Source organism: Amycolatopsis sp. CA-211722 (genome assembly GCF_056828465.1).
The window spans coordinates 787,185-1,012,083 of record NZ_CP184752.1 but is presented as its reverse complement, the minus strand read 5'-3'; the positions used below and the strand labels follow the sequence as shown (position 1 = coordinate 1,012,083).

The 224,899-nt window shown below is 69.2% G+C and carries 212 protein-coding genes, 1 tRNA gene and 1 pseudogene (2 of these 214 only partly in view); 120 read left to right on the top strand and 94 right to left on the bottom strand.

Going from position 1 to position 224,899, the window contains the following annotated elements; all coding sequences use genetic code 11:
• Nucleotides 1-962: the 5' portion of a LolA family protein gene (locus tag ACOCEP_RS04915; RefSeq protein ID WP_482335977.1), read on the bottom strand. It extends 124 nt beyond the left edge of the window; 962 of the gene's 1,086 nt are visible here — the first part of the coding sequence; its start codon is at nt 960-962; the stop codon falls past the left edge of the window.
• Nucleotides 963-1,106: 144 nt separating this feature from the next.
• Here ACOCEP_RS04915 and ACOCEP_RS04910 point away from each other — a divergent pair, with 144 nt between their 5' ends.
• From ACOCEP_RS04910 to ACOCEP_RS04900, 3 genes are read left to right on the top strand one after another with little or no spacing between them, the layout of a single operon-like run.
• Nucleotides 1,107-1,835: a response regulator transcription factor gene (locus ACOCEP_RS04910; protein WP_410653601.1), complete on the top strand. Its 729-nt coding sequence runs from the start codon at nt 1,107-1,109 to the stop codon at nt 1,833-1,835.
• A complete protein-coding gene (locus ACOCEP_RS04905; protein ID WP_482335976.1) occupies nt 1,832-3,160 on the top strand; it encodes an ATP-binding protein in 1,329 nt (442 codons plus the stop codon). Before ACOCEP_RS04910 ends, ACOCEP_RS04905 begins: the two co-directional genes overlap by 4 nt.
• Nucleotides 3,161-3,170: 10 nt before the next feature.
• Nucleotides 3,171-3,560: a (deoxy)nucleoside triphosphate pyrophosphohydrolase gene (locus tag ACOCEP_RS04900; RefSeq protein WP_482335974.1), complete on the top strand. Its 390-nt coding sequence runs from the start codon at nt 3,171-3,173 to the stop codon at nt 3,558-3,560.
• A 49-nt stretch (nt 3,561-3,609) separates the two neighbouring features.
• Here ACOCEP_RS04900 and trpS read toward each other — a convergent pair whose 3' ends face one another.
• The gene (gene trpS, locus ACOCEP_RS04895) at nt 3,610-4,575 is read right to left on the bottom strand and encodes a tryptophan--tRNA ligase (RefSeq protein ID WP_482335973.1); all 966 of its coding nucleotides are present in this window, start codon (nt 4,573-4,575) and stop codon (nt 3,610-3,612) included.
• A gap of 334 nt (nt 4,576-4,909) precedes the next feature.
• On the opposite strand from trpS, the gene ACOCEP_RS04890 reads away from it, so the two are divergent.
• A complete protein-coding gene (locus ACOCEP_RS04890) occupies nt 4,910-5,209 on the top strand; it encodes a YciI family protein (protein WP_240599812.1) in 300 nt (99 codons plus the stop codon).
• A gap of 7 nt (nt 5,210-5,216) precedes the next feature.
• Here the strand turns inward: ACOCEP_RS04890 and ACOCEP_RS04885 are convergent, their stop codons facing one another.
• Nucleotides 5,217-5,375: a hypothetical protein gene (locus tag ACOCEP_RS04885; protein WP_007028942.1), complete on the bottom strand. Its 159-nt coding sequence runs from the start codon at nt 5,373-5,375 to the stop codon at nt 5,217-5,219.
• A gap of 195 nt (nt 5,376-5,570) precedes the next feature.
• Between ACOCEP_RS04885 and typA the strand changes: the two genes are divergently transcribed.
• The 5 genes from typA (at nt 5,571) to ACOCEP_RS04860 (ending at nt 14,034) form a co-directional block, all read left to right on the top strand.
• Nucleotides 5,571-7,493 (top strand): translational GTPase TypA, encoded by a 1,923-nt coding sequence (gene typA, locus ACOCEP_RS04880; protein WP_482335972.1) that lies wholly within the window; start codon nt 5,571-5,573, stop codon nt 7,491-7,493.
• A gap of 616 nt (nt 7,494-8,109) precedes the next feature.
• Nucleotides 8,110-9,819, top strand: coding sequence for an ABC transporter family substrate-binding protein (locus ACOCEP_RS04875; protein WP_482339583.1), 1,710 nt, complete (start codon nt 8,110-8,112; stop codon nt 9,817-9,819).
• 287 nt (nt 9,820-10,106) lie between these two features.
• Entirely contained in the window at nt 10,107-11,912 is a 1,806-nt protein-coding gene (locus ACOCEP_RS04870) for an ABC transporter family substrate-binding protein (protein ID WP_482335970.1), read from the top strand.
• Between the two features lie 180 nt (nt 11,913-12,092).
• On the top strand, nt 12,093-13,109 hold the full coding sequence (locus tag ACOCEP_RS04865; RefSeq protein WP_034305904.1) for an ABC transporter permease: 1,017 nt from the start codon (nt 12,093-12,095) through the stop codon (nt 13,107-13,109).
• Entirely contained in the window at nt 13,102-14,034 is a 933-nt protein-coding gene (locus tag ACOCEP_RS04860) for an ABC transporter permease (protein ID WP_482335969.1), read from the top strand. Before ACOCEP_RS04865 ends, ACOCEP_RS04860 begins: the two co-directional genes overlap by 8 nt.
• A gap of 392 nt (nt 14,035-14,426) precedes the next feature.
• Here the strand turns inward: ACOCEP_RS04860 and ACOCEP_RS04855 are convergent, their stop codons facing one another.
• Nucleotides 14,427-16,208 (bottom strand): ABC transporter ATP-binding protein, encoded by a 1,782-nt coding sequence (locus ACOCEP_RS04855; protein ID WP_482335968.1) that lies wholly within the window; start codon nt 16,206-16,208, stop codon nt 14,427-14,429.
• A 157-nt stretch (nt 16,209-16,365) separates the two neighbouring features.
• On the opposite strand from ACOCEP_RS04855, the gene mshB reads away from it, so the two are divergent.
• From mshB to ACOCEP_RS04840, 3 genes are read left to right on the top strand one after another with little or no spacing between them, the layout of a single operon-like run.
• Nucleotides 16,366-17,208: an N-acetyl-1-D-myo-inositol-2-amino-2-deoxy-alpha-D-glucopyranoside deacetylase gene (gene mshB / locus ACOCEP_RS04850; RefSeq protein ID WP_482335967.1), complete on the top strand. Its 843-nt coding sequence runs from the start codon at nt 16,366-16,368 to the stop codon at nt 17,206-17,208.
• Entirely contained in the window at nt 17,205-17,609 is a 405-nt protein-coding gene (locus ACOCEP_RS04845) for a hypothetical protein (protein ID WP_482335965.1), read from the top strand. The genes mshB and ACOCEP_RS04845 overlap by 4 nt, the downstream gene beginning before the upstream one ends.
• A complete protein-coding gene (locus tag ACOCEP_RS04840; RefSeq protein ID WP_482335964.1) occupies nt 17,602-18,408 on the top strand; it encodes a hypothetical protein in 807 nt (268 codons plus the stop codon). The genes ACOCEP_RS04845 and ACOCEP_RS04840 overlap by 8 nt, the downstream gene beginning before the upstream one ends.
• Here the strand turns inward: ACOCEP_RS04840 and ACOCEP_RS04835 are convergent.
• Nucleotides 18,392-19,153 (bottom strand): site-2 protease family protein, encoded by a 762-nt coding sequence (locus ACOCEP_RS04835; RefSeq protein WP_482339581.1) that lies wholly within the window; start codon nt 19,151-19,153, stop codon nt 18,392-18,394. The two genes, ACOCEP_RS04840 and ACOCEP_RS04835, sit on opposite strands and share 17 nt — an antisense overlap.
• 171 nt (nt 19,154-19,324) lie before the next feature.
• On the opposite strand from ACOCEP_RS04835, the gene ACOCEP_RS04830 reads away from it, so the two are divergent.
• A complete protein-coding gene (locus tag ACOCEP_RS04830) occupies nt 19,325-19,708 on the top strand; it encodes a WhiB family transcriptional regulator (protein ID WP_007028952.1) in 384 nt (127 codons plus the stop codon).
• A 132-nt stretch (nt 19,709-19,840) separates the two neighbouring features.
• Complete coding sequence (locus ACOCEP_RS04825; RefSeq protein WP_482335963.1) at nt 19,841-23,113, top strand: glycosyltransferase; 3,273 nt, start codon at nt 19,841-19,843, stop codon at nt 23,111-23,113.
• Nucleotides 23,114-23,537: 424 nt separating this feature from the next.
• On the opposite strand, the gene ACOCEP_RS04820 is transcribed toward ACOCEP_RS04825, so the two are convergent.
• Nucleotides 23,538-23,969, bottom strand: a complete 432-nt coding sequence (locus tag ACOCEP_RS04820; RefSeq protein WP_016337110.1) for a metallopeptidase family protein — start codon at nt 23,967-23,969, stop codon at nt 23,538-23,540.
• A 116-nt stretch (nt 23,970-24,085) separates the two neighbouring features.
• Here ACOCEP_RS04820 and ACOCEP_RS04815 point away from each other — a divergent pair, with 116 nt between their 5' ends.
• The 6 genes from ACOCEP_RS04815 to ACOCEP_RS04790 all read left to right on the top strand — a co-directional run bounded on the left by ACOCEP_RS04815 (nt 24,086) and on the right by ACOCEP_RS04790 (nt 29,210).
• Nucleotides 24,086-24,439: a DUF3499 domain-containing protein gene (locus ACOCEP_RS04815; protein ID WP_073848429.1), complete on the top strand. Its 354-nt coding sequence runs from the start codon at nt 24,086-24,088 to the stop codon at nt 24,437-24,439.
• Between the two features lie 72 nt (nt 24,440-24,511).
• The gene (locus tag ACOCEP_RS04810; RefSeq protein ID WP_482335961.1) at nt 24,512-25,867 is read left to right on the top strand and encodes a phosphomannomutase/phosphoglucomutase; all 1,356 of its coding nucleotides are present in this window, start codon (nt 24,512-24,514) and stop codon (nt 25,865-25,867) included.
• 52 nt (nt 25,868-25,919) lie between these two features.
• Complete coding sequence (locus tag ACOCEP_RS04805) at nt 25,920-26,141, top strand: Trm112 family protein (RefSeq protein WP_016337108.1); 222 nt, start codon at nt 25,920-25,922, stop codon at nt 26,139-26,141.
• The gene (locus ACOCEP_RS04800) at nt 26,125-27,216 is read left to right on the top strand and encodes a hypothetical protein (RefSeq protein WP_482335959.1); all 1,092 of its coding nucleotides are present in this window, start codon (nt 26,125-26,127) and stop codon (nt 27,214-27,216) included. Before ACOCEP_RS04805 ends, ACOCEP_RS04800 begins: the two co-directional genes overlap by 17 nt.
• A gap of 66 nt (nt 27,217-27,282) precedes the next feature.
• Complete coding sequence (manA, locus tag ACOCEP_RS04795; RefSeq protein WP_482339579.1) at nt 27,283-28,506, top strand: mannose-6-phosphate isomerase, class I; 1,224 nt, start codon at nt 27,283-27,285, stop codon at nt 28,504-28,506.
• A gap of 197 nt (nt 28,507-28,703) precedes the next feature.
• Nucleotides 28,704-29,210 (top strand): hypothetical protein, encoded by a 507-nt coding sequence (locus ACOCEP_RS04790; RefSeq protein WP_482335958.1) that lies wholly within the window; start codon nt 28,704-28,706, stop codon nt 29,208-29,210.
• A 41-nt stretch (nt 29,211-29,251) separates the two neighbouring features.
• On the opposite strand, the gene ACOCEP_RS04785 is transcribed toward ACOCEP_RS04790, so the two are convergent.
• Nucleotides 29,252-32,251, bottom strand: a complete 3,000-nt coding sequence (locus ACOCEP_RS04785) for an AfsR/SARP family transcriptional regulator (protein ID WP_482335957.1) — start codon at nt 32,249-32,251, stop codon at nt 29,252-29,254.
• Nucleotides 32,252-32,394: 143 nt separating this feature from the next.
• Between ACOCEP_RS04785 and ACOCEP_RS04780 the strand changes: the two genes are divergently transcribed.
• The 3 genes from ACOCEP_RS04780 to ACOCEP_RS04770 all read left to right on the top strand — a co-directional run bounded on the left by ACOCEP_RS04780 (nt 32,395) and on the right by ACOCEP_RS04770 (nt 36,029).
• Nucleotides 32,395-33,309, top strand: a complete 915-nt coding sequence (locus tag ACOCEP_RS04780) for a cation diffusion facilitator family transporter (protein ID WP_482335956.1) — start codon at nt 32,395-32,397, stop codon at nt 33,307-33,309.
• Between the two features lie 236 nt (nt 33,310-33,545).
• Entirely contained in the window at nt 33,546-35,066 is a 1,521-nt protein-coding gene (locus tag ACOCEP_RS04775) for an amino acid permease (RefSeq protein ID WP_482335955.1), read from the top strand.
• Nucleotides 35,067-35,321: 255 nt separating this feature from the next.
• A complete protein-coding gene (locus tag ACOCEP_RS04770) occupies nt 35,322-36,029 on the top strand; it encodes an LPXTG cell wall anchor domain-containing protein (protein WP_482335954.1) in 708 nt (235 codons plus the stop codon).
• Nucleotides 36,030-36,096: 67 nt separating this feature from the next.
• Here ACOCEP_RS04770 and ACOCEP_RS04765 read toward each other — a convergent pair whose 3' ends face one another.
• A complete protein-coding gene (locus ACOCEP_RS04765) occupies nt 36,097-38,391 on the bottom strand; it encodes a hypothetical protein (RefSeq protein ID WP_482339577.1) in 2,295 nt (764 codons plus the stop codon).
• Nucleotides 38,392-38,483: 92 nt separating this feature from the next.
• Between ACOCEP_RS04765 and ahcY the strand changes: the two genes are divergently transcribed.
• A complete protein-coding gene (ahcY, locus tag ACOCEP_RS04760) occupies nt 38,484-39,956 on the top strand; it encodes an adenosylhomocysteinase (protein ID WP_482335953.1) in 1,473 nt (490 codons plus the stop codon).
• 67 nt (nt 39,957-40,023) lie between these two features.
• On the opposite strand, the gene ACOCEP_RS04755 is transcribed toward ahcY, so the two are convergent.
• Nucleotides 40,024-41,058, bottom strand: a complete 1,035-nt coding sequence (locus tag ACOCEP_RS04755) for a hypothetical protein (protein ID WP_126735767.1) — start codon at nt 41,056-41,058, stop codon at nt 40,024-40,026.
• 250 nt (nt 41,059-41,308) lie between these two features.
• On the opposite strand from ACOCEP_RS04755, the gene ACOCEP_RS04750 reads away from it, so the two are divergent.
• The 3 genes from ACOCEP_RS04750 to ACOCEP_RS04740 all read left to right on the top strand — a co-directional run bounded on the left by ACOCEP_RS04750 (nt 41,309) and on the right by ACOCEP_RS04740 (nt 43,390).
• Nucleotides 41,309-41,878 carry a papain-like cysteine protease family protein gene (locus ACOCEP_RS04750; RefSeq protein WP_482339575.1) on the top strand — a complete coding sequence of 190 codons (570 nt, stop codon included), beginning with the start codon at nt 41,309-41,311 and terminating at the stop codon, nt 41,876-41,878.
• The gene (locus ACOCEP_RS04745; RefSeq protein ID WP_482335951.1) at nt 41,875-42,642 is read left to right on the top strand and encodes a hypothetical protein; all 768 of its coding nucleotides are present in this window, start codon (nt 41,875-41,877) and stop codon (nt 42,640-42,642) included. Before ACOCEP_RS04750 ends, ACOCEP_RS04745 begins: the two co-directional genes overlap by 4 nt.
• A gap of 115 nt (nt 42,643-42,757) precedes the next feature.
• On the top strand, nt 42,758-43,390 hold the full coding sequence (locus tag ACOCEP_RS04740; protein WP_482339573.1) for a dTMP kinase: 633 nt from the start codon (nt 42,758-42,760) through the stop codon (nt 43,388-43,390).
• Nucleotides 43,391-43,428: 38 nt separating this feature from the next.
• On the opposite strand, the gene ACOCEP_RS04735 is transcribed toward ACOCEP_RS04740, so the two are convergent.
• The 4 genes from ACOCEP_RS04735 to ACOCEP_RS04720 all read right to left on the bottom strand — a co-directional run bounded on the left by ACOCEP_RS04735 (nt 43,429) and on the right by ACOCEP_RS04720 (nt 49,052).
• Nucleotides 43,429-44,532, bottom strand: coding sequence for an aromatic ring-hydroxylating oxygenase subunit alpha (locus ACOCEP_RS04735; protein WP_482335949.1), 1,104 nt, complete (start codon nt 44,530-44,532; stop codon nt 43,429-43,431).
• On the bottom strand, nt 44,529-45,674 hold the full coding sequence (solA, locus tag ACOCEP_RS04730; protein ID WP_482335947.1) for an N-methyl-L-tryptophan oxidase: 1,146 nt from the start codon (nt 45,672-45,674) through the stop codon (nt 44,529-44,531). Before solA ends, ACOCEP_RS04735 begins: the two co-directional genes overlap by 4 nt.
• A complete protein-coding gene (locus ACOCEP_RS04725; protein ID WP_482335946.1) occupies nt 45,671-48,109 on the bottom strand; it encodes a GcvT family protein in 2,439 nt (812 codons plus the stop codon). Before ACOCEP_RS04725 ends, solA begins: the two co-directional genes overlap by 4 nt.
• A gap of 157 nt (nt 48,110-48,266) precedes the next feature.
• A complete protein-coding gene (locus ACOCEP_RS04720; RefSeq protein ID WP_482335945.1) occupies nt 48,267-49,052 on the bottom strand; it encodes an IclR family transcriptional regulator in 786 nt (261 codons plus the stop codon).
• Nucleotides 49,053-49,205: 153 nt separating this feature from the next.
• Between ACOCEP_RS04720 and ACOCEP_RS04715 the strand changes: the two genes are divergently transcribed.
• The 8 genes from ACOCEP_RS04715 to secA all read left to right on the top strand — a co-directional run bounded on the left by ACOCEP_RS04715 (nt 49,206) and on the right by secA (nt 60,540).
• The gene (locus ACOCEP_RS04715) at nt 49,206-49,523 is read left to right on the top strand and encodes a bifunctional 3-phenylpropionate/cinnamic acid dioxygenase ferredoxin subunit (RefSeq protein WP_482339571.1); all 318 of its coding nucleotides are present in this window, start codon (nt 49,206-49,208) and stop codon (nt 49,521-49,523) included.
• On the top strand, nt 49,520-50,680 hold the full coding sequence (locus ACOCEP_RS04710) for an NAD(P)/FAD-dependent oxidoreductase (RefSeq protein WP_482335944.1): 1,161 nt from the start codon (nt 49,520-49,522) through the stop codon (nt 50,678-50,680). Before ACOCEP_RS04715 ends, ACOCEP_RS04710 begins: the two co-directional genes overlap by 4 nt.
• Nucleotides 50,681-50,859: 179 nt before the next feature.
• Nucleotides 50,860-51,537, top strand: a complete 678-nt coding sequence (gene mtrA / locus ACOCEP_RS04705; RefSeq protein WP_005150760.1) for an MtrAB system response regulator MtrA — start codon at nt 50,860-50,862, stop codon at nt 51,535-51,537.
• Nucleotides 51,538-51,544: 7 nt separating this feature from the next.
• Nucleotides 51,545-53,260, top strand: a complete 1,716-nt coding sequence (mtrB, locus tag ACOCEP_RS04700; protein ID WP_482335943.1) for an MtrAB system histidine kinase MtrB — start codon at nt 51,545-51,547, stop codon at nt 53,258-53,260.
• Complete coding sequence (locus tag ACOCEP_RS04695) at nt 53,257-54,984, top strand: LpqB family beta-propeller domain-containing protein (RefSeq protein ID WP_482335942.1); 1,728 nt, start codon at nt 53,257-53,259, stop codon at nt 54,982-54,984. Before mtrB ends, ACOCEP_RS04695 begins: the two co-directional genes overlap by 4 nt.
• Before the next feature lie 612 nt (nt 54,985-55,596).
• Entirely contained in the window at nt 55,597-56,235 is a 639-nt protein-coding gene (locus tag ACOCEP_RS04690; protein WP_482335941.1) for a ComF family protein, read from the top strand.
• A gap of 552 nt (nt 56,236-56,787) precedes the next feature.
• Nucleotides 56,788-57,477 (top strand): ribosome hibernation-promoting factor, HPF/YfiA family, encoded by a 690-nt coding sequence (gene hpf, locus ACOCEP_RS04685; RefSeq protein WP_007028981.1) that lies wholly within the window; start codon nt 56,788-56,790, stop codon nt 57,475-57,477.
• A 231-nt stretch (nt 57,478-57,708) separates the two neighbouring features.
• Nucleotides 57,709-60,540 carry a preprotein translocase subunit SecA gene (gene secA, locus ACOCEP_RS04680; protein WP_482335940.1) on the top strand — a complete coding sequence of 944 codons (2,832 nt, stop codon included), beginning with the start codon at nt 57,709-57,711 and terminating at the stop codon, nt 60,538-60,540.
• A gap of 67 nt (nt 60,541-60,607) precedes the next feature.
• Here secA and ACOCEP_RS04675 read toward each other — a convergent pair whose 3' ends face one another.
• Nucleotides 60,608-61,111, bottom strand: a complete 504-nt coding sequence (locus tag ACOCEP_RS04675; RefSeq protein WP_482335939.1) for an Rv3235 family protein — start codon at nt 61,109-61,111, stop codon at nt 60,608-60,610.
• Nucleotides 61,112-61,222: 111 nt separating this feature from the next.
• Between ACOCEP_RS04675 and ACOCEP_RS04670 the strand changes: the two genes are divergently transcribed.
• Nucleotides 61,223-61,627, top strand: coding sequence for an HAD-IA family hydrolase (locus ACOCEP_RS04670; protein WP_482335938.1), 405 nt, complete (start codon nt 61,223-61,225; stop codon nt 61,625-61,627).
• Here ACOCEP_RS04670 and ACOCEP_RS04665 read toward each other — a convergent pair.
• Nucleotides 61,602-62,381 carry a TrmH family RNA methyltransferase gene (locus ACOCEP_RS04665; RefSeq protein ID WP_482335937.1) on the bottom strand — a complete coding sequence of 260 codons (780 nt, stop codon included), beginning with the start codon at nt 62,379-62,381 and terminating at the stop codon, nt 61,602-61,604. The genes ACOCEP_RS04670 and ACOCEP_RS04665 overlap by 26 nt on opposite strands.
• Before the next feature lie 34 nt (nt 62,382-62,415).
• Here ACOCEP_RS04665 and ACOCEP_RS04660 point away from each other — a divergent pair, with 34 nt between their 5' ends.
• On the top strand, nt 62,416-63,822 hold the full coding sequence (locus ACOCEP_RS04660) for a WS/DGAT/MGAT family O-acyltransferase (RefSeq protein ID WP_482335936.1): 1,407 nt from the start codon (nt 62,416-62,418) through the stop codon (nt 63,820-63,822).
• Complete coding sequence (locus ACOCEP_RS04655) at nt 63,819-64,310, top strand: DUF6912 family protein (protein WP_482335935.1); 492 nt, start codon at nt 63,819-63,821, stop codon at nt 64,308-64,310. Before ACOCEP_RS04660 ends, ACOCEP_RS04655 begins: the two co-directional genes overlap by 4 nt.
• A 71-nt stretch (nt 64,311-64,381) precedes the next feature.
• Here the strand turns inward: ACOCEP_RS04655 and ACOCEP_RS04650 are convergent, their stop codons facing one another.
• The 4 genes from ACOCEP_RS04650 to rsgA form a co-directional block, all read right to left on the bottom strand.
• Nucleotides 64,382-65,266, bottom strand: a complete 885-nt coding sequence (locus ACOCEP_RS04650; protein WP_482335934.1) for an NAD-dependent epimerase/dehydratase family protein — start codon at nt 65,264-65,266, stop codon at nt 64,382-64,384.
• A gap of 59 nt (nt 65,267-65,325) precedes the next feature.
• Complete coding sequence (locus tag ACOCEP_RS04645) at nt 65,326-66,120, bottom strand: SCO4651 family lipoprotein (RefSeq protein WP_482335932.1); 795 nt, start codon at nt 66,118-66,120, stop codon at nt 65,326-65,328.
• A gap of 69 nt (nt 66,121-66,189) precedes the next feature.
• Nucleotides 66,190-66,861, bottom strand: coding sequence for an SCO4651 family lipoprotein (locus ACOCEP_RS04640; protein WP_482335931.1), 672 nt, complete (start codon nt 66,859-66,861; stop codon nt 66,190-66,192).
• Nucleotides 66,862-66,984: 123 nt separating this feature from the next.
• Nucleotides 66,985-67,995: a ribosome small subunit-dependent GTPase A gene (rsgA, locus tag ACOCEP_RS04635; RefSeq protein WP_192743372.1), complete on the bottom strand. Its 1,011-nt coding sequence runs from the start codon at nt 67,993-67,995 to the stop codon at nt 66,985-66,987.
• Nucleotides 67,996-68,096: 101 nt separating this feature from the next.
• On the opposite strand from rsgA, the gene ACOCEP_RS04630 reads away from it, so the two are divergent.
• Together ACOCEP_RS04630 and ACOCEP_RS04625 are read left to right on the top strand one after the other, a co-directional pair.
• Nucleotides 68,097-68,855 (top strand): SOS response-associated peptidase, encoded by a 759-nt coding sequence (locus tag ACOCEP_RS04630; protein WP_482335930.1) that lies wholly within the window; start codon nt 68,097-68,099, stop codon nt 68,853-68,855.
• Nucleotides 68,852-69,460 (top strand): alpha/beta hydrolase family protein, encoded by a 609-nt coding sequence (locus ACOCEP_RS04625; RefSeq protein WP_478235211.1) that lies wholly within the window; start codon nt 68,852-68,854, stop codon nt 69,458-69,460. The genes ACOCEP_RS04630 and ACOCEP_RS04625 overlap by 4 nt, the downstream gene beginning before the upstream one ends.
• Here ACOCEP_RS04625 and ACOCEP_RS04620 read toward each other — a convergent pair.
• Together ACOCEP_RS04620 and ybaK are read right to left on the bottom strand one after the other, a co-directional pair.
• Entirely contained in the window at nt 69,410-69,973 is a 564-nt protein-coding gene (locus ACOCEP_RS04620) for a hypothetical protein (RefSeq protein WP_482335929.1), read from the bottom strand. The two genes, ACOCEP_RS04625 and ACOCEP_RS04620, sit on opposite strands and share 51 nt — an antisense overlap.
• A 184-nt stretch (nt 69,974-70,157) precedes the next feature.
• Nucleotides 70,158-70,634 carry a Cys-tRNA(Pro) deacylase gene (gene ybaK / locus ACOCEP_RS04615; RefSeq protein WP_016337070.1) on the bottom strand — a complete coding sequence of 159 codons (477 nt, stop codon included), beginning with the start codon at nt 70,632-70,634 and terminating at the stop codon, nt 70,158-70,160.
• 189 nt (nt 70,635-70,823) lie between these two features.
• Between ybaK and ACOCEP_RS04610 the strand changes: the two genes are divergently transcribed.
• On the top strand, nt 70,824-71,462 hold the full coding sequence (locus tag ACOCEP_RS04610; RefSeq protein WP_126735738.1) for a sigma-70 family RNA polymerase sigma factor: 639 nt from the start codon (nt 70,824-70,826) through the stop codon (nt 71,460-71,462).
• Nucleotides 71,459-71,782 (top strand): mycothiol system anti-sigma-R factor, encoded by a 324-nt coding sequence (rsrA, locus tag ACOCEP_RS04605; protein WP_126735737.1) that lies wholly within the window; start codon nt 71,459-71,461, stop codon nt 71,780-71,782. The genes ACOCEP_RS04610 and rsrA overlap by 4 nt, the downstream gene beginning before the upstream one ends.
• A 68-nt stretch (nt 71,783-71,850) precedes the next feature.
• Here the strand turns inward: rsrA and ACOCEP_RS04600 are convergent, their stop codons facing one another.
• Nucleotides 71,851-71,925: a 50S ribosomal protein bL37 gene (locus ACOCEP_RS04600; RefSeq protein ID WP_369299112.1), complete on the bottom strand. Its 75-nt coding sequence runs from the start codon at nt 71,923-71,925 to the stop codon at nt 71,851-71,853.
• A 106-nt stretch (nt 71,926-72,031) separates the two neighbouring features.
• Between ACOCEP_RS04600 and ACOCEP_RS04595 the strand changes: the two genes are divergently transcribed.
• A complete protein-coding gene (locus ACOCEP_RS04595) occupies nt 72,032-73,555 on the top strand; it encodes a sensor histidine kinase (RefSeq protein WP_457959987.1) in 1,524 nt (507 codons plus the stop codon).
• A 294-nt stretch (nt 73,556-73,849) separates the two neighbouring features.
• Here ACOCEP_RS04595 and ACOCEP_RS04590 read toward each other — a convergent pair whose 3' ends face one another.
• Nucleotides 73,850-74,104 carry a WhiB family transcriptional regulator gene (locus ACOCEP_RS04590; RefSeq protein ID WP_007028999.1) on the bottom strand — a complete coding sequence of 85 codons (255 nt, stop codon included), beginning with the start codon at nt 74,102-74,104 and terminating at the stop codon, nt 73,850-73,852.
• A 273-nt stretch (nt 74,105-74,377) separates the two neighbouring features.
• Entirely contained in the window at nt 74,378-75,304 is a 927-nt protein-coding gene (locus tag ACOCEP_RS04585; RefSeq protein ID WP_482335927.1) for a diacylglycerol/lipid kinase family protein, read from the bottom strand.
• 246 nt (nt 75,305-75,550) lie between these two features.
• Here ACOCEP_RS04585 and ACOCEP_RS04580 point away from each other — a divergent pair, with 246 nt between their 5' ends.
• Nucleotides 75,551-76,090 carry a hypothetical protein gene (locus tag ACOCEP_RS04580; RefSeq protein ID WP_465420473.1) on the top strand — a complete coding sequence of 180 codons (540 nt, stop codon included), beginning with the start codon at nt 75,551-75,553 and terminating at the stop codon, nt 76,088-76,090.
• Nucleotides 76,091-76,206: 116 nt separating this feature from the next.
• Here the strand turns inward: ACOCEP_RS04580 and ACOCEP_RS04575 are convergent, their stop codons facing one another.
• Together ACOCEP_RS04575 and ACOCEP_RS04570 are read right to left on the bottom strand one after the other, a co-directional pair.
• Nucleotides 76,207-76,686 (bottom strand): GNAT family N-acetyltransferase, encoded by a 480-nt coding sequence (locus ACOCEP_RS04575; RefSeq protein WP_482335926.1) that lies wholly within the window; start codon nt 76,684-76,686, stop codon nt 76,207-76,209.
• On the bottom strand, nt 76,686-77,279 hold the full coding sequence (locus ACOCEP_RS04570) for an acid phosphatase (protein ID WP_126735732.1): 594 nt from the start codon (nt 77,277-77,279) through the stop codon (nt 76,686-76,688). The genes ACOCEP_RS04575 and ACOCEP_RS04570 overlap by 1 nt, the downstream gene beginning before the upstream one ends.
• 62 nt (nt 77,280-77,341) lie before the next feature.
• Here ACOCEP_RS04570 and ACOCEP_RS04565 point away from each other — a divergent pair, with 62 nt between their 5' ends.
• The gene (locus ACOCEP_RS04565) at nt 77,342-77,812 is read left to right on the top strand and encodes a hotdog fold domain-containing protein (protein ID WP_126735731.1); all 471 of its coding nucleotides are present in this window, start codon (nt 77,342-77,344) and stop codon (nt 77,810-77,812) included.
• A gap of 220 nt (nt 77,813-78,032) precedes the next feature.
• Here the strand turns inward: ACOCEP_RS04565 and ACOCEP_RS04560 are convergent, their stop codons facing one another.
• A complete protein-coding gene (locus ACOCEP_RS04560) occupies nt 78,033-78,704 on the bottom strand; it encodes a hypothetical protein (RefSeq protein WP_482335925.1) in 672 nt (223 codons plus the stop codon).
• Between the two features lie 167 nt (nt 78,705-78,871).
• On the opposite strand from ACOCEP_RS04560, the gene ACOCEP_RS04555 reads away from it, so the two are divergent.
• Nucleotides 78,872-80,473, top strand: a complete 1,602-nt coding sequence (locus tag ACOCEP_RS04555) for a GMC oxidoreductase (protein WP_482335924.1) — start codon at nt 78,872-78,874, stop codon at nt 80,471-80,473.
• A 1-nt stretch (nt 80,474) separates the two neighbouring features.
• Here the strand turns inward: ACOCEP_RS04555 and ACOCEP_RS04550 are convergent, their stop codons facing one another.
• Complete coding sequence (locus tag ACOCEP_RS04550; protein ID WP_482335923.1) at nt 80,475-81,080, bottom strand: dTDP-4-dehydrorhamnose 3,5-epimerase family protein; 606 nt, start codon at nt 81,078-81,080, stop codon at nt 80,475-80,477.
• Nucleotides 81,081-81,459: 379 nt separating this feature from the next.
• Here ACOCEP_RS04550 and ACOCEP_RS04545 point away from each other — a divergent pair, with 379 nt between their 5' ends.
• Nucleotides 81,460-82,635 carry an NAD(P)-dependent malic enzyme gene (locus ACOCEP_RS04545; RefSeq protein WP_482335922.1) on the top strand — a complete coding sequence of 392 codons (1,176 nt, stop codon included), beginning with the start codon at nt 81,460-81,462 and terminating at the stop codon, nt 82,633-82,635.
• A gap of 96 nt (nt 82,636-82,731) precedes the next feature.
• On the opposite strand, the gene ACOCEP_RS04540 is transcribed toward ACOCEP_RS04545, so the two are convergent.
• On the bottom strand, nt 82,732-84,135 hold the full coding sequence (locus ACOCEP_RS04540) for a bis-aminopropyl spermidine synthase family protein (protein ID WP_482335920.1): 1,404 nt from the start codon (nt 84,133-84,135) through the stop codon (nt 82,732-82,734).
• Between the two features lie 91 nt (nt 84,136-84,226).
• Here ACOCEP_RS04540 and ACOCEP_RS04535 point away from each other — a divergent pair, with 91 nt between their 5' ends.
• From ACOCEP_RS04535 to ACOCEP_RS04520, 4 genes are read left to right on the top strand one after another with little or no spacing between them, the layout of a single operon-like run.
• Nucleotides 84,227-85,315, top strand: coding sequence for an ABC transporter ATP-binding protein (locus ACOCEP_RS04535; protein ID WP_482335919.1), 1,089 nt, complete (start codon nt 84,227-84,229; stop codon nt 85,313-85,315).
• Nucleotides 85,315-85,998 (top strand): ABC transporter permease, encoded by a 684-nt coding sequence (locus ACOCEP_RS04530; protein ID WP_482335918.1) that lies wholly within the window; start codon nt 85,315-85,317, stop codon nt 85,996-85,998. The genes ACOCEP_RS04535 and ACOCEP_RS04530 overlap by 1 nt, the downstream gene beginning before the upstream one ends.
• Nucleotides 85,995-86,684 (top strand): ABC transporter permease, encoded by a 690-nt coding sequence (locus ACOCEP_RS04525; protein ID WP_482335917.1) that lies wholly within the window; start codon nt 85,995-85,997, stop codon nt 86,682-86,684. Before ACOCEP_RS04530 ends, ACOCEP_RS04525 begins: the two co-directional genes overlap by 4 nt.
• Entirely contained in the window at nt 86,681-87,580 is a 900-nt protein-coding gene (locus tag ACOCEP_RS04520; RefSeq protein WP_482335916.1) for an ABC transporter substrate-binding protein, read from the top strand. Before ACOCEP_RS04525 ends, ACOCEP_RS04520 begins: the two co-directional genes overlap by 4 nt.
• A 76-nt stretch (nt 87,581-87,656) precedes the next feature.
• On the opposite strand, the gene ACOCEP_RS04515 is transcribed toward ACOCEP_RS04520, so the two are convergent.
• The gene (locus tag ACOCEP_RS04515; RefSeq protein ID WP_482335915.1) at nt 87,657-88,172 is read right to left on the bottom strand and encodes a GNAT family N-acetyltransferase; all 516 of its coding nucleotides are present in this window, start codon (nt 88,170-88,172) and stop codon (nt 87,657-87,659) included.
• Nucleotides 88,173-88,565: 393 nt separating this feature from the next.
• On the opposite strand from ACOCEP_RS04515, the gene ACOCEP_RS04510 reads away from it, so the two are divergent.
• Together ACOCEP_RS04510 and ACOCEP_RS04505 are read left to right on the top strand one after the other, a co-directional pair.
• Complete coding sequence (locus tag ACOCEP_RS04510) at nt 88,566-90,131, top strand: S8 family peptidase (protein ID WP_482335914.1); 1,566 nt, start codon at nt 88,566-88,568, stop codon at nt 90,129-90,131.
• A gap of 132 nt (nt 90,132-90,263) precedes the next feature.
• The gene (locus ACOCEP_RS04505) at nt 90,264-90,980 is read left to right on the top strand and encodes a hypothetical protein (protein ID WP_482335913.1); all 717 of its coding nucleotides are present in this window, start codon (nt 90,264-90,266) and stop codon (nt 90,978-90,980) included.
• Here the strand turns inward: ACOCEP_RS04505 and ACOCEP_RS04500 are convergent.
• Entirely contained in the window at nt 90,977-91,765 is a 789-nt protein-coding gene (locus ACOCEP_RS04500; protein ID WP_482335912.1) for an SMP-30/gluconolactonase/LRE family protein, read from the bottom strand. The genes ACOCEP_RS04505 and ACOCEP_RS04500 overlap by 4 nt on opposite strands.
• Before the next feature lie 154 nt (nt 91,766-91,919).
• Nucleotides 91,920-95,636: a multifunctional oxoglutarate decarboxylase/oxoglutarate dehydrogenase thiamine pyrophosphate-binding subunit/dihydrolipoyllysine-residue succinyltransferase subunit gene (locus tag ACOCEP_RS04495; protein WP_482335911.1), complete on the bottom strand. Its 3,717-nt coding sequence runs from the start codon at nt 95,634-95,636 to the stop codon at nt 91,920-91,922.
• A 361-nt stretch (nt 95,637-95,997) separates the two neighbouring features.
• Here ACOCEP_RS04495 and ACOCEP_RS04490 point away from each other — a divergent pair, with 361 nt between their 5' ends.
• Nucleotides 95,998-96,264 carry a hypothetical protein gene (locus ACOCEP_RS04490; protein WP_482335910.1) on the top strand — a complete coding sequence of 89 codons (267 nt, stop codon included), beginning with the start codon at nt 95,998-96,000 and terminating at the stop codon, nt 96,262-96,264.
• Here ACOCEP_RS04490 and ACOCEP_RS04485 read toward each other — a convergent pair.
• Nucleotides 96,261-96,830, bottom strand: coding sequence for a DUF4291 domain-containing protein (locus tag ACOCEP_RS04485; RefSeq protein ID WP_482335909.1), 570 nt, complete (start codon nt 96,828-96,830; stop codon nt 96,261-96,263). The genes ACOCEP_RS04490 and ACOCEP_RS04485 overlap by 4 nt on opposite strands.
• A 74-nt stretch (nt 96,831-96,904) precedes the next feature.
• Between ACOCEP_RS04485 and ACOCEP_RS04480 the strand changes: the two genes are divergently transcribed.
• Nucleotides 96,905-97,216, top strand: coding sequence for a hypothetical protein (locus ACOCEP_RS04480; protein WP_482335908.1), 312 nt, complete (start codon nt 96,905-96,907; stop codon nt 97,214-97,216).
• 321 nt (nt 97,217-97,537) lie between these two features.
• Here the strand turns inward: ACOCEP_RS04480 and ACOCEP_RS04475 are convergent, their stop codons facing one another.
• The 3 genes from ACOCEP_RS04475 to ACOCEP_RS04465 form a co-directional block, all read right to left on the bottom strand.
• Nucleotides 97,538-101,260: an ABC transporter ATP-binding protein gene (locus ACOCEP_RS04475; RefSeq protein ID WP_482335907.1), complete on the bottom strand. Its 3,723-nt coding sequence runs from the start codon at nt 101,258-101,260 to the stop codon at nt 97,538-97,540.
• Between the two features lie 133 nt (nt 101,261-101,393).
• Nucleotides 101,394-102,278 (bottom strand): ABC-2 transporter permease, encoded by an 885-nt coding sequence (locus tag ACOCEP_RS04470; protein WP_005150670.1) that lies wholly within the window; start codon nt 102,276-102,278, stop codon nt 101,394-101,396.
• Nucleotides 102,278-103,429 (bottom strand): ABC transporter ATP-binding protein, encoded by a 1,152-nt coding sequence (locus ACOCEP_RS04465; protein WP_482335906.1) that lies wholly within the window; start codon nt 103,427-103,429, stop codon nt 102,278-102,280. The genes ACOCEP_RS04470 and ACOCEP_RS04465 overlap by 1 nt, the downstream gene beginning before the upstream one ends.
• Nucleotides 103,430-104,013: 584 nt before the next feature.
• Here ACOCEP_RS04465 and ACOCEP_RS04460 point away from each other — a divergent pair.
• Genes ACOCEP_RS04460 through ACOCEP_RS04445 form a run of 4 tightly spaced genes read left to right on the top strand, consistent with a single transcriptional unit; the run spans nt 104,014 to nt 105,686 of the window.
• Entirely contained in the window at nt 104,014-104,316 is a 303-nt protein-coding gene (locus ACOCEP_RS04460) for a YbaB/EbfC family nucleoid-associated protein (RefSeq protein ID WP_482335905.1), read from the top strand.
• Nucleotides 104,313-104,582 (top strand): hypothetical protein, encoded by a 270-nt coding sequence (locus tag ACOCEP_RS04455; protein WP_482335904.1) that lies wholly within the window; start codon nt 104,313-104,315, stop codon nt 104,580-104,582. The genes ACOCEP_RS04460 and ACOCEP_RS04455 overlap by 4 nt, the downstream gene beginning before the upstream one ends.
• Entirely contained in the window at nt 104,582-104,911 is a 330-nt protein-coding gene (locus ACOCEP_RS04450) for a hypothetical protein (protein WP_482335903.1), read from the top strand. The genes ACOCEP_RS04455 and ACOCEP_RS04450 overlap by 1 nt, the downstream gene beginning before the upstream one ends.
• Nucleotides 104,912-104,945: 34 nt before the next feature.
• Nucleotides 104,946-105,686, top strand: a complete 741-nt coding sequence (locus tag ACOCEP_RS04445; protein ID WP_482335901.1) for a hypothetical protein — start codon at nt 104,946-104,948, stop codon at nt 105,684-105,686.
• 25 nt (nt 105,687-105,711) lie between these two features.
• On the opposite strand, the gene ACOCEP_RS04440 is transcribed toward ACOCEP_RS04445, so the two are convergent.
• A complete protein-coding gene (locus ACOCEP_RS04440) occupies nt 105,712-108,438 on the bottom strand; it encodes an AfsR/SARP family transcriptional regulator (RefSeq protein WP_482335900.1) in 2,727 nt (908 codons plus the stop codon).
• A 127-nt stretch (nt 108,439-108,565) separates the two neighbouring features.
• Nucleotides 108,566-109,681 carry an alanine dehydrogenase gene (gene ald / locus ACOCEP_RS04435; protein ID WP_257484472.1) on the bottom strand — a complete coding sequence of 372 codons (1,116 nt, stop codon included), beginning with the start codon at nt 109,679-109,681 and terminating at the stop codon, nt 108,566-108,568.
• 166 nt (nt 109,682-109,847) lie between these two features.
• Between ald and ACOCEP_RS04430 the strand changes: the two genes are divergently transcribed.
• The 3 genes from ACOCEP_RS04430 (at nt 109,848) to ACOCEP_RS04420 (ending at nt 111,528) form a co-directional block, all read left to right on the top strand.
• Entirely contained in the window at nt 109,848-110,789 is a 942-nt protein-coding gene (locus ACOCEP_RS04430; protein ID WP_482335898.1) for a zinc-binding dehydrogenase, read from the top strand.
• Nucleotides 110,789-111,238 carry a pyridoxamine 5'-phosphate oxidase family protein gene (locus ACOCEP_RS04425; protein ID WP_482335897.1) on the top strand — a complete coding sequence of 150 codons (450 nt, stop codon included), beginning with the start codon at nt 110,789-110,791 and terminating at the stop codon, nt 111,236-111,238. Before ACOCEP_RS04430 ends, ACOCEP_RS04425 begins: the two co-directional genes overlap by 1 nt.
• Nucleotides 111,239-111,300: 62 nt before the next feature.
• Entirely contained in the window at nt 111,301-111,528 is a 228-nt protein-coding gene (locus ACOCEP_RS04420) for a hypothetical protein (protein WP_034309241.1), read from the top strand.
• A gap of 122 nt (nt 111,529-111,650) precedes the next feature.
• Here ACOCEP_RS04420 and ACOCEP_RS04415 read toward each other — a convergent pair whose 3' ends face one another.
• The 3 genes from ACOCEP_RS04415 to ACOCEP_RS04405 are packed head-to-tail and all read right to left on the bottom strand — an operon-like array spanning nt 111,651 to nt 114,025.
• The gene (locus tag ACOCEP_RS04415; RefSeq protein ID WP_482335895.1) at nt 111,651-113,204 is read right to left on the bottom strand and encodes a helix-turn-helix domain-containing protein; all 1,554 of its coding nucleotides are present in this window, start codon (nt 113,202-113,204) and stop codon (nt 111,651-111,653) included.
• Between the two features lie 36 nt (nt 113,205-113,240).
• Nucleotides 113,241-113,678, bottom strand: a complete 438-nt coding sequence (locus ACOCEP_RS04410) for a VOC family protein (RefSeq protein WP_482335894.1) — start codon at nt 113,676-113,678, stop codon at nt 113,241-113,243.
• Nucleotides 113,675-114,025, bottom strand: a complete 351-nt coding sequence (locus ACOCEP_RS04405; protein WP_482335893.1) for a PadR family transcriptional regulator — start codon at nt 114,023-114,025, stop codon at nt 113,675-113,677. Before ACOCEP_RS04405 ends, ACOCEP_RS04410 begins: the two co-directional genes overlap by 4 nt.
• A 56-nt stretch (nt 114,026-114,081) precedes the next feature.
• Here ACOCEP_RS04405 and ACOCEP_RS04400 point away from each other — a divergent pair, with 56 nt between their 5' ends.
• From ACOCEP_RS04400 to metX, 3 genes are all read left to right on the top strand, one after another.
• Complete coding sequence (locus tag ACOCEP_RS04400) at nt 114,082-114,480, top strand: VOC family protein (RefSeq protein ID WP_482335892.1); 399 nt, start codon at nt 114,082-114,084, stop codon at nt 114,478-114,480.
• A gap of 79 nt (nt 114,481-114,559) precedes the next feature.
• Nucleotides 114,560-115,861 (top strand): bifunctional o-acetylhomoserine/o-acetylserine sulfhydrylase, encoded by a 1,302-nt coding sequence (locus ACOCEP_RS04395; protein ID WP_482335891.1) that lies wholly within the window; start codon nt 114,560-114,562, stop codon nt 115,859-115,861.
• Nucleotides 115,858-116,952, top strand: a complete 1,095-nt coding sequence (gene metX / locus ACOCEP_RS04390) for a homoserine O-acetyltransferase MetX (protein ID WP_482335890.1) — start codon at nt 115,858-115,860, stop codon at nt 116,950-116,952. Before ACOCEP_RS04395 ends, metX begins: the two co-directional genes overlap by 4 nt.
• Nucleotides 116,953-117,077: 125 nt before the next feature.
• Here metX and ACOCEP_RS04385 read toward each other — a convergent pair whose 3' ends face one another.
• Both ACOCEP_RS04385 and ACOCEP_RS04380 read right to left on the bottom strand, forming a co-directional pair.
• The gene (locus ACOCEP_RS04385; RefSeq protein WP_482335889.1) at nt 117,078-117,575 is read right to left on the bottom strand and encodes a hypothetical protein; all 498 of its coding nucleotides are present in this window, start codon (nt 117,573-117,575) and stop codon (nt 117,078-117,080) included.
• A 57-nt stretch (nt 117,576-117,632) separates the two neighbouring features.
• Entirely contained in the window at nt 117,633-118,223 is a 591-nt protein-coding gene (locus ACOCEP_RS04380) for an SACE_7040 family transcriptional regulator (protein WP_016337026.1), read from the bottom strand.
• Nucleotides 118,224-118,374: 151 nt separating this feature from the next.
• Between ACOCEP_RS04380 and ACOCEP_RS04375 the strand changes: the two genes are divergently transcribed.
• The 8 genes from ACOCEP_RS04375 (at nt 118,375) to ACOCEP_RS04340 (ending at nt 127,706) form a co-directional block, all read left to right on the top strand.
• On the top strand, nt 118,375-119,184 hold the full coding sequence (locus ACOCEP_RS04375) for an SGNH/GDSL hydrolase family protein (RefSeq protein ID WP_482335888.1): 810 nt from the start codon (nt 118,375-118,377) through the stop codon (nt 119,182-119,184).
• 146 nt (nt 119,185-119,330) lie between these two features.
• Entirely contained in the window at nt 119,331-120,944 is a 1,614-nt protein-coding gene (locus tag ACOCEP_RS04370; protein ID WP_482335887.1) for a carboxyl transferase domain-containing protein, read from the top strand.
• Between the two features lie 175 nt (nt 120,945-121,119).
• On the top strand, nt 121,120-123,105 hold the full coding sequence (locus tag ACOCEP_RS04365; protein ID WP_482335886.1) for an acetyl/propionyl/methylcrotonyl-CoA carboxylase subunit alpha: 1,986 nt from the start codon (nt 121,120-121,122) through the stop codon (nt 123,103-123,105).
• On the top strand, nt 123,102-124,256 hold the full coding sequence (locus tag ACOCEP_RS04360) for an acyl-CoA dehydrogenase family protein (RefSeq protein ID WP_482335885.1): 1,155 nt from the start codon (nt 123,102-123,104) through the stop codon (nt 124,254-124,256). The genes ACOCEP_RS04365 and ACOCEP_RS04360 overlap by 4 nt, the downstream gene beginning before the upstream one ends.
• Before the next feature lie 43 nt (nt 124,257-124,299).
• Nucleotides 124,300-125,067 (top strand): type I methionyl aminopeptidase, encoded by a 768-nt coding sequence (gene map, locus ACOCEP_RS04355; RefSeq protein ID WP_482335884.1) that lies wholly within the window; start codon nt 124,300-124,302, stop codon nt 125,065-125,067.
• Between the two features lie 9 nt (nt 125,068-125,076).
• Nucleotides 125,077-125,583, top strand: coding sequence for a GNAT family N-acetyltransferase (locus ACOCEP_RS04350; protein ID WP_038508728.1), 507 nt, complete (start codon nt 125,077-125,079; stop codon nt 125,581-125,583).
• A gap of 86 nt (nt 125,584-125,669) precedes the next feature.
• Complete coding sequence (locus ACOCEP_RS04345) at nt 125,670-126,533, top strand: SDR family oxidoreductase (protein WP_482335883.1); 864 nt, start codon at nt 125,670-125,672, stop codon at nt 126,531-126,533.
• Nucleotides 126,534-126,650: 117 nt separating this feature from the next.
• Entirely contained in the window at nt 126,651-127,706 is a 1,056-nt protein-coding gene (locus ACOCEP_RS04340) for an alpha/beta fold hydrolase (protein ID WP_482335881.1), read from the top strand.
• Here ACOCEP_RS04340 and ACOCEP_RS04335 read toward each other — a convergent pair.
• The 5 genes from ACOCEP_RS04335 to ACOCEP_RS04315 all read right to left on the bottom strand — a co-directional run bounded on the left by ACOCEP_RS04335 (nt 127,670) and on the right by ACOCEP_RS04315 (nt 134,235).
• Nucleotides 127,670-128,677, bottom strand: coding sequence for an MASE1 domain-containing protein (locus ACOCEP_RS04335; RefSeq protein ID WP_482335880.1), 1,008 nt, complete (start codon nt 128,675-128,677; stop codon nt 127,670-127,672). The two genes, ACOCEP_RS04340 and ACOCEP_RS04335, sit on opposite strands and share 37 nt — an antisense overlap.
• Before the next feature lie 342 nt (nt 128,678-129,019).
• Nucleotides 129,020-130,228, bottom strand: coding sequence for an acyl-CoA dehydrogenase family protein (locus tag ACOCEP_RS04330; protein WP_007033833.1), 1,209 nt, complete (start codon nt 130,226-130,228; stop codon nt 129,020-129,022).
• An 18-nt stretch (nt 130,229-130,246) separates the two neighbouring features.
• Nucleotides 130,247-131,542 (bottom strand): acyl-CoA dehydrogenase family protein, encoded by a 1,296-nt coding sequence (locus ACOCEP_RS04325; RefSeq protein ID WP_395860681.1) that lies wholly within the window; start codon nt 131,540-131,542, stop codon nt 130,247-130,249.
• Nucleotides 131,543-131,803: 261 nt separating this feature from the next.
• Complete coding sequence (locus ACOCEP_RS04320) at nt 131,804-133,009, bottom strand: low temperature requirement protein A (protein ID WP_482335879.1); 1,206 nt, start codon at nt 133,007-133,009, stop codon at nt 131,804-131,806.
• A gap of 38 nt (nt 133,010-133,047) precedes the next feature.
• Nucleotides 133,048-134,235: a TetR/AcrR family transcriptional regulator gene (locus tag ACOCEP_RS04315; RefSeq protein WP_482335878.1), complete on the bottom strand. Its 1,188-nt coding sequence runs from the start codon at nt 134,233-134,235 to the stop codon at nt 133,048-133,050.
• Nucleotides 134,236-134,380: 145 nt separating this feature from the next.
• Here ACOCEP_RS04315 and ACOCEP_RS04310 point away from each other — a divergent pair, with 145 nt between their 5' ends.
• Nucleotides 134,381-135,592 carry an acetyl-CoA C-acetyltransferase gene (locus ACOCEP_RS04310; protein ID WP_360121778.1) on the top strand — a complete coding sequence of 404 codons (1,212 nt, stop codon included), beginning with the start codon at nt 134,381-134,383 and terminating at the stop codon, nt 135,590-135,592.
• Between the two features lie 10 nt (nt 135,593-135,602).
• Nucleotides 135,603-137,774 (top strand): 3-hydroxyacyl-CoA dehydrogenase NAD-binding domain-containing protein, encoded by a 2,172-nt coding sequence (locus ACOCEP_RS04305; protein WP_482335877.1) that lies wholly within the window; start codon nt 135,603-135,605, stop codon nt 137,772-137,774.
• A gap of 67 nt (nt 137,775-137,841) precedes the next feature.
• Here the strand turns inward: ACOCEP_RS04305 and ACOCEP_RS04300 are convergent, their stop codons facing one another.
• From ACOCEP_RS04300 to ACOCEP_RS04290, 3 genes are all read right to left on the bottom strand, one after another.
• Nucleotides 137,842-139,941, bottom strand: coding sequence for an MMPL family transporter (locus tag ACOCEP_RS04300; protein ID WP_482335876.1), 2,100 nt, complete (start codon nt 139,939-139,941; stop codon nt 137,842-137,844).
• Nucleotides 139,942-140,050: 109 nt separating this feature from the next.
• Nucleotides 140,051-140,719, bottom strand: coding sequence for a response regulator (locus tag ACOCEP_RS04295; RefSeq protein ID WP_482335875.1), 669 nt, complete (start codon nt 140,717-140,719; stop codon nt 140,051-140,053).
• Nucleotides 140,716-141,792, bottom strand: a complete 1,077-nt coding sequence (locus ACOCEP_RS04290) for a sensor histidine kinase (RefSeq protein ID WP_482335874.1) — start codon at nt 141,790-141,792, stop codon at nt 140,716-140,718. Before ACOCEP_RS04290 ends, ACOCEP_RS04295 begins: the two co-directional genes overlap by 4 nt.
• An 84-nt stretch (nt 141,793-141,876) precedes the next feature.
• Here ACOCEP_RS04290 and ACOCEP_RS04285 point away from each other — a divergent pair, with 84 nt between their 5' ends.
• From ACOCEP_RS04285 to ACOCEP_RS04270, 4 genes are all read left to right on the top strand, one after another.
• Nucleotides 141,877-142,434 carry an ArsR/SmtB family transcription factor gene (locus tag ACOCEP_RS04285; protein ID WP_037341182.1) on the top strand — a complete coding sequence of 186 codons (558 nt, stop codon included), beginning with the start codon at nt 141,877-141,879 and terminating at the stop codon, nt 142,432-142,434.
• Nucleotides 142,427-143,314 carry an SRPBCC family protein gene (locus ACOCEP_RS04280; RefSeq protein WP_482335873.1) on the top strand — a complete coding sequence of 296 codons (888 nt, stop codon included), beginning with the start codon at nt 142,427-142,429 and terminating at the stop codon, nt 143,312-143,314. Before ACOCEP_RS04285 ends, ACOCEP_RS04280 begins: the two co-directional genes overlap by 8 nt.
• Before the next feature lie 9 nt (nt 143,315-143,323).
• On the top strand, nt 143,324-144,076 hold the full coding sequence (locus ACOCEP_RS04275) for an SDR family NAD(P)-dependent oxidoreductase (RefSeq protein ID WP_482335872.1): 753 nt from the start codon (nt 143,324-143,326) through the stop codon (nt 144,074-144,076).
• A gap of 237 nt (nt 144,077-144,313) precedes the next feature.
• Nucleotides 144,314-145,741, top strand: a complete 1,428-nt coding sequence (locus ACOCEP_RS04270) for an MFS transporter (protein WP_482335871.1) — start codon at nt 144,314-144,316, stop codon at nt 145,739-145,741.
• A gap of 46 nt (nt 145,742-145,787) precedes the next feature.
• Here the strand turns inward: ACOCEP_RS04270 and ACOCEP_RS04265 are convergent, their stop codons facing one another.
• Entirely contained in the window at nt 145,788-147,341 is a 1,554-nt protein-coding gene (locus tag ACOCEP_RS04265; RefSeq protein ID WP_482335870.1) for an acetolactate synthase large subunit, read from the bottom strand.
• Nucleotides 147,342-147,353: 12 nt separating this feature from the next.
• Nucleotides 147,354-148,736 (bottom strand): FAD-binding oxidoreductase, encoded by a 1,383-nt coding sequence (locus ACOCEP_RS04260; RefSeq protein WP_482335869.1) that lies wholly within the window; start codon nt 148,734-148,736, stop codon nt 147,354-147,356.
• 181 nt (nt 148,737-148,917) lie between these two features.
• On the opposite strand from ACOCEP_RS04260, the gene ACOCEP_RS04255 reads away from it, so the two are divergent.
• Complete coding sequence (locus tag ACOCEP_RS04255; RefSeq protein WP_482335868.1) at nt 148,918-149,712, top strand: Calx-beta domain-containing protein; 795 nt, start codon at nt 148,918-148,920, stop codon at nt 149,710-149,712.
• Here the strand turns inward: ACOCEP_RS04255 and ACOCEP_RS04250 are convergent.
• Nucleotides 149,696-152,683 carry an AfsR/SARP family transcriptional regulator gene (locus ACOCEP_RS04250; protein ID WP_482335867.1) on the bottom strand — a complete coding sequence of 996 codons (2,988 nt, stop codon included), beginning with the start codon at nt 152,681-152,683 and terminating at the stop codon, nt 149,696-149,698. The genes ACOCEP_RS04255 and ACOCEP_RS04250 overlap by 17 nt on opposite strands.
• A gap of 149 nt (nt 152,684-152,832) precedes the next feature.
• On the opposite strand from ACOCEP_RS04250, the gene ACOCEP_RS04245 reads away from it, so the two are divergent.
• Nucleotides 152,833-153,819, top strand: a complete 987-nt coding sequence (locus ACOCEP_RS04245) for a hypothetical protein (protein WP_482335866.1) — start codon at nt 152,833-152,835, stop codon at nt 153,817-153,819.
• Between the two features lie 63 nt (nt 153,820-153,882).
• Here ACOCEP_RS04245 and ACOCEP_RS04240 read toward each other — a convergent pair whose 3' ends face one another.
• Both ACOCEP_RS04240 and ACOCEP_RS04235 read right to left on the bottom strand, forming a co-directional pair.
• Nucleotides 153,883-154,380, bottom strand: coding sequence for a DUF3830 family protein (locus ACOCEP_RS04240; RefSeq protein ID WP_038508763.1), 498 nt, complete (start codon nt 154,378-154,380; stop codon nt 153,883-153,885).
• Entirely contained in the window at nt 154,380-155,630 is a 1,251-nt protein-coding gene (locus ACOCEP_RS04235) for an aspartate aminotransferase family protein (RefSeq protein ID WP_482335865.1), read from the bottom strand. Before ACOCEP_RS04235 ends, ACOCEP_RS04240 begins: the two co-directional genes overlap by 1 nt.
• Nucleotides 155,631-155,718: 88 nt before the next feature.
• On the opposite strand from ACOCEP_RS04235, the gene ACOCEP_RS04230 reads away from it, so the two are divergent.
• The 3 genes from ACOCEP_RS04230 to ACOCEP_RS04220 all read left to right on the top strand — a co-directional run bounded on the left by ACOCEP_RS04230 (nt 155,719) and on the right by ACOCEP_RS04220 (nt 159,237).
• Nucleotides 155,719-157,182 carry an NAD-dependent succinate-semialdehyde dehydrogenase gene (locus tag ACOCEP_RS04230; protein WP_482335864.1) on the top strand — a complete coding sequence of 488 codons (1,464 nt, stop codon included), beginning with the start codon at nt 155,719-155,721 and terminating at the stop codon, nt 157,180-157,182.
• Nucleotides 157,179-158,252 (top strand): tartrate dehydrogenase, encoded by a 1,074-nt coding sequence (locus ACOCEP_RS04225; RefSeq protein ID WP_482335863.1) that lies wholly within the window; start codon nt 157,179-157,181, stop codon nt 158,250-158,252. Before ACOCEP_RS04230 ends, ACOCEP_RS04225 begins: the two co-directional genes overlap by 4 nt.
• A 508-nt stretch (nt 158,253-158,760) precedes the next feature.
• On the top strand, nt 158,761-159,237 hold the full coding sequence (locus ACOCEP_RS04220; RefSeq protein WP_482335862.1) for a DUF4262 domain-containing protein: 477 nt from the start codon (nt 158,761-158,763) through the stop codon (nt 159,235-159,237).
• Nucleotides 159,238-159,241: 4 nt separating this feature from the next.
• Here ACOCEP_RS04220 and ACOCEP_RS04215 read toward each other — a convergent pair whose 3' ends face one another.
• From ACOCEP_RS04215 to ACOCEP_RS04205, 3 genes are read right to left on the bottom strand one after another with little or no spacing between them, the layout of a single operon-like run.
• The gene (locus ACOCEP_RS04215) at nt 159,242-159,934 is read right to left on the bottom strand and encodes a GntR family transcriptional regulator (RefSeq protein ID WP_482335861.1); all 693 of its coding nucleotides are present in this window, start codon (nt 159,932-159,934) and stop codon (nt 159,242-159,244) included.
• Between the two features lie 3 nt (nt 159,935-159,937).
• Nucleotides 159,938-160,708, bottom strand: coding sequence for a maleate cis-trans isomerase family protein (locus tag ACOCEP_RS04210; protein ID WP_482335860.1), 771 nt, complete (start codon nt 160,706-160,708; stop codon nt 159,938-159,940).
• Between the two features lie 43 nt (nt 160,709-160,751).
• Entirely contained in the window at nt 160,752-161,492 is a 741-nt protein-coding gene (locus ACOCEP_RS04205) for a maleate cis-trans isomerase family protein (RefSeq protein ID WP_126735675.1), read from the bottom strand.
• A gap of 100 nt (nt 161,493-161,592) precedes the next feature.
• Between ACOCEP_RS04205 and ACOCEP_RS04200 the strand changes: the two genes are divergently transcribed.
• Nucleotides 161,593-162,582: a D-2-hydroxyacid dehydrogenase gene (locus ACOCEP_RS04200; protein WP_482335859.1), complete on the top strand. Its 990-nt coding sequence runs from the start codon at nt 161,593-161,595 to the stop codon at nt 162,580-162,582.
• A gap of 8 nt (nt 162,583-162,590) precedes the next feature.
• Nucleotides 162,591-163,967 (top strand): amidase, encoded by a 1,377-nt coding sequence (locus ACOCEP_RS04195; RefSeq protein ID WP_482335858.1) that lies wholly within the window; start codon nt 162,591-162,593, stop codon nt 163,965-163,967.
• A 51-nt stretch (nt 163,968-164,018) separates the two neighbouring features.
• Here the strand turns inward: ACOCEP_RS04195 and ACOCEP_RS04190 are convergent, their stop codons facing one another.
• Complete coding sequence (locus ACOCEP_RS04190) at nt 164,019-165,239, bottom strand: MFS transporter (protein WP_482335857.1); 1,221 nt, start codon at nt 165,237-165,239, stop codon at nt 164,019-164,021.
• The gene (locus ACOCEP_RS04185; RefSeq protein WP_482335856.1) at nt 165,236-165,754 is read right to left on the bottom strand and encodes a helix-turn-helix domain-containing protein; all 519 of its coding nucleotides are present in this window, start codon (nt 165,752-165,754) and stop codon (nt 165,236-165,238) included. Before ACOCEP_RS04185 ends, ACOCEP_RS04190 begins: the two co-directional genes overlap by 4 nt.
• A 107-nt stretch (nt 165,755-165,861) precedes the next feature.
• On the opposite strand from ACOCEP_RS04185, the gene ACOCEP_RS04180 reads away from it, so the two are divergent.
• A complete protein-coding gene (locus tag ACOCEP_RS04180; protein ID WP_482335855.1) occupies nt 165,862-166,836 on the top strand; it encodes an aldo/keto reductase in 975 nt (324 codons plus the stop codon).
• Here the strand turns inward: ACOCEP_RS04180 and pqqB are convergent.
• From pqqB to pqqA, 5 genes are all read right to left on the bottom strand, one after another.
• The gene (gene pqqB, locus ACOCEP_RS04175) at nt 166,833-167,690 is read right to left on the bottom strand and encodes a pyrroloquinoline quinone biosynthesis protein PqqB (RefSeq protein WP_482335854.1); all 858 of its coding nucleotides are present in this window, start codon (nt 167,688-167,690) and stop codon (nt 166,833-166,835) included. The genes ACOCEP_RS04180 and pqqB overlap by 4 nt on opposite strands.
• The gene (gene pqqE, locus ACOCEP_RS04170) at nt 167,687-168,769 is read right to left on the bottom strand and encodes a pyrroloquinoline quinone biosynthesis protein PqqE (RefSeq protein ID WP_482335853.1); all 1,083 of its coding nucleotides are present in this window, start codon (nt 168,767-168,769) and stop codon (nt 167,687-167,689) included. Before pqqE ends, pqqB begins: the two co-directional genes overlap by 4 nt.
• Nucleotides 168,760-169,032, bottom strand: coding sequence for a pyrroloquinoline quinone biosynthesis peptide chaperone PqqD (pqqD, locus tag ACOCEP_RS04165; RefSeq protein ID WP_482335852.1), 273 nt, complete (start codon nt 169,030-169,032; stop codon nt 168,760-168,762). The genes pqqE and pqqD overlap by 10 nt, the downstream gene beginning before the upstream one ends.
• Nucleotides 169,029-169,712 (bottom strand): pyrroloquinoline-quinone synthase PqqC, encoded by a 684-nt coding sequence (gene pqqC, locus ACOCEP_RS04160; protein WP_482335851.1) that lies wholly within the window; start codon nt 169,710-169,712, stop codon nt 169,029-169,031. Before pqqC ends, pqqD begins: the two co-directional genes overlap by 4 nt.
• 83 nt (nt 169,713-169,795) lie before the next feature.
• Nucleotides 169,796-169,882, bottom strand: coding sequence for a pyrroloquinoline quinone precursor peptide PqqA (gene pqqA / locus ACOCEP_RS04155; RefSeq protein WP_482339569.1), 87 nt, complete (start codon nt 169,880-169,882; stop codon nt 169,796-169,798).
• A gap of 277 nt (nt 169,883-170,159) precedes the next feature.
• Here pqqA and ACOCEP_RS04150 point away from each other — a divergent pair, with 277 nt between their 5' ends.
• Entirely contained in the window at nt 170,160-171,146 is a 987-nt protein-coding gene (locus ACOCEP_RS04150) for a PQQ-dependent sugar dehydrogenase (protein WP_482335850.1), read from the top strand.
• A 51-nt stretch (nt 171,147-171,197) separates the two neighbouring features.
• Here ACOCEP_RS04150 and ACOCEP_RS04145 read toward each other — a convergent pair whose 3' ends face one another.
• Nucleotides 171,198-172,574 carry a WS/DGAT/MGAT family O-acyltransferase gene (locus ACOCEP_RS04145; RefSeq protein ID WP_482335849.1) on the bottom strand — a complete coding sequence of 459 codons (1,377 nt, stop codon included), beginning with the start codon at nt 172,572-172,574 and terminating at the stop codon, nt 171,198-171,200.
• A 95-nt stretch (nt 172,575-172,669) separates the two neighbouring features.
• On the opposite strand from ACOCEP_RS04145, the gene ACOCEP_RS04140 reads away from it, so the two are divergent.
• The 9 genes and pseudogenes from ACOCEP_RS04140 (at nt 172,670) to ACOCEP_RS04100 (ending at nt 183,914) form a co-directional block, all read left to right on the top strand.
• Nucleotides 172,670-173,683 (top strand): glutathione S-transferase family protein, encoded by a 1,014-nt coding sequence (locus ACOCEP_RS04140; RefSeq protein WP_482335848.1) that lies wholly within the window; start codon nt 172,670-172,672, stop codon nt 173,681-173,683.
• On the top strand, nt 173,667-174,824 hold the full coding sequence (locus ACOCEP_RS04135) for an NAD(P)/FAD-dependent oxidoreductase (protein ID WP_482335847.1): 1,158 nt from the start codon (nt 173,667-173,669) through the stop codon (nt 174,822-174,824). Before ACOCEP_RS04140 ends, ACOCEP_RS04135 begins: the two co-directional genes overlap by 17 nt.
• A complete protein-coding gene (locus ACOCEP_RS04130; protein WP_482335846.1) occupies nt 174,817-175,440 on the top strand; it encodes an MSMEG_1061 family FMN-dependent PPOX-type flavoprotein in 624 nt (207 codons plus the stop codon). The genes ACOCEP_RS04135 and ACOCEP_RS04130 overlap by 8 nt, the downstream gene beginning before the upstream one ends.
• A gap of 109 nt (nt 175,441-175,549) precedes the next feature.
• Nucleotides 175,550-177,181 carry a thiamine pyrophosphate-binding protein gene (locus ACOCEP_RS04125; protein WP_482335845.1) on the top strand — a complete coding sequence of 544 codons (1,632 nt, stop codon included), beginning with the start codon at nt 175,550-175,552 and terminating at the stop codon, nt 177,179-177,181.
• The gene (locus ACOCEP_RS04120; RefSeq protein WP_482335844.1) at nt 177,178-179,238 is read left to right on the top strand and encodes a hydantoinase/oxoprolinase family protein; all 2,061 of its coding nucleotides are present in this window, start codon (nt 177,178-177,180) and stop codon (nt 179,236-179,238) included. The genes ACOCEP_RS04125 and ACOCEP_RS04120 overlap by 4 nt, the downstream gene beginning before the upstream one ends.
• On the top strand, nt 179,235-180,932 hold the full coding sequence (locus ACOCEP_RS04115; RefSeq protein WP_482335843.1) for a hydantoinase B/oxoprolinase family protein: 1,698 nt from the start codon (nt 179,235-179,237) through the stop codon (nt 180,930-180,932). The genes ACOCEP_RS04120 and ACOCEP_RS04115 overlap by 4 nt, the downstream gene beginning before the upstream one ends.
• Before the next feature lie 2 nt (nt 180,933-180,934).
• Nucleotides 180,935-181,720: an SDR family NAD(P)-dependent oxidoreductase gene (locus ACOCEP_RS04110; RefSeq protein WP_482335842.1), complete on the top strand. Its 786-nt coding sequence runs from the start codon at nt 180,935-180,937 to the stop codon at nt 181,718-181,720.
• 4 nt (nt 181,721-181,724) lie between these two features.
• Nucleotides 181,725-182,420 (top strand): GntR family transcriptional regulator, encoded by a 696-nt coding sequence (locus tag ACOCEP_RS04105; RefSeq protein ID WP_482335841.1) that lies wholly within the window; start codon nt 181,725-181,727, stop codon nt 182,418-182,420.
• Nucleotides 182,421-182,643: 223 nt separating this feature from the next.
• Nucleotides 182,644-183,914: pseudogene (locus tag ACOCEP_RS04100) on the top strand (aminotransferase family protein).
• Between the two features lie 168 nt (nt 183,915-184,082).
• Here ACOCEP_RS04100 and ACOCEP_RS04095 read toward each other — a convergent pair.
• Nucleotides 184,083-185,087 carry a GlxA family transcriptional regulator gene (locus tag ACOCEP_RS04095; RefSeq protein ID WP_482335840.1) on the bottom strand — a complete coding sequence of 335 codons (1,005 nt, stop codon included), beginning with the start codon at nt 185,085-185,087 and terminating at the stop codon, nt 184,083-184,085.
• An 83-nt stretch (nt 185,088-185,170) separates the two neighbouring features.
• Between ACOCEP_RS04095 and ACOCEP_RS04090 the strand changes: the two genes are divergently transcribed.
• Entirely contained in the window at nt 185,171-186,046 is an 876-nt protein-coding gene (locus tag ACOCEP_RS04090) for an NAD(P)-dependent oxidoreductase (RefSeq protein WP_482335839.1), read from the top strand.
• The gene (locus ACOCEP_RS04085) at nt 186,043-186,531 is read left to right on the top strand and encodes a pyridoxamine 5'-phosphate oxidase family protein (RefSeq protein ID WP_482335838.1); all 489 of its coding nucleotides are present in this window, start codon (nt 186,043-186,045) and stop codon (nt 186,529-186,531) included. Before ACOCEP_RS04090 ends, ACOCEP_RS04085 begins: the two co-directional genes overlap by 4 nt.
• A gap of 153 nt (nt 186,532-186,684) precedes the next feature.
• Here the strand turns inward: ACOCEP_RS04085 and ACOCEP_RS04080 are convergent, their stop codons facing one another.
• From ACOCEP_RS04080 to ACOCEP_RS04065, 4 genes are all read right to left on the bottom strand, one after another.
• A complete protein-coding gene (locus ACOCEP_RS04080) occupies nt 186,685-187,107 on the bottom strand; it encodes a VOC family protein (protein WP_482335837.1) in 423 nt (140 codons plus the stop codon).
• Nucleotides 187,086-187,280, bottom strand: coding sequence for a hypothetical protein (locus tag ACOCEP_RS04075; RefSeq protein WP_020631236.1), 195 nt, complete (start codon nt 187,278-187,280; stop codon nt 187,086-187,088). Before ACOCEP_RS04075 ends, ACOCEP_RS04080 begins: the two co-directional genes overlap by 22 nt.
• A gap of 111 nt (nt 187,281-187,391) precedes the next feature.
• The gene (locus ACOCEP_RS04070) at nt 187,392-187,886 is read right to left on the bottom strand and encodes a GNAT family N-acetyltransferase (RefSeq protein ID WP_482335836.1); all 495 of its coding nucleotides are present in this window, start codon (nt 187,884-187,886) and stop codon (nt 187,392-187,394) included.
• A 61-nt stretch (nt 187,887-187,947) separates the two neighbouring features.
• The gene (locus ACOCEP_RS04065) at nt 187,948-188,727 is read right to left on the bottom strand and encodes an IclR family transcriptional regulator (protein WP_482339567.1); all 780 of its coding nucleotides are present in this window, start codon (nt 188,725-188,727) and stop codon (nt 187,948-187,950) included.
• A 111-nt stretch (nt 188,728-188,838) separates the two neighbouring features.
• On the opposite strand from ACOCEP_RS04065, the gene ACOCEP_RS04060 reads away from it, so the two are divergent.
• Nucleotides 188,839-189,747: an SDR family oxidoreductase gene (locus ACOCEP_RS04060; RefSeq protein ID WP_482335835.1), complete on the top strand. Its 909-nt coding sequence runs from the start codon at nt 188,839-188,841 to the stop codon at nt 189,745-189,747.
• Here the strand turns inward: ACOCEP_RS04060 and ACOCEP_RS04055 are convergent.
• Together ACOCEP_RS04055 and ACOCEP_RS04050 are read right to left on the bottom strand one after the other, a co-directional pair.
• Complete coding sequence (locus ACOCEP_RS04055) at nt 189,738-191,252, bottom strand: PH domain-containing protein (protein ID WP_482335834.1); 1,515 nt, start codon at nt 191,250-191,252, stop codon at nt 189,738-189,740. The two genes, ACOCEP_RS04060 and ACOCEP_RS04055, sit on opposite strands and share 10 nt — an antisense overlap.
• Entirely contained in the window at nt 191,249-191,746 is a 498-nt protein-coding gene (locus tag ACOCEP_RS04050) for a PH domain-containing protein (protein WP_482335833.1), read from the bottom strand. Before ACOCEP_RS04050 ends, ACOCEP_RS04055 begins: the two co-directional genes overlap by 4 nt.
• A 147-nt stretch (nt 191,747-191,893) precedes the next feature.
• Between ACOCEP_RS04050 and ACOCEP_RS04045 the strand changes: the two genes are divergently transcribed.
• On the top strand, nt 191,894-192,814 hold the full coding sequence (locus ACOCEP_RS04045) for a proteasome assembly chaperone family protein (RefSeq protein WP_482335832.1): 921 nt from the start codon (nt 191,894-191,896) through the stop codon (nt 192,812-192,814).
• Between the two features lie 273 nt (nt 192,815-193,087).
• Here the strand turns inward: ACOCEP_RS04045 and ACOCEP_RS04040 are convergent, their stop codons facing one another.
• Nucleotides 193,088-193,741 carry an NAD(P)-dependent oxidoreductase gene (locus ACOCEP_RS04040; RefSeq protein WP_482335831.1) on the bottom strand — a complete coding sequence of 218 codons (654 nt, stop codon included), beginning with the start codon at nt 193,739-193,741 and terminating at the stop codon, nt 193,088-193,090.
• 128 nt (nt 193,742-193,869) lie between these two features.
• Between ACOCEP_RS04040 and ACOCEP_RS04035 the strand changes: the two genes are divergently transcribed.
• Nucleotides 193,870-194,694 (top strand): class I SAM-dependent methyltransferase, encoded by an 825-nt coding sequence (locus tag ACOCEP_RS04035; RefSeq protein WP_482335830.1) that lies wholly within the window; start codon nt 193,870-193,872, stop codon nt 194,692-194,694.
• Here ACOCEP_RS04035 and ACOCEP_RS04030 read toward each other — a convergent pair.
• A complete protein-coding gene (locus ACOCEP_RS04030) occupies nt 194,691-195,017 on the bottom strand; it encodes a YciI family protein (protein ID WP_482335829.1) in 327 nt (108 codons plus the stop codon). The two genes, ACOCEP_RS04035 and ACOCEP_RS04030, sit on opposite strands and share 4 nt — an antisense overlap.
• Nucleotides 195,018-195,025: 8 nt before the next feature.
• Nucleotides 195,026-195,460 carry a MarR family transcriptional regulator gene (locus tag ACOCEP_RS04025; protein ID WP_482339565.1) on the bottom strand — a complete coding sequence of 145 codons (435 nt, stop codon included), beginning with the start codon at nt 195,458-195,460 and terminating at the stop codon, nt 195,026-195,028.
• Between the two features lie 110 nt (nt 195,461-195,570).
• On the opposite strand from ACOCEP_RS04025, the gene ACOCEP_RS04020 reads away from it, so the two are divergent.
• Together ACOCEP_RS04020 and ACOCEP_RS04015 are read left to right on the top strand one after the other, a co-directional pair.
• Nucleotides 195,571-196,248 (top strand): nitroreductase/quinone reductase family protein, encoded by a 678-nt coding sequence (locus tag ACOCEP_RS04020; protein WP_482335828.1) that lies wholly within the window; start codon nt 195,571-195,573, stop codon nt 196,246-196,248.
• Between the two features lie 100 nt (nt 196,249-196,348).
• Nucleotides 196,349-197,206 (top strand): hypothetical protein, encoded by an 858-nt coding sequence (locus tag ACOCEP_RS04015; RefSeq protein WP_482335827.1) that lies wholly within the window; start codon nt 196,349-196,351, stop codon nt 197,204-197,206.
• 33 nt (nt 197,207-197,239) lie between these two features.
• On the opposite strand, the gene ACOCEP_RS04010 is transcribed toward ACOCEP_RS04015, so the two are convergent.
• The 3 genes from ACOCEP_RS04010 to ACOCEP_RS04000 form a co-directional block, all read right to left on the bottom strand.
• Nucleotides 197,240-198,475, bottom strand: coding sequence for an RNA polymerase sigma factor (locus ACOCEP_RS04010; protein WP_482335826.1), 1,236 nt, complete (start codon nt 198,473-198,475; stop codon nt 197,240-197,242).
• Nucleotide 198,476: 1 nt separating this feature from the next.
• Nucleotides 198,477-198,872 carry a YciI family protein gene (locus ACOCEP_RS04005; protein WP_482339563.1) on the bottom strand — a complete coding sequence of 132 codons (396 nt, stop codon included), beginning with the start codon at nt 198,870-198,872 and terminating at the stop codon, nt 198,477-198,479.
• A gap of 105 nt (nt 198,873-198,977) precedes the next feature.
• Nucleotides 198,978-199,967 (bottom strand): isopenicillin N synthase family dioxygenase, encoded by a 990-nt coding sequence (locus tag ACOCEP_RS04000; protein ID WP_482335825.1) that lies wholly within the window; start codon nt 199,965-199,967, stop codon nt 198,978-198,980.
• 349 nt (nt 199,968-200,316) lie between these two features.
• On the opposite strand from ACOCEP_RS04000, the gene ACOCEP_RS03995 reads away from it, so the two are divergent.
• From ACOCEP_RS03995 to ACOCEP_RS03965, 7 genes are all read left to right on the top strand, one after another.
• The gene (locus ACOCEP_RS03995; protein WP_482335824.1) at nt 200,317-201,057 is read left to right on the top strand and encodes a class I SAM-dependent methyltransferase; all 741 of its coding nucleotides are present in this window, start codon (nt 200,317-200,319) and stop codon (nt 201,055-201,057) included.
• Nucleotides 201,047-202,132, top strand: a complete 1,086-nt coding sequence (locus tag ACOCEP_RS03990) for a FecCD family ABC transporter permease (protein ID WP_482335823.1) — start codon at nt 201,047-201,049, stop codon at nt 202,130-202,132. The genes ACOCEP_RS03995 and ACOCEP_RS03990 overlap by 11 nt, the downstream gene beginning before the upstream one ends.
• Nucleotides 202,132-202,920 carry an ABC transporter ATP-binding protein gene (locus ACOCEP_RS03985; protein WP_482335822.1) on the top strand — a complete coding sequence of 263 codons (789 nt, stop codon included), beginning with the start codon at nt 202,132-202,134 and terminating at the stop codon, nt 202,918-202,920. Before ACOCEP_RS03990 ends, ACOCEP_RS03985 begins: the two co-directional genes overlap by 1 nt.
• Nucleotides 202,917-203,900, top strand: a complete 984-nt coding sequence (locus ACOCEP_RS03980) for an ABC transporter substrate-binding protein (protein ID WP_482335820.1) — start codon at nt 202,917-202,919, stop codon at nt 203,898-203,900. Before ACOCEP_RS03985 ends, ACOCEP_RS03980 begins: the two co-directional genes overlap by 4 nt.
• Complete coding sequence (locus ACOCEP_RS03975) at nt 203,897-204,952, top strand: cysteine synthase family protein (protein WP_482335818.1); 1,056 nt, start codon at nt 203,897-203,899, stop codon at nt 204,950-204,952. The genes ACOCEP_RS03980 and ACOCEP_RS03975 overlap by 4 nt, the downstream gene beginning before the upstream one ends.
• Entirely contained in the window at nt 204,949-206,139 is a 1,191-nt protein-coding gene (locus ACOCEP_RS03970; RefSeq protein WP_482335817.1) for an ATP-grasp domain-containing protein, read from the top strand. Before ACOCEP_RS03975 ends, ACOCEP_RS03970 begins: the two co-directional genes overlap by 4 nt.
• 67 nt (nt 206,140-206,206) lie before the next feature.
• The gene (locus tag ACOCEP_RS03965) at nt 206,207-207,112 is read left to right on the top strand and encodes an SDR family NAD(P)-dependent oxidoreductase (RefSeq protein WP_482335815.1); all 906 of its coding nucleotides are present in this window, start codon (nt 206,207-206,209) and stop codon (nt 207,110-207,112) included.
• 102 nt (nt 207,113-207,214) lie between these two features.
• Here ACOCEP_RS03965 and ACOCEP_RS03960 read toward each other — a convergent pair whose 3' ends face one another.
• Complete coding sequence (locus tag ACOCEP_RS03960; RefSeq protein ID WP_482335814.1) at nt 207,215-207,781, bottom strand: hypothetical protein; 567 nt, start codon at nt 207,779-207,781, stop codon at nt 207,215-207,217.
• 48 nt (nt 207,782-207,829) lie between these two features.
• The gene (locus ACOCEP_RS03955) at nt 207,830-208,447 is read right to left on the bottom strand and encodes a TetR/AcrR family transcriptional regulator (protein ID WP_482335812.1); all 618 of its coding nucleotides are present in this window, start codon (nt 208,445-208,447) and stop codon (nt 207,830-207,832) included.
• Nucleotides 208,448-208,531: 84 nt separating this feature from the next.
• Between ACOCEP_RS03955 and ACOCEP_RS03950 the strand changes: the two genes are divergently transcribed.
• Both ACOCEP_RS03950 and ACOCEP_RS03945 read left to right on the top strand, forming a co-directional pair.
• Nucleotides 208,532-209,236: an SDR family NAD(P)-dependent oxidoreductase gene (locus ACOCEP_RS03950; RefSeq protein WP_482335811.1), complete on the top strand. Its 705-nt coding sequence runs from the start codon at nt 208,532-208,534 to the stop codon at nt 209,234-209,236.
• Between the two features lie 99 nt (nt 209,237-209,335).
• Complete coding sequence (locus ACOCEP_RS03945) at nt 209,336-209,911, top strand: dihydrofolate reductase family protein (RefSeq protein ID WP_482335810.1); 576 nt, start codon at nt 209,336-209,338, stop codon at nt 209,909-209,911.
• 1 nt (nt 209,912) lies between these two features.
• Here the strand turns inward: ACOCEP_RS03945 and ACOCEP_RS03940 are convergent, their stop codons facing one another.
• The 3 genes from ACOCEP_RS03940 to ACOCEP_RS03930 are packed head-to-tail and all read right to left on the bottom strand — an operon-like array spanning nt 209,913 to nt 212,540.
• A complete protein-coding gene (locus tag ACOCEP_RS03940; protein ID WP_482335809.1) occupies nt 209,913-210,584 on the bottom strand; it encodes a response regulator in 672 nt (223 codons plus the stop codon).
• Complete coding sequence (locus ACOCEP_RS03935; protein ID WP_482335808.1) at nt 210,584-211,702, bottom strand: sensor histidine kinase; 1,119 nt, start codon at nt 211,700-211,702, stop codon at nt 210,584-210,586. Before ACOCEP_RS03935 ends, ACOCEP_RS03940 begins: the two co-directional genes overlap by 1 nt.
• Before the next feature lie 16 nt (nt 211,703-211,718).
• Complete coding sequence (locus tag ACOCEP_RS03930) at nt 211,719-212,540, bottom strand: hypothetical protein (protein WP_482335806.1); 822 nt, start codon at nt 212,538-212,540, stop codon at nt 211,719-211,721.
• Nucleotides 212,541-212,694: 154 nt separating this feature from the next.
• Between ACOCEP_RS03930 and ACOCEP_RS03925 the strand changes: the two genes are divergently transcribed.
• Complete coding sequence (locus tag ACOCEP_RS03925) at nt 212,695-214,167, top strand: multicopper oxidase domain-containing protein (protein WP_482335805.1); 1,473 nt, start codon at nt 212,695-212,697, stop codon at nt 214,165-214,167.
• 1 nt (nt 214,168) lies between these two features.
• Here ACOCEP_RS03925 and ACOCEP_RS03920 read toward each other — a convergent pair whose 3' ends face one another.
• The 4 genes from ACOCEP_RS03920 to ACOCEP_RS03905 are packed head-to-tail and all read right to left on the bottom strand — an operon-like array spanning nt 214,169 to nt 216,730.
• Complete coding sequence (locus tag ACOCEP_RS03920) at nt 214,169-214,546, bottom strand: RidA family protein (RefSeq protein WP_225949325.1); 378 nt, start codon at nt 214,544-214,546, stop codon at nt 214,169-214,171.
• Between the two features lie 59 nt (nt 214,547-214,605).
• On the bottom strand, nt 214,606-215,847 hold the full coding sequence (locus ACOCEP_RS03915) for a hypothetical protein (protein WP_482335804.1): 1,242 nt from the start codon (nt 215,845-215,847) through the stop codon (nt 214,606-214,608).
• The gene (locus ACOCEP_RS03910; RefSeq protein ID WP_240601345.1) at nt 215,844-216,179 is read right to left on the bottom strand and encodes a type VII secretion target; all 336 of its coding nucleotides are present in this window, start codon (nt 216,177-216,179) and stop codon (nt 215,844-215,846) included. Before ACOCEP_RS03910 ends, ACOCEP_RS03915 begins: the two co-directional genes overlap by 4 nt.
• On the bottom strand, nt 216,173-216,730 hold the full coding sequence (locus ACOCEP_RS03905) for a YbaB/EbfC family nucleoid-associated protein (RefSeq protein ID WP_482335802.1): 558 nt from the start codon (nt 216,728-216,730) through the stop codon (nt 216,173-216,175). Before ACOCEP_RS03905 ends, ACOCEP_RS03910 begins: the two co-directional genes overlap by 7 nt.
• Nucleotides 216,731-216,958: 228 nt before the next feature.
• On the opposite strand from ACOCEP_RS03905, the gene ACOCEP_RS03900 reads away from it, so the two are divergent.
• On the top strand, nt 216,959-217,402 hold the full coding sequence (locus ACOCEP_RS03900) for a GNAT family N-acetyltransferase (RefSeq protein WP_482335800.1): 444 nt from the start codon (nt 216,959-216,961) through the stop codon (nt 217,400-217,402).
• On the opposite strand, the gene ACOCEP_RS03895 is transcribed toward ACOCEP_RS03900, so the two are convergent.
• Together ACOCEP_RS03895 and ACOCEP_RS03890 are read right to left on the bottom strand one after the other, a co-directional pair.
• Nucleotides 217,399-217,980, bottom strand: coding sequence for a P-loop NTPase family protein (locus ACOCEP_RS03895; RefSeq protein ID WP_482335799.1), 582 nt, complete (start codon nt 217,978-217,980; stop codon nt 217,399-217,401). The genes ACOCEP_RS03900 and ACOCEP_RS03895 overlap by 4 nt on opposite strands.
• A gap of 16 nt (nt 217,981-217,996) precedes the next feature.
• The gene (locus ACOCEP_RS03890; protein WP_482335798.1) at nt 217,997-218,635 is read right to left on the bottom strand and encodes an SRPBCC family protein; all 639 of its coding nucleotides are present in this window, start codon (nt 218,633-218,635) and stop codon (nt 217,997-217,999) included.
• A 369-nt stretch (nt 218,636-219,004) separates the two neighbouring features.
• On the opposite strand from ACOCEP_RS03890, the gene ACOCEP_RS03885 reads away from it, so the two are divergent.
• Together ACOCEP_RS03885 and ACOCEP_RS03880 are read left to right on the top strand one after the other, a co-directional pair.
• Nucleotides 219,005-219,511, top strand: coding sequence for a hypothetical protein (locus ACOCEP_RS03885; RefSeq protein WP_482335797.1), 507 nt, complete (start codon nt 219,005-219,007; stop codon nt 219,509-219,511).
• Nucleotides 219,512-219,627: 116 nt separating this feature from the next.
• Nucleotides 219,628-219,951, top strand: a complete 324-nt coding sequence (locus tag ACOCEP_RS03880) for an ankyrin repeat domain-containing protein (protein ID WP_482335795.1) — start codon at nt 219,628-219,630, stop codon at nt 219,949-219,951.
• 20 nt (nt 219,952-219,971) lie between these two features.
• Here ACOCEP_RS03880 and ACOCEP_RS03875 read toward each other — a convergent pair.
• A tRNA-Arg gene (locus ACOCEP_RS03875) sits at nt 219,972-220,044 on the bottom strand.
• Nucleotides 220,045-220,217: 173 nt separating this feature from the next.
• Here ACOCEP_RS03875 and ACOCEP_RS03870 point away from each other — a divergent pair.
• Together ACOCEP_RS03870 and ACOCEP_RS03865 are read left to right on the top strand one after the other, a co-directional pair.
• Nucleotides 220,218-221,342, top strand: coding sequence for an epoxide hydrolase family protein (locus ACOCEP_RS03870; RefSeq protein ID WP_482335794.1), 1,125 nt, complete (start codon nt 220,218-220,220; stop codon nt 221,340-221,342).
• Between the two features lie 151 nt (nt 221,343-221,493).
• Nucleotides 221,494-222,411 (top strand): cation diffusion facilitator family transporter, encoded by a 918-nt coding sequence (locus tag ACOCEP_RS03865; RefSeq protein ID WP_125689689.1) that lies wholly within the window; start codon nt 221,494-221,496, stop codon nt 222,409-222,411.
• 68 nt (nt 222,412-222,479) lie between these two features.
• On the opposite strand, the gene ACOCEP_RS03860 is transcribed toward ACOCEP_RS03865, so the two are convergent.
• Nucleotides 222,480-223,178, bottom strand: coding sequence for a DUF305 domain-containing protein (locus tag ACOCEP_RS03860; RefSeq protein ID WP_038508891.1), 699 nt, complete (start codon nt 223,176-223,178; stop codon nt 222,480-222,482).
• 8 nt (nt 223,179-223,186) lie between these two features.
• A complete protein-coding gene (locus ACOCEP_RS03855) occupies nt 223,187-223,978 on the bottom strand; it encodes a DUF3105 domain-containing protein (RefSeq protein ID WP_125689956.1) in 792 nt (263 codons plus the stop codon).
• Nucleotides 223,979-224,181: 203 nt separating this feature from the next.
• Between ACOCEP_RS03855 and argS the strand changes: the two genes are divergently transcribed.
• Nucleotides 224,182-224,899, top strand: partial view of an arginine--tRNA ligase gene (gene argS, locus ACOCEP_RS03850; protein ID WP_482335793.1) — the start only. Its footprint extends 938 nt past the window's final position; only the first 718 of its 1,656 coding nucleotides appear in the window; it begins with the start codon at nt 224,182-224,184; its stop codon lies beyond the right edge, outside the window.

Sequence of the window (224,899 nt, the reverse complement as noted above, 5' to 3'; positions counted from 1 at the left end):
CCGCTGACCGGCTTGGCGAATCGCGAAAGCAGCGCCTTCGGGTCGACCTGGCGGCCCTGCTCGTCCTTGGCCTCGCCGGCCTTCGCCAGCGCGTCGGCCGGGATCTTGCCGGTGATCGCGGTGTCCCAGCCGTCGCCGACGACCTTGATCTCGGACTTCGCCCGCTCGGCCAGCTCACGGTCCTTCGGCTCGACCTCGGGGGCCTTCTCGGTCACCTTCGCGCCCTTGGGCGGGGTGAACTCGAAGTTCGACGCGGGCTGGGCCGCGAAGGTGATCTCACTGAACGAAGCCTCGAACGCCGGGGCCGACGTGCCGTTGGCCAGCACCGTGACGCGCAGCGGCATCCGGGTCTGGTCGTCGATCGCGACGCGGATCTCGCGCAGGAGGGTCCGCTCGGTCGGCTTCGGGGTCAGCACCAGTTCGTACGCCGCCCGGTTCGCCACCGAGGCCGTCCCGTCGACGGCGATCGTGCTGCTCTCGCGCACCTTGCCGAGCAGTTCCGACGCCACCGTGGCCGGATCGACGTCCTTGCTCTTCTCTTGGTGCTCCTTGGCCAGCCCGTCCGGGATGGTCACCTTGGTGGCCGAGTTGTCCTTGGAGTCGTACTCCCAGACGGTCTGGCCGTTGCGGACGATGGTCTGCTGGCTGGAGCCCTCGGTGAGCGAGATCTTGCTCTTGCCCGCGCCGTCGGTCGAAACCTGTGCCGAGTCGACGTCGAGCGCCGAGACACCGGGCAGGGCGCCGCCGACCTGCGGCAGGCCGAGGTCGTTGCTGACCTTGACCTTGCCGTCGAACGCCGACGGCTTCGCGTTGAGCGTCGACTGCACCAGCTCTTCGGCGCTGATCTGCGGCAAGACGGGCGCGTCGCCCGCGGTGGCCGGCATCGCGACGACGACGAGCCCGCCGACGCCGAGAGCCGTCCCCACCACCGCCGCGGTGAGGGCCTTCCTCTTCGGATCCATGCTGTCTCTCCCTGTTTCCCCGAGCCCCAGTGTGCTCGGGTCTTGGCGACAACGCTTCCCCGGAAACGCTGAGACACCACTCAGCCTCCGCCGCCGGAGCTGAGATGGCGCTGAGAGGTCGCGCGTGAGCTGGTGAAAGCGTGAATGATGAGGGACGTGAAACCTCGAGTACTGGTGGTCGACGACGAGCCCGGCGTGCGCAAGGCGCTGCAGCGGGGGCTGCGCGCCGAGGACATGGACGTGGTCACGGCGGCCGACGGGCCCAGCGGCCTGCGGCTCGCGCAGACGGGCTCCTTCGACGTGGTCCTGCTCGACATCATGCTCCCGGGTCTGTCCGGCTACCGCGTGCTCGAACGACTGCGCGCGCTCGGCGTCACCACACCTGTGCTGATGATCTCGGCGAAGGACGGGGAGGTCGACCAGGCGGACGGCCTCGACCTCGGCGCCGACGGCTACCTCGTGAAACCGTTCTCGTTCGTGGTCCTGGTCGCGCAGGTGCGCGCGGTGCTGCGGCGGGCCTCGCCGGACGCCATCCGCGGGCCGCTGCGCATCGGCGCGCTCGAAGTCGACCGGAGCCTGCGGCAGGTCCGCTACGACGGTGTCGAAGTGGCGTTCAGTCCCCGGGAGTTCGCGCTGCTGGAGGTGCTGGCCGGCCGGGCGGGAACGGTCGTCACCAAGGACGAGCTGCTGCGCGCCGTCTGGGGTGACGAGCAGGCCGCGACCCGGAACGTCGTCGAGGTCTACGTCGGCTACGTGCGCCGCAAACTCGACGCGGCCGGGGCGGGCGCGCTGGTCCGGACCGTGCGAGGGCACGGTTACCTGGCCTCGGATCCGCAGCTCGACGAAGTGATCGCCCCGGCGGGCCAGGGGTGATCGGCTCGCCGTCGTGGTGGCGCCGCCGATCGCTTGAGGTCCGGATCACCCTGCTCACGGCCACGGTCACGCTCGGCTTCCTGCTCGGGCTGGCGGCGGTCGCGGGGGACAACCTGCAACCGCTGCTGATCGGCTCGGTCGACGACGAGCTGAGCGCCCAGCTGGAGACCGCGAAGGCCGACGTCGCCGCAGGGCGGGCGCCATCGGGATCGGCGGTCACCGTCCGCGTCCTCGACACCGGCGGTGGCCCGGTGGACGGCCTCCCGCCCGCGAACCTCGACGCGGTGGAGGTCCGCGCGCTGAAGGCGGGCGAACCGGTCACGACCGGCGGCGAGCACAGCTGGCGCTGGGCGGGCACCGTGGTCACCGCCCCCGACGGACAGCAGCGGCTCGTCGTGGCGGGTGCGGGCCTGGTCGGCTTCGCGACGGCTGTGCACTCCGGCGGGTTGTGGCTGTTCGTGGTCGCGTCCGTCGGCGCGGTGGGCGCCGGGATCGCGACGTGGCTGCTGGTGCGGTTCGCCCTGCGGCCGGTGGCGCGGATGCGCGGTTCGGTGCGGGTGCTCCCGCCGGGCGCGCGGCTGCCGCTCCCGGATTCGCACGACGAGCTCCGCGCGCTGGCGGAGGAGTTCAACGCGTTGCTGGCGCGGCAGGAGGAGGGCGCCGAACGCCTTCGCCGGTTCACCGGGGACGCCGCGCACGAGCTCCGGTCGCCGGTCGCGTCGATCCGCGTGCAGGCCGAGGTCGCCGTCGCCAATCCCGATCCCGATCTCTCGCAGGAGACGCTTTCCGACATCCTGGAGGAGGCGGAACGGCTCTCCGCGCTGCTCGACGGGCTGCTGGCGCTGGCGAGGTCGGACGCGGGGGAGGTCCCGCCCGCGGAACCCGTCGAGCTGGTGAGCGAGGTGCGGGCCGCGGTCGCGCGGATGCCCGCCGGCGCGCCGGAGATCCGGGTGAGCGGCACGGTCGGGGCGGCGTGGGCGCTGGCCACGCACGCCGAGGTCGAGCTGGTGCTGAGCAACCTGCTGCGCAACGCCTGCCGCTACGCGCGCGGCCAGATCGTGGTGTCGGTGCTCGCGGCGCGGTCGACGGTGCGGGTGGTGGTCGACGACGACGGGCCGGGGATCGCGCCCGAGCACCGGGAGCGGGTGTTCGACCGGTTCTACCGGGTGTCCGATTCGCGGGCCCGGTCGTCCGGAGGTACCGGTCTGGGGCTGGCGATGGTCGCGGAGGCCGTCCGGCGCCGCGGGGGCCGGGTCCGCGTCGGTGAGTCACCCGATGGCGGGGCGCGTTTCCAGGTCGTCTGGCAGGCGGCGCGCGGTCAGTAGGGTGTGCCGCGTGGTGATCGTGGGCGCCGCCATCGTGCGGAACGGACAGCTCCTGGCGCAGCAGCGGGCCTGGCCCGCCGACCACGCCGGGCAATGGGAACTGCCGGGCGGGCGGGCCGAGGACGGCGAAAGCGACGAAGCCGCCTTGGCGCGGGAATGCCTGGAGGAGCTGGACGTCGCCGTGACGGTCGCGGGCCGGGTCGGGGACGACGTGCCGCTGCCGAAGGGGAAGGTGCTGCGGATTTACGCCGCTTCGCTGGTGAGCGCGGGGGACGAACCGCGGGCCGTGGAGCACAAGGACGTCCGGTGGATCGCCCCGCACGAACTCGACGACCTCGATTGGCTGCCCGCCGACCGGATCCTCCTACCCGCCCTGCACACCCTGATCGCAAGTCCGTGAAGGACTCCTTGAGGGACCCAGAGTCCCTCAAGGAGTCCTTCACGGAACTTCAGCCGGCGCCGATGAGCCGCAGCGCCGACTGGAGCCGGTGCTCGCCCCGCTCCGCCGCCCGGACGGCACCCGCCTTGCGCACCCGCTCCAGCTCACCGGGGTCGCGCAGCAGCGCCAGAGCGGCTTCCCGGACCGGCCGCAACTCCTCGATCAGCGCCTCGGCGACGGCCTCCTTGACCTGGCCGTAGGAGTCGAACCGGTCCGCGAGTACCTCGGGCTTCTCCCGGGCGCACGCCGCGAGGATGTCCAGCAGGTTCGCCATCCCAGGCCTGCTCTCGGGCGCGTAGGCCGGTTTCGACCCGCCGTCGGTCTTCGCGCGTTTGACCTTCCGGCGGACCTGGTCGGGCTCGTCGAGGACGAAGACCACCCCGGCCTCCTCCTTCGTCGACTTCGACATCTTCCGCGTCGGTTCGGCGAGGTCCATGACCCGTGCGCCGGCGGGCGGCAGCACCGCCTTCGGCATGGTGAACACGTCGCCGTAGGTGGAGTTGAACCGTTTCGCCAGCGTCCGCGCCAGCTCGACGTGCTGCCGCTGGTCCTCGCCGACCGGGACCTCGTCCGCGCCCTGCAGCAGGATGTCCGCCGCCATCAGCACCGGATAGGTCAGCAGGGACAGCCGCACCCCGGCGCGGCCCTTCGACTTCTCCTTGAACTGGATCATCCTGGCGGCCTCGCCGTAGTTGCAGGTGCACTCCAGGACCCAGTTGAGGGCGCCCAGCTCGCGGGCGATGTCCGATTGCACGAACACGCGATCCGGCTCGATCCCGGCCGCGATCAGCACGGCCAGCTGCTCCGACGCCATCGATCGCAGCTTCGCCGGATTGTGCGAGTTCGTCATCGCGTGCAGGTCGGAGACGAAGTACAGGTCGTCCGGCCCGCCCTCGTCGGCCCAGCGGGAAATGGCCCCCAGGTGATTCCCGACGTGAACGTGGCCGGACGGGGTGATCCCGGACAACCTGATCATCTGCCTTCTTCCTTCCGGATTCGGGCCGCCCCAGGGTCCGGGCACGAAAAGGCCGCCCGGTGGGGCGGCCTGGTGGTTGCGCTCGTCTGGTTCAGCGCAGGACTTCGGGGCCGCCGGAGGGCGGCCACCACTGGGCGTTCTGCGCGCGCATGCGGCTCATCCTACAGAGCGGCCCGCGTTTCGTCCTCTGGTTGCGGTGGTTCGACGTCGAACCACCGCAACCAGAGGACGAAACGCGGGTGGTTTCACTCATTCCGGGCACGGCGCGTCAACACTTCATATCGGCCGGGGCAGTACGTCCGTCATATTGGCGATCCGGGTCTACCTTCGACTCATGTTCGTCGTCCTGCTGACCTACACCGCGCCCATCGAAGAAATCGACTATGTGCTCCCTGATCACGCCGACTGGCTGACCAAGCAGTACGAACACGGCAATTTCCTCGCCTCCGGCAGGCGCAACCCGCGCATCGGCGGCGTGATCATCACCAAGCCCATGGCCAGGGGAAAGCTGGACGCGATCCTCGCGACCGACCCCTTCTCGATCAAGCACATGGCCGCCTACGAGGTGATCGAGTTCTCGCCGACCCGGACCGCGCCGGAACTGCGGGCGATCAACGAGGCGGTGGTGCATTGACGATCTTCTAAGCGGCTTTCGCGATCTTCGTCTTCGCCTTTTTGAGGGCGAGGACGGGGCATTTGCCGCACCTCGACTTCGACCGGCAGCATTTCTTCTTGACCTTGCCGGACTTCATCCATTTGCGCACGAGCTTGTGCGGGTCGTCGGGTAGTTTCTTGCCCACTCGCGCTCCTTCTCCGACCGGCGTCGGCGACCTCTACACGTTAGGTGAGCCTAACCGATCAGGGGGCGTGGGGCTGCTCACAGTCGGGCTACAGGTATCCTGGTTTGGTCCGCGTAAGGCCAAAGTCGGCCAGGCGTGTCTCGAACGCGCGAGCGCGGGCACCACACCCGAACTTGAAACCTTTGGAGCCTTCGCGTGCCCGCAGCCAGCGCCACCGCAGTCGATGCCGGCCGCTCGTCCGGCAAGACCCGGCCCGACCTGCGCAACGTCGCCATCGTCGCACACGTCGACCACGGCAAGACGACCCTCGTCGACGCGATGCTCCGGCAGTCCGGCGCCTTCGAGGAGCGCGCCGAACTCGTCGATCGCGTGATGGACTCCGGGGAGCTCGAGCGGGAAAAGGGCATCACCATCCTCGCGAAGAACACCTCCATCCGGCGCAAGACCGACGAGGGCATGGTGACGATCAACGTCATCGACACCCCGGGTCACGCCGACTTCGGCGGCGAGGTCGAACGCGGCCTCTCCATGGTGGACGGTGTCGTGCTGCTGGTCGACGCCAGCGAGGGCCCGCTCCCGCAGACCCGGTTCGTGCTCCGCAAGACCCTCGAAGCCGGCCTGCCGGTGATCCTGGTCGTCAACAAGACCGACCGGCCCGACGCCCGGATCTCCGAGGTCGTCGAAGAGACCCACGACCTCCTGCTCGACCTGGCCGGTGACATCGAGGACGCCGACCTCGACGCGATCCTCGACCTGCCGGTCGTCTTCGCCTCCGCCCGGTCCGGCAAGGCGAGCCTCGAGCAGCCCGCCGACGGCGCGGTGCCCGAGAGCGAGAACCTCGACCCGCTGTTCGAGACCCTCCTGCGTCACGTGCCGCCGCCCTTCGCCGACCGCGAGGGCCCGCTGCGCGCGCTGGTCACCAACCTCGACGCCTCCAACTTCCTCGGCCGGATCGCGCTGATCCGCATCCACTCCGGCAGCCTGCGCAAGGGCCAGACGGTGGCCTGGATGCGCGAGGACGGCAGCATCCAGAACGTCCGCATCTCCGAACTGCTGGTCACCGAGGCGCTCACCCGCGTCCCGGCGACCGAGGCGAGCGCGGGCGAACTGGTCGCCATCGCCGGCATCCCCGAGATCACCATCGGCGACACCCTCGCCGACGTCGAGAACCCGGAGGCGCTGCCCCGGATCGCCGTCGACGAGCCCGCCATCTCGATGACCATCGGTGTCAACACCTCGCCGCTGGCCGGCCGCAGCGGGGGCGACAAGGTCACCGCCCGCCTGGTGAAGGCGCGCCTCGACCAGGAGCTGATCGGTAACGTCTCGATCCGCGTCCTGCCGACCGAGCGCCCCGACACCTGGGAGGTCCAGGGCCGTGGCGAGCTGGCGCTGGCCATCCTGGTGGAGCAGATGCGCCGCGAGGGCTTCGAGCTGACCGTCGGCAAGCCGCAGGTGGTCACCAAGATGATCGACGGCAAGCTGCACGAGCCGTTCGAGCGGCTGTCGATCGACTCCCCGGAGGAGCACCTCGGCGGCATCACGCAGCTGCTGGCCGCCCGCAAGGGCCGCATGGAGCACATGGGCGGGCACGGCACCGGCCGCATCAAGCTCGACTACGTCCTCCCGGCGCGCGGCCTGATCGGCTTCCGCACCGACTTCCTCACCGAGACCCGCGGCACCGGTATCGCGAACCACGTGTTCGAGGGGTACTTCCCGTGGGCGGGCGAGATCCGCACCCGGCACTCCGGATCCTTGGTCGCCGACCGGTCCGGCCCGATCACCGCGTACGCGATGATCCAGCTGGCCGACCGCGGCACCTTCTTCGTGGAGCCGGGCGCCGAGGTGTACGAGGGCATGGTCGTGGGCGAGAACCCGCGTGCCGAAGACCTCGACATCAACATCACCAAGGAGAAGAAGCTGACCAACATGCGTCAGTCCTCCGCCGACGTGATGGAGACGCTGGCCCGCCCGCGCAAGATGGGCCTGGAGGAGGCGCTGGAGTTCTGCTCCGTCGACGAGTGCGTCGAGGTCGCCCCCGACGTCGTCCGGATCCGCAAGGTCACGCTGGACGTCAACCAGCGCGCCAAGGAGCGCAACAAGATGAAGAACCGCGGCTGACTTCAGACCAGTAGGTACAGAGGACGCGTGTCGTCCCAACGCCGGAGGGCGCCCGCTCACTCACCGTGAGTAGGCGCCCTCTGGCGTTACCGCGGCCAGACGTGGTCACGCACCGTATTCGAGCGGGCGTTCTTCGTTAAAGAAAGGTCCTTTCCCGACAATTCCGAAGGGAAAGCCGAACTCCTTTTCGGACGGTGTTCACAACACCGGAACAGCCCGGACGGAACGGTACCGGAGCGGCCGCGCGCGCCGGGCCGAGAACGCGGATCCGGGCGGGCGCGAAACAAAAACCCCTAAATGCGTCCGGATAGGACTCGCGGTCGCGATCGTTTCGGTCATCAATCGTGCGGTGGCGAACATTCCGGCGGCCGTTCCGGAATGTTCCGGGTTTGCGGAACCGATTGCCGGGAGTGTCGCCGAAAAGCCCCGGCCCGGCAGGAACCCCGGGGGCCTCCCGGACGTCCACCGGAGGAGGACGGCAGCCGGTCGGGCGACGGCCGGGCCGATATGGGAATCTCGCTGCCGAGGCCATGGCGGGCGTGATAGCTCTATGGCGACGAGGCGAGGGACAAACCAGGAGGATCCAGGCGTGCGGTCACGGACCACAGCGGCACCCATGCTGGCGTGCGCGGCGGTGCTCCTCGCCGCCTGCAGCAACACCCCGCCCCCGCCCGTGGTCAGTTCCTCGGCCTCCCCGGTGAGCACGTCGACCACGAAGACGCCTTCGCAGGTGGTCGTGGGTGTCGACGACGTCCTCGGTGGCTACAACCCGCACAATCTCGCCGACGCCTCCCAGGTCACTTCGGCGCTCTCGCAGCTGCTGCTCCCGTCGGTGTTCCGCCCCAAGGACGACGGCAGCGTCGAGCTGGACAAAAGCCTGATGAAGTCCGCCGAGGTCGTGTCGCAGCAGCCGTTCACGGTCGCGTACACGATCCGCCCGGACGCCTCCTGGTCCGACAGCGCGCCGATCGCCGCCGAGGACTTCGCGTACCTCCGCGAGGCGATGCGCGACCAGCCGGGTGTCATCGGCGCCGCCGGCTACCGGCTGATCTCGGACATCCAGTCGCGCGAAGGCGGCAAGCGGGTCGAGGTCACCTTCGCCAAGCCGTATCCGGGCTGGCAGACGCTCTTCGGCAACCTCCTGCCCGCCCATCTGCTCAAGGACGCCCCGAACGGGTGGCAGGGCGCGCTGGCGACGGCGTTCCCGGCCGTCGGCGGCCCGTACTCGATCAAGGGCCTCGACACCGCGCGCGGAGAGATCACCCTGGAGCGCAACGAGCGGTATTGGGAGAAACCCTCCGCGCTCGACCGGATCGTGCTCCGTGCGGCCGATCAGGAGGGCACACTGGCCGCGCTGCGCAGCGGCAACGACCAGTTCGCGATGACCAGGACCGACGGCACCGGCCTCAAACGGCTCGGGGAGCTCGGCTCCGCCGTCCAGCTCCACACGGTCGCGCGTCCCACCGTGGCGCAGATCCTCCTGCGGCCGGTGAGCTCGACGCTGTCGGATCCCAAGGTGCGCGAAGGTGTCACCGCGCTGATCGACCGCGGGAAGCTGATCACCGAGGCGACCGACGGCGGCCCGTCCGACAAGCTCCGCGCCGACGCGCAGCTCCGCGTCCCCTCGGCTCCCGGTTTCCAGCCGACGATCCCGGCCCCCGGCCCGCCGTCCGCGGCCGATCCCGTCAAGGGCGAGGAACTGCTCGAATCCGCCGGCTACACCAAGGAAGCGGGCACCTGGCGCAAGAACGGGAAGAACCTTTCGCTGGTCGTCGCCTCGCCCGCCAAACAGGAGCCGTACGCGACGATCGCCAAGGAGCTGACGGCGCAGCTGGTGGCCGCGGGGATCGAGGTCAACGCGATCGCCCCGCAGCCGAGGGAGCTGTTCTCGACGATGCTGGCCATGCCGGTGCTCGACGGGATCCAGCAGACGACACCGGAGGGCGCGGGCAACGTCGGCATCGACATCGCGGTGATCGGCCAGGTCACCGGCGGCGCGGACGTCGCTTCGGTACTGGCGTCCACCTTCGGCTGCCGTCCCGAGCAGCTCACCGAGAAGACCAAGGCCGTCGCCCCGGGGAACCCGCTGGGCTTCTGCGACCCGGCCCTGCAGCCCTCGATCGACGCCGCGCTGACCGGCGCCACCCCGGCGGCCGACGCGCTTTCGGCCCTGGAACCGGAATTGTGGCGTCGGAATGTTGCCATTCCGTTGTTCCAGCTGGCCGATACCCTCGCCATCGGCTCTGGTATTTCCGGAGTAACCGCAGGTCCTCCTATGGTGGGCCCTTTCGGGTCCGCGGTGAACTGGACGCGGGGGCCGAAGTAGCCGTTTCGAGTCCGAGTCGGACCCTGGCGGGTGACCTTTCCCGGCACGTTCGAGTGGTGGACTGATTCCTCAAGGTAACCACTGTATTTCCTGATGTCAGCCGCAAGTTACCCTTTGGTCACGATCGCCCCGGAACTGGTGACTGTTCGTGCATTTCCTTTCTAGCGTGCACCGGCAGTGCGCCAAATGAGTGTTGCTTGGCGTGTCATAGGCTCCGGGCCATCTCACCGGAGCGGTGTGGGGTCCTGTTCCGATCTCAGGAACCCAGTGCTAGGAGGGCACACTTCATGAGGAAGTCCAAGGCAGTCTCCGCCTGGTCGCTGGTCGCGGCCTCCGCGCTTGTGCTGAGCGCATGCAGCGGTGGCGACAGCGGCAGTACCGACCCCAACGGGTCGTCGACCGACATCAAGAGCATGGCGACCGGCAAGGCGCAGAACGGCGAAAACTTCAAGCTCGCGGACACCCCGGGGTACGAAGGCACCGTCACGGTGGGTATCGACGACGGGTACTCGGGCTACAACAACGACACGCCCGACACCAACACGTCGTACAACACCTACATCCTGACCGCCGTGCTCGCCGGTGCCGATGTGCTCGACGGCAACAACAAGGTGCTGCTGAACAACGACGTGTTCGACTCCTGGGAGGTCACCTCCAAGGCGCCGCAGACCGTCGTCTACAAGATCAAGCCGAACGTCAAGTGGTCGGACAACGAGGCGTTCGACTGCGACGACATGTACCTGTCGTGGCTGGCGCACTCCGGCAAGGCGAAGACCGCCGACGGCAAGCAGGCCTTCCTCGCCGCTTCGACGACCGGCTACCAGCTGATCGACCAGGCGACCTGCAAGGACGACCTGACCTTCGAGACCAAGTACACCGAGCCGTACCTGGACTACAAGGGTCTGTTCAACTCGACCGCGATCATGCCCGCGCACATCGTCGAGAAGAACTCGGGCGTCGCCGACATCACCAAGCTGACCCCGACCGGCGACGCCGCGCAGCTGACGAAGGCCGGTGACTTCTGGACCAACGGGTTCAAGGGCTTCAAGGCCGACGTCATGCCGGCTTCGGGTCCGTACAAGATCACCGCGTTCGACGCCAACCAGAAGGCCGTCACGCTCGAGAAGAACCCGAACTGGATCGGTGGCAAGGGTGGCCCCTCCAAGATCGTCGTGAAGGCGATGGAGGACACCAAGGCCATGGCGACCGCGCTGCAGAACGGTGAGATCGACATCGCCGCTTCGACCCAGCCCGACGCCACCGCGGCGAACACCATGAAGGGCCTCGCCGCCCAGGGCATCACCTACGGTTCGGCCTCGCAGCTGACCTTCGAGCACATCGACCTCAACTACAAGCGCATGTTCAAGGACAAGGACCTGCGCAAGGCGTTCTTCGAGGTCGTCAACCGCCAGGAGATCACCGACAAGCTGCTGAAGGAGGTCCAGGCCGACGCGACCCCGCTGAACAGCATCGTGTTCATGCCGGGCGAGCAGGGCTTCAAGGACCTGTACAGCAGCAAGGCCGGTCTGGGCGCCGAGGCCGCGGCCAAGACGCTGACCGACGCCGGCTGGGTCAAGGGTGGCGACGGCATCTTCGCCAAGAACGGCCAGCGCGCGTCGTTCAAGATCTCGCACAACCAGAACACCCGCCGTCAGCAGACCGTCGAGATCATCATCTCGCAGGCCAAGGCCGCCGGTATCGAGATCACGGACGACCAGGACGCCAACTTCCTGAAGGGTGGCCGTCTCGCGGCCAGCGACTACGACGCCGCGCTCTTCGGCTGGTCCGCCGCTCCGTTCAAGGCCGAGCAGAAGTCGATCTACATCACCCGTGTCGACGACAGCAGCCAGAACTACCAGGGCCTGTCGAACCCGACGATCGACTCGTCCTTCGAGGCGGCCGTGAAGGCCACCGACGAGGCCGTGCAGCTGGAGAACTACCAGAAGGCCGACCAGGCGATCGCGGACGAGTACGCGACGCTGCCGCTGTTCCAGACCCCGTCCATGTGGGCGTTCAAGGGCATCGACCGCACGTACATGCAGTCGTACAACGGTGTCCTGTGGAACGTCGGTGAGTGGGAGCAGAAGAAGTAGGGCCTCCGCCCCGCTTTTTCACCACTCGCTTACGCGATCCTGGTGGTACGGGGCCCGGCCACAAGCCGGGCCCCGTACCCGCCGGAAGTAGCTGTTGACCGTAGGGTTACCGCCACTACGGTGGACAACCGGGCAGCGGTCCAGCACTTCGGCGGCCAGGCCCGGATGAGGAGCAGTTCGTTGAACCTGGTGATCTACATTCTTCGCCGTCTGGCGATATCGATTCCCGTCCTGCTGGTCGGGACTTTCCTGTGTTTCGTCATGGTCGCCGGCACCGGTGACCCGCTCGCCGAGATGAAGAGCAACCCGGCCATGAGCAAGGAAGCCATCGCGCAGATGGCCTCGCAGCTCGGCCTGGACCAGAGCATCGTGCCCCGGTACTTCACTTGGCTCGGCAACTTCGTCACCGGCGACTGGGGCGTTTCCATCGCACAGGGCAACGCGCAGGCCCCGGTGTTCCCGAAGGTCATGGACGCGTTCGAGGTCACCTTGAAGCTCGTCGTCGGCGCCGAGATCCTCGCGCTCGTCCTCGGCGTCCTCGTCGGTGTGGTCGCGGCGGTCAAGCAGTACTCGATCATCGACTACATCGCCACCACGCTGGCCTTCCTGCTGTTCTCGATGCCGATCTTCTGTGTCGCCATCGTGCTCAAGCGCTACGCGATCGAGTTCAACGGCTGGGTCCGGGACCTGGGACTGTCCGATGTGCTCGGTAACCCGTGGATCCGCACCACGAGCCCGGAATCACTGAATTTCGACGGCCCGGGCGGTTTCCTCGCCAGTTATGTCGGCGCGTACCTGCTGCCGACGCTGTCCATCATGGCGATCAGCTTCGCCGCCTACAGCCGGTTCCAGCGCGCTTCGATGCTGGAGACGCTGAACGCGGACTACGTGCGGACCGCGCGTGCCAAGGGACTCGCCAACGGCCGGGTCATCTTCCGCCACGCCTTCCGGAACGCGCTCATCCCGGTGACCACGCTGTTCTCCGTCAACTTCGGTGCCGTGCTCTCGGGCGCGATCATCACCGAGACGGTGTTCAACTGGAATGGCATGGGCAAGCTGCTCGTCGAAGCCGTGACCAAGAGCGACACACAGGTGATGATGGGGTGGCTGGTGCTCATCGCCAGCAGCATCATCGTCGCCAACCTGATCGCCGACCTGATGTACGGCATCCTGGACCCGAGGATTCGCGTTGGCTGACTTGAACTCCCTTATCGCGGCGGAAGGCTCCAAGTCCGCCGACGGCAAGCTCCCGGACGAGGCGCTGCCCGAGCCGCAGAGCCAGGGCAAGCTGGTCCTGCGCAAGTTCCTGCGGCACAAGCTGGCGATGATCTGCACGGCGGTCCTGCTGCTGCTCGTGCTGACCGTGCTGATCATGCCGATCTTCTGGCCGTACAGCTACGAGGACAGCTCGTTCCCGTCCTTCGCCAAGCCCAGCGCGGACTACCCGCTCGGCACGACGCAGGTCGGCAAGGAGATGGTGTCGCAGATCCTGCGCGGCACCCAGTACTCGCTGCTGATCGCGCTCATCGTGTCGCTCGTCGCCACCACCATCGGCACCGTTTTCGGTGCCATGGCGGGGTATCTCCGCGGCTTCACCGACTCGGCGATCTCCCGCGTGACGGACCTGTTCCTGATCGTCCCGCAGATCGCGGCCGCGGCCATCCTGGCCAAGGTGTTCGGCGGCGGAACCTGGTACATCGTCGCGATGGTGCTGGCGGCCTTCGGCTGGATGCCGATCGCCCGTATCGCCAGGGCCGAGTCGATGTCGCTGTCCCAGCGCGAGTTCGTGGACGCCGCCCGCGCGTCCGGCGCCGGGACGTTCCACATCGTGTTCAAGCACCTGGTGCCGAACATGGTCGGCCTCATCACGGTCAACGCGACCCTCGCGATCGCGCAGGCCGTGCTGATCGAGGCGGCGCTGTCGTTCATCGGGCTCGGGGTGCAGCTGCCGGACACTTCGCTCGGCCGCGTCATCCTCGAGAACTACGCACAGCTGCAGGCGCGGCCGGCGCTGTTCTTCGGCCCGTTCATCGTGCTGGTGCTGATCTCGCTGACGATCAACTTCATCGGTGACGGCCTGCGGGACGCTTTCGACCCGCGTCAGCGCCGTCAGAAGGCGTAAGGCCCTCTTCAGCGCGTGAAGGCCCCCTTCCCTCGGCTCAGCCGAGGGAAGGGGGCCTTCACGCGCTTCAGGGCACCGCGGGGTGTCGCGAAAGCCACTTTCGGGACATCAGACGTCGCGAAAGTGGCTTTCGGGACACGCTGCCAGGTCTCTCTAGTGAGGCCTTCACGGGCCGGAAGCCGTAACTCGCGTGCTTGAAGCCGTAACTCGCGTGATTAGAGGCGTAACTCGCACATACGGCCCCAGACACGCGTGATACGCCTCCAGACACGCGAGTTACGCCTTCAATCACGCGTGATGCGGCTCCAGACACGCGAGTGTCGTCCAGATACGCGAAGGCCTCCTTCACCGCGTCCAGCGCGGCGAAGGAGGCCTTCGCGTACGTTCGAGGGTCAGTCGGCCACCGGGGCCAGCTTGCCCGCCTCCCAGGCCGCACGGCGCTCGGCCTGCAGCACCGGGTCCGCGACCGGCGCGGCCGACAGCAGACGACGGGTGTAGTCCTCGCGCGGCGAGTGCAGCACCTGGTCACGCGTGCCGACCTCGACCAGCTTGCCGTGCTGCATCACCGCGACGCGGTCGGCCAGCAGGTCGACGACGGCGAGGTCGTGGCTGATGAACAGGCAGGCGAACTGCAGCGAGCGCTGCAGGTCCAGGAACAGGTCCAGCACCCGCGCCTGCACCGACACGTCCAGCGCCGACGTCGGCTCGTCCGCGATCAGCAGCGCCGGGTCGAGCGAGAGCGCCCGCGCGATGGCGACGCGCTGGCGCTGGCCGCCGGACAGCTCGTGCGGGTACCGGTTGCGGTAGTGGCCGCCGAGCTCGACCTTGTCCAAAAGGGACGCCACGCGCTCGTTCAGGGCCTTGCCCTGCAGGAACTTGTGCAGCACCATCGGCTCGGCGATCGATTCGCCGATGGTCATCTTCGGGTCCAGTGTGGACGCCGGGTCCTGGAACACGATCGAGAAGTAGCGGCGCAGCGGGCGCAGCTCCTTGTTCGACATGTTCGTGATGTCCTTGCCCGCGATCGACACGGTGCCCGCGGTCGGGGTCAGCAGCCGGATCGCGCAGCGGCCGACGGTCGACTTGCCGGAACCGGACTCGCCGACCAGGCCGACGATCTCGCCCTTGGCGATGCTCAGCGAGACGTCGTCCACCGCGCGGTTCTTCGCCTGGCCGCGACGGCCGGGGTACTCCAGCACGAGGTTCTTGATCTCGAGCGCGGGCGCGTTCTCCTCGATCACCGCGGCGAGCTCGGAGTCTTCGAGGCGGATCTCCTCGGCGATCTTCGTGGCCTCGTCGCTGTCGGCGGAGATGCCCTCGTCGTCGAGCAGACGGCGGCCTTCCGGACGCTGGCCCAGCACGGGGACCGCGGCGAGCAGCTTGCGGGTGTACTCCTGCGACGGCGAGGCGAACAGGTCGCGCACCGGCGCCTCTTCGACGATGTTGCCCTGGTACATCACGACCACGCGGTCGGCGAGGTCGGCGACGACGCCCATGTCGTGCGTGATCAGCACGATCGCCGTGTTGAGGGTGTCGCGCAGCTTGCGCAGCAGGCCGAGGATCTCCGCCTGCACGGTGACGTCGAGCGCCGTGGTCGGCTCGTCGGCGATGATGACCTTCGGGTCGCACGAGATCGCCATCGCGATGACGACGCGCTGCCGCAGACCGCCGGAGAGCTGGTGCGGGTACTGCTTGAAGCGCAGCGGCGGGTTCGGGATGCCGACCATCTCCAGCAGCTCGATGGCGCGCTTGTCGGCGGCTTCCTTCGAGATGTCCTGGTGCGAGCGGAGGGCTTCACGCAGCTGCCAGCCGACGGTGTAGACCGGGTTCAGGGCGGTCATCGGCTCCTGGAAGATCATCGCGACCTGGTTGCCGCGGATCTTCTGGAGGTCCTTCTCCTTGAGGTCGGCCAGGTTGCGGTCGCCGAGGCGGAGCTCGCCCGCGATCCGGCTCGTCTTCGGGAGCAGCCCGAGCACCGACATCGAGGTCACCGACTTGCCGGAACCGGACTCGCCGACGACGGCGACGATCTCACCCGGCTTGACGTCGAACCCGATGCCCTTGACGGCGTCGACCACGCCCTCGTCGGTCGGGAACGAGACACTCAGGTCGGAGATGGACAGAACCGAACCCGACACGCCGCCCAGGTCCGACGATGCTGCTTCAGTGCTCACCAAGATGCCCTTCGTGGGGGTACATATGGTCACGGCGCACGGGCCATGACTCGCGCGAGGATAACCGAGAGTCGCCCGACTAAGGTCGGTGCTCAGGGTTTCCGTTCCCGACACCCTATAAAGGAAAGCGCGCCGTGTTCGAATTAGTCTTCAAGCCGTGATCTCCGATCTGCCCAAATTGCTCCTCGTGCACGCCCATCCGGACGACGAGAGCATCACCACCGGTGGAACCATCGCGCGTTACGCGGCCGAAGGCGTCGAGGTGACCGTCGTCACGTGCACTCTCGGTGAGGAAGGCGAGATCATCCCGCCGTCCCTCGACGGTCTCGGCTCGTGGGCTTCCGATCAGCTCGGCGGCTACCGCGCGGGTGAGCTCTCCTCGGCGTGCGCGGCGCTGGGCGTCTCCCGGCACCGCTACCTCGGCGGCATCGGCCGCTGGCGTGACTCGGGCATGGCCGGGACGCCGTCCGCGGCCCATCCGCGCGCGTTCTCCGGCGGCGACCTCGACGAGCAGGCGGCTCAGCTCGCCGAGATCCTGGACGAGGTCCGGCCCCAGGTCGTCGTCACGTATGACGCCTTCGGGGGTTACGGGCACCCCGACCACATCCGCGCGCACGAGGTCACGATGGCCGCCGCGCCCAGGGCCGCGTCGGTCGAGCGGGTCTTCCACACTGTTTCTTCCCGTGACGCCGTCGCGGCGGGGCTCGCCGCGCTGCGCGGACGCTCCTCGTTCCGGGTCCCCGAGGACGGCGAACTGCCGGTGACGCCGGACGAGACCATCACGACCGTCCTCGACGTCGGCGCGCACATCCCGGCGAAGGCGGCCGCGTTGCGGGCGCACGAGACGCAGGTCAGCGTGCCCGCCGCACCGCATCTCGCGGATCACTTCGCGCTGAGCAACGACATCGCGCAGCCGATCACCCCGCACGAGTACTTCGTGCTCGCCCACGGACCGGCCGAGGGCGCCGCGGCCGATCTGTTCGGGGGCCTTTCGAGGTGAACCCGCCGCTCACGTCGCGGCAGCGTCTGCTGCTCGCCCTGCTGACCTTCGACGCGTTCCTGCTCGGCCTCCTCGAACTGTTCTTCCTGCCGCTCCGCCTCGACGGGATCGTGCTGCCGAAGGTCGGCGACGCGCCTCTGCCGGTGACCGTGGTGCTCGCGGTGATCACCACCCCGCTGCTGGTGCGGACGACCGCGAAAGTGGTGCGGCCCTCCTTTTCGGTGATTCCGCTGCTCGTCTGGGTACTAGTCGTACTGGGAATGGGCGCGACCGGCCCCGGTGGTGATCTGGTGCTGATACAGGACTGGCGGGCCTTGCTGCTGATCGGCGGCGGGGCGCTGCCGGGGGCACTGGCCCTGGGGGGCGGTCTCGGCAGGGCGAAGGGAGCCGGCAGTGGGTGAAGCGATTTCGGACCGCCAGGTCGTGGCGGTGTTGCGGCCGTTCGTGCGCGCCTGCGGGCCGATGGTCGACGCGCTGCGTGACGCGGATCCGTTCGGCCTGCAGGCCAGGGGGCGCCGCCACGAGGACCTCGACGGCGTCGAGCCCGGGCTGAAGGACAAGCTGCTCAACGGGATCACCTCGGTCAAGGTGCCCGGCACCGCGGCGTGGGCCGAGATGTCGAACTACCAGCGGACCGACTGGTGGGTGAACCGGGTCGGCCGGTTCACCGCGCTGATCACCGCGATCCCGGGTCTCGGCGGCGCGCTGGCCGACCGGCTGCCCGTGCAGGACGCGCTCGGCTCGGCGGCACAAGGGGTGTTGCTGTGCGCGATCGCGGGGGAGTACGGCGTGACCGACGTCGGCGCCCGGGTCCGGCTGATCGCGTGGGTCCTTTTCGAACGCGACATCGACCCGGTGATCGCGGCGGGCAAACACGCCGAACACGACAAGGCCGCCGAAGACGACGAAGCGGCGAAGCTCACCGAAGAGCTCGACGACGCGAAGAAGAAGCACGGCAAGATCACCCTGAAGGCCGCCGCCGGCACTTTGTGGCAACTCGGCCGGGGGCTGCTGGGCATCGTCGACGAACTGGAGAAGCGCCCCCGGGGCCGCCTTTTCCACCGTGCGCTCGGCAAGCTGCCGGTCGTCGGCATGGCGGGCGACTACCTCGGCGAGCGGTCCGGTCTGAAACGCGTCTGGAAGCGGGCCCACCAGTGGTTCACCGAGCACCCTGAGGGCGAGCTCACTTCCAGAACATGAACGCGTCCTGGCCGTACATGGCCGCGAGCTTGAACCCGCCGATGGTGTCGAAGACCGCGAAGGACCCCTGCCACAACAACGAGCTGGCCCCGGGTACGAGGAACAGCACGGCGAACAGCACGATCGGCGCCCACGGCCGGGCTTTCGCGCCGAACTCCCGCGCGCCGGGCGAGAGGTAGGGCTCGATCGCGCCCCAGCCGTCGAGGCCGGGGATCGGCAGGATGTTCAGGATGAACGTGACGATCTGAAGCAGGGCCAGGAACGAAAGCCCGATCACGAGACCGGCCGACATCGGCACGAGTGCCACGACGAGGGTCAGCGCGACACCGACGCCGAGGTTGCTCAGCGGGCCGGCGAGCGACACCCACGACTGGACTCCGCGCGACCGCAGGCGCCCGTGTTCGATCCAGACCGCGCCACCCGGCAGCGGGATGCCGCCGATGAAGAGGAATACCAACGGCAGGATGATGGAAAGTGCCGGATCCGTGTATTTCCGGACGTCCATGGACAGGTAACCCTTGTGGGCGACGCTGTGGTCGCCGCCGCGGAACGCCACCATCGCGTGCCCGAACTCGTGCAGCGTCAGTGACGCGACCCAGCCGCCGGCGACGAGCAGGACGACGCCGGTGATGATGAGCGGGTCGTACTTCTGGCTGGAAATCGTCGTCGTGTCACCGAAAGCCGCCAGTACACCGCCCAGGGCGGTGACCGCGAGGATGCCGAGGAAGATCGGGCTTGGCCGCACTGCTGATCTCTGCACCCCTCCAGTCTTCCGTATGCCCGATGTGAAGTTGTCGGCGTGTCCCCTTGCGCGATGAGGCGCGAGTATCCCCCGAACTCGCTACTCCGCTTGACCTGACCGCACTACACGGGTGTAATCACAGTGATGTCATTCGTCGCTGGAAGGGGGCGGCGGATGGTGTTTCAACACCGCCAGCCTGGGGAGTGCGTGGACAGCGAGGAGGCGGACGTGCGGTTGGAAGCAGATGGAAGGGAATGGGGGCAAGTCGTGGGTTGGGGTGAGGTCCCGGAGCAGCAACTGGGCGATCTCACCGAGCTTTTCGACGACGCCTCCGCGGAAGAGCAGGACTGGCAGGAACGGGCCCTCTGCGCGCAGACGGACCCGGAGGCGTTCTTCCCCGAGAAGGGCGGCTCCACCCGTGAAGCCAAGCGGATCTGCCTCGGTTGCGAGGTCAAGGACGAGTGCCTCGAGTACGCCCTCGCGCATGACGAGCGGTTCGGTATTTGGGGCGGGCTCTCCGAACGTGAGCGTAGGAAACTGAAAAAGCGAGCTGTGTGACGGCGATCTCCGGCGGCCTGTGCGCCCCGGAGATCGCTTACGCCGCTTCCACATAGTGGGGCCACCAACGGGTGACAGGGTCGCGTCGTAGGGTGGCGGCACTCGACTTCGCCGCCACATCTGGAGTGCCCGTTGTCCCGCACTGCCGCGTCACCTGTGTTGCGCACGGTCCCCGTTCTGGCCATTGTGGTCTGTCACGACGGCGAGAACTGGTTGCCACTGGCGCTTTCCGCGCTGCGGCGCAGCGGAGTCCGGCCGCGGCACATCCTCGCGGTCGACACCGGATCCACCGACGGGACGGCGAAGATCCTCGCCGACGCGGCGTCCGTCGGTGAAGCGCCGGTCTTGGACGGAATTCTCACCCTTACCCGTGAGGTCGGCTTCGGTGCCGCCGTCGGCGAGGCCGTCGAGCACGCCGTCGAACGCTGGGGTGACCCCGGTGGCTGGCTCTGGGTGCTGCACGACGACTGCGCACCCGAACCCGACTGTCTCGAAAACCTGTTGGCAGCGGCCGAAAACGAGCCCGAGGCGGCCGTGCTCGGCCCGCTCGCGGTCGACTGGAGCGACCCGCGGCTCATCGTCGAAGCCGGGTTGTCGACCGACGCCATCGGCCACCGGCAGCAGATCTCGCCGGACGAGAGCGACACCGCCGTGCTCGCCGTGCCGAGCGCGGGATCGCTGGTGCGGCGGGAAGTCTGGCACGAACTCGGCGGCTACGACCCCCGGTTTCCCTTGCTGCGTGAGGATCTCGACTTCGGCTGGCGGGCCAACGCCGCGGGCGGCCGCGTGCTCTCGGTACCCGCTGCCCGGCTCCGGCACGCTCGCGCGCTCAGTACCGGACAGCGCGAACCGGACGCCCTCGGGCTTTCCCTCGCGACGGCGAACCGCGCGCACGGGTTGCGGGTGTTCCTCGTCAACTGCTCCCCACTGTCCTTTTGGTTCGGACTTTTTCGAATTCCGGTGTTCGCGGTGCTGCGCGCGCTCGCGTTCCTGGTGTTGCGGCGCACCGGCGAGGCGGGCGCGGAACTCTCGGCCGCCTGGTACCTGCTGCGCGGCCGCGGCGGACTACGCGCCGCTCGCGCCGAACGCCGGAAGACCGGCAAGCCTGGCCGGGTACGCGGGCTGTTCACCGGCCGGACGACGCGGGTGCGCAACGCGGTGCGCGCCGGTGTCGTCGGCCTCGTCCGGCGTGGTGTGGAACGGGATTTCGCCCTCGGGACGGTGCCGGAGAGCGTCGATCAGGAAGGGGCCTGGATCCCGCCGGAGGCGGTGAAGGCGGGACAGGACCGCCCGGTCGGTCCCGGGGCGCTGCCGGCGGGGGCGATGCGCGGTGTCGGCTCGCGGGGGACGGGGCTGCGGCGGCCGAGCGGGGTCGTCGCGGTGGCGGTGCCCGAGAAGTCCGTGGCGGACGGGCCGAAACCGTCGCCGGTGCCGCGGGACGGCGGACGGCGGCCGGAACCGGAACTGGTGTTCGTCGAAGTCGACCGGAAACGCGTGCTCGGCGCGACCGTGTTCGCCCCGCCGGTGATCGTGCTCCTCGTGTTGACCGCCCTCGCGTTCGTGATCAACGGTTCCCGGCTGGGGCTGGATCTCTTCGGCGGGAAACTGCTGCCGGTCGGCGGGCTCGGCGAGATCTGGTCGTCGTATCTCGCGCCGTGGCACGCGATCGCGGGCGGGACGGCGAGCCCCGCGCCCGCGACGCTGCCGGTGCTGGGGACGCTCGGCGCGGTCTTCGCCCCGATCGGTGGGCCCGCGGCGCTGGTCGCGATCCTGCTGATCGGTGACATCCCGCTCGCCGCGCTCAGCGCCTACGCCGCCACTCGGCACCTTCGCGTGCGTCGCTGGGTCCGGGCCGTCGTCGCGGCGGCGTACGGCGTGCTCCCCGCGGCCACCGCTTCGGTCGCGCAGGGCCGGCTCGACGTCGTCGTCGTACATCTGCTGCTGCCCCTGGTGATCGCGGGCCTCGTCGGGCTGCTGGTGCGCGCGGACTCGCGCTGGCTGCACGTTTCCGCGCTGAGCGCGATCGGGCTGGCGCTGATCGGCGCCTTCTCACCGCTGGCGCACGCGCTGGCGCTGGTCGGGTTGCTGATCGGGTTCGTGGTGCTGCCGTCGCCGACCGGGCTCGCGCGGCGGATCGCTTCGGTCGGCATCGTGGTGTTCCTGCCGCTGGCGTTGCTGCTGCCGTGGCCGAGTGTGCTGCTGCGCCATCCGGAACTGCTGCTGCACGGGCTCGGCGGTGGTGCCACGGCCGCGTCCGGTGCCGATCTCGCCGGGCTGGACCCGGGCGGTCCCGGCGCGTGGCCGATCGGGGTGGCGCTGGTCGCGGCCGCGATCGTCGCGCTGGTGGTCCGGCCGTCGAAGGGCGCCGCCGGTGGTGTCGCGGTCGTCGTGCTGGGTGTGCTCGGGCTCGGGGCGGTGCGGTTCGTGGCCGTGACGCCGATGTCCGGCGGCGCGCACGCGACCGGATACGCCGGGGTGCCGCTGCTGGTGATCAGCGCCGGACTGCTGTGGACGGTGCTGGCGACCTGGCAGCGGGGCGGATCCGGGGTCGACCCGGCGCCCTGGCTGGCGAAGGTCACGGCCGTGGCCGGGGTGCTCGTGCTGCTGGCGCTGGCGACCGGCGCGGTCGTCGCCGGGCGGGAAGGGCCTCTGCGGGCGGGCGAGCGACCCTCGCTGGCTCCGGAGATCTCGGCGGAACTGGCCGCGAGCGGCCGTTCGGTGCTGGTGATCGGGGACGTCGCCCGGCAGACCGGTGGGCGGTTGCCGACTTTCGGCGACGACGAGTTCGCGCCGACGCCGGGAAGCGCGGATCGGCTCGCCTCGTGGCGCCGGGACCTCCTGCAAGGCTCGCCGGACGCCGTCAAACAGGCCTTCGCGGCGGCTCTGGCGTCGGGCGCTTCGTATGTGGTGCTGCCCGGCGGCGCCGACGGTGGTGCTTTCGTCGAACTCGCGCGTGACCTGGTCGCTCCGGCGGCGCCGACCTCCGACGGGCGGCCGGTGCTGCGGTTGCTGCCCGCCGGTGGGCAGGTGGCGTTGATCTCGCCGGAACTGGCGCAGGCGGCCGTGACCGGGAAGGGCGCGCCGGGGGCGTCGCCCGGGGTGGCGCCGGTGCAGGCCGGGCTGCCGGACGTACGGGTGCGCGTCTCGGAGGGACCGACCGGGCGGCTGCTCGTGCTGGCCGCGGAGTTCGAGGCGGGCTGGCAGGCGAGCGTGGACGGCAAGGCCGTGCCGATCGTGCGGGCGTGGGGGCATCAGGTGGCGGTCTCGGTTCCGCCGACGCCGTCGGAGGTCGTGGTGGAGCACCAGGGGACGACGCGGAATCTGCTGCTGCTGGCGCAGGTGGCGGCGGTGTTGTTCACGTTGCTGACGGCTGTGCCTACGCGGCGGCGTACTTCGGTTTCTTGAGCTTTGGGTGGTTGGCTTCGCTTGGGCTGGGTGTCCTGGCTCCGCTTGGGCTGGGTGTCCTGAAGGCCCCCTTTGAGACGTTGGGCGTCTCGAAGGGGGCCTTCAGGACGCTTCTGCGGTCGGCTCCGCTTGGGCTCCGATGTCCCCAATGTGGCATTGGGGTCACTGAGCGTCCCCAATGCCACATTGGGGACACTCCGGGCGCGCTGCTGGGCTCCCATCCTCAGCGACCCAAATGCGACCGCGGCAACCCCTACGGAGGCCTCGCCCCAGGAGTTGTCCACAGCCCATTCCCCTTGTGGACAACTTCGCCCTCCGGCATCGTTTCCGCAGGTCCCGTCGCCGCCTCGCGATACACTGGGCTGGGGACGCCCCCCGGGGAAGGGCGGGGGCTGGGCCGGGGGAGCGAGCGCGGAGGTGAGGGTTATTCGCCTTCGATGACGTCGGGTTCGACGCCCAGGTAACCCGCCACCTGTTCCACGAGGACGTCGTGCACGAGTTCCGCGAGTTCGCCGGGGTCCTTCGCGCGCGCTTCGAGCGGGCGGCGGTAGAGGACGATCCGGGCCCGCGTCGGGAGCCCCGCGCGGTCGACGCCGGCGGGCACGAGCCGCGAGAGCGGGACGGCGCCGTCGTGCAGCACGCCGTCGACTCCGGCCGGTGCGCCATCCGAGCGAACTTCGGGAACGTCGTCGACGGCGACGTCGAGCTTCGTCAGCTCGTGCCGCCACCGCGCTTCGATCGGTTCGAGCGCGTCCAAAACCAGCGCGTCGAACCTTTCCGCCCTGCTAGCGGCGGCGGGAAGGGTCGACGGATACAGCGCTCCACGCAGGCCCCGGCCGTGCCGGTCCCGTCGCATCCGCCGTCGCTGTCGGGAATCACGAGCCGTCGCCACGAACCGAAGGGTACGCGCTCGGCGATTCAAAGCGCGTGTCGCCGGTACGCCCGGCTCGCGACGCGCTATCGTTCTCGATCGTGCGGAGCGTACGAAAGTGTTCGCGAACGGGTTGTCTCGAACCCGCTGTCGCCACGCTCACGTATGCCTACAGTGACTCGACAGCCGTAGTGGGCCCGCTGGCCACCGCGAGCGAGCCGCACTCCTACGACCTCTGCGAGGCACACGCCCTCCGGCTGACCGTGCCCAAGGGCTGGGAAGTCGTCCGCCACGAAGGTGCCTTCGCCGCCCCGGACCCGTCCGCCGACGAGCTGACCGCGCTGGCCGAGGCCGTGCGCGAGGCGGGCCGGTCCGACAAGCCCGCCCCCGAGCCCGAACCCGAGGGACCCTCGGGCAGGCGCGGCCACCTGCGCGTCCTGCCCGGCCGCGCCTGACGCGAGGGCTCGCCGGTAGGCTTTCGAGCGCGCCAGAGGGCGTTGTAACGAGACTATTGGCGGGGAGCAGGCGTGCCAGACCTTTCGGGCATCGTGAAGGCCTACGACATTCGCGGCGTGGTCGGTGAGCAGCTGGACGCGGCACTCGTCCGCGACCTCGGATCGGCGTTCGCCCTGTTGATCAAGCCGGAGTCCGACTCCGTGGTGATCGGCCACGACATGCGCGACTCCTCGCCCGAGCTGTCCGCCGCCTTCGCCGACGGCGTGACCTCGCAGGGCCTCGACGTCGTGTCGATCGGCCTCGCCAGCACCGACCAGCTGTACTTCGCGTCCGGCTCGCTCAACTTGCCCGGCGCCATGTTCACCGCCAGCCACAACCCGGCGAAGTACAACGGCATCAAGCTGTGCCGCTCGGGCGCCGCGCCCGTCGGCCAGGACTCCGGTCTCGCGGAGATCCGCGACACCGTCGAGCAGGGCGTGCCCGCCTTCGAGGGGCAGCGCGGTTCGGTGACCGAGAAGGAGGTCCTCGCGGACTACGCGGCGTACCTGCGCAAGCTCGTCGACCTGTCGGGCAGCCGCCCGCTGAAGGTCGTCGTCGACGCCGGCAACGGCATGGGCGGCTACACCGTGCCGACGGTGTTCGCGGGCCTGCCCCTCGAGGTCGTCCCGATGTACTTCGAGCTCGACGGCAACTTCCCGAACCACGAGGCCAACCCGCTCGACCCGAAGAACATCGTCGACCTCCAGGCGAAGGTGCGCGAGGAAGGCGCCGACGCGGGTCTCGCCTTCGACGGCGACGCGGACCGCTGCTTCGTCGTCGACGAGCGCGGCGAGCCGGTCTCGCCGAGCGCCATCACCGCGCTGGTCGCGATCCGGGAGCTGGAGAAGGAGCCGGGCGGCACCATCATCCACAACCTGATCACGTCGAAGGGGGTCCCCGAGATCGTCGCCGAACACGGCGGCAAGCCGGTGCGGACCCGGGTCGGGCACTCGTTCATCAAGGCCGAGATGGCCAAGACCGGCGCGATCTTCGGCGGAGAGCACTCCGCCCACTACTACTTCCGCGACTTCTGGCGCGCCGACACCGGCATGCTGGCCGCGCTGCACGTCCTCGCCGCCCTCGGCGAGCAGGCCGGTCCGCTGTCCGAGCTGACGGCGGAGTACTCGCGCTATTCGGCCTCCGGTGAGATCAACTCCACCGTCGACGACCAGGTCGCCCGCATGATCGCGGTCAAGGACGCGTTCGCCGCCCGCGACGGCGTCGAAATCGACGAACTGGACGGGCTCACCGTGCAGCTCCCCGGCGGTGGCTGGTTCAACCTGCGCCCGTCCAACACGGAGCCCCTGCTTCGCCTGAACGTCGAGGCCGCCGACGCCGAGGCCGTCCGGGCGCTGACCGAAGACGTATTGGCGATCGTCCGTGGGTAACGAATGTGTCGTGAAAACACACATAGAGTCGTCCCACAGGTAGGGAGTAAGCATGGCCGTCACGTTCGACGCACAGTTGCTGGAGATCCTGGCCTGCCCGTCCCCCGATCACGCGCCGCTGCGGCCGGGGACGGCGGCCGATCCTGAGGCCGACGCACTGACCTGCACGGAATGCGGTCGCGTGTATCCGGTCCGTGATGGAATCCCGGTACTGTTGCTGGACGAAGCCACCGAGCCGACGACCCCGGATGGCGCTCATGCCGACGGTCCCTGACGATTCCCTGCTCGACGATCCCGCGAGGCTGGCCGAGGCCGACACCGCGGGGCTTCTCCGTGCCGCCGCGATGGCGGGCGCCCAGGTCCGGGCGACCGCCGAAGCCGCGGCCGAACTCGAGCTGAGCGATCGCCTGGACGTCGGGCGCCCGCGTTCGCTCGTGCTGATCGACCGGCCGGGCGTGAGCCGGACGCTGACCCGGCTGGTCGCCGCGCTCCTGACCCCGTCGTGCCCGGTGCCGGTGGTCGTCGCCGAGGTCGTGCCGAGCTGGATCGGCGCGCTCGACGTGGTCTTCGCGCACACCGACGACGCCGGCGACCGCGAGCTGGCCGCCTCCCTGGAGCGCGCCGCCCGCTTCGGCGCGACCGTCGTGCTGTCCGCGCCCGCCGAAGGCCCGGTCGCGGCCTCCGTCGCGGGCAAGGGGTTGCTGCTCGCGCCGAGGCTCCCGGTCCCGCCGGAGATGGCGTTCCCGCGCGGGCTCGCCGCCGCGCTGCTCACCGCGAACGCGCTCGGCCTGCTGGTGGCCGACCTGGAACAGCTCGCCGACCACCTCGACGCCGAGGCCGAGAAGGACTACCTGGCCAGGGATTCGTTCGCGAACCCGGCCAAGGCGATGGCCTTGAAGCTGGCCGAGCGCCAGCCGCTGTTGTGGGGGCTGGACCCGGTCGCGGTCGCCGTCGGCGAGCACGCGGCACACGCGTTCGCCGCGCACGCCGCCGTCGTCTGTGACGTGGAGGACTACCGCCAGGCACTGGCCAGGCCCGCTTTGCGGCGGGCGGCGTTGTCCGGCGGCGCGGAGCGCGATATCTTCGCGGACCCGGACGAGGACGCCGGCCCCACACCGAGGGTGTTGCTCCTCTCCGTTCGCACCGGGCCCGCCGCCGAGGCGGCCCGCTACCAGGCGGAAGACCTGCTGCCCGGCGGCGACGTGATCGCCCCGGCCGAAGAGATCGAAACGGACGAGATCGTGCGTGCGGCCGTTCTCGCGCTCCGGTTCGAGCTGGCCGCGGTCTATCTGGGGCTGGCCGTGGGCAGCATCGGCGGCGCCGGGAGGTACACGCCCGCAACGGCGTGAGTCCCGAGCGCGACGTAAGCAATGAGGGCCGGCACCACCCGTGCCCGGCGAGGAGTTGAGGTGACAGTGGAGCTGCTGCGCAATGCCGTGCGGCCCTACGCGTGGGGGTCCAGGACGACGATCCCCGAGCTGCTGGGGCGTCCGGTGCCGGCGCCGCACCCGGAGGCGGAACTGTGGATGGGCGCCCACCCCGGCGACCCGTCCCACGTCATCGGCCCGGACGGCACCGAGCGGAGCCTGCTGGAGCTCGTCGAAGCCGACCCGGTCGGCCAGCTCGGCACGACCTGCGCCGGCCGCTGGGGCGGCAGGCTGCCGTTCCTGCTGAAGATCCTCGCCGCCGAAGAGCCGCTTTCGATGCAGGCGCACCCGTCGGCCGCGCAGGCGGCGGAGGGCTACGCGCGCGAGGAGTCGGCGGGGATCCCGCGCGACGCCTCGAACCGCAACTACCCGGATCCGACGGCGAAGCCGGAACTCGTCTGCGCGCTGACGGAGTTCCACGCGCTGGCGGGCTTCCGCGACCCGGAGCGCACGATCTCGCTGCTGAAGGCGATCGAGACGCCCGGGCTGGCGAAGTACGCGGTGTTGCTGGAGGCCCAGCCGGATCCCGCCGGGTTGCGCGCGCTGTTCACCACCTGGATCACCTTGCCGCAGGCCGCGCTCGACGAACTGCTGCCCGAAGTCCTCGATTCGTGCGTGAAGCACGTGCGGGAACGCGGCGAGTTCGACGTCGAATGCCGCACCATCCTGGAGCTCGGGGAGTCGCATCCCCGGGACGCGGGGGTGCTCGCGGCGCTGCTGCTCAACCGGCTCACCCTCAGCGCGGGCGAGGCGATCTACCTGCCCGCCGGGAACCTGCACCTGTACCTGCACGGCACCGCCGTCGAGATCCTGGCGAACTCGGACAACATCCTGCGCTGCGGGCTGACCCCGAAGCACGTCGACGTGCCGGAGCTGTTGCGCGTCGTCGACTTCGCGTGCGGCGAGATGCCGGTCCAGAGCGGTGTACGCGAGGAGCGCATGTCGGTGTACCGCACCGACGCGCCGGAGTTCGAGCTGTCGCGGATCGAATGGGAGGCCGGGGACGGCGGCGAGGTCGCCGTGCACGACGTCGGCCCGCAGATCCTGCTGTGCACGGCGGGGAGCCTGCTGGTGACCGCCGACGACGGCGAGCAGGTCGAACTCCGCCGCGGCCAGTCGGTGTGGCTCCCGGCCGCCGACCCCGCCGTCCGGGTGCGGCCGCTTTCCGGCGAGCGCACCCAGGTGTTCCGCGCCACCGCCGGCACCTGCTGATCCCTCTCCCGCGTTTCGTCCTCTAGTTGCGGTACTTGCGTGTGCAAGTACCGCAACTAGAGGACGAAACGCGTGGGGGAGGGCTTGGCCGAAGTGTGTGCGTTCCGTGTGGCGGGTTCCGCAACTATCGCCCGAAGGGGTGACCCGGCGCTTGGCGTCGGCTCGTCCCGGATGTCGATAGCCAAGGAGCAGCAGTAGTGACTTCCCATCCCGACACGGCGAGCGGACGCGCTTTCCGGGTGCCGGTCTCCGTGCGCCCCACCGTCTTGCTCGCCGCGCTCGGAGCCGCCGTGGTGACCGTGCTCGTCCCGGTCGTCGACCTGGTGCTCCCGCTGCCGAGCGGCCAGGACCTGGTCGGTTCCGCGCAGGCGATGGCGGGGCTCGCCGGTGACGCGATCGAGTCGGTCAAGGCCGCGGGGAGCGGCCTGCGGGAGCTCGCGGTGGGCGCGGAGAGCAGGCTGAACCTTCCGCTGGTCGTGCTCGTCTCGCTCGGCGCGCAGGTGCTGCTCACGGCCGCGCTGGTGGTGACGGGCACCCAGCCTGTCCGCGTCATGCTGACCGTCGCCGGGCTGATCAACGTGTTCGCGGTCTCGCGACTCGGGGCCGCCACGCCGCCGGTGTGGGACGCCGTGGCCAACGGCATGCTGGCGATCGCGCTGGCCTGGTTCTCCGCCGGACGGCGGGAACCAAGGCGCGTCCTGTGACTTCCGGGTGGTGCCCGTCTGAGGGGTCGGGCACCACCCGGTCAGGCCGGGGCGGGTTCGGTGAGCGACAACAGCAACCGGACGAGGGTCGAAGCGTTGGCGTCGTGGGGGACTTCCAATCGCTTCGCCTCTTCGCCCGCCGCCTCGGCCGCTTTTGTTTCCCCGACGGCCTCGTACGCCCTGCGCAACACGTGCAGGGTGAGGGCCGTCGCGGGTTTCCCGCCCATGGCGCGGAATTCGCCAAGGCAGTGGCGCAGCACGGGAATCGCGCGATCGGCTTGCCCGTCGCCGATCCAGCTCGCGGCGATCGCGCGCGTGCAGGAAAGCTCTCGCGGACGTTCTTCGAGCGCTCCGGCCAGCCGTCGCGCGTGCTCGTAGGCCGCCACCGCGGCGTCCCGCCGTCCGGCGCCCGCGAGGATCGCGCCCTGGGTGCGCAACGACTTCGCCAGCGCCGATTTCGCCGTCGTCCGCCGCAGCACCCGGACCGATTCCTCGATCGTCTCCAGGGCGTCGGCCGGGCGCCCGTCGAGCATCAACGACCACGAAAGCCCTTGCAGGGCAACACCGAGCTGACGTTCGTCGCCGCGCTCCCGCGCGTGGCCGAGGCTGCGCCTGTCGATCTCCAACGCCTCGGAGATCTTGCCGAGCCGGTGCAGCGCCGCGGATTCCGCCTGCCGCGCGTACGCCCCGCTTTCCTCCACAGTGGACAGTTCGCGGGCCTGGGTGGCGGCGTGGAGGGATTCGCCCGCCCTGCCGAGCCCGACGAGGCAGCGCGCCAGGTTCGTCTCGACCCACGCCTGCGCGGAGATATCGCCCAGCTCCGCCAATTCCTTCGAACATCCGCGGTAGCCCTCGGCGGCGAGCTCGTACTCGCCGCGAACGTGCAGCAGCACCGCCAGGTTCGCTTCGGCGATCACCACGATGTGCCGGTCGCCCGCCTCGCGGGCGGCGTCACGCAACGTCTCGTACGCCGTCCGCATGTCGGTGTAGTGACTGTGGAGGTACAGGTACGCGCTCAGTCTTTCCAGTATCCGCAACGCTTTCCGCCGCCAGCCGATGGCGCACAGCGAGGAGACCGCGGCGACCAGGTTGGCCCGCTCCACCGAGAACCAGGTGCCGGGGTCGCGCAGCAGCCGCTCGACGAGCTCACCGGCCAGCGGTTGCCTGGGTACGTCGTGATCCGACAACGGCATCGGCACCGTCCTCGGCAGGCGGCGGGCCGCCGTGTCGGCCAGGCACAGCGCCGCGTCCGACACCTTCGCGACCGTCGCCACCCGCTGGTCGTGGGTCTCCAGCTCCCGGCCGAGCTCCGTGGCGAACACGCGGATGAGGTCGTGCACGCGGAACCGCTGCTCGCCCGTCGGATCGAGACCGGTGGCTTCGAGCAGGCTGGCCTCGACGAGTTCGTCGATGGCATCGTCGGCGCCTTCGTCATCGATCAGTGTCGTCACCGCCCACGCGGGCAGGTCGAGGGTGCGGCAGCGGCCGATCAGCCGGAACGCGCGCCGCGCCGCCGGGCTCAGCGCCTGATAGCTCAACGCGATACTGCCGCGGACCTGGAGGTCGCTGACCTGGAGCTCGTCGAGCCGGGAGACCTCGTCCTCCAGCTTCCCGGCGAGCTTCCCGAGCGGCAGACCGGGCCGCATCGCGAGCCTGCTGCCGGCGATCCGCAAGGCCAGCGGGAGATTTCCGCAGGCCTTGGCGATCCGTTCCGCGTCGGCGCTTTCGGCGCCGACCCGCTCCGGCCCGGCCAGCCGCGCCAGCAGGGCCATCGCCTCGGTGCCGGACAGCGGCGCGAGAGGGAGCCGATCCGCCCCCGCGAGCCCGGAAAGCCGCCGCCTGCTGGTGATCAGCACCGCGCTGCCCGGCGTTCCCGGCAGGAGCGCGCGAACCTGCTCGGGGCTCGCGGCGTCGTCGAGCACCACGAGGACCCGCCGATCGGCGAGGCGGCCTCGATAGACCGCCGCCCTGGCCTCGACGTCGTCCGGGATGGCGGGCCCGGTGACGCCCAGCGCGCGCAACAGGTCCCCGAGGACGTCGGCGAGTTCGCGCGGGTCGGAGGCGCCTGCCAGCGGGACGAACAGCTGACCGTCCGGAAAGGACCGGCGGAGCCTGTGCGCGGTGCTGACCGCGAGTGTCGACTTGCCCGCCCCCGGTTCGCCGGTGATCACCGCGACCGGGACACCGGTGGCCTCGCCGAGCAGCGCGGAGAGCCGCGCGATCTCGCTCTCGCGGCCGGCGAGATCCGCGATGTCCGGCGGCAGCTGGCAGATCGGGAAGACCGGCGCAGCCTTGGCCGCGGGCACCGGATCCTCGCCGCGCAACACGGCGGCGTGCACCCGGCGGACCTCGGCGCCGGGCTCCACGCCGAGCTCCTCGACGAGCGTGGCGCGCAGGTCACGGTGGACGGCCAGCGAATCGGCCTGCCGCCCGGCGCGGTGCAGCGCGATCATCAGCTGCGCGGCCAGCCGCTCGCGCAGTGGATGCTCGGTGATCATCGCCTGGAGCTCGCCGGTGAGCTCGCCGTGCCTGCCGTCGGACAGTTCGGCGTCGACACAGTCTTCGAAGGCGGCGAGGCGTTCCGACTCCAGCCGGGCGACGTCCGCGTCGAGGCGGGGGATGTGCAGCCCGGAAAGGACCGGGCCGCGCCATTCCGCCAGCGCGCGGCGGTAGTGCCCCGCCGCGGCCGCCGGATCGCCCGCCCGCGCCGCCGCCTTCCCCGCCGCCGCGGCTTCGCGGAAGGACAGCAGGTCGAGGTCGGCCGGCTCGACCACCAGCCGGTAGCCGTGCGGATCGCGCTCGATCTCCAGGCCGTCGAACCGGGCCCGCAGACGAGAGACGTACGTGTGCAGATTCGAGGAGTACGACTTCGGTGGCGTGTCCGGCCAGAGCGTCTCGACCAGCGCGTCGACCGGGACGGACGAGTTCGCGTTCAGGAGCAGGACGGCCAGCAGGGCGCGCTGGTGCTCGCCGCGCGGCGTCGTGTGCCGCCCGGGCGGGCTCTCGATCGTCAACGGTCCGAGCACGCCGAATCGCGGCACGGGCACCTCCCCAGGTCATGAGAGGGGCGAGACTAGCGAGAGGGCCCGACAATTCTGTGACCTGTCCCGCCCGCCGTGTCCGGGCTCATCTGCACTGCTAGCCTTCGAACCCGGCATATCGGGACACCATTGGGGAGTTGCACGTGTCTGCAGGTGGCGGAACCAAGGCGATCATCGCCGCGCTCGTGGCGAACGCCGGAATCGCGGCCGCGAAGTTCACCGGCTTCCTCATCACGGGGTCGTCCTCGATGCTGGCCGAGTCCGTGCACTCGCTCGCGGACACCTCGAACCAGGGGCTCCTGCTGCTCGGCCAGAAGACCTCGCAGCGCAAGGCGACCCGCACCCACCCGTTCGGCTTCGGGCGGGACCGGTACTTCTACTCGTTCATCGTCGCGCTGATGCTGTTCAGCCTCGGCTCGGTGTTCGCGCTGTACGAGGGCATCCACAAGATCTCGCATCCCGAAGAGCTGACGTCGCCGCTGGTGGCGGTCGGCATCCTCGTGGTCGCGATCGGGCTGGAGTGCTACAGCTTCTACACCGCGATCCAGGAGTCGAAGAAGATCAAGGGCGACGCGGGCTGGTGGGCCTTCATCCGCCAGGCCAAGACGCCGGAACTGCCGGTGGTGCTGCTGGAGGACGCGGGCGCGCTGCTCGGCCTGGTCTTCGCGCTCGCCGGGGTCGGGCTCTCGGTGATCACCGGCGACCCGGTGTGGGACGGCATCGGCACCGTGACGATCGGTCTGCTGCTCGGCATCATCGCGATCATCCTGATCATCGAGATGAAGAGCCTGCTGATCGGTGAGGGCGCCTCCGAGACCGACCTCGACGTGATCGTCGACGAACTCGCCGCGGGCAAGGTCGAGCGGGTCATCCACATCCGGACGCTGTACATCGGCCCGGACGAGATGCTGGTGGCCGCGAAGCTCGCGCTGGTGCCGGGGCTGGACACCGCGGACGTCGCGCAGGCCATCGACGACGCCGAAGCGCGTGTGCGGGCGAAGGTACCGACGGCGAAGCTGATCTACCTGGAGCCGGATCTGGACCGCTCGCTGGCCTGAGCCGCGTCTCGCCCGCTTGCCGGATGTCATGAAAGGGTCGTTCAGGACGTTTTTCGTCCTGAACGACCCTTTCATGACATCCGGGGCAGAGTGCCGCGACCACCATCCGGAGCAACTCTCCGTACCGCGCCGATCACCGCCACGACCTCCGGGTACTTCGTTGCTCTCCCACCGCGCTGCCGTCACGACCGGGCGATAGGGTCCGTTGAACCGCAGTCAGGTGTAGGAGGTCAAGGGTGCCCGGAAACGGTCTGTGGCGTACGAAATCCATCGAGCAGTCCATCGCGGACACCGACGAACCGGGGACCAAGCTCAGGCGGAACCTGAGCGCCTGGGACCTGACCGTCTTCGGTGTCGCCGTCGTCATCGGTGCCGGGATCTTCACCCTCACCGCGCGCACGGCCGGCGACTACGCGGGCCCGTCGGTGTCGCTGTCGTTCGTCTTCGCCGCCATCGCCTGCGCGCTGGCGGCCCTCTGTTACGCGGAATTCGCGTCGACCGTCCCGGTGGCCGGGAGCGCGTACACGTTCTCCTACGCCACCTTCGGCGAGTTCATGGCGTGGATCATCGGCTGGGACCTCATCCTCGAACTCGCGGTCGGCGCGGCCGCGGTGTCGAAGGGCTGGTCCGCCTACCTCGAAACCGTGCTCTCCTACATCTTCGGCAAGGGCACGAAGACGACGTTCGAGATCGGCGGTGTCCCCGTCGACTGGGGCGCCCTGATCGTGGTGCTGGTGCTGGCGACCCTGCTCGCCCTGGGCACGAAGCTGTCCTCGCGGTTCTCGATGGTGATCACCGGGATCAAGGTCGCGGTGGTGCTGTTCGTGATCGTGCTCGGCATCTTCTACATCAAGGGCTCCAACTACAGCCCGTTCATCCCGGAGGCCCAGTCCGGCGCCGAAACGGGGGCCACGGGGGTCGACCAGTCGCTGTTCTCGGTGTTCGCGGGCAGCAGCAGCAGCTCGTTCGGCGTCTTCGGTCTGCTGGCCGCGGCGTCGCTGGTGTTCTTCGCGTTCATCGGGTTCGACATCGTCGCGACCACCGCGGAGGAGACCCGCAACCCGCAGAAGGCCGTGCCCCGCGGCATCTTCGGCTCGCTCGCCATCGTCACGGTGCTCTACGTCGCCGTGTCGCTCGTGGTCGTCGGCATGGTGAACTACAAGGAGCTCGCCACCTCGGCGGGTGACGGCGGCAAGAAGACGCTCGCGTCCGCGTTCGCGGCCAACGGCGTCGACTGGGCGGCCAACATCATCTCCGTCGGCGCCCTCGCCGGTCTGACGACCGTCGTCATGGTGCTGATGCTGGGCCAGATCCGGATCATCTTCGCGATGTCGCGCGACGGCCTCATGCCGCGTTCGCTGGCGAAGACCGGTTCGAACGGCACGCCGAAGCGGGCGACCATCGTCGTCGGCGGGCTGGTCGCCGTCGCCGCGACCTTCTTCCCGGCCGACAAGCTGGAAGAGATGGTCAACGTCGGCACGCTGTTCGCCTTCATCCTCGTTTCCGCGGGCGTCATGGTGCTGCGCAAGACGCGGCCGGAGCTGCCCCGCGCCTTCCGGGTGCCGTGGGTGCCGGTGGTCCCGATCCTGGCGATCCTCGCCTGCCTGTGGCTGATGCTGAACCTGACCGTTTTGACCTGGTTGCGGTTCATCGCGTGGATGGTGCTGGGCGTCCTCGTCTACTTCGTCTACAGCCGCCGCCATTCGCTGCTCGGCAAGGAGAAGAAGGACGAGGCCCCGACGTCCGTTTCGGACTGATCATTCTCGTTTCGACGGCCCACCATTCCTTTGTGGATGGTGGGCCGTTTCGCGTACCGGGTCCGTCCGGTCTCGGAGCGATAACACCTGGGGTGCCGGTACCGCCGTAAAATCCGTGTGCGATACCGTCCGGGCCTCGCTTCCCTCTGATGGGTTATCGCGACTCCTGAAGGAGTACCGCGAGTTGACCGCGTTCCCTCGGAGGTGGCACAACGCTTCGCTCGTTGTCCCCCGATCGGTACAGGAGAGCTCCGAATGCAGATCATTTCCGGACGGCGTGTCCGCTCCGCCGTCACCGTCGTCGCGCTGGCGACCGCCGCCCTGCTCGGCGTCACGGGCACCGCGCTCGCGTGCCACACCGACGACCCCCGGGCGATCCCGACGCCGAAGAACGTCAGCACCTGTGAGAAGGCGAAGCTGCCGGGCACCGAGATCTCGACGAAGGACCTGACCTTCACCGGCGGCACGGAGAAGGACAAGTACCTCAACATCACCGCGGTCGGTGAAGGTGTCACCGTCACCGCGATCGTGGTCAAGGGCGGCGACGGCTACAACATCTACGAGCCCGGCAAGCGCGGCCTCGCCGAGACCCCGCCGTGGGAGAAGCTGCGCTCGCCGATGAACGGCGGCGGCAAGCAGGCCGACATCAGCCACTGGTTCGCCTGTGGCGAGAAGAAGACCAAGCCGACCGAGCCGACGAAGCCGAGCGAGCCGACGAAGACCACCACGGCCAAGCCGCCGACGACCGCGCCGACCACCACGACGGACAAGCCGTCCGAGACCTCCGCTCCGTCGAGCACCGCGGTCCCCGCCCCGAACGTCGGCGGTAACGGCGGCAACGGTGGCGGCCTCGCGGACACCGGTTTCGACAACGCCTGGCTGCTGTGGGCCGGTGGCCTGCTGGTGCTGGCCGGTGCCGGTGTCCTGGTCCTGCTGCGCGTGCGCCGCGGCAAGACCGACTGAACCAGCTAGTCGCGCGTGAAGGCCCCCTTCCCTCGGCTCAGCCGAGGGAAGGGGGCCTTCACGCGCTTCAGCGCATCTGCGGGAAGTCCCCGAACAGCGATCCCTGCTCGCCCCAAGGGTTCTTGGGGCGGGGACGGCCGAGGCCGGCGGCCATCGCGACGGCGTTGTCCCATTCGGCGTCGACGACGTAGTCCGTGTGCTTGAGGACGCCGGGCGCCCAGCGATGCCGCCCGGTCGGCCCGCGCATCGGGTCGGGCAGCCAGTGGTCGCCGCCGAGCACCAGGACACCCTGATCGTCGGCCTCGGCGGCCAGCGGCCCGGTCCCGCCGCCGGGCAGGTAGCCGTCGCCCAGCAGCTTCCCGGCCACCACGCGATGCCGCCACGTCGTGACGCCGCCGCCGAAGATGTCCGTGCCGCGGCACAGCGCGCGCCAGCGGCCGTCGAGACCTTCGTACAGTCCGGCCAGCTGCGCCTGCGGGAGCATCGCGGGGAAGGCGCGCTGGTAGCCCCATTGCAGCGGTGATCCCGCGGTCAGCAGCCCGACCCGGTCGCGGTCCTCCGGCGGGAGATCGGCGATCACGCGCGCCGCGGCGAGCACGGTCAGCAGGCTGCCGAGGTTGTAGCCGGACAGCACGACTCGCGTACCCGGATCGGCCAGGTGTTCCTTGACCCGGTCCGCGAGCTCCGGGACGACCCTGAGCGCGTAACTCGGCGGAACGGTCGGATGGGCCGCACGCGGCCAGAAGCACACGAGATCCGCCAGCGCGCCGAGGTGACGGCTGCGTTTGGGGGTCGTCGCGGCGGCGAACACGACGCGCAGCAGGCCGGCCGCCATCGCCCCCAGTGCGAACACGCCGATCGCGGAGATGGGCTTGAACCAGTCCGGCAGCGGGCCGAAACCGAAGCGCAGCACCAGGAGCGCCCCGCCGCCGGCCGCCATCGCCAGCGCGACCGTGAGCGCGAGATGGTGCAGATGCTTGCGTTCCCACGAAGCACGCGCCCAGGCGCTCGCGGCTTCCTCTTCCTGCGCCTTGTCGATCTCCATCAGCGCGACGATATTCGGGACGCCGCGGCGCAGCCGTCGCAGCGGGACGGCGACCGCGAAGCCCAGCACACCGAGCACGACGGCGAGCGCGAGACCGGCACCCCACAGCACGGTCACGAGTGAGTAGGTGTCGGGCAGCCGGAGTTCGCTCGCGCCGACCAGTTGCCGCAGCGCGACCGCGAGCCCCGCGCCGAAGCCGCCGCCGAGCAGTCCGGCCAGCGCGACGACCGGCGCCGCCGCCCAGCCGCCGAGCCAGGGCCGCAGCCGGTGCGGCAGGTGTTTCCACGCCGGCCGTCCGAGCAGGGCGGCCGGAACGAGGATCAGCGCGAACAGCACGGTCACCGCGACCATCGCCGCGCCGAGGGCCTCGACCGTCCCGTCCGCTCCGCCGAGCCCGCCGCCAGGGAGCCCCGCGGGCAGCGGCGTCCGGCGCACCACGGCGATCCCGACCAGGACGACGGCGGCCCCGATCAGCCCGCCCCGGATCACCGGCCCGGCCGAGAAACCGACCGTCGAGGCCACCAGCGTCGCGAGGACGAGCGCCAGCGCGCAGATCCAGACGACCAGGTCGAAGGTCGCCGGCGGCAGCCGGAACGGCCCGCCGAGCAACGGAAGCGCGACGCAGGTCAGGGCGGCCACCGTGTGCAGCGTGCGCAGGCCGGGTGTCCGAGGCAGGTCCTGCGGTTGCAACGGGCTCGAACTGTGCGCGCGATGCAGCCGGTTCCGTGAGCGCCAGTCCGACGACGGGATCCGGTCGAGCACGAAGATCAGCGCCAGCAGCGGCAGCACGCCGATCGCCGTCCGCAGCGGCGCGAAGTCCCGCAGGAACGACGGCGCTCCTTCGAGACAGGTCGAACCGGGCGCGAGACACTGCGCGGCGAAGAGGTCGAGCGAGACCACGGCGAGCTGGCTGATCAGCAGCATCGTCAGCAGCAGCGACGCCACCCGCAGCAGTCCGCGGCAGACGCCGCCGAGCAGCGCCGCGAACCGCCTGCCCTCCGGGACCGGCGGCAGCATCCAGTGCGCGACGTTCGCCAGCGAGAACGGGAACAGCAACGCCCAGGTCGCCTTCGCGGCGCCCCCGGAGGTCATGCCGCTCCAGAGGTAACCTTCGAGGATGCGCGGGATCGAACGGCCGAGCGCGGGCAGCACCGGACCGGGAGCGGGACGGCGCAGCCGGTCCGACGGCCGGATCAGCCTGCCGATCCCATCGCCCGCGACGTCGACCACCGACGTCGAATCCAGCAGGCTTTCACCGCTCGTGCCCACTAGCCCGGGTACGCGTATTTCGACGACGCGGGTGTCGGGACCCGGCATGACCACGGTGAAGGCCTCCAAACCGTTCCAGTGGGCTTTGAGCCGACAACGGTACTGTTCCGATGTCATCCAACCTTGGAGGAAGCGCGCATATGACCCCCGAAAGCGTTGCCAAGCGGCACGACACCCGCAACGGCATCGAGTTCGCCGTCGCCGATCTCGAGGCCGCCGAGTTCGGCCGCAAGGAGATCCGCCTCGCCGAGCACGAGATGCCGGGCCTGATGGCGCTGCGCCGCGAGTACGCCGAGGTCTTTCCCCTGCGGGGAGCCCGGGTTTCGGGCTCGCTGCACATGACCGTACAGACCGCTGTCCTGATCGAGACCCTCGTCGCGCTCGGCGCGGAGGTGCGCTGGGCCTCCTGCAACATCTTCTCCACCCAGGACCACGCCGCCGCGGCGATCGTCGTCGGCCCGCACGGCACCCCCGAGGAGCCCAAGGGCGTCCCCGTGTTCGCCTGGAAGGGCGAGTCGCTGGAGGAGTACTGGTGGTGCACCGAGCGGATGCTGACCTGGGACGGTGAGGGTCCGAACATGATCCTCGACGACGGCGGCGACGCCACCATGCTGGTGCACAAGGGAACCGAGTTCGAGAAGGCCGGCGTCGTCCCGGCCCCGGACGAGGACACCTCGGACGAGTTCCGCGTCTTCCTTCAGCTGCTGAGCGCCTCCGTCGCGGCCGACACCGGCAAGTGGACCAAGATCGGCGAAGGGGTTCGCGGCGTCACCGAGGAGACCACCACCGGCGTGCTGCGGCTCTACCAGCTCGCCGCGGCCGGTGAGCTGCTGTTCCCGGCGATCAACGTGAACGACGCGGTGACCAAGTCGAAGTTCGACAACCGCTACGGCATCCGGCATTCGCTGATCGACGGCATCAACCGCGGCACCGACGTGCTCATCGGCGGCAAGGTCGCGGTCGTCTGCGGTTACGGCGACGTCGGCAAGGGCGCCGCGGAATCGCTGCGCGGCCAGGGCGCGCGGGTGATCGTCACCGAGATCGACCCGATCTGCGCGCTGCAGGCGGCGATGGACGGCTACCAGGTCAAGAAGCTGGAGAACGTCCTCGGCGAGGCCGACATCATCATCACGACGACCGGCAACAAGGACGTCGTGCTCGTCGAGCACATGGCGAAGATGAAGCACCAGGCGATCCTGGGCAACATCGGCCACTTCGACAACGAGCTCGACATGGCGGGCCTCCAGCGGTACCCGGGTATCCGGCGCATCACCATCAAGCCGCAGGTCGACGAGTGGGTGTTCCCCGACGGCAAGAGCATCATCGTGCTGTCCGAGGGTCGCCTGCTGAACCTGGGCAACGCGACCGGGCACCCGTCGTTCGTGATGTCGAACAGCTTCTCCAACCAGGTGATCGCGCAGATCGAGCTGTTCACCAAGCACGAGGAGTACGACAAGGAGGTCTTCCGCCTCCCGAAGAAGCTCGACGAGAAGGTCGCGAAGATCCACCTCGACGCGCTCGGCGGTGAGCTCACGAAGCTGACCAAGGAGCAGGCCGAGTACATCGACGTGGACGTCGAAGGTCCGTTCAAGACCGACCACTACCGGTACTGACGGCTGCTATGAACGGTCCGTTCCTTGCAAATTTCGCAAGGAACGGACCGTTCATAGCGCGCGGGCGCTACCGCCACTCGACCTCGATGCCGGCCAGTCCCGGCCCGGCGTCGCTGAAGAAACCGCTGGTCACGCCGCCCATGTCGAGCGGCAGCTCCTCGGACTCGACCGGCACGGCGTCGTCGCGTGTCCGGAACTGCCGCGTGCAGCGGGCGGGCAGCGCGCCGAGCGCGAACTTCAGCTGCACCAGGTAGCTCGAACACTGGTCCCGCAACATCCGGAAGTACCCCGGCGACGCGGTGCCGGAGTCGTCGCGGACCTCGAAGCAGAACACGTGGATCTCGCCCTCGGCGAGCTTCCGGTCGAAGAGCAGTTCGGTGGCCATCGTCTCGGCCCCGGCGTTGCGCCGGATCCGGCCGACCCGGCAGCCCTCGGCGGTGATCAGCTCGACGTCGCCGATGTTGCAGCCGGGGTCACCGTTGTAGACCGTGACGTACCGGTCCGGGCCGTGCCGCCGGGCCCGGCACACCAGCCGGGTCTGGAGGCCGACCTGCCGGTGCGCGGCGTCGAAGGTGATCGTGTCGTGGACCGAGAGCATCTCGAGGTCGGCGTTGTAGCGGTTGGACGAGGGGTACGCGCCCAGCTCGGCCAGCAGCTGGTCGACGATCGACCCCATGTCGCCGGACCGGATGTCGTGGAACGACGCGGCCATCTGGTGCCCGCGCGCCCGCGCCGTCCGCGGCCCGATCAGCACGACGAGCGCGTCCGCGGGCAGCTGCAGCACCGATTCCAGCGCACGCACCGCGGGGAGGGCCTTGGGTACCTCCGGCTGCCGCAGTCCGCGCTGCCAGTAGCTCAACGTCGACTGTCCGATTTGGACGCCGCGGAGCCCGAGGTGGGCGCGGAGCCGGGCGAGCGACAGGCCGCGGTAGGCGATCGCCTGCCGGAGGGCGTGGTGGAATTCGCCGCTGCGAAGGGCCTCGACGAGTTCTTTGGGCAAGGCTTCGAGCGGTTGACGGCGTGTGCCGTCGATGATCGTCGGGGTGTCATCGTTCGAGGCGAGCTTCCCCGCCGAGAACGTATCGGCACCGTCTCGTGTCACCGCTCGTCCCTTCACCAGACCAGTGTGTGCGCTGAGCGTGAACACCGCGGAACGTTCACGTTAGCAGCGCACTGTGAACACTACGTCCCCCGTTCGGGGTGGTTGACCCCGGAAGAGTGACCGTTCCGGGGTGTGGAAACGCCCCGGAACGGTCCGTTCCGCCGAGTGCCCATCTTGCTCTGTGTGAGCCTGCTGTTCACCGTTGTGACCACATTGGTTCGCCATGGTGACCAGGAGGCCCGTCGTGCCTGTGTTCTCGAGGAGGTTCTGCGCCGCCGGCGCCGCGAGTCTCGTGGCGTGGCTGGCGATCCAGACCCCGGCGAGCGCGCTGCCCTCGGCGCCCGCCGGCCGGCACCCCATCGCCATGCAGGCGCAGGAGAAGTCCCAGTGGTGCTGGGTGGCTTCCGGCAACACCATCGCGGCACACCACGGCGTGACCGTCACGCAGAACGAATTCTGCCGGATCGCCCACGACGAGCGACGCCGGGAGTGCGCCGACAAGCCGGGAACGCTGGGCGACGTCCGGCGCGCCTTCGGCAAGCTCGGCTTCGCCGCCCCGGGGAACTACCTCAAGGGCCGCATCCCCTACGCCGCCGTCCAGGCCCAGACCGGCGACGGCCAGCCCGTCCAGACGCGGGTCGGCTGGGCCTCGGGCGGCGGCCACATGCACGTCCTCTACGGCCACGACGCGGGCCGGAAGTGGATCTCGTGGGGGGATCCACTTCCCACCGGCAACCGCTACAACTGGTCGACCTACGACTTCTACTCGGCCAACAAGTCCTTCACCTGGACCCATACGCTCACCGGGATCCGGCGATGAGCGCGAGGCGGTTGCTCGGGCTCGCCGGGCTGGTCGCGGTCGCGCTGCTGGTCTCGGCGCCCGGAGCGCGCGCGGATCACCTGTCCGGTGAGGATCTCGCGGCCGCGAAGGCGGCTGCCGACGATCCCACGCTGCGTGCCGAAATCGGTCGCTTCTTCACGCAGACGGGTGGCTCAGGCGTCACGCCGTCGGTGAGCGTCGTCGACGAATCCTTCCCGGTTTACGAGCTTTCGAGGGATTTCGTCGCCGGTGACGGCTCGGTCGCCGGGCGGCTCGCCTACGTCGCGGTGCCGGTGACGGCGTCCGACGGCCGGACCGCGACCGTCTGGTCGGTCCGCGGCGACGACGGTGTCTGGCGCGTCGGCAACATCGCGTCGGGTGACCGGGAGAGCGAACTGGCCAGGAGGCTGCCCGCCGGTGCGACGCTGCTCCACGAACCCCAGGTCGACGCCTGGTACGCGCTGCGCGACGGGCGGGTGACCCTGCTCGACTCGGGTGCCAGCGGCTCCGCGAGCGGTGCCTCGGCCACGCTCGCGGAGTACCAGAAGACCGTCTCCGGCCGGTACGGCGCCATGCTCGCGAACTCGCCGTACGCCCAGGAGGGCAAGGCCGGTGGCTACAACGCCCAGGTGATGCCCCGCGGCGACGGCGGCCCCGCGCCCGACGCGCAGGACACCGGTTTCGTGCCGCTGCTGATCTTCGGCGGCTTGCTGCTCATCGGTGTCGCCGGCTTCTTCCTGCACTCGAAGAGGCGCGTCCCCTAGCGGACCGGTGGGCCGGACGTGAGCTGACCCGTCTGGCCCGCCGGTCGACCACGGTGCCGCCCTCAAGCGAACCGCTTCGCGGTGCTGGCCATATTCTGGTGCCATGGGACGACTCGTGGTGATCGAAGGTCTGGACGGCGCGGGCAAGCGCACCCTCGTCGGCGCGCTGACCGGCGCGCTGAACGCGGCCGGGGCGAGCGTCACCTCCATCGCGTTCCCGCGATACGGCGAGAGCGTGCACGCCGACCTGGTGAAGGAAGCGCTGCACCGCGGCCACGGCGACCTCGGCGACTCCGTTTACGGCATGGCGATGCTCTACGCGCTCGACCGGCGGGGCGCGGCGGACGAGATCCGCGCCCGGCTCGGCGACCACGACGTCGTGCTGCTCGATCGGTACGTCGCGTCGAACGCGGCGTACGGCGCCGCCCGCCTCCATCAGGGCGCGGACGGCGAGTTCGTGAGCTGGCTCAAGGAGCTGGAGATCGACCGGTTCGGCCTGCCAGTGCCCGTCGCGCATCTGCTGCTCCGGGTCACCGCCGACGTCGCCGCCGACCGCGCGCAGCGCCGCGCGGAGAGCGACGCCGACCGTGCGCGGGATTCCTTCGAGACCGACGACGCGCTCCAGAAGCGATGCTCGGTGGTCTACGACGAGCTCGCCGCGACGGGGTGGCTCGCTCCTTGGCACGTTCTCGACGGCGTCGCCGGTGTCGACACCACGGCCCTCGCGACCTCCCTCCTCCGCGTTTAGTCCTCTAAATGCGGTACTTGCGTGTGCAACTACCGCGTTTAGTCCTCTAGATGCGTGAGCAGCCAGGTGTGGAACTCGCCGATGTGGTGTTCGGACGGCATCAGCACCCCGCCGCCGCGGTAGGCGCGGGACGCCATCGCGGGCTGGCAGCGTTCGCAGGCGTCGAAGTCCTGCTCGTTGACGCGGTGGAACAGCTCGACCGACCGGGATACGTCCCGCCCCGACGCCACGACGTCTTCGGAATAGAGCCAGTCGCATTCGACGACCGTCCGGTCCGGCGCGAGCGGGTACATCCGGTGGAAGATCACGTGGTCCGGCACCAGGTTCACGAACACCTGCGGCCGGATGGTGATCGCGTAGTACCGCCTGTCCTGTTCGTTCGCGACACCGTCGAGCCGATCGAAGCCCGTCGTGCCGTCGATGGTGAAGCCGTCCACGGCCTCGCCGAATTCGGCGCCGTGCCCGACGTAGTACTGCGCCGCGTAGCCGTCGGCGAATTCCGGCAGCACCTCGGTCAGCTCCGGGTGGATGGTCGCGCAGTGGTAGCACTCCATGAAGTTCTCGACGATCAGCTTCCAGTTCGCCTTGACGTCGTAGGTGATCCTGCGCCCGACCGACAGCTTGTCGAGGCGGTACCGCTCGATCGATTCCAGATCGCCCAGCCGTTCCCGCACCGCGCCTTCGACGTCCGCCTCGAACGACGGCGGGTCCGCGGCGAGGCAGACCCAGGCGTAGCCCAGCCATTCCCGCAGGCGCACGGTGTGCAGCCCGTACTCGGAACGGTCGATGTCGGGCAGGTTCGCCAGGTTCGGCGCCGCGATCAGCTTGCCGTCGAGCCCGTACGTCCACGCGTGGTACGGGCACTGGAAAGCGCGTTTGACCGTGCCCGCCTCTTCGGTGCACAGCCGCGCCCCGCGATGGCGGCAGACGTTGAGGAACGCTCGCAGCCCGCCGTCCCGGCCGCGGCTGACGAGCACGCTCTCCCGTCCGACCTGGACGGTCCGGAAGTCGCCCGCCGACGGCAGATCCGCCGACCGGACCGCGCAGAACCACCGGCGCTCGAAGATCTTCTCCTGTTCGGCCGCGAAGATCCCGGGATCTGTGTAGTAGCCGCCGCCCAGCGTCGGGATGAGGCTCGTCATCCCGGCACCCCGGCGAACCGGGCGGGATCGAACAGGGCGATCGGATGCCTTGTCGTGCCGTCCACCACCAGATCGGCGAGGATCTCGCCGACCACCGGGACGAATTTGAAACCGTGCCCGGAGAACCCGCAGGCGACCACCACCCGTTCGTGCGCCGGATGCCGGGCGATGACGAAGTGTTCGTCGGGCGTGTTCGTGTACATGCAGGTCGCCCCGCGCCGGAAGGTGCCGGGCAGGGCCGGCATCTTCCGCCCGACGAACTCCGCGATCTCGCCGACCTCTTCGGGACGCACGGTCCGGTCGATGGTGTCCGGCGTGCAGGCCCGGCCGCCGCGGAAGAACGCGACCTTCACGCTTCCGGCGTCGTCGTGCGAGGGGAAACCGTAGAACTGGCGCCCGTTCCCGTCTTCCCAGACGTAGATCGGATGCCGCTCGGCGCGGAAGGGCTCCGCCCCGCCCGACGGTGCGAACCAGTACTGGACCTGGCGTTCGACGGTGAAGCCGATGCCGAGCTCGGCGAGCAGGCCCGGCGCCCACGCGCCGGGACACACCACGAGCCGGTCCGCCGTGTAGAAGTTCTGCGACGTCCCCACCCGCACACCGGTGGACGTTTCTCGCCACGAAAGGACCTTCTCCTCGTGGTGCAGCTCCGCCCCGGCCCGCGCGGCGAGCTGGAGATGCGCGGCCACACTGCTTTCCGGCACCACGAAGCCCGCGTTCTCCTCGTACAGCGCGATTTCGTGGTCCTCCGGCCGCATCGTCGGAAACCGGCGCCGGATCTCCGCCGCGTCCAGCAGTTCGTGCGGCAGATCCCATTCCCGGGCGCTGGCCAGGCTTCCCGACACCGTCCGGGACTCGGGGCCGCCGAGCATGATCCCGCCGCACCGGGTGAAGATCTTCCGGCCGGAGTCGCGTTCGATCCCGGCCCACAGTTCGTGCGCCCGCAGCAGGAGCGGGACGTACGCGGGATCCTCGAAGTACGCCTGCCGGGTGATCCGCGAGCCGCCGTGGCTGGACCCGAGGTTGTGCACGGGCGCGAAACGGTCGATGCCCAGCACGCGCCGACCTCGCTGGGCGAGCCGGTACGCCGCGGCGCTGCCCATCCCGCCGAGGCCGATGACGATGACGTCGTAGTGGCTCATGCGGCGCTCCTGATCCGGTCCATCCCGGGGTCGAACAACGGTTCACGCGCGACGACGGCGGGGATCCGCTCGCCGAAGTACTCGATCTCCAGCGGTCTGCCCGGCCGGGTGAACTCCACCGGAAGCCAGGCGTACGCGATGTTCTTGCCGACGGTGTAGCCGTACGCGGCGCTCGTGACGTACCCGGCGGGGCGGCCGTCGGCGAACACCGGCTCCTTGCCGAGCACGACCGAGTGCGGATCGTCGACGGTGAGACAGGTCAGCTTCCTGGTCACCGATTCCTCCGAGCGCCCGGCCAGCGCGTCCCTCCCGACGAAGTAGCCCTTGTCCATCCGCACGGCGAAACCGAGCCCCGCCTCGTACGGGTCGTGCTCGGCGGTGACGTCGGTGCCCCACAGCCGGTAGCCCTTCTCCAACCGCATGCTGGAGAAGGCGTCGCGCCCGGCGGCGATGATCCCGTGCGCCTGCCCGGCTTCCCAGATCGTGTCCCACAGCCGCCGTCCGAGGTCCGCGCTCGTGTACAGCTCCCAGCCGAGTTCGCCCACATAGGACAGTCGCATCGCGGTCACCGGCACCAGGCCGACGTACGCCTGTTTCGTCTTGAAGTACCCCATCGCCCGGTGCGAGAAGTCCGTTGTGGACAGTGGCTGCAGTACCGCCCTGGCGAGCGGGCCCCAGAGCCCGATACAGCAGGTTCCCGGGGTGGTCTCGTGGATCTGCGCGGCGCCGTCGCCGGGGAGGTGCCGCCTCAGCCAGTCGATGTCGATGGCGCTGTTGACGCCGACCTGGAACCTTTCGGCGCCGAGCCGCGCGACGGTCAGGTCGCTGCGCACGCCGCCGTCCTCGTCGAGCAACAGCGTGTAGGTGACCGAACCGGGCTTCTTGTCGAGCTGGTTCGTGGTCATCGTCTGCAGGAACGGCAGCGCGCCCGGACCGGTGACCTCCACCCGTTTCAGTGACGTCATGTCGAACATCGCGACCCGTCGCCGCGCGACCAGCGCTTCGGCGCCGCCGATCGGCGACCAGTACCGCGCGGCCCAGCCGTCGCGCTCCGGGACGAGATCGACCTCCGGCAGGTTCGCGTTCGCCTCGTACCAGTGCGGACGCTCCCAGCCGCTCGCTTCGAGGAAGTACGCGCCGAGCTCCGCCTGCCGGTCGTGGAAGGGACTCGTCCGCAGCGGACGCGGTTCTTCCATGGGCTGCAGGGGATGGACGACGTCGTACACCTCGGCGAAGCTCTGGCAGCTGCGTGCCATGACGTACTCCGGGGCGAGCTGCGCCCGCTCGAACCGGGCGAGGTCGCACCCGTGCAGATCCACGCCGGGCTGCCCGTCGACGAGCCACCGCGCCATGGCACGCGCGACCCCGGCCGAATGCGTGATCCAGACGGCTTCGGCGACCCAGAAGCCGTCGAGCTCCGGGTGTTCGCCCAGCAGCGGCATGCCGTCCGGGGTGAAGGAGAACAGGCCGTTGATGCCTTCCTCGACCTTGGTCTCGCCCAGTGACGGCAACAGGCCGACGGCGGCGGCCCAGGACGGCTCGAAATCCGCGGGCGTGAACGCGAGTTCCGACGGCATCCCCTCGCCGGTGCCGATCTCGTGGGGAGGCAAGGGCATCGGCCGGTGCCCGTACGCGCCGATGCCGATCCGGTCGCCGTGTTCGCGGAAGTAGAGGTCGGCGTCCTGGTGCCGCAGGATCGGCCGCGTGGCCTCCTCGGTCACGCCGGCGAGTGACGGCAGCGGGCTGGTGCGCGCGTACTGATGCGCCATCGGGACCAGCGGGATCGCGAGGTCCACCAGTTCGCCGAGCAGCGGCCCCCACATCCCGGCGCACGAGAGCACGACGTCCGCGCGGAAACTCCCCGTCCCGGTGGTGACGCCGGTGACGCGGCCACCCGACCGTTCGACGCCGACGACCTTCTGGCGCGCGAGGAACTTCGCGCCGCGACCGATCGCGCGGCGGGCCTGCGCCTCGGCGGCGCGCAGCGGTCCGGCGAGGCCGTCTGAGGGGATGTGGAACCCGCCGAGCACCTTGGCCGGATCGAGCAGCGGATGCAGGGCGGCGCATTCGCCCGGCTCGACGAGCCTGCTTTCGACGCCGGACGCGGTGGCCCAGCCGTGCCGCCGTTTCAGGTCGGCGAGCCGCTCCGGCGTCGTGGCCACCTCCAGCCCGCCGACGGGCCGGAAACACGGGTTCCCGTCGAGCTCCAGAGAGCCGTACTTCGCGACGGTGTACCGGGCGAACCCGGTCATCGTGCGGCAGGAGTTGGTCTGGAAGACCAGACCGGGCGCGTGCGAACTCGACCCGCCGGTGGTGAACAGGTCGCCCTGGTCCAGCACGGTGACGTCGGTCCAGCCTCGTTCGGTGAGCTCGTCGGCGAGCGCGCAGCCGACGATGCCGGCGCCGATCACGACGACGCGGGGTCCTGGGGGCATGGTTCGGGGTACCTCCTGCCTGCCCGAAGCGTCCACAAAGGACATCCGGGCATCGGGGTGACAGGCGCTGTTGCGGATGAGGCACGTTGTTCCGTCTTCAGCAACAAAGTGCGGCACGTGCGGGCGCGCTGTCAAGAGCCCGAAGAGGTCGGCCTCTTCACTCGGTGAAGTACCCCAGCTGCGCCGAAAGATCCGCCGACGCCTCGGTCAGCGGCCGCACGATCTGCCGCACCCGCTGTTTCGAAAGCCGGTACGACGGGCCGGACGCGCTCATCGCCGCGACGACGTCGCCGCCGGGGCCGCGCACCGGTACCGCGACCGCGTGCATTCCCAGCTCCAGCTCCTCGAAACAGGCCGCGTACCCGTCCTCGGAGACTCGCCGCAGCTCGGTGGCCAGCTCCTCCGGATCGACCGTGGTCCGCGGGGTGAACCGTTCGAGCTTCCGCCGGAGCAAACGTTTGCGCTCGACGTCGCCCATGTACGCGAGCAGCACCTTCCCGCTGGACGTCGCGTGCAATGGAGTGCGCTGCCCGGTCCAGTTCTGGGTGGTGATCGCGGCCGAGCCGCGGGCCTGGCTGACGTTGATCGCGACGCCGTCGTCGGCGATCGCGATGTTGACCGTCTCGCCGAGTGCCTCCGCCAGGCCCTGGCAGGTCTGCCTGCCCAGTTTCGCCAGGTCCATCCGGCCGGTGGCGGCGCCGGCGAGCCGGACGACGCCGAAGCCGATCGCGTACTTCCCGCGTTCGCCGAGCTGCTCGACGAGGCCGCGGTTCTCCAGGACGCTCAGCAGCCGCGACGCCGTCGACTTGTGCACGCCGAGTTCGCCCGCGATCTCGGTGATCCCGGTTTCCCCGTTGCGTGCCAGCAGTTCCAGCACGCTGATCGCGCGGTCGACGGACTGCACCTGGCTGGGCGTTGCGTTCCCCGCGTCCTGGTTCCGCATGACGCAACAGTAGCCGTTTCGCCGGGATCCGCTCGGCTGAGTGGGCGAATCCCTTGACGTACCGGCCTCTCGGGGGTGATTGTTGCGCAGAGCACGTCCCGTCTCGTAATGCGCAACATCAACAATCCGTCGGTCCTTTCCCCGGAGGCCCCGATGATCCGTGCCTGCGCCGTCTCCGAACTGCCCGAAGGCGAAGCCCTCCGCCTGCCGGGCCCCGTTCCGGTCTCGGTCTTCCATGCCGAGGGCGCCTATTACGCCCTCGACGACACGTGCAGCCATCAGGACGCGTCACTCGCGGACGGCTGGATCGAAGGCTGCTACGTCGAATGCCCGTTGCACGCCGCGCGATTCGACCTGCGGACCGGTGCCCCGGACTGCCTGCCCGCCAAGAACCCCGTCCGCACGTACCCGGTCGTGATCGCGGACGGCGTGATCTACGTGGACACCGAGGCGCGCCGGGAAGTGGCTTGAGATCGGTCGCCGTCGTCGGCACCTCTCTGGCGGGACTTCGCGCGGCGCAGGAGTTGCGCGGGCGGGGTTTCGACGGGCGGCTGGTGATGATCGGTGCCGAACCGCCGTACGACCGGCCGCCGCTTTCGAAGGATTTCTTGCTGGGCAAGGTTTCCGCCGAGGACGTCGCGCTCGCCGGGCAGGACGAACTCGACGCGCTGGCCGCGGAATGGCATCTCGGTGTCCGCGCCGAGAAGCTCGGCCGCCAAGGCGTGACGCTCGGCGACGGCACCACGATCACCGCCGACGGCTACGTCGTCGCGACCGGTGCGGTGGCCAGAACCCTCGGCGCGGCAAGGAATCTGTCCGGCGTTCACACCCTGCGGACCCTCGGCGACGCCGTCGCGCTGAAACGCGCACTCGCCGCGGGGCCGTCCTCTGTCGTCGTCATCGGCGCGGGATTCATCGGTGCGGAGGTCGCGTCCGCGTGCCGCCTGCTCGGGCACGAGGTCACCGTGGTCGAGGCGATGCCCGTGCCGCTCGCCGGTGTCCTCGGCGCGCGGATGGGCGCGGTGTGCGGGGAACTGCACGCCGAGAACGACGTCCGGCTGAGCACGGGCGTCCCCGTCGCCGGGTTCGCCGGTGACGGCCGGGTCACCGGCGTGCGGCTCGCCGACGGCCGCGAGCTTCCCGCCGATCTCGTCGTCGCCGGCGTGGGGGCGCGACCGGCCACCGCATGGCTGACCGGGTCCGGGCTCGCCGTCGACGACGGGGTGCTGGTCGATTCCGGCTGTGTCACAGCGAATCCCCGAGTGGTCGCGGTGGGTGACGTCGCGCGCTACCGCTGCCGTCCGCGCGGCAGGCGGGTCCGCGCCGAGCACTGGACGGCGGCCGCGGAACAGCCGGGCGTCGCGGTCGCGAACCTGCTCGCCGGCTCGACCGTCACGCATTTCGCCCGGCACGGTTACTTTTGGTCCGATCAGTACGGTCGGCGGCTCCAATTCGCCGGAGTGGCCGCGGAAGACGTGCGGATCGCCGAGGGTGACGTCGCCGCCAAGCGGTTCGTCGCCACCTACCACCGCGGCGACGTGCTGACCGGGGTGTTCGCGATCGACTCCCCGAGGCCGTTCACCAGGCTCCGGCGTGCGCTGGATTCCGTTGGTGAACCCCGCCGATGAGTCGGCGCGGCGGGCTCACGAGTGTGGTCGCTTCCCGAGGTACCGCGGCTCCGCCCGCCGGGCTCCAGGGCCCGAAGACCCTACTCGGATGGAGCAATTTGCCCGATTCGATGATCTTTCTGGTGGTCACATCGCCGGGTCGCGCGCCCGCGCCGGGAAACTAGTGCGAACATAGGTTTATGAAGGCACGTGTTCTGGTCGTCGACGACGACCCTGCTCTCGCGGAGATGCTCACCATCGTGCTGCGTGGGGAGGGGTTCGACACAGCCGTCGTGGCCGACGGCTCACGGGCGCTGCCCGCACTTCGTGAGCTGAAACCGGACCTGGTCCTCCTCGACCTCATGCTGCCCGGGATGAACGGCATCGACGTCTGCAAGGCCATCCGGGCCGAGTCCGGCGTGCCGATCGTGATGCTCACCGCCAAGAGCGACACCGTGGACATCGTCCTCGGGCTCGAGTCGGGGGCCGACGACTACGTGGTCAAGCCCTTCAAACCGAAGGAGCTCGTGGCCCGCGTCCGCGCGAGGATGCGCCGCACCGAGGCCGAGCCCGCCGAGTCGCTGACGATCGGCGACCTCGCGATCGACGTCCCCGGCCACGAGGTGACGCGCGAGGGCAAGGCCATCCCGCTGACCCCGCTCGAGTTCGACCTGCTGGTCGCGCTCGCCCGCAAGCCGCGTCAGGTGTTCACCCGCGAGGTGCTCCTCGAACAGGTGTGGGGATATCGCCACGCCGCCGACACCCGGCTGGTGAACGTGCACGTCCAGCGGCTGCGTTCGAAGGTGGAGAAGGACCCGGAGCACCCCGAGGTGGTGTTGACCGTTCGCGGTGTCGGGTACAAGGCCGGCCCGCCGTGATCACCCCATGAGCGGACGCTTGCGAAGGCTTGCCCAGACCACGATGCGCCACTTCCGGCGCATCGTGGTTTTCGTGCGCCGCAAGGTCGTCTCGTTCAACGACCTGTGGCGGCATTCGCTGCAGTTCCGGGTCACGGTGTCCACGCTGGCGTTGTCGTCGGCCGTGGTGTTCGTGCTGGGCATGGTGCTGCAGAACCAGATCACCGAACGGCTGCTGGAGACCAAGCAGAACGCGGCGATCGCGCAGACGAGGGCGGTCGTCGAGACCGCGGCCGGTGAACTGATCGGTGTCGGCACCGAAAGCCCCGAAGCGCTGACAGCGCGGATGAAGAACGCGCTGAAGAAGATCACCAGCACCACGACCTCGCAGGACAGCGCCGGATCGGCGGCGGGCACCTTCGAGCCGGTGCTGGCCGCGGGCGGCCGTGACCAGTCGAACAAGCCGGTGTTCTCCGGCCCCTACGACCGGGTGCCCGAGCGGTTGCGCCAGTTCGTGGAGACCGAGCAGGTCAGCCACCTGATCCACACGGTCACCGAGGCCGACGGCGGCAAGACGACGTACCTGATCGTCGGCGCGCCGGTGAGCACGATGATCAACCCGCTCCAGCTCTACCTGCTGTACCCGCTCACCAGTGAGCAGAACACCGTCTCCACCGTGCAGAACACGCTGCTCGTCGGCGGTCTCGTCCTGCTGCTCCTGCTGGCCGGGATCACGAACCTGGTCACCAGGCAGGTCGTCCGGCCGGTCCGGCAGGCCGCCGCGGCGGCCGAGCAGTTCGCGGGCGGGGAGCTCGACCAGCGTCTCGCCGTGCTCGGTGAGGACGATCTGGCCAAACTCGCCGTGTCCTACAACGAGATGGCCGCGAGCATCCAGCGGCAGATCCGCCAGCTGGAGGAGTTCGGCGGCCTGCAACGCCGGTTCACCTCCGACGTCTCGCACGAGCTGCGCACCCCGCTGACCACCGTCCGGATGGCCGCCGACGTGCTGCACGCGTCGCGTGAACAGTTCCCGGCCGGGCTCGCGCGTTCCACCGAACTGCTGGTCGACGAGCTCGACCGGTTCGAGGCCCTGCTCGGCGACCTGCTGGAGATCAGCAGGCTCGACGCGGGCGTCGAGGAGCTCTCCGCCGAGCTGATCGACGTCCGGCCGATCGCGACCAGGGCCGTCGAGCAGGTCCGGGTGATCGCGGGGAACGCGGGCAGCTCGGTCGAACTGGTCCTGCCGGAGGAGGAGGCGCACGCCGAGGTCGACGCGCGCCGCGTCGAGCGGATCCTGCGCAACCTGCTGGCCAACGCGGTGGACCACAGTGAAGGGAATCCGGTGGTGCTGACCCTCGCGGTCAACGAGACCGCGGTCGCCATCACCGTCCGGGACCACGGTGTCGGGCTGCGGCCGGGCGAAGCGGAACTGGTGTTCAACCGGTTCTGGCGCGCCGACCCGTCCCGTAACCGCCGGACCGGCGGCACCGGGCTCGGCCTCGCGATCAGCCAGGAGGACGCCCGGTTGCACGGCGGCGTGCTCGACGCGTGGGGCGAGACCGGCGACGGCGCCTGTTTCCGGCTCGTGCTGCCGCGGCGGCAGGACACGCCGATGGGGGAGAGCCCGCTGGTCCTGCCACCGCCCGATCACACACCCGCCGAGCCGCACGGATCGTCCGGGCTGCTCGAAGTCCGCCCCGCCCCCGAGGCGATCCTCGCCGAGCCAGAGGAGGTCGGCCGGTGAAGCGGCTACTGCCCCTGCTCGCGGTGTTGCTGCTGCTCGCGGGCTGCGCGAACATCCCGCTCGAATCCCAGCCCGTCGTCGTCTCCGGGGACAAACCGGGTCAGGCGCCGGCGGACGTCGCCGAGCCGGCGGCCGGGATCGACCCGCTGACCGTCACCCGCCAGTTCATCCGCAACTCCGCGAAACCGGGCACGGCGAACGCCGACGCGCGGGTGTATCTCGACGAGGAGGCCCGGCGCAACTGGAAGCCGTCGCAGGGGCTGACGATCATCGACGACACCTTCGGCACCGTCTACGACACTTCGTCGCCTTCCAGGAACCCGGAAGAGCAGGTGGTGAACGTCCGCGGGTTCAAACTCGGCAACCTGAGCCCCGACAGCGCGTTCATCCCGGTGAAGGCCGAGTACTCGCAGCAGTTCAAACTGCGGAAACAGCCGAACGGCCAGTGGCGGATCGTGGACCCGCCGCAGGAACTCGCCGTCACCGACGAGGATTTCGCGACCAACTACTTCCGGGTGCCGATCAGCTTCTACTCGCCCGATTCCGGTGCCTTCGTCCCCGACCTCCGTTACGTCGCGGCGAAACCGCAGGCCGGCTTGCCCAGCCGGGTGATGGACCTGGTGCTGCAGGGACCGTCGGAAGGGTTGAAGGGCGCGGTCATGGACCTGCTCGGCGACCAGGTCACCACCGAAAGCAACGTCCGCAGCACGGACGACGGCACACTGGACATCAACCTGACCGGGGTCGGCGGCGCCAGCACCGCGGACCGGAACCTGATCGCCGCGCAGATCGTCCTCTCGCTGCAGACGGTGACGCTGAGCCGGATCCGGCTGCTGGCCGACGGCGCCGCGCTCGTGCCGAACCACGAATACTGGCGTTCCAGCGAACTGCCCAACTACAACGTGGACATCGCGCCCAACTCGGAACTCCGGGGCCTGATGACCGTGAGCGGCCGGGTCCGGTCGCTCGAAGACGGGCAGCCGGTCGGCGGGCCCGCGGGCAACGGCGGCTACAAGGTCGTCAGCGCCGCGCAGTCCGTCGACGGGAAACGGCTCGCGGTGGTCGAAGAACGCGACGGCAGGCAGTGGCTCCGGGTCGGCGATCTCGGGCACGACCTGGCTTCGGTCGACCTGTTCGGCGGGAGCCTGAGCCGCCCGACCTGGCGGCCGGTCGCCCGGGGCGGCGGGGTCTCCGGCGAGGTCTGGACGGTCGTCGACCACAACACCGTCGCCAGGGTCACCCTGGCCGCGGACGGCCGCTGGGTGAAGGCCGGCGTCGACGCGACCATGCTCACCAGCCTCGGCCAGATCACCGAAATGCGCCTCTCGCGGGACGGGTCGCGGCTGGCCGCGGTCGTCAACGGGCAGCTGGTGGTCGCCTCGATCGTGCGGACGGCGGACTCGGTGGCCCTGCGGGCGCCGCGGAAACTGCAGGAACGCGACCTCAAGGACGTGGTCGACGTCGACTGGGCGACCCAGGACCACCTGATCGCCGCGACGTCGTCGACCTCGCTCCCGGTGGTCAAGGTGCCGCTGGACGGGCAGCGGATGGACGCGTTCAACAGCTCGAACCTGACCCCGCCGGTGCACGGTGTCACCGCGGCGCCGAGCAGGCAGAACCTGGTCGCGGACGCGGGCGGGCTGTGGGTCGCCTCCGAGCTGGGCGAGGTCTGGCGGCCGCAGGCGCACACCGTCACCGACGCGGACCCGTTCTACCCGGGCTGAGCCCTCGCTGAAGTACGTGAAGGCCCCCTTCATTGCGTCTGGGTACATGAAGGGGGCCTTCATGTACTTGGGACTCGGCCGGGGATGCGCCCAATGTGGCATGGGGGACGTTGGGTGTCCCCGATGCCACATTGGGCGCATCGGTCCATGTCCTGAAGGCCCCCTTTGAGACGTGCAACGTCCTGAAGGAGGCCTTCAGGGCATTGCCAGGGGGGAGCAAGGGACCTTTAGTACCGCTAGCTTTCCTAGCGTCGCTAGCAAGGCAGGGGTGCGTCGGAAGGTCGGCGGCGAAACGCGGTGCGGCGGAAGGTCGGCGGCGAAGCGCGGTGCGGCGAAAGTCCGTGGCGAAGCGCGGTGCGGCGAAAGTCCGTGGCGAAGCGCACGGCGAAGGTCCGTGGCGGAGCGCACGGCGAAAGGTCCGTGAAGGCCGTGGCGAAGCGCGGCGCGGCAAGGTCCGTGGCGGACCGCGACCCGCGCGAAGGAAGCCAAAGCGCCCTTCTCCTCGATTGACTTTTTCACCACCGGCACCCTCACGGCCCAAAGTGTCCAAACCGGACCTCTCACGCCGCACCGTGACCCGGAACTGTCGGAGCCCCAGCCGACACTCATCCCATGTCCAAGCTCCTGGATCTCCTCATCCCCGCCCGCTGTGCCTCCTGCGGAGCGCCGGGCGCGCCTTGCTGCGCCACCTGTCAGACCGCTTGGGGTTCGCTCAGCGAGATCATCCGCGGCCCGACGGCCGGTCTCGTGTCCGTCTACGCCCTCGCCCCCTATGCCGACGAGGCCCGCCGCTTGATCCTCGCCTACAAGGAACGCGGCCGCCGCGACCTGGCTCCTTCGTTCGGTCGGGCGATCGCCGAAGCTCTCGCGCATCTGCCCGATCCGGAGCCGGAACCCTGCCTCGTCCCCGTCCCTTCGCGACGGTCCGCTTCGCGTGTCCGAGGTGGACCGCACGTCCGGCGCGTCGCCGAAGAATGCGTGAAAGCGCTGAGAGACAAGGGGAAGGTCGCGACAGTGGCACCTGTCCTCAGGCTGGGGTCCGGAGCCCGCGACGCCGTGGGACTCACCAGGGCCGAGCGGTCGGCGAACCTCGACGGCCGTCTTCGCCTGGTCCCGGGAGCCTGCCGGGAGAAGGTCGTTCTCCTTGACGACGTGATCACAACCGGAGCGACCGCCGCCGCTTGTACGCGTTTTTTGGACATAAGCGGAATTCACGTTTCGGCGGTGGTGGCGCTGGCCGCCGCCGGGTGAGCGGGCTGTCACCTACAAGAGTGATGAATGATCGGGAACGGGAATGGGTACACGGGCGTTGACGGGATATGAGGGACCTTCTGGGGAACACTCCGACGGCCCGCCACTCCACCGGGGTGGCGGCGGATTCCCTCGGGGCCGGCACCCTAGGCACCCTCCGCATTTTCCTGTCCGAAGGCTTGCGCCGTCCGCGTGAAAACAAATCACGGGGGCGACGCCCGACAGGCCGGATTGTCCCGCTGGCCGCACGGTCTTCGTCGCGTGCGGTGACGAGGTCTCACGTCCTGATATCCCCCGGCTCGGGGGCTGTTGCTCGCGGCGTGATGCAGCTAACGTGCAGCGCTATCAGCAATCCCGGCAGGCAGGGAGGTGACCAGCCCATGTCCCTGGCGCCGGAGCCGCGCTGAGTCCGCGCTCGGACATCCGACACGAGACGTCGTGGCCGTATGCCGAGTTCCCTCATCGCCCGCGATCCGGGCTTCGTCCCCGCATTACCGGCGCCCTAGTGAACACATCTACAGCTCGCAGTCATTTCAGCGAGGGAGGTCGTGTATGGACATCGTCGTTAAGGGCCGCAACGTGGAGGTGCCCGACCACTATCGGGCACTCGTCAGCGAAAAGCTGGCCCGGCTAGAGCGCTACGACAAGAAGGTCATCCGTTACGACGTGGAGCTCTTCCACGAGCCCAATCGCCGGCAGTCGAAGAACTGCCAGCGCGTCGAAATCACCGGTAAGGGCCGTGGCCCCGCCGTACGCGCCGAAGCGTGTGCCGGCGACTTCTACGCAGCGCTGGATTCCGCACTGAACAAGCTCGAGAACAGGTTGCGGAAGACACACGACCGCCGGCGCGTGCACTACGGCCGCAGCCGCCCGGAATCCGTCGCCGAGGCGACTTCGATGGCGGCCGCCGGTGGAATGACCACCGACACCCGACATCTGGCGGGTACCGCTGTGCTCGAAGCGCCTGAGGCCGAACCCATGGCCAACGGTTTCGCTGTCGAGAGCGGTGACTTCGAGATGCCCCAGCAGCAGCGCTGGGATGACGGGGTGACCGAACACCAGCCCGGTCGCGTCGTCCGCGAGAAGAAACACGACGCGGAGCCCATGACGGTCGACCAGGCTCTCTACGAGATGGAACTGGTCGGTCACGACTTCTATCTGTTCAACGACTCCGACGCCGGGTGCCCGAGCGTCGTCTACCGGAGGCGAGGCTTCGACTACGGCGTCATCCGGCTGAGCTAGCCGGCCCTGCGTCCAGACGGCGGCCCGCACGCGTCCCGTGCGGGCCGCCGTCATGTCCGGATCAGGCAGGACGGGCCCCCATCCGGTCAGGTACCGACCGACGGTGCGTGCGCGAACACCGAGGTGTTCCCTACGATGGGGGCGGACGGTGGCGCACCCGTGCACCACCGCGTACGAGATTGCCCGGGACCGGCTCGGGTGCGATCACAATCAGCTAGTGAGGTCGACCGGATGGTGCTGAACCGCCTGCTCCGCGCGGGCGAGGGCAAAATGGTGAAGCGGCTGCGCAACATCGCCGATCACATCAACACCCTCGAAGACGACGTCAAGGAACTTTCGGACTCCGCGCTGCGGGCCAAGACCGAAGAGTTCCGTAAACGGCACGCGGACGGCGAGTCCCTCGACGACCTCCTGCCCGAGGCCTTCGCGGTGGCGAGGGAGGCGGCCTGGCGCGTGCTCGGCCAGCGGCCCTACGACGTCCAGCTGATGGGCGGCGCCGCGCTGCACCTCGGCCAGGTGTCCGAGATGAAGACCGGTGAGGGCAAGACCCTGACCCAGGTCCTCCCCGCGTACCTGAACGCCGTCTCCGGCAAGGGCGTGCACGTCATCACGGTGAACGACTACCTCGCCAAACGTGACGCCGAGTGGATGGGCCGCATCCACCGCTTCCTCGGCCTGGAGGTCGGGGTCATCCTGGCCGACCAGACGCCCGAGGTCCGCCGCCAGCAGTACGCCGCCGACATCACGCACGGCACGAACAACGAGTTCGGCTTCGACTACCTCCGCGACAACATGGCGTGGAGCCTCGAAGACTGCGTGCAGCGCGGCCACAACTTCGCGATCGTCGACGAGGTGGACTCCATCCTCATCGACGAGGCCCGCACGCCGCTGATCATCTCCGGTCCGGCCGACCAGTCCTCGCGCTGGTACATCGAGTTCGCGCGGATGACGCCGCTGATGAAGGCGGACATCCATTACGAGGTGGACATCCGCAAGCGCACCGTCGGTGTCACCGAGAAGGGTGTCGCGTTCGTCGAGGACCAGCTCGGTATCGACAACCTCTACGAGGCCGCGAACACGCCGCTCGTCGGCTACTTGAACAACGCGCTGAAGGTCAAGGAGCTCTACAAGCGGGACAAGGACTACATCGTCCGTGACGGCGAAGTCCTCATCGTCGACGAGTTCACCGGCCGCATCCTGCACGGCCGCCGCTACAACGAGGGCATGCACCAGGCGATCGAGGCCAAGGAAGGCGTCGAGATCAAGGCCGAGAACCAGACGCTCGCCACGATCACGCTGCAGAACTACTTCCGCCTCTACGACAAGCTGTCGGGCATGACCGGTACCGCCGAGACCGAGGCGGCCGAGTTCCACCAGACCTACAAGCTGGGTGTGGTGCCGATCCCGACGAACAAGCCGATGGTCCGCGCCGACCAGGCCGACCTGATCTACAAGACCGAGCAGGCCAAGTTCGAGGCCGTCGCCGAGGACATCGCCGAGCGGCACGAGAAGGGCCAGCCGGTGCTGGTCGGCACCACGAGTGTCGAGAAGTCCGAGCACCTATCGAAGCTGCTGCTCAAGCTGGGTGTCCCGCACGAGGTCCTCAACGCCAAGCACCACGACCGGGAGGCGCTGATCGTCGCCCGCGCCGGGCGCAAGGGCGCGGTCACGGTCGCCACGAACATGGCGGGCCGCGGTACCGACATCGTGCTCGGCGGCAACCCGGACATCATCGCCGACGAGGTCCTGCGCGACCGCGGCCTCGACCCGGTGGAGCACTCCGAGGAGTACGAGGCCGCCTGGCCGAAGGTGCTCGAAGAGGTGCAGGCCGACACGAAGGTCGAGGCCGAGGAGGTCCGCGAGGCGGGCGGGCTGTACGTGCTCGGCACGGAGCGGCACGAGTCGCGCCGCATCGACAACCAGCTCCGCGGTCGTTCCGGTCGTCAGGGCGACCCGGGCGAGTCCCGGTTCTACCTTTCGCTCGGTGACGAGCTCATGCGCCGCTTCAACGCCACGATGGTCGAGCGGGTCATGACCACGATGCGGCTGCCGGACGACGTGCCGATCGAGCACAAGATGGTCTCCAAAGCGATCAAGAGCGCTCAGACGCAGGTCGAGCAGCAGAACATGGAGATCCGCAAGAACGTCCTCAAGTACGACGAGGTCATGAACGAGCAGCGCAAGGTGATCTACGCCGAGCGCCTGCGCGTCCTCGAGGGCGAGGATCTGCGCGAGCAGATCGAGCACATGCTGGTCGACGTCATCAACGCGTACGTCAACGAAGAGACCGCCACGGGCTACTCCGAGGACTGGGACCACGAGAAGCTGTGGACGGCGCTGAAGCAGCTGTACCCGGTCAAGGTCACCTGGGAAGAGCTCACCGAGGACGACGACCTCGACGCCGACAAGCTGCGTGAGGCCCTGCTCGAAGACGCTCACCGCGCGTACGACGAGCGCGAGGCCGAGATCGACGCGAAGGTCGGCGAAGGCGCGATGCGCAGCCTGGAGCGGCAGGTGATGCTCACCGTGCTCGACCGCAAGTGGCGTGAGCACCTCTACGAGATGGACTATCTCAAAGAGGGCATCGGCATGCGGGCCCTGGCCCAGCGCGACCCGGTCATCGAGTACCAGCGCGAGGGCTACGACATGTTCCGCGCGATGCTGGAGTCGCTGAAGGAGGAGGCCGTCGGCTTCCTGTTCAACCTCCAGGTCGAGCAGGCCGAGCCCACCACCCCGGCGCCGGAGTCGGCGTCCGCGTTGCCCGCCGGTGTCGGCTCCGGGAACGGCCAGGCCGCCAACGGCGACGGACGGCACGCTCGCCCGACGCCTCCGCAGGGGCCGGCGACCGACACCCAGTCCGTGCCGTCCGCCTTGCGGGGCAAGGGACTCGGTGGTGGTTCGCAGACCGGGCTGACCATGTCGGGCCCGTCCGAGGACGGCGGCGTCGAGTCGCATTCGGACAGTGCCGGCGGCGCCGGTGGCGACCAGGGCGGAACCCGCCGGGAGCGTCGCGCCACGCAGCGCGCCTCCCAGAAGAAGGGCAAGAAGGGCCCGCGTCGCTAAGAGGCTCCAAAGCGCGTGAAGGCCCCCTTCCCTCGGCTGAGCAGAGGGGAGGGGGCCTTCACGCGTATCAGGCCGCGAGCGCGGAGACCCGGCGCTGCGGCTTCAGCAGGTGGAATCGGGTGCACACCCAGCCCGACGGCGTCCGCTCGAAGCGGGCGGCCAGCGCGAGAGAGCGTCCGTTCTGCTCGACGGTCGCGCAGGCCTCGACGACGCCGTCCGCCGGATGGCCCAGGTGGACCGATTTCGGCCGGTATCCGCCCGATGGACGGCGGCGGCCGCTGTCGAGCAGCGCGCTGTGCAGCGCCGGGTCGAGGATCGGCCGCACCTGGACCGCGGGACGGCGCCCGTCGCAGGCTTCGAGGATGGTGGTCAGCAGCCTGCCGACCTGCTGCCCGTCGGGAGTGTCCGGCCGCGGCTGTGGTTCCTCCACGATCTTTTCGCCGGACAACGGCAGGTCCAGCGTGAGCTGGTTGTCCGGCGCCGCCGCCCGGTGCACCAGGCTGTCCGGCCTGCCGGCGACCCGGTACGGCGGCTCGAACGGTTCGAGCCGTCTCAGTACGTACGACTTCATCAGGTTGTCCCCCTCCGCGGCCCCTCGGCCGCGCCCAGCAACTAAGGGGCAGGCGGCTGGCCCGGCCGCGACAAGGACCGCCCGAGAGGATGAACCGGGCGGTGATCGCTTGTGTACGGTGAGCCGGTGCTGAAAGGGCTGGTCATCGACTACGTCGGGGTGCTCACGGACACCGGCGCGGACGAGCTGTACGCCTACCTGCGGGCGGCCAGGGCGCGCGGCATCAAAACGGCCTTGCTCTCGAACGCCCCCGGCGCGTCGGACGAGGCCAAACGGTCGCTCGGCCCGTTCTTCGACGCGCTCGTCTTCTCCGGTGAGGTCGGCGTGGCCAAACCCGAACGCGAGGTCTACCTGCTCACGGCGGGGCTGCTCGACCTGCCCGCCGACCGGTGCGTGTTCGTCGACGACGCCGCGCACAACGTCCGCGCCGCGGTGGCGGCCGGGATGGCGGGGGTGCACCACACGTCGGTCGAGGAGACGTTGACCGAGCTCAGCGCCCTGTTCCCGAAGCCGTAGCGCGGCGCACCAGCTCGAAGGACAGCACCGCTGCGGCGGCCGACACGTTCAGCGACTCGACCTCGCCCGGCATCGGGATCGACACCCATTCCGTCACCAGTTCGCCGACCTCGGCGCCGACGCCGTTCGTCTCCCCGCCCAGCACGAAGGCCGCGCGCTGCGGCAGCTCGACGTCGAACACCGAGCTCCGGGCGGAAGCGCCCAGCGCGAAGATCCCGTAGCCGGCTTCGGTGAGCATTTCGGCCGCCTCGCGCGCGCTGCCGCAGCGCAGCACCGGCGCGCGGAACGCGACCCCGGCCGAAGCCTTGACCACCATCGGGTCGAGCGCGGCGACCCCGCGCCGCGGTACCACGATCCCGTCCAGCCCGGCCGCGGTCGCCGAGCGCAGGATCATCCCGACGTTGGCCGGGGTGGTGATGCCGTCGAGCAGCAGCACCCGCGACGGCGGCCTGCCGTCGGACAGGGCCGCGTGCAGGGAGCGCATCCGCGGGGCGACGACGTCGGCCAGCACGCCCTGGTCCTGTTTGCCGTTGCCCGCCAGCACTTTGACCCGATGCGCGCTCGCCCGCCGCACCGGCACCCCGGCGGCCTTGGCGGCACGCTGGATTTCGGCGGCGTTCGGCCCGCGCACGGTGTCGGCGAGGATCACCTTGTCCACTTCGAGCGCCGCGTCGTCCAAGGCCTCGAGCACCGGTTTGCGCCCGTACACCGTCAGGAACCGGTCCTTCGGCGAGATCACCGACTCATCACCCACACCGGCGAGTGTCCCACTATGTAAGGATCGGCCCATGCCCGACCGCCTCTCCGCGCTGGACGCCTCGTTCCTGTACGTGGAAGACCACGCGACCCCGATGCACGTCGGCGGCGTGGCGATCTTCGAGCGGCCTCGCGACGGTTTCACCTACGAGCAGCTGCTGGATCTGATCGGGCAGCGCCTCGCCTTCCTGCCCCGGTACCGGCAGCGCGTGCTGGAGGTGCCCGGTCACCTCGCCCGGCCGGTGTGGGTCGACGACGTCGACTTCGACCTGAACTACCACGTCCGCCGGTCGGCGCTGCCGCAGCCGGGCTCCGACGGCCAGCTGTTCGATCTCGTCGCGCGGCTGATGTCGAGGCGGCTCGATCCGGGAAGGCCGCTCTGGGAGGCGTATTTCGTCGAGGGGCTCGCGGGTGACCGCGTCGCGCTGGTGACCAAGACGCATCAGTCCGTCGTGGACGGGATAGGCACCATCGAGATCGGGCAGCTGATCCTCGACGCCTCCCCGCAGGAGCCGGAACCGTACGACGACACCTGGCATCCCCGCCGGGAACCGAGCCGCACGCAGCTGATGCTCGACGCGGTCGCCGAAACCGTGCAGCGGCCGACGGAGCTGGTGGAGAACGTCCGCTCCATCGCCCACGACGCCACCGCGATGGCGGGCAAGGTCACCGAGACGGTCGGTGACGTCGCCTCGGCGCTGAAGACCATGGTGAGCCCGGCGCCGTCCGGGCCGCTCAACGTCCGCACCTCCGGCGGCCGCATGTTCGCCGTGGTCCGTACGCGGCTGGAGGATTTCCGCAAGGTCCGCGCCGCGCACGGCGGCACGGTCAACGACGTCGTGCTCGCCGCGATCACCGGCGCGCTGCGGGAATGGCTGCTCTCCCGCGGCTCGAACCTGACCGCGACGACCACCGTGCGCGCGCTGGTGCCGATGGCCGTCCGCGACGCCGAGACGGCCGAATACTCGACGCCCGCCCTGGTCGGCAACCAGGTCGACGCCTATCTGGTCGACCTCCCGGTCGGGGAGCCGAACGCGGTCCTGCGGTTGCAGCACATCGGCCACGCGATGGCGGACCACCTCGACTCGGGCCGGTCGGTCGCCGCGCGCGGGCTGCTGACGGTCGGCGGATTCGCCCCGGCGACGCTGCATTCGCTGGGCGCGCGGGCGGCCGGGTCGATGTCGGGACGTATTTTCAACGTGCTGATCACGAACTCACCGGGCCCGCAGGTGCCGCTCTACGCGGGACAGGCGAAGATGGTGGAGATGTTCCCGGTCATGCCGCTGGTGCGCAATCAGGCGCTGGCGATCGGGGTCACCTCGTATCACGGGGGTGTCTACTTCGGACTGAACGGCGATCGCAAGGCCGTGTCCGATGTGGACCTGCTCGCCGGGATGATCGAGGAATCGTTGGAAGAGCTGAAGGGTGCGCACTGGTGAGGGTCTATCTACCGGCGACGATCGCGATGCTCCGTGACCTCGAAACCTCCGGCGAGTTCCGGGCGCGGAGCGGCACGGGATTCGCGCTGACCCCGGCGCTGCGGGAGTCCTACGCCAGCGGATCCGACGAAGAGCTCGAGTACGCCGCGCTGCTCGACGCCGCGAGGGCGTCGCTCCGGCTGATCGCGGCCGAGGAGAAGCCCGAGCCGCGGCGTGTGGTGATCTCGGCCGACGTCGAGGAGGTCACGCTGCGAGCGGATCTCGACGCCGCCGTCGTCCGGCTGTCCGGGCCGGTGAAGATCGCCGACGTCGCCGCGATCCACGTCGACGCGGCCGAAGCGGCCGAGTCCGTCCAGGCCGCCGCCGCGGTGATCGACCAGGCCGATCTCGGCGATCCGGACGCCGAGTTCACCCTCGGCGACGCCGAAGACCACGAACTCGCCTGGTACGCGCCCCAAGAGCTCCCTTTCCTGCTGGAACTCCTCTAACCCCTCCCGCGTTTCGTCCTCTGGATGCGGTCCTTGCACGCGCAACTACCGCATCCAGAGGACGAAACGCGTCAGAACCAGGACGGGCCGGGCACCGGGCGTTCGGGGCGCCAGCCGGTCGCCTCGGTGAGCCGGACCGAGACGACGCGCTGTGAACGCGCCAGCACCGACATCAGGCCCAGCCGGTTCGCCAGCCACTTCGGCAGCGCGCGCGGACGGCGGACACCGGCCGCGGCCGCCATCGCCTCGCCGAGTTCCTGCTTCCGCACCGGATCCGCGGCCAGGTTGTAGACACCGCTCGGTGCCCGCAGCGCCGCGATGGCGCCCGCCGCCGCGTCGTCCGGATGGATCGCCGCGGTCCAGTCGGTCCGGCGGCCGAAGATCAGCGGCGAACCGCGCCGCGCGGCCGCCAGCATCGTCGTGGTCATCGGATCGTCGGCGACCAGGAGCCCGATCCGCAGCCGGATCGCGGTGCGCCCCTCGTCCGCCAGTTCCGCGATGTTCGCGTGCGCCGCCGTCGAAGACGCGATGTTGCCGCGCGGCTCGAGGGGCGCGTCCTCGTCCAGTTCCCGGTCGCCGCCGTCGGCGTAGACGAACGAAATCCCTTCCTGCACCACGATTCCCACCTCGTCGACCCGCCGGACGGCCTCCGCCAGGGTCCGGCTGCCGGTGATCCGCACGCGGTCGTTCTCGGCCCAGCCGGAGAGCGTCATCGCCCGCCGCGCGTCCGGGATGCGGGTCGCGACGTTGACCACGGCGTCGTGCCCGTGCAGCGCGCCCGCCAGGGAATCGACGTCGAACAGCGAACCCCGCACCGGTTTCGCGCCGGTCGCGCGGACCGCCGCGACCCGGTCCACCCCGCGGGCGAGCCCGCTCACGTCGTGGCCTTCGGCCAGCAGCCGCCGCACCAGCGGACGCCCCAGCATCCCGGTCGCCCCGATCACCATCACGCGCATGTTCGTTCCTCCCTGTCTCGCTACCCGTGGGACGAGACGTGCGCGGGGAACGTGACAGGTCAGCCCGCCGGGATCTCCCCGATCTCCTCCGGCGGTGGCGCCTGGATGTCGGCCTGCGTGCCCCATTCGCTGTAGCGGGTGACGATGCGGGCCATCGCGCTGTCCGGGGCACCCGAAGCGGCGAGGACGGGCGCGAGGTCGAGCTCGATCCGCGACGGCAGGTGCGCGTCGTCGAGCCAGATCTCCATGGGGATCTTCCCGACCTTCCCGCGCAGCTCGCCGACGGCCTCGGCCGACAGCCCGCCGGGCAGGTCTCCGCCCAGCGCGGTCAGGTCGACGTCCAGCCGGTAGTGCTCGGTGGACACCCCGTCGAGTTCGGCGTGCCCGGATTCGACGAGCGTGCCCGCCTTCCGCGCCTGATCGAGTGCGCGGACGGGGTCGTTCTGCTTCGCCAGCTGATCGAGACTGCCGCCGGCGACCTGCGAAAACGGGTCCGTGCCTTCGGGGGAGACCTTCACCCAGGGTTTTCCGCCGGGCACGTCCTCACGGGCGGCCTCCGGGACCTTGGCGAAGACGATCTTGTCGACGAGCCGGAGTTCGAGCGGCTCGCCGAGGAAGTCCGTGGTCATGGCCAGCGCGGCGGCCGTCCCCGCGACCCTCGCCTGTCCCTGGCTCTTCGACCGCATCGTGCCCGCGGTGACCTCGGTGACGAACTTCGCGGCCTTGCCGTCCATGGCGGACGTGGCCCCGTCGGCGAGCGCGCGGGCATCGGCGAACGCCACGGCCCCGCCGTCGCACGCGCCGAGCAGCGCGCCGAGTACGAGCACGACGGTGGACAGGGCCGTTCTCCGCATGAGCACCTGCTTTCAAAGGCGGCGCCCAAGCGAAACACAGCCGCGGTCCGCACCCCGATCGGGGGACGCTCAGCGGCTGTCTCCGACGGCCTCGGGCGGCGGCGCGATGATCACCACGTCGGAAGCCCAGCTTTCGTACTTCACCGTCGCCTTGCCCATGCTGACCTGCACCGGGCGTTGCTCGGCGTCCAGCCACACCTCGGCGGGGGCGCCGCCGAGATCGAGGACGTAGTGCGTCGCGGCCGTGCCGTTCACATCGGCCTGCCCGGACTTGGTGACCTTGCCGGATTTGGCGATCCGGTCGATCGTGCGGGTCGGATCCATCGTCTCGACGACGTTCGTCATCAGCGCGCCGTTGGCCGCGGAGAGCGCGTCCTTGCCGTCGGCGGTGATCTTGACCCATTCCTTGCCGGTCTTGAGCTCCTGGACCTGGGTGTCCGACAAGTGGTAGTAGAGGACGCCGTCGGCGAAGATCAGGTCCCGTTTCTCGCCGGCGATCTCCGCGACCATGGAGAACTTGCTGTTCGGCCCCTCGTAGAGCCCGGAACTGGTGACCACGACCTTGCGGCCGTCGTCGGCGGTGGTCTCGAGCGCGATCTTGGAAGAACGGGCCTTCTGCGTGCCCGCGGCGGCGGCCGAGGCCAGCTGCGCCGCGTCGTTCACCGGCGGTTTCTCCTCGCCGGAACAGCCGCCCAGCAGCAGGAGAGCGGTACAGACGGCGGCGAATCCGGTGGCACGCATGGGACTCCCTCGGGTGAATGGTCTGTACCACTACCGTAGCGCCTGTCGCGTGAATTTCCACCGTCCGATTGTCTGGGTACGTGAAGGCCCCCTTCATTGCGCTAGACGCAATGAAGGGGGCCTTCACCGATCGTCGTCGTGCCCGGCGCGGGACCCCAAAAGCCGGCGCAGCGACGTCAGCCGCTCCGCGCTCGCGTGACCTTCGGTGACCACGTCGTCGAGTGCGCAGTCCGGGTCCGAAGGCGGCCCGAGGTGCCCGCAGCCGGAGGGGCACTCCTCGGCCGCCTCGGCGAATTCCTCGAACGCCAGGACGATGTCGTCGGCGGTCACGTGGGCCAGCCCGAACGAGCGGACGCCGGGGGTGTCGACCACCCAGCCGCCGCCGGGCAGGGGGAGCGCGACCGCCGCGACGGACGTGTGTCTGCCCTTGCCGACCGCGCTGACCACGCCGGTCGCCAGCCCGGCGTCCGGCACCAGCCGGTTGACCAAAGTGGACTTGCCGACCCCGGAATGCCCGACCAGCGCGGTGAGCCTGCCCTTGAGCCGTCCGGTCAGCTCTTCCGGATGCTCGTCGTGCCGGGTGACCACGGCCGGGATGTCGAGGCCCGCGTAGCCGGCGAGGAGCTCGTCCGGGCTGGCGAGGTCGGCCTTCGTCAGACACAGGACCGGCTCGAGCCCGCCCGCGTAGCAGGCGACGAGACAGCGGTCGATGAATCCGGTGCGCGGCGGGGGATCGGCCAGCGCGGTGACGATCAGCAACTGCTCGGCGTTGGCGACGACCACCCGTTCGAAGGGGTCGGTGTCGTCCGCGGTGCGGCGCAGCACGCTGGAGCGTTCGTCCACCCGGATGATGCGGGCGAGGGTGTCCGGTTTCCCGCTCACGTCGCCGACGATGCCGACGGTGTCGCCGACGACGACCGGGACCCGGCCCAGCTCGCGGGCCCGCATCGCGGTGACGACCCGGTCCGGATCGGAGTCGATCGCGCAGGTCCAGCGGCCGCGGTCCTTGCCGATGACCATCGCGGTGGAGGCGTCCGCGTGTTCGGGGCGGCGTTTGCTGCGCGGCCTGGTGCCCTTGCCGGGACGGATCCGCACGTCGGATTCGTCCAGCCTGCGCCAGTCCTTGCCAGCCAAACCGCCTCCTGCTCTTCGCATACCGCGGGACAATGATCCCATGCTGCTCGCCAACGCCTCGTCAGCGTGTAACGATGGCTGTCGATCAGGGAGGTTTACGCATGTGCGGGCGTTATGCCGCGACCAAGGACCCGGCGGCGCTGATCGACGAGTTCGCCGCGGTGGACCTGACCGAGGGCCGGGTCCGGACCGACCACAACGTGGCGCCGACCAAGGTCGTGCCCACCGTCGTGCAGCGGCATCCGCGTGACGCGGACGGCGCGGTGCTCGAAGACGAGCCCGCCGTGCGGTCGCTGCGGATGATGCGCTGGGGGCTCGTCCCGTTCTGGGCGAAGGACCCCGGGGTCGGCTCGAAGATGATCAACACGCGTGCCGAGACCGCCAAGGAGAAGCCGTCGTTCAAGAAGGCGGTTTCCGCGCGGCGCTGCCTCGTCCCCGCCGACGGCTGGTACGAGTGGCGGCGTGACGGCAAGGAGAAGCAGCCCTTCTTCATGACCGGGCCGGGCGACGGATCGCTCGCGTTCGCCGGGATCTGGGAGACCTGGCGGCCGAAGGACGACAAAGAGGCCGAACCGCTGATCACCTTCTCCGTGATCACGACCGACTCGGTCGGCAGGCTCACCGACGTCCACCACCGCATGCCGCTGCTGATGCCGCGCGAAAAGTGGGACACCTGGCTCGACCCGGATCTGGCCGACGTCACCGAACTGCTCGTCCCGCCTCCGGTGGACCTGGTCGACACGATCGAGCTGCGGCCGGTGTCCAGCCTGGTCAACAACGTCCGCAACAACGGCCCGGAGCTGGTGGACCGCGTCGAACCCGCCGCCGAGAGCTCGCTCTTCGAGCTGCCGAACTCATGACGAAGCTGGAGATCGACACCGCCTACGGCCCCGCGCGGGCCGAGCTGCACTGTGCCGAGGAAGGCGTCGCGGTGCTGATGCTCGGCCACGGCGCGGGCGGGGGGATCGGCGCGAAGGACCTGGTCGCGGTCACCCGGGCGGCGCAGGCCGCCGGTGTCCACGTCGCGCTCGTCGAGCAGCCGTACCGGGTGGCGGGCCGCCGGGCGCCCGCCCCCGCCACCCAGCTCGACACCGCCTGGCTCACCGTCGCCGACGAGATCTCCGCGCGCTTCGACGATCTTCCGCTCGTGTTCGGCGGCCGGTCGTCCGGTGCCCGCGTCGCCTGCCGGACCGCCGCGACGGGGCAGGCGGTGGCGGTGCTCTGCCTGGCCTTCCCCGAGCACCCGCCGGGCAAGCCGGAGAAGACCCGGCAGGGTGAGCTGGACGCCGTCGAGGTCCCGACCCTGGTGGTGCAGGGCGACCGGGACCCGTTCGGCCTGCCGAAGGCGGGGCCGCATCACGAGATCGTGGTGCTCAAGGGCGACCACAACCTCAGCGCGGACCTCGAAGGCGTGTCACGCGCGGCCGCCGAGTGGCTGGAGCGTGTGCTGCGGCCGCTCACCTGAGAACCGCCGCCGGGCGTAGTGCACGGTGACCGCGGCCAGCAGGGGGCCCCAGAGCAGGAGCGGCGCGTAACAAGCGGCCATGACGATGTCGTAGACCGGCGAATCCTCCCTGGTCCCCGGCGCCACCGAAGAACCGGCCTCCGCCCAGCGGACCAGCCACTGGACGCTCAGCGCGATCAGGGCGATAGCCCCCGCGGCGGCCGGGAGGATCGCCGCGAGCGGCGGGATCCGGCGGCCACGCAGCCCCGGGATCCAGCGCGGCCACACCTCACCCCACGGCCGGACCAGCCCGAGGGTGAGGAACGCGAGCGCCTCGGTCAGGAGGCTCAGGCCGAAGACGTAGGCCGTGCCCCAGCCGGGGATACCGAACTCCACCAGGCCTTGCGCGGTGAACCCGACCGGGATGCCGAGGCCCATCGCGACCCGCCAGAGCCCTGAGGGCAGGGTCACCAGCAGCGTCGCGTGGGCGGCGAGGTTCGCCCACCTCGGCACGTCGGGCACGGTCTTGGTCATTTCGTCGCTCCCAGGAGTCGTCGTTCGCCTGCCGACGACGATTCCCGAGTGCGGCCGGGTGATCTTCCCGCTCCGGACCGACTCCGCTCCCTCGCGAGGGTGAGCCCCCGCCCGCGTTTCGTCCTCTAGTTGCGGTCCTTGCGCGTGCAACTACCGCAACTAGAGGACGAAACGCGGGGAGTGGTCAGCCGGCGATAGGGGCGACCACGGCGCCGGTGAGCCGCGCCAGGTCGCCGGGCGCGAGTTCGACCTCCAGCCCGCGCCGCCCCGCCGAGCAGTGCACGGTCTCGAACTTCTCCGCCGACGAATCGATCACCACCGGCAGCCTGCTCCGGTGCCCGAGCGGCGAGATCCCGCCGAGCACGTATCCCGTCGCGCGCTGCGCGGCGGCGGGGTCGGCCATCTTCGCCTTCTTCCCGCCCGCGGCGGCCGCCAGCGCCTTCAGATCCAGCTGGCCGGTGACCGGGACCACACCGACGGTCAGTTTCCCGTCGACCTCGGCGACCAGTGTCTTGAACACGCGCGCGGGGTCGAGCCCCAGCGCTTCGACGGCTTCGAGGCCGTACGACTCGGCCCGCGGGTCGTGGTCGTAGGCGTGCAGAACATGCGCCACTTTCTGCTTCGCCAGCAGCGCCGTCGCCGGGGTTCCCTTGCCTGCCATGGGCGAAGTCTACGAGCGGGCGGGAATGCCCGAATGGGCGTCGCTGTTGAAAGCCACGTGTCCACCACACTCGAAGCTCCCCGAATCCTGATCCCGCGCACGCCGGGCGGCCAGGTGATCCGTCCGCGCGTAAACTCGACGACGTCTCATGCGCACAAGCGCATCGACGCCGATCGGGAAGGGAACGGTTTGCCGAGCACGCAGAATCCCGCGCCGGACACGGGCACGGACGCCGAAGAGGCGGCCGCGCGGGCCGAGCGCTTCGAGCGGGACGCGATGCCCCTGCTCGACCAGCTGTACTCGGCCGCCATGCGGATGACCCGGAATCCCGCCGACGCGGAGGACCTCGTCCAGGAGACGTACCTGAAGGCGTACGCGGCCTTCGCGTCTTTCAAGGCGGGCACGAACCTCAAGGCGTGGATGTACCGCATCCTCACGAACACCTACATCAACGGCTATCGCAAGCGTCAGCGCCAGCCGGTGCAGCAGCCCACCGAGGAGATCACCGACTGGCAGATCGCCAAGGCGGAGAGTCACACCTCCAGCGGGCTGCGCTCGGCCGAGGTCGAGGCGATGGACAACCTGCCCGACGCCGATGTCAAGGAAGCGCTGCAGAAGCTGCCCGAGGAGTTCCGCCTCGCGGTCTACCTCGCCGATGTCGAAGGTTTCGCGTACAAGGAGATCGCCGAGATCATGGACACGCCCATCGGCACCGTGATGTCCCGGCTGCACCGCGGCCGCGCCCAGCTCCGTGACCTGCTCGCCGACGTCGCCCGCGAGCGGGGCTTCATCCGCTCGGGCAAACAGCAGGAGGTGGCGGGGCGATGACCGAGGACTACTGCGCCGGCGCGGACGACAAGGTCAGGTGCGAGGAGGCCCTCGCCGACATCTACCTGCTGCTGGACAAGGAGTGCAGCGCCGAGCGTGACGCCGCCCTGCGCAAGCACATCGAGGACTGCCCGCCGTGCCTCGAGGAATACGGCATCGACGAGCACATCAAGCAGCTCCTCGCCCGCAAGTGCGGCGGTGACCACGCGCCGGACGACCTCAAGTCCCGGCTGCGGGCCTCGATCCGCCAGACCGTGCAGACCAAGGGCTCGCTGACCATCGAGCGCACCGAGGTCAAGATCGAGCAGACCTTCGAGTAAGCGGCTCAGGACACACGAAGGCCCCCGTACCGGATCGGTGCGGGGGCCTTCGCCGTCTGATCGAATGATCAGGAGTTGGGCTTCTTGCCGTGGTTCGCGCCGTTCTTCTTACGGTCGCGACGCTTGCGGGCGCGCTTCGACATGTTTCACTCCTCGTCCGAGTGGCCCTCGCGGGGTGATACGACACCGCTGGGCCAGGGTCAACCTCTCCAGTGTGTCATGCGGCCCTCACCCTGCTTGGATGGGGACGTGTCCACCCTTTCCGATCTGCTCGCGGAGAACACCGGTCTGTCCGGTGAGGCCGCGGACCATCTCCAGACCGTGGTCGCCGAATGGCAGCTCCTTGCCGACCTGTCCTTCGCCGACTTCCTGCTGTGGGTCGCCGTCTCGGAGGAGTTGCAACCCGACGGCGGCGACTACGTCTGCGTCGCCCACGCACGCCCGACGACGGCGCCGACGGCCCATCCGGAGGACGTCGTCGGCTCCCGGTTCACCGTGGACGAGCATCCTCAGCTGGCCAAGGCGAGCCGCGAGGTGCGGATCTGCCGCGAAGAGGATCCGCACTGGTACCGCGACCTGCCGATGCGCCGCGAGGCCATCCCGGTGGTGTTCGGCGGCACGGTGATCGCCGTCCTCAGCCGCGAGACCAACCTGGCGGCCTCGCGGGTGCCCAGCCCGCTCGAGATCGCGTATCTCGGCAGCGCGGGCGACCTGTGCCAGATGATCGTCGACGGCACCTTCCCCAGCCCGGGGAACCAGACGGACACCCACACCAGCCCCCGGGTCGGCGACGGCCTGATCCGCCTCGACCCGACCGGCACGGTGGTCTTCGCCAGCCCGAACGGGCTCTCGGCGTATCACCGGATGGGGCACGAGTCCGATCTCGTCGGGCAGCGCCTGGCGCCGCTGACCAGGTCGCTCATCCGTGACCCGTTCGACGCGACCGAGGTGTCGCACCGGATCATCGAGGCGCTCGACGGCAAGCCCAGCAGCCGGACGGAGGCGGATTCCCGTCGCGGTGCCGTCGTGCTGTTCCGTGCGCTTCCGTTGCGCCCCGCCGGGCAGGCCGCGGGCGCGCTGGTGCTGGTGCGCGACGTCACCGAGGTGAAACGCCGTGACCGCGCTCTCCTGTCCAAGGACGCGACCATCCGCGAGATCCACCATCGCGTGAAGAACAACCTGCAGACCGTCGCCGCGTTGCTGCGGCTCCAGTCACGACGGACCTCCAGCGAGGAGGCGCGGCTCGCGCTCGGCGAGTCCGTGCGCCGGGTCTCGTCGATCGCGATGGTGCACGAGGCGCTGTCCATCTCGGTGGACGAGCGGGTCGATCTCGACAAGCTGCTCGACAACGTCCTCCCGATGGTCGGCGAGGTCGCGACGGCGGAATCGCAGGTCGGGCTCTCCCGCACCGGCTCGTTCGGCGTCGTCGTCGCCGAGATCGCGACGCCGTTGGTGATGGTGCTGGCGGAACTCGTCCAGAACGCCATCGAGCACGCGTTCCCCGACGGACGGCCGGGCAAGGTCGAGCTCGTGGTGGAACGCTCCGCCCGCTGGCTCGACGTCGTCATCCGCGACAACGGGCGCGGGCTTCCCTCGGGTTTTTCCCTGGAACGCAGCGACGGTCTCGGGCTCCAGATCGTGCGGACCCTGGTGGAGTCGGAGCTGCGCGGATCGCTGTCGATCCGCGGGCTGCGCGGGGATTCCGAGGAGACCGGCGGGCGGCGGCTGGGAACCGAAGCGGCGCTGCGGATCCCGCTGTCGCGGCGTCTCTAATGGACTGTCGCGTTTGATCGTCCACAAGGGACAGTCTCACCCGGATACGTTTTAGGGCCGGCGCCCGAAGAGAAGTGGCGCCGGCCCTGTAACGGTTCCGCGGGAGGACTTGGGAAAAGTCCGCTGAAGCCATACCCCCGTGAGGGCGTGTCGGCCTCGCTTGTTAAGCTCAAGTCGGGTACGTGTCACCTCACGACGCACGGCCATACAGCCACTGCGCCGCAGGGTTTTCCCGAAGCTTGGGGTCTTGCTCAGTTGTGAGTAATGCGATGAAGCGTGCTGAGTCCGAAAGACTCAGGCGGAGGTACGCGTGCCGATGTGCGTACGACGGCGCTTCAGGGCCCGTCGCTCGTCCTCGCTCATCCCGCCCCAGACGCCCGCGTCCTGCCCGCTGGCCAATGCCCAGGCCAAGCAGTCGGAAGCGACGGTGCAGCGGTGGCACACGGCCTTCGCCTGCGCTACCTGCGACAGAGCAGGACCGCTGGTTCCCACGGGGAAGAACAGCTCGGGGTCCTCGTCTCGGCAGGCCGCGTCGTGGCGCCAGTCCATGTTTCTGAGCTCCTTCATAACGGCGCGGTACTCCGCGCCATAGTCGTCATGGCGGTCGTTTTTTTGGGTGCTTGTGAATGCTTTCACGAAGCACCCGTTTCGACAAGGGTTTTCTGAAGATCGGTGAGTCAGCTCACCCGGCCGAGCGACGCTTCTGACCTGCGGTTTCGTTCCGAAACGGCCTTCCGAAGGGAAGGCCGATGCGGTGAGCGGAGGTTCTGCGTCGATGAGCGGCAGTTCGTACTTTGCCGCAGGCGATCAGCGGTCCGGTCGTCAGACGATTACCGTCAGTGCTTCCGGGACGCTGAAGAACTCCACCCTCTTCCGCTGGCCGACGAGGTCGCCGTCCACCTGGAAGTTTACCGGTTCAGCAGCGTCTATGCGGATCATCGGCAGGTCATCGTGACGAAGGAGACGTCGTCCGCGTTGGTCGCTCTTCGTGAGCAATGCCTGCCGTACATGCTTGAACACGGTGGGCAATCCCAGACCGCTCAACGCGAAAAGACCCAGTCCGGTGTCGAACGAGCTCTCCGGGTTCAGGTGGACGGGACGGTTGCCCAGGTAACTCCACGGATCGGTGTTCGACACGAAAGCGGTCAGCACTTCGGTGGGCTCTTCACCCGGGATCCGGACCGTGAGGGTCGGACGGCCGAGCGGCGGCCGCAGATGCGACGCCACCGCCGCCCTCAGGTAGAGCCCCGCGGTGGTCTGCTTACCCCGCCGCTTGGCCACGCGGCCGACGACGTCGGCGTCCCAGCCGAGGCCGGCGTTGAAGGTGAACCAGTGGCCGTCGGCGATCCCGAGGCCGACCTTGCGGCTCCGGTCGTTCTCGATGGCGTTGAGGAGCTGATGGGTCGCTTCCACGGGATCGTGCGCGATCCCCAGCGCCCTGGCGAAGACGTTCGCCGAGCCGCCCGGTACGACACCGAGCATGGGGGCGCCGCCGACCTTCGCCGGATCGCCGTCGGCGTCCGCGAGCAGCCCGTTGACCACTTCGTTGACCGTGCCGTCGCCGCCGTGGGCGACCACCAGGTCGATCCCGTCGCGGGCGGCGGACCGGGCGACGGCCATCGCGTGGCCGCGGTAGTCGGTCTCCACCACGTCGAGTTTCACCTGGCTGGCCAGTGCGTGCGCCAGCACGTCACGGCCACCGGCGGTGGTCGAGGTGGCCTGGGGGTTCACGACGAGGATGGCACGCACATACCGCAGGGTAAGTGACTCCGGCCCGAAGGTGTGAGCTTCACGTGACGCGAAGCTCAGCCGCGCGGAGCGTCCTCGAGGCAGCACCGTATGGCCCTGTGGCGGGCGTCCCTCCTCACTGTCGGCTGGTGACAGCGCGTCGTGACAAGTGCACCCGGGCCGACCGCCCGCTCATCGACGACACTGCCAATTCTTCCCATGCGGCGGCGAGGGGAAACCGGCCGACCGGGTGGCATACGATCGAAAGTGCTCACGTACGGTGACCCGCCCTGGTGGAGCATCGTGTCCGGAAGCCTGGAAGGCTGTTTCGCCGTGTCCATCGCCGACAAGCTCTCGCCCGCGCCCCGTGAAGTCCGCCTCGCCGGGGCCGTCACCGCGCTGCCGGGGCTCGCCCTGATCGTGTTCGCGATCCTGCTCCTGGTCAACGGCCAGGCCGGACCGGAGAACCTCCTGGCCGAGGTCGCCTATTACCTCGTCCTCGCCGCCGGAACGCTGGCCTGCGCGGCCGGCCTGGTGATGGGGAAAACCTGGGCGAGGTCGCCCGGCGTCGTCGTCGCGCTGATCCTGGTCGGCGTCGGCTGGTACGGCGCGGGCCCGTCCGGGCAGCCGGTGTGGGGAGTGCCGCTCGCGCTGATCGGTGTCGCCGTCATCGTGCTGCTGTTCCGCCGCCCGTCGCGTGCGTGGGCGCTCGGGATGCAGGAGGGCGAAAGCGAGGAAGAAGCCGCCGAACGGGACGGCGCCGCGGGCCGCGCGGCACGTCGCGAGCGCGAGGAACGCGACTCCTGAACTCCGCACTCGCGTGCTTGAAGGCGTAACTCGCGTGATTGAGGCCGTATCTTCGAGTGTCGCCTCCAGACACGCGAGTTACGCCCCTGATCACGCGAGTTACGCCTTCGCGCTCGCTAGACCTGGGCGGCGAGTGCCTTCAGCGGTTCGTCGGTGAGGCGGTCGACCGTCCACTCGTCCATCGGCACCGCGCCGAGCGACTTGTAGAACCCCTGCGCCGGGTTCCAGTTGAGCACCGACCATTCGAGACGGGCGTAACCGCGCTCGACGCAGACCGCCGCGAGGGTGGCCAGGAGCGCCTTGCCGAGGCCGGAGCCGCGCTGCTCGGGGCGGACGTAGAGGTCCTCCAGGTAGATGCCGTGCACACCGCGCCAGGTGGAGAAGTTGAGGAACCAGAGCGCGTACCCGACGATCTCGCCGCCGACCTCGGCGACGTGCCCGAACAAGGCCGGAGCCTCGCCGAACAGTGCTGTGCGCAACTGTCCGGGGGTGAGGTGGCACTCGTCCGGGGCGCGCTCGAATTCGGCGAGGTCGTAGACGAGCTGGACGACGGCGTCCACGTCTTCTTCGCGGATACGCCGGATGCGGTCGTCCACTAGTCCTCCGTCGTGGGAAGCAGGTTGAGGTGTTCGATCTGCGGCTCGCCGCGTTCGTCGCCGAGTACCGCGACGCCGGCCGGGTCGAGTCCGAAGTGGACGCCCGCGGTCGACGGCAGGCCGATCCAGCGTGCGACCAGGACCCGGCTGAAATGCCCGTGGCCGACCAGGATCACGTCACCCTCGCCGAGCGGTTCGCGGACGCGTTCGATCAGTTTGTCCGCGCGGGCGTTGACGTCCTCCGCGCTTTCGCCGCCGGGGATCGGATGCGACCAGACCGTCCACCCGGGAACGGTCTCGCGGATCGTCGGCGTGGTGACGCCCTCGTAGTCGCCGTAGTCCCATTCGGCCAGCTCTTCGGTGACCTCGTCGACGCGCAGGCCGGCCAGCTCGGCCGTCCGCAGGGCGCGGGTGCGAGGGCTGGAGAGGACGAGCGCCGGATTGCCGCCGAGCACCGCGCGCAAGGTGCCGCCCGCCGCGCGGGCCTGCCCCTCGCCCGCCGTGGTGAGCGGGATGTCCGTGCGTCCGGTGTGCCGTCCGTTGACGGACCACTCGGTCTGACCGTGCCGGAGGAGGAAGAGCCGATGTGCCACGTTGCGAATATAGCCTGCGGTCCGGCTATGCTACTGGTGAGTAACATGGTGAGGAGACCGTGATGGCGCAGAATCCGACCTACGCGATGTGGAACCGGCTGGCGGGCAAGCCGGTCGGCAAACAGCTGTTCTCGGCGGCGATGTGCCTGCGTGTGCCGTACTTCCGGACGGTGCTCCCGTCGGTGCGCGAACTGCGTCCCGGCCGGTGCGAGGTGACGTCCCCGAAATGGTGGGGTGTTTACAACCACATCAAGACTTTTCACGCGATCGCGGCATGCAACCTCGCCGAGATCGCCATGGGCATGCTCGCCGAGGCGACCGTCCCGGCGACGCATCGCTGGCTGCCCAAGGGGATGACGGTCGAGTACGTGGCCAAGGCCGAGACGAGCCTGCGCGCCGTCGCGGAACTGCCGGAGCTGCCGGAATTCGGCGACGAGGGCTTCGAGCTCCCCGTGCCGGTGACGATCACGGACACGAACGGGAAACCCGTCGTGACCGCGACCATCACGATCTGGGTGACCAAGAAGAAGTAAGGCGCCTTCGCGCCCGGCCCCCTCGAATGCCCGTCGCGTGACCAGACGGCCGGTACCCGTGTCGTCCATCCAGACACGCGTGTCGTCCGTCTGATCACGCGTGACGTCCGTTCGCGCACCGGCGGTGGGCACCCAGGGCGCGTTCCTTTCGCGCGTTTAGTCCTCTAGTTGCGGTCCTTGCGTGTGCAACTACCGCAACTAGAGGACGAAACGCGGGTGGTCAGAGGGGTTTGAACCGCACGTAGGTCACCTGGGTGAAGGTGTTCCGGCCGCTTGTGGACGGCAGGCCGAGCATTTCGTCGGCTACTCGCGCCAGCCGGCCGCAGCCGGTCGTGCGCGGCAGGGCGAGCCCGGTGTCCACGACGCCGAACTTCACCGTCGTGGGGTTCTGCGAGATCACCTCGAACGGCACCGCGGGATCGTCCTTGACCACCGAACGCAGCGGCGCGTCGAGGGTGCCGATCGCGCATTCCCCGGGGAGCAGGGGATGCCGCAGGACGGCGTAGAGATCCAGTTCGCCGCGCCGCTCGTCGTTCGACTGGAAGTCCGAATAGCCGCCGTACTTCAGCTGCAGGCTCGCGCCGAAAGTGCCGCGGATCCGGGCGGGAGCGTGCCGTAGTTCGCCGAACACCTGCGCGTACTTGCCGTCCACCTTGCCTTCGGAGAACGTCAAGCGCATCTCCCCGAGCGGGATCGCGCGGTCGCCGATGGTCAGGACTCCTTGGGAGACAAAGGCTTCGCAGCGCCAAGTGCCCGGGTCGGCGTCGACGGGCGGAGCGGGGCAGGCGGAGAAGTCGAAGTCGGGCAACCCCGCTGCGGAAGCGTGGCCGGGGAAGGCGAAGAGGGCTGCCGCGGACAGTGCGGCCGCGGTCGCGGCGAGAAGACGTCTCATGACTCGAAAGAGTGGTCTGTGCCGGTTTGAGCCACATCGGGGAAGTCACCCAAGGGGCCCCTGAATCACCACGTTCGAGTGAAAATAAACGGTGTTTACCCAGTTGACGCGAATCTGCTTCGGATTCGCTCTTGAAGGCTTCTCGAACAGCGGGCGATCATCGGCCCATGTCCCCACTGTCGCGTCGCGGGTTCCTCGGGTTCACCGCGCTAAACTCGGCCGCAGCCCTCGGTCTCACCACGATTTCCACCGCACAGGCGGAGAAATCGGCCTTCTCGACGGCAGTGGTCGTCGGCACCGGGTACGGCGCGGCGGTGACCGCGCTCCGGCTCGGGGAAGCCGGGATTCCGACGGTCATGCTCGAAATGGGCAGACTGTGGGCCGATCCCGGGCCGGACGGCAAGGTCTTCTGCGACATGCTCCGGCCGGACCGGCGAGCGGCGTGGTTCAAGAACCGCACGCAGGCCCCGCTCGCGTCGTTTCTCTGGATGGACCTGGCGAACCGGGACATCGCGCGGTATCCCGGCGTGCTCGACAGGGTCGACCACGGCGACATGTCCGTCTACGTGGGACGCGGGGTCGGCGGCGGTTCGCTGGTCAACGGCGCGATGGCCGTCACGCCGAAGCGGTCGTACTTCGAGGAGATCCTGCCCGGCGTCGACGCGGACGAGATGTACGGCAAGTACTTTCCCCTGGCCAACCGGTCCCTCGGCGTCAACCACATCGACCCGCGCTGGTTCGAAACGTGCCGTTCCTACCGCTACGCGAGGGTTTCCCGGAAGGCCGCGACGCGGGCCGGGCTCACGACGGTGTTCGTGCCCAGCGTCTACGACTTCGACTACATGAAGCGGGAAGAAGCCGGCACGGTGCCGAGGTCGGCCCTGGCGTCCGAGGTCATCTACGGCAACAACCACGGCAAACGATCGCTCGACAAGACCTACCTCGCGGCCGCGCTGGGCACCGGGAACGTGACCATCAAGACGCTGCACCAGGTCCGCGGGATCAGCCGGCAGACCGACGGCACGTATGTCCTCACCGTGCACGAGACCGCCGAAGACGGCGCGGTCGTCGCGAGGAAACAACTCGGTGCGAAGTACCTGTTCCTCGGCGCCGGCAGCCTCGGTTCGACGGAACTGCTCGTGCGGGCAAGGGAAACCGGGACGCTGCCCGGATTGACCGACGAGGTCGGCCGCGGCTGGGGCACCAACGGCAACGTGATGCTGGGCCGCGCGAACCACGCCTGGGATCTCGGCGGATCACTGCAGTCGGGGATGCCCGCGCTCGGCATCGACGCGTGGGACGACCCGGCGAACCCGGTCTTCGCCGAGGTCGCGCCGGTGCCCGCCGGGGTCGAGACGTGGCTGAGCCTCTACCTGGCGATCACGAAGAACCCCGAACGCGGCCACTTCACCTACGACGCCGCCACCGACTCCGTGCGGCTGCGCTGGACCGCCGCACAGGGCAAGCCGTCGATCGACGCGGCGAAGGCGTTGTTCGACAAGGTCAACCGGGCGAACCGCACGATCTACCGCAGTGACCTGTTCGGGGATACGCGGTCGTTCGAGAACCGGTTCACCTATCACCCGCTGGGCGGATTGGTGCTGGGTGAGGCCACCGACCTGTACGGCCGGGTGAAGGGCTACCGGAACCTCTACGTCACCGACGGGTCGCTGATCCCGGGCAGCACCGGCGTGAATCCCTTCGTGACGATCACCGCGCTGGCGGAACGGAACGTGGAACGGGTGCTGCGCGAGGACGTGACGCGCTGACTCAGCCCGCGGCCCGCACCTTTTCGTAGTGGGCCACGCAGGCGTCGTACCGGGGCAGCAGCCCCTGCTCCAGAGCTTCTTTCAGATGGGGCGCCGTGGTGTCCTTTTCGGACACCACGGGTTCGATGTCCTGCGGCCAGGGCAGCGCGAGGTCGGCGTCCATCGGGTGGACGCCATGTTCGCCCGACGGGTTGTACGGCTCGGAGCAGAGGTACGTCATGACGGTGTCGTCTTCGAGCGCCATGAAGGCGTGGCCGAGGCCTTCGGCGATGTAGAGCGCCTTGTACTCGGAGCTGTCGAGCACCACGGAAGTCCATTCACCGAAGGTGGGCGAACCGACCCGAAGGTCCACGATGACGTCCAGCATCGAACCGCTCGGGCAGTAGACGTACTTCGCCTGGCCGGGCGGGGTGTCCGCGAAGTGCACGCCACGGATGGCCCCGCGCCGCGAGACGCTGGTGTTGGTCTGCCCGAGGCGAAGCCGGTGCCCGACCGCTTCGATGAACGCTTCTTCCTGGTAGGGCGCCACGAACAGGCCGCGGTGATCGGGGAAAACCCGCGGGGTGAATTCGAAACAGTGGGAGATGCTGAGGCGCCTGGCTTGCATGGCCTCAATGCTAACGAGCCCTTCCCAAACCGGATGGACGTCTTGCGAAACATCTCCTGACCTGGGAAAAGCCGGGCCCGCCTGTGACATGAACCGCACCAGAGGGGCGCACTGGTCCGCACGCCTGTCACAATGATCCGACCGCTGCGTCCGCGGCCGTCGCCACACCCACGGCATCGATGGCCGATTGGACGCTTCGCCGACAGGCCGGCGCTACCGCGCTGGGCTGCCGTGTCGGAGGACGAGTTACCCCAGGTGGCCGGGCCACGCCCAGTTTGGCCTGCTCACCGGCCAGTTCCCCCGCTCGCAGTCCCAGGAGAAGAATCCCATGACCATCGCTCGAATCGAGACTTCGCCGTCCTTAGACACGGCGGAAGCAATGACGGGAACCACGATGACCACGCCAGTGACGGACACCGAGATCTTCGAGGGCCACGAGGGCGGCAAGCTCTCCGTGGCCGCGACGCGCCCGATCTCCTCGCCCCGTGACCTTTCGGTCGCGTACACGCCTGGCGTGGCGAAGGTGAGCCGTGCGATCGCCGAGGACGCGGCCAAGGCGAAGCGGTACACGTGGGCGGACAGGCTGGTCGTGGTGGTCAGTGACGGTACGGCGGTGCTCGGCCTCGGTGACATCGGCGCGAGCGCATCGCTGCCGGTCATGGAGGGCAAGTCGGTCCTGTTCAAGACCTTCGGCGGGCTCGACTCGATCCCGCTGGTGCTCGACACCACCGACGTCGACGAGATCATCGAAACCCTGGTCCGGCTGCGCCCGTCGTTCGGCGCGGTGAACCTGGAGGACATCTCGGCGCCGCGCTGCTTCGAGCTGGAGGACCGCCTCAAGGAGGCCCTCGACTGCCCGGTCATGCACGACGACCAGCACGGTACGGCGATCGTCACGCTGGCGGCGCTGCGCGGGGCGAACCAGGTCCTCGGCAAGGACATCTCCGGCCAGCGCGTGGTCGTCTCGGGAGCGGGCGCGGCGGGGGTGGCCTGCGCCAGGATCCTGCAGAACGCCGGCGTCGCGGACGTCACCGTGCTCGACTCGCGCGGCATCATCCACGAAGGCCGCGAAGGCCTGAACCCGATCAAGCGGAAGCTCGCCGAGACCACGAACACGGCCGGTCTGCGCGGCGGCCTCGGCGAGGCGCTGCGGGGTGCCGACGTCTTCCTCGGCCTGTCCGGGGCGACCATCGACGAGACGCTGCTGGCCGGGATGGCCGACGACGCGATCGTGTTCGCGCTGTCCAACCCCGACCCGGAGGTCCACCCGGTCGCGGCGTCGCGGTACGCCAAGATCGTGGCGACCGGGCGCAGCGACTTCCCGAACCAGATCAACAACGTGCTGGCGTTCCCCGGCGTCTTCCGCGGCGCGCTGGACTCCGGCGCGCGGGCGATCACGGAGAACATGAAGCTGGCGGCGGCCGACGCGATCTTCGCCGTCGCGCAGGACGACCTCGGCCCGGACCGGATCGTCCCGAGCCCGCTGGACCCGCGTGTCGCGCCCGAGGTGGCCGCCGCGGTCGCGAAGGCCGCCGAGGCCGACGGCGTGGTGTGACGGTCCCTTTCACGCTCTCTCGAGTGCTAGGAACGGTCCTTTCCTTGCGAAATTTGCAAGGAAAGGACCGTTCCTAGCATCTGGGGGTTGACACGGTCAGCCGAGCAGTTCCGCCAGCCGGTGCCGGGGCAGATCGATCAGCCGCGCGTCCGTCAGGTCCGGCGGTACGTCCAGCGAGACGTTCGCGAGCCGCGCGTGCGCCCGGGTCAGCAGTTCTTCCTGGTGCTCGACGGCGTCCGCGACGACGATGGCGTGCCGGTTGTCCGGGGTGCTCCGCAACAGCCGCAGCTTGTACTTCGCGCCGATCAGCCGGTTCAGCGCGGCCTGTGCCTCGGCGTTCGTCAGGTCGGGATGCGAGTTCGGGACCAGCAGCGCCAGCCGTCGCGCGTTGGTGCCCAGCAGGGTCCGCAGCAGCCACGGACCGGGGTCGGCCGAAAGGTCCATCGCGACCGCGTCGCCTTCGGGGCCGGAGACGGACCAGTCGACCGGACGCGACTCGAGCGCCAGCCCGCCTTCGGTGGCGATCTCGTGCAGCTTGTCCAGCAGTGAGGGCTTGGCCGAACCGGCGGATTCCACCGACTGCGGGCCGTGCGTGTAGATCGCGGCCTTCCCCTTGCCGCCGCGGTTCTTCTTCGATTTCGCGGTCGGCTGGCAGACATAGAGGTCGGCCGCGCTCCCGATCGCCTGCGCGCCGAAGTACCGGTTGAAGTCCGGCAGGATCGCCTCGAAGGTCAGCCCGAGCGTCGCGAGCGCCCGCTGCACCTGCGCGCCGAGAGCGGGATGGCGCGGGCTGTAGCCGTACGCGAGCAGCAGCCGTCCGTCCGAGGGTTCGGTGAGCGCCTGCACCCCGCGCGCCGCGAACAGGCCCATTCCTTCGGGGGTGTAAGGCGGATCACTGAACACCAGGTCCATCCGCCCGGTCACCGAGGGCGGAAGGCCGACGCGCAGATCCGTGTGCAGGGTGCGGATGGACCGCTCGCTGAGTTCGTCGATGTAGGCGAGCACACGATCGTCGAGGTCGACGACGGTGAGATCCGCGTCGGGCCGCACCGCGCGCACGGCCAGTGAAGTGAGGTCGTGGTCGCCGAGGAACAGCAGCTTCGCCGTACCGAGGTCGTACCGCTCGTCCAGCCACAGCGCCCGGTTCAGCACCGTTTCCGGGGTCGCCTGCACGTGGTCGAGCGCGGCCAGCGGCGCGGGCACGTTCTCCACGTAGCTGGTGATGATCTTCAGCAGGTCAGGGTCGGATTTCCGGTCCCGCGCCCCGAAGCGCGCGTACTTCTCGCGCGCGGCGGGGCTCAGCCGGAAGCGGGACTCGTTCCGCTCGAGGTCGTCGCCGAGCGCGTTCAGGACGTCTTCGACGCTCCGGCGTGGCGCGGTGCTGCTCCGGACCAGTTCGCCGAGATCACGCCAATCCGTCCGGAGCAGGGAAATCACCTGATGGAGCGGTCGCACGTGGACACCGTGCGCCGCGAGGACGTCATCGACGGAAGGACTCACGGGCAGCAGCCTAGTAACCCGGTCCCTGGGACACCGTGCCAACAGGCAGGATCTGGGCTACGGTTTTTCGACCAGACATGGGGAGAGACACGTGACTATCGAGTTCCGTGGCGTGACCAAGCGGTATCCGGACGGGACGGTCGCGGTCGACGACCTGAACCTCACCGTGGAGGACGGCACGATCACCGTCTTCGTCGGGCCGTCCGGCTGCGGCAAGACCACGTCGCTGCGGATGATCAACCGGATGGTCGAGCCGACTTCGGGCTCGGTGCTGCTCGACGGCAAGGACGTCAGCGACGGCGACCCGGCGCTGCTGCGCCGCGGCATCGGCTACGTCATCCAGCACGCCGGGCTCTTTCCACACAGGACGGTCCTGGACAACGTCGCCACCGTGCCGCTGCTGTCCGGCTGGGACAAGAGCAAGGCGCGCAAGCGCGCGGCCGAGCTGCTCGAAACCGTCGGCCTCCCCGCGGAACTCGGCAAGCGGTACCCCGCCCAGCTTTCCGGTGGCCAGCAGCAGCGCGTCGGCGTCGCCAGGGCGCTCGCGGCGGATTCTCCGGTGCTGCTGATGGACGAGCCGTTCTCCGCCGTCGACCCGATCGTCCGCGAGGAACTGCAGGACGAGCTGCTGCGCCTTCAGTCGCAGCTGGGGAAGACGATCGTGTTCGTCACCCATGACATCGACGAGGCCGTGCGGCTCGGCGACAAGATCGCGGTGCTCCGCGTCGGCGGCGTGCTCGCGCAGTACGGCACCCCTTCGGACGTGCTGCGTCATCCCGTCGACGACTTCGTCGCGTCCTTCGTCGGCAAGGATCGCGGCTACCGCGGGCTCTCCTTCCTTTCGGCGGACGGGATCGTCGTCGAAGAGGTCGAGCGGGTCGAGGTCGGCAAGCCCGCCCCCGGGCCGTCCGACGGCTGGCAGGTCGCCGTCAACGCCGACGGCCAGCCGCGCGGCTGGCTGCGCCCGGGGTCCACTGTGGACGGTGAGCTGGCGGAGACCGATCTCGTCGCGGGCGGCTCCCTGTACGTCCAGGGTTCGCCGATCCGAGGCGCGCTCGACGCGGCGCTTTCGTCGCCCGCGAGCCTCGGTGTCGTGGTCGACGCCGACCTGAAGGTCCTCGGCGTGGTCAGAGCCAAGCAAGTCCTCGAAGTGATCGAAGCGCCGTCGCCGAGTTCCTGATGGGGGACTTCTTCGCGGAGCTCGGCCGCTACCTGGGCAGCGCCAACAACCGGTCGCAGTTCTTCGGCGACCTGCTCGACCACGTCTATCTCTCGCTGGTCCCGCTGGTGCTGGGCCTGCTGATCGCGGTGCTGGCCGGCTGGCTGGGGCACCGGTTCACGGCGGTGCGGTCCGCGCTGCTGGTGGTGTCGAACCTGCTGTACACGATCCCGTCACTCGCGTTGTTCGTGGTGATCCCGGGCATCATCGGTTCGAAGATCCTCGACAGCGTCAACGTCATCGTCGCGCTCACCGTCTACACCGCCGCCCTGCTCGTCCGGCCGGTGCTGGACGCGCTCGACGCCGTCCCGCCGCACGTCGTCGCCGCGGCCACGGCGATCGGTTACAAACCCGCGCGCCGTTTCCTCGCCGTCGAGCTGCCGCTTTCGGTGCCGGTGCTCGCGGCCGGCGTCCGGGTGGCCTCGGTCAGCAACATCAGCCTGGTCAGCGTCGGCGCCCTGATCGGCACGGGCGGGCTCGGCGTGCTGTTCACCGACGGCTTCCAGCGCGAGTACTTCTCGCCGATCGTCGTCGGGATCGTCGCGACCCTGCTGCTCGCGCTGATCGTCGACCTGGTGCTGGTCCAGCTGCGCAATGTCCTCACACCCTGGGACCGGGTGGCGACCACGGCGGGGGCGAAATGATCGGCGACGTGCTGAACTGGTTCGGCGACCCCGCGCACTGGCAGGGCCCCGACGGCGTTCCCGCCCGGCTGTTCGAGCATCTCGGCTACACGGCGCTGGCACTGGTCTTCGCGCTGCTCATCGCGATCCCGCTCGGGCTCTACGTCGGGCACACCGGTCGCGGCGCGGTCCTGCTGGTGAGCGGTGGCAACGCGATCCGCGCGCTGCCGACGCTGGGCCTGGTGACCTTCCTGTTCCTGCTCTTCACCGAAAGCGAGCTCTCGACGATCATCGGGCTCGTGGTGCTCGCCGTCCCGCCGATCCTCGCCGGGACGTACGCGGGCCTGCAGGCGACCGATCACGGCGTGGTCGACGCGGCACAGGGCATCGGAATGACCGGCTGGCAACGGTTGTGGAAGGTCGAGGTGCCCATCTCGCTGCCGCTGGTGCTCGGCGGCGTGCGGAACTCGGTGCTGCAGCTGGTGGCGACGGCCGCCGTTGCCGCCTACGTCGGGCTCGGCGGGCTCGGCCGGTTCCTGCTCGACGGACTGGCCATTTTGGACTATCCGCAGGTGGTCGCGGGCGCGGTGCTGACGACGTTGCTCGCCGTCGTGCTGGATCTCGCGCTGGCGGGCGTCCAGCGAATGCTGGTGCCCAAGGGAGTTCGGCTGGCGCAGGCGGCGAGCGGGAAGAAGGCGAAGGTATGAGGCGGACGGTGGCGGCGCTGATCGCCGGGATCGCCCTGCTGGTGGCGGGCTGCGGCAACCCGCTCGCGGGCGGAGCCGAGGGCGGGGCGACCGGCGACATCATCATCGGCGCGTCCGACGTCGGGGAAAGCCTTCTGCTGGCCCAGATCTACGCGGGCGCGCTGCGCAACGCGGGGGCCGAGAACGTGACGGTGCGTCCGCCGGTCGGCAGCCGCGAGGTCGTCGTCAAGGCACTGCAGGACAAATCGCTTTCGGTGGTGCCGGACTACAGCGGGAACCTGTTGCGCTACTTCGACAAGGACACGCAGGCGACCACACCGCAGGACGTCTACGCGCAGCTGAAACAGAAGGTGCCGTCCGGGTTCGAGGTCCTCGACCAGGCACCCGCGGAGGACAAGGATCTTCTGGTGGTGCGGAAGGAACTCGCCGATTCCGGGATCCGGACCTTCTCCGATCTCGGAAAGCGGTGCGGGGAATTCGTCTTCGGTGGTCCCGGTCAGTGGAGCAGCCGCTGGAAGGACAAGATCAAGGCGCTCTACGGCTGCGAGTTCGCCGAGATCCGCACGACCGACACCGGCGGCCCGGTCACGGTCGCCGCGCTGAAATCCGGCGACGTCCAGGTCGCCGATCTGTTCAGCACGTCGTCGACGATCGCCGCGAACGGGTTCGTCCCGCTGGTGGACGACAAGAACATGTTCCCCGCGCAGAACATCGTCCCTCTCGTCGCGAAGGGGACGTTGTCGCCGAAGGAGGCCGACGCGTTGAACCGGGTTTCCGCGGTGCTCACGACCGAGGAGCTGACCGAGTTGAACGTCCAGTTCAGCGAGGAGAAGCGCAACCCGCTCGACGTCGCCGAGGAGTTCCTGCGCCGGCACAACCTCCTCGCCCCCGCCTGACCCCGTGCGTTTCGTCCTCTAAATGCGGTCCTTGCGCGTGCAACTACCGCATTTAGAGGACGAAACGCGGGAGGGGTCAGAGGCGGTCGAAGGCGGGCGAGTAGCGGAACTCGCCCTGGAGGCCGGGCGTGTACGCGCGAAGGGTGCGGACCTGGAAGTGCGGCGCCCATTCCGCGACCGGCGGCGTGATCCCGTGCTGTGCGGCGAGCACGAAACCGAAGCGGGAGTAGTAGTTCGGGTCGCCCAGCAGGACCACGGCGCCGTAATCGAGCGCGTCCGCCGCGCCGAGCACGGCGTGCACGAGCGCGGAGCCGACGCCGGAAGCGTGGTACTCGGGCAGGACGCCGAGCGGGCCGAGCCCGACCGTCGACTTCTCGTCACCGCCGAGCTTCGCCGGGCTGCAACAGACGTGCCCGACGACCTTCCCGTCGCGTTCGGCCACGATGGACAGTGCGCCGATCAGATCGCCGTCGGCACGTAGTTCGTCCACGAGCTTCGCCTCGACCACCGGGACACTGAGTTTCTCGAACGCGGCCAGATGGACGGCGTGGATCGCCTCGCGGTCGGCCGGGGTTTCCTGTCGGAGCAGCATGCGCAGGAGTGTGCTCCATCCGAAGGTAGGATGGAAATCGATTTCCGCGACCGGAGGTCGCGACTTTAGTAGGCGGCCATCCGTGTGTACTTCCACGGCGGTGAAACGGCCGGGGGGACGGAAAACGACCACCGGATGTGCGGATCCCCAATTCTTCGTGGGCCGTACGGCGGTAAAACGCGACTAAAGGCGGGGGCTGAACGGTGCCCGAGCTGCGTCGACGCGACGTCCATTACTACCGGGATGTCCGTAATGCAAGGTCTTCCTTGGGGTGAATCCGCCACTTAGTCTCAGCCTGCACTCCTAAGTGGAACGCGCTTCACCTCTGAGTCACCCCAACGATCCGGCGGGCTTCTTCATGCCCGTGGGTCGACCCTGCCTGGGAGGAATATCTTGAACAATTCCCTGGGAACCTTGAAGAGACGACTGCCCGCCTTCGGTGTGGCCGCGGCCGTCGCCGTGCTGACGGCGCTGGGCGGCACGACCGTCGCGTCGGCGGCCGAGGGTTCGATCGTCAACGCGGGTAGCGACAAGGCGATCAAGGACAGCTACATCGTCGTGCTGAAGGACGGCTCGTCGGTCGAAGCCACCGCGAAGAGCGTGACCCAGCGCCACGGCGGCACGGTCGAGAAGACCTTCGCGTCCTCGGTCCGTGGTTTCTCCGGTGCGCTGACCGAAAAGCAGGCGAAGCGCGTCGCCGCCGACCCCGCCGTCGCGTACGTGGAGCAGAACCAGACCGTCTCGGTCTCGGCGGACCAGCTGAACCCGCCGTCGTGGGGCCTGGACCGGGTCGACCAGCAGAGCCTTCCGCTCAACCAGAAGTACAGCTACAGCACCACGGCGTCGAACGTCACCGCGTACGTCGTCGACACCGGCATCCTCACCACGCACCCCGACTTCGGCGGGCGCGCGACCCACGGCCGTGACACCGTCGACAACGACAACGACGCCACGGACTGCCAGGGTCACGGCACCCACGTCGCCGGCACCATCGGCGGTACCGCGCACGGTCTGGCCAAGGGCGTCAAGCTCGTCGCCGTCCGCGTGCTGAACTGCTCCGGTTCCGGGACGACCGCCGGTGTCATCGCCGGTGTCGACTGGGTGACCGCGAACGCCGTCAAGCCCGCCGTCGCGAACATGAGCCTCGGTGGCGGCGCGTCGACGACCCTCGACCAGGCCGTCCAGCGGTCGATCGCGGCAGGTATCACCTACGGTGTCGCGGCCGGTAACGACAACGGCGCCAACGCGTGCAACACCTCGCCCGCCCGCACGCCGGAAGCCATCACCGTCGGCTCGACGACGAACACGGACGCGCGGTCGAGCTTCTCCAACATCGGCACCTGCCTCGACATCTTCGCGCCGGGCAGCGGGATCACGTCGACGTGGCTGAACAACGGCACCAACACCATCAGCGGTACCTCGATGGCGACCCCGCACGTCGTGGGCGCGGCGGCCCTGTACGCCTCCGCCAACCCGTCGGCCACGCCGAAGCAGGTCCGTGACGCGCTGGTCGCCAACGGCACCAAGGACAAGGTGACCAACCCGGGCACCGGTTCGCCGAACGTGCTGCTCTACACCGGCGCCGGCGGTGGCCCCGACCCCGAGCCCACCCCCTGTGGCACGCAGACCAACAGCGGCGTCGTCGCCATCCCCGACGCCGGTGCCGCGGTGACCAGCACGATCACCGTCGCGAACTGCGCCCGCAACGCCTCGGCCACCACCAAGGTCGCGGTGAACATCACGCACACCTACGTCGGTGACCTCGTCATCGACCTGGTCGCGCCGGACGGCAGCTCGTACCGCCTGAAGAACTCGAGCAACGACTCGTCCGACAACATCAACACCACCTACACCGCCAACGTCTCGTCCGAGGCCGCGAACGGTGCCTGGAAGCTGAAGGTCCAGGACGTCTACCGGATCGACACCGGCTCGCTCAACAGCTGGTCGCTGACCGTCTGATCCACACCTGGAGTACGTGAAGGCCCCCTTCCTCCTGCTGGGAAGGGGGCCTTCCCGTCTCCGGGCGGTGATTCGGCGCCCAGTTGCGGGGTTCGTCCACTAAGGACCTTCGCGAGGCTTTACCCTCTCCGCATGCAGCCCGGACCGCCCTATCAGCAGGGACCTCAGCAGCCGTATCCGCCGCAGGGATATCCGGGCTATCCGCCGCCCGGCTACGGGCCGCCGCCCAAGAAGTCGAACACCGGGCTCATCGTCGGCCTCGTCATCGGCGCGGTGGTGCTGCTCGGCGGGGGCGGGGTCGCCGCCTTCCTGTTGCTGTCCGACTCCGGTTCGTCGCCGACCGCGGCGCCGACGTCGTCCAAGAAGACCGGTCCGCCGGACAAGTACACCTCCATGCCCGCCTGCGAGCGGATCGGGACCAAGATCCGGAACCTGCCGCCGCTCGAAACGCCGAAGGGCGAAGAGCCGGCGAGCACGTCGAACGACGACATCACCTACACCCGTTCGTCCTGCAGCTGGCGTGAACCGAACGCGCCGTCCGCGACCGTCTCGATGTACCTGTCGAAGTCGAAGGAGCCGGGTTCGGGGGCCGGGGAAGACTGGGCCAAGGCCGGGGTCGAGAACGCCGTGACCGACGGCGGCGTCCTCATCCCCAGCATGGCGAAGTCCACGAAAGCCGTGCACACCAAGCTCGATTCGTCGAGCCAGTGCCAGATCAAGTTCTACCAGGGCAACGTCGAGGGCGAGATCATCGTGACCGGCCCCGACCCGTCCGGCACGGTCAACCAGACGGTGTGCAAGGAGAACGCCTTGAAGCTGGCCAAGGCGACCTCCGAGGCGATCGGCTAGCCGATTCCGGTGACCTGGACCTGCCCGGTCGGCCCGTCGCCGAACGGGTTCTCCCAGCCGTGCCACTCGGCGGCGAGGACGTAGAGCGAACGCCCGTCCTCGCCGCCGAGCGTGCAGGAGAAGCAGCCCCGGTCGGATTCGACCTTCTGAAGCACTTCGCCTCCTTCGCGGACGCGGACGCAGTGCTTGGCCGCCACGTCCGCGTACCAGACCGCCCCCTCGGCGTCGAGGCAGAGACCGTCCGGGTGGTCGCCGCCGAGGTCCGCCCACACGCGCCTGCCGGACAGCGAGCCGTCCTCGGCGATGTCGAACGCGGTGAGCCTGCTGCCGTACGACTCGGCGACGATCAGGGTCCTGTCGTCGGGCGTGACGGCCATGCCGTTGCCGAACAGGATGCCGTCGGCCACCTGGCGGACCTCGCCGTCCGGGGTGACGACGGCGATGACGCCGGGCGCCTGGAAGTCGTTCATTCCGTTGACGTAGGCGTTGCCGCGGCCGTCGACCACGACTTCGTTCCACAGGGAGGCGACCGGGCTCAGGTCCGCGTAGGTGCTCAGGTCGGCGTTGAGCAGGCGGGCGTTCGGGCCGTCGACGATGAGCAGGCGGCCGTCGGGGAGCCAGTCGAAGGTGATCGGCATCGCGGTCGGCACGTTCGCGATGACCTCGGTCTCGCCGCCCGGAGTGACGGCGAGGATCTCGCCGCCGCCCCAGTTCGCCAGCCAGACGCGGCCGTCGTGCCAGCGGGCGGATTCGGGGAGCTTGAGGCCGTCGAGCAGGGTGTTCATGGTGTCTCCTTCGGTCGTTTGCCCACTACACGAACGGGACTCACCGTTTTCGACACCGCGGGGCTGAAAGACGCTTTCCCCGCATCAGATGCGACGAAAGGGCCCTTCACCGCGTTGGATGCGGTGAAGGGCCCTTTCGGCTCACGTTAGGCGATCAGTCGAAGGCCCGCGCGATCAGCGCCTTCTGCTCGACCTCGTGCACCTTGGACGAACCGGCCGACGGCGCCGCCATCGGACGACGCGACACGACGTCCAGGCTGGAGAACACCTCCGGGAGCTTCCGCGGCAGGTTCAGGCCGAAGAACGGCCACGCGCCCTGGTTCTCCGGCTCCTCCTGGACCCAGACCGCGGGAGCGCCGTTGTAGCGCTCGAGCGCCGCCAGCAGCTTCTTCTTCGGCAGCGGGTAGTACTGCTCGACGCGCACGATCGCGACGTCGTTCGCCTCGCGCTTCGTGCGCTCGGCCACCAGCTCCCAGTACAGCTTGCCCGAGGTCAGCAGGACCTTGCGCACCTTCGACGGGTCGACCACGGCGTCGTCGATGACCGACATGAACTTCGTCTGGCCGGTGAAGTCCTCGACCTGCGAAGTCGCGGCCTTGTTGCGCAGCATCGACTTGGGAGTGAAGACCACCAGCGGCCGGTTGACCCCGTCGAGGGCGTGGCGGCGGAGCAGGTGGAAGTAGTTCGCCGGGGTCGACGGCACCGCGACGGTCATCGAGCCTTCGGCGCACAGCGAGAGGAAACGCTCGATGCGGCCGGAGGTGTGGTCCGGGCCCTGGCCCTCGTGGCCGTGCGGGAGCAGCAGCACGACGTCGGAGAGCTGGCCCCACTTGGCCTCGCCGGAGGAGATGTACTCGTCGATGACGGTCTGCGCGCCGTTGACGAAGTCACCGAACTGCGCTTCCCACATGACCAGCGCTTCGGAGTTGGCCACGGAGTAGCCGTATTCGAAGCCGACGGCCGCGTACTCGGACAGCGCCGAGTCGTAGATCATCACGCGGCCCTGGTTCTCGGCGAGGCTGGCCAGCGGCGAGTATTCCTGGCCGGTCTTGCGGTCGATCATCACCGAGTGGCGCTGGGTGAAGGTGCCGCGGCGGGAGTCCTGGCCGGACAGCCGCACGAGGCGGCCTTCCATGGCCAGCGAACCGAAGGCGAGCAGTTCACCGAACGCCCAGTCGATGCCGCCCTCGCGGGACATCTTGTGGCGGCGTTCCATGACCGGCTTGACCCGCGGGTGCGGGGTGAAGCCCTCGGGCACGTTGAGGAACGCGTCGCCGATGTGCTCGATGACCTCGGTGGTGGTCGCGGTGGGCACCTTGGCCGGGACCTGCTGCTCCTCCTCGACCGAGGGGCTGGCCTTGGCCGGGTGCTTCTCCAGCTCGCGGACCTCGTTGAACACGTGCTCCAGCTGGCTGGAGAAGTCGCGCAACGCGGCCTCGGCCTCTTCGACGGAGATGTCGCCGCGGCCGATCAGCGATTCGGTGTAGGTCTTCCGGACCGAACGCTTCGTGTCGATGATGTCGTACATCGCCGGCTGCGTCATCGAGGGGTCGTCGCCCTCGTTGTGGCCGCGGCGGCGGTAGCAGATCAGGTCGATCACGACGTCCTTGTGGAACGCCTGGCGGTAGTCGACGGCCAGCTTGGCCACCCAGTGCGCGGCCTCGGGGTCGTCACCGTTCACGTGGAAGATCGGGGAGCCGATCATCTTCGCGACGTCGGTGGCGTACTGGCTCGACCGCGAGTGCTCGGGCGCGGTGGTGAAGCCGACCTGGTTGTTGACGATGACGTGCACGGTGCCGCCGGTGCGGTAGCCGCGCAGCAGCGCCAGGTTCAGGGTCTCGGCCACGACACCCTGGCCCGCGAAGGCCGCGTCGCCGTGCATCAGGACGGGGAGGACGGTGAAGCCTTCTCCACCCTTGTCGAGAATGTCCTGCTTCGCGCGGACGATGCCTTCGAGGACCGGGTCGACGGTCTCCAGGTGCGACGGGTTCGCGGTCAGCGACACCTTGGTCTCGCCGTCGCCGAACATGCGGAAGTACTTGCCCTCGGCGCCGAGGTGGTACTTCACGTCACCGGAACCGTGCGCCTGGCCCGGGTCGAGGTTGCCCTCGAACTCCTGGAAGATCTGCGCGATCGGCTTGCCGACGATGTTGGCCAGCACGTTCAGGCGGCCGCGGTGCGGCATGCCGATGACGACCTCGTCGAGCTCGTGCTCGGCGGCCTTGTCGAGGATGGTGTCGAGCAGCGGGATCGCCGTCTCGCCGCCTTCGAGGGAGAACCGCTTCTGGCCGACGTACTTGGTCTGCAGGAAGGTCTCGAACGCCTCGGCGGCGTTGAGCTTCGAGAGCACGTACTTCTGGACCGCGGGGTCCGGCTTCTCGTGCGGGATCTCGACGCGGTCCTGGATCCAGCGGCGCTCTTCGGGGTCGAGGATGTGCGTGTACTCGATGCCGACGGTGCGGCAGTAGGAGTTGCGCAGCACGCCGAGGATGTCGCGCAGCTTCATCCGCTCCTGGCCGGCGAAGCCGCCGACCGGGAACTCGCGGTCCAGGTCCCACAGGGTCAGGCCGTGGGAGAGGACGTCGAGGTCGGCGTGGCTGCGCTGCCGGTAGTTCAGCGGGTCGGTGTCGGCCATCAGGTGACCGCGCATACGGAAGGCGTCGATCAGCTCGATGACGCGCGCGGTCTTGTCGACCGGGCCGTCCGGGATGTCGGCGACCCAGCGGATCGGTTCGTACGGCAGGCGCAGGCTGGTGAAGACGTCGTCGTAGAAGCCGTCCTCGCCGAGCAGCAGCTCGTGGATGCGCTTGAGGAACTCGCCCGACTCCGCGCCCTGGATGATGCGGTGGTCATACGTCGAGGTCAGCGTCATGATCTTCGAGACGCCGAGGTCGACCAGGGCCTTCTCGCTGGTGCCCTCGAAGTGCGCCGGGTACTGCATGGCGCCGACGCCGATGATCGCGCCCTGGCCCGCCTGCAGGCGCGGCACCGAGTGGTTGGTGCCGATGCCGCCGGGGTTGGTCAGCGAGATCGTGGTGCCGGCGAAGTCGTCGGCGGTCAGCTTGCCGTTGCGGGCCTTCTTGACGATCTCCTCGTAGGCCTGCCAGAACTGCATGAAGGTCATGTTCTCGGTGGCCTTGATGGAGGCCACGACGAGCGTGCGGGCGCCTTCCTTGCCCTTCATGTCGATCGCGAGACCGAAGTTCACGTGCTCCGGCGTGACCGCGAACGGCTTCCCGTCGATCAGCTGGTAGTGCCGGTTCATGTTCGGGAAGTTCTTCAGCGCCCGGACCATCGCGTACCCGATGAGGTGCGTGAAGGAGATCTTCCCGCCGCGCGTGCGCTTGAGGTGGTTGTTGATGACGATGCGGTTGTCGGCCATCAGCTTCGCCGGGACGGCGCGCACACTCGTGGCCGTCGGCACGGACAGCGAGGCGTCCATGTTCTTCGCGATCGCCGCCGCGGCGCCGCGGAGCTGCTTCGACTCCGGCTCGGCGTCCTTCTCGGCGGGCTTGGCGGGGGCCTTCTCGGCCGGCTTGGGCGCGGCCTTGGGCGCCGCCTTCGCCTCGGTCTTCGGGGCCGTCTTCGGCGCAGCCTTGGCCGGGGCGGTCTGCTTCGCGGCGGACTCGGCGTTGCGGACCGTCTGCGGCGTCGGCTTGGCGGCCTGGCCGTTGGCGTCCGCGCTGCCCTCCGAAGAGGTCTGACGTGCGTCGTCAGCCTTCGCCTGCGCGTCCTGCGTTGGCTTGAAGTCCGCGAAGAAGTCGTGCCAGGCGGCATCGACTGAGCTGGGGTCGGCGAGGAACTGGTCGTACATTTCCTCGACGACCCACTCGTTGGGGCCGAATTGTGACGCAGGGCTGCTGCTGGACACGGCTTGGACTCGCCTCTATCCGTCTCGAGATCTTGAACACCGCTGATGCGCCTACCAGGCTAACCCCCTCGGTCGCAGCCGTGTGATGGAACTGGCCTGTGTGAGGCGTGGCGCACTAGGTGATGGGTCACTGTCTCGATCAAGAGACCGAAATCCGGCCCGGTCCGCGTCCGGCGGGGGAGCAAGGGACCTTTGCTGTCACTTTCACCGTCCGTGCAGGTCAGGTCACTGTCCCGTCGGTAAAGGTTGGCTGGGTCGTCGTGCCCGGACAGCCTGGAGTTCACGTCGGCGGGTTTTGCTGGATGGAGGATGCGGCCGGTGTCGTGCCGGCCGCCGATCGCCCGCGAGGTGGTGGCAGCCGATGTGGCTCGACGAGTGCCCGTCGTTCTGGGACGAGGGGCGCGTGCGCCCGCTGGTCACCGAATCCGGCAAGGTCGTGCTGATGTGCGACTCGTGCTCGGCGGTCTGGCCGACCCTCGACGACTTCAAGGAGATGGAGCACGTCGAGCCCGACGAGCCGGACTGGACGGTGACGGCCGGGGTGCACGTCCGGCCGGGGACCGTCCGCTGGGCTTCGCCTCAGGACCTCGAGGTCGCCGGGATGAGCGGCCTCAAGTGGCGGGCTTAGCCGGGGTACGGACGCTCCGCGGGTAGCAGCGCTTCGGCGTCCTCGATGCGGTTCGCCGCGACCAGGGTGCCGATCTCGCGCATGACCGGGGTGACGTCGGTGACCGCCGTGATCCATTTGTCGACATAGCGATCGACAGCCTCGCCGCTCAGGCCCATCTGGAGCGAACGGTGCTTCAGCGCGCCGAGCCGGATACTGCGTTCCGGATCCCACTGGATGCGGACCGGGCTGGCCTTGACCTCGGCCTGCCACGCCTTCTGGTCGGAGTGGACGTCGGGGTCGTAGTGGCTGAGCGCCGCGTGTCCGAGCGCCCACGCGAAACCCTCGCGAGTGATGTCGAGGGCGAGCACGCGCTCTTGGCCGGGCTTCGCCGCCCAGCCGCAGCGGTACGCCATCCAGAGGAAGGACGGCTTGATCCAGGTCATGCGTTCGCGTTTGAACGGCGGCACGAACGTGCCCGCCTTCAGCGCGGCGTCGGCGATGGACGGCGAGTACGCCTGATAGACGCGGATCGTGGTTTCGGTGTACAGGGCGCGGATCTGGCGCGCCGGGATCTCTTCTTTCATTTCCTGTTCAGCGTGACAGGTGCCGTGGGCGTGCGCGACCGAAATTCCCTTGCCCGCCGGTTCATGCTGGCGTCATGGCATTGCTGCGCAAGGGATCGCGACGGATCATCGTCGATGACACCGCTTACCGGTGGATCGTCCGGCGGAAGCCCACCTACGCACAGAACGGCGGGTATTTCCTTTCGTACGGGGTGGAATTGGAGGACGCGCGGGGTGCGGTGCTGGTGGTTCAGACGGCTCACGCGCACCCGTTGAACTACATGGGGGTGCCGTCGAAGGCCGTGCTGCCTTCGGATGTCGAACGGGCGATCCGGCTCGCGCTGGCGCGTGGGTGGGAGCCGGAGGCTCCGGGGGCGCAGTTCCAGCTCGATCTCGCGGCTGGGTGAGCGGCGTTTCTGGCTGGGACCCTTACGGTCCTATCCGGTGCGGTCGTGTGGGAAAGCGGGTGTTGCGAAAGCCACTTTCGCAACGTTGAGGGTTGCGAAAGTGGCTTTCGCAACACCTCCGCCGGAGCCGCGTTCCCAAGGGTGAGTGGCGGCGGATGTCGTGAGTGCCGGCACCGCCGATTTCACGTGACCGGATGGACGGCGCGTGTGATCGGGTGGACGGCGCGTGTGACTGGAGGGACGACACGGCCGCGGCCGGCGACACGGTCGCGTGGCGTCCGGCCAGTCACGCGCGAAACCGCCACCACTCGCGAAGCCTGGTCAGCCGAGGGACCAGAGGCGCGCGTAATGGCCGCCCGCGGCGACCAGTTCCGAGTGTGTGCCCTGTTCGATGATCCGGCCGTGGTCCAGGACCACGATCCGGTCCGCCTTGGCGGCGGTGGCGAGACGGTGCGCGACCACGAAGGTCGTGCGGCGGCGGGCGAGCTGTTCCGTCGCGCGCAGGACGGCGGCTTCGGTGGACGGGTCGAGTGCCGCGGTCGCCTCGTCGAGCAAAAGGACGTCCGGGTCCACGAGTTCGGCGCGGGCGAGGGCGACGAGTTGCCGTTGCCCGGCCGAAAGGGACCGCCCGCGTTCACCGACGGGCTGGTGGAAACCGGCCGGGAGCGCGGCGACACCGTCGAGCGCGCCGACGGACCGCACCGCTTCCTCGACCTCCGCGTCCGTCGCGGAAGGCCTGCCATAGCGCACATTGTCCGCGACGGTCCCCGAGAACAGATGCGCTTCCTGCGGCACCACGCCCATTCGCGTGCGCAGGGCGGCGAGGTCGTACTCGCGGATGTCGGTCCCGTCGATCCGGACCACGCCGCCGGTCGCGTCGTAGAACCGCGCGACGAGCTTCACCGCCGTCGACTTCCCGGCGCCCGTCGCGCCGACCAGTGCGACAGTCTCGCCGGGCGCGACGTCCAGTGAGAGCTGCTTCAGAGCGGGTTCATCCGTTGCGGTGTAAGCGAAGTCGACGTCCTTGAAGGAGACCTCGCCGCGCAGGCGGCCCGGCATCGCGACCGGGTTTTCCGCCGCCGGAACGGAAGTCGGCGTCCGCAGCAGATCGCCGATACGGGTCAGGCCGACCCGCGCCTGCTGATAGCCGTCGAACACCGAGGACAGCTGCTGGATCGGCGAGAAGAACTGGCCGAGGTACAGCAGGAACGCCACCAGCACACCGGCCGACAGCGTGCCCGCCGCGACCCGGTTCGCGCCGACGATCAGCACGACCACCTCGGCCAATCCGGAAAGCATCGCCGCGAAAGGGAAGTACGTGGCGACATAGCGCTGGGCACGCAGCCGCGAACGGCGGTACTCGTCGCTGCGGGAAGCGAACTTCTCCGCCGTCCGCTCCTCGCGGGTGTACGCCTGCGCGACCCGCAGCCCGTTCACGTTCTCCTGCATGTCCGCGTTGACGACGCTGACCCGTTCCCGGGCTTCGGTGTACGCCTTGGACGACGCCCGCCGGAAGATCACCGTCGCCACGACGAGGATCGGCAGCACCGCGAGCGCGTACGCGGCCAGCCCGATGTCGGTGATCATCAACGCGGCCGCGATCCCGACCAGTGTCAGCGCGCTCACCACGGCCTGCGCGACACCGGTCTGCAGGAAGGTCGAAAGCGCGTCGACGTCGGTCGTCATCCGGGTCATGATCTTCCCGGACAGTTCGCGTTCGTAGAAGTCGAGACCGAGCCGTTGCAGGTGGGCGTAACTGCGGACGCGCAGCGAATACAGCACCGTCTCGCCGACCCGCGCGGTCATCTTGGTCTGGAGGTAGACCACCAGCCAGTCGGTGAGGATCACCAGCGCGCCGATGCCGGCGGCCAGCCAGATCACCGCCTCCGCCCCGGCGCGCACCCCGTTGTCGATGCCGTGCTGGTACAGCGCGGGCATCGCGATGGTGGCCAGCGCGTCCGCCGCGACCAGCCCGATCACCACGGCGAGCGGGCCGCGCACCGGTTTCAGCAGGCGGCCGAGACGGAACTTCGGTTCGGGCGCGGTGACGTCGGTGCCCGGCAGGCGCGGAACGTCCGTGGCGGGTGGCAGTTTCCGGACGCCTTCGATGAGTTCCCGGCTCGGCGGCAGGTCGACGTCCCACTCACCGCCCGAGCCCTTCCGCTCGCCCGCCAGCTCGTCGGCCTTGTCCTGCTCCGGCCACAGAGCCGGGGTGATTCCCGCCGGGCCGCAGTCCAGCCCCTCGCAGCGATGCGGCTCCTCGACGTCGTCACCCGGACCCGCCACGAGTTCGCGGAACAGCGGGCAGCGCTCGAGAAGCTCCTCCTCGGTGCCGACGTCGACGACGCGGCCCTTGTCGAGCACGGCGATCCGGTCGGCGAGGGCGAGGGTGGACCGGCGGTGCGCGATCAGCAGCGTCGTCCGGCTCGCGGTGACCGAACGCAGCGTGTCGTGGATCGCGGCCTCGGTGACCGTGTCGATGGCGGACGTCGCGTCGTCGAGGACCAGCACGCGCGGATCGGTCATCAGCGCCCTGGCGAGGCCGAGCCGCTGCCGCTGGCCGCCCGACAGCGTGAGACCGCGCTCGCCGACGAGCGTGTCGTAGCCGTCGGGGAGGCGCTGGATGAACTCGTCCGCCTCCGCCGCCCGCGCGGCCGCGCGGATCTCCTCGTCGCTCGCGTCCGGCCTGCCGTAGGCGATGTTGTCGCGTACCGAGGAGGAGAAGAGGAACGCCTCCTCGAAGACCACGCCGATGGCGCTGCGCAGGTCTCGTTGCCGGACGTCTCGGACGTCGAGATCACCGACCTGGATCGAGCCGCTGTGCACGTCGTAGAACCGGGGGAGCAGCAACGAGATCGTCGATTTGCCGGACCCGGCCGTGCCGACCAGCGCGAGCGTCTCGCCCGGCCGGGCTTCCAGGGTGAGCCCGTCGAGCACGGGATCCGACCGCGTGTAGCCGAAGGAGACGTCCTCCAGCCGGACGCCGAGCGGTCCATCGGGCAGCGGCCGCGCGTCCGGGCTGTCCACGACGTCCGGCTGCGCGTCGATGAGTTCGTTGACCCGCTCCGCGCCCGCCCTGGTCAGCTGGGCCTGCACGACGAGACTCGAGATCATCCGTGCCGGACCGATCAGGATGGACAGATAGGTCGCGAAGGCCAGGAAGGTGCCGAGGCTGACTTCGCCCTTCAGCGCGAGGATGCCGCCGACCGCCAGCACCGCGACCTGACCCGCCGCGGGGAGCGCCGCCGTCGTGGCCGTCGGCAAGGACGAGAGCCGGGCCGCGCGCATGCGTTCCGCGAAGAGCTTCTTCGCCGTCTTCTCCAGCTTCGCGACTTCGCGCGCTTCCTGGCCGAAGCCCTTCACGACGCGTACGCCGGTAACGGTCTCCTCCACCTGCTGCGCGACGTCGGCCGCACGCTGCTGTGCCGCCCACGTCGCCGGGAAGAGCCGCTTCCGGCTCACCGCCATGATGATCGCGATCGCCGGGGCGACCACCATCGCGATCAGGGTCAGCGCCGGCGACATCCACAGCATCGCGCCGAGCGACAGCAACGCGAAGATCACCGAACCCGCCGAAAGCGGCACCTGCATCAGGACCGACGTGACCAGCTGCAGATCCGAGATCGCGCGCGAGGCGACCTGGCCGGTGCGCAACGCGTCCTGCTTGCCGCCGTCGAGCCGCGAGACCGCGCCGAACACCTGGCGGCGCAGGTCGTGCTGGACGTCGAGGGCCAGCCGCCCGCCGACGTACCGGCGGGCGAAGGCATTGCCGAACGTCAGCACCTGCAGCACCGCCATCACCGCGGCGAGCAGGCCGAGGCGGGAGGTGTCGCCCGCGACGGCGTCGTCCAGCGCCTCGCGGATCAGCAGCGGACCCGCGGCCTGGAGCCCGACGCCGATGATCGCCGCGCCCAGCGAGAGCACGACGAGCCAAGGATGTTTCCAGCACGAAGCGGCCAGGCGGCGGATCCAGCCTCCGGTGGGCGCGGGGGCGGTCTCACGAGCCGGACTGGCTTGACGCGGACGAGGTGGAGCAGTAGTCACCCCGCAAGCCTAGGCGTGCGCACCGACAGTCCCGGGCGGTTCGCGCAGGGCCGAACGCCATGAACGGTCCGTTCCTTGCGAATTTCGCAAGGAACGGACCGTTCATGGCGCGTGTGCGGCGGGAGGCTGTGACCTACGTGATGTCCTTCTTCTGGTTCACGGCCCAGCCGGCCAGGAAGAAGATCATCGTCCAGCCGAAGAAGATCAGCGCCGAGGCCCACCACGAGAACGCGCCGGGAGCGCCGGCCGCGTACTGCAGCGCCCACGCCGTCTCGTCCTGCAGGCCGGGCACCTTCACCCCGGCGGCGCCGAACGCTTCGGCGCCGATGGCGCCCACGATGCCGTTGACCGTGCCGTTCGGCAGGACGCCGCCCAGCCAGGTGATGTCGGCGGCGCCGAACATGACGAAGACCAGCACGTTCTCGACCACCAGCATCCAGATGGTCAGCGTGATGATGCTGCCGACCACGCTGCGCCAGACCGCGCCGACCCCGATCCCGAACAGGGTCGCCAGGATCGTCGCGAGGACACCCGCGCCGAGCACGCCCAGCCACTGGCCCGCCGTCGGCAAGCGCTGGCTGTCGACCGTGATCACGGTGCCGAGGCTCGCCGCGCCCACGATGATCACGCCGTAGATCGCACCCCAGGCGATGTAGGTGATCATCTTCGCGCTCAACGCCGAAACCCGGTTCGGCGCGGTGAGGAACGTCGTGGTGATCGTCTTCTTCGTGTATTCGCCGGCGAGGGCGAAGACGCCGAAGATGATCGGGATCATCGTGCCGATGTTGATGCCGTGCCCGAGCGCGAGCAGACCGACCGGCAGCTCGCCGGTCGAGATGCCGAGCGCCTCGGTCAGCTCACGGGTGTCCGAGCGGCCGAGGAAGTCGCTGAAGTCGTTGGTGACCATGCCCCAGAACAGGGCGAACGCGAAGGCGAAGACCACCGCGGGGATCATCAGCGCCCACCACGCCTTGAGCGTGAGCGTCTTGCGGAACTCCGCCTTGATCAGGTTGCCCATCAGCCCTGGCCTCCCCAGCCCTCGTTCTGCCCCTGCTGCTGCGCCTGTTGCTGAGGCGGGGCCTGCTGATACTGCGGTTGCTGCTGCTGGAACTGCTGCTGCGGCGGAGCGAAACCGGGCGGCGGCGTGTTCTGCGGCGCGTAGCCGGGAGGCGGCCCCTGGTAACCGGGCGGCGGGCCCTGATACCCCGGAGGCGGACCCTGGTAGCCCGGCGGCGGGCCCTGCTGGAAGCCGGGCGGCGGCGCGGCGTACTGACCCTGCGTCAGCTGGAAGAACATCCGCTCCAGATCCGCGGTCTCCTCCTGCATGCCGTAGACCGCGATGCTCGCCTTGGCGGAGACGTCACCGATCTGCTGCACCGTCGCGCCCGAGACCGCGACCCGGCCGTCCGGCATCGGCGACACCTGCGTGATCCCCGCCTCCTGCAACGCCGAGACGAGACCGTTCGCGTCGGCCGACTGCACCAGCACGCGGGACTGGTTGCTCTTGCGCAACTGGTCCAGCGAGCCGTTGTAGCGCGTCATGCCCTGACTGATGATCACGACCTGGTCGATCGTCTGCTCCACCTCGTTCAGCAGGTGGCTCGAGACCAGCACCGTGCGCCCCTCACGCGCGTACGCGCGCAGGAAGTTCCGCAGCCACAGGATGCCCTCGGGGTCGAGACCGTTCGTCGGCTCGTCCAGCACCAGCACCTGCGGGTTCCCCAGCAACGCCGTCGCCAGCGCCAGCCGCTGCCGCATACCGAGCGAGAACCCGCCCGCCTTGCGGTCCGCCGCCGACGAAAGGCCGACCAGCCCCAGTACCTCGTCCACCCGCTGATCCGGCATCCCGATCGCCGCCGAGTACACGCGCAGGTGATTCCGCGCCGTGCGACCCGGGTGGAAACCCTCGTTCTCCAGCACCGAACCGACGACCCGGGCCGGATTCCCCAGCTGGTCGTGCGGGCGCCCGTTGATGGTCGCCGTGCCGTTCGTGGGCGTCACCAGCCCGAGCAGCATCCGGAGCGTCGTGGTCTTCCCGGCGCCGTTCGGCCCCAGGAAGCCGGTCACCGAACCGGGCTCCACCGTGAAGCTCAGATTCTGGACCGCGTTGACCGCACCGAACTGCTTGCTCAGGTTCTGCACCGCGATGCGGCCACTGCCGTCGTGCATACCGTCCCCTTTTGTTGACGAAGGCCGATCACGCGACATCCTGCCTCACCGGGTGAGTCCGCACCCGAGGAAGGGGTCAATCCGCCGAAAGCGACCTTCGTCACGTCGAGCACGGTGACGGCTCGGCCCTCCGGCGTCCCCGCCGCTGCGCCGAATGGCCGCTGACTACCGGATATGCGTCGCAAAGCATGGAAAATCACCGACCATCAAGGACTTGGGTGAACAAATAATTCGGAAGACATGGCAACCCCATGCAGCGCGACGGCGACTTATTACCTACGATGGAGGAGGCGGCCCGCTCCCAGTGACCCCCAGGCTGGTTGAGCGGGCCGCCCTCAGCCCCTTTGCCCCACCTTGGTCGGTGCTTGCGCACATTCCCGGAGGTGGGGCTTCGTCGTATCACCCGGGGGCCGAGTCCCCGGACCCCCGCGGTGCGGTCGGCGCCGGTTGGCGGGGTGGTGGCCTAGGGCGCGGGGCGCCGTGGCCCGGTGAGGGCATCGTGATCGGGGCCCTTGTCAGGAAAGGTTCGGGAAAGGTCGGGGCGTGATCCTGTCGTCGTTCGGGTGACGAGGGGAGAACGACCGGTGGACACCGATCCGGTACGGAAGATCAGAGAGTTCGCGGCGCTGCTCGCGAGGAACAAGGCCGCGCTCGTGCAGGCCGAGGGGGAACTGGCGGGACGGCACTACACCGCTTCGGCACGTGGGGGACTCGTGCGGGCGGAGGTGGACCATCGGGGCGGGCTCGTCGGGATCCACATCGATCGTGCCGCCGTCGCCCGCAGCCGCGGCGGCGAACTCGGCGCGTACATCGTCGAGGTGGTCGGCCAGGCCCGGCGTGAGGCCCGCGCCGAATACCGGCGGCTGATCCAGGCAGCCGTCCGATGAGCGGCCTGCTGCGGCTTCACGACCTCGACGAGGAAGACGACCGCCGAGCCGCCACCGCACGAGAAGAGCATTTCGCCGGCGCGGACATCGACGCCGGTCTCGGCAGGGTCCACGTCGACGAGGCCGGTGACCTGGTCGCCGTCGACCTCGACGAACGTGCGCTGCGCGCGATGAACCCGGCCGCGCTCGGCGGCCACCTCCTCGCGGCGATCGAGCGGGCCGAACAGGCCGCCAGGGCCGGGCGAATCGAACGGAGAAAGCTCTGATGGCAGAGGGAACCGGCTACGAGGTCTATCCGGAGTCGCTCGCGGCGATGGCGACCGAATTCGGCGCCGCGGAGGACTCGTGGACCTCACTCAAGAACCTGGTCGGCGGGCTGACCATGCAATCGGGTGACCTCGGCCTGCTCGCCACCAACGTGGGATACGTCGAGGTGTACAACGCGGCGTGCACGCTCGTTGTCGAGAAACTCGGGTTGGCTGTCGAAAGTTTCAGGAGCACGGAGGCAGCTCTCATGAGCGTCGCCAACACCTACGCCTTGCAGGACGATGAGTACTACGAGGGCCTCAGCCAGCTCGGGGGCGACGATGACTGAACCGGCCCCCTTCCCGGAAAACGACGCGGCGAACGTGCTGACCGCCGCGGAGCTGTTGGATCCCTTCGTCTCGCCCCCCGGCTCGGTCTCTCTCGCGGTACAGGCGGTCGTCGACAGCGTCCGCCAGCTCATCGGCGAACCCCGGATCCCGGCGGCGCTCGCCACACAATGGGGCGAAGCGCAGAAGACACCGAGTGCGGTGGGGACGCGACTGCGCGATGGGCTGGGTTCGCTGGACGCGTACTGGCAAGGAGGCGCGTTCGATGCGTTCAAGACGCACGCCGAGGGAGTGATCGACGGCTGCCAGATCACGGCCGAGAAGGTGGGCGAGGTGGGCGGCCGGCTCGCCGAAGCGACCGCCTTCGTGTATCAGACCTGGGGGCTGGCGATCGGGTTCATCACGAGGGCGGCTGCCGCCTGTGCCTCCTTCCTCGACCCGCTGAACATCCTTGACGCGATCAACTCCTTGATCGACAGTTACGCCGATCTTCTCGAGAGCGCACTCGTGACGATGGGCGAGTTCGCGGCCAATGTGAAGGCCATCGAGATCTCCGCGATCGGCTTTCCAGAGCCGGGCACGCTGCCATCGGTGGTCAGCGAACCCGACAAGTGGTTCGTCGAACCGGCACCCGAAAACCAACTGGAGGACAAGGAGCCGACGACCGGATCCGGGATGGGCGAGTCGCAAGGCGGGGTCATCGCCCCTGACGAACCGGCGACGGCCGAGGACGAACCGGCGAACGAGCCCGCCGGACTCGAGGAAACCCCCGCCTGAACCGGCCGCCTCGGCGTGTGAACCTTCACGTGCCGAGGCGGGCCCGGATCTTCTCGGCGATCGGGTCTCCGGTGGCCGTGCACAGACCGAGCGCCTCGTGGAGGTGGTCCCGCGCCTCGGTTTCGCGTCCGGCCGCCGCCGACAGGTCGGCGAGCTGCACGAGCAGCCGGGCCGAGCCCCACCGGTCGTCCAGTTCGCGCGTGATCGCGAGCGCGTCCCGATACCGTTCGCTCGCCTGCTCACGCAGCCCCATGTCCCGGTAAAGGTCGCCGAGGGTGCGCAGGGTGAACCGCAGCGACGTGCGATCGCCGGTGCTCCGCTGCAGTTCGACGGCGTCCCGCAGATGGCGAAGGGAGTCGTCGAACAAGCGCTGCTGACGGCGCAGATCTCCGAGGTTGTTCAGCGCGATGCCCTCGCCGTGGCCGTCGCCGTCCGCCTGGAACATCCCCAGCGCGGCCGTGTAACTCTTCGCCGCTTCGGCGAAGCGGCCCATGCTGTCCTGTGTCACGCCGAGGTTGTTCAACGTCCACGCCTGCCCGTGCCGGTTGCCGAGCTCGTGGAACACCTCCGCCGTGGTGCGGAAGTACTCGATGGCTTTCTCGAAACCGCCGACGTCATCGTGCGCGATCCCGAGGCCGAGCAGCAGGTACGCCTCGTCGACGCGCCTTCCCGACCGCCGGGCCGCGGTCACCGCGATCTCGTGGGTGACCAGCCAGTCGTCCCAGTGTTTGGTCAGGTAGAACAACCGCATCAGCGCGGCGGCCAGCAGACAGCAGAGATCGTCGGCGCCCTGTTCCGCCGCGGTCCGCACCAGGGTCACCAGGTTCGCGCGCTCGGCGGCGAACCAGGCGAGCGCCTCTTCGCGGGTGTGGAACGGTGCTTCGGTCCGCGTCTCCTCCACACCGCTCAAGTCGATCACCCGTGCCTTCGGATCGACGAACGTGCGGGCCGCGATCACCGTGCGCAGGAACCACACGAACAGCCGCCGCATGGCCGCCTCACGGCAGGCGGGCTCGATATCGTCCGCGAGTTCCCGTGCGTAGGCGCGGAGCAGGTCGTGCGTCCGGTACCGGCCGGCGAAGCCCTCCTCGACGAGGTGCGATCGGGTGAGCGCGTCGAGAGCCCTCCGGGTGGCACGCAGGTCTTCACCGGAAAGCGTGGCGAACGCGGACGCGGTGAGGTCATGCCCCGGATGGAGACCCCACAGGACGAAGAGACGCGCGGACGACGGCGGAAGGTGATGGAAGGACCGGGAGAACACCGAGCGGATCGCGGTGTGCGCGTCGCCGTCGGCGTCCATCAGGTCGAGGCGCCGATGCTCGTCCGCCAGTTCGGCGGCCAGATCGGCGACGCTGATGTTGTCGCGGGCCCGGAAGATCTCCGCGGCGACCCGCAGGGCGAGCGGCAGCCGGACGCACTGCCGGACCACCTTGTCGATCGCGTCGGCGGCACCGTCCGTCCGTTCGCCCGCGAGCCCACGGAACAACTCCCGTGCGTCGGAAGACGGCAGCCGTCGCAGGACGATCCGGCTCGCGCCGTCGCGGGCCACCAGACCGGCGAGTGAATCCCGGCTCGTCACGACGACGTGGCAGGACGAACTCATCGGCAGCAGGGGCCGGACCTGCTCACAGGTCCGCGCGTTGTCGAGCACGACGAGCAGACGGCGGCGGGCGGCCAGTGCCCGGAACCGGGCCGCCCGTGCGGTGAGGTCGCGAGGGATCGCCGGGCCTTCGACCCCCAAAGCCTGGAGGAACCCTTCGAGCACGTTCGCGGCCGAAGGCGGCTGCTCCGGCCCGTAACCTCGGAGGTCGACGTACAGCTGGCCGTCGGGGAAGCGGGGACGAACCCGGTTTCCCCAGCGGACCACCGTCGCGGTCTTGCCGACACCCGCGGTGCCCACCACGACGCACACCGGTGCCGAATCCCGGCCGGACAGGGCGAGTTGATCGTCCAATTCGGACAGTTCCGCCGTTCTGCCGACGAAGTTCCGTACGGTGCGGGGCAGTTCCGACGGCACGACCGCCGGTGACGGCGAGCCCGCCGGTTCGATCGGCAGCCCGGCGAGGATTCGCCTTTCGGCTTCGCGAAGCTCCGGGCTCGGTTCGATCCCGAGCTCCTCGACGAAGAGCCTTCGTGCCGCGCGGTAGACGGCCAGGGCAGCCGTGCGCCGCCCCGCCCGGTACAGCGCGATCATCAGCAGTTCGTGCAGTCGTTCCCGGAACGGGTGACGGCGGATCAGTTCGGTCAGCTCGTCGACCAGGGACGAATGCCCGCCGTCGGCGAGTTGAGCCTGGCACAGCGTCTCGATCGCGGCCAGCCGGCGCTCGGTGAGCAGCCGTGCCCGCTCGGCCAGCTCCGGCGAGTCGAGGCCGTCGTACGGCTCACCGCGCCAGAGGCCGAGCGCCTCACGCGACAACTCGGCGCACCGCCGCGGATCGCTCGCGGCGGCCTCGTCCACGAGCGACTCGAACCGCTGGGCGTCGAGTTCCCCCGGTGACACCCGCAGGTGGTAGCCGCCTTCTCCGCTCACCAGCCGATCCGGTTCGCCGAGCAGTCGCCTCAGCTTGTGGACGTGCAGGTACAGCTTCGACGCGGAGTCGTCGGCTTCCCCCGGCCACAACACGTCGACGAGCGCGCTCGCCGGAACGTCGCGGTTGGCGTTCGCCAGCAGCGTCCCCAGCAGGATCTTCTGCAGACGTCCGGTGACGGTGACGGATCGGACGCGGATCGGCCCCAGTACCTCGAATTCCATTCGAGTACCTCCCCGCGGACAGTGTGCCGCGACCGCGGGGCCCAGGGGCCGGAAAGGCGTAAAAAGGAGCGAGGGACCTTTGCGCACTGGGGTGCAAAGGTCCCTCGCGTGGGAGTGTGGCGTGGGGTCAGGCCAGGACGTCGGCCAGGTCGGTGGCCGGCAGGCCGTGCGCGGCGGCGACGGGGGCGTTGGTCAGCGCGCCCGCGTGCGTGTTGAGGCCCTTCGCCAGCGAAGCGTCGGCCTGCAGCGCCTTCAGCCAGCCGTGCTCCGCCAGCTGGACCGCGTACGGCAGCGTCACGTTGGTCAGCCCGTAGGTCGACGTCCGGGGCACCGCGCCCGGCATGTTCGCGACGCAGTAGAACACCGACTCGTGGACCTTGTAGGTCGGCTCGTCGTGCGTGGTCGGCCGCGAGTCGGCGAAGCAACCACCCTGGTCGATCGCGATGTCCACCAGCACGCTGCCCGGGCGCATCCGCGAAACGAGCTCGTTCGAGACCAGCTTCGGCGCCTTCGCGCCGGGCACGAGCACCGCGCCGATGACCATGTCGGCCTCCAGCACGGACTGCTCCACCGACAGCGCGTTCGAGGTCACCGTGCGGATGCGGCCGCCGAAGTCGTTGTCGATCTGGCGGAGCCGGTCGACGTTGGTGTCCAGGATCTCGACGTCCGAGCCGAGGCCGAGCGCGACCCGCGCCGCGTTGAGGCCCGCGACACCGCCGCCGATGACGACCACGCGCGCCGGGTGCACACCGGGGATGCCGCCGGGCAGCACGCCGCGGCCGCCGCTCGGCTTCATCAGCGAGAACGCGCCCACCTGCGGGGCCAGCCGTCCGGCGACCTCGGACATCGGCGCGAGCAGCGGCAGCGCGCGGTTCGGCGTCTGCACCGTCTCGTAGGCGATCGCGGTGGTGCCCGCGGCCAGCAGCGCGTCGGTCAGCGGACGGTCCGCGGCGATGTGCAGATAGGTGAACAGCACCTGGTCGGCGCGCAGCCGCGGGTACTCCTCGGCGATCGGCTCCTTGACCTTGAGCACGAGCTCGCCTTCGGCCCAGGTCTCCTCCGCCGTCGCGAGGATCTTCGCGCCCGCGGTGACGTATTCCTCGTCGGTGATGGACGAGCCGAGACCGGCGCCGGTCTCGACGAAGACGTCGTGGCCGCGCCCGGTCAGTTCGTGCACGCCCGCCGGGGTGAGCGCCACCCGGTATTCGTGCTTCTTGATCTCACGGGGGACGGCGATACGCACGGAAGGCCTCCTGGCGGCGGGTCTGCGAACAAAGGTGCTGCCACTCACGGTGAGCCACCCGGACGGCGGTGTCATCGTCCGCCCGCGACAGTGTTGGGAACCGATCATGGTTTCCCGGGCACAATCGCTTGACCTCCAGTCGACTGGAGCTTGCACCTTGGGTCACATGAGAGCCGTGTGGTTGAAAGAGTTCGGCGGGCCCGAAGTGCTCGTCGCGGGCGATGCCCCGGATCCGGTGCCCGCAGCGGGCCAGGTCCTGATCGAGGTGGCCTTCGCCAACATCACGTTCGTCGAGACGCAGTTCCGGGCCGGCGGGGGCGGGCCGTTCCGCGCCGAACTGCCGATGATCCCCGGCAACGGCGTCGGCGGCGTGATCAGCGCCGTCGGGGAGGGGGCCGACCTCGGCCTGGTCGGCAAGCGCGTCGTGACCTCGACCGGCGGTGCCGGGGGCTACGCGGAGCGGGTCGCGGTCGACGCCGGCGCCGTCTTCGAGGTGCCGGACGGCCTGGCCCTCGACGACGCGGTCGCGCTCCTCGCCGACGGCCGCACGGCCACCGCGCTGGTGACCGCCGCGGGTATCCGCCCCGGTGAGCGCGTGCTGGTGGAAGCAGCGGCCGGCGGGGTCGGCGGGCTGGTCGTCCAGCTCGCCAAGGCGGCCGGCGCCGAAGTCGTCGGCGCGGCGGGTGGTGCGGCGAAGACCGAGCACGTCCGGGAGCACGGCGCGGATAGGGCGGTCGACTACCGCGAGCCGGGCTGGGCGGTGAAGGCGGGCGAGGTCGACGTCGTGTTCGACGGGGTCGGCGGCGAGATCGGGCAGACGTCGTTCGGGTTGCTGAGGCCGGGCGGCCGGATGCTGATCTACGGGCTGTCGAGCGGCTCGTGGACGGAGGTGTCCGAAGAGGACGCCGCCGCGCGCGGGGTCACGGTGATCCGGGGGCTCGGCGGGCCCGCCGAGCTGCGGGCGTTCACCGAGTCCGCGCTCGCCGAAGCCGCCGCCGGAAGGCTGGAACCCGTGATCGGCCAACGGTTCCCGCTCGACCGGGCGGCCGACGCGCACGCGGTCATGCAGTCGCGTGGCGCGCTCGGCAAGACCTTGCTCGAGGTCTGATGTTCGACGTCGACGAATTCCTCGCCGGTCCGCTCACGGCCAGGGTCGCCGCGGCGGGCCCGACCGTGCGTCCCACCTGGTATCTGTGGGAGAAACAGGCTTTCTGGATCCTCACCGGGCCGTGGGCGCGGCTGGCCGGGCTCGTCCGCGAATCGCCGTCGATCGCGGTGACCGTCGACGTGTGCGACGTCGGAACCGGCCTCGTGCGGCAGGTGCTCGCGCGCGGTGAAGCCGAGGTGCTGCCGTTCGACGTCCCCCGTGGACGGCGGCTGCTGAGCCGGTACCTCGGCCGGGACGAAGGCGCATGGGACGCGCGTTTTCGTTCTTACCTGCACGACGATCCCGGTGTGAAAGGGACCGTCTGGGTCCGGATGGTGCCGAAGGGATTCGTCGCCGAAGACCTCGGCTATCGGGTATCGGGAACGGCGGTGCAACCTGCGAAACGGTAAATGCAGCACGATCGAGTCAAGATGTTGATCTTACTGGCCGGTAAGCTGCCATTCTGTTCCGCATGACGAATCAGGACTGGCGGCGGGAGCGGCGTGTCCGCACCGTCGACACCGAAGGCAATCCGGCAGATGTCATCGTGGGCCTGGTCGAAACCCCGGGAAACGGCTACGAAGCCGCCTTGCGGGTCGACGGCGGACCCGGTGTTCTTTTGCCGCTTTACCCCGGTGCCGATCTGCTCGCCGCGGTGCGGCAGACCATTGAGGACGGTTATCGCGCCAGCGCGCATTGAACCGTCGGATGTCAGGAAAGGGTCTTTCAAGACGTTTTAGGTCCTGAAAGACCCTTTCCTGACGTCTGAGGACGGTTTTGTCGAACTATAAAGTGTTCGCTACCGAGCATTTTGTAGTGGAATCAGCTCCATCGCAGGGAAACGAGTTGTGTGAGCAGGGCCAGCCGGACGTCGGGATCGTCGAGGTCCAGCGGGACGAGGTCGAGCAACCGCCGCATCCGGTAACGCAGGGTGTTGGGATGAATCCGGAGTTCCTTCGCGGCCGAGCGCGGGTCTCCGGGATGGCGCAGCCATTGGTAGAGAGTGTCGACGTAGCCGCTCTCGTGGGCTTCGTCGTGCGCGCGCAGTAAGCCGAGCGGGCCGAGCTCGGCGACCCTCGCGGTCGTGGCCGCCGTCGCCCCACGGTGCAGCGAAAGGGCGGTCCACGCCTCGTCGAAGACCACGACACGACCGGGCACCAGCTTCGCGCGAAGCAGCCCCAACGCCTCGTCGGCCTGAAGCCGTGACGTCGCGAGTTCGCCGATCTCGCAGGCCGACCCCGCCGCCGCTCGCGGTGTCCCGCCCTTTCTCGACGACGGCAGGGCTTCGAGCGCCGCCCGGAGTTCGTCCCAGCCGTCGCCGTCCGGCACGACCGCGTACAGCAGGCCCCCGAGTTCGGTGGCCACCGGCCGCCTGCCGACCCCCTGCGAGATCCGTTCGAGGAGGGCGAGCCGCAGGCCCTCGTCGTCGTGGCCGTCGCCGCCGGCCACCTCGATGACGACCACGCGGTGCGGCTCCTCGGAGAGGTCGAGTTCCGCGATCGCCTTGCGCGGGCTGGCCTTTCCTTCCAGGACGGCGCGCAGGAGTTCGGCCGAGACCCGGCGTTGCGAATCGGTGTGCGCGCGGCGGCGCAGCAGGTGCAGCGCGACGACGGGCGCCGCGTCGGCGAACGCGGCCGCGCGTTCGTCGGAGACCGGGCCCGCGACGACCGCCCACATCGATCCCAGCAACTCGCCACCCATCCGGATCGGCACGATGAGCCGGGGCAGGGTGCCGTCACGCTGCGCGGGCACGAAGATCGTCTGCCGCCCGCGGGAAAGCTCGCGGAACACCCCACGTGAACGGAACCGCGCGAGCACGTCGTCGGGGATGCGGCGGCCCATGATCGTGGACACACGCGCCGAGTCGGTCAGGTCCTGCCGGGCCGAGTACGCCAGCACCCGCGAGTTGGTGTCCTCGATGGTCACGGGAGCGTCGACCACCGAAGCGACGGCGTCCGCGAGGCGGAACAGGTCACCGGAGCCGGGGCCGCCGCCGTCCTCCAGCGCGTCCGACTCGTCGGCCAGCGCGTCGAGGACCGTCCTGAGCAGCCAGACGAGCTGGGCCCACGACGTCGCCGAGCGCACCTCGATCAAGGCGATGTCCGCCGATTTCGCCGCCCGTTTCACCGAGGGTTTCGCCGCGAGCGGCGGTTTCAGCAGGACGGCGGCGGCGCCTTTGGCCGCGCTGAGCCGGACGAGTTCCGCGGCGTCCGGCGTTTCGGTGATCGCGACGCCGAGGACGAGATCGCCCGCGGCGAGGGTGTTGCCGGGTTCGGCGATGACGACGTCGCCGACGGCCGGGGACTCCTCGGGGACCTGGAGGGCGTGCAACAGCGTCGGCCCCACCCGGTCGACGACACTGCGCACGGAAACCATGGGGCGATTGTCCAGCAGGTGGGACCGCCGCACACGTCAGACCTCGCGAGGCGTCCGCGCGTCGATGTCCTCCGGTGTGAACCGCTCCCGTTTGGTCGTCAGCGCCCATCGGTGGCCGTCCGGGTCGGCGATCCGGCCGTAGCGCTCGCCGAAGAACATCTCCTCGACCGGCGCCTCCACCGTGGCGCCCGCGAACACGGCGCGCCGCGCGAGGTCGTCGGGGTCCTCGGTCTCCAGAACGAGCAGCATCGGAGTGCCGCCGAGGGTGGCGGGCGCGAGCGCGTCGAGCTGCGGGATCTCCTGGCTCACCAGCAGCCGCGCGTCGCCGACCGCGAGTTCCACGAACAGCACGACCCCGTTCGGCAGCACGTTGCGGAACAGCTCCACGGCGCCGAACGCCTTGGCGTAGAAGGAAAGCGACGCGTCGACGTCCTTGACGAACAGATGCGGTGTCAAGCCGAGCGGCCGGCTCACGCCGACTCCGCCCGCTTCAGCAGCCCGGCCTGCCCGGCCACGGCGACGAGCCTGCTCAGGAACTCGGCTTCGCGCGCGGCGACGTCCCGGCCGGCGCGAGTCAGCCGGTAGTAGCGGCGGCGCGAGTCGTGCGGCTGGTCCTCGCTCGCGTCCGCGGCCTCCTCGACCAGGCCGTCGGCGGCGAGCCGGGCGAGCGTCCGGTACAGCGTGCCCGGGCCGAGCTGGGTGGTACCTCCGCTCACCTCGTCGACGAAACCCATGATCGCGTAGCCGTGCGCGCGGCCTTTCGCGAGTGCCAGCAGGGTCTGGAACGCGGCGGGGGTGAGCTGCGGGTTGCCGTCGGCCATCCGCGAAGCATACACTCCGATTTAGTTATATCCATTATGGATACAAAGGAGTCGAAGTGGCGATTCAGGGTGTGCACAAGATCGTCGTCGGAGTACGGGACCAGGATCGGGCGAAGCGGTTTTGGTCCGAAGTCGTCGGATTCGAGATCACCACCGACGTGCCGTATGACGACAACGGGAACCGGTGGGTCGAGGTCACTTCAGCCGATGGGGTGACGTCGCTCGTCCTGAGCACCGCGCCGGAGGACCTCAAGCGCTTCGAAGTGCGGGACGAACTCCCGACGGGCAACTTCTTCTTCTACGCCGACGACATCGAAAAGACGTACGAGGAGCTTTCGGCGAAGGGGGTCGAGTTCCCCGCGCGGCCGGAGAAGCAGCCATGGGGCTGGTGGGCGATGTTCACCGACTCGGAGGGCAACAGGTTCGCTCTTCAGGAAAAGAATCCCACGTCCTGAGAGCAGTTGGGTGCTCCGTCCGGCGGAGCTAGCTTCGGTGCCAACAGCCGAAAACCCTTGAACCGCTAGGAGAATCGCGATGAGCGCGGACGGATGGTCGTTCGAGACCAAGCAGATCCACGCGGGTGCGGCGCCGGACACCGCCACCGGCGCGCGGGCGACCCCGATCTACCAGACCACCTCGTACGTGTTCCGCGACAGCCAGCACGGTGCCGACCTCTTCAGCCTCGCCGAGCCCGGCAACATCTACACGCGGATCAACAATCCGACGCAGGACGTGCTGGAGCAGCGGATCGCCGCGCTCGAAGGCGGGGTCGCGGCGCTGGCGTTCGCCTCCGGGAGCGCGGCGACGACGGCGGCCATCCTCAACCTCGCGAACGCGGGCGACCACTTCGTCTCCAGCCCGTCCCTCTACGGCGGCACCTACAACCTCTTCCACTACACGCTGCCGAAGCTCGGCATCGAGGTCTCGTTCGTCGAGGACCAGGACGACATCGAGCAGTGGAAGGCCGCCGTCCGGCCCAACACCAAGCTGTTCTTCGCCGAAACGCTGGCCAACCCGGGCAGCAACGTGCTCGACATCCGCGCGGTCGCCGACGCCGCGCACGAGTCCGGGGTCCCGCTGGTCGTGGACAACACCGTGCCGACGCCGTACCTCGTGCGCCCGATCGAGCACGGCGCCGACATCGTGGTCCACTCGGCGACCAAGTACCTCGGCGGACACGGCACCACGGTCGCCGGGGTGCTGGTCGACGGCGGCACCTTCGATTTCGGCAAGGATCCGGCGCGGTTCCCCGGCTTCAACGAGGCCGACCCGAGCTACCACGGCCTCAAGTACTGGGAGGCCCTCGGCCCGGGCGCGTTCGCCGCCAAGGCCCGGGTCCAGATCCTGCGCGACACCGGCGCCGCGATCGCACCGTTGAACAGTTTCCTGATCCTGCAAGGGATCGAGACGCTTTCCCTGCGGCTGGAGCGGCACGTCTCCAATGCGCAGGCCCTGGCCGAATGGCTGGAGCAGCGCGACGAGGTCGAGAAGGTGTACTACGCCGGGCTGCCGTCGAGCCCGTACCACGAGGCCGCCAAGAAGTACCTGCCGAAGGGTGCCGGCGCGGTGCTGTCGTTCGACCTGCGCGGCGGCACCGAAGCCGGACGGGCCTTTGTGGACGGTACGGAACTGCACAGCCAGCTGGTCAACATCGGTGACGTGCGCAGCCTGATCGTGCACCCGGCCTCGACGACGCACAGCCAGCTCACGGCGGAGGAGCAGCTGTCGAGCGGTGTCACGCCGGGCCTCGTGCGGCTCGCCGTCGGGCTGGAAGGGATCGAGGACCTCAAAGCCGATCTCGAGGCCGGATTCCGGGCGGCCAAGGCCGCTCTGTGACCGGTGCTTGGCGAGAGGGAGAGCCGCCTGGACGTCGCCGCTTCGTCACCGGCGTCCAGGCGCTCGAAACCGGCGGCACGCTGCCCTTCACACTCGCCTACGAGACCTGGGGGACGCTGGATCCCGGTGCCTCCAACGCGATTCTCGTCGAGCACGCCCTGACGGGGGACAGCCACGCCGTCGGCCCCGCGGAGGAAGGCCACGTCAGCCCCGGCTGGTGGGACGGCCTGATCGGGCCGGGAAAGGCGATCGACACCGACACGTTCTTCGTGGTGGTCCCGAACGTGCTCGGCGGCTGCCAGGGATCGACCGGCCCGTCTTCGCGACATCCGGACGGGAACGCTTGGGGCAGCAGGTTTCCCGCTGTGACCGTCCGAGACCAGGTGGGCGCGGAGACCGTCCTCGCCGACGCGCTGGGCATCGGCCGGTGGGCCGCGGTGATCGGCGGTTCGATGGGCGGGATGCGTGCGCTGGAATGGGCGGTGAGCGAACCGGAGCGGGTCGCGGCGCTGCTCGTGCTCGCGTCGACCGCGCAGGCGTCGGCCGACCAGATCGCCTGGGCCGCGCCGCAGCTGCACGCCATCCGTGCCGATCCGGGCTGGCGCGGCGGCGACTATCACGACGTCCCCGGCGGCGGCCCGGAAGCCGGCCTCGGCATCGCGCGCCGGATCGCGCACGCGACCTATCGCAGCGAGGCCGAACTGGCGCAACGCTTCGGGCGTCGCCATCAGGACGGCGAAGACCCCTTGCACGGCGGGCGATTCGCCGTCGAGTCCTATTTGGACCATCATGCCGGGAAGCTTTCCCGCCGGTTCGACGCCGGCAGTTACGTGGTGCTCACCGAATCGATGAACACGCACGACGTCGGGCGCGGGCGGGGCGGTGTCGCGAACGCGCTCGGCCGGATCACCGCGCGCACGGTCGCCGCCGGGGTGGACAGCGACCGGCTCTACCCGCTGTACCAGTCGCGGGCCATCGCGGACGGGATCGGCGAGGCGGAGTTCGCCGTCATCGGCTCGCCGTACGGGCACGACTCGTTCCTGATCGAGACCGAGCAGATCGGGCGGCTGGTGAAGCTGCTGCTGGGGTAGCCCGGCCGACGGGCGACCTGCCGTTGCGAAAGCCACTTTCGCAACCTTCAACGTTGCGAAAGTGGCTTTCGCAACGCGTTCCCGCTGTCCGGCTGATCACGCGAGCCGTCCACGAGCGCGAGCGGCTAGTCCGCGACGGCGTCCGAGATCCAGGGCGCCACCGGCAGATCCCTGTCCAGGCATTCCGCCGACAGCCGGATCGTCCACCGCAGCGCCTGCAACACGAGACTGTCGACCTCGTCCGGCGCGGCGTTGGCGAGCGCGATCTCGACCTGTTCCTGCGCGGCCTCGCTGTTGCCGTGCACCTCGGCCAGCAGCGTGCGGACGGCCGTGCGCACGGGCGGGTCCGCTTGGTCGATCGAGACCTCTTCACCGTCCTCGTCGAACACCTGGACCTTGACCGGCGCGCTGCCGCCGTCACCGAGGGTCGACACCATCGCGCTGCACTCGCCGAAGAGCATCATCACGAGCTCTTTGGTCTCTTCGGAGCGGGCTTGAGGCTCGAGGGCGGTCGGCGTGAGCTCGTCGAGCGCCTCGGCGTCCTCACCGAGGCTGATCGCCACGAGCGCACGCTGCGCCTTTTCGACGAGCCTCCGCTCGTACTCGCTCCTGTCGGGCTCCACGTGCCTATCAAACACCAGCGGACGGAAAAGTGGGGATAGGACGAAACCCGGTAGTGGTCACTTGGCGGAGTGCAGTGCACCCAGCGCGAGGCGGCAGAGCATTTCGGCCAGTTCGCTGTCACCGAGATGGCGGTTGTACGGCGTCGAGTTGATCAACCCGAAGACCGCGTGCGCCGCCGACCGCGCCTGCCGCTCGCCGATCCCGGGGACTGCGTCGCTGATCGCGCGTACCCACACTTCGACGTACTGGCGTTGCAGGGCACGGACCTGTTTGCGGTCACTGTCGGTGAGATTCGCGAGGTTGCGTTCTTGGACGGTGATCAACGCGGGATGCGTGAGCGCGAAGTCGACGTGGAAGTCCACCAGCGCTTCGAGGACCTCGCCCGGCTCGTCCCGCTGGCTCGCCCTCGCCGTCCCGCCGTCGAGGAGGTAGCGGCTGATCGAGTTCAGCATCTCGCCGAGGATGGCGTCCTTGCTGCGGAAATGCCGGTACAGCGCCGGACCCGAGATGCCGACGGCCGCGCCGATGTCGTCGATGCCGACGCCGTGGAAACCGTGATGGGCGAAGAGCTCGGCGGCGGCGGCCATGATCTGTTCACGCCTGTTCGCCTTCTCGCCGTTCACGAGTGGGGTGGGGTTCGCCGGCATCTGGCCATATTAAGGCCGCGTGTTAGCGAGCGCTAACACGCGGCCGTACTTCCAGCCTGAGCCAAGTGGGCTACCTGGGGAAATGACCCTTTTGCGTGGGGCTACCACCTGGTAATGCTGTCTCTCGTTAACTTGTCACGAAGGAGTGACCATGGCCGTCCCTGCTCGGATCAAAGCTCTTTCCTTCACTCGTTTAGGTGCGGCCCTGGGGGTCGCTGTCCTCGCCACCTTCGGTCTCGCGGGCACCGCCCAAGCGGCGACCAACTACGTGGCGCTCGGTGACTCGTACTCGTCCGGCGTCGGTGCCGGCAGCTACGGGAACTCGGGCGATTGTATGCGCAGTGCCAACGCCTATCCCCAGCTGTGGGCCAACGCCCACGCCGGGACCACCTTCAAGTTCGTCGCGTGCTCGGGGGCGCGCACCGGCGACGTCCTCAACCAGATCGCGAACGTCACCTCCAGCACCACGCTGGTGACGGTCTCGGTCGGCGGCAACGACGCCGGGTTCGCCGACGTCATGACCACGTGCACCACCGGCAGCGACTCGACCTGCGTCAACCGGGTCAACACCGCGAAGAACTACGTGAACAACACGCTTCCCGGGCTGCTGAACAACGTCTACAGCAAGATCAAGTCGAAGGCGCCCAGCGCGAAGCTGGTCGTCCTGGGGTACCCGCGCTTCTACACGGTGCCGGGTTCGTGCTCGGTCGGGCTGAGCGACACCAAGCGCTCGGCGATCAACTCGGGTTCCGACGCGCTGGCGTCGGTGCTCTCGGCCCGTGCCGCCGCGCACGGCGCGAAGTTCGTCGACGTGCGGGGCGCCTTCACCGGGCACAACATCTGCTCGTCGGCCGACGACTACCTGCACAGCCTCACCTGGCCGATCGTGAACTCGTACCACCCGACGGTCGCCGGCCAGCGTGGCGGCTACTACAACCCGCTGGTCTCCGCGATCGGCTGATTTCCAGTACGTGAAGGCCCCCTTCATTGCGCTAGGCGCAATGAAGGGGGCCTTCACGTACTTCCGGGGTGCGGTGGACAGAGAGGGTTAGTGGGCGTTAACCTGACGACGCGAGTTAACGACGGCTAACTTGGCGACGAGGAGCCATGGACACACCCGTACTGAGCACTTCCGCCGATCCGGGCAGCGACGAGTACGCCCGCAGCGTCACCTCCCACGCCGAGCTGGTCGAAGACCTGCGCAAGCGGCTCGCCGCCGCCCGGCTCGGGGGCCCGGAGAAATCCCGCACCCGCCACGTCGAGCGGGGCAAACTCCTGCCGCGCGACCGGGTCGACACCCTCCTCGACCCGGGTTCGCCGTTCCTGGAGCTGTCCCCGCTGGCCGCCACCGGACTGTACGACGACGAGGCGCCTTCGGCCGGGATCATCACCGGGATCGGGCGGGTCTCGGGCCGCGAATGCGTGATCGTCGCCAACGACGCGACGGTCAAGGGCGGCACGTACTACCCGATGACGGTCAAGAAGCACCTGCGCGCGCAAGAGGTCGCGCTGCACAACAACCTGCCGTGCGTCTACCTGGTGGACTCCGGCGGCGCGTTCCTGCCGAGGCAGGACGAGGTCTTCCCGGATCGTGAGCACTTCGGCCGGATCTTCTTCAACCAGGCCACGATGTCCGCGCGCGGTATCCCGCAGATCGCCGCGGTGCTCGGCTCCTGCACGGCGGGTGGCGCGTACGTCCCGGCGATGAGCGACGAAGCGGTCATCGTGCGGAACCAGGGCACCATCTTCCTCGGCGGCCCGCCGCTGGTGAAGGCCGCGACGGGCGAGGTCGTCACGGCCGAGGAGCTCGGCGGCGGCGACGTCCACTCGCGCCAGTCCGGCGTCACCGACCACCTGGCCGAAGACGACGCCGACGCCTTGCGCATCGTTCGCTCGATCGTGTCGACCTTGGGCCCGCGTACGCCGCGTCCGTGGGACGTCCTCCCGACGGAGGCCCCGGTCGCCGACCCGAACGAGCTGTACGGCGTCGTCCCGACCGACCCGCGCGTGCCCTACGACGTCCGCGAGGTCATCGCGCGGATCGTCGACGGCAGCCGGTTCGGCGAGTTCAAGAAGGAGTACGGCTCGACGCTGGTCACCGGGTTCGCCCGGATCCACGGCCACCCCGTCGGCATCATCGCGAACAACGGCGTGCTGTTCGCCGAGTCCGCGATGAAGGGCGCGCATTTCATCGAGCTGTGCGACAAACGCTCGATCCCGCTGCTGTTCCTGCAGAACATCACCGGTTTCATGGTCGGCCGCGCCTACGAGGCGGGCGGTATCGCCAAGCACGGCGCGAAGATGGTCACCGCGGTGGCCTGCGCGCGGGTGCCGAAGCTGACCGTCGTCATCGGCGGCTCGTTCGGCGCCGGCAACTATTCGATGTGCGGCCGCGCATACTCGCCGCGGTTCCTGTGGATGTGGCCGAACGCGCGGATCTCGGTGATGGGTGGCGAGCAGGCGGCATCGGTGCTGTCCACCGTGCGCCGCGACGCCATCGAGGCACGCGGCGGCGAATGGTCCGCTGAGGACGAAGAGGCCTTCAAGGACCCGATCCGCGACCAGTACGAGGCGCAGGGGAGCCCGTACTACTCGACGGCGCGGCTCTGGGACGACGGCGTGATCGACCCGGCGGACACCCGCACGGTGCTCGGCCTCGCGCTGTCGGCGACGGCCAACGCGCCTTTGTCCGATGTCAACTACGGCGTCTTCAGGATGTGAGCGCGACGATGCAGAGGATCGCTCGACTCGGCCGAAGCCGGCGCGCATGCCGTCCGGAGGACTCGCGAACGTGGAGGCGGGCCGCCCTGGACACACGAATCGAGATCGACTCGCCAACGAGCGGCCTGGCTACGCGTTCGCGATCGCGCGCCGCCGGAAAACACAGGATGTGAGCATGTTCGACACGGTTCTGGTCGCCAACCGCGGGGAGATCGCGGTCCGCGTGATCCGCTCGCTGCAGGGGCTCGGCATCCGTTCGGTCGCGGTGTACAGCGACGCGGACGCCGACGCCCGGCACGTGCGCGAGGCGCACACGGCTGTCCGTATCGGCCCCGCCGAAGCGGCGAAGAGCTATCTGTCCATTCCCGCGATCGTCCAGGCGGCGCTCGACACCGGCGCGCAGGCGGTCCACCCCGGCTACGGCTTCCTCGCGGAGAACGCGGAATTCGCCCGCGCGTGCGCCGAGGCCGGTCTGGTCTTCATCGGTCCGCCGGTCGCGGCCATCGACGCCATGGGCGACAAGATCCGCGCCAAGGCCACGGTCTCCAAGGCCGGGGTCCCGGTCGTACCCGGCGCGTCCGATGTGGACATTCCCGAGGGTGGTTTCGCGGCCGCCGCCGAGAAGGTCGGGTTCCCGCTGCTGCTCAAGCCGTCCGCCGGTGGTGGCGGCAAGGGGATGCGGCTCGTCACCGAACTGTCCGAATTGGACGCCGCAGTCGAGTCCGCCCGCCGTGAGGCCAAGGGTTCCTTCGGTGACGACACCCTGCTCATGGAGCGGTTCGTCACCACGCCGCGCCACATCGAGATCCAGGTGCTCGCCGACACGCACGGCAATGTGATCCACCTCGGCGAGCGTGAGTGCAGCCTGCAGCGGCGGCACCAGAAGATCATCGAGGAGGCGCCGTCCGTGCTCCTCGACGAAGCCACGCGCGCGAAGATGGGCGCGTCCGCTGTCGAGGCCGCGCGCTCGGTCGGGTACGTCGGCGCGGGGACGGTCGAGTTCATCGTTTCGGCCACCGCGCCCGACGAGTTCTTCTTCATGGAGATGAACACCCGGCTCCAGGTCGAGCATCCGGTGACCGAGCTGGTGACCGGGCTCGATCTCGTGGAGTGGCAGGTCAAGATCGCCGCCGGCGACGTGCTCACCGTGGCGCAGGACGACGTCCGGCTGGACGGCCACGCCGTCGAAGCCCGGGTCTACGCCGAAGATCCCGCTCGCGGTTTCATCCCGACGGGCGGCACCGTGCTCGCGGTCCACGAGCCGTCCGGCGAGGGCGTGCGCGTCGACTCGTGGATGAGCGAGGGCGCGGTCATCGGCTCGAACTACGACCCGATGCTGGCCAAGGTCATCGCCTGGGGGCCGGATCGCGCGGCCGCGTTGCACCGGCTCGATCTGGCGCTGGCGGACACCGCACTGCTCGGCCTCGGCACCAACGTCGCTTTCCTGCGCGGGCTACTCGCCGACGGCGACGTCCGAGACGGCAAGATCGACACCGGTCTCGTCGACCGGCGACTGTCCACTTTGGTCTCCGAGGAGGTGCCGCCGGAGTTCTTCGTGGCGGCGGCGCTCGACCGGCTGCTCTCCCTGCAGCCCCAGGGAGACGTCGTCGATCCGTGGGACGTCCCGGACGGCTGGCGGCTCGGCGGTTCGGGCGGGATCGACTTCGCGCTGAAGTCGGGAAGCTCCGAAGCCGTGGTGCGCGTTCAGGGCACTCCGGCGAACGCGCTCGTCAGCGTGGACGGCGCCGAGCCGGTGAAGGTGTCCGCGCGTCGCCTCGGCGACCTGCTGGAAGTCCGGCATCCCACCGGTTTCCACCGCTACCGGCACTCGGCCGGGAGCGGGCGGACGGTGTGGCTCGCGCGCGACGGGCACAGCTTCGCCATCGGCGAGCGTGAACGGCTGCGTTCGGCCGCCGGTGCCGCGGGCGGCGCCGGACCGGTCACCAGCCCGATGCCCGGGACCGTGCTCGTGGTCAAGGCCGCCGCCGGTGACGTGGTGACCGCCGGGACCCCGCTCGTGGTCGTCGAGGCGATGAAGATGGAGCACACGATCACCGCGCCGATCGACGGCGTGGTGAGCGAACTCCCCGTCCGGGCCGGCCAACAGGTCGCGCTGGACGAGACGGTAGCCGTCGTGACACCCCAAAAGGATGAGCAATGATCGACTTTCGGCTGGATGACGAGTACGAGGCGCTGCGCAAGACGGTCGAGGAGTTCGCGCGCTCCGAGGTCGCCCCGGTCATCGGCGACCTCTACGAACGGGAGGAGTTCCCGTACGAGATCGTCGCGAAGATGGCCGAGATGGGGCTGTTCGGCCTGCCGTTCCCCGAGGAGTACGGCGGCATGGGCGGCGACTACTTCGCGCTCTGCCTGACCCTGGAGGAATTGGCGCGCGTCGATTCCTCGGTCGCGATCACCGTCGAGGCGGGTGTTTCCCTGGGGGCCATGCCGATCTACCGGTTCGGCACCGAGGAACAGAAGGAGAAGTGGCTCCCGGCGCTGTGCGCCGGCACCGCGCTCGGCGCCTTCGGGCTCACCGAACCCGGCGGCGGCTCGGACGCGGGCGCCACCCGCACGCGGGCGAAACTCGACGGCGACACCTGGGTGATCAACGGCAGCAAGTCGTTCATCACCAACTCCGGCACCGACATCACGAAACTGGTCACGGTCACCGCCGTCACCGACGTGAAGGAGAACGGGCGCAAGGAGATCTCGGCGATCATCGTCCCGTCCGGCACGCCGGGCTTCGCCGTCGCGCCGAAGTACTCCAAGGTCGGCTGGAACTGCTCGGACACGCACGAGCTCTCGTTCGACGACGTCCGTGTCCCGGCCGAGAACCTGGTCGGCGAACGCGGCCGCGGCTATGCCCAGTTCCTGTCCATTTTGGACGAAGGCCGGGTCGCGATCGCCGCGCTGAGCGTCGGGCTCGCGCAGGGCTGCGTCGACGAATGCCTGCGGTACGTCAAGGAGCGCGAGGCGTTCGGGCACAAGATCGGCGAGTACCAGGCGATCCAGTTCAAGATCGCCGACATGGAGGTGCGCACGCACACGGCGCGGCTGGCGTACTACGCGGCGGCGTCGAAGATGCTGCGCGGTGAGCCGTTCAAGAAGGAGGCGTCGATCGCGAAGCTCGTCGCGTCGAACGCCGCGATGGACAACTCGCGCGACGCGACGCAGATCTTCGGCGGGTACGGCTTCATGAACGAGTTCCCGGTGAGCCGCTTCTACCGGGACGCGAAGATCCTGGAGATCGGCGAGGGGACCTCGGAGGTGCAGCGGATGCTGATCGCGCGGCACCTCGGCGTGGCCTGACGCCCTTGACCATGCCGATAACTATACCGGTATAGTTATCGGCATGGTCGAGTTGAAATCCGCCGCCGAGCTGGACGCCATGCGTGAGTCCGGTCGTGTCGTGGCGCAGACGTTGCAAGCGGCGAAAGAGGCGTCGGCGATCGGCGTGAGCCTGAAAGAGCTGGACGAGATCGCCGCGCAGGTGATCAGGGACGCCGGCGCGAAGCCGTCGTTCCTCCATTACCGCCCGCATTCCGCGCCGACCCCGTTCCCCGCCGTGATCTGCGCGAGCGTCAACGACGCCGTGGTCCACGGCATCCCGTCGGACTACCGCCTTCGTGACGGCGACCTGGTCAGCATCGACGCCGGCGCCTGCATCGACGGCTGGCACGGCGACGCGGCGATCAGTTACGTCGTCGGCGAGGCCGATCCCGCCGACCTCGAACTCATCGCGACCACCGAGCGCGCGCTGGCCGCGGGGATCGCCGCCGCGCAGGTGGGCGGCAGGATGGGCGATATCTCCCACGCCGTCGGCACTGTCGGTCGCGAAGCGGGCTACGGACTCCTCGCCCACCACGGCGGCCACGGGATCGGCCGCAGCATGCACGAGGACCCGCATCTGCCGAACGAGGGCAGGCCGGGGCGCGGCATGCGTCTCCAGCCGGGGCTGGTGCTGGCGATCGAGCCGATGCTCATCGCCGACGGCCGCGACGCCTATCGGACCGACGACGACGGCTGGATGCTGCGCACCATCCGCGGCGCCAGGGCCGCGCACGTCGAGCACACGGTCGCGATCACCACAGAAGGTCCGCGTGTCCTCACGATGTTGTAGAACGGAAGGATGAGCGACTTCATCATCCGCCAGGGTGGTTCTGGGGATTTTCAAACGTTGCTGGACATGTTCGACGAGGTCGTCGCGTGGCTCGCCTCGCGCGGCAGTGAAGGACAGTGGGGGACCGAGCCGTGGTCCACGATCCCGAAGCGGGTCGAGCGGGTGCGCGGGATGGCCGACGGACCGGGGCTGTACCTCGCCGAGATCGACGGCGAGGTGGCCGGGGCGATCATCCTCGGGGACCGGTTCCCGCATGTCTCGCCGGTCGACGAGCCGGAGATCTACATCGGCCTGCTGCTGACCTCGCGCCGGTTCACCGGGCACCGGGTCGGCTCGCGGCTCATCGAGTTCGCGCTGGCCGAGGCGCGGGAACGCGGTATCGGGCTGGTGCGGGTCGACTGCTGGGCCGGTGGCGACGGCGACTTGCAGCGCTACTACGAGAGCCAGGGCTTCAAGCCGACGGAACGTTTCGACGTCAAGGGCTGGATCGGGCAGGTCTTCGAGCAGCGGCCGTAGGACTGGCGTCGCCGCGGCTTCCGGTGCACCATAGTTGACACATCGCCAACAGTGCCCCGGACAGTGAAGTCGCAGAGGAGACCGGCATGGCCAAGCGTGAACGTTCTCTGGCAGGCAAGGTCGTCGTGATCACCGGAGCGGCGCAGGGCATCGGGGCGAGTACCGCGACGGCGCTGTCCCGGCTCGGCGCCAAGGTGGTCATCGGCGACCTGGACCAGGTCCTCGCCGAGAAGACCGCGGCCGAACTGGGTGCCGAGGCGCTGCCGCTCGACGTCACCGACACGAAGGGCTTCACCGAGTTCCTCGACGAGGTCGAGCGGCGCGTCGGCCCGATCGACGTGCTGATCAACAACGCGGGCATCATGCCGCTCGCGCCGCTCGATGAAGAGGACGACGCGGCCACTCGCAGGCTGCTCGAAATCAACCTGCACGCGGTCATCCACGGCACCAGGGAAGCCGTGAAACGGATGCGCCCGCGTGGCACCGGCCACATCGTCAACATCGCCTCGATGGCGGGTAAGGCCGGATTCCCCGGCGCCGCGACCTACTGCGCGACGAAACACGCCGTCGTCGGTTTGTCGGAATCGGTGCATCTGGAATTGCACGGGACCGGCGTGCTGGTGTCGTGCGTGATGCCCGCGGTGGTGCGCACGGAACTGGCCAGCGGGCTCGGAGAGGCGAAGTTCTTCAAATCGGTGCAGCCCGAAGATGTGGCGCAGGCCATTGTCGATGCGTTGCGCCGTCCCAAGTTCGACGTCTTCGTTCCCGCATCGCTGGACGCCATGGGCAGGATCACACGACTGCTTCCGCGTCGTCTCGGCGAAGGGCTGCTCCGTGCGCTCGGCGGAGACAAGATTCTGTCCTCCGCAACGCATTCCTCCGCCCGCGCGGAGTACGAATCGCGGGCGGCGCGGAGTGCCCCGGCGGCGGAAAAGGGGACTGATTCTTAACTCGGACGGCCTAGCAACTGTCCGAAATGGACGGCCTGTGACGGCGGCGGTGTTGAGTCGTGCGCTCCCAAGCGGCAAGATTACGTCTTACCGCGTTGATTCCCCAGGAGGCACACCATGGCCACACCCCCGGCACGGCTCGCCGCCGCCGCGTCGAACGTCGTCGGGAAGGTGCTGCACGGTGGTGTCGCGGATCTTCGCCCGGTGCCGCGCGTCCTGATCGACCAGGGGCCCAATCGCTCCCTCTACCGGCTGACCAACGGCAAGGGACCCCAGGAGGGCCCGCCGGTGCTGCTGGTGCCGCCGCTGGCCGCGCCCGCGCTGTGCTTCGACCTGCGCCGCGGCTGCAGCCTCGCCGAGCACCTGGTCGAGGGCGGCCGCAACACCTACCTCGTCGACTACGGGAACGTCGCCTTCTCCGACCGGCGCCTCGGCATCGAGCACTGGATCGAGGAGGTGCTCCCGCGTGCGATCCGCAAGGTCAGCGAGGACTCCGGCGGCCAGGGTGTGCACGTCGTCGCCTGGTGCCTCGGCGGGATCTTCTCCCTGCTGACCACCGCCGACCAGCCCGATCTGCCGATCGAGTCGATCGCGACCATCGCGTCGCCGTTCGACTTCACCGCGATCCCGCTGATCGCCCCGTTCCGCCCGCTGGTGGATCTCACCGGCGGCCATCTGCTGACCCCGTTCTACCGGGCGCTCGGCGGTGCACCGTCCTATTTGGTCAGCCGCGTCTTCCGCGCGACCGGGATCAGCAAGGAGATCACCAAACCCCTCGCCATCCTGAAGAATCTCGACGACCGGGACTATCTGGCGCAGATCGAGGCCGTCGACCACTTCATGGACAACATGATCGCCTACCCCGGGCGGACGTTCGGCCAGATCTACCACCGGTTCTTCCGCGCCAACGACCTCGCCGAGGGCACGGTCGACCTCAACGGCCGCATCATCGCGCTGTCCGGGGTCAAGGTGCCGACGCTGGTCATCGCCGGGCAGAACGACACGATCGCGCCGCGCGCCGCCGTCGAACGGCTCACCGAGCTGCTGGACAACTCGCCGTCGGTGACCTTCGAGACCGCGCCCGGTGGCCACCTCGGCGTCCTCACCGGCCGGAAGGCGCGCGGGACCACGTGGCGCTATCTCGACCGGTTCCTCGACGACCAGGCCGCCTGAGCCCCGGCGTCTTCGCGCTGGGTCATGGCGCTGCGCATCGACTCGCGTGGCGCGATCAGGTCCACCATTTCGCTGATTCGCCGCCAGGCGTCGGTGAGCTCGGCGGTCGCACGATCGCGTTGCAGGACGACCGTGGACAGCACGAGCGCGGTGAGGCCGACCGTGGCGTCGAAGGCCTGGACGTGCAGCATCCGGACCGCCAGCTCGTAGGAACCGTAAGGGCCTAGGCCGCGGATGGCGGCGAAGATCGTGACGCTGCAGACGCACAAGGAGCACAGCAGCGCCCCGGCCTGCCGGAAGCGCAGCGCCGCCCACACGAGCACGGGGAAGACCAGGAACAGCTTCGCCGTCGTCGTGGACGCGAGGACGGCCGTGCCGAGACCGAAGAGCACGAGCGCCGCCGCCTCACCCCAGCGGCTGAGCGGAACCCGCTTGGGCACGCGGAATCTCGGCGCGAGAAGCAGGAGCGGCGTGACCGTCAGGACACCCATCGCGTCGCCGGTCCACCACACGAGCGCGGTCGCCCAGAAATCGCCGGGGCTCAGCGCGCCGCCGAAGACCAGCACGCCGGTGCCCAGTGCGGCGCTGACGGCCGTGCCCCCGATCGCTCCGATCACCACCAGGAGGACGGCGTCGGGAAGCCGGTCGAGCTCGGTGCGGAAACCCAGCCGCCGCATGACCGCGTACGCCAGCATCGGGCCGGCCGTGTTGCCCAGGGAGATCACCAGCACCGTGCCCACTGAGGGCCCGAGCGCGATGTTCGTCAGGAGCGCGCCGAGGAAAATGCCCGGCCAGAACCGCGGGCCCAGCAGCATCGGCACTGCCAGCGCGATCCCGGCGGCCGGCCACAGCGGTGAGATCTGCTCCCGCACGATCGCCCACTGGATCCCGATCTGGGCGGTGGCGAAGTAGCAGACCGTGACCGCGAGGACGATGAGACACCAGCGTGCGGCAGGGGGAAGCGGTCTCATCGCGACTCCGGCCTTCGCGGGCAAAGGAAGCTAAGAGAGTACCTCTGCCAGGTCACCACGAAGGTGTTGTCTCAATGGTGGAAATAAACGGGCTCGTGAGTGGCAAGGACGGTTGCCGCCATGGCTTCCGGGTGCTGCCGGTCTCAGCCTCACGGTTTGTGGCGGTGTGTCGCGAAAGCCACTTTCGCGACGTCTGGTGTCCCGAAAGTGGCTTTCGCGACATGATCGCCACGGCGTTACCGCGCCCGGCAACGGCCGACGTTGCGAAAGCCACTTTCGCAACCTTCAACGTTGCGAAAGTGGCTTTCGCAACCCACGGTTGCCGCCCACGAGCCTCGCGCCTTACTTGAGCTCCGCGCTCGTCTTGCCGAGAATCCGGCGCGCCACGATCAGCTGCTGGATCTGTTGCGTGCCTTCGAAGATGTCCAGGATCTTCGCGTCCCGGCTCCACTTCTCCAGCAGCGATTCCTCGGTGTAGCCCAGGGTTCCGGCCAGCTCGACGCATTTCAGCGTGATCTCGACGACCGACCGGCCCGCCTTCGCCTTGGCCATCGAGGCCTGCAGCGAGTTCGGCTTGCGGTTGTCGGCCATCCACGCCGACTCCATGGTCAGCAGGTACGCCGCTTCGTAGTCCGCCTCCAGCTGCAGGAACGTGGCGGCCGCCGCGTGCTGGCTGTGGACGGGCTTGTCGTAGTCGATGGTCACGCCGGCGTCGGTGAGGATCTTCCGGGTCTCCTCCAGCGCCGCGCGGGCGACACCGATGGCCATGGCGGCGACGAGCGGGCGGGTGTTGTCGAAGGTCTGCATGACCCCGGCGAAACCCTTGGCGGTGTCGATCTCGGGCGTACCGAGGAGGTTCTCCTTCGGCACACGGACGTTCTCGAAGCGCAGTACGGCGGTGTCGGAGGCGCGGATGCCGAGTTTGTGCTCGACGCGCACCACCTCGAAACCGGGCGTGCCCTTCTCGACGACGAACGACTTGATCGCCGCGCGGCCCTTCGTCTTGTCCAGGGTGGCCCAGACGACGACGGCGTCGGCGCGCTCGCCCGCGGTCACGAAGATCTTCTCGCCGTTGATCACGTACTCGTCGCCGTCCAGCCGCGCGGTCGCGGTGATCGCGGCGGAGTCCGAGCCGCAGTCCGGTTCGGTGATCGCCATCGCGGCCCACAGCCCGGAGAACTTCTTGAGCTGCTCGTCGGTGGCGACCGAGCCGATGGCGGCGTTGCCGAGCCCTTGGCGCGGCATGGACAGCAGCAGACCGACGTCGCCCCAGCACATCTCGATCGTGCCGAGCACGATGTTGAGGTTGGAACCGTTGCGGTTGCCCGGTTTCTCGTTCTTCTCGGACCGGCGGACCCCCGCCGCGCCCGCGCCGCCCTCGCCGGAGGAGTTCAGCCCGTCCAGCAGCGCGGCGAACATGTCGAGTTCGGCCGGGTAGGTGTGCTCGGCGCGGTCGTACTTGCGCGAGATCGGCCGGAACACCTCGGCCGCGGCCTGGTACGCCTGGTTGATCAGGGTGCCGGCCTTCTTCGGAACCTCAAGGTTGATCATGATTGCCTTTCGAAAGTCCTAGAGAAGGACGGCGCCTTCCATGACGCCGATCGCACGGAGGTCGCGGTACCAGCGCTCGACCGGGTGTTCCTTGACGAACCCGTGCCCGCCGAGCAGCTGCACCCCGGCGCTGCCGATCTGCATTCCCTTGTCGGCGGCCAGTTTCCGGGCCAGCGCGACCTCGCGGGCGTACGGCTTGCCCTGTTCGGCGCGGGCGGCGGCGCGGAGCGCGACCAGCCGCAGTCCTTCCAGCTCGATGGCGATGTCGGCCACCGAGAACGCGACGGCTTGGCGGTGGCTCACCGGTTCGCCGAACGCCTTGCGCTCGTTGACATACGGCACCACGTAGTCGAGGACGGCCTTCGCGGTCCCGGCGGCCAGCGCGGCCCAGCCGAGGCGCGAGAGCCGGACGACCTCGGTGAAGACCTCGGCCTTGCCGCCGCCGAGCAGCGCTCCGGCGGGCAGGGCGACCTTCTCCAGGTGCAGTTTCCCGGTCGCCGCGCCGCGCAGACCCATCGCCGGTTCGGACTCGATGGTGACGCCGGAGTTCGAAGACTCGACGAGGAACAGCGCCGGGCCGCGTCCTTCGAGGTCGGCCGACACGATGAACAGCTCGGCGTCCGCGGCCCGCGGGACCAGCGACTTCACGCCGTCGAGCTGGTAGCCCTTCGGCGTGCGGCGGGCCTTCGTGGCAGGCTTGAACGGGTCGAACAGCGCGGTGCGCTCCTGCAGCGCGAGCGCCGCGGCCGGGACGTTCTCGCCGACGAACGCGGGCAGATAGTCCGCCTGCTGCTGCTCGTCGCCGTAGGACACCAGCGCGGTGCTGACCGCGGACGGCGCGAGCACCGCGACCGCGAGCCCCAGGTCGCCGTGCGCGAGGGCCTCGGCGACCAGCGCGTTCGTGACCACCGACCGTTCGGTGCCGACGCCGCCCAGCTCCTCGGGGATGCCGACGAGCGTGATGCCGAGTTCGGCGGCGCGGCTCAGCAGACCCTCGGGGGCCTGGAGCTTCGCGTCGGCGTCGGCCGCGGCGGGCCGCAGCTGCTCGGCCGCGAACTCCGTCACGGTTTCGACGATGAGCTGCTGATCCTCACTCGGGGTGAGGTCGAACAGTCCCGTGTCCTCGGCCGGCGCGAGCCGCGCGGGCTTGCCGAGCTTCTGGGCGGATTTGAAGGTCCGTCCCGCCGCGCCCGCGACCCGGAAGCCGTTGCGCGTCCCGGCACTGACCAGGTTCTGCACGGGCTTCCGAAGTCCGGCCCGTTCAATGACCTTGCTCCCGGCCAGCCGGGTGAGCGCGGACAGGCCAAGGCCCATCGCGTCTCGTTTCCTAGGCGCACCCACGGTGAGTCTCCCTGCCTCGCTTACCTACTCGTGAGTAGGTTAACTCCCTTCGAGTGGATGCGCTACCACGGGGGAGGCGAACGTCACGCCGATGAGTGATTCCGGGGGTGGAGGAGTCCCGGATTACTCACGAGGCGGCAGCTTTCGATGACGCCTGCGTCGCAGAAGGTTGCGAAAGCCACTTTCGCAACCTTGAACGTTGCGAAAGTGGCTTTCGCAACGGCAGTCCCCGGCTCACGGCGTCCCGACCAACGGCCGATTCGCCAGCTTGCGCCTCTCGAACAGCACCAGCGCGACCGCGGCCACCGCCACGACGCCGACCAGCACGATCGCCGGCACCAGCTCCAGCAACGGCGTCGCCGCCAGCAAGAGCACCGCGAGCACCAGCCGCTGCACGTTCCACGATCCCAAGTTCCGCTTCCGCAGCCCGCTCAACGCGATCAGATAGAGCGCGAGCCCGCCGGTCAGCGCCCAGATCGGCGTCCCGTGCAGACCGTCGGAAAGGCTGTGGTGCTCGGTGTCGGACACGTACAGCAGCGATTTCTTCAGCCCCAGCGCCACGAGCACGATCCCGGCGATGAGCGGGAGGTGCAGGAACGTGTACGTGTCCGTCCCGATCCGCACCCGCTCGACACCCTCGGCGCGCTTCAGGTTGCGCTCGGAAACGTGCGAGACGACGGCGAAGTACATCCACCACATCGCCGAAGCGAGCGTGAGCCCGAAGACGGCGGCCAGCGTGATCGGCCAGGACATCGGGTACGAGCTGATCCCGATGCCGATCGCCACGATCGACTCGCCGAGCGCGATGATCACGATCAGCCCGAACCGCTCGGCGAAATGGCCGGGCTGGTGCAGCCGCCAGTCCGAGGAGCGGGTCCGGAAGACGTTGACGTAGTCGGCGAGCAGCGCGACCGCCCAGATACCGAGCTGCGCCCAGCCTGAGAAGAACGCCGCGACGGTCAGCAGCGCGACGCTCGGCAGCAGCCCGACGAACATCTTCAGGACGACCTTGCGCAGCTCGGGATCGGTCCGGGCGGCGCCGAAGTACGCGGTGAGATGCAGCAGCCGCACCAGGAAGTAGCAGCCGACGAACATCAGCGGCGCGTACAGGCCGCCGGGCAGGTCGGTGAACGCCTCCGGGATGGTCAGCGAGACCAGGAACATCGTCCCCATCGCGGCGAACATCGCGAGCTGGGCGATACCGCGGTCGACGTGCAGGGTGTTGGCCAGCCAGGCGTAGGCGCACCAGCACCACCACAGCACGGCGATCATCGCCACGCCCTGTCCGATGCCGAGCGGGCTGAGGTGATCGGCCATCAACTGCGTGGTCTGGGTGATGGCGTAGACGAAGACCAGATCGAAGAAGAGCTCCAGCGTGGTGACCTTGTGGTCTTCGTCCCGGGTCACCAGATGCAGGCCGCGTTTCGTGGGCACGCGCATATCGTGCCCGGCGGGCCTTTGCGGAACACGCGAGTTTGCTAAGAGCTGACTTTCAAGACGGCGTGCGTCAGCGCGGTCAGCTCGGCCTCGAAGTTCGGGCGGCCGTTGACCCGCCGGGTGCGCGCGAGGTCGTTCGCGATGGTCAGCGCCGCGTGCACGGTGATCTTCACTTCGCGCAGGCTCAGTTCCGGGTGGACTTCCGACGTGAGCGCGATCCAGCGCGCGACGTAGTCACGCTGGACCCGGATCAGATCCGCCTTGTCGCGTTCCGGCAGCTCCATGGGGCTGCCGGAGAAGGACACCAGCAGCTCGGGCGTGCGCAGCAGAGTGTGCACATAGGACGCCGCGAGCCTGCGGAGCGCGTCGCGTTCGTCGTCGGTCCGCAACGCGCGTTCCGCGGCGAGCGCCAGCCGGTCGGCCGCTCGATGCCCGATCGCCACCATCAGCGCGGCCTTGCTGGGGAAGTGCCGGTACACGCTCGGGCCGGCGATCCCGGCGGCGGCGCCGATCTCCTCCATGCTCACCGAGCGGAAACCGCGTCGCCCGAACAGCTCGGTCGCCGCGGCGAGGATCTGCTCGCGGCGGGACGGCTCGCCGAGCGCCATCGACGGCGTCTCCTCCGGCGTCTCCTCGGGTTCGGGGAGTGTGACATGCAGCACCGACTCCGCCAGCTGTACGAGGATCTGCGCGAAGCGTTTCTTCGCCACGGACGTGTGATGCACGGAGACACTGCCGAACACGCTCAGCCCCGCCCAGCACAGCAGCTCGGCGTCGTCGGCGGTCAGTTCCGGACGCAACGCGCGCAGCGCCTTGGACCACGCTTCGAGCACCGCGCCGGACCGGCGGCGGATCTCCCGCCGTTCCTCCCGGGGCAGATGCCTGCCCTCCCAGCGCCACAGCGCGGCGACCTCGCGCCGCTCCACCGCCTGCGCGGCGAGGGTGCCCAAGAGGGCGTTGACCTGGGCGGGAACGGGAAGACCGTCGGCGAGCGTCTCGGTGGTGGCCGCCTCCATGTCGTCGATGCCGGAGAGCACGACGTAGGACAGCACGGCCTGTTTGTCCGCGAAATGCCGGTACAGCGCGGGCCCGGTGATCCCGGCCGCGGCGGCGATGTCGTTGATGCCGACGCCGTGGAACCCGCGGGCGCGAAAGAGCTCCGCGGCGAGGCCGGCCAGCTGGGCCTTGCGGTCGCGCGGTCGCGGTGAACGCTCGGTCGGGTGATCCATAGGTGAACACACGATAGCGCCGGTTGCGTGCATCGCAACCCATTGACACCATGGGGTTATCGCGGTTTATGTTAATCGGCATTAGCATGACTACTGGCCGGTACGTTCCGTCCTGATACAGCGCCGTACGCGGAGGAGTTTTTCTGTGAGTAGCGAGGCCTACATCTACGAGGCGATCCGTACGCCTCGCGGCAAGAACAAGGGCGGTGCCCTCCACGGCACCAAGCCGGTCGATCTCGTGGTCGGCCTCATCGAAGAACTGAAGGTCCGGCACCCGAACCTCGACCCCGCCGTGATCGACGACATCGTCCTCGGGGTCGTGTCCCCGGTCGGCGAGCAGGGCGCCGTGATCGCGCGCACCGCCGCCTTGAACGCGGGGCTTCCCGAGTCCGTAGCCGGTGTGCAGCTGAACCGCTTCTGCGCCTCCGGTCTCGAAGCCACCAACACCGCCGCGCAGAAGGTGCGCTCCGGCTGGGACCAGCTGATCATCGCCGGTGGCGTCGAGTCGATGTCGCGCGTGCCGATGGGCTCCGACGGCGGCGCGTTGTTCATGGACCCGGCCACCGCGTACGACAACTACATCGTCCCGCAGGGCACCGGTGCCGACCTGATCGCGACCATCGAGGGCTTCTCCCGCGAGGACGTCGACGCGTGGGCCGTGCGTTCGCAGGAAAAGGCCGAAGCGGCCTGGTCCGGCGGCTACTTCGCGAAGTCCGTCGTCCCGGTGAAGGACATCAACGGTGTCACGATCCTCGACCACGACGAGCACCGTCGCCCCGGTAGCACCGTCGAGGGCCTCGGCAAGCTCAAGCCCGCCTTCGCCGGTATCGGCGAGCTGGGCGGCTTCGACGCCGTCGCGCTGCAGAAGTACCACTCGGTGGAGAAGATCAACCACGTCCACACCGGCGGAAACTCGTCCGGCATCGTCGACGGCGCCGCGGTGGTGCTGGTCGGCAACGAGCAGATCGGCAAGGACTTCGGCCTGACCCCGCGCGCCCGCATCGTGGCGACCGCGACCGTCGGCTCCGAGCCCACGATCATGCTCACCGGCCCGACCCCGGCCACCGAGAAGGTCCTCAAGATCGCCGGCCTCACCCCGGACGACATCGACCTGTGGGAGCTGAACGAGGCCTTCGCCTCGGTCGTCCTCAAGTGGATCAAGGACCTGCACCTCGACGAGGAGAAGGTCAACGTCAACGGCGGCGCCATCGCGATGGGGCACCCGCTGGGCGCCACCGGCGCGATGCTGGTCGGCACCGTCGTCGACGAGCTGGAGCGCCGTCAGGCGCGCCGCGCCCTGGTCACCCTGTGCATCGGCGGCGGCATGGGCGTCGCGACCATCATCGAGCGGGTCTGAGGAAGAGACAATGACTGAAGCGAAGACCATCCGCTGGGAGCAGGACGCCGACGGCATCGTCGTGCTCACCCTGGACGACCCGAAGCAGTCCGCCAACACGATGAACGCCGACTTCCGCGAGTCGCTCGGCGTCGTCGTCGACCGCCTGGAGGCGGAGAAGGACACCATCACCGGTGTCGTCCTCACCTCGGCCAAGAAGACCTTCTTCGCCGGCGGCGACCTCAACGACCTGATCCAGGCCAAGCCGGAGAACGCGGCCGAGATCACCGAGAGCAGCGCCCTGATGAAGGGCCAGATGCGCCGGCTCGAGCAGCTGGGCAAGCCGGTCGTGGCCGCCATCAACGGCGCCGCGCTCGGCGGCGGCCTCGAACTCGCGCTCGCGACGCACCACCGCATCGCGGCCGACGTCAAGGGCAGCCAGATCGGCCTCCCCGAGGTCACCCTCGGCCTGCTCCCCGGCGGCGGTGGAGTGGTCCGCACCGTGCGCCTGCTGGGCATCCAGAGCGCGCTGCTGAACGTGCTGCTGCAGGGCCAGCGGCACCGCCCGGCCAAGGCCAAGGAACTCGGCCTCGTGCACGAGCTCGTCGGCACCGTCGAGGAACTGGTCCCGGCCGCGAAGGCGTGGATCAAGGCCAACCCCGAGGGCGGCGTGCAGCCGTGGGACGTCAAGGGCTACAAGATCCCGGGCGGCACCCCGTCGAACCCGAGCTTCGCGGCGAACCTGCCCGCGTTCCCGGCGAACCTGCGCAAGCAGATCAAGGGCGCCAACATGCCGGCCCCGCGGGCGATCCTTGCCGCGGCCATCGAGGGCTCGCAGGTCGACTTCGACACCGCGATCACCGTCGAGACGCGCTACTTCATCAGCCTCGCCACCGGCCAGGTCTCGAAGAACATGACGAAGGCGTTCTTCTTCGACCTGCAGAGCATCAACTCCGGTGGCTCCCGTCCGGACGGCTTCGAGAAGTACACCGCCAAGAAGGTCGGCGTCGTCGGCGCGGGCATGATGGGCGCCGCGATCGCGTACGTCTCGGCGAAGGCCGGCATCGACGTCGTGCTCAAGGACGTCACCCTCGAAGGCGCCGAAAAGGGCAAGGGCTACGCGGTCAAGCTGGAGGAGAAGGCTCTCTCCCGCGGCAAGACCACGCAGGAGAAGTCCGACGCGCTGCTCGCCAAGATCAAGCCGACCGACAAGGCGGAGGACTTCGCCGGCGTCGACTTCGTGATCGAGGCCGTCTTCGAGAGCGTCGAGCTGAAGCACAAGGTGTTCCAGGAGATCGAGGGCATCGTCAACCCCGACGCCGTGCTCGGTTCCAACACCTCCACGCTGCCGATCACCGCGCTCGCCGAGGGCGTGCAGCGGACCGAGGACTTCATCGGGATCCACTTCTTCTCGCCGGTGGACAAGATGCCGCTGGTCGAGATCATCTGCGGTGAGAAGACCTCGCCCGCCACGCTGGCGAAGGTCTTCGACTACACCCTGCAGATCAAGAAGACCCCGATCGTCGTCAACGACAGCCGTGGCTTCTTCACCTCGCGCGTCATCGGCACGTTCCTCAACGAGGCCGTGGCCGCGCTGGGCGAGGGTGTCGAGCCGGCGTCGATCGAGCAGGCCGGTTCGCAGGCCGGGTACCCGGCCCCGCCGCTGCAGCTGATGGACGAGCTGACCCTGACGCTGCCGCGCAAGATCCGCAAGGAGACCCGCGAAGCGATCGAGGCCGCCGGCGGCACCTGGAACGCGCACGCGTCCGAGGGCGTCATCGACCGGATGGTGGAGGAGTTCGACCGCAAGGGTCGTTCCACCGGCTCGGGCTTCTACGACTACGACGAGTCGGGCAAGCGGACCGGTCTCTGGCCGGGCCTGCGCGACGCGTTCAAGTCGGGCAGCGCCGAGGTCCCGTTCGAGGACCTCAAGGAGCGGATGCTGTTCGCCGAGGCGCTCGAGACCGTGAAGTGCTTCGACGAAGGCGTGCTCACCACCGTCGCCGACGCCAACATCGGCTCGATCTTCGGTATCGGCTTCCCGGCGTGGACCGGTGGTGTCATCCAGTACATCAACCAGTACGAGGGTGGCCTGCAGGGCTTCGTCGACCGCGCGCGTGAGCTCGCGGAGCGCTACGGCGACCACTTCACCCCGCCCGCTTCGCTGGTCGAGAAGGCCGCGAAGGGCGAGATCTACGAATAAGCACGTGCTATGAAAGGCCCCTTCATTGCGAAATTTGCAATGAAGGGGCCTTTCATGTCATCCGGGGCTAACGCGACGCCGGTTCCAGCGCCACGTGCGGCAACCGCCGGTCCAGCCACCGCGGCAGCCACCACGCGCGTCCCCCGAGCAGCCGCATGACCGCGGGCACCACGAGACAGCGGATCACGAACGCGTCCACCAGCACCGCGACCGCCAGCCCGAGGCCGAACTGCGCCAGCATCCGATCGGGGTTCAGCAGGAACGCCCCGAACACCACGATCATGATCGCCGCCGCGGCCGTGATCACCCCACCGGTCGAGGCGAGCCCTGCACGGACAGCGTGGCGCGCGTCGCCGGTGAGCCGCCATTCCTCGTGCATCCGGGACACCAGGAACACCTCGTAGTCCATCGAAAGCCCGAACACGATCGCGAAGATCAGCACTGGCACGAACGCCTCGATCGGTCCCGCCTGCGCCCCGAACAGGCCGTCGCCGAACACCGCCGTCATCACGCCGAGCGCGGCGCCGATGCTCAGCAGGTTCAGCACGGCCGCCTTGAGCGGGATCAGGATCGAGCGGAAGACGACCATCAGCAGCAACGCCGACAGCCCGACGACCACCAGCACGAACAGCGGCAACCGATCACCCACCGCGTCCGCGAAATCCACCGCCGCCGCGACACTCCCGCCGACGAGGTACTCGCCCGGCAGCTCCGGCAACACCTCCGTCCGCAGCCGTTCCACCAGATCGGCGGTCGCCTCGTCCTGCGGCGAAGACGTGGGGAAGGCGAGAACCGTCGTGACGCCCTGCCCCATCGGCGGTGTCACCTCCGCGATTCCTGGCGTGGCTTCGAGTTTTCGTTGCAGCGCGGCACCTTCGCCGTTCTCGGTGACCACGACCAACGGCTCGCTGAAGCCGGGGCCGAAACCCTCCGCCATCAGGTCGTAGGCCTGCCGGGTGGTCGAGGTCTCCGGGTCTGTGCCCGAGTCGGCGAATCCGAGGCGCATACCGAGCGCGGGCAAGGAAAGCCCGACGAGGACGAGCAGCCCGATCGCGAGCGGCACCACCGGACGTCGTTGTACCGCGTCCCCGAGCTTGCCCCAGGCCTTCCCGTGGTCGCGTTTCGCGGCGTGCTTGCGGATGCCCTTTTCCAGGCGGCGCCCGAAAAGCGAGAGCAGCGCGGGCAGCAGGGTGATCGAGGCCAGCATCGTCACGAGCACGGTCAGCGCGACCGCGAGAGCGACCCCGCGCAGCGAACCGAGGCCGAGCGCGAGCAGGCCGAGGAGCGCGATGATCACCGTGCCACCGGCGAACAGCACCGATCGTCCCGCGGTGTCCAGCGCCCGCCGCGCCGCCTGCTCGCGGTCGAGACCGGCCAGGATCTCGCCGCGATAGCGGGAAAAGATGAGCAGCGCGTAGTCCACGCCGACGCCGAAACCGACCAGCATCATCAGCGGCGCCGTGTAGCTCGCGATGTCGACGAACCTGCTGACGAGCACGATCACGCCGAGAGTGCTGCCGACGGCGAAGATCGCCGTGATCACCGGGAGCCCGGCGGCGAGGATCGAGCGGAACAGGAAGACGAGGATCACCAGCGCGGCGAGCAAGCCGACACCCTCCGACGGGCCGCCGCCCCCGCTGGTCCGCTTGATCGGCTCGCCACCGAGTTCGACCTGGAGCGCCGTGGTCTCCGCCTTCTTCGCTGTGTCAACGACGCGCACGATGTCGTCGTACGGCAGATCTTTCGATTCGAGGTCGAAAGCGACTGCCGCGTAACCGATCGTGCCCTCACGTGAGATGGCCGACGGGGTGTCGAACGGACTCGTCACCGATTTCACGTGCGGCTGATTCCGGACTTCGGCGAGCATCGTGTCGATCGGTCCGTGTGCGGTCGCGAGTCCGCCCTCGGTCTTGAAGACGATCTCGGCCGTCGCGCCGGTCTGCGCGGGGGCCTGCGCTTTGAACAGGTCCGAGATCTGCTGGGATTCGGTACCCGGCAAGGAATGGTCGTCGTGGTAGGCGCTGCCCGCCAGCTGTGAGCCCAGCGTGACACCGACGAGGGTGAGCAGCCAGAGCGAAACGGCGAGCCAGCGGTGGCGCTGAGACCAGCCTGCCAGCTTCGAGAGACCGCCCCCAGGCCGCCTATCGGAAAGAGTGATGGTGTCCATGGCGGACAGCATCGGCTTTTCCCGGGCGCATATCGTCGGGCCCGGGCGGGCACTCGGGCCGCAACTTCTGGGTACCCCTAAGGCGCTTCCCGTACTACCGGGGTTGTGGTCACGGGGTCAACCAGCGCGGGGTGACCATGCCCGATTCGTAGGCCAGCACGACGAGCTGCGCGCGATCACGGACGTCCACCTTGGTCATGATCCGGCTGACGTGCGTCTTCGCCGTCGCCGGGCTGAGCACCAGTTCCTTCGCGATCTCGTCGTTGGACAGACCGGCCGCGACCAGGCTCATCACCTCGCGTTCCCGTTCGGTGAGGCGGTTCAGGGTGGGCGAGGGCACCGGCCGATCCACGCGAGAGGCGAATTCGGAGATCAGGCGGCGGGTGATCGACGGCGCGAGCAGCGCGTCGCCCCTGGCGACCACGCGGACACCGTGGATCAGCTCCTCCGGTTCGGTGTCCTTGACCAGGAACCCGCTGGCACCCGCGCGCAAGGCGCCGTAGACGTCCTCGTCGAGGTCGAAGGTGGTGAGGATGACGACCTTGGTCCCGGCCCGCGCCGGATCTTCGAGCAGGTGCCGGGTCGCGGTGAGCCCGTCCATCACCGGCATCCGGATGTCCATCAGGACGACATCCGGTTCGTGTTCTCGCGCCGCTTCGAGGGATTCACGCCCGTCGGCCGCTTCGGCGACCACACTGATGTCGTCTTCACCGTCCAAAATGGATTTGAACCCGGCGCGGACCAGCCGCTGATCGTCGACCAGCAGGACCCGGATCATCTCTTCACCCGCAGCGGAAGCCGGGCGCGCACGCGGAATCCGCCGTCCTCGCGCGGGGCCGCGGTGAGTTCACCACCGAGTGCCTCGGCCCGTTCGGTCATACCGCGAATCCCGTTGCCGGGTTTCGCCGTGCCTCCCCGGCCGTCGTCGTCGATCTGCACGGACACATCATGGGGCGTGTAGCCGATCCGCACCACGACGGTGTCCGCGGCGGCGTGGCGGGCGACGTTGGTCAGCGCCTCCTGGACGACACGGAAGGCTGCGTGTTCGACGTCGGGCGGCAGTTCTGTCGCCGTTCCGTCGATCTCGGTCCGGACCGTCAGCCCGTGCGCGCCCGCCGACTCGGCGAGCTCGGCGACCCTGGCCAGGCTGGGGGTGTCCGCCTGCCGCAGCATGCCCAGGGTGGCGCGGAGCTCGCGCAACGCCTCCTTGCTGGTCTTTTTGATCGTGGTCAGTGCCTCCTCGGATCTGGCCGGATCCTTGCCGTGCAGGGCGGCGGCCGCCTGGACGTTGATGAGCGCCAGATTGTGGCCGAGGACGTCGTGCAGTTCGCGCGCGATCCGTAGCCGCTCGTCGGTGGCCCTTCGCTGTGCCTCGGCCTCCTTGGTGCGCTCGGCTTCTCTGCGGTAGAACGTCACGGCGCCGACCGCGACCAGCGCGATGAACCAGCCCGCCATCAGCAGGAACGCGAAGTCGTCCACCTGTCGTGACGCGCCTGCCCCCGCTTCGCCGATCGCGACGCCGCCCATCGAGACCGCCGCGACGACCGCCGCGCTCCGGATCCGGCCGGTCGAGGCGTTGTTGTACAGCGCGAAGGCGAACGCCAGCAGGACGAACCCGTCCGGATCGGTCTGCGGGTAGTAGATCGCGCAGCACACCGCGGTGAAGATCGCGACGGGGAGCGGGTACCGGCGGCGCAGGAACAACGCCGCGCAGGCGAGCGCCACGCAGACCCAGCCGACGGCCGCGTTGCGCGGTGTCTCCGCGCCGTCCCCGAGCGAGACCACGACGGAGCCCGCGATCACCGCCGCGGTGACCGCGATTTCCGCCGCGTACCGCCGCAGGATCGCCACACGACGAGAGTAGCGCGATCCAGGCCGATTGACAAAATGGATTTTTACGTTCAAACTGTTTTTTGTGATCAAGGGTGTGACGCCGTGAAGGATGTGGAGTACCTCGATCGGCTGGAGCAGGCGGAGGCGCTGCTGAAACCGCAGCGGGTGGATGTCCTGCGGCAGCTGGCGGAGCCGCGGTCGTGCACCGAGGTGGCGACGGTGCTGGATCAGACTCCCCAGCGGGTCTATTACCACGTGAAGCGACTGGTGGAAGCCGGTCTCGTGAAGCAGGTGTCGGAGCGCAAGGTGCGCGCCGTCAGTGAGGGCGTGTACCAGGCGACAGCCCGGTCGTACTGGCTGTCACCCGGACTTGTCGGACGGCTCGGCCCGCGGGTGGCGCGGGACGAGCTGAGCCTGGGCTACCTGGTGGACCTCATGGAGGAGGTCCAGGCGGACGTCGCCGCGCTCGACCGGGCCGCGCCGGAGCTGCCGTCGATCGGTGTTTCCGGCGAGATCCGGGTGGAGCCCGAGCGGCGCCAGGAATTCCTCGACGAACTGAAGACGACTTTGCAGGACCTGTTCACCCGCTACGGCGGAGCGGAAGGCGACGCCTTCAAGCTCGCCGTGGCCTGTTACCCGAAGGGAGACGCCCGTGACTGAACCGACGAAGTTCCAGGTGCGCCTGCGCGCGCCGATCGACGAGGTATGGCACGCGCTGACCGATCCCGGCGCACTGCGCGAGTGGCTTTCCGAGTACGCGGAGGTCGACCTGCCGTCCCGGTACGAGTTCTGGGGCCGCTACACGCCGGACGGCGATCGGCCGCGCCAGCGGCTGCTGCTGGCCGAGGACAACGTCCTGCGGTTCGCTTGGGCCGTCGGCGGGAAGGAGACCGTCGTCGAGATCGCGCTGACGGAAGACGGGGACGGGACGTCCTTGTCGTTCAGCCAGAGCGGTCTGCCGGACTACGCCGCCATGCTCGCCGACCCGGACTCGTCACTCGGCATGATGCACACGTTCTGGGCGCTTTCCGTCTCGAATCTCGTCGATCACGTCGAAGGACGGCCGCTCACCGCCCGCTGCGACCTCACCTCCCCGCTGATGAGCGAAGAAGTGCGGATAGACGCACCGCGCGGTGAGGTCTACTCCTCGATCGCCGATCCCACCGTCTTCACGCGCTGGTTCGGTGCCCGGATCGAGGCGGAGCCCCAGGTCGGCGGCCGCTGGGCGATGGGGTCGCTGGAACGGGACCCGGATCCGGCGAAGATCGTCGATCTGGTGCCCGATTCGAAGATGTCGCTCGCGTACCAGGACGGGGTCGTCGCCACGTGGGAACTGGAGGACTCCGGCGGCGGGACGAAGCTGACCTTCGTCCAAAGTGGATTCTCCGACGAGAAGCCGCCGTACGGCATGTGGATGGGCTGGCTCAGCGGGTTGGCCGAGCTGCGCAGGTTCCACGAGCTCAGCCCGTGGCGCCCGTTGTGGATCGATGTCCAGCTGGAGGGAACACCCGAAGGACTCATCACCTTGGACGAAAAATAGGAGAAAGCGATGTTGCTCGAAGGCAGGAACGCGATCCTCTACGGTGCGGCGGGCGGGATCGGGTCCGCGGTGGCCCGCGGATTCGCCAGAGAGGGTGCGACCGTCCACCTCACCGGTCGCACGCTGAAGAAGCTCGACGCGTTGGCCGACGAAATCCGGGCGGCGGGCGGGAAGGCGGAAACGGCGGAGTTCGACGCACTGGACGAAGCCGCCATCGTCGAGCATGCCGCTTCGGTGGCTGACGCGGCGGGCAGTATCGACATCTCGATGAACGTGATCACGCACAACGACGTTCAGGGCACTCCGCTGGTCGAGATGTCGTTGGAGGACTTCGAAAGCCCGGTCCGGACGGCGGTGCGGACGAATTTCCTCACCGCGCGGGCCGCCGCCCGGCACATGATCGGACAGGGGTCCGGGGTGATCCTGATGTTCGGCGGCGACGGTGATCCGCTGCCGGGATACCACCTCGGCGGGTTGCAGGTCGCGTTCAGCGCGATGGAGGCGTTGCGGCGCGGGCTGGCGTGCGAACTCGGGCCGCAGGGCATCCGTGTCGTGACCCTGCGCACCGGCGGGATCCCGGAGACGATTCCGGCGGGCGCCGGGCTCGACGACGCCATCCGTGACATGGTCGCCGCGACCATGCTCAGGCGGACGGCGTCGCTCGAAGACGTCGCGCGGGTGGCCGCCTTTGCCGCGTCGGATCACGCGCGCAGCATGACGGCGACGGCGTTGAACATCAGCTGCGGTGCGATGGTCGACTAGCCTCCCGCCGGCCGAAGCCAGCGGTGCGTGGAAACGACTACTTCCGCAACACCGACGGACCCTGCGTCGATCGGCCGAGCCCGGCAGAGGGAGCGGCCGCCTCCGAAAGGCGGTTCTCCTGGCTACAGCCAGAATCGCCGCGGTACCTGTCGGGCCGTGATGGGTTCGCGCTGGCTGTGATCCCGTCGGTCAATCGTTCACTGAGAAGGGTGGTGCTGTGTAAGGTCGGATCATGGGATGCGCATGGTGAAACCGGTCGGACGGGCACCTTCGCCCCGGATCTTCGTGGTCGTGCTCGCCACTTGCGGGCTGGTGGCCTCGTTCATGCAGACTCTCGTCGTTCCGCTCATTCCCGCGTTTCCCCGGCTGCTCGACGCGACCCCTTCGGACGCGTCGTGGGTGGTGACGGCGACCCTGATCGCCGGAGCCGTGGTGATGCCGGTGAGCGGCCGCCTCGGTGACCTCTACGGCAAACGCCGGTTGCTGCTGATCAGCCTCGGCTTCCTTGTCGCCGGTTCGGTGGTGTCCGCGCTGACCAGTTCGCTCGCGCTGATGGTCCTGGGGCGAGGGCTGCAAGGGTGCGCGATGGGCGCGATCCCGCTGGGCATCAGCATCATGCGCGACGAACTCGCGCCGGAACGGGTCGGCGCCGCGATCTCGGTGATGAGTTCGACGCTCGGCGTCGGCGGTGCCATCGGGCTCCCGGTGTCGGCGCTGGTCGCGCAGAACGCCGACTGGCACGTCCTGTTCTGGGCGTCGGCGGGGCTCGGGCTCGTCTGCGGCCTGTTGATCCTGTTCGTGGTGCCGGAGTCGCCGGTGAAGACGCCGGCGCCGTTCGACTACCTCGGTGCGGTGGGGTTGACGGCTGGACTGGTCTGCCTGCTGTTGCCGATCGTCAAGGGCGGCGAATGGGGCTGGGGCAGCGGCCGCACCCTCGCCTTCGCGGGGAGCGCGGTGGTGATCCTGCTGGTCTGGGGCGCCTACCAGTTGCGGCGGCGTGATCCGCTCGTGGACCTGCGGGTCTCCGCGCGGCGGCCGGTGCTGTTCACCAACCTCGCGTCGATCATGATCGGGTTCGCGCTGTACTCGATGGCGTTGTCGTTCCCGCAGTTGCTGCAGGCACCCGCGTCGACCGGCTACGGCCTCGGTCTGACCATGGTGCAGGCCGGGCTCTGCCTCGCGCCGAACGGCCTGGTCATGTTCATGCTGTCGCCGGTTTCGGCCCGGCTCATCGAGCGCTACGGACCGCGTACGACGCTGATGGTCGGCGCGACCACCATCGCGGCCGGATACGCCTTCGCGACCGTGTTGATGGACAACGCCTTCGAGCTGATCACGGCGTCGATCATCATCGGCGGTGGTGTGGGCATCGCTTACGCGGCCATGCCCGCGCTGATCATGGGTTCGGTCCCGGTCACCGAGACCGCGTCCGCGAACGGGCTGAACTCGCTGATGCGCTCGGTCGGCACGTCGACGTCCAGCGCGGTGATGGCGTCCATGCTCGCGTCGCTGGCGATCACCGTCGGTGGGGTGTCCGTCCCGTCCGCGGCGGGGTTCCGGCTGAGCTTCGTGGTCGCCGCCGGTGCGGCGCTCTTGGGGCTCGTCTTGACCGTTTTCGTGCCGAAGCAACGCCAGCCGGAACCACTGGTCGCCTCGGTCCGCTGACGCCCTGCGTGCGACGAGAGGACTCATCGCACGCAGGACGCTTCGCTCAGAAGAGCGTCGGAACGATCGCGTCGATCAGGTGCGGGCCGGGCTCGGCGAGCGCACGCTGGAACTGCTCGGCCAGCTCCTCCGCCGTCGTCGCGCGGGTCGCCGGGACGCCCATGCCTTCGGCGATCTTGACGAAGTCCATGTCGGGGCGGGAGAGGTCGAGCAACTCGTTCGCCTTGGGTCCGTTGGCGTCCGCGCCGACCCGCTGCAGCTCCAGCCGCAGGATCGCGTAGGCGCGGTTGTTCAGCAGGACCGTGGTGACGTTGAGATTCTCCCGCGCCTGCGTCCACAGCGCCGAAATGGTGTACAGCGCGCTGCCGTCGGACTGCAGGTTGATCACCGGCCGGTCCGGCGCGGCGACGGCCGCCCCGGTCGCGACGGGCATGCCGTAGCCGATCGCGCCGCCGGTCAAGGTCAGCACGTCGTGCCGCGGCGCGCCCGCGGTCGCGGCGGGCAGCAGCAGACCGGAGGTGTTCGCCTCGTCCGCGATGATCGCGCGTTCCGGCAGCAGCGCGCCGATCACGTCGACCCAGTTCTGCGGCGTCAACGGCCCGGACGGCAGCGCCGGCCGGGAGGCCTGCTGCAGCACCGGCTCCGTCTCGGCGGCGACCAGGTCGGCGACGTCGTTCAGCGCTCGCGGCACGTCTTGCGCGATTTCGGCCAGCACATGGACCTGTGCGCCTTCGGGAACCAGGTTGCTCGCTTTGCCGGGGTAGGCGAAGAACGAAACGGGCGCCTTCGTGCCGGCGACGATCACGTGCTTGATCCCGTCGAGCTGGTACGCGACCTGCTCGGCGAGGTAGCCGAGCCGCTCGATCGTCGGCAGGCCTTCGCCCCGTTCGAGCCGGGCGGGGAAGGTCTCGACGAACGCCTTCACGCCGGTCGCGGCCGCGATCCGGCTGGTCGCCCGCAACCCGGCCTCACGGCAGCCGCCGCCGCCGACGAGCAGCGCGACCGGTTCACCACTGGCCAGCACCTCGGCGATGTTCTTCACCGTCGTCGCGTCGACGACCTGCGGGATCCTCGGCGGGATGGGCGCGCAGGTTTCGCCGCCCTCACCCCAGGACGCGTCGGCGGGGAGGATCAGGGTCGCCACCTGTCCGGGGGCGTCCTGGGACGCCGCGACCGCCGCCGCGGCGTCGGCACCGACGTCCTTCGTGTGCTCGGAGCGGCGGACCCAGCCTTCGAGTGAACCGGCGACGGCTTCGATGTCCGATTCGAGCGGGGCGTCGTACTGCTTGTGGTAGGTCGCGTGGTCACCGATCACGTTGACGATCGGGGTGTGCGCGCGGCGTGCGTTGTGCAGGTTCGCCAGCCCGTTGCCGAGACCGGGGCCGAGGTGGAGCAGTGTGGCCGCCGGCTTGTCGGCGATCCGTGCGTAGCCGTCCGCGGCACCGGTGACGACGCCTTCGAAGAGGCCGAGCACTCCGCGCATCTCGGGCACGGAGTCGAGGGCGGCCACGAAGTGCATCTCCGAGGTGCCCGGATTCGAAAAGCACACATCGACACCGCTGTCGACGAGCGTGCGGATCAAGGACTGGGCGCCGTTCATCTCACTCACTTTTCAAGCCCTCTCAGCGAAAAGAACGCCGGGGTTGAGGATCCCGGCCGGGTCGAAGCTCTCCTTGATCCGGCGCATCAGCGCGATCTTCGCCGGGTCCTCCAGATCGAGGAAGTAGCCGGATTTGGCTCGGCCGAGGCCGTGCTCGCCGGAGATCGCACCGCCGAGTTCCATGCCGAGCGCGAAGATGTCGGTCAGCAGCTGCTTCCGCTTCTCCGGGTCCTTGCAGAAGATGGCCAGGTGGACGTTGCCGTCGCCGGCGTGCCCGCAGCCGAGCGCGCCCGACTCGCGCGACAACGCCATTTCCCTCGCCTTGCGCAGGAACTCGGGCATGGCGGAGCGCGGGACGACCACGTCGATGACGTCGTCCGCACCGGCCGCCTTGGCCGTCCAGAACGCCTTCTCGCGCGCCTCGATCAGTTTGCGCGCCGACGGGCCTTCCAGCACGTACACGTCCATCGCGCCGACGTCACCCAACAGGCCGCCGAGTTCTTCGACGTCGGCGTGCAGCCGGTCGTTGTCGCGATTTTCCAGTGCCACCACCAGATACGCCTGCGCCTTGTCACGGATGGCGTCCGGGACACCGAGGCTGAGCTTCTCGTTGTAGCTGATCGCGGCGAGCGTCAGATTGTCGATGTACTCGAGGATATGCGGCGCGAGCCCGCTGGAGATGATCTTCGGGACGACCGTCATCACCTCGTCGAAGGTCTCGAACGGGGCGAACACCGTGGCGCCGTGCGGGAGACGCGGGTACAGCTTCACGATGACCTCGGTCGCGAGCGCGAGGGTGCCTTCGGAGCCGATGATCAGCTGGGTCAGGTCGTACCCGGTCGACACCTTCGAGGTCTTGCCGCCGGTCCGGATGATCTCCCCGGTCGGCAGCACGGCCTGCAGGCCCACGACGTTGTGCCGCGTTACGCCGTACTTGACCGCGCGCATGCCACCCGCGTTCGTCCCGACGTTGCCGCCGACGCTCGCGCTCAGCTCGCCGGGGTAGACGGTGTAGCCGAGTCCGGCTTCCGTGGTCTTTTCGTCCAATTCGGACAGTGTGACACCGGGCTGGACGACGGCGACGTGGTTCTCGGTGTCGATCTCCAGTACCGCGTTCATGCGCTCGAAAGAGATCACCAGGCCGTCCTCGCGTGGCCGTGCGCCACCCGAAAGTCCCGTGCCCGACCCTCTCGCGGTGACCGGCACGCCGTGTTCACTCGCCGCCTTGAGCAGCTCCGCGACCTCCTCGGCGCTTCCCGGTTTCGCCAGGTGAGCGGGCCGCTGCGCGGTGGTGGTCAAAGCCTCGTCGTGTGCGTAGTCCTCGGGGATCGCCTCGCCCGAGAGCAAGTTCGTGTCCCCGACGATCTCGGCGAACCGTGCCGCAACATCGCCCATCGACTGCCCTTCCTCACGCCTCATTGCCTGGTTACCGAAGCGTAGTACGTCGCGGGCGAGGATGGCCATGAATCTTTTTCATGTTTGCTCGCCACAACCTCGTGACAACCTCGCTCGGTTACCCATGTCGCAGCGGGCCGGGCGGCTCGCCGGAAGGGGTGGACGCTCGATGGGATCCAGGATGAGACGGATCGCGGCGCTGGGGGCGGCGCTGGCGATCACGTTCGGGCTCGCGGTACCGGCGGCCGAAGGCAGGCAAGAGGGCTGCGCCGCGCCCGTGGCCGACGTCAGCGGAGTCAGCCAGGCCGAGGGGACGAGCGCCGGATACACCACCCTTGTCTTCACCGTTTCACTCACCGACGGCGGCTGCGTGCCGCAGGGCACGGTCGAATACCGGACGATCGAAGGCAACGGCTCACCGGTCGATCCGGCGTTCATCGCGAAGGAGAGCGTCGACTACCTGCCGCGTGCGGGCACGCTGACCTGGGCCGGGCGGGCGGAAGCGCACACGATCGCCGTCAAGGTCCGCGCCGATTCCCTGGCGGAGAACGACGAAATGTTCTCCCTGCAGCTGTACGGCGGGAAAGGGGTGCGGATCGGGCACAGCGTCGGTGTCGCCTGGGTGGCCGACGACGACAAGGTCAAGACCGCACCTCTGGCCACCACCCAGGAAGGCGAGATCTGCTGGTCGATTCCGCCGAACTTCGCGCTGGGCACGACCACCTGCAAGGTGCCGCTCGTGCTTTCCCGGCCGTGGCTCTCCGGACCGCTCACGATCCGCTACCGCACCGACGGCTCCGCTCACGAGCCGGTGAAGGACGGTGTCGTCACCTTCCAGCGCGGCGAGACCAGGGGATACGCCGAACTCGCGATCGTGCCCGGGCGAACGGGCAAGGCGCTGGTCGAGTTCTTCGAGCCGTCGCAGGGCCGGCTCGTGTACGCGACCTCGACCGTGGTGATCAGCCCCGCCGGGTGACGAGGTCGGCGTCGGCCGTCGCGTTCGCCCGCCGGTACAGCTCGATCGCTCGAGCCCAGTGGGCGGCCGCGGCGGCCGTGTCGCCGCACCGCGCCTCCAGATCGCCGAGGTCGCGGTGCAGGTGGGCTTCCTCGTACGGATCCGGGACGCTCGCCCGGACCGCGACGCCGCGCTCGAGGTTCTCCCGCGCCGCGGCCAGATCGCCGAGTCCCAGATGGGCGCGGCCGAGCCGGTCGAGCGCGGCCGCCTCGCTGTGCCGGTTCCCGACGTCGCGGCTGATCAGCAGCGCCTGGTCGAAATCGGCCCGTGCGGCCCGGAAATCCCGGCGGGCGAGGTGGACCTGGCCGGCGTGCAGCAGTGACTCCCACTCCTGCCACCGGTCTCCGATCGCCCTGGACGCGGCCAGCGCCTTGCCGAGATGGTCCAGCGCGACGTCGTGATCGCCGAGTTCCTCGTAGGCTTCGCCCAGCGTGTCCAGCGTGGCCGCTTCCAGCCGGGCGTTGCCGAGTTCGCGGAACGTCTCCAGCGCGGCCGTCAGTGGGCTGAGCCCGTCCATCGGTTGGCCGCGGCGGATGTAGGCGTGGCCGAGGTTGCGCTGGGACAGGGCCCGCCCGAGCCGGTTGCCCGCCGAGGTGCACCGCTCCACCGCCAGCCGGTACGCGGTGATCGCCTCGTCGAACCGGCGCAGCGCGGCGTAGGCGTTCGCGGTGTTGTTGTAGATATGCCCTTCGCCCTCCGGATCGCCCGCCGCGCGGGCGGCCTTCAACGCGCGGGCGTTGGTTTCGAGCGCGTCCGTCAACCTGCGGGTCATGAAGTAGGCCGCGCCGAGCGCGCGCAGCATTTCCGCCTCCGCCAGCGGATCGTCGAGTTCGGCGGCCGCCGCGGCCCCCTCGCGGCAAAGCCCGATCCGCTCGTTCCAGCCGCCCGTGGTGTCGTAGAAGCTGGTGAGCAGATAGGTGAGCTGCCAGGCCGCGGTGTTGCGGCCGTGCTCGCGCGCGAACCGCACCACGGGGAGAAGATTCGCTCGCTCGGCCCCCAGGAACGCCAGCGCCGCACGCCTTTCCGCCGGAAACGGCCGTTCGGGCGCCGGGTGTCGCAACGCCGGGGTGACCAGATCGCGGTTCGGGTCGATGATCCGGTTCGCTTCGGCGGCGACATGCAGGTACCAGTCGATCAGCCGGTCCGCGGCCTCGGTACGGGTTGACGCCGTTTCGTCGGCGCGGGCGCACGCGACGGCGAATTCGCGGATCAGATCGTGGCGGCGATAGCGGTCTTGGCCCGCCGGGGTTATCAAGTGTGCCGCGGACAGTGCGGCGGCCGCGGCTCGGCCTGCTTCGGCGGGAACGCCGCACAGCGCACTGCCGAGCGAAGCACTGAACGACGTCCCCGGGATCAGCCCCGAAAGCCGGAACAGCCGGGCGGGAGCCTGGTCCAGTGGCAGATAGGCGCTCGCGAGGACGGTTTTGACCGTTCGTGAATCTCCTTGCACCGCAAGGGTTTCCAGTCGTCCGGCCCCGGTGAGCTCCGCGGTGAGCTCCGCGATCGGACGGCCCGGTTCACCGGTCAGGCGGGCGGCGGCGATCCGCAGTGCCAGCGGCATCCCGTCGCAGAGCCTGGCCAGGCGCGCCGCCTGTGCGGTTTCGCGCATGACCCGGTCGGCGCCCAGCACCCGGGTGAGCAGCGTCATCGAATCCGGATCGGCCAGCGCGTCGAGGGCGAACACGCGAACGGCGTGCCTGCTGCCGAGCGCGGCCAGGGTCAGTCTGCTGGTGACGATCAGCATCGTCTTCGTCGTGCCGGGGACGAGCGGAAGGATCTGGTCGACCCCGCCCGCGTTGTCCGCGACGATCACGCAACGCTTCCCGTGCAGCAATGAGCGGTAGAGCGCAGCGCGTTCGGCCGTCGCGTCGGGCAGCCGGTCGTCAGGAAGGCCGAGCCCGCGCGAAAGATGGGCGAGGGCCTCGCCCGGCGAGACCGCTTCCGCCGGATCGTGCCCGGCGAGGTCGAGGAAGAGCTGGCCGTCGGGGAAGCGGTCCGCGATGGAATGCGCCCACTGCACGGCCAGCGCTGATTTGCCCATCCCAGCCGCTCCGGAGATGACCACGACCGGCGGCTCGGCGTCGTCGAGGAGCCCGTCGAGCGAAGCGAGCTCCTGCTGCCGCCCGGTGAAGTGCCCGACGCGGGCGGGGAGCTGCGCGGGCGCGGTGCCCCGTGCGGGCGCGTCGAGTTCAGGCGCCCGGCGCAGGATCGACGTATGCAGTTCGACCAGTCCGGGGCCGGGGTCGACACCGAACTCGTCGGCCAGCCCCCGGCGCACCGCCTGGAAGGTCTCGAGTGCCTCGGCATGCCTCCCGCAGCGGTGCAGGGCGAGCATGTGCAGCGCGGCCAGCCGTTCTCGGTAGGGCTGCTCGGCCCGGAGCCGCGGAAGTTCGCGGAGGACCTCCTCGTGATCGCCGAGCCTGAGCTCGGCGTCCCAAAGCTCTTCCCAGGCGGACAGCCGCAATTCCTGGAGCCGTTCGACCTCGCGCAGTCCCCAGCCGTCGAGTTCGGCGTCCGCGAAGGCTCCGCCGCGCCAGAGGCGCAACGCCTCACGTAACGCCGCCACCGCCTGGCCCGGATTGCTCCGCTTGGCGGCACGAAGTTCTTCTTCGAACCGGAGAGCGTCGACAGAGGACGGCGCCACCGCCAGGACGTACCCGGGCTTGCGGGTGAGCAGGACCGGCGGGAAACCACAGTCCTCCAATGCCTGCCGGATCCGGGCGACATGACTGTGCAGGGTCTTCACCGCGGTGCGTGGCGGATCTTCTCCCCAGAGCACGTCGACCAGGCGGGGGATCGGGACGACCGACCCCGCGTGCAGGGCGAGAACGCCGAGCACGGCTCGCTGGCGGGCGCCGTGCAACTCCGCCCGCCCGGTGGGGCCGATCGCTTCGACCGGGCCCAGCACCCGTAGTTCCCCTGGCCCGGGCACCCTGCTCCCTCCGGCATGTGACCCCGGTGAGCGTATCCGGGCGAAGACCCACCGAAATCGGCCAATTAGGGCACACGATCTCGACAACCCCGCCACAACCGGTCTGGCCGACGGTCAACGGGTCGAATGTTTCGCGCAAGGAGGGGAACATGATCAGCAGGAATCCGCGGCGCCGCCGGACGCTGCTCGCGTCGGCCGTCTTGGCCGTCGCGACACTGTTCGCGGGTGTCGCACCGGCGGTGCAGGCCGCGCCCGAGGCCCGGGCCGACGTCTTCATCCGGGACAACACGTCCGACGTCGGATTCGAGCCTTCGACCGGATCGCTCTACTCCAGCCCCGACGTCAGGGTGTGTTTCTCGCCGACGATCCTCTGTGCCACCGACGATCCGATCGTCCAAGGGGGCCTCGCCTACATCCACGTCACGCTGAACAACCCCGGTCCGTACGGTGACGCGCTCGAGAAGGGGACACTGCAGGTCTACTACACCAAACAAGGCACTGTGGCCCAGTGGCCGAGTCAGTGGACCTACATCGGTTCCGCCACCAACGTGAGCGTGCCCTATGGCACCAAACGGGTCGTCATCCCGTGGAAGGTCCCGCTCGGTTCGCACTTCTGCTTGCTGGCGCGGTGGCTTTCACCGACCGACCTGCCGACCGAGGGCCTGAGCACGTCGGCGAACGCCCGGAACAACAACAACATCGCCTGGCACAACGTGAACGCCGTACCGTTCAAAATCAAGATCCCGGAGTTCCGGCCGATCGTGTTCGGCTGGGACGGGCCCGAGCCCACGGCGGTCGGCGACATCGTCTTCACCCAGCCGGGCAGGCCGTTCACCGGCCCGGGACGGATCACCATCGATCTCGGCCCCGACCTCGCCACGCGCTGGCGGGCGGCGGGCGCGAAGGGAGAGGGCGTCGAGCGGGTCGGTGAGACCGAGCTGGCCATCGTGAACCCGCAGCGAGCCCGGATCAGCGGCCTGACCTTCAAATCGGGCGAACAGGTGGGCGCCAAGCTGAGCTTCACCGCAGGCGCCGAAGCGGCCGGCGGGCAGTACACCGTCCACGTGACCCAGGTCGACCAGCGTGGTGACGAGGTCGGCGGCGTCGAATACCGGCTCAGCGAAGCACGGCAGTAAAGCCAGGGTGGGGTGCCGGCCCGTGGGCGGTGAGGGTGCGAAGCCCGCACCGCCCACGGGTTTTCACGCGCGTGCGAAGGAAAGCGTCTCGCCCTCGACACCTCGCAGCCAGAGATCTTGAGCGGCCTCGGCCATTTCCGCCAGCCCCTCCTCGATCGTCGCGAACACGTTGCCGGGGACCCATCCCGCGTCGCCGTTGATCAGCAGGTTGTTGCGGCCGTAGAAGATCGCGAGGTCCGTCGCGCCCTGGTCGCTGTGCGCCTCGCTGTCCTCGTCGTAGCCGTACGCCGGGTTGCCGATCTCCCATGCCTCGAACCCGAAGTACACGACATCTCCCGGAATCGGGGTGACCGTCGGGTTTTCGCGGCCCGGCTTCGGCTCGGCGAAGGGTGGAACGAGCGTGTAGACCTCATTGCGCGCGTACTTCGCGTGGTACGCCGAACCGCTCTGCGGCAACGCGTCCCAGACCGCGCGGCAAGTCCGCGGGGCTTCGGCGTCGAGCAGGCGAGCCCGGCAGGACACTCCGCGCTTGTCGAGCGTGATCGTGATGTAGCGGGCCATCACTCGACCCCCGCCACCACGTCACCCCAGATACGCAGCGCTTCGTCGACCTGTGCGGAGTCGACGATCAGCGGCGGCACCATCCGGACGACGTTCATGTACGCCCCGCAGGTCAGCAACAGCAATCCGTTGGCGGAGGCGGCTTTCTGGGCCGCCTGGGCCTTCGCGGTGTCCGGTTCACCGTCCGGCGTGGTGAATTCGGAACCGACCAACAGCCCCAGCCCGCGGACGTCTCCGATCGACGGAGACTTGTCCGCGATCACCCGCGCGCCCTCCAGGAGCTGGCGTCCTCGTTCGGCGGCGTTCTCGACCAGGCCCTCCCGCTGGATCACCTCGAGCGTGGCGATCGCCGCCGCGCAGGCCACCGCGTTGCCGCCGTAGGTTCCGCCCTGGGAACCGGGGAGCGCCTTCGCCATCAGCTCCTCCGACGCGGCGATACCCGAGATCGGGAACCCGCTCGCGAGGCCCTTCGCGATGAGCACGATGTCCGGGCGTACCCCGAAATGCTCGTGCCCCCAGAACTGGCCCGTCCGGCCGAAGCCGGTCTGGATCTCGTCCATCACCAGCAGGATCCCGTGCTTGTCGGCGCGTTCCCGCAACCCGGCCAGGAACTCGGTGTTCGCCGGGACGTACCCGCCCTCGCCGAGCACCGGTTCGATGAAGAACGCGGCCGTCTCGTTCGCCGCGCAGACCGTCGCGAAGAGGTAGTCGAGCTCGCGCAGGGCGAACTTCGTCGCCGTCTCCTCGTCCCAGCCGTAGTGGAACGCGTACGGGAAGGGGGCGACGTGCACGCCGGACATGAGCGGCGAGATCCCGGCGCTGAACCGGGTGCCCGACGTCGTCATCGTCGCCGCCGCGACTGTCCGGCCGTGGAACCCGCCCTGGAAGACGATGACGTTGGGCCGCTTCGTCGCCTGCCGCGACAGCCGGAGCGCCGCTTCGACCGCCTCGCTGCCCGAGTTCGCGTAGAAGAGTGAATCCAGGCCTTCCGGGAGGACACCGCCCAGCTTCTCGGTCAGCTCCAGCATCGGCTTGTGCATGACCGTCGTGTACTGCCCGTGGACGAGTTTGCCGATCTGCTCCCGCGCCGCGCTCACCACGTGCGGGTGGCAGTGGCCGGTGCTGGTCACGCCGATACCGGCGGTGAAATCCAGGTGACGTTTGCCATCGGTGCCGTAGAGGTAAACCCCTTCACCGTGGTCGACCACGACCGGCGTTGCCTGCTTGAGCAGCGGTGATAGCTGGGCCATGGGCTGCGCTCCTAGGTCGGCTGAGCTGTTGTCGATTGTTGACAATATCCATAGCATGGCGTTCGGGACAACATGGAGGAGCGTTGGGATGAGCTCGATCAGTGAGGCCGGCGTGGTCACGTCGGTCGGCAAGGAACTGTTCATCGGCGGCAAGTGGGTGCCCGCCACGGACGGGAGGACCTTCCCTGTTCTCGACCCCTCGACAGGTGAAGCCCTGTGCGAGGTGGCCGACGCCTCACCGGCGGACGGTGTCAGCGCACTCGACGCGGCCGTCGCCGCACAGGCCGACTGGGCGAACGTCGCCCCTCGTGAACGCGGCGAGATCCTGCGCCGCGCCTACGACCTGCTGATCAAGCGCGCCGACGAACTCGCGCTGCTGATGACCCTCGAGATGGGCAAACCGCTCGCGGAGTCGAAGGGCGAGATCACCTACGCGGCCGAATTCTTCCGCTGGTTCGCGGAGGAGGCCGTCCGGATCGACGGTGGTTACGCCGTCGCTCCCAACGGATCGGGCCGCTTCCTCGTGACGAAGCAGCCCGTCGGCCCGTGTCTGCTGATCACGCCGTGGAACTTCCCCATGGCGATGGGCACCCGCAAGATCGGGCCCGCGGTCGCGGCAGGCTGCACGATGGTCATCAAACCCGCTGCTCAAACCCCCCTTTCGATGTTGGCCCTCGCGGCGATCCTCGCCGAAGCGGGACTGCCGGATGGCGTGCTGAACGTGCTCACCACGTCGGATTCCGGCGGCGTGATGGAGCCGTTGATCCGCGACGGTCGGGCGCGGAAGCTCTCCTTCACCGGCTCGACCGGTGTCGGGCGGAAGCTGTTGGAACAGTGCGCGGACAAGGTGCTCCGCACTTCGATGGAACTCGGTGGCAACGCCCCCTTCCTCGTCTTCGAAGACGCCGACCTCGACGCCGCTGTCGACGGCGCCATGACCGCGAAGATGCGCAACATCGGCGAGGCGTGCACGGCCGCGAACCGGTTCTATGTCCAGCGAGGCATCGTCGACGAGTTCTCCCGGCGCCTCACCGAGCGCATGGAGGCCTTGCCGATGGGGCGGGGCACCGAGGAGGGCGTCGTCGTCGGACCGCTCATCGACGAAGCCGCCGTCGAGAAGGTCAGCGGCCTGGTCTCCGACGCCACCGAGCGAGGAGCGCGCGTCCTCACCGGCGGGTCCACAGTGGACAGGCCGGGCAACTTCTATCAGGCCACGGTGCTCACCGACGTGCCCAAGGACGCCAGGCTCGCTTCGGAAGAGATTTTCGGGCCGGTCGCCCCGATCACTCCGTTCGACAGCGAGGACGAGGCCATCGCGGCGGCGAACGACACCGAGTTCGGTCTTGTGTCCTATGTGTACACCTCCGATCTCAAGCGGGCACTGAGGGTGTCGGAACGGCTCGAAGCCGGCATGATCGGCCTCAACCAGGGGCTGGTTTCGAATCCGGCGGCGCCGTTCGGCGGTATCAAGCAGTCCGGGCTCGGCCGTGAGGGCGGCAGCGTCGGCATCGACGAGTTCCTCGAGACCAAGTACATCGCGGTGGCCCTGTGACTTCTCGAGCAGGGACCTCCTATCGGATCGCGAGCATTCCCGGCGACGGGATCGGTGTGGACGTCACGGTCGAGGCCCGCAAGGTCCTCGACCGTGCGGCGGCATCGCATGGCTTCTCCTTGTCGTGGACGGAGTTCGACTGGAGCTGTGAGCGGTACACCAAAACCGGGGCGATGATGCCCGCCGACGGGATCGAGCGGCTTTCCTCTTTCGACGGGATCTTCCTCGGTGCCGTCGGCTTTCCCGGCGTTCCGGACCATGTTTCGTTATGGGGTCTCCTCATTCCGCTCCGGCGCGCGTTCAGCCAGTACGTCAACCTCCGGCCGGTCCGGCTGTTGCCGGGGACGACGTCGGCTCTGGCCGGCCGCGGCGCCGACGAGCTGGAGATGGTGATCGTCCGGGAGAACTCCGAGGGCGAGTACTCGGAGATCGGCGGCAGGCACAATCGTGGGCTGGGCAACGAGTTCGTCTTACAGGAATCCGTGTTCACGAGAGTCGGGGTCGAGCGGATCATCCGCTATGCCTTCGAACTCGCGAAGACACGCACGGGGCGGGTCTGTTCGGCGACCAAGTCCAACGGGCTCATCCACTCGATGCCGTTCTGGGACGAGATCTTCGCCGAAATCTCCGCGGAGTATCCGGAGGTGCACGCCGAGCAGTGTCATGTCGACGCGCTCGCCGCGCGGATGGTGCAGGCGCCGGACCGGCTCGACGTCGTGGTGGCTTCCAATCTGTTCGGCGACATCCTGAGCGACCTGGCGGCGGCCGTGACGGGCGGGCTCGGAATGGCACCTTCGGGCAACATCAATCCGACCGGTGAGTTCCCTTCCATGTTCGAGGCGGTGCACGGCAGTGCTCCCGACATCGCCGGACAGGGCATCGCGAATCCGGTGGCGCAGATCCTGGCCGGGGCGATGCTGCTCGACCATCTCGGGGAAACCGTTGCGGCGCAAGATGTACGCGCGGCGGTGGAGAAGGTTCTCGAGGAGGGGGCCGTGCAAACCCCCGACCTCGGCGGGAAGTCCACCACCGCCGAACTCGGGTCCGCGGTGGTCGCCGCTCTATCTTGAACCATCAGCACGGTGGCGTGTCAAGTCCTGGAAGTCCTGAACGGTCCATTCACGACTTTCGAGTACATGAAGGCCCCCTTCCTTGCGCCTAATGCAAGGAAGGGGGCCTTCATGTACTCGATTTCCAGACCGTCGAGCCGCCGCTCACGCACTGCGGGCGACAGTCGCCTTAAGACTCGACGGCTGTGTCGCGAAAGCCACTGTCAGGACTCCTGACGTCTCGAAAGTGGCTTTCGCGACACTGGTCGGGTTCAGGGAAGCGCCGGATTCGCCTTGCGAGGCAAGGTGGTGGCGTTCGAGCGCCGGTCGCGTGGATCCAGTGCGCGACCTGTGCGTTGGTCTTCGAATTTTCTCGGACAAGAGAAAATGTTGCCCTGAAAGGGAATCTCGACGCTGGGCGGCCGTCGAAAGGCCTTTCGTCGCCGCTCCGTCGACCCGGTGCGCGAGTTTTTGTCGGTGCCCCGGTGCACAGTGTCGATCATCGGTTTCGACGACTTGAGGAGCGCTGATGTGCTGGCATTGCGACAACCCCGGGAAGACCCGCGCCGACTACCTCGTCGAGGAGGTGCGCCCGCTGATCCGGAAGTACGGCTGGATGGTGCAGACGGTCGAGCGCGGCACAGTCCAACCGGGCTTCGCGTACACGGTCGGGCTCACCGACGCCGGGCTGCCGGAACTCGTCGTCACCGGCCTGCGGGAGCGAAGATCCGGCCAGCTGCTGAACTATTTCGCCCAGCAGGTGGTTCGGTCGGGGCCTCCGGAGGCGGGTGAGCTGCTGCCCGCCGCGGTGGGATGGCCGTCGTTCGAGGTCGTTTCGCTCAGTTCGCCGTCGGCGCATCTGCTCACCGCCGTTCTCCTGTACGGCGAAGAGTTCCGCGCGCTGCAGCTGGTCTACGAAGACGAGTGCGGCAATTGGCCCTGGGACAGGGATTTCCGCGGCGGGACGGGCGGTCAGCCGGTGCTGGGGGTGCGGGGCCGTGGCTGAAAGCTCAAGGTACTGCGGGAGCTTCGCCTTCTCGCAGGCTGGTTCCCGGGGCCAGCCGCTGGACGGCGTCCTCCATATGGGCTTCCAGCAACGACAGCGCCGTCTCCTCGTCGCCGGCTCGCAGGGCTTCGATGATCCTGGTGTGCTCGGTGACCCGTTCCTCGACCCGCTGATAGGTCCCCTGCAGGGCGGTGAGGCACATCCGGGTCTCGATCAGCAGGGTCCGGGCCATGCGGACGAGCCGTTTGCTGCCGGAAGCGGCGATCAGCGCCTCGTGGAAACGGAGGTCCGCCCAGGAGAGGGCGGTCGGGTCGTCGTCGTCCGCGGCGGTGGCCATGGCGCGCACGGCCTCTTCGAGTTCACTGGCGATCCGTTCCCTGTCTCCGCGCAGCGCCCGCAGCATCGCGGCGCGCTCGATGGCCGAGCGCGCGGCGTAGATGTCGTAGACGTCGCCGGGTTCGAGGTCGATCACGAACAGGCCGCGGTGGCGCTCGCTGCGGAGGAGCCCTTCGGAGACGAGGTGCTGCATCGCTTCGCGCAGCGGCCCCCGCGAAACCTGGAACCGGGAGGCCAGATCCGTTTCACCGAGCTGGGTGCCGGGAGGGAGGGCGCCGGTCATGATCGCGTCCCGCAACTGGCGCGCGATGATCCCGGCGGTCGACTCCCGGCTGACCGGCTCGATATCCGGCAAGGACATGGTTCAGTTGCCCCTTCTCCCGAACAGCGCGCCCAAGGTGCGGACGAGCGGCGACTTCCCGGTGAGCCGCAGCCCTTCCCAGACGGTGACCTGGTTGGCGGTCAGCACGGGCTTGCCGAGCCTGGTTTCGAGCGTGTTGATCTCGCCGAGGGTCCGCATGGCGGTGTCCGGGACGAGCAGCGCCTCGGCGGCCGGGTGGTCCCGGCTCACCGCGAGCTCGACGACGGCTTCCGGGCTGAGTTCGCCGACCTCGGCCGCGGTGTCGATGTCCGCGCTGCCCATCGAGACCACTTCGACCCCGCCCGCGCCGAGGAACTCGACGAACAGCCGGGCGACGTCGTCCGGGTAGCTGGCGGCGACCGCGACCCGCCGGACGCCGAGGGCCCGCGCGGCGTTGACGAAGGCGAAGGAAGTGCTCGACGCCGGGACGCCTGCGACGGCGGAGAGCCGGTCGGCCTGATCGCGGGCGCCTTCCCAGCCGTAGACGAAGCTGCCGCTGGTGCACGCCCACACCACCGCGTCGGGTTCGTGTTTGGCCAGGAGCGCGGCGCCGTCGGCGAGCCGGCTTTCGCTGCCGAGGTCCAGGAGCTCGGGCACGGCGTGCAGATCGGTTCCGTAGATGTGCTCGACCGGCAGCTTGATCCCGGCCATGTCCCCGCCGAGGAGCTGCTCCGCGAGCGGGTAGTCGTCTTCGGCCGCGTGATCGGGGTAGATGAACCCGATGGTGGTCGTCTCGGACGGCGGCTCGGGTGGGGCGAACGGCGTGATAGGCACGGAACCTCCGGAGGCAGATTGTCGACAATCGTAGGCGAAGAGGTCAGTCGACCTCCCGGAGCCACTTGCCGGGACCGACGATCGGCAGGTTCATCCGCCGGAGGCAGGCCCACATGGTGAGCTGATTCGCGGTGAGGACCGGTTTGCCGAGCGCGCTTTCGAGTGGCTCGATCAGATCGTAGGTGGGGAGGTTGGTACAGCTGACGAAGATGGCTTCGGCGTCGGCGTGGTCGGCGGCGAGGATGCGTTCGGCGATGGTCCGGTAGCTGACCTTCCAGATGCCGCCACCCAGGCCGAGGTGGTCGCTCGAGACGGTGTCGACACCGAGTTCGGCCAGGAAGTCGTGCAGCTTCCCGGTCAGGTCGCCGTCGTAGGGGGTGAGCACCGAGACCCGGTGGAGGTCGAGCTGATGCAAGACCTCCGCCAGCGCTCCGGACGTGGTGACGGCGTCCGTCGCGCCCGCGTCGCAGATCGCCTTCGTCAGAGAGCGTTCGTAGTCCACACCGTTGACGAAACTGCCGGAGGTGCACAGATAAGCGACGACTTCGGGCTCCACGTGGAGCACGTCCCGCGTGGCGGCGGCGAGATGCCTGCTGTCGCTGACGAGCTGGGCCATCTCCATGCTGACGGGCACGGGCTCGTACGGTGTCCGCGCCAGATGGAGGGAGACCTCCATGGGGACCCAGCGCCACAGTTCGCGTTCCAGGGCGAGGTCGAAGGGGGCGATCACGCCTATACCGCGCTGCGCCAACGGGCCTTCGAACTCCAGTAAGTCGAAATCCAAGTCTCAGCCTCCGGAAAGCTTCTGCTGTCACAGGTCCGGTGCTCCGGGGGTCGTTCCTCGGATTGTTGACAATCATACGAGCCACTTTTACGGTGTCAACGTGATCGCCTCGGAGACCCCTGTGCTGGCGGTGCTCTGCGGAGACACGCGCCCACCGGACATGCGCGCTATCGAAGCCGAAGCGGTGGTTCGTTACACCGACGCGGCCGGGCTGGCCGACGCGTTGCCCGGCGCCGACGCGTTCTTCGTCTACGACTTCCTGTCCACCGCCGTCCCGGGTGCCTGGCATGCGGCCGACCGGCTGGGCTGGCTGCACATCGCCAGCGCGGGCGTCGACCCGGTCCTCTTCCCGGGGCTGCAGGAGAGCGACGTCGTGCTCACCAACTCCCGAGGGGTGTTCGACGATGCGATAGCCGAGTACGTCCTCGGTGTGGTCCTCGCGTTCGCCAAGGATTTCGTTCGTTCGTGGGATCTGCAGCGGCAAAGGCAGTGGAAGCACCGTGAGAGTGAACGGATCTCCGGCCGCCGGGTCCTCGTGGTCGGCACCGGGCCGATCGGCCGGTCGATCGCGCGGCTGCTGCGGGCGGCCGGGATGTCGGTGGCGGGCGTCGGACGCCGTCCTCGTGAGAGCGATCCCGACTTCGGGGACGTGTACGCGTCTTCGGACCTCGCCCGTCATCTTCCCGGGGCGGACTACGTCGTCGCGGTCGCGCCACTGACAGAGCAGACGAAGGGCATGTTCGACGCCGAGACCTTCGCCGCGATGAAACCCGGCGCGCGGTTCGTCAATGTCGGCCGCGGTGAACTGGTCGTCACGTCGGATCTGATCGGCGCGCTGCGGGGCGGGTCGCTCGGCGGCGCGGCGCTCGACGTCTTCGACACGGAACCACTGCCGTCCGACAGTCCTTTGTGGACTATGGAGAACGTGCTGATCTCGCCGCATATGTCGGGCGACTTCGTCGGCTGGCGTAATACTCTGGTAGAGGTGTTCGCGGACAACTTCCGTCGCTGGCGCGCGGGGGAGCCGCTGCGCAACGTCGTGGACAAGCAGCTCGGGTACGTGCCGTCGGAGACGCTTCGCCAAGGTTAGGGGCCGGATTGAACGACACCAAGTTGACCGCGAGCGAGCTCGTCGCCGCGTACGCCACCGGAGAGCTGTCGCCGGTCGAGGCCACCCAGAACGCCTTGCGTGCCATCGAAGAACGGGACGGCGAGACCAACGCGTTCTGCCTGGTCGATGCCGACGGCGCGCTCGAACAGGCGAAAGCGTCCGAGATCCGCTGGCGGGACGGCAATCCGATCGGCTGGCTCGACGGCGTTCCGGCCTCGATCAAGGACATGTTCCTGACCCAGGGCTGGCCGACGTTGCGCGGTTCGCGGTGCATCGACCCGGATCAGCCGTGGGAAGTCGACAGCCCGGTCACCGCGCGGCTGCGTGAGAACGGCTTGGTGCTGCTGGGAAAGACCACGACGCCGGAACTGGCGTGGAAGGGAGTCACCGACAACACGCTGACCGGCATCACCCGCAACCCGGTCGACCCGTCGACGACGGCGGGTGGTTCGAGCGGGGGCAGTGCCGCTGCCGTCGCGGCGGGGATGGGCGAGCTCTCCGTCGGCACCGACGGCGGCGGCTCGATCCGGATCCCGGCTTCGTTCTGCGGAATCGTCGGGCTCAAACCGACGCACGGCCGGATCCCGCTGTTCCCGGCGAGCCCGTTCGGCCCGCTCTCGCACGCCGGGCCGATGGCGCGTTCGGTCGACGACACGGCGCTGCTCCTCGACGTCCTCGCGATGCCCGACCACCGCGACCCGGCCGCGCTCGCCCCGCCTGTTTCGACCTACCGCGAGGCCGTCCGCCGGGACGTGCGCGGGCTGATCGCCGCCTACTCGCCGACGCTCGGCTATGTCGACGTCGATCCGGAGGTCGCGGAGATCGTCAAGTCGGCGGTCCGGTCGCTGGGCGACGCGGGCCTGCACATCGAAGAGGCCGATCCCGGCTTCACCGATCCGAAAGCGGCCTTCGACATCCTGTGGTCGACGGGGGCGGCCAAGTGGCTGGACACCTTCCCCGCCGGTTCGGAAACGAAGGTCGATCCCGGCCTGCGGAAGGTGTGGGAGCTCGGCAAGACCTTCTCGGCGAGTGACTACCTCGGCGCCAACGCCGAGCGGGCCGCGCTGGGCATCCTGATGGGCGAATTCCACACGCGCTACGACGTGCTGATCACGCCGACCCTCCCCATCGCCGCCTTCGAAGCCGGGCACGAGGTGCCGCCGGGCAGCGGACTGAGCGGCTGGCCGGACTGGACGCCCTTCACCTACCCGTTCAACATGACCCAGCAGCCCGCCATCAGCGTGCCGGCGGGCCGCACGTCCCGCGGCCTCCCGGTCGGCCTGCAGATCGTCGGCCCACGGCACTCCGACGACCTGGTGCTCGCGGTCGCGAAGCTGCTCGAGGAGGTTCGCCCCTGGCCGTGACCTGCGGAAAGGGAGCAAGGGACCTTTGCTACCACTTCGCTGGGCAGCGGGTCAGGGCCGGGCGGCGTGCGACTTGCGGACGAGCCCGCGCACCTGGCCGCTGCACAGCGCGAGACCGGTGGCGGCCACGACCAGCGCGGCGCACGCGAGCAAGGTCGTGCTGACCCCGAAGTGCTGCGCGGCCGGCCCGGCCGCCATCTGCCCGAGGGGCAGGGCGATGAAGGACCCGAGCATGTCGTAGGAGTAGACGCGCGCGAGCTTGTCTTCGGGCACGTTCTCCTGCAGCGAGACGTCCCACGCGACCACGAACTGCTCGATCGCCAGCCCGGAGACGAACATGGCCACCAGCAGAAGCGGAAGCAGGGGAGCCTGGCCGAGGAGGATCAGCGGCGGCGCCTCGAAGAGGATCACCGCGACGCCGACGAACAGCGCGCGCCGTGGCTGCCATCGGGCCACGAGGATCCCGCCGACGAGCGAGCCGATCGTCTGCGCGGCGATGGCGAATCCCCAGCCGGAGCGCCCGAAAGTGCTGTCGGCGACGACGGGGCCGAGCACCGCGATCCCGCCGGCGATGACGGCGTTCACCACCATGAACTGCACGACCACGACCCACACCCAGGTCCGCGACCGGAACTCGTGCCAGCCTTCGACGAGTTCCGCCAGCGGGCGGCTGCCGGGGATCCGTTCCCGGCGGCTGAGCCGGATGCGCCGGTAGGACAGGGCGGAACCCAGGAAGAGCAGCGCGTTCCCGCCGAGCGCCCAGCCGGGACCGACCGCGGTGACCAGGATGCCGCCGAGCCCGGCGCCGGCGATCCGGCCGGAGTTCGACAACAGCCTGGCCAGCGCGTTGGCCTGCGCGAGCAGCGTGGCGGGCACGGTCAGCGGGGTGAGCGACGCCGACGCCGGTGCGGAGATCGCGGCCACCGCGCCGTTGACCACGCTGAGGCCGACCAGCAGCGGGATCGAGGCGAATCCACAAAGGACACTCGCCGCGATGACCGCCTGGGTCAGCGTGGCGGCGAGTTCGGTGCCCTGGAGGATCACCGACCGCGGCAGCCGGTCCGCCAGTACCCCGCCGAACAGCAGCAGGACCACGCTCGCCACGGACCGCGCGCCGACGACGATGCCGATGTCGACGGCCGAACCGGTCAGGTCGATCACCGCGAACGCGAGCGCGAGCGGGGCGACGGCGTTGCCGAACTCCCCGAACGTGCGGCCGCCGATCAGCCAGCGGAAGTTGTGATGGCGCAGTGGTTCGCGCAGCGACGTCATCGTCGCCTCATGGCGAACATCGCGACCGTCGCGCTGACCGGGATCGTCCCCCGGGTGCGGGGTGGTTTCGCGGCGGAGTGCAGAAGTTCGCTCAGCTCGTGGGCGTGGGCGAGCGCCTTCTTCCAGGTCTCACGGTCGACCCACATCTCCACGTCGGCCGTCAAACCGGGTTCGCCGCGGACGTGGAATTCGCTGCGGCGCGTGAGTTCGGAGGCCATCGTCGTGATGAGAAGCCGGTGTTCCTCCGGATTCGTCGACGTGAACCGCGATCCCGACTCCGGATCGTGGCGGTAGCGTTTCGCCAGCCCGCCTCGGATCCTGACCTCCTCGGCGACGTCGAGCAGTCCGGCCTCGTGCAGCCGCCGCAGGTGATAGCTGACATTCGCTTGTGTCTCACCGAGTTCGCGTGCGGCTTCGGCCGCGCTCATCGCGGTACCGGTCAAGAGCGACAGAATGCGCAGCCGCACGGGATGGGCTAGGACACGAAGCCCGTCGAGGCTCGGGGAGTCGGACATGTCCCGAGTATCGACTGCCGGGACGCAAACCGTCAAACAGTTATTTGGGGGTTTCGTTGGCCGGGAGATCCGGTGCGGTGATCCGATGTCTGTGCTCTGCTGGAGACATGCGTACGACGACATTGGGCAGGAGCGGTCTCGAGGTGTCGAGGATCGCTTTCGGCACCTGGCAGCTCGGCGGGGACTGGGGTTCGTTCGACGAGGACGCGGCCATCGCGGCGATCCATCACGCCCGCGAGCTCGGGGTGAACTTCTTCGACACCGCACAGGCCTACGGTTTCGGGAAGTCCGAAGCGATGCTGGGGAAGGCCCTGCGCGAGGAGCTCAAACGCGACCGCGACAACCTCGTCATCGCCACGAAGGGCGGCATAAAACCGCGTTCCGAACGGCCGCGCGACTCGCGGCGCGAATGGCTGTCGCGGGGCATCGAGGACAGCCTCCGGTTCCTCGACGTCGACCACATCGACCTCTACCAGATCCACTGGCCAGACCCGGGCACTCCGGCCGAAGAGACGGCGGGGATCCTGCAGGAGTTCGTCGACGCCGGGAAGATCCGGCACGTCGGCGTCTCGAACTACGACGCCGCCGGGCTGGCCGCCTTCGGCAGGACCCGGCCAGTGGAGACCCTGCAGCCGCCGTATCACCTGTTCCGCCGCGACATCGAAACCGATCCTCTCCCGTACGCGCGGGAGAACGACATCGGCGTGCTCGTGTACAGCCCGCTGGGGAGCGGGCTGCTGACCGGAGCGTTCACGCCGGAGACGACGTTCGAGAAGACCGACTGGCGGTCACGGTCGTCGGCGTTCACCGGCGAGACCTTCCGGCGCAATCTCGCCGTCGTCGACCGGCTCAAGGAATTCGCGTCGGGCAAAGGAATCTCCGTCAGCCAGCTCGCGATCGCGTGGACGCTCGCCCAGCCGGGGGTGCACGTCGCGATCGTGGGCGCCCGCAAGGCGGCCAACATCGAGGCCAGTCTCGACGCCGGCGGCATCGACCTGACCGTGGCCGATCTCGCGGAGATCGACCGGCTCACCGCCGACGCCGTACCGGTGTCGGGTGCGAGCCCCGAAGGCGTCGCCTAGAGCTTGAATTCGGTACCGTCCAAGGGAAGCGAGGCGCCACTGTCCAGTACGGTGGCGTGTTCGGGTGACGCGGGGTCGACCACGGGGTTCGTGTTGTTCAGATGCGTGTACGCCCACCGCGGGCCGGGCCGGAGCTTCGCGAGGCTGCCGGTGATCGGCAGATGCCCCATCGCCAGTTGAGTGCCGGCGGCGGCCGCGGTGGCGTCCGTCATCTCGTCCGGTGCGTAGAAGGTCCCGTCCAGCAGTACCAGTCCGGCGTCACGGGTGAAGTCGTCGAATCCGTCCGGCCAGCTCTTCAGGCAGGGCGCGTAGACGAAGACGCCGCCGGTCTCGACGTCTTCGATCCGGTACGCCACCACCCAGGGACCGTCCTCAGTGGACGACCGGGCGTACTTGGGCCGTTTGTCGCTCACGGGAAGCACGCTCACCCGGAGACCGTCGATGGAGACATCCGACGACGACAGCCAGTCCCATCCGCCGTACCCGTCGATGATCGACCTCGCGGGGAACTGCGCGGAGAGGGCGCCCAGAACGGCATCCGGCGCCCACACGGGCAGGCCTCCCGCTTCCCGTAGGAGCAGCAGGCCCAGTGAATGATCGAGCTCGGCGTCGGTCAGCAACACCCCGCGCAGCGGGATTTCCCGAGGCCCCGGCCCGGCACGCAGGGGCGGCGTGGCGAGGATCTGCGCGCGGATGTCCGGCGACACGTTCAGCAGGTACCAGCCCTCGCCGTCCGCGCTCACCGCGACACAGTCCTGCGTCCGCGGCGGCGCGCCCGAAACGCACAGCGCGCAGGCGCAGTTCCACTGCGGGAATCCGCCGCCCGCCGCGGTGCCGAGCAGGATCACCCTCATCGTGGCGTCCGCATCACGAGTTCGTCCGTTTTCGCCGGCGTGGCGAGAATGAGGTCGACGACGCCGCGCCGCGGGGAACGCGAGCACACCGGGTCCGTCGCCGAGGCGTCACCGGTGAGCTGGAACGCCTGGCAGCGGCAGCCGCCGAAGTCGATCGCGCGCCGATCGCACGTGGCGCAGGTGTCCGGCATCCAGTCCTCGCCGCGATAAGCGTTGAAGGAGCAGGACTCGTACCAGATCCACGCCAGCGGCTTGTCCCGCACGTTGTCGAATTCCAGTGTCTCGATCGCCGTCGACGCGGGGCACGGCAGCACGTTCCCGTCGGGCGCCACGGTCAATTGCCGTGCGCCCCAGCCGTACATGCACGGCTTCGGGTACTTCTCGTAATAGTCGGCGACGACGTAGATGATCTCCATGCGGCCACGCAGCCGTTCGGTGGCCGCGCGTACGATCGGCTCGGCTTCGTCGAGTTGCCGCCGGGTCGGCATCAGGGCGTCGCGGTTGCGCAGGGCCCAGCCGTAGTACTGCGTGTTGGCCAGTTCGAGCCGGTCCGCGCCCATTTCCTCGGCGAGGTCGATGATCCCGGCGAGCTGATCGTGGTTCCGCCGGTGCAGGACGACGTTCACCGACAGCGGCAGCCCGGCGTTCCTGATCAGTCCGGCGGCGACCAGTTTCCGGTCGTGTGCCCGCGCGCCGGCCAGCCGGTCCGCGCGGTCGGCGGTCGCGCCCTGGACGGAAAGCTGGACATGCGCGATGCCGCGTTCGACGAGATCGTCCACTCTGGACTCCGTCAATCCGAGACCGGACGTCACCAGGTTGACGTAGCACCCCAGTTTCGTGGCGTGCTCGACCAGGACGGGGAGATCCGGCCTGGCGAGCGGTTCGCCGCCGGACATGTGCACCTGGAGCACGCCGAGTTCCCGCGCCTGGGTGAGCACGGACAGCCATTCCTCTGTGGACAGTTCGCTCTCGCGCGTGATCAGCTCGACCGGATTCGAGCAATACGGGCAATGCAGCGGGCAGCGATGGGTCAGCTCGGCGAGCATGCCCAGAGGCGGTGCCGCGGTCTTCAGGTCCATTCGACGATCCGCCGTTCTCCCAGCCGGGACAGGACGTCCAGGATCTCTTCCTCGCGCACACCGCTGTAGCGCTCGCGCAACGCCGAAGCGATTCCCGCGACGTCTTCGACGCCGTCGCAGAGGGCAAGCACGGCCGCGGCGGTCGGGTTCGGGACGAGCACGCCTTCGGGGTACAGAAGAACGTGCGTTTCCCTGGTCTGGTCGTAGCTCAGCCGGACCCCGCGCCGCAGCCGCGGCACCGAGCCCGGATCGAGGGTGGTCATCGCCACTCCTCGGCCGCGCGCTCGATGGCGTCGAGCATCGACCAGAGCACGTCGGTCTTGAACGACAGCGCGGCGATCGCCCTGTCCTGTTGCTCACGGGTGACGGCGTGCCGCACGACGATGTCGAGTGTTCCCTTGCCCTCGCCGGACACCTTGTCGATGCGGTTGGTGAAATAGGCGAGGTCCTCCGGCGCGATCCACGAATAGTTCGTCAGCATGTCGGCGACCCGGCGCTGCATGAGATGGCCGGCGAACATTTCGGTCAGTCCCGAGGCGACCGCTTCGAGCCATGGTCTCGTGCGGGCGAAATGCACGTAGGCGTCGACGGCGAACCGTACGCCAGGGGCGACGTGCCGCTGATCGAGAACCTCATCGCGGTCGAGCCCGACCGCGACGCACAAACGGAGCCATCGCTCGATTCCGCCGTCGCCCGCCTTCGTCCCGTCGTGATAGACGATACGGTCGAGCCATTCCCGGCGGATCTCCGGCAATGGGCAGTTGCTGATGATCGCCGCGTCCTTCTGCGGAAGGACACACTGGTAGTACCAGCGGTTCGCGGCCCAGATCTTCAGTTCGCGCGCGGACAGATCGCCGTCGTGCATCCGCACGTGGAACGGGTGGGTGCCCCAATAGCGGTCCGAAAGCCCGCGCAACGCCGCGATGAACTCCGACGACGACATGAGGGACACCGTGCTGCCTCCGGGTGCTCGCTGATCGGGACGGCGGCGGTGGTGGGGGACGGCCCCCACCACCGGATTCGACTTCACTCCTCCATGCGGGCCGCGTAAGCGGTGACCTCCATGGGGGTTTCGTACTCGACGAAGTCGGGGGTGGTCCATACCTCGGTCATTTCGCTCCTAACGTCCACATCGGATCGAACAGGGTCGAGCCACCGTCACCCTAGAAGCGCGTCGCCGATTCTGACCAGACGTAAGGACCGACTTCCGGCGGCATTTTGTAAAGTTTCCTACCTATGGCCGATCGTGTCGTCCGATTCGTCACGCTCGGCGCATACAACGGTTAACAGGCCGCGCTCCCGATACCCCTTCCAGTGGTGTCCGTTTCGTTATGTTGTGTGTTTCTATCCAACTCACCGGGGCTCCAGGGGTAGCTGAAGGAGACGTCCCATGTCCTTACGTCGTACTCTCGCCGCCACGTTCGCCGCGGCTGCGGCCGTGTCGATCGCGGCCGTCCCGGCGGCCGCCGAAGCGCCGCCGTCGACCCAGGCGATCAGCCAGCTCGCGAGCGGTCTCAACCAGGCCTGGTCGATCGACTTCCTGCCCGACGGCACCGGCCTTTTCACGCAGAAGGACGCCAAGACGATCAGCAAGATCGACAAGGCTGGCAAGGTCACCACGGTCCAGACCATCCCCGGGGTGAGCGTCACCGCGGAGGCCGGTCTGCTCGGCATCGCCGTCTCGCCGAACTACGCCACCGACCAGACGGTCTTCATCTACTACACGACCAGTTCCGACAACCGGATCGCCAAGCTGAAGCTGGGCCAGGCACCGACGCCGATCGTCACCGGCATCCCGCGCGGCTCGCAGTATCACCACGGCGGGCGGATCAGGTTCGGCCCGGACGGCTATCTCTACGCGGGTACCGGCGACGGCCAGAACGGCGCCAACGCGCAGAACAAGAACTCCCTCGGCGGCAAGGTCCTGCGGGTCACCACCGACGGCGCGGCCGCGCCCGGCAACCCGTTCAACAGCCGCGTCTACTCCTACGGCCACCGCAACGTCCAGGGCCTGACCTGGGCGAACGGTCAGCTGTACATCTCCGACATCGGCGCCAACAGGCTCGATGAGCTGAACAAGATCGAGCCCGGCAAGAACTACGGCTGGCCGACCTGCGAAGGCCCGTGCAACACGGCCGGCATGACCAACCCGGTCAAGTCCTGGCCGACGTCGTCCGCGACGCCGAGCGGGCTCGCGGCCTACAAGGGTTCGCTGTACATGGCGTCGCTCAAGGGCGGCACGTACAAGCTCGACCTGAACGGCAACGGCGGCAAGCTCTGGACCAACCTCGGCCGCACGCGTGACGCGACCGCCGGCCCGGACGGCCAGCTGTACACGATCACCCCGGGCGGCCTGTACGTCTCCGACGGCAGCTAGCCCCCGGCGCGTTTAGTCCTCTAAATGCGGTAGCCCACCGCATTTAGAGGACTAAACGCGGGGCAGAGAGACCGAGTGTTCGAGTTCGGCGAGCGCGGTGTCCAGGTGGGTCAGGATGCGCTGCAGATGGGGCACGCTCCGGCGGCAGCCGGTGACGCCGAAGTCCAGGTTGTCCCCGTTGCTGGTCAGCGTGATGTTCAGGGCCTGCCCGTCGAGCAGCACCGACGCCGGGTAGATGCCGTCGAGCGCGGCGCCGTTCCAGTACATCTGCTTGCGCGGCCCCGGAACGTTGGAGATCACCAGGTTGAACGGCGGTTTCGTGTTGTTCACGAAGCCGGGGATCGGCGAGATGCCCAGCTGAGCGACGTTGATCCCCGACAGCAGCAGCGTCTGCAGCGGGGTCAGCTCGGAGAAGAGCTTCTTCCCGTTCCGCATGGACGCGTTGATCGTGGCCAGCCGGGCGGCCGGATCGGTCAGATGGGTGGCGAGGTTGCACAGCAGCGCGCCGATGTTGTTCCCCGCCGCGTCCCCGCTGTCCTTGCGCCGCAAGGAAACCGGGACCATCGCGATCAGCGGCACGTCGGGGAGCGCGTTCTGCTCCATCAGGTAGTCCCGTAGCGCGCCCGAGCACATCGCGAGGACGACGTCGTTGCGCGACACCCCGGCCGCGGTCGCCACCTTGCGTACCCGGTCCAGCGACCACGACTGCGCGGCGAACCGGCGCGCCCCGCCGATCGGCACGTTCAGCATCGTCTTCGGCGCCTGCGCCGGCAGCGTGAGCGTGTGTTCCTGGAACGCTTCCCGTGCCACCTTCATCGCGGCGGGCGCGATCCCGGCGAGCTGGTTGACCGTCTTGCCAAAGGAGCGGAACACCGACGGCGACACCTTGCCGTTCCGGCCGGCGTCCGGTTTGGCGCGGCGCCCCCACGGCGGCGGGCAGTCGAGGTCGGCCGGGTCGTCCGACAGCGTGCCCTGCAGATGCCGCAGTGCCGAGACCCCGTCCATCAGCGCGTGGTGGATCTTGCTGTAGATCGCGAACCGGCCGTCCTGCAGCCCCTCGACCAGGTGGATCTCCCACAGCGGGCGGTGCCGGTCGAGCAGGGTGCTGTGCCAGCGCCCGGTCAGCTCCAGCAGTTCGCGGATCCGGCCGGGCTGGGGCAGCGCCGAATGACGGAAGTGATAGTCGAGTTCGAGATCGTTGTCGGTCGCCCACGCGACGTGGCCCGCGGTGTTGACCGGCCGGGCGGGACGGCGCCGGAACACCGAACGCATGTTGTCGGAATCGAGCAGGCTCTTGCGGACGTCACGCAGATAGTCGTCCCCCGCGCCCTCGGGTTTCTTGAACAGTTGCAGTCCGCCGACGTGCATCGGATGTTCGCGCGTCTCCACGAGAAGGAACATCGAGTCGGTCACGGGCATGAACGGCATCGTCGGACCACCTTCCGCGCGGCGGCGTGCGGACACGCCGGGTGCCAGAGTCTACGCACACCGAAACCACCTTCTCACGCTTTAGGGTGGCTCACATGACGATCCCGACCGATCCGCAGACGGGTGAGTTCCGTCGGTCCGCCAACCATTTCGACGCGCGTGTCACCGCCGACGGCCGCGACGGCTGGCCGGTGGAGGCGGGGCGATACCGGCTGGTGGTCAGCCGGGCCTGTCCCTGGGCCAGCCGAGGGCTGGTCGTCCGGCGGCTGCTCGGCCTGGAGTCCGCGCTGAGCGTGGCCGTGGCCGACCCGATCCAGGACGAGAAGAGCTGGCGGTTCACCCTCGATCCCGGTGACCGGGACCCGGTGCTCGGGATCAAGTACCTCGCCGAGGCCTATCACGCGGCCGATCCGCACTACATGGGCGGGATCAGCGTTCCGGCCATTGTGGACATTCCGAGCAAACGGCTGGTGAGTAACGACTATCCCCAGATCACCCTCGATCTGTCCACCGAATGGACCAGCCTCCACCGGCCCGGCGCGCCCGACCTCTACCCAGAGCGGTTGCGCGGCGAGATCGACGACGTCAACGCGGGGGTCTACGCCGACGTCAACGCCGCCGTGTACCAGGCCGGTTTCGCGACCAAGCAGGCCGCGTACGAGGACGCCTATACCCGCCTCTTCACCATGCTGGACGTGCTTTCCGAACGGCTCGAAAGGCAGCGGTACCTCGTCGGTGACACGATCACCGAAGCGGACATCCGGTTGTTCACCACGCTCGTCCGCTTCGACGCCGTCTATCACGGGCACTTCAAATGCAACCGGAACAAGCTGGCCGAGCTGCCGGTGCTCTGGGCCTACGCCCGTGACCTCTTCCAAACGCCCGGTTTCGGTGACACCGTCGACTTCGACCACATCAAGCGGCACTACTACGCGGTGCACGAGCAGGTGAACCCGACGCGGATCGTCCCCTTGGGACCGGACCTGTCCGGCTGGACGACGCCGCATCACCGGGAGCAGCTGGGCGGGCGCCCGTTCGGCGACGGCACGCCGCCGGGACCGCCGCCGGAGGACGAACGGATCGGGGCCACGGATGGAGTCACTGCCTGAACGCACCGACGTCGTCGTGATCGGCGGCGGCATCATCGGGGTCGCCTGCGCGTACCGGCTCGCCGCCGCCGGGGTCCCGGTCCTGCTGCTCGAACGCGACACCCTCGGTGCGGGCTCGACGGCGAAGGCGGCGGGCGGGATCCGGTCGTCGTTCACCACCCGGGTCAACATCGAGATCGGGCTGCGCGGGCTGGCGGAGTACGGCTCCTTCGCCGAGACGTACGGGACCGAGATCGATTTCCGCCGCGACGGCTACCTGTACCTGGTCACCGACCCCGCCGACCTGCCCGAATTCGAGCGCTGCGCCGAACTGCAGAACTCCTACGGCGTGCGCAGCCGTCTCGTCGAGCCCGCCGAGGCACGGCGGTTCTCCCCGCTGATCGACACCGAAGGCGTGATCGCGGCGCTGTGGTCGCCGGACGACGCCAAGGCGACTCCGGACTCAGCGGTCCAGGGCTACGCGCGGGCGGCCCGTGGGCACGGCGCGGTGCTGAAGACCGGCGTCGAGGTCGTCGGCATCGAACGCGACGGCGACCGGATCACCGGTGTCCGGACCTCGGCCGGTTTCGTGCGGACGGACGCGGTGGTCTGCGCCGCGGGCGCGTGGTCGGGGCGGATCGGCGAGCTGGCGGGCGTCGATCTCCCGGTGCGGCCGTTCCGGCGGCAGGTCGTGTTCACCGGCCCGGTCGCGGATTTGCCCGAGCGAGTGCCGCTGACCATCGAGATGCCCTCGGCGTTCTACTTCCACCGCGAGGGCCCCGGCCTGGCGATGTCCTTCTGCGACGGTGACGGCGATCCCGGGTTCGACACCCGTTATCAGCCGGGCGAATGGCTGCCGAAACTCGCCGAAATCGCCGTGCGCCGGGTGCCCGCCGTGCTCGGCGCCGGGATCCGCGGCGGCTGGGCCGGGCTGTACGAGGTGACCCCCGACCGCAACCAGATCGTGGGGGAAAGCGTCCACCTGTCGCGGTTCTTCTACGCGACCGGGTTTTCGGGACACGGGTTCCAGATGGGCCCGGCGGTGGGGGAGCTCGTGCGGGACCTCTACCTGGGGCGGGTCCCGGCCATCGACATCACCGGGCTCGACGTCCGCCGGTTCGCCGGCGACCGGGCCGTGACGAGGGAGCACAACATTGTCTGAGTTCGTCGAAGTCACCACCGAGGCCGAGCTGCGCGAGATCCTGCCGCCGCCGCTGGAGCGGACCGCGAACAAGGCGCGGCCGAAGCTGCACGAGATGGACCGGCAGTGGCTCGCGGAGTCACCGTTCGTGCTGATCGCGACGTCGGCGGCCGACGGCACCTGCGACGTCTCGCCGAAGGGCGACCCCGCCGGGTTCACGCTGGTGCTGAACGACACGCGGATCGCCATCCCGGAGCGGCCGGGCAACCGGCGCGCCGACGGTTTCCACAACGTGCTGTCGAATCCGCACGTCGGGCTGATCTACCTGATCCCGGGCCGCGGCGACACGCTGCGGATCAACGGCCGCGCGCGGCTCGTGCGGGAGGCGCCGTTCTTCGACGACATGATCGTGAAGGGCAACCGGCCGAAGCTCGCGCTGGTCGTCGACATCGACGAGATCTTCCACCACTGCCAGAAGGCGTTCATGCGGTCGAAGCTGTGGTCGCCGGAGAGCTGGACGCCCGACGCGCTGCCGTCGCGGGCGGTGATCTCCAAGACCTTCGAGCGGCCGGAGGATTCCCTGGCCGACCTCGAGGCGTACTACGCTCCCGCGGCCTACTCGGCCGGCTTGTACTGAAGCCAACTGCGCGTGAAGGCCCCCTTCCCTCGGCTCAGCCGAGGGAAGGGGGCCTTCACGCGCGATCGTTGGTTGCTGGATCGTTGAACGATCTGGCACTATCGGCGGGGTGCCTGCACCCACCGGAGCCCAGCATCTCGCCGACGCGCTGACCGCTCTGGGGACCGAAGTCGTCTTCGGTCTCCCCGGGGTGCACAACCTGCCGTTATGGGAGGCGCTGGCCGATACGGACATCCGGCTCGTCGGGGTCCGGCACGAGCAGACGGCCGGGTACGCGGCCGACGGATACGCCCGCGCGACGGGCAAGCTCGGCGTCGCGCTGGTGACCACCGGGCCGGGCGCGGCGAACACGCTCGCCGCCGTCGGCGAGGCCATGGCGTCGGCCGCCCCGGTGCTGATCATCGCGACCGACATCCCGTCCACGCTGCGGCGGCCGGGCGTGGTCCGCGGGGTGCTGCACGAGACGTCGGACCAGCAGGCGATGTTCGCGCCGGTCACCAAGGCCGGATTCACCGTCACCAGCGCCGACCAGGTCGCCGCCACCCTCCACCGCGCGGCCCGGCTCGCGCTCCAGCCGCAGAGCGGGCCGGTCTACCTCGGCATCCCCGCCGACTTCCTGTCGGAGCGGACGCCCGCGCGCCGCCCGCCGCGGTCGCACGCCCGGCCCGCCGAGATCCCGGACCTCACCGAGGCCGAGGCCCTGCTCGCGGCCGCCGACCGGCCCCTGATCTGGGCGGGCGGCGGCGCGCTGCGCGCCGAGGCGGGCGAGGCGATCGGGAAGCTCGCCGAACGGCTGGCCGCGCCGGTGCTCACCACGTTCGGCGCCCGCGGGCTCCTGCCGGTCGATCACCCCTGTCTCGCCCCGAATCCGGTGCACGCGCCCGAGGTCGGCGCGTTGTGGGACGAGGCCGACGTCGTCCTCGCCATCGGCACCGACTTCGACGGGCTGATGACGCAGAACTGGCTGATGCCGAAGCCGAAGAAGCTCATCGCGATCAACGTCGACCCGGACGACGCGGCCAAGAACTACCAGCCGGACATCACGCTGGTCGGCGACGCCCGAGTGCTCGTCGAGGCGCTGAAGGTCGAGGAACGGGCGGGTATCGCGGCGCTCGTCGGCAGGCTCGCCAAGGTCTCCGCCCGGGTCCGGCAGCGGATCAAGGAGGAGGAACCGCAGGCCGCGGACCTTCTGTCCACTTTGGACGAGGTGTTGCCGCCCGACGCGGTCGTGGTCGCGGACATGTGCGTGGCCGGGTACTGGATCGGCGGGTTCCATCGCGTCCGCGCGCCGCGCAAGCTCGCGTACCCGATGGGCTGGGGCACCCTCGGTTATGGCTTCCCCGCCGCGCTCGGCGCGGGTGCCGCGGGCGCCGGCCGCGCGATCTGCGTCAGCGGTGACGGCGGATTCCTGTTCGGCTGCGGTGATCTGCACACGCTCGCGCAGGAGCAGTTGCCGGTCACGGTGATCGTCGTCGACGACGGCGGCTACGGGATGCTCCGTTACGACCAGGATCGCGCGGAGCTGCCGCGCCGGGGTGTCGACTGGGACAGCCCCGATTTCGTCGGCCTGGCGAGGTCTTTCGGGGTGCACGCGGACCGGGTTTCCGGGTTCGGGCGCGCGTTCCGGCGGCTGCTCGGCGAATTCGTCGAGTCCGACGAGCCCAACGTGCTGGTCGTGCGCGCGAAGATGGCGCCGCCGCTCAACACCTCGCCTCGCTGGTACCGCAAGGAATCCCCGTGACCGGGCTCCGCGTCGGGGTGGACATCGGCGGCACTTTCACCGATCTCTGCGTGCTCGGCGAAGCCGGGATCTTGGCTGTCGGCAAGGTGCTGACGACCCACGACGAACCGGCCCGCGCGGTCGAGGAAGGTCTCAAGAGGACACTCGCCGACGCCGGATTGGACACGGGCGACGTCGAGCAGTTCGTGCACGGCACCACGCTGGTGACGAACGCGCTGATCGAACGCAAGGGCGCGCGCACGGCGCTGCTCGCGACCGCCGGTTTCCGCGACGTGCTGGAGATGCGGCGCGAGCATCGGTACGAACTGTACGACCTGCACATCGAGTTGCCGGTCCCGCTGGTGCCACGGCACCTGCGCTTCGACGTCCCCGAGCGGATCCTCGCCGACGGTACCGTCCACACAGGACTGGACGAGGAGTACGTCGCACGGCTCGGCCGGGAGCTCGACGCCAGGGGGATCGACGCGGTGGCGATCTGTTTCCTGCACGCCTTCACGAATCCCGCGCACGAAAGACGAGCCGCCGAGGTGCTGCGGGAGGTCGCGCCCCGGCTGCGGGTCGCGCTCTCCAGCGAGGTCGTCCCCGAAATCCGCGAGTTCGAACGCATGTCCACCACGGTCGGATGCGTCTACGTCCAGGACCTGACCGAGCGTTATCTGCGTGATCTGGAAAGGCGCCTGCACGAGGCCGGGGTGCGGCCGTCGCCGCACATCATGCTGTCCAACGGCGGGATCGCGACGGTGGACACCGCGGCGCGGTACCCGATCCGCATCCTCGAATCCGGCCCGGCGGGCGGGGCGCTGGCCGCGTCCGCGATCGGGGCCGCGGCCGGTGTCGAGGATCTGCTGGCCTTCGACATGGGCGGCACGACGGCGAAACTGTGCCTGATCTCCGGCGGCGCGCCGCTGGTGACGCACGAGTTCGAAGTGGACCGGAAGTACCGGCTGCTGCCGGGCTCCGGGCTGCCGGTCAAGGTCCCGGTCACGGACATGATCGAGATCGGCGTCGGTGGCGGCTCGATAGCGCGGATCGACGCGCTCGGCCTGCTCACCGTCGGCCCGGATTCGGCGGGCTCCGAGCCCGGTCCGGTCTGTTACGGACGAGGCGGCACCGAGCCGACCGTCACCGACGCCGACCTCGTGCTCGGCTATCTGGACCCCGGGTATTTCCTCGGCGGCGGAATGACCTTGGATCTCGAAGGCGCGCGCGAGGCGATCCGCTCGAAGATCGCCGGGCCGCTCGGTGTCGGCGTCGAAGAGGCCGCGTGGGGCATCCACACCAGCGTCAACGAGGACATGGCGAACGCGGCCCGTGTCCACGCCGTCGAGCGCGGCAAGGATCCGGCGAAGCTGCCGATGTTCACTTTCGGTGGCGCCGGTCCGGTGCACGGCGTCGGGGTGGCTCGGGCGCTCGGCGCGCCCGAGGTGGTCGCGCCGACCGCCGCCGGAGTGCTCAGCGCGGCGGGATTCCTCACCGCGCCACTGGCTTTCGACTTCGTGCGTTCGGCGCGCTCCGCGGTGCTCGATCTTTCCCTGGAGCAGGTCGAAGCGCTGTTCGCCGAGATGGAGGCCGAGGGCGCGGAGCTGCTGGAGAAGTCCGGTGTGGACAGTGACGAGGTGACGCATCGCCGCATCGCCGAGATGCGGTACTCCGGGCAGGGCTACGAGATCCGCGTGCCGGTCGGACCGGGACACTGGCCGGAGTCGCTGATCGACGCGTTCACCGAGACCTACCGGACGCTGTACCGGCGGACCGGGCCGGACGTGGCGATCGAGGTGCTGAACTGGCGCGTCGTCTCCAGTGGTCCCGCGCCCGAGGTCACGCTGAGACTCGCGGGCGCCGAGGCCGAGGGTGACGCGCGCAAGGGAAGCCGTCCCGCGTACTTCCCCGGCGAAGGGGGATTTGTCGACACGGCCGTGTACGACAGGTATCGCCTCAAGCCGGGTGATCGCGTCGACGGGCCGGCCATAGTGGAGGAACGTGAGTCCACTGTGGTCGTTCCACCGGGGGCCTTCTGCGTCGTCGGTGCGGACGCCGGTCTGGTGGTGACGGTATGAGCGTCGACCCGATTCTGGTCGGAGTCCTGGGGAACCGGCTGCACTCCATCCTGGCCGAACAGCAGAACGCGCTCGTCGACACGGCGTTCTCGTCCGTGGTGCGGGAATCGCTCGACCTCGCCTGCGCGGTGTTCGATTCCCGTGGCGAGATGATCGGCCAGTCCGTCGGCGGGACACCCGGTCACATCAACGCGATGGCGACCGGCATGGGGCATTTCGTCGCCGCGTACCCGCCGGAGACGCTGGAACCCGGCGACGTCCTGCTCACCAACGACCCGTGGCAGACGGCCGGGCAGATCAACGACATCACCGTCGCGACGCCGGTGTTCCTGCGGGGACGGCTGGTCGCGTGGTTCGCTTCCTGTTGCCACGCCCCGGACATCGGCGGACGGCTGGTGTCCGCCGAGGCCAACGAGGTCTTCGAGGAGGGCCTGCGCCTGCCGATCATGAAGTTCCTCCGCGCGGGTGAGGTCAACGCGGATCTCGAACTGCTGATCCGCGCCAACGTCCGCACGCCCGAGGAGACCATCGGCGATCTGTACGCCCAGGTCACCGGCAACGAGGTCGGTGCGGCCGGCCTGGTACGGCTCCTGGAGGAATTCGGGCTCGATTCCCTGGACGACGTCGCCGCGGAGATCATGAACCGGTCCGAACGCGCGGTGCGGGACGCGCTGGCGAAACTGCCGGACGGCACCTACACCAGCGAGCTGGCGACCGACGGCTTCGATGACGAAGAGGTCGTCCTCAAGGTCGCGGTGACCATCGACGGCGAGGACATCCACCTCGATTTCGCGGGATCGTCGCCCCAGAGCCGCCGCGGGATCAACGTGGTCCTGAACTACACCCGGGCCTATGCCTCGTTCGCGGTCAAAGCGGCCATCTCGCCGGAGGTGCCGCACAACGCGGGCTCGTTCCGGCCGGTGCACGTCACCGCGCCGGAAGGGTCGGTGCTGAACTGCACGCCGCCCGCTCCGGTCGCGTCACGGCACCTGATCGGGCATTTCCTGCCGTCGCTGCTGATCACCGCCCTGCCCGGCACCACCCTGGCGCACAGCGCGGACGCGTTGTGGATGACGATCTGGCGCGGCGCCGACGCGGAGGGCCGCGAGTTCATGCTCAACGTCTTCCAGACCGGCGGGATCGGCGCACGATCCACAAAGGACGGCCTCAGCACCACCGGATTCCCGAGCGGGCTGCGGTCGACGCCGACGGAGGTCATCGAGACGATGGCCCCGCTGATCCAGCTCGAACGCGTGCTGCGCACCGATTCCGGCGGCGCCGGGAAATGGCGTGGCGGCCTCGGCCAATGCACCACCATGGCCGCCCGTGGCGAGATCTCCTGGAGTGTCAACGGGAACATCGACCGGCTGCGCAGTCCGGCGTCCGGTGTGGACTCGGGACACGACGGCGCGGCCGGCAGGTTCGAGCTCACTCGCGGAGCCCTGCCGTCGAAGAGCCGGGTGAATCTTCGGCCCGACGACGTGGTGAACGTGATCCTGCCGGGCGGCGGCGGTCACGGTGATCCACGCGAGCGCGATCCGGAGGCCGTGCTCGCCGACGTCGTCGACGGGTACGTCTCGGTGGAAGCGGCGCGCGAACGGTACGGCGTCGAGGTGACCTATCACGGAGATCCCGAGGCGCTGGTGCGCCTTCCGGAGGACTACACAGCGGTTTCGTCACGAGGGAGGAAATGAGCATGGGCCGGCTGGCAGGCAAGGTCGCGGTGGTCTTCGGGGGCGCGAGGGGGATCGGCCTCGCCACCGTGAAGGAGTTCGTCGCCGAGGGCGCGACCGTGTTCTCCAGTGACATCCGCGAGCCCGCGGAAATCGTCGACGGCGCTCGTCAGTCCCTTGTGGACGCCACCGACGAACGGCAGGTCGGCGAATTCGTGCGCGGGGTGGCCGCCGAAACCGGGCGGATCGACGTGCTGTTCAACAACGTCGGCATCCACCTCGGGAAACCGCTGGTGGACACCACACTCGCGGAGTTCGACGACATCTTCGCGCTGAACGTGCGCGCGGCCTTCCTCGGTACGCGGGCGGTGCTGCCGCACATGATCGCGAACAAGGCGGGCAGCATCGTCACGACGTCGTCCAACGGCGGGGTGATGGGCCGCCCCGGCGACCCGGTGTACAACGCCACCAAGCACGCGCTGGTCGGCCTGACGAAGTCGATCGCCGTCGCGCACGCGCACCAGGGCATCCGCGCGAACACGGTCAACCCGGGCGCCATCGACACGGACATGCTGCGCGGCACCCTCGCGTCGCCGGAGGACTTCGAGGCGAAGCAGCACCAGTTGACCGCGAGCACACCGGCGGCGCGGGTCGGCGAGGCGTGGGAAGTCGCGAAGGCGGTCGTCTTCCTGGCCAGCGACGAGTCGCGCTTCATCAACGGGGTCGCGCTTCCCATCGACGGGGCCAAGGCCGCCGGCGCCATGCCGGGCGACCGGTACAGCCTCGACTTCGAACTCGGTGTCAGGTAACGCCGTGTCCACACCTGCCGCCGAGGAGACGCTCGCCCGCGACAGACCCTTGCTCGAACGGAGCGGGACCGCGGAACGGGTCGCCGAGATCCTGCGCCAGCGCATCACCGAGGGTGTTTTCCCGCCAGGGTCGAGGCTTTCGGAACCGTCGATCAGCGCGGCGCTGGGCGTCTCGCGCAACACCCTGCGCGAGTCGTTCCAGTTGCTGGCGCACGAGCGGCTCGCGGTGCACGAACTCAACCGCGGTGTGTTCGTCCGGGAGCTGACCGCACAGGACATCTCGGATCTCTACGTGATGAGGCGGGTCACCGAATGCGGCGCGCTGCGGCGCGCGGCCGAGCTGTCCACTGTGGACCTTTCGGCGGTCGCGGCGGCGGTCCGGGAGGGCCGGGCCGCGGCCGACGAAGGCGACTGGCAGGCCGTCGGGACGGCGAGTATCGCGTTCCATCAGGCGGTGGGTGACCTGGCGGCCAGCGAGCGGGTCAGCACGACGATGCGCCAGGTGCTGGCGGAGACGCGGCTCTTCTTCGTGCTGGCGGAGAACACCCGCGCGTTCTTCGAGCCGTTCCTGGAGCGGCACGAGCGGATCCTCCGGGATCTGGAGCGGGGACGCTTCGGGCCGGCTGAGACGGCACTGGAGAAGTACCTGCGGGACGCGGAGAAGCAGCTTCTGGCCGCTTACGACCGACGGGAGTCGTGAGTCGCGCTTTCCCGCGTGATGCGAAAGCCACTTTCGCAACGCTGAAGGTTGCGAAAGTGGCTTTCGCAACGTGTGCGGCCTGCCCAGGTGGTTCGGGCGCGACACGAAAGCCGACCGGGCCGACAAGCCGGACAAGTCCGCGGCGCGAACTGTGCACGATGGAGTGTTCGCGTTCCGGCCCGATCCGGGTGAGGATGGGGGCACGAGCACGAGGAGGAAGATCATGGTTTCGTCGGCGTCCGCGCGCAATCCGCTGTGGTACCCCTTCGCGGACATGGGAGCGGTCGACGGCGACCGGCTCGTCATCACCCGCGGTGAGGTTCCTACGTCTGGGACGACGAGGGCAAGCGGTACTTCGACGCGACGGCGTCGCTCTGGTACGCGAACTTCGGGCACGGGCGCGAGGAGATCGCGCAGGCCGTCGCGGACCAGTTGCGGACGCTCGACTCGTACAACCTGTTCGGCTACAACGCCAACGAGCCCGCGCTGAAGCTCGCCGAGCGTGTCTCCGCGCTGGCCCCCGAGCCGGGCTCGAAGGTGTTCTTCGGGTCGGGCGGCGGCGACGTCATCGACACCGCGGTCAAGATCGCCCGTGCGTATTTCGCCCACACCGGACGCCCGGAAAAGGTGCATGTCATCGGCCGGGTGCAGGGCTACCACGGCACCCACGGCTTCGGCACGGCGGTCGGCGGCATCGCGGCCAACGCGGCCGGCTTCGGTCCGCTGCCGGGCGACATCTCGCACGTTCCCTACGACAGCGCCGAGGCGCTCGAAGCGGAGATCCTGCGGGTCGGGCCGGAGCGGGTCGCGGCGTTCTTCTGCGAACCGGTGATCGGCGCGGGCGGCGTCCTCCTTCCCCCGGACGGGTACATCGAGACGGTCGCCGAGATCTGCCGCAAGCACGACGTGCTGTTCGTCGCGGACTGCGTGATCGCCGCGTTCGGCCGGCTGGGCACCTGGTTCGGGATCGACCGGTGGGCCGTGAAACCGGACATGATCACGACCGCGAAGGGCATCACCGGCGGCACGATCCCGCTGGGCGCGCTGATCGTCGCGCCGAGGGTGGCCGAGCCGTTCTTCACCGGCTCGCCCGGTGCGCCGGTGCTGCGGCACGGCGCGACCTACGCCGGGCATCCGGTCGCCTGCGCCGCGGGGAACGCGACGCTGGACATCTACGAGCGCGACGGGTTGATCCCGCGCGGGCGGGAACTGGAGAAACCGCTGGCGGACGCGCTTTCCGGGCTCGCTTCGCATCCGTTGGTGGCCGACGTCCGGGCCGGGCTCGGTTTCCTCGGCGCGGTCGAGCTGGAGGCCGAGGTCGTCGCGGCGGACCCCGGCGCGGCGAACCGGTTGCAGCGGTTGGCACGGGACGAAGGCGTCCTCGTGCGGAACCTCGCCAAGGGGATCGCGGTGTCGCCGCCGCTGATCGCGGGCGAGGCCGAGCTCGACCTGCTCACGACGGCGTTGCCGCGTGCGCTGGACAAGCTCGCCTAGACACTGTCCGGTAAGCCCTGCTGGGGATCTCCGCGTCCAGTGTCGCGAAAGCCACTTTCGGGACATCAGGCGTCGCGAAAGTGGCTTTCGCGACACACTCCGGCCGCACGACCGCTTGCGGCAAGAACGTCCTCTCTGGGCACTGGGTCGAGGCTCGCCTAGACGTCGTCATCTCGCGGCGGCGGTCACCGGTGGCTGCCGCGGGAACGCGTTCCGGTAGGCGCCGGGCGAGACGCCGACCTGTTTGAGGAAGTGGTGGCGCAGGTTGTTCGCGGTGCCGAGACCGCTGACCTCCGCGATCCGCTCCACCGGCAGGGCGGTCGATTCCAGCAGGCTCTGTGCCCGCGAAAGCCGCTGGGTCAGCAGCCATTGGAGCGGTGTCGTGCCGGTCGCCTGCTGGAGCCGCCGGTAGAAGGTCCGGCGGCTCATCATGGCGCGCCGGGCGAGATCCTCGATCGTCAACGGCCGGTCGAGATGGGCCCTCGCCCAGTCGAGCACCGGCGCCAGCCCCTGATCGTCGGTGGCGGGCACGGAAAGATCGATGAACTGGGCCTGTCCGCCAGGCCGGTGCGCGGGCACGACCATCCGGCGGGCCAGCTGGTTGGCCACGTGTGCCCCGAGATCGCGCCGGACCAGATGCAGGCACAGGTCGAGGCCCGCGGTCATCCCGGCGCTGGTGAGCACGTCGCCGTCGTCCACGTAGAGCACGGAGTCGTCGACTTCGACCTCGGGGAACCGCTCGGCCAGTGCCGCGGTGTGCATCCAGTGCGAAGTCGCTCGACGGCCGTCGAGCAGCCCGGCCTCAGCGAGCGCGAAGGCGCCGGAGCACAGCGAAACCATCCGCGCGCCCGCGTCGTGGGCGCGGCGCAACGCGCTGATCAGCTCGGGTGAGACCGGCGCGCCGTCGCTGAGGACCTCGTCCGGTACCGACGACACGATGACCGTCCCGGCGCCGACGATGTCGTCGAGCCGGTACGGGGTGCGCAGCGCGAACCCGGGTGCCGTCGCCTCGGCCCGGTCACCTGTTCCGCACAGCCGCAGGTCGTACCAGGGATCGGCGAGATCGGGCTGGGGCATCCCGAAAACGGTGGCGGGAATGCTCACCTCGTACAGATCCCAGAAGGCGATCCCGATCTCGTCGGGGACGACCAGGGCGACCGAACCAGCGCTCATGGCCACAGCCTATGGCACGAATTTGGTGCTTCCGGTCATCAGTGTCACTGGCAGCGGGAAGTGCGGGCCACGAGGCTGGTCACATGAGTACGACACCTGAGCGAGTCGCCGTGATCGGCCTCGGCAACCTGGGCCACGCGCTGGCTGAAACCTTCTTGCGCCAAGGGATTCCCACGACCGTCTGGAACCGCGACGCCACCAAGGCAGACGCGCTCGTCGCCGCCGGTGCGACGGCCGCCGGCACCGCCGCGGAGGCGATCGCGTCGAGCGACCTCGTGCTCGTCGCGCTGCTCGATGCCACCGTCGCCCGGCAGGTCCTGACGGCGGCCGGCGACGCCGTCGCCGGGCGCGCGCTGGTCAACGTCACCTCCGGCGGGCCGGAGGACGCGCGCGAGCTGGCGTCCTGGGCGGCCGGACACGGCGCGCGGTACCTGCACGGAGCCGTCTACGCGGTGCCGCAGACGATCGGCACGGCCGGATCGTCGATCAGCTACAGCGGTGCCGAGGCCGTTCACCAGCGCTGGCAATCGAAGCTGGATCTGCTGGGGAAAGGCACTTTCCTCGGCGTCGACGCCGGTCTCGCGTCGGGATACGACGTCGCCATCCTGGCCGGGATGTACGGCATGATCGGCGGTTTCCTGCACGCCACGGCGATGGCGTCGGCGGCCGGGGTGCGCGCCACCGAGCTGACGCCGATGCTGCTGTCCTGGCTGGGGGATTCGTTCCCGGCGCTGACCACCTTCGCCGAGGAGATCGACCGCGGCGGCTACACCGGAGGCGAGTCCAGCCTCGCCATGAACCAGGCGGGGCTGAGCACGATCATCCGGGCCAGCCGGGAGCTCGACGTCCCGCCGGACACCCTGCTCCCGGTCAAGGACCTGATCGACCGGCAGATCGCGGCCGGACACGGCGCGGCCAGCCTCTCGCGCGCCGTCGAATCCTTCCGGAGCGCCGCATGAGCACGACGACCCGGGACTTCGGTGAGCTGGAAGCGGAGTTCGACGCCTACGTCGGAGCCATCAACTACGCCACGATGGTGACCGTCGACGCCCAGAACCGCCCGCGGACCCGGGTGCTCATCCCGGTGTGGGAGAAGGTCGACGGTCGTCCGCTCGGCTGGCTGGCCACCTTTCGGACGCCGGTGAAGGCGGCCCATCTCGAAGGCAACCCGCATACCAATTTCTCTTACTGGGCACCGGGGAACAACTCGGTGGCGATCGACGCGGTGGCCGTCTGGGACAACGAGCCCTCGGTCAAGGAGCACGTTTGGGACCTGTACCGCAAGACCAGTCCGCGCGGCGCCGGCTACCCGCTCGGCAATTTCTGGCAGAGCCCGTCCGACCCGCGGCTGCACGTGCTGCGCCTGACGCCGTGGCGGATCCAGGTGATCCGCGGTGCCGACCTGCGCAGCCGGATCTGGCGGAGCCCGGAGCACCGGAAGTGACGGGCCTCGTGAGTGGTGAGGACGGTTAGAACCGTCCTCACCACTCACGAGGCCTTGACGCGAACGAGGGCCGCGCGCTCGGTCATGAAGGGCACGGCCGACGGGACCAGTCCCTTCATGACACCCCCAGTGGCGGGCCCTCGCGGGCCCGCCTCAGGAGAGGCAGAGTTCGTTGCCCTCCGGATCGGCGATCGTGATCCACTCGGCGGGCCCTTGCTTGCCGCGGTGCAGGAACGTCGCGCCGCGCGCGGTCAGCCGCTCGAGCTCGGCCTCGATCTTGCCCGCCCCCATCCGGATGTCGAGGTGCAGCCGGTTCTTGACCGTCTTCCCCTCGGGCACCAGCTGGAAGAGGAACCGCTGCCCGGTCTCCGGGTGGACGATCGCCGCGCCGTCCTTCCACACCAGGACACCGTTGTGCGTGGTCGTCGCCTCCTCGGGGGCGTACCCCTTGGCGACCATCTCGCGGATGAACTCCTCGTTGCTCTCCTCGACCCGCCACCCGAGCATCTCGGCCCACCAGCCGGCGAGGTCGTGCGGATGAGCGGAGTCCACGGTCACCTGGAAGTCATACGCCATACCGGCACATTAACGACCCGCCCCGACAATTCCGGGCGGTCATGCCCGCTGACCACGGTGAACCGCCATTTGTCGACCCCGCCGCCGATGATCTCGGCGTAGCGCCGGGCGCCGTCCGCGTTGGCGAAGCGCACCTGCTGCCCGTTGGTGAGATGGGTGATCTTGACCGCCATCGGTGCCTCCCTGAAGTCCGGTGCCGGCCCGCGGAGCTTCCCCCTCCGGGGCCGGCGCCGACAGTAGAACACATGTTCGACGCTCGGTGCCAACCTGACCCCCCGGGCGGGTCATCTCCGCATGGTCACCCGTGGCCACGCGTCCAGGCCGCGGGCGATTTCGTGGTCGCGGACGGCTCGCAGGCCCGCTGTGAGGCTCTCCTCGTCGAGCGTCACGAAGCCGAGCCGGGCGTAGTACGGCGCGTTCCACGGAACCTCGGCATACGTCGTCAGCGTCAGCCCGGCGAGCCCTTCGCGCGAAGCCCACTCCGCCGCATGCTCGATCAGCCGCCGCCCGAGGCCGCGGCGCGCGTGATCCGGATGGACGGACACCTGCTCGATGTGGCCGTGGCCGTCGACGATCTCGGCGAGCAGATACGCCACCGGTCCGTCGCCCGCGTCCCACACCCAGGCGCGATTCTCACGCTGAAAGGCCGTGAGGTCCGCGATCGACGGAGGGTCGTCGTCGGCGATCGCGGCCATGCCGAGCGCGCGGAACGGTTCGCCCGCGGCGCGTTCGATGTCCTGGAGCGCGGGGAGGTCTTCGGGGGTGGCGAGTCGGATCACGGATCGAGTTCTACCCCGCCGTGGTGGGTGGAGGCGCGTGATTTAGGGCGAACACGCGTGATCAGAGGGCGAACGAAGAAACGGCGCGGTGGATCCTGCTCGCGTACGACTGAAGCGCGACGATGGCGGCCCGCTTCGCGTCGTCGCCGATCCGGGTGGCGGGGGCGGCCAGCGTCAGCACCGCGGGCCGGTGCCCGGTGCTCGGGATCGGCACGGAACACGACCAGACGCCGTCGTCCAGCTCGCCCCAGCTGACCGCGAACCGGTTCGTCCCGGCGCGTTTGACCTCTTCCCGCACGCTCGGGCCGCGCCGCTGGACGATCGACGAAAGGCGCCTTTCGCGTTCGCCCTCCGGCAGCATGGCGAGCAGCATCTTGCCCGACGCGCCGGTGCCGAGCGGGACGGAATGCCCCGGCTGGAAGGTGAAGCGCATCGCGCGTTCGCATTCGACCCGGTCCGCGCAGACCGCGGATTCACCGAAATGCTGGAACAGCAGCACCGTCTCGCCGAGATCGCGGGCCGCCTCCTCCATCGCCGGACGGGCCAGCCTGGCGAGGTCGTTCGCCAGTTGCGCGGCCCGCGCCAGCGGCATCACCTGGCTCGTCACGTGATAGCGCCCCGTCCTGCCCTCCTCCAGGAGCTGGAGTTCCTTCAGCAGCGCGACATAGCGATAGGTCGTGGCGACCGGGGTGCCGATCCTCGCCGCGAGCTCGGCGACGCTCGCGTCCCAGCGGCGTTCGGAAAACGAGAGCAGCAACTGGAGGACTTTGCGTGAGCTGCTGGCGCCGGGGGTGCGTTTCGGCGGGGCGGTGGGGTTCAGGGATCGTGCGGCAGGCGTCATCTCGACCTCTCGCCGGGGGATCACGAAGAGTCAAGAAACTAGCACATTGTGTGAATTGCGGACCAGGGTCTTTGGTCAACGAACAAGCGGACTTCTTGCTAGGTTCGGTCCATGGAAAAGCCATTGGCCGGCAAGATCGCGTTGGTCGCCGGGGCGACTCGCGGGGCCGGGCGGGGAATAGCGGTCCAGCTGGGCGCCGCCGGCGCGACCGTTTACGTGACCGGTCGCAGTACCGGTTCCCGGCGATCGGAAATGAATCGTCCCGAGACGATCGAGGAGACGGCGGCGCTCGTCGACGAAGCGGGCGGCCGCGGGATCGCGATCGCCGTGGACCATTTGGCGGCGGACCAGGTCCGCGAACTGGTGGAACGGATCGACGCCGACCACGGCGCGTTGCACGTCCTGGTCAACGACATCTACGGGGCGCCCATCGAATGGGACAAGACGGTCTGGGAGTCCACTTTGGACATCGGACTGCGGACGCTGCGGCTCGCGATCGACACCCATGCCATCACCAGTCATTTCGCGCTGCCGCTCATGATCAGGAATCCGGGTGCCCTGGTCGTCGAAGTCAACGACGGCACCGCCGCCTACAACTCGGAGAACTACCGGGTTTCGTTCTTCTACGATCTCGCCAAGACCGCGGTGAACCGGATGGCGTTCGCGCTCGGGCACGAATTGGCACCGCATGGCGGTACCGCGGTCGCCGTCACGCCGGGCTGGTTGCGTTCCGAAGCGATGCTCGACGCTTATCGGGTGACCGAAGAAAATTGGCGTGACGCGACGAAGGTGCAACCGCATTTCGCCATTTCTGAAAGCCCGGCGTTCGTCGGCAGGGCGGTCGCGGCGCTGGCCGGTGATGCGGGAGTCGCCCGCTGGAACGGGAAATCGGTGTCCAGCGGCGAATTGGCGAAGGAATACGGATTCACCGACCTCGACGGCAGCCGCCCCGATTGCTGGCGCTATCTCGTCGAGGTCCAGGATCCCGGCCTGCCCGCGGACGTCACCGGCTACCGCTGAGCCTCCCGGCGCAGGAACGGCGTGAGCAGGCCTGGCGCCGCCTGCTCCGCCATCGCCAGCCCGGCCGATTCGCCGACGTCGACCACCCGGTAGCCGCCCTTGCCCGCCGCGATCGGGGCGGTCACGGTGATCAATCCGGCGCGGCGCTGGAAGAACGAGCGGCTGACGGCGACACCCGTGAGGCCCTCGCGCCGGATCGCCACCGTCGCCCGGGCGAGCGAACCCGACCGGCTCACCAGGTACCGCCCGACGATCGCGTGGCCGAGGTTGCGGTAGCGATCCCAGCCCACCAGCGCGGCGATCGGGACCAGGCCGAGCGCGACCTGCCACATCCACGACGGCAGGAAATCGATCCACGCCAAGCCGAAGAGGGCGGCCGCCAGGATCAGCACCCCGCCGACCGCGCGGGTGAGCCGCCTGGTCAGCGCCCGCCGCGGGTGCCGGTTCAGCGCGACGGTGGCCGGGTCGAAGTTCTCCCGCAGCACCTCGGCCGCGACTTCGTGGACCCGGCCGACGGGCGCGGGCGGCAGGAGAAGCCCGCCGCCCTTGTCCCCGCCTTTGCCCTCACGAAGCCCGCCCGCGATCGCGGTGAGCCGCGCCCCGCCCGCGATCCGCAGCGGCAGCGGCTCCTTCACCTCGACGCCGCGAAGCCGTTCTTCTTCGATGGACACCGAACGCGTGGTGATCAGCCCGCGCCGGACGTGCAGGGTGCCTTCCGTCTCGCGGGTGAGCCTGAAGTTCCAGAACGAGAGCACGTAGCCGCCGACGGACAGCAGGGAGACGACCACGAGCAGACCGACCGCCGCGACGACCACGATCAGCCACACCGCCGTGTCCGCCAGATCGTCCAGGAGATCCCGCAGCGGGCCGACGTTCTCCGGGGCGATGTCCAGCTGGTGCGCGAAATGCCAGACCGCGGCGAAGATCGCGCCCACCACGGCGAGCCCGGACAGGGTGAACGGCGCGTACCGCACCCACTTGCGGTCGACCTCCGCCACGACCTGCTCGGGAGGTGGGGCGGTCTCGGCGATCTCCTTGCGGTGCAAGAGAACCGTGCGTAGCCGGTCGGCCTCGGTCCGGCTGACGGCGTCGAGCACCAGCTGGTCGCCGTTCGCGCCCTGAGCGGGTGAATGCCGACCGGTGCCGATGCGTACGGCGCTGAGGGAGAACAGCCGGTGCTTGGGTTCCGAGGTGACGTCGACCGTGCGCACCCGGTCCAGCGGGATCGCGCGATGCTTGCGCAGCAGCAGACCCGTGGTCCATTCCACCTGGCCGTCCGCGATGCGGTACCGGGAGGTGAGCACGTGCGAGACCCCGACGAACACGGTCAGCGCGGTGACGCCGAGCCCGAACCATTCCCAGCCGTTGCCCCGGCCGAGGACCACCGTCCCGATCAGCACCGGCAGCGATTTCACGACGTCGAGCACCGGGCGGATCAGCAGCATCCGGCGGTCGAGCCGGTGCCACTGGCCGGCGGCGGTCTCCGGTGGCGCCTCGGCGCTCATGTCGCGTCACCGGGAGTGGCTTGCGTGGTCTTCGTGAGTTCCGCGGCCAGTTTCAGCGCTTCGGCGTGGTCGAGGCCGGCGATCTTGACCGGACCCGCGGCCGACGCCGTCGTCACGGTGATCTTCGCCAGCCGGAAGAGCTGCTCGACCGGGTCGCGTTCGATGTCGACGGTCTGGATCCGCGAGATCGGCGCGATCCGCCAGTCCTGGCTGAGCCAGCCTTCCTGGGTGTACACGGCCTCGGCGGTGACCTCCCAGCGGTGGATGCGGTAGCGCCACTGCGGCATGACCAGCAGATGCAGTGGCGCGACCACGCAGGAGATCGTCAAGGTCACCGTGAGCCAGGTCGGCGCGTCGTCGCTCGTGAGCACGAACACCGTCTGCGCGGCGATGAGGATCACCCAGCCGACCGCGGCCCAGACCGTCCAGTAGCCGATGGCGCGCCTGCTCACCCGATTGGCGGGCGGGCGCAGGCCGAGCGTCTCTTCTGTCACCCCTCCACCCTGCACCACCTCCGTGCGGATCGCCCACGACGGCTGTCACGGACCGATAGGATCCAAGCCACCGTCGGCGGAATGGATACCCCCTATCGGGGTGTTGGTACCTGTGGACGGTCGTACCCACGAAACCTGGAGGATCTGGTGGCGCTGGACCCGGAAGACCTGTACGAGGTGGACTCGGACGTCCCTGACCTCGGCGGGGCCGTGCTCCTGCACTACTTCGACGGCTTCATGGACGCGGGTTCGGCGGGCAAGCTCGTCGCCGAGCAGCTCCTGAACTCCTCCGAGCACCGGGTGATCGCGAGGTTCGACGTCGACCGCCTCATCGACTACCGCTCACGCCGCCCGGCGATGACCTACTCCATCGACCACTGGGAGGCCTACGACGCCCCCGAGCTGGTCGTCCACCTGCTGCACGACGCCGACGGCGTGCCGTTCCTGCTGCTCACCGGCCCGGAGCCGGATCACGACTGGGAGCGGTTCTGCGCCGCCGTGCGCGGGCTGGTCGAACGCTGGGACGTCCGGCTCACCACCGGTTTCCACGGTATCCCGATGGGTGCGCCGCACACCCGCCCGCTCGGCGTGACCGCGCACGCGACGCGGAACGAACTCGTCGGCGAGCACCGTCCGCTGCCCAACCGGATGCAGGTGCCGGGCAGTATCGCGGGGCTCCTGGAGTTCCGCCTCGGCGAGTGGGGGCACGACGCGTCCGGGTTCGCGGCGCACGTGCCGCCCTATCTGGAGGACTCGACGTACCCGAGCGCCGCGCTGAACCTGCTCGGCGCCGTCGCCGCGGCGACGGGACTGAACCTGCCGGACGGGGAACTGCGAGAGGCGTCGCACGCGGCGGAAGCCGAGATCGCCCGTCAGGTCGCCGGATCGGAGAAGGTCGCGGACATCGTGCGCGCGCTGGAGCAGCAGTACGACACGTTCATGGAGGCGTCCGGCAAGGACAGCCTGCTCGCGGAGTCGGCCGAGCGTATGCCGACCGCGGAGGAGCTGGGCAACCAGTTCGAGCGGTTCCTGGCCGAGCAGAACGGCGGCGACGCGCCCGAGCGCTGACCGGGCTCGACGCCGAAGTACGTGAAGGCCCCCTTCATTGCGTCTAGCGCAATGAAGGGGGCCTTCACGTACTTCGGGTGCCGGGGCTTGGCCCGGGGGTTGCGAAAGTGGCTTTCGCGACGTCGGCCGTGGCCGGGCGCGACACACCGCCCTGGCGACCGTGTCGCGAAAGCCACTTTCGCGACATCTGGTGTCCCGAAAGTGGCTTTCGCGACACCATCTCCGAACCGTCCAGGCCAAGCACCCTTGGCTAGAACCCCACGCGCGACACCGTCAGTGGTCGATGGCGACCATGACCCGTGAATGGTTCGGCCGCTCGATCTCGTCGACCAGCGCGACCGCGAGATCCGCGTAGGAGAACGGTCCCGCGTCCGCCGCGCGCGGCAGGACCCGATGATCCCCGCTGCGGTATTCGCCCGTGCGTCCGGCGTGCTCGTCGAGCATCACCGGCGGCGGCGCGACGACGACCCAGTCGAGCCCGCCGCCGGACGCGCGGAAGACCTCCAGTTCCGCCGTGTGGCCGAGTGAGAACTCGCGATGCTCGGGCGGCCAGCCCGGCTGGTCGTGGAAAGCGACGCCGGGAGCGATCTCCAGCGCGGACCCCACGCCGACGACGACCAGTCTCGCGACACCGGCCCGGCCGAGGCCGTCGATCAGCGCGTGCGCGGCGGCCGGGTAGTACTCGCGCGACGCGAGGTCGGCGCGGTAGATCGAACTGATCGCGGCGTCGTGCCCGGCGGCGGCCTTCGCGACGTCGTCCGCGACGGTGACGTCGGCGGCGGTCAGGGTGACGTCGTCCCCGGCGAGATCCTTGTGGCGGCCGGGATCCCGCACCGCGGCGGTGACCTGGTGCCCGCGGCTCACGGCTTCGGCGACGGCGCGGCGCCCGCCGCGTCCGCCCGCGCCGAAGATGACGATCCTGCTCATCGTGCTCCCCTTTTCCCTGCTGGTAAGTGATCACGATGCTAGGAGCGGATCCCTCGGTTACCGCAACGAAACCGGCCCCTCGTGTTCCGGGCCCGTTCACCCGGATGGTCCTGGTGTATCGTCCCGGGATGCGTCACCTGGTACCCCATTCAGCCCTGAAAACCTTGGGCCGGTCGGCACGTGGCACGCTCGGCCGGGGCCTGCACAGGCTCGCCCGCCGATTCCATGATCCTTATGCGGAGGAATGGGAACGGGTCGCCGCGGAACTGCGCGAAGAGATCGTCCGGCAGGGGGATCGCTGTTTCGATCGGATCGTCGAGTTCGAAATCCGGAGCCGTCGCGACATCATCTACGCGGGCGATCAGGACGCGGCCAAGGACAGCAATCGTTTCGCCCGTGAGCAGCTGACCGGGACCAAGCACTTCACGAGCCCGGAAGAGACCCTCGCGTACGCGCTTTCCCTTGCCCCGTCCGGCGGAATGGCTCTCGAATTCGGCGTCGCGACCGGGAACACCCTGGGTGCGATCGCCAGGGCCCGCGGTGGTGTCGAGACCTACGGATTCGACTGGTTCCAGGGGTTGCCGGAGAACTGGCTCAACGGGATGCCCGCCGGTTCGTTCGCGCGCGACGACCTGCCGGACGTCCCCGGCGCCGAACTCGTCGTCGGTCTTTTCGCGGACACGCTTCCCGGCTTTCTCGAGCGGCACGAAGGCGTCGTCGATTTCCTGCACGTGGACGGCGATCTGTACAGCTCCGCGAAAACCGTGCTCGATCTGGTGGGCCCGCGTCTGCGGCCGGGCAGCATCGTGCATTTCGACGAGTTCTTCAACTATCCCGGCTGGCAGCGGCACGAGTACCGGGCGTGGCTGGAGTACGTCGAACGGACCGGCGTCGAATTCGAATACGTGGCCTACACCTACACCGACAACCAGGTCACGGTCCGGATCAGCTAGAGCAGTTCGCGGACCTCGATCGTGCCGATCGCCGCCCACGGATGGGCCTTCGCCGCCTCGACGGCCTGTTCGTGGCTGTCGCATTCGACGATGTTGATGCCGCCGATCTGTTCCTTCGTCTCGGCGAACGGACCGTCCGTGAGCAGTGCCTCGCCGCCGCGGACGCGGACGGTCGTCGCCGATCCGGGCGGGCGCAGTCCCATCCCGTTCACCCGCAGGCCGCGCCGCGTCATCTCTTCGCTCCAGGCGTGGCAGGGTTCGGTGATGTCGGTGGTGACCGCCGGATCGCCGGCGGTCCCGCAGAGCATGAGCAGGTAGCGCACCGCTCCTCCTAGTCGGTCAGTCCGTCTTCGTAGGCGCGCAGGGTATCGACGAACATGCGCCGTTCGGCCGGGGTCAACGGGGTGAGCGCCTTCTGCCAGGCGCGGGCGCCCTGCGCGAGCCACCCGTCGATCGCGGGCCGCATCCGCTCGGCGATGGCGACGATCCGCCGTCGCCGGTCCGCCTCGTCCTCGCGCCGGTCGAGCACGTTCTTCTTGGTCAGTTCGCCGACCATCAGGCTCACCGTGGTCGGGGCGACCTCGAGCCGTTCGGCCAGTTCGTTCACCGTCATGGGCCCGTCGAACAGCAGGTACGACAACAGCGACAGATGGCGTGGAGCCAGCGAGAGCGACTGGAGTTCTTCGGGGATCTTGATCCGCTTCGCGCGCCCGACCATCCGCGGCATGAGCAACAGCAAGGCTCGCACGGCGTCGTCGGTTTCCATGTCCTCGGTTGACACCGCCCACCCTCCCGAATACCTTTGCAAGCAAAGAGGCTTTGCTTGCAAAGCAAAATGGCTTTCCTGACGATGCTACCTGGGGAGTACCGGTGCTGATGACCACCGCGGACGCCGAAACGGGGCGTCCCCGCACCACCCGCGTCGACTGCCGCCCGTCCGGGAGCAGGTACCTGGTGTTCGCGCCCGACACCGATTCGGCCTGGTATGGCGACCTTCTGGTCAGTCCACAAGCGACACTCGAAATCGACGGCGTGCCGCATGCGGCGCGTGCCGTGCCACTCGACGGCGAGGAACCGGGTTTCGCGCTGCATCTTTTGGAGGTCGACGCCGCCCGCGGCCGGGCGATCGCCGATCAGCTGCTCGTCCACCATGGGGAGCTCCGCAAGACCCTGGCGGCCGCGCGGGCCGAACTCGACGGCGCGCCTGCCGCGGGCCGGCCGGAGCTGCGGCGCGAACTGCTCGGCCATTGCGTGACCTTCTGCAACGACCTGCGCCTGCATCATCTCCGGGAGGATGGCGCGTTCACCGCGATCGAGAAGGCCCATCCCGGGCTCGCGCTGGCGCTGAAGCGGTTGCGTCAGGAGCACGAAACCGTGTCCCGCGCCCTGCGCGCTCTCGATCGACTGCTGCGGGGCAAGGGGAAGATCGAACGTGTCGCCCTGCGAGAGGAGTTCGAGCGCGTCGTGAAAGGCCTCGAAGAGCATTTCGCCTACGAGGAGGCGAACCTGATTCCCGCGCTTCGCGGCGACGACCAGGTTGCTCCGAGCGGGTGAATGGGACGGGCCGGGCGGTGGAAAGCGCCGGTAACGAATGCCCGTCGTCCGGCGACTGATCGTTGTCCGCACCGATCGGCGACCGGGATTGTGAGAACCGATGAAGCTTCGAAGAGCCACACTGCTGTCCCTCGTGGTCGCGGCCGCCACCATCTCGCTCGTGTCGCCGGCCCCCGCCTTCGCCGAGACTCCCACCAGTTCGGTGGTGGTCAGCCCGACCACTGTCCAGCGTGGACAGACGTTCACCGTGGAACACTCGTTGTACAACGCGCTCACGGACGCGGCCATCGAGGGCGGGGCGGCGACGCTCTACACCGCAGAGACCCCGCTCACCGGGATCGCCGATGTCGTCTCGTGCCCGGGCGCGCTCAGCTGCAGCTCGCATGTCGTGAGCATCCGCGGCGGGGTCGGGGACGTGGCTCCCGGCGACAGCCGCAAGGTGACCTTCACCCTGCGGATCAAGGACGACGCCCCGCTCGGCCCGGTGACCCTGCGGCATCAGTTCCTCGGCGAGAACTACAGTTTCGAGACGTTCGACGGCCCGGTGCTGACCATCACCGGCGGCACGACCGCGGCCGATCTCGGGGTCACGCTGACCGCGTCCCCGCGCGGGCTGCTGACGTCGTCGATCGAGTACACCGTCAAGGTCACGAACGCGGGCCCGGCGGCGGCGTCCGGGATCCGGGTGACGTCCACCCTCGGCAACGGGCTGCGCTACACCGGCTCGGCGGCCTGCTCGAACCCGAGCGGCACGAAGGTCGTCAACTGCGACTTCTCGTCGCTCGCCTCCGGAGCCAGTGCCACGGCCAAGTTCTCGGTGGCGACGGGGCTGCTGACCGTCGGGCCGGTCAAGACGACCGCGAAGATCACGCAGAGTTCCGTCGCCGACCCGAACGCGGCCAACGACACAGCGTCGGCGACCTGCACGGCGATCACCGGGCTTCTCGTCAGCTGCTAGTGCCTGGGCGTCTCGTGAGTGGTAAGGACGGTTCTAACCGTCCTTACCACTCACGAGGCGTTCGGCCCGGGCGTGGAGATAACGCTGCTGCGGCAGGCTCGTGGCGCGTCGCGCGGCGTCCACATAGGACTCGACGGCTCCGGCGGTGTCCCCGGCCATCTCCAGCAGGTGCGCGCGGGCGGCGTGGAACCGGTGGTCACCGGCGATCCGGTCGCCGAGTTCTTCCAACGCCGCCAAGCCTTCTCGCGCTCCTCTGGCCATTCCGACGGCGACGGCGTGGTTCAGCGCCACCACCGGGTTGTCGGAGAGCCGCAGCAGAACCGCGTACAGCGCTTCGATCTGCGGCCAGTCGGTCTTCTCGGCGCTCGGCGCCTCGTCGTGCAGCGCGGCGATGGCCGCCTGGATCTGGTACTGCCCGGTCGGCCCGTGCGGCAGCGCTTCGGACAGCAGCGCGACACCCTCCGCGACGTACTCGGTGTTCCACCGGCTCCGGTCCTGTTCGGACATCGGGATCGGCGCGCCGTCCGGCCCCGTCCTCGCCGGACGGCGCGCGTCGGTGAGCAGCATCAGCGCGAGCAACCCGGTGACCTCGCTGTCGTCCGGCAGCAGCCGGTGGACGATCCTGGCCAGGCGGATGGCTTCGGCGGAAAGGTCGCTCCGCGTCAGGTCGGGGCCCGACGTGGTGGCATACCCCTCGGTGAAGATCAGGTACAGCACGTGGAGCACCGCGTCGAGCCGTCCCGCTTCCGGTGGCTCGCCGAACGGGACACCGCTGGCCTTGACGCCGGCCTTCGCGCGGCTGATCCGCCGGGTCATCGTCGCCTCGGGCACCAGGAACGCGCGGGCGATCTCCGCCGTGGTGAGACCGCCGACCGCTCGCAGGGTCAGCGCGATCTGCGACGCGGGCGACAGGGACGGGTGGCAGCACAGGAAGAGCAGGACGAGCGTGTCGTCGGAGTCGGTGGCACGCCGGTCCGCAGCGGGGGCGAGGTGTTCCTCCGGCAGGGTCCGCTGGACGACGTTGTCCTCGCGACGGCGTCGGGCCTGCTCGGCGCGGAGCAGGTCGGTCAGCCGCCGCGAGGCGACGGTGATGAGCCACGCGCGCGGATTTTCGGGCCGCCCTTCGGCAGGCCATTGTGTCGCGGCCGCGAGCAGCGCCTCCTGCGTCGCGTCCTCCGCCAGGTCGAAGTGACCGTAGCGGCGGACGACCGCGCCGAGGACCTGCGGCGACAGCTCGCGCAGCAGATCCTCGACGCCGCTGTCCGGCACCCTAGAGCTCCAGTTCTTCGAAGCTGTCGGCGCACGGCCGGATGTCGACGTACCAGTCGCGGCCGAGGTCGCTGCCTTCCGGATGCGGGGTGTTCGCCAGCTGGGCCGCGATCTCGGTCGCGCGGTCGTAGCTCGCGCAGTCGACGGTCGTGTATCCGACCAGGACCTCCTGCGTCTCGGCGTACGGCCCGTCCGTCACCACCAGCGCGCCGTCCCGCAGGGAGACGCGGCGCGCGTGCGTCGGCTGGGAGAGTCCCTGCGCGTCGACGAACTCGCCGGACTCGACCAGATCGTTGTTCCACTTGGTCATGAACTCGTGCAGGGCCTTGACCTCGTCGGCGCTCCAGGCGCCGGCGATGTCGACGAGGTCCTTCTGCGACCCGAACATCATGATCATGTACTTCACGGTTCTCTCCTCTCGGCGGGCACCGCTCCGGCGCCTTCTGCCGGGGACGTCGGAGCCGCCGGACAGGACCGGACATGGTCCGCCGAAGATTTTTCCTCAGCCGCGGTCGGCCGCGGTGTTCATCGCGTCGGCGGGTTCCAGGGTCCGCCCGCCGGTGATCTTGGCGTAGAGGTGCTCGCCGCCGAGGACGGGCGGATATTTCGGCGGGTTTTCGGCGGACTGGCAGGTCGGGAGGCATTCGAACCGCGCGTCGTGGTCGCCGTCGAAGAAGAACGCCACGCTCCGCCGCCGTGACGGCCCCGGCCCGGACGGCGGCACGACCCGGTGCAGGGTGGAGCGCCAGCGGTCGTTGGTCCACTGCGCGGTGAGGTCGCCGAGGTTCACCACCAGCGCGTCCTCGGCGGGGACGACGTCGTGCCAGGCGCCGTCGGGGCCGTGGATCTGCAGGCCGGGGACGGGGTCGGCGTAGAGGACGGTGACGATGCCGTAGTCGGTGTGCGCGCCGAGCCGCATCTGACCCGGCAAGGGCTCGGGCGCTCCGGCGCGGCGCTCGAAGTGGTTCACCCGCAGGGTGCGTGTCGGGTGCCGCGTGTACGAGCCGAGGTAGCCCTCGGGCAGCTCCAGCGCCGTCTCGAAGATCTCCAGCAGCACGCGCGCGACCCGATGCGCTTCGTCGGCGTACGCGGTGAGCGCCGGACGCAGGTTCTCCGGTAGTTCGGGCCAGATGTTGGGGGCGAAGAAGCCGTAGGGGTCCTCGCCGTCGATGTGCTCCGCGCCGATGACGAACGATTCCGACAGGTCGGGCGGCGTCGTCTCGCCGAGGCTGTACGCCAGCCCTTCGGTGCCTTCGGCCGCGTACCCGCGATCCGAGGCACGGTCCGCGGGCGCGGATCGGAGCTTCTCCTCGACAGGGAGAGCGAAGAACGCGGCGGTCGCTTCGCACATGTCGTCGATCGTCGCCCGGGGGATGCCGTGCCCGACGACCTGCAGGAACCCGACGTCCCGCAGGGCCTCGTCGACGGCGTGCGCGAGCCGTGCGCGGTCGTCGTGCCAGGTGCTCAGGTCGACCGTCGGTACGAGAGTCATACAGCGACGGTAGCCAGGTTCGCGCCGGTGATCACCGGGTCGCGGCCATCCGATCGGGCGATCCGCGCTGCCCGATCGGCCCGCGCGCACCACGGGGAAGCAGGAACCCCGCGACCACAGCAGTCACGGTGTCCGCGCGTGGGTGTCCGCGCGTGAAGGCCCCCTTCCCTCGGCTCAGCCGAGGGAAGGGGGCCTTCACGCGCTTCAGGTCAGGCAAGGAGGCCTTCACGGAGCGCCCCGAACACGCCTTCCGTGATCACTCCACGAGAAAGCCGGCGGAGCCGGGAACCGAAGACGACCTTTCGACGACTTGTGGGGCTGAATCGTGCGGCCCGGCGAGCGGAGAGAGATGCACTGGTACGAGGACGACGACCTGTGGGTCGGCTTCGCGGACGTGATGTTCCCGCCCAGCCGGGCCGAAGAGGCCGAACGCCTGACGGCCACGTCACCGCTGCTCGAAGTCGCCGACGGCGCGAAGGTGCTCGATCTGGCGTGCGGCCCGGCGATCCACGTCGTGCCGCTGGCGAAGCGGGGCGCGGACGTGACCGGCGTCGATCTCAGCCCGGCGATGCTCGAACGCGCGCGCGAAGCCTGCGAAAACGCGGGAGTCGCCGCGAAGCTCATCCAGGCCGACATGCTCGAATACACCGAACCCGCCGCGTACGACCTGATCGTCAACATGTACACGTCGTTCGGCTACTTCACCGAGCCCGGCGACAACCTCACAGTGCTGCGCAACGCCTACGCCAGCCTCGCGCCCGGTGGGAGGCTGCTGGTCGACGTGCTCGGCAAGGAGGTGCTGGCCGGCTGGGTCGGCCGCCCGAAGGCGGTCGACGTCGACGGCGGGACGGTGTTCATGCGCGACACCATTCTCGACGACTGGACCCGGCTCAGGACCGAGTGGACGCTGGTCCGCGACGGCGAGGCGAAGCAGGCGTCGATCGTCTCCTTCCTTTACAGCGCCGCGGAACTGAAGGCGCTGTTCGAGACGGCGGGCTTCACCGGCGTCGAATGCTTCGGTGACTTCGACGGCTCGCCGTACGACAACCACGCGCGCCGCCTGATCGTGCGCGGTGAACGTGACGGCTGAACCTCTCCGCCTCTTCGCGGAACCGGATGACGACACCGCGCGTCCGCTCCGGCTCACCGGCCCGGTGATCGCGCTGTCGGCCGCGCTCCTGCTCTCGCTGGTCGCGGGCATCGCGCTCGGCCCGTCCACCGTCGCGCTCACGGATGTCCTGCGCTACCTGGGAAAGGCGATCACCGGCGGCACCATCACCGGCGACGAGGTCACCGGGTACTCGATCGTCTGGCAGGTCCGCACCCCGCGGGTGCTGCTGGCGGCCGTGGTCGGCGCGGGGCTCGCGGTGGTCGGCGTCGCGGTACAGGCCCTGGTCCGCAACGCCCTCGCCGATCCGTTCGTGCTCGGGATCTCGTCGGGCGCCTCGGTCGGCGCCGCGGCCGTCGTGGTGTTCGGCCTGTTCGCCGGGCTCGGCGTGCTGGCGTTGTCGACGGCGGCCTTCCTCGGCGCGCTGGGCGCGACGGCGATCGTCTATCTCGCCGCCCGCAGCAAATTCGGTCTGACGCCGTTGCGTCTCGTGCTCACCGGCGTCGCGCTCACATATGCCTTCCAGGCCGTGATGAGCGTGCTCGTCTACCTGTCGCCGAACGGCCAGGCCGCGCAGACCGTGCTGTTCTGGTTGCTCGGCAGCCTCGGCGCGGCGACGTGGGCCTCGCTGCCGCTGGCCGCACTCGGGGTCGCGGTCGCCGTCGTGGTCCTGCTGCGCTACGGCACCGCGCTCGACGTCCTGTCCATGGGCGACGAGACCGCGATGAGCCTCGGCACCGACGCCGCCGCCTTGCGCCGCTGGCTGTTCCTGCTCACCGCGGTGGTCACCGGCCTGCTCGTGGCGGTCAGCGGTTCGATCGGGTTCGTCGGGCTGGTCCTGCCGCACGTGGTGCGGATGATCGCCGGTTCGGGGCATCGCCGGGTGCTGGCGCTGGCGCCGTTGGTGGGCGCGGTCTTCCTGGTGTGGGTCGATCTGCTGGCCCGCACGCTCGTCGCGCCCGAGGAACTGCCGCTCGGCGTGATCACCGCGCTGATCGGCGTTCCGGTGTTCCTCGTCGTGATGCGGCGCCGCGGCTACGCGTTCGGAGGCCGCTGATGCTGTCGCTGCGTGAACTTTCCGTCGAGGTGGCCGGGTCGACGCTGATCCGGGAGCTGTGCTTGGACGTCGGCGCGGGCGAGGTCGTCGGACTGCTCGGCCCCAACGGGAGCGGCAAATCGACGGCGTTGCGTTGTGTCTACCGGGCGCTGTCGCCGTCCGGCGGCGCGGTCCTGCTCGACGGGACCGACCTCGCCGAGCAGGGGCTGCGTGACACCGCCCGCCGGATCGCCGCGCTCACCCAGGACAGCCGGGCGGATCTGGACTTCACCGTCGAGGAGGTCGTCGCGCTCGGGCGTTCGCCGCATCAGCGCGGCAACCTCCGGCTCTCGGCCCGTGAACGCGCGCTGTGCCGGGAAGCGTTGGGGCGGATGGACATCACCCATCTCGCCCGGCGCAGCGTGCTGACCCTCTCGGGGGGCGAACGCCAGCGCGTCCTGGTGGCGAGGGCGCTCGTCCAGGAACCGCAGGTGCTGGTCCTCGACGAGCCGACGAACCATCTCGACGTCCGCCACCAGGTGGAACTGCTGAAGTTCCTGCGTGACTGCGGGCTCACCGTGCTGGTCGCGCTGCACGACCTCAACCTCGCCGCCGCCGTCTGTCACCGGATCGCGTTGCTGCGCGGCGGATCGCTCGCCGCCTGCGGCACTCCGGCCGAGGTGCTCACGCCGGAAACGGTCCGCGCCGTGTTCGGCGTCGAGGTCACCCAGGTGACCCATCCCGTGACCGGGGCGCTCCAGCTGCTTTACGACCTTCCCGCCGAGGAAACCGAGGGGATCACACGATGAAGCCGTCCAGGGTGACCGCGCTCTTCGCCGCGGCGCTGCTCCTGAGCGCCTGCGGTGCCCAGGTCGAGGCCGGGCCGGCCGCGCCGGCACAGGCCACGGTGACCAACTGCGGCGCGGAAGTCACCTTCCCCGCGCCGCAACGTCCGGTGGCCTACGACGTTTCCGGTGCGGAGAAGCTGTTCGCGCTCGGGCTCGCCGGCCGGATGCGCGGTTACGTGATGAATTCGCTGGGCGATCCGTCGATCGCCGGTTCGCCGTGGAAGGACGACTACGCCAAGGTCGAGCGGCTCGGCACATCGAGGGTCACCCGCGAGATCCTGGTCGACGCCAAGGCGGATTGGGTGATCGCGGGCTGGAACTCCGGGTTCAGCGAGGAACGCGGCATCACTCCCAAACTGCTGGAACAGGTCGGCATCCGGAGCTATCTGCACACCGAGACCTGCTGGGAGTACCCGGCGGCGAAGTCGGAGGTGACGCCGCTCGAGGCGCTCTACACCGACCTGCGCAATCTCGGCGACATCTTCGGCGTCCGGCAGCGGGCCGACGAGCTGGTCACGGAACTCAAGGGGCGCTTCGACAAGGTCCGCGCCGGAGCGCCGAAGACACCGCCCGCCAAGGTCTTCGTCTACGACTCGGGCACCGACCAGCCCTTCACGTCCGGGAAACACGCCGCCCCCAACGACATCATCGACGCGGCGGGCGGCACGAACGTCTTCCGCGAGCTGCGGGACGGCTGGGGGAGTGTCGGCTGGGAAGCGGTGGTCAAGGCCGAACCCGAGGTGATCGTCGTGGTGGACTACGCCGACCAGCCCGCGCAGGACAAGATCGCGTTCGTCAAATCCTCGCCACAGCTCAAGAACACGCCCGCCGTGCGCGACAACCGGTTCCACGTCATCTCCTACGGGGACCTCGTGAGCGGCCCGCGCAACGCGGCGGGCGCCGAATCGCTGGCCGCGTACCTGCGCTCGATCGGCCGGTGACCGCGATGTCCGCGCTGGTCCACGACCACGTCACCGACGCGATCAAGACACCCGCGTTGATCCGGCTCGAACCGAACGTCGTGCTGATCCGCTTCGAGACCCTCAAGGTCTACGCGGCGCTCGGCGCGGTCCGGTCGCTGCTTGCCGACGGCACCGTCCGAAAAGGACAGACACTGATCGACAGCTCCAGCGGGATCTACGCGCTCGCGCTGGCGATGGCCTGCCACCGTTACGGCTTGCGCTGCCATATCGTCGCGTCCACGACCGTCGACCTCACCATGCGCTCGCAGCTGGAGATCCTCGGTGCGACGGTGGACCAGATGCCGCCGTCGGACGATCTCCGCCTCGATCAGCGGCGCCGGGTCGCTCGCGTGCACGAATTGCTGGAACGTCATCCGGACATGCACTGGATGCGCCAGTACCACGACCCCGTGCATTACCTGGGCTACGCCGAGGTCGCCGATCTCGTCGCCCGCGCGCTGCCGTCCGGGCCGATCACCGTCGTCGGCAGTGTGGGCACCGGCGCGTCGACCGGCGGGATCGCGCGCTCGCTGCGTGAACGTGATCCGGACGTGCGGCTGACCGGGGTCCAGCCGTTCGGCAGCGTCACCTTCGGCAGTGAACGGTTCACCGATCCGGACGCGATCATCGCGGGGATCGGCTCCGCCATCCCGTTCGGCAACGTGGACCACGAGCTGTACGACAGGATCCACTGGCTGGATTTCGTGCACGCCATGGCCGCGACCGTCGGCCTGATGCGTGACCATGCCGTGTTCGCCGGGCTCTCCACGGGGGCGGCGTATCTCGTCGCGGGCTGGGAGGCGGCGCGGAATCCGGAGCGGACCCATGTCGTGATCGGCGCGGACACCGGTCACCGTTACACGGCAAGGGTTTTCGCCCGTCACCGGGAGGCAGTCGACCCGGCGGGCCTCGCGCCGCGCGAGATCGCCTCACTGGACGAACTCGCCCTGCCGTGGGCGGCGATGGACTGGCGACGCCGCCGGTTCGGGATACCCGTGCAACCGTCGTACCGGAAGGAGCGGGTGTCGTGACCGTCGTCCTGCTGGAAGCACTCACCTTCGGCTTGGGCAGGCTCGCCGACGCGGCGGCGGAGGCCGGGCGGAAGCTGGTGCTGTTCACCGGAAATCGCGACATCTACCGCTACGAACTCGGTACGCTCGGGCCGGACCGGGTCGAGGTCGTCGACATCGACACCACCGACATCGCGGCCTGCGAAACCGCGTTGCGGGCCATCCCGGACCTCGCCGGGATTATCAACTCGACCGACACCTGGGCGCTGCCCGGGGCGGAACTCACCGCCCGGCTCGGCCTGCCCGGCCCGGACGCGGCCGCCGTGCGGGTGCTGCGGGACAAGGGCGCGGTGCGCGATCGGCTGTACGAACACGGGCTCACCCGCGGCAGGCCGGTGCCGGTCATGGTCGCCGAGGAACTTGGTTTTCCCTTGGTGGTCAAGGATTCTTCGGGAACGTCGTCGCGGGGTGTGTGGCTCGTCCGCGATCAGGCCGAACTCGGCCGGGCCAGGCTGGAGGCGAAGACGACGCCGCTCAAGGGGCATCTGATCGCCGAACCGTATTTCGCCGGACCGCTCTACAGCGCGGAAACCGTGACCTGGCAGGGAAGGACGCGGCTGCTCGGGATCCTCTCCCGCCAGCTCTCGCCCGAACCCGTCCGGCGTGAGGAAGCCGCCGCGTTCCCGGTGGCCTTCCCCGAGGCCGAGTACGCCGGGCTCGCCGACTGGATCGGCCGCGTGCTCAAGGCGGCCGGGCACGAGCAGGGCTTCGCGCACACCGAATTCGTGCTCACCGCCGACGGCCCGGAGGTCGTCGAGATCAACATCCGGATCGGCGGGGCGATGCTCGGCGAGGCGTTGTGCCGATCGTTGGGCACCAACGTCTATTCCGCGATGATCGCCATGGCGCTGGGCGAGGAACCCGCCCTGCTCACCCAGCGGATCGGGGGCGGGCCGGGGATCGGGTTCGTCCTGGCGTACCCGGCCGAGGAAGGCGTGCTGAAGGGCTGGTCGGGGCTCGACAGGTTGCCCGGTCTGCCCGGCGCGCCGGAGTGGTATCCGACGGCGAGCCCCGGCGACGAGATCCGGCATCTCGCGGATCAGCGGTCGTGCACCGGGATCGTGCTGGCCGAGGGACCGACGGCGGAGCTGGCGCTGCATCGCGCGCTGGCCGCGGCGGGCGGGATCACGCCGGAGCTCGATTCTTGAGAGGCCTCTCAGACGGATAGTCCTACTTTCTGTTTTGGAAAGTATGACTATCCATCTGGAGGGAACTGTGGGCGAAGCAGTGGGCAGGCGCGCGGTGCTCGGGGGTGCGGCGGCGGCCGGTGTCGCGATGCTGGCGGCGAACACGGCCACGGCGGGGGAAGACCGGCGGCGGTTCGCGGGCAAGGTCGTGATCGTCACCGGGGCGACGTCGGGGATCGGGCGCGAGACGGCCATCGCCTTCGCCGCGGCCGGGGCCAAGGTCGGTTTCTGTGGCAGGCGGGAAGAACTCGGCCGCGGGGTCGAACGGGAGATCCGCCGCGCGGGCGGGGAGGCGACCTATTTCCGGGCGGACGTCCGGGTCCCCGAACAGGTGCAGGCCTTCGTGGACGGCGTCGCACGCCGGTACGGCAGGCTCGACATCGCGTTCAACAACGCCGGGATCCATCTCGGCAAGCCGCTGCACGAGATCTCCGTCGACGAATGGGAGGACGTGCAGCGCACCAACGCGCGGGGCGTGTTCCTCTCGATCAAGTACGAGGTGCCGCATCTGCTGGAGGCGGGCGGCGGGGTGATCGTCTGCACCGCTTCGGCGCAGGCCGACCAGACCAGGCCGGGGCACGCCGCCTACACGTCGAGCAAACGCGCCGTGCAGGGTCTCGTGCGCGCGGCGGCGTTGGACTACGGGGCGAAGGGCATCCGGGTGCTGTCGATCGATCCGGGCACGACCGACACCCGGCTGGTGCGGCCTCCGGGTATTCCGGACGATTCGTGGGCACAGTTCAAGAAGGCTTGGGGGCCGTTGAACGTCCATGGTCTGCCGCGGATGGGGGAGGCCGGTGAGATCGCTTCGGCGGTCGTTGCTTTGGCGTCGTCGGATTTCGGCTACCTGACCGGGACTTCGGTTCTCGTCGACGGTGGGTTGAACGCCGGGCGGCCGATGGTGATGCCGCCCGGTTTCACTCCGCCCGCCTGAATGGCGCGGTGAGGCAAGGTGGCGTGTTGCGAAAGCCACTTTCGCAACGTTGAAGGTTGCGAAAGTGGCTTTCGCAACCTCCGCCTGACGGGCCCGGAAAGCCTAAGCGGGCACGCACTTCTTGGCTTCGGCCGCGGCGGCCATCAGCTCCTGCGTGTCGATTTTGAGCGCGGGCATGAGGTCGGGGGTTTCCGTGAGCGGTTTCTGCGTGGCGTCCATCGCCTTGATGGCCGCGTCCATGGCGGCTCCGTTCCCGGAGTTCTCCAACCGCTGCTTTCCCGCGGTCGCCGCGTCCCTCGCGGCGGCGTATTGGTCCACAAGGGACTTCATCACCGCGTCGCCGCCGGGAATCGGCGACGGGGGCAGCGCGGTCAGGTCGTCGACGACCTTGCCCGCGAACCCCGCGCGGACCCCGAGTTCTTCCTTCAGCGCGACGCGGGTCACCTCCGTGCCCGAGCGCTGCTTGCTCACGTAGTCGTTGGAAGCCTTCATGTAGCCGTACACCGCGCCGCACACTCCGTCGAGCCAAGCGACGGTCTTGGCGTCCGGCGCGGCAGGCGCCGAGGACGGCGGGGTGACGGTGACCGTCGCGGGGGCCGGCGGTGGCTCCCCGGAACAGGCCGTCGTCACGAACAAGGTCAGGGCGGCGAGCAAGAGTTTCGTCTTCATGGGTTCCCCTCCGGAGTGAACACGCGCCGGAGGGGCGGAGGGTTGCCCTCAGCCGCAGCCGCCCATGATGCGGGCCAGTTCGGCGGGCCGCAGCGGGGGCTCCGGTAACGGGTTCGCGGCGGGCGCCCGCATTCCGTCGAACAGCAGCGCGAGATGGCGGCGCCACACCTCCGGCCGGACGGCCGCGGTCGCCTCGACGGTACGAGCGATCCCCCAGGTCACGAAGGCCATGTCCTCGAGCGTGAAATCGGCGCGCAGGGCGCCGCTCTCCTTGGCGCGGTCGACGATCCGCGTCATGAGTTCGTAGCCGCGTTCGAGATCTTCGGCCTGCGGCGGACGCGTCGAGGCGAGTTCGTTGTAGCCGCGGTCGGCTGCCTGCAATTCGCAGACCCGTTCGACGAAGGAGGTCAATCCGACCCAGGCGTCGTCGAGGGAGAGCGCGTGTTCGGCCAGCTTCGCGACGGTCTCGGTCCGGTCGGCGAACACGGCGTTCACCAGGTCCGCGCGCTGGGGGAAGTGGTTGTACAGCGTGCCGATGCTGACGCCCGCGGTCTTGGCGATCTCTTCGAGCGCGACGTCGAGACCGCGCTCGGCGTAGAGCCCCCTGGCGGCCTCGACCAGCAAGTCGCGGTTGCGCTGGGCGTCCTTCCGCAGGGGTTTGGTCATGACCGCATCGTAGTCAAGTTGAAGACATCCTCAAGTTACCGGTATAAATTGAGGAAGACCTCAACTTAATTCTCTGGAGGACACATGACCAAGACACTCGCGATCTTCGGCGCCGGACCGGTGCTGGGGCTTTCACTCGCACGCCGGTTCGCCCCCGAGGGTTTCCGGACCGCCCTCGTCGCGCGCACCACCGAGAATCTCGACGCGCTCGTCGCCGAACTCGCCCGTGACGGCATCGAGGCGAACGGCTTCGTCGCCGACGTCTACGAGCCTGCCCAGATCGCGTCCGCCGTCACCGCCATCGGCCGGATCGACGCGGTCGCGTTCAACCCCGGCGGCGGGACCATGGGCGAGGGCATCGTGCCGGTGCTCGACGTGGATCCGGAGAACCTCCGGCTCGTCCTCGACCGGTTCCTGGTGTCCGCGGTGGCACTCGTGCGGGCCGTGCTGCCTGCCATGACCGAGCGGGGCGATGGCGCGATCCTGTTCACCGCCGGGCAATCCGGCCTGTACCCGGCGCCCTTTCTCGGCAACGTCGGGATGGCGCAGGCAGCGCTGCGGAACTACTTCCACAACCTGAACGCCGTGCTCGCGGAGAAGGGGGTCTATGCCGGAGCCGTCAACGTCGGCGCACTCATCGAGGGCAGCGTGCCGCACCAGGCGCTCACGGCGAGCCCGATGGACTTCGAGCCCGAGGTGATCCACCCGGACGTCTTCGCCGACGCCTTCTGGAAGCTCTACGCGACGCGCGAAGCTCCCGAAGCACTGGTCGGGTCTTTCGGGAGGTGACCGTCATCCTCACGGGGTACGGCCGGATGTACCGCTGTGGACGGATGTATGCGCCCGCCCCCGTGCCCACAATCGGGGAAACGGACAAGGGAGGCCCCGGTGGGGAAGACGATCGTCGACATCAGCCCGTCGCTGGACGGATACGTGGCGGGCGAAGGCGTCGGTGTGGACGCGCCGTTCGGGACCGCGGGACAGCGGCTCACCGCGTGGAGCATGGAGGATCCGGACGACGTCGACAAGGCGGCGGCCAGGGTGATGTTCGAGAACACCGGCGCGTTCGTCATCGGCAGGACACTGTTCGACGTCGGCATCGGGCTGTGGGGCGAGGACGGGACCTGGGGGATGCCGGTGTACGTCGTCACGCATCGTCCCGGACCCGATCTGGTGAAGGGACCGACCCGGTTCTCGTTCGTCACCGGGGTCGAGGAGGCGCTCCGGCGGGCACACGAAACGGCGGCCGGGCGTGACGTCGTGATCGCGGGCGGGGCTTCGGTCGTCCAGCAGGCGCTCGCCGGCGGCGACGTCGACGAATTGCGGCTGCATATCGTGCCCGAGATGGTCGGCGGCGGCACCCGCTTGTTCGAGGGCGTGAATCCCGCGTCCCTCGTTCAGGTGAGCGCGGCCGCGGGCGGGGGCGCGGTTCACGTGACCTATCGCGTCGAGGGGCGCGACTAGTTCACCGGCCGGGCTCGGGTGGGCTGACCAGGCCGTGTTGATAGGCCATGGCGACCAGCTGAGCCCGGTCGCGCGCGCCGAGTTTGCTCAGCGCGCGGCTGACGTGGGTCTTGGTCGTCGCCATGCTGATGAACAACCGGGCGGTGATCTCCGCGTTGCTCAGCCCCTCGGCGACGAGCGCGACGACTTCCCGTTCCCGCACGGTGAGTTCGGCGAACACCGTGTCGTCCACCGTCGCCCGCGCGGGGGTGACGAGCCGCGCGATCAGCCTGCGGGTCAGCCCGGGGGCCAGCAGCTCCTCACCACCCGCCACCACCCGGATGCCGTGCAGGAGCTGGGCGGGCGCGGTGTTCTTGAGCAGGAAGCCGCTCGCGCCCGCGGTGATACCCGCGACCGCGTACTCCTCGGTGTCGAAAGTGGTGAGGATGAGGACGCGCACCGCCGACAGTTCCGGATTCGCGGTGATGCGCCGGATGCCCTCGATCCCGTCGGTGCCGGGCATCTGCACGTCCATCAGGACCACGTCCGGGCGGAGCCGCTCGGCGAGGGCGGCCGCGGCGGCACCGTCTCCGGCCTCACCGACGACCTCCATGTCGTCCTCGGATTCCACCAGCACCCGGAAACCCGCCCGGACCAGGGACTGGTCGTCGGCGATCAGCACCCGGACCGGCATCAGCGGTCCACCGCCGGTGCGGGGAGCGTGGCCGTGACCTCGAACGTGTCACCGGTCCGCGTCGCGTGCAGGGTGCCGCCCAAATCCGTGGCCCGCGAGCGCAGCCCGGTGATCCCGTTGCCACCGGTGGGAGACGAGGCGCTTTCCCCCGCTCCGTCGTTGCGAACCCCGATCTCCAGCACGTCGTCACCATAGAGCAGCGAGACCCGGATCGACGTCGGCCGCGCGTGCCGCCGCGCGTTCGTCAGCGCTTCCTGGACGGTCCGGAACGCGGCCAGGTCCACCCGCGGCGGCAAGGAGCGGCGTTCGCCCCGCACCACCAGTTCCACCGGGAAACCGGTCGCCCTCGTCACGTCCAGCAGGGTTTCCAGCCGGGCGAGGCCGCCACGGTCGGCCGCGGCCCCGTCGACGCGCAGCATGCCGAGCAACGCTTGGACCTCGGCCAGCCCCTCGTCGCTGATCGTCTTGATGGTGCGCAGCGCGGCCGCGCCCTGGTCCGGGTTCCGCTCCAGCACATGGGTCGCGACGCCGGCCTGCACGCTGATCGTCACCATGGTGTGGCCGACCACGTCGTGCAGTTCGCGGGCGATCTCCAGCCGTTGTTCGGCTTCCCGCAACCGCAGCCGCAGTGCCTCTTCCCGTGCGCCCTTGGCGTACGCGCGGTGGTAGTGGACCGCGGAACCGAGCGCCACCGCGGCCAGTTCCAGCGAAAGCGCGTTCACCGCCCGGTCGTCGAACCACGCCACGGCAAGGGTTCCGTGCACCACGACCGTCGACACCGCGGCGGTGACCGCCCAGGCCGCCGCGCCGAGCCGCCAGCCGCGTTCGGCCGCGACGGTGTAGCAGGCGATCAGCGCCGCCACCGTGATCAGCCTGCCGGGGCAATCGAGGGCGAACCACGCCGCGACGACCGCGTTGACGGCCACCAGTACCCCGAACGGGAAGATCCGGCGCGCGGTGATCAGCGCGGCCAGCAGGACGAGCAGGACGGCACCGGCCGGGCCGAGCGTCCCTTCCGGTCCGCTCGGCCCGATCCGCGTCACCGCCGAGACGGCCACGAGCGCCGCGACGCCCATCCCGGTCGCGGTCTCGGCCGCGGTGGGTCGTCTCACGCTCATCAGGACCCCTGTGATGTCAGGCAACGCGCACCAGGGCACGTGCGCCGCGCAGCGCCAGCGGTTCCCCGGTGCGCAGGTCGCGCACCCAGGTGACCAGCGCGTACTCGCCGGGAGGAAGCGCCGTGGTGAGTATCGCCGAACGCCACGGCGACAGCGGAACGACCCCCGTCGGGCGGCCGGTGAACGGGCTCGGCCCGGTGCGGGCGAAGAAGGCGTCGAGGTCGGCGAGCGCGGTCCCCGGCCGCACCGGCAGCAGCATGGCTTCGGTGAACTGGCCGGACGCGTTGAGCACGAACACCGGCGCGCCGGAGGTGAGGGAACGCGGCGCGAGGAATCCGTTGTCGGTCGCGATGATCGCCGCCGTCGCCTTGGTCGCTTTCGGCGACGTCCCCGCGCTGATCCGCAGCGGCCGGATCCGCGAGAGGAAGTCCGGCTCGGCGACGTCACGGAAATCCACCAGGTGGTAGTCACCGGGGGACACGGCGATCTCGGCCGCCGCCGGGACGCCGCCCACGGCGACACCGCCGAACATCTCCGCGTCGGCGGTGACGGCCCTGCCACCCGCCATCACGTCGGCGGGGTCGTCGGACATCGCCTGTTTCAGGTGCCGCGTATAGGTTTCGAGCGCGACTCCCGGGCGCAGCCGCACCAGGCCCACCCACGCGCCCGCCGGATCTTCCGACCGCACCGACAGGGTGAGGACGTCCGCACGGACGGTCGATGGTGCGGTGAAACCCGCTTGGGTGACGGTGAGATCGAGTCCGCCCGGCTCGGCCAGCGCGGGTGAACCGGTCAGGAAAGCGGTGACGGCGATCGCCGTCGTGACGAGTTTTCTCATGGTGGCGACTCTGGCCGAATCCGCCCCGCCGCGCGTCCGCCCGTGACAGGCGATCGGCCTACCGCGCCGGGATGACCTACCGCGCCGGTCGGATCTCCCGGAATACCGTTCCCGGCCGACGCGCGGGGCGCCCGCTCGCCGAGATCATCGCGGCATGGACCGACGTTCCTTCTTGAAGCTCGGCGCGCTCGTGGCCGCCGGTACCGTCGTCGCGGGCTGTTCGCCGGGGACCGCTCATCGGCCGGGAGCGTTCGCCAACCGCCTGCGGGTGCCGCCGCTGCTGTCGCCGGAACTGGACGCCTCCGGTATCCGCCGGTTCGAGCTCACCCTCCGTACGGGAAGCACCGAACTGATCCCGGGCAGGCGGGCGAGCACGTGGGGGATCAACGGCGACCACCTCGGCCCGACGCTGCGCATGCGCCGCGGCGACCGGGTGGCGATGGCCGTCACCAACCGGATCGGCGAGCCGACCACCCTGCACTGGCACGGGATGCGCCTGCCGGCGCGGATGGACGGCGGTCCACATCAGACGATCGCTCCGGAGGCGACCTGGCGTCCGGAGTGGACGGTCGACCAGCCCGCCGCCACCGGCTGGTACCACCCGCATCCGCACGAACAGACCGCCCGCCACGTCTACCGGGGCCTGGCGGGGATGATCCAGATCGTGGACCCCGAGGCGGCCGCTCCCGGCCTGCCGTCGGACTACGGCGTGGACGACATCCCCCTGATCCTCCAGGACAAGCACCTCGACTCCGACGGACGGCTCGTGGAGAACTTCGATGGCACCTTCGGGTTGATCGGCGAAACGATCCTGGTCAACGGCACGTTCGATCCGTTCGTCGAGGTACCCGCCGGCCGGATCCGGTTCCGGGTGCTGAACGCGTCGAACGCCCGGATCTACTTCCTCGAATTCGCCGACGGCCGCGAGTTCCACGTGATCGGCACCGACGGTGGCCTCCTGCCCGGCCCGGCGGCCGTCCGGCGGGCGGTCCTCAGCCCCGGCGAACGGCTGGAGATCGTCGCCTCCTTCGCTCCCGGGGAGCAGGTGGTCCTCCGGAGCGTCGGCGAGCGCACCGAGGCGGCGACGGACATCGAGGAGGGCGACTTCGATCTGCTCAAGATCATCGCGGCGGGACCGCGACGGGACGAGTCACCGTTGCCCGCGCGGCTCTCCTCGGCCGCCTTGCCCGAGGCACCACCGGGCGCCCGCGTCCGGCGCATGACCTTGACCGGTTCGGAGATCAACGACAAGGACATGGACATGACGCGGATCGACGAGGTCGTCGCGGCCGGCGCGCGTGAAATCTGGGAGATCCACAACACGACCTACACGCACAACTTCCACATCCACGAAGTCGCGTTCCGGGTACTGGAAATCAACGGCGCGCCGCCGCCCGCCTATCTGAGCGGCCCCAAGGACACCGTCTACGTGCCGAAGCAGGCCACCGTGAAACTCGCCGTCGAATTCGGGCGCCACGCGGATCCGGCGGCGCCCTACATGTACCACTGCCACATCCTGCGCCACGAGGACAAAGGGATGATGGGCCAGTTCGTCATCGTCGCACCCGGCACCGAAGACAGCGTGTCACGGCTGCTTCCGATGCCGGGCCACGACCACGGCGGCTGAGTTACTTCTCGATGGCGTAGGCCTCGATCTCGACCTTCATCTTCGGGTCGAGCAACGCCGACACCTCGACCATGGTGGCCGCGGGCAGCACGTCGCCGAAGGCTTCCCGGTGCGCCCGCGCCACCAGGTCGGCGTCCTTGATGTCGGTGACGTAGGTGACCGTGCGGACCACCGCGACCAGGCTCGAGCCGGCGTCCCTCAGCGCGGCTTCGATGATCGAAAGCACGGCCACGGCCTGCTCGTACGCGTCACCCGAGCGGGCGGGTTCACGCGCAGTGGTCCCGGAAACGTGGATGTGCTCGCCGACGCGCACCGCCCGGCTGTAGCCGAACACGGTCTCGTAGTCGCCGCCGGAGGAGATGTTCACCCGTTCAGTCATGACCGAACGAAAGCACAGGCGGCCCCCGGCCGGAACACCGGTACGGGGGCCGCCTGCCGTCACTTCTCTTCCTTGTCCTCCGGCGGCTTCTCGTTCGCGGCGGGCGGGATGGCCTTCGTCAGCTCGACAATGGTCTTCCCGGCCATGCCCGACGCGCCGTAGGTCGGGTCGCTGAGGATCTTGGTGGTCTTCTCGATCGCGTCCGCCACCTTCGGGAACCTCTTGTGGAGGTCGCCGATCGGGAAGCTGTTCCAGTAGTCGAACCGCTTCAGGATGTCGGCCGCCCCGTCCACCCCTTCCAGTTCCTTCGCGAGCTTCTCGCGCACGATCCGGAGGGGCATGTCGCTGAGCTTTTCCCGAGGGGGCTTGGGCGTGGCCTCCGGCGTGGTGTCGCCCGGCTTCGGGGGCGGGCCCTCGATCGGCTTCTTGCCACCGGGCATCGGGGTGCCGCCGGCGGGCTTCGGCTTGGGCAGCTTGATCTTGCCGCCGCCGAGCGTCAGCTTGACGACGTCGTCGGCCGCGCCGCGCGTCTTCGCCAGGATCTTGATCATCTCGGCGAGCTTCTTGGCGACGTCGGCGATCTGCTTGGCGATCTTGGCGATCGCCACCCCGACCGTGGTCATGATGGAGGTGATCGCCGCGATGATCGAACCGCCGAAGGTGACCGGCGCCAGTGCCACCGCCACGATCGCCGCCTTGAGGATACCCGCCAGCGTCATGGCGATGATGTCGCGGACGATGCCCCGGACCGCGCCGATCACGGCACCGGCGATCCCCATCTGCTTGCCCGCGAATTCGATGTACCCGGCGAGCGCGTCGATCTGGGCGGCGACGCCCTCCATGTCGGCGCGGAAGGTGTCGGCGGCCTCGCCTTCCCACTTCTCCATGAACTTCTTGGTGGCGGCGTCGTGGTCCTTCGCCCACTCCCGGACTTCCGCGCCCTCTTTGTAGATCGCGGTCTTGGCCGCCTCGATGCCCTTCGGGTCACCGAGCAGGAAGTCCAGCGGCCAGCGGAAGATGACGATGTGCTCGATCAGCCAGCCGATCCCGGCGGTCAGCAGCGAGCCGATCGGGTCGACGACCATGCCGAGGATCTCGATCGCCATCCCCGCCGAGGCCAGCCCGATGCTGAGGCTGTCCCCGTCGTCGACGGCCTTCTTCAGCGAGAACGCGGAATCGAAGAACCCCGCGCCCGCGGTGTCGCCGCTGCCCGCGAGGAAGCTGCGGTTCTCGTCCTTGAAGTCGTCGGCCTTGGTGCCGCTGCCGTTCCCGAAATCGTTCCGGTGGTACTCGTCGCTCACTTGACCTTCACCTCGTCGATCCCCTTGCCGGCGTCGGTGATCAGCTTCTCGGTCTCCTGCTCGTTGGCGTTGTACTGCTTCGCCGCCTCGCGCACCCTGTCCGAGAACTCCTGCACGTTCTCCGAGTACTTGTTCAGCTGGTCCCGCGCCTTCCCGCAGTGCATGCTCGCGCCGGCGCCGTAGATCTGGCCGCCGAAGATGCCGAAGATGCCGGGGTCCGCCACGCAACTGCCCACCATGTCGGCGCTCTTCCGCAGCGCGTCCTCGAGCTGGTCGAGGTGACCGGCGAACTCGGTCATGGCTTCCGTCTTGACACCGAATCCGGTCACCAGGGGCTCATCTCATCGTCGTCGGGGGAGGCCGGTCGCCGGGTTCGCGGCGCCGGGGGGTTCGGCGGCCGCACAGGACGGCCGGGCTGCGGCGGGCCCGCCTGCGGGGGCGGCGGCCGGTACCCAGCCTGAGGAGGCGGCGGCTCGTTGTGCGCCTCGGGCGCCCACTTGTCCTGTTCGGGCTCGTCCGGCGCCTCGTCCTCGACCTTGGGCAGGTAAGTGCGGACCAGCCGGGCGGCCTCGTCTTCACCGTTGATCTCGGTGTAGGACTCCGTGACCTTCTCGACGGTCTTGCGCTGGGCCTCGCGCACCGTCTGCATGACCAAGGAGGAGAGCCGGGCGGGCCCCAGCGAGGTGGCCCGGTTGCCGAACTCGATCGCGCTCAGCGATCCGTTGGCTTCGACCGTCACCGTCACCGAGCCGTCGGGAGAGCTCACCGTGGAGGCCGACGCGGTGAACGCGGCCGTGAGGGCTTGGGCTTTTTCCTCGAGTTTCTTGGCCTCTCGCTCCAAAAGGAGTGCGAAGTCCTCACCTGCGTCGAAATTGGGTTGCATGCGTCGCCTTGGCCTGGTTGGGATGGGATCACGATCGAGAGGTCGACGAGGCGGAACACCCCCGGCCTTCAGCACGGAGGGTAGACCGGCCGTCCTGGTTCCGCAGTGGACCGGTAGGGCACAAGCTGATTCGCCCGTATCGTTACCAGCGGGCGTTCACCCGGGACAACCCCGGTGTTCGGGAACTGCCCGAAAGGCCCTCGAGTGTGGCGGATCGGGGCAGGGGCGATGATCGTGCGGAACGCCGGGCGAGACGACGTCATGGCCATCTGCCGCTTCGGTGAGATACACGTCCAAGCCCATTACGCGCCGTTGATCGGCGAAGAAGCCGCTGCCAGGCAGGTGCGGATGTGGTGGAACGTGACCGACGTGGCCGGCGCCGTGGCCCGCGGTTCGGTCGTGGTCGCCGACGAAGGCGGGTGCCTCGCCGGGGTCGGGCAGTGCGGACGCGACGTGATCCGCAAGCTGTACGTGCGTCCCCGGCATCGCGGCGGCGGGTTGGGGCCGCGGCTGCTCGCTGTCCTCATCGGACAGTTGCCGGCCGATGTCGAGCGGGTGTACGCCGAGCATTTCGTGGCGGACGAACGTGCGGCGGCCTTCTGTGAGCGCGAGGGTTTCACGGTGGAACGGATCGAACTCGGCGTGGTGCGGCGCGTGCGGGCCCTGCGCTAGCGGAGGTTCCGGGCGAGGGGCCCGTCGAGCCAGCGATCCACCTGGCGCTGACCGCGCAGGCGGACGACGACGAGATCCGGATGCCGGTTCTCGGCGATGACCTTGTGCACGCGGGCCCGGATCATCGGGTGGTAGCGCCAGGCGAGTTTGACGATATGGTCGCGATCGGTGAAGAACGTGCGCAGTGGGCCCTCGACGTTGCCTCCGGCGATCTTCGAGCCGCGCCCCATGCGCCGTTTCAGCGTCCGGACGACCGTGCGCGCCACCGTCATCGCACGCGGATGATCGAGCCAGACCAGGACGTCCAGCCGCTCGGTCATCCGCTCCCGGACCTGCTCGCCCTGCCATTCGATGGCCCACTCGTCGCCGCCGATGAATTCCAGGACGTCGGCCTGCCACGTCTCCCGCACCGTCCAGCCCGGCGCGTGGAAGAAGGACTCGAACTCGACGAACGGAAGTCCCATACGTTCGCACAAAGTTCGCGCCAGGGTCGACTTGCCGGATCCCGCGGGCCCCGCCACCGCGGCCCGCCGGATCCGGCGTGAGGGAAGGGGGTCGTCCGGCCCGATGATCTCCATGCCGGAAGCTTAAGGACTATCGGCTTTCGGCGGCCTTCTTCAGGTCCTTCAGCCAGATTTCGAGGCCCTGCCCCAGCATCGCGGTGGAGCCGGGCACGTCCTTGTCGACCTGTGGGCCGGTGTGGCTCTCTTCGGTGCGGACGATGACCCCGCCGGGCACCCTGACGAAATTCCAGACGTGGACACCGTCGATGTGGATGCCGCCGGGACCGTCGAGGGGGCCGGTCCAGCGGATGCACTTGCCGGGCTGGAGTTGCCGGACGGTGGAAACGATGGTCACGTCACCGGGCGGGTAGGGCATGCCGGGCGGGACGGGAATGGTCCACTGGAAGCGGGAATGCTCGCGCAGCGGGCCGTGGTCCAGACGTTTCATGGTGACGGGGATGGCGGGGTTCTGCCAGGACGGCCAGGCCTCCACGTCGGTCTGCAGGTTCCAGATGGTGCGCAGCGGCGCCTTGACGAAGATCTCGGTCCGGTAGTGCACCTTGGCGGACCGGTCGATGCCTTTTCCTTGGCAGGTAAGGGAAGCCGGCTTGGTGTGCTGGGCAGGCGCCGCTTGGGCGGGCGCCGTGGCGCCGAGGACCCCGGCGAGGGCCAGCGGGACCGTGAGCAGGGCGGCGCGGGTGCTGATCCGGCGGCGTGCGGTGCGGAACATGACACTCCTTGGTTAGCGCTTGTTGTGATAGTTAGAAGCTATAACGGAGCTTGGTGAGTGTCAAGAGGGAGAGTGAGAGGTTCTAACCGAGTGAGGCGCCGTCGGTGGGCGTGCTTCGCGCAACCTGGTCGTTGAATGACTTGGCGGGCAGGTGGAAGCCTGGTACAAGTTCTGTTGCTTCGGTTCGGAACTTCCGGCAAGTATGTGAAGGCAAAGGTGGGGATTTCACATACTTGTCGTGCTGTCCGGCCGAGATCTTTCGGTTTCTTGTGAAATCTCGATGGGGTTGGCTTGAAACGCTCGCGTGGGCTTTGGCTGGTGCCGGTGATGATGCTGGCATGCTCATGTTCGAGTGAATCGGGGAGCGTGGTGACGAATCCGGTCGGTTCGGCCCCGGCTCCCTCTTCGAGCCGGGCTCCGGTCGTTTCGCCGGAAATTGTTTCTGACGCTTGCGGCTTCCTTGGCGCTGATGAACTCCAAGGGGCGCTGGAGTCGAAGACTGCCTACCGGTCGGTCGAGGAGAAGCCGGTGGAGGGGCAGCGGAGCGTTGCCTTTGGTTGCGAGTTCAGCCGTGTCGACGATGGGTCCGGCGTGGGGAGCTTGATGGTGACCGCCATCAAGGGGGAGGCGGCGCCGGAGAGTGCGCTCGCCGTCGCCGAGCAGGGGTGTCTGGGTGAGGGGCAGGCTCAGCCGTTGGCGGACGCCGGGGATGCGGCGATGTGGTGCCGGACCGAGGATCTCGACACGCTGGTCGCGATCGTGAAGCGGAGCCGTGGCGAGGTCCGGATCGCTCACTTGACGCTTGCCGGTAGTCCGATGGCTGCCAACATCCCCGGATATGCCTCGCTGGCGCGGCTTCTCGGCGACAGGCTGTAGCACCCACCGGAATCCGGAGGATCTCAGGTGCCGATCGGTCGGTCGTCCCATGCAGTTTTGCTCGCCTGGAAATTACGGTGATATTTGTCGGCACTGGACAAGGGGGATCAGCCCTGATGCATGACTTGAGCCCTGCTCATCAGGCGGTCGAGATGGGTGATCTTCCGCTGCTTCGAGAACTTCTCGATGGCGGCGTTGACATAAACGAAGAGCATGCTGGACTTACGTTGTTGCACCATGCCATCGACGTCGAGGTCGACAGTCACGCGCAGACGGGCGAGCCGTTGCGCGTGGATGTCACGGCTTACTTGCTCGCGCGAGGAGCGGACCCAAAGCGTCCTTCGGATGGCGGGCGTGGCGTTACTGCCGAACATATGGCGTCCGCAAGCCGTCACTGGCTGGCGTCGGCGCTCTTTGAGAGATGGGAAACCCGCCGCTAGAACCGGACGGCCGGAGTGTGTGCCCTCGGCAGGATTCGAACCTGCGACACCTGCCTCCGGAGGGCAGTGCTCTATCCCCTGAGCTACGAGGGCGTTGCCGCCTGGGCGACGTTGGAAGCTTAGCGCATGTCCCCGCGGGGTCTCGCGAGTGGTGGTCGTTAAGTGGCGTGGTGCGTCTTCGACCAGGTCCTCCAGCCGGTCGACGCCGGTGCGGCGGATCGAGGAAATGCGTAGCGTCGGTGTCACCGACGAGCTGGGAGGGCCCGATGATCGAGCCGTTCGAGGTGCGGATCCCCGAATCCGCCATCGCCGACCTGCGCACCCGCCTGCGTGCCACACGCTGGCCCGAGCCCGCCACCGTGGACGACTGGGAGCAGGGTGTCCCGCTGGACTTCGCGCGGGAGCTGTGCCGGTACTGGGCGGAGGACTACGACTTCGGTCTGGCCGACCGTGTCAACGCCTTCCCTGGCTTCAAGACCACTGTGGACGGTCTCGGGATCCACTTCCTGCACGTTCGCTCGCCGGAGCCGGACGCGACGCCGCTCGTGCTCACGCACGGCTGGCCTGGGTCGGTCGTGGAGTTCCTCGACGTGCTCGGGCCGCTGACCGATCCCGCCGCGCACGGTGGTGATCCGGCGGACGCGTTCCATGTCGTGGCGCCGTCGTTGCCGGGGTTCGGCTGGAGTGACAAGCCGTCGTCGACGGGATGGAACGTCGAGCGCATCGCCCGGGCCTGGGACGACCTGATGGGACGGCTCGGCTACGACCGCTACGTCGCGCAGGGCGGAGACTGGGGCGCCGGAGTGACGAACATGCTCGCCAAGGTCGTGCCGGAGCGGCTGATCGGCGTCCACGTCAACATGGCGGGTGTCCCGTACGACGCGTCCGTTCTCGGTGAGCCGACGGCGGAGGAGAAGGCGGCGATCGGCGATCTCGCGCGATTCCGGGAAGTCGGGTCCGCGTACGCGCAGCAGCAGGCCACGCGTCCGCAGACGCTCGGCTACGGCCTCACCGATTCGCCGGCCGCTCAGGCGGCGTGGATAGCCGAGAAGTTCTGGGAGTGGACCGACAACGACGGCTCGCCGGAGACCGCGTTGACCTGGAGACAGATGCTCGACGCGATCTCCGTCTACTGGTTCACCGCTACGGCGACCTCGTCGGCGCGGATCTACTGGGAGAACAAGGAGCGCGACGTCAGCGCCGTTGAAGTTCCTTCGGGTATCTCGATCTTCCCGCGCGAGATCATCCGGCCCTCGCGGCGCTGGGCGGAGCTGCGCTACGCCGATCTTCGCTGGTACGAGGTGTTGCCCGCGGGCGGCCACTTCGCCGCTTTCGAGCGGCCGGACGTCTTCGTCGGCCAGCTGCGAGGGTTTTTCCGGTCGCTTCGGTAGCGGTGCGTGGCGAGTCCAGGTTTCGGGAAGGCCCTCCTGGGGGATGGCTTCCGTGTGTGGCTTAGGACATGGTGAACTTAGGCTCACCTGTATTGCACATATGCGCATGTGACAATATATTCGGCCTGTCGACTTCACGAGAGGCGGAGCAATGGGTCACGGGCACGGGCATGGAACGGCCTCGCCGTCGAGCGCGTCAGGCCGCTACCTCAAGAGCCTGACGATCGCGCTGGTCATCGGCGCCGGCTTCATGGTCATGGAGTTCGTCGTCGGGTTCGCCACCGGCTCGCTCGCGCTGATCTCCGACGCCGCGCACATGTTCACCGACGTCCTCGGCGTCGGGATGGCGCTGGCGGCCATCCTGCTCGCCCGGCGCAGCGGCCCGACGCTGACCCGGACGTTCGGCTTCTACCGCGCCGAAGTGCTCGCGGCCCTGGGTAACGCGATCCTGCTGTTCGGCGTCGCGGGCTACGTCCTGGTCGAGGCCATCGGCCGGATCAGCGACCCGCCCGCCGTGCCCGGTCTGCCCGTCCTGCTGGCCGCGGCCGCCGGTCTCGTCGCGAACATCGTCTCGTTCATGGTCCTGCGCAAGGGCGCGGAAGAGAGCATCAACGTCCGGGGCGCGTACCTCGAAGTCCTCGCCGACCTGATCGGTTCCGTCGGAGTGCTGCTGAGTGGCGCGATCACGCTGCTGACCGGCTGGCGCTACGCCGACCCGATCATCGGTGTCGCGATCGGCCTGTTCGTCCTGCCCCGCACGTACGCCCTCGCCCGCCGCGCGCTTCGGATCCTGTTCCAGCACGCGCCGAAGGGTGTCGACGTCGCCGGGATCCAGGCCGAGCTCGGCGGGCTGAAGGGCGTCGAGGACGTCCACGACCTGCACGTCTGGACGCTGACTTCGGGCATGGAGGTCGCTTCGGCGCACCTCACCATCGCGCCGACCGTCGAGCAGGCCGAAGTGCTCACCGAAGCGCAGAACCTCCTGGCGAACCGCTACTCGATCGAGCACGCGACCCTGCAGATAGAAGTGCCCCAGTGCGCGCAACGCTGCCGGGAACTCTCCTGGTAACCACGCGTTTCGTCCTCTAAATGCGGTAGTTGGCAACGCGAACTACCGCATTTAGAGGACGAAACGCGTCAGGCGGGGAGGGGAGCGGCGCCGCGCTCCTGGAGCAGACCCTTCATCAGGGTCATCTCCGCACCCTGCGAAACGAGCATGCTCTGCGTCAGCGACTTCACGTCGGCGATCGACGTGTGGTCGTAGCCGTACTGAGCCATCTCCGTCCCGCCCATGTGGTGCCGGAGCATCAGCTGCAGGAAGAAGACGTCCATCTCCTTGCCGGTCAGCGACCGCAGTTTGGCGAGTTCGGCCGACGTCGCCATCCCCGGCATCGGAGCGCCGTTCGACGGCTTCATGTCGGCGCCACCGTGCCCGCCGTGGCCGGCCATCGGCTCGGTCATCCAGGTCATGTAGGCGCCGGTCGTCTGCTCGGGCTGGCCCCACAGACCGAGCCAGCCCTTCATCCGGCCGACCTGGCCGGTCTGCGTGCGCTCGATGTCGAACGCGAGGGTCTTGATCGCCGGATCGGTCGTGTGGTCCCGCGCCCAGCCCGCCATGGTGACGGCCTGGAGGTGGTGCACCGACATGTCCTGCGCGAAGCCGACCTCGACCGAGCCCGTGCCCGGGGTCTTCTGCTCCGGCTCGGAGTCGATCAGCCTGGTCGTCAGCGCGCCGAGGCCGAAGCCGAGGATCAGCATGACGACCAGGGCGGCCCCGATCACCAGCCATCGGCTCTTGGCCGACCGTGAGACGTCTTCCTGGAGATCGGGGTCCACTTGGCTCACTACTTGCTCGCGGGCGCCGAGGGCTGGGTCGCGGGCGCGGACGGCTGACCGGCGCCGGGCTGGTCCGGCTGGGTGCCCGCGCTGCCCTTGTAGTCCATCGGCTTGGCGTCCGGCCCCGGCGGCGTCGGGTCGAAGTCGCCCGGCTCGATCTGCGCGTCGCAGGTGGCGTCACGCTCGGGGTACGCGCCGAACGGGTTGGTGCGCAGCGCGGCGACGAACTGGTCGATCCGCTCGTCGGAGGCGGAGTCCAGCTTCAGCTGGTGGCCCCACGACTGCAGGGAGATCGGCTTGTCCAGGTTCGGGTACGGCGACATCACCATGTACGGCTTGCCCTCGACCCGCACCTTCAGCAGGTCCAGCGCCTCGCCGGTGATCTGCGCGGGGTTGTAGGCGATCCAGACCGCGCCGTGCTCGAGCCCGTGGACCATGTTCTCGTTGCGGACGGCCTTCTCGTAGACGACGCCGTTGCACGCGGCCCAGGCCTGGTCGTGCGGGCCGCCGAAGGGCGGGGTCTTGTCGTAGGCGACGCGCTCGGCGGCGCTGACGTGCACGGAGCCCTCGTAGGTGGCCGTGGTCACGCCCGCGATCCGCTTGGAGGGATCCGGGTCCTGCTGCGAGGGCGCGAAGGCGGCCGCGTTCTCCTCACGGGTCTTCTGATCGCGTTTGGGCGCCGAGGCGACCATGTAATAGGTGACCACCGAGGCAGCCAGGACGACGATCGCGACGACGGCGATGATCGTGCCCCAGGGCGTGCCCTTCTTGGACACGACGGAACTACGGGCGGCCTTCATGGCGTTCTTCGACGACGCGCCCTTTTTTCTGGTTGTCCCGTTAGCCATGGCTCCTGCGTTCTCCGAAGGGGGTGGTCCCTGCGCGGGCCAGTGTAGAGACCGCGCGTCTGATCACCGTGAACAGTGCGAAGATCACCGGCTTGGCTCACACCTTCCGGCGGTCGCTGCGAAGCCCGGACCAGGTCACACCTAGAATTCCGCGAGTGACTCCCGCAGCTCTCGCCGACCTGGTCCGTAACTCCGCCGTGCAGGTTCTCACCGCGCGCGGCCTCGACGATTCCGTGCTGCCGGAGAAGGTGACGATCGAGCGTCCCCGCAACCCCGAGCACGGCGATTACGCGACCAACCTGGCGCTGCAGGTGGCCAAGAAGGCCGGGATGAAGCCCCGTGACTTCGCCGACGCGCTGGCCGAGGCGCTCTCGGCCACCGACGGCATCGACTCGGCCGAGGTCGCCGGGCCGGGCTTCCTCAACCTGCGGCTCGCCGCCGACGCGCAGGGCCAGATCGTCCAGCAGGTGCTCGACGCCGGGGAGAAGTACGGCCTCGGCGACGCGCTGGCCGGCGTCAAGATCAACCTCGAGTTCGTTTCGGCGAACCCGACCGGCCCGATCCACCTCGGTGGCACCCGCTGGGCCGCGGTCGGCGACGCGCTGGGCCGCGTGCTGTCCGCGCAGGGCGGCCAGGTCACCCGCGAGTACTACTTCAACGACCACGGCGCGCAGATCGACCGCTTCGTCCGCTCCCTGATCGCCGCCGCCAAGGGCGAGCCCGCACCCGAGGACGGCTACGCGGGCGGCTACATCAACGACATCGCCGCCGAGGTCATCCGCCAGGAGCCGAGCGCGCTGTCGCTGCCCGAAGACGAGCGCGCCGAGACCTTCCGCCGGGTCGGCATCGAGCTGATGTTCACCGAGATCAAGC

Excerpts from the sequence above, each read along its gene's own strand:
- ACOCEP_RS04910 (WP_410653601.1), top strand. The coding sequence starts at position 1,107 with ATGATGAGGGACGTGAAACCTCGAGTACTGGTGGTCGACGACGAGCCC.
- trpS (WP_482335973.1), bottom strand. The coding sequence starts at position 4,575 with ATGATCAGGTTGTCCGGGATCACCCCGTCCGGCCACGTTCACGTCGGG.
- ACOCEP_RS04890 (WP_240599812.1), top strand. The coding sequence starts at position 4,910 with ATGTTCGTCGTCCTGCTGACCTACACCGCGCCCATCGAAGAAATCGAC.
- ACOCEP_RS04875 (WP_482339583.1), top strand. The coding sequence starts at position 8,110 with ATGCTGGCGTGCGCGGCGGTGCTCCTCGCCGCCTGCAGCAACACCCCG.
- ACOCEP_RS04870 (WP_482335970.1), top strand. The coding sequence starts at position 10,107 with ATGAGGAAGTCCAAGGCAGTCTCCGCCTGGTCGCTGGTCGCGGCCTCC.
- ACOCEP_RS04830 (WP_007028952.1), top strand. The coding sequence starts at position 19,325 with ATGGTGTTTCAACACCGCCAGCCTGGGGAGTGCGTGGACAGCGAGGAG.
- ACOCEP_RS04820 (WP_016337110.1), bottom strand. The coding sequence starts at position 23,969 with ATGCGACGGGACCGGCACGGCCGGGGCCTGCGTGGAGCGCTGTATCCG.
- ACOCEP_RS04805 (WP_016337108.1), top strand. The coding sequence starts at position 25,920 with ATGGCCGTCACGTTCGACGCACAGTTGCTGGAGATCCTGGCCTGCCCG.
- ACOCEP_RS04800 (WP_482335959.1), top strand. The coding sequence starts at position 26,125 with ATGCCGACGGTCCCTGACGATTCCCTGCTCGACGATCCCGCGAGGCTG.
- ACOCEP_RS04770 (WP_482335954.1), top strand. The coding sequence starts at position 35,322 with ATGCAGATCATTTCCGGACGGCGTGTCCGCTCCGCCGTCACCGTCGTC.
- ACOCEP_RS04765 (WP_482339577.1), bottom strand. The coding sequence starts at position 38,391 with ATGCCGGGTCCCGACACCCGCGTCGTCGAAATACGCGTACCCGGGCTA.
- ahcY (WP_482335953.1), top strand. The coding sequence starts at position 38,484 with ATGACCCCCGAAAGCGTTGCCAAGCGGCACGACACCCGCAACGGCATC.
- ACOCEP_RS04745 (WP_482335951.1), top strand. The coding sequence starts at position 41,875 with ATGAGCGCGAGGCGGTTGCTCGGGCTCGCCGGGCTGGTCGCGGTCGCG.
- ACOCEP_RS04735 (WP_482335949.1), bottom strand. The coding sequence starts at position 44,532 with ATGACGAGCCTCATCCCGACGCTGGGCGGCGGCTACTACACAGATCCC.
- solA (WP_482335947.1), bottom strand. The coding sequence starts at position 45,674 with ATGAGCCACTACGACGTCATCGTCATCGGCCTCGGCGGGATGGGCAGC.
- ACOCEP_RS04725 (WP_482335946.1), bottom strand. The coding sequence starts at position 48,109 with ATGCCCCCAGGACCCCGCGTCGTCGTGATCGGCGCCGGCATCGTCGGC.
- ACOCEP_RS04720 (WP_482335945.1), bottom strand. The coding sequence starts at position 49,052 with ATGCGGAACCAGGACGCGGGGAACGCAACGCCCAGCCAGGTGCAGTCC.
- ACOCEP_RS04715 (WP_482339571.1), top strand. The coding sequence starts at position 49,206 with ATGATCCGTGCCTGCGCCGTCTCCGAACTGCCCGAAGGCGAAGCCCTC.
- mtrA (WP_005150760.1), top strand. The coding sequence starts at position 50,860 with ATGAAGGCACGTGTTCTGGTCGTCGACGACGACCCTGCTCTCGCGGAG.
- mtrB (WP_482335943.1), top strand. The coding sequence starts at position 51,545 with ATGAGCGGACGCTTGCGAAGGCTTGCCCAGACCACGATGCGCCACTTC.
- ACOCEP_RS04690 (WP_482335941.1), top strand. The coding sequence starts at position 55,597 with ATGTCCAAGCTCCTGGATCTCCTCATCCCCGCCCGCTGTGCCTCCTGC.
- hpf (WP_007028981.1), top strand. The coding sequence starts at position 56,788 with ATGGACATCGTCGTTAAGGGCCGCAACGTGGAGGTGCCCGACCACTAT.
- secA (WP_482335940.1), top strand. The coding sequence starts at position 57,709 with ATGGTGCTGAACCGCCTGCTCCGCGCGGGCGAGGGCAAAATGGTGAAG.
- ACOCEP_RS04675 (WP_482335939.1), bottom strand. The coding sequence starts at position 61,111 with ATGAAGTCGTACGTACTGAGACGGCTCGAACCGTTCGAGCCGCCGTAC.
- ACOCEP_RS04660 (WP_482335936.1), top strand. The coding sequence starts at position 62,416 with ATGCCCGACCGCCTCTCCGCGCTGGACGCCTCGTTCCTGTACGTGGAA.
- ACOCEP_RS04650 (WP_482335934.1), bottom strand. The coding sequence starts at position 65,266 with ATGCGCGTGATGGTGATCGGGGCGACCGGGATGCTGGGGCGTCCGCTG.
- ACOCEP_RS04645 (WP_482335932.1), bottom strand. The coding sequence starts at position 66,120 with ATGCGGAGAACGGCCCTGTCCACCGTCGTGCTCGTACTCGGCGCGCTG.
- ACOCEP_RS04640 (WP_482335931.1), bottom strand. The coding sequence starts at position 66,861 with ATGCGTGCCACCGGATTCGCCGCCGTCTGTACCGCTCTCCTGCTGCTG.
- ACOCEP_RS04630 (WP_482335930.1), top strand. The coding sequence starts at position 68,097 with ATGTGCGGGCGTTATGCCGCGACCAAGGACCCGGCGGCGCTGATCGAC.
- ACOCEP_RS04625 (WP_478235211.1), top strand. The coding sequence starts at position 68,852 with ATGACGAAGCTGGAGATCGACACCGCCTACGGCCCCGCGCGGGCCGAG.
- ACOCEP_RS04620 (WP_482335929.1), bottom strand. The coding sequence starts at position 69,973 with ATGACCAAGACCGTGCCCGACGTGCCGAGGTGGGCGAACCTCGCCGCC.
- ybaK (WP_016337070.1), bottom strand. The coding sequence starts at position 70,634 with ATGGCAGGCAAGGGAACCCCGGCGACGGCGCTGCTGGCGAAGCAGAAA.
- rsrA (WP_126735737.1), top strand. The coding sequence starts at position 71,459 with ATGACCGAGGACTACTGCGCCGGCGCGGACGACAAGGTCAGGTGCGAG.
- ACOCEP_RS04590 (WP_007028999.1), bottom strand. The coding sequence starts at position 74,104 with ATGGACTGGCGCCACGACGCGGCCTGCCGAGACGAGGACCCCGAGCTG.
- ACOCEP_RS04565 (WP_126735731.1), top strand. The coding sequence starts at position 77,342 with ATGGCGCAGAATCCGACCTACGCGATGTGGAACCGGCTGGCGGGCAAG.
- ACOCEP_RS04560 (WP_482335925.1), bottom strand. The coding sequence starts at position 78,704 with ATGAGACGTCTTCTCGCCGCGACCGCGGCCGCACTGTCCGCGGCAGCC.
- ACOCEP_RS04555 (WP_482335924.1), top strand. The coding sequence starts at position 78,872 with ATGTCCCCACTGTCGCGTCGCGGGTTCCTCGGGTTCACCGCGCTAAAC.
- ACOCEP_RS04550 (WP_482335923.1), bottom strand. The coding sequence starts at position 81,080 with ATGCAAGCCAGGCGCCTCAGCATCTCCCACTGTTTCGAATTCACCCCG.
- ACOCEP_RS04545 (WP_482335922.1), top strand. The coding sequence starts at position 81,460 with ATGACGGGAACCACGATGACCACGCCAGTGACGGACACCGAGATCTTC.
- ACOCEP_RS04530 (WP_482335918.1), top strand. The coding sequence starts at position 85,315 with ATGGGGGACTTCTTCGCGGAGCTCGGCCGCTACCTGGGCAGCGCCAAC.
- ACOCEP_RS04525 (WP_482335917.1), top strand. The coding sequence starts at position 85,995 with ATGATCGGCGACGTGCTGAACTGGTTCGGCGACCCCGCGCACTGGCAG.
- ACOCEP_RS04520 (WP_482335916.1), top strand. The coding sequence starts at position 86,681 with ATGAGGCGGACGGTGGCGGCGCTGATCGCCGGGATCGCCCTGCTGGTG.
- ACOCEP_RS04515 (WP_482335915.1), bottom strand. The coding sequence starts at position 88,172 with ATGCTGCTCCGACAGGAAACCCCGGCCGACCGCGAGGCGATCCACGCC.
- ACOCEP_RS04505 (WP_482335913.1), top strand. The coding sequence starts at position 90,264 with ATGCAGCCCGGACCGCCCTATCAGCAGGGACCTCAGCAGCCGTATCCG.
- ACOCEP_RS04500 (WP_482335912.1), bottom strand. The coding sequence starts at position 91,765 with ATGAACACCCTGCTCGACGGCCTCAAGCTCCCCGAATCCGCCCGCTGG.
- ACOCEP_RS04490 (WP_482335910.1), top strand. The coding sequence starts at position 95,998 with ATGTGGCTCGACGAGTGCCCGTCGTTCTGGGACGAGGGGCGCGTGCGC.
- ACOCEP_RS04485 (WP_482335909.1), bottom strand. The coding sequence starts at position 96,830 with ATGAAAGAAGAGATCCCGGCGCGCCAGATCCGCGCCCTGTACACCGAA.
- ACOCEP_RS04480 (WP_482335908.1), top strand. The coding sequence starts at position 96,905 with ATGGCATTGCTGCGCAAGGGATCGCGACGGATCATCGTCGATGACACC.
- ACOCEP_RS04470 (WP_005150670.1), bottom strand. The coding sequence starts at position 102,278 with ATGGGCAACCTGATCAAGGCGGAGTTCCGCAAGACGCTCACGCTCAAG.
- ACOCEP_RS04465 (WP_482335906.1), bottom strand. The coding sequence starts at position 103,429 with ATGCACGACGGCAGTGGCCGCATCGCGGTGCAGAACCTGAGCAAGCAG.
- ACOCEP_RS04455 (WP_482335904.1), top strand. The coding sequence starts at position 104,313 with ATGAGCGGCCTGCTGCGGCTTCACGACCTCGACGAGGAAGACGACCGC.
- ACOCEP_RS04450 (WP_482335903.1), top strand. The coding sequence starts at position 104,582 with ATGGCAGAGGGAACCGGCTACGAGGTCTATCCGGAGTCGCTCGCGGCG.
- ACOCEP_RS04440 (WP_482335900.1), bottom strand. The coding sequence starts at position 108,438 with ATGGAATTCGAGGTACTGGGGCCGATCCGCGTCCGATCCGTCACCGTC.
- ACOCEP_RS04430 (WP_482335898.1), top strand. The coding sequence starts at position 109,848 with ATGAGAGCCGTGTGGTTGAAAGAGTTCGGCGGGCCCGAAGTGCTCGTC.
- ACOCEP_RS04425 (WP_482335897.1), top strand. The coding sequence starts at position 110,789 with ATGTTCGACGTCGACGAATTCCTCGCCGGTCCGCTCACGGCCAGGGTC.
- ACOCEP_RS04420 (WP_034309241.1), top strand. The coding sequence starts at position 111,301 with ATGACGAATCAGGACTGGCGGCGGGAGCGGCGTGTCCGCACCGTCGAC.
- ACOCEP_RS04415 (WP_482335895.1), bottom strand. The coding sequence starts at position 113,204 with ATGGTTTCCGTGCGCAGTGTCGTCGACCGGGTGGGGCCGACGCTGTTG.
- ACOCEP_RS04405 (WP_482335893.1), bottom strand. The coding sequence starts at position 114,025 with ATGGCCGACGGCAACCCGCAGCTCACCCCCGCCGCGTTCCAGACCCTG.
- ACOCEP_RS04395 (WP_482335891.1), top strand. The coding sequence starts at position 114,560 with ATGAGCGCGGACGGATGGTCGTTCGAGACCAAGCAGATCCACGCGGGT.
- ACOCEP_RS04380 (WP_016337026.1), bottom strand. The coding sequence starts at position 118,223 with ATGCCGGCGAACCCCACCCCACTCGTGAACGGCGAGAAGGCGAACAGG.
- ACOCEP_RS04375 (WP_482335888.1), top strand. The coding sequence starts at position 118,375 with ATGGCCGTCCCTGCTCGGATCAAAGCTCTTTCCTTCACTCGTTTAGGT.
- ACOCEP_RS04370 (WP_482335887.1), top strand. The coding sequence starts at position 119,331 with ATGGACACACCCGTACTGAGCACTTCCGCCGATCCGGGCAGCGACGAG.
- ACOCEP_RS04365 (WP_482335886.1), top strand. The coding sequence starts at position 121,120 with ATGTTCGACACGGTTCTGGTCGCCAACCGCGGGGAGATCGCGGTCCGC.
- ACOCEP_RS04360 (WP_482335885.1), top strand. The coding sequence starts at position 123,102 with ATGATCGACTTTCGGCTGGATGACGAGTACGAGGCGCTGCGCAAGACG.
- map (WP_482335884.1), top strand. The coding sequence starts at position 124,300 with ATGGTCGAGTTGAAATCCGCCGCCGAGCTGGACGCCATGCGTGAGTCC.
- ACOCEP_RS04350 (WP_038508728.1), top strand. The coding sequence starts at position 125,077 with ATGAGCGACTTCATCATCCGCCAGGGTGGTTCTGGGGATTTTCAAACG.
- ACOCEP_RS04345 (WP_482335883.1), top strand. The coding sequence starts at position 125,670 with ATGGCCAAGCGTGAACGTTCTCTGGCAGGCAAGGTCGTCGTGATCACC.
- ACOCEP_RS04340 (WP_482335881.1), top strand. The coding sequence starts at position 126,651 with ATGGCCACACCCCCGGCACGGCTCGCCGCCGCCGCGTCGAACGTCGTC.
- ACOCEP_RS04335 (WP_482335880.1), bottom strand. The coding sequence starts at position 128,677 with ATGAGACCGCTTCCCCCTGCCGCACGCTGGTGTCTCATCGTCCTCGCG.
- ACOCEP_RS04330 (WP_007033833.1), bottom strand. The coding sequence starts at position 130,228 with ATGATCAACCTTGAGGTTCCGAAGAAGGCCGGCACCCTGATCAACCAG.
- ACOCEP_RS04325 (WP_395860681.1), bottom strand. The coding sequence starts at position 131,542 with ATGGGCCTTGGCCTGTCCGCGCTCACCCGGCTGGCCGGGAGCAAGGTC.
- ACOCEP_RS04320 (WP_482335879.1), bottom strand. The coding sequence starts at position 133,009 with ATGCGCGTGCCCACGAAACGCGGCCTGCATCTGGTGACCCGGGACGAA.
- ACOCEP_RS04315 (WP_482335878.1), bottom strand. The coding sequence starts at position 134,235 with ATGGATCACCCGACCGAGCGTTCACCGCGACCGCGCGACCGCAAGGCC.
- ACOCEP_RS04305 (WP_482335877.1), top strand. The coding sequence starts at position 135,603 with ATGACTGAAGCGAAGACCATCCGCTGGGAGCAGGACGCCGACGGCATC.
- ACOCEP_RS04300 (WP_482335876.1), bottom strand. The coding sequence starts at position 139,941 with ATGGACACCATCACTCTTTCCGATAGGCGGCCTGGGGGCGGTCTCTCG.
- ACOCEP_RS04295 (WP_482335875.1), bottom strand. The coding sequence starts at position 140,719 with ATGATCCGGGTCCTGCTGGTCGACGATCAGCGGCTGGTCCGCGCCGGG.
- ACOCEP_RS04275 (WP_482335872.1), top strand. The coding sequence starts at position 143,324 with ATGTTGCTCGAAGGCAGGAACGCGATCCTCTACGGTGCGGCGGGCGGG.
- ACOCEP_RS04270 (WP_482335871.1), top strand. The coding sequence starts at position 144,314 with ATGCGCATGGTGAAACCGGTCGGACGGGCACCTTCGCCCCGGATCTTC.
- ACOCEP_RS04265 (WP_482335870.1), bottom strand. The coding sequence starts at position 147,341 with ATGAACGGCGCCCAGTCCTTGATCCGCACGCTCGTCGACAGCGGTGTC.
- ACOCEP_RS04260 (WP_482335869.1), bottom strand. The coding sequence starts at position 148,736 with ATGGGCGATGTTGCGGCACGGTTCGCCGAGATCGTCGGGGACACGAAC.
- ACOCEP_RS04255 (WP_482335868.1), top strand. The coding sequence starts at position 148,918 with ATGAGACGGATCGCGGCGCTGGGGGCGGCGCTGGCGATCACGTTCGGG.
- ACOCEP_RS04245 (WP_482335866.1), top strand. The coding sequence starts at position 152,833 with ATGATCAGCAGGAATCCGCGGCGCCGCCGGACGCTGCTCGCGTCGGCC.
- ACOCEP_RS04240 (WP_038508763.1), bottom strand. The coding sequence starts at position 154,380 with ATGGCCCGCTACATCACGATCACGCTCGACAAGCGCGGAGTGTCCTGC.
- ACOCEP_RS04235 (WP_482335865.1), bottom strand. The coding sequence starts at position 155,630 with ATGGCCCAGCTATCACCGCTGCTCAAGCAGGCAACGCCGGTCGTGGTC.
- ACOCEP_RS04230 (WP_482335864.1), top strand. The coding sequence starts at position 155,719 with ATGAGCTCGATCAGTGAGGCCGGCGTGGTCACGTCGGTCGGCAAGGAA.
- ACOCEP_RS04220 (WP_482335862.1), top strand. The coding sequence starts at position 158,761 with ATGTGCTGGCATTGCGACAACCCCGGGAAGACCCGCGCCGACTACCTC.
- ACOCEP_RS04215 (WP_482335861.1), bottom strand. The coding sequence starts at position 159,934 with ATGTCCTTGCCGGATATCGAGCCGGTCAGCCGGGAGTCGACCGCCGGG.
- ACOCEP_RS04190 (WP_482335857.1), bottom strand. The coding sequence starts at position 165,239 with ATGACGTCGCTGCGCGAACCACTGCGCCATCACAACTTCCGCTGGCTG.
- ACOCEP_RS04185 (WP_482335856.1), bottom strand. The coding sequence starts at position 165,754 with ATGTCCGACTCCCCGAGCCTCGACGGGCTTCGTGTCCTAGCCCATCCC.
- ACOCEP_RS04180 (WP_482335855.1), top strand. The coding sequence starts at position 165,862 with ATGCGTACGACGACATTGGGCAGGAGCGGTCTCGAGGTGTCGAGGATC.
- pqqB (WP_482335854.1), bottom strand. The coding sequence starts at position 167,690 with ATGAGGGTGATCCTGCTCGGCACCGCGGCGGGCGGCGGATTCCCGCAG.
- pqqE (WP_482335853.1), bottom strand. The coding sequence starts at position 168,769 with ATGGACCTGAAGACCGCGGCACCGCCTCTGGGCATGCTCGCCGAGCTG.
- pqqD (WP_482335852.1), bottom strand. The coding sequence starts at position 169,032 with ATGACCACCCTCGATCCGGGCTCGGTGCCGCGGCTGCGGCGCGGGGTC.
- pqqC (WP_482335851.1), bottom strand. The coding sequence starts at position 169,712 with ATGTCGTCGTCGGAGTTCATCGCGGCGTTGCGCGGGCTTTCGGACCGC.
- pqqA (WP_482339569.1), bottom strand. The coding sequence starts at position 169,882 with ATGACCGAGGTATGGACCACCCCCGACTTCGTCGAGTACGAAACCCCC.
- ACOCEP_RS04150 (WP_482335850.1), top strand. The coding sequence starts at position 170,160 with ATGTCCTTACGTCGTACTCTCGCCGCCACGTTCGCCGCGGCTGCGGCC.
- ACOCEP_RS04145 (WP_482335849.1), bottom strand. The coding sequence starts at position 172,574 with ATGCCGTTCATGCCCGTGACCGACTCGATGTTCCTTCTCGTGGAGACG.
- ACOCEP_RS04140 (WP_482335848.1), top strand. The coding sequence starts at position 172,670 with ATGACGATCCCGACCGATCCGCAGACGGGTGAGTTCCGTCGGTCCGCC.
- ACOCEP_RS04135 (WP_482335847.1), top strand. The coding sequence starts at position 173,667 with ATGGAGTCACTGCCTGAACGCACCGACGTCGTCGTGATCGGCGGCGGC.
- ACOCEP_RS04115 (WP_482335843.1), top strand. The coding sequence starts at position 179,235 with ATGAGCGTCGACCCGATTCTGGTCGGAGTCCTGGGGAACCGGCTGCAC.
- ACOCEP_RS04110 (WP_482335842.1), top strand. The coding sequence starts at position 180,935 with ATGGGCCGGCTGGCAGGCAAGGTCGCGGTGGTCTTCGGGGGCGCGAGG.
- ACOCEP_RS04095 (WP_482335840.1), bottom strand. The coding sequence starts at position 185,087 with ATGAGCGCTGGTTCGGTCGCCCTGGTCGTCCCCGACGAGATCGGGATC.
- ACOCEP_RS04090 (WP_482335839.1), top strand. The coding sequence starts at position 185,171 with ATGAGTACGACACCTGAGCGAGTCGCCGTGATCGGCCTCGGCAACCTG.
- ACOCEP_RS04085 (WP_482335838.1), top strand. The coding sequence starts at position 186,043 with ATGAGCACGACGACCCGGGACTTCGGTGAGCTGGAAGCGGAGTTCGAC.
- ACOCEP_RS04080 (WP_482335837.1), bottom strand. The coding sequence starts at position 187,107 with ATGGCGTATGACTTCCAGGTGACCGTGGACTCCGCTCATCCGCACGAC.
- ACOCEP_RS04075 (WP_020631236.1), bottom strand. The coding sequence starts at position 187,280 with ATGGCGGTCAAGATCACCCATCTCACCAACGGGCAGCAGGTGCGCTTC.
- ACOCEP_RS04065 (WP_482339567.1), bottom strand. The coding sequence starts at position 188,727 with ATGACGCCTGCCGCACGATCCCTGAACCCCACCGCCCCGCCGAAACGC.
- ACOCEP_RS04060 (WP_482335835.1), top strand. The coding sequence starts at position 188,839 with ATGGAAAAGCCATTGGCCGGCAAGATCGCGTTGGTCGCCGGGGCGACT.
- ACOCEP_RS04055 (WP_482335834.1), bottom strand. The coding sequence starts at position 191,252 with ATGAGCGCCGAGGCGCCACCGGAGACCGCCGCCGGCCAGTGGCACCGG.
- ACOCEP_RS04040 (WP_482335831.1), bottom strand. The coding sequence starts at position 193,741 with ATGAGCAGGATCGTCATCTTCGGCGCGGGCGGACGCGGCGGGCGCCGC.
- ACOCEP_RS04035 (WP_482335830.1), top strand. The coding sequence starts at position 193,870 with ATGCGTCACCTGGTACCCCATTCAGCCCTGAAAACCTTGGGCCGGTCG.
- ACOCEP_RS04025 (WP_482339565.1), bottom strand. The coding sequence starts at position 195,460 with ATGGAAACCGACGACGCCGTGCGAGCCTTGCTGTTGCTCATGCCGCGG.
- ACOCEP_RS04020 (WP_482335828.1), top strand. The coding sequence starts at position 195,571 with ATGACCACCGCGGACGCCGAAACGGGGCGTCCCCGCACCACCCGCGTC.
- ACOCEP_RS04015 (WP_482335827.1), top strand. The coding sequence starts at position 196,349 with ATGAAGCTTCGAAGAGCCACACTGCTGTCCCTCGTGGTCGCGGCCGCC.
- ACOCEP_RS04005 (WP_482339563.1), bottom strand. The coding sequence starts at position 198,872 with ATGATCATGATGTTCGGGTCGCAGAAGGACCTCGTCGACATCGCCGGC.
- ACOCEP_RS04000 (WP_482335825.1), bottom strand. The coding sequence starts at position 199,967 with ATGACTCTCGTACCGACGGTCGACCTGAGCACCTGGCACGACGACCGC.
- ACOCEP_RS03995 (WP_482335824.1), top strand. The coding sequence starts at position 200,317 with ATGCACTGGTACGAGGACGACGACCTGTGGGTCGGCTTCGCGGACGTG.
- ACOCEP_RS03985 (WP_482335822.1), top strand. The coding sequence starts at position 202,132 with ATGCTGTCGCTGCGTGAACTTTCCGTCGAGGTGGCCGGGTCGACGCTG.
- ACOCEP_RS03980 (WP_482335820.1), top strand. The coding sequence starts at position 202,917 with ATGAAGCCGTCCAGGGTGACCGCGCTCTTCGCCGCGGCGCTGCTCCTG.
- ACOCEP_RS03960 (WP_482335814.1), bottom strand. The coding sequence starts at position 207,781 with ATGAAGACGAAACTCTTGCTCGCCGCCCTGACCTTGTTCGTGACGACG.
- ACOCEP_RS03955 (WP_482335812.1), bottom strand. The coding sequence starts at position 208,447 with ATGACCAAACCCCTGCGGAAGGACGCCCAGCGCAACCGCGACTTGCTG.
- ACOCEP_RS03950 (WP_482335811.1), top strand. The coding sequence starts at position 208,532 with ATGACCAAGACACTCGCGATCTTCGGCGCCGGACCGGTGCTGGGGCTT.
- ACOCEP_RS03940 (WP_482335809.1), bottom strand. The coding sequence starts at position 210,584 with ATGCCGGTCCGGGTGCTGATCGCCGACGACCAGTCCCTGGTCCGGGCG.
- ACOCEP_RS03935 (WP_482335808.1), bottom strand. The coding sequence starts at position 211,702 with ATGAGCGTGAGACGACCCACCGCGGCCGAGACCGCGACCGGGATGGGC.
- ACOCEP_RS03930 (WP_482335806.1), bottom strand. The coding sequence starts at position 212,540 with ATGAGAAAACTCGTCACGACGGCGATCGCCGTCACCGCTTTCCTGACC.
- ACOCEP_RS03925 (WP_482335805.1), top strand. The coding sequence starts at position 212,695 with ATGGACCGACGTTCCTTCTTGAAGCTCGGCGCGCTCGTGGCCGCCGGT.
- ACOCEP_RS03920 (WP_225949325.1), bottom strand. The coding sequence starts at position 214,546 with ATGACTGAACGGGTGAACATCTCCTCCGGCGGCGACTACGAGACCGTG.
- ACOCEP_RS03905 (WP_482335802.1), bottom strand. The coding sequence starts at position 216,730 with ATGCAACCCAATTTCGACGCAGGTGAGGACTTCGCACTCCTTTTGGAG.
- ACOCEP_RS03900 (WP_482335800.1), top strand. The coding sequence starts at position 216,959 with ATGATCGTGCGGAACGCCGGGCGAGACGACGTCATGGCCATCTGCCGC.
- ACOCEP_RS03895 (WP_482335799.1), bottom strand. The coding sequence starts at position 217,980 with ATGGAGATCATCGGGCCGGACGACCCCCTTCCCTCACGCCGGATCCGG.
- ACOCEP_RS03890 (WP_482335798.1), bottom strand. The coding sequence starts at position 218,635 with ATGTTCCGCACCGCACGCCGCCGGATCAGCACCCGCGCCGCCCTGCTC.
- ACOCEP_RS03880 (WP_482335795.1), top strand. The coding sequence starts at position 219,628 with ATGCATGACTTGAGCCCTGCTCATCAGGCGGTCGAGATGGGTGATCTT.
- ACOCEP_RS03870 (WP_482335794.1), top strand. The coding sequence starts at position 220,218 with ATGATCGAGCCGTTCGAGGTGCGGATCCCCGAATCCGCCATCGCCGAC.
- ACOCEP_RS03865 (WP_125689689.1), top strand. The coding sequence starts at position 221,494 with ATGGGTCACGGGCACGGGCATGGAACGGCCTCGCCGTCGAGCGCGTCA.
- ACOCEP_RS03855 (WP_125689956.1), bottom strand. The coding sequence starts at position 223,978 with ATGAAGGCCGCCCGTAGTTCCGTCGTGTCCAAGAAGGGCACGCCCTGG.